This window comes from Pseudomonas sp. RC4D1 (assembly GCF_018390395.1).
In the GTDB taxonomy this organism is placed as follows: Bacteria; Pseudomonadota; Gammaproteobacteria; order Pseudomonadales; family Pseudomonadaceae; genus Aquipseudomonas; species Aquipseudomonas danubii.
The window spans coordinates 113,234-337,520 of sequence record NZ_JAHBAW010000001.1 but is presented as its reverse complement, the minus strand read 5'-3'; the positions used below and the strand labels follow the sequence as shown (position 1 = coordinate 337,520).

General features: G+C 62.2%; 213 protein-coding genes and 5 pseudogenes (2 of these 218 cut by a window edge). 100 read left to right on the top strand and 118 right to left on the bottom strand.

Going from position 1 to position 224,287, the window contains the following annotated elements; translation table 11 throughout:
• The 6 genes from KHO49_RS01610 to KHO49_RS01585 form a co-directional block, all read left to right on the top strand.
• Window positions 1-1,292, top strand: partial view of a M16 family metallopeptidase gene (locus KHO49_RS01610; RefSeq protein WP_213664514.1) — the 3' portion only. The gene continues 94 nt to the left of window position 1, outside the view; 1,292 of the gene's 1,386 nt are visible here — the last part of the coding sequence; the start codon falls outside the window, past its left edge; its stop codon occupies window positions 1,290-1,292.
• Between the two features lie 94 nt (window positions 1,293-1,386).
• The gene (locus KHO49_RS01605; RefSeq protein ID WP_102881458.1) at window positions 1,387-2,430 is read left to right on the top strand and encodes a DUF5924 family protein; all 1,044 of its coding nucleotides are present in this window, start codon (window positions 1,387-1,389) and stop codon (window positions 2,428-2,430) included.
• A gap of 54 nt (window positions 2,431-2,484) precedes the next feature.
• On the top strand, window positions 2,485-3,633 hold the full coding sequence (locus KHO49_RS01600; RefSeq protein WP_102881457.1) for an ABC transporter permease: 1,149 nt from the start codon (window positions 2,485-2,487) through the stop codon (window positions 3,631-3,633).
• The gene (locus KHO49_RS01595) at window positions 3,630-4,433 is read left to right on the top strand and encodes an ABC transporter ATP-binding protein (RefSeq protein ID WP_213664513.1); all 804 of its coding nucleotides are present in this window, start codon (window positions 3,630-3,632) and stop codon (window positions 4,431-4,433) included. Before KHO49_RS01600 ends, KHO49_RS01595 begins: the two co-directional genes overlap by 4 nt.
• 1 nt (window position 4,434) lies before the next feature.
• Window positions 4,435-5,373, top strand: coding sequence for an MlaD family protein (locus KHO49_RS01590; protein WP_102862508.1), 939 nt, complete (start codon window positions 4,435-4,437; stop codon window positions 5,371-5,373).
• Window positions 5,370-5,999, top strand: a complete 630-nt coding sequence (locus tag KHO49_RS01585; protein WP_110652538.1) for an ABC-type transport auxiliary lipoprotein family protein — start codon at window positions 5,370-5,372, stop codon at window positions 5,997-5,999. The genes KHO49_RS01590 and KHO49_RS01585 overlap by 4 nt, the downstream gene beginning before the upstream one ends.
• A gap of 64 nt (window positions 6,000-6,063) precedes the next feature.
• Here KHO49_RS01585 and KHO49_RS01580 read toward each other — a convergent pair whose 3' ends face one another.
• The 5 genes from KHO49_RS01580 to KHO49_RS01560 form a co-directional block, all read right to left on the bottom strand.
• Window positions 6,064-7,293 (bottom strand): spore maturation protein, encoded by a 1,230-nt coding sequence (locus KHO49_RS01580; RefSeq protein WP_110594113.1) that lies wholly within the window; start codon window positions 7,291-7,293, stop codon window positions 6,064-6,066.
• Window positions 7,294-7,469: 176 nt separating this feature from the next.
• A complete protein-coding gene (gene gltP, locus KHO49_RS01575; protein WP_102862505.1) occupies window positions 7,470-8,801 on the bottom strand; it encodes a glutamate/aspartate:proton symporter GltP in 1,332 nt (443 codons plus the stop codon).
• 744 nt (window positions 8,802-9,545) lie between these two features.
• The gene (locus KHO49_RS01570) at window positions 9,546-10,013 is read right to left on the bottom strand and encodes an inhibitor of vertebrate lysozyme family protein (protein ID WP_102862504.1); all 468 of its coding nucleotides are present in this window, start codon (window positions 10,011-10,013) and stop codon (window positions 9,546-9,548) included.
• 2 nt (window positions 10,014-10,015) lie between these two features.
• A complete protein-coding gene (locus KHO49_RS01565) occupies window positions 10,016-10,180 on the bottom strand; it encodes a DUF1328 domain-containing protein (protein ID WP_003170804.1) in 165 nt (54 codons plus the stop codon).
• 92 nt (window positions 10,181-10,272) lie between these two features.
• On the bottom strand, window positions 10,273-10,557 hold the full coding sequence (locus KHO49_RS01560; RefSeq protein WP_213664512.1) for a hypothetical protein: 285 nt from the start codon (window positions 10,555-10,557) through the stop codon (window positions 10,273-10,275).
• Between the two features lie 440 nt (window positions 10,558-10,997).
• Between KHO49_RS01560 and algB the strand changes: the two genes are divergently transcribed.
• Both algB and KHO49_RS01550 read left to right on the top strand, forming a co-directional pair.
• Window positions 10,998-12,344 (top strand): sigma-54-dependent response regulator transcription factor AlgB, encoded by a 1,347-nt coding sequence (algB, locus tag KHO49_RS01555; protein WP_102881452.1) that lies wholly within the window; start codon window positions 10,998-11,000, stop codon window positions 12,342-12,344.
• A 10-nt stretch (window positions 12,345-12,354) separates the two neighbouring features.
• Window positions 12,355-14,139, top strand: coding sequence for a KinB sensor domain-containing domain (locus KHO49_RS01550; RefSeq protein ID WP_213664511.1), 1,785 nt, complete (start codon window positions 12,355-12,357; stop codon window positions 14,137-14,139).
• 4 nt (window positions 14,140-14,143) lie between these two features.
• On the opposite strand, the gene KHO49_RS01545 is transcribed toward KHO49_RS01550, so the two are convergent.
• From KHO49_RS01545 to KHO49_RS01515, 7 genes are all read right to left on the bottom strand, one after another.
• A complete protein-coding gene (locus KHO49_RS01545; RefSeq protein WP_110652544.1) occupies window positions 14,144-15,763 on the bottom strand; it encodes an EAL domain-containing protein in 1,620 nt (539 codons plus the stop codon).
• A gap of 76 nt (window positions 15,764-15,839) precedes the next feature.
• Window positions 15,840-16,619 carry an N-acetylmuramoyl-L-alanine amidase gene (locus KHO49_RS01540; RefSeq protein ID WP_213664510.1) on the bottom strand — a complete coding sequence of 260 codons (780 nt, stop codon included), beginning with the start codon at window positions 16,617-16,619 and terminating at the stop codon, window positions 15,840-15,842.
• Window positions 16,620-16,720: 101 nt separating this feature from the next.
• Window positions 16,721-18,928: a diguanylate cyclase gene (locus KHO49_RS01535; RefSeq protein WP_213664509.1), complete on the bottom strand. Its 2,208-nt coding sequence runs from the start codon at window positions 18,926-18,928 to the stop codon at window positions 16,721-16,723.
• On the bottom strand, window positions 18,925-19,803 hold the full coding sequence (locus KHO49_RS01530) for an endonuclease/exonuclease/phosphatase family protein (protein WP_102862498.1): 879 nt from the start codon (window positions 19,801-19,803) through the stop codon (window positions 18,925-18,927). The genes KHO49_RS01535 and KHO49_RS01530 overlap by 4 nt, the downstream gene beginning before the upstream one ends.
• Before the next feature lie 11 nt (window positions 19,804-19,814).
• Window positions 19,815-20,444 carry a thiol:disulfide interchange protein DsbA/DsbL gene (locus tag KHO49_RS01525; protein WP_102862497.1) on the bottom strand — a complete coding sequence of 210 codons (630 nt, stop codon included), beginning with the start codon at window positions 20,442-20,444 and terminating at the stop codon, window positions 19,815-19,817.
• A gap of 196 nt (window positions 20,445-20,640) precedes the next feature.
• Entirely contained in the window at window positions 20,641-21,246 is a 606-nt protein-coding gene (locus KHO49_RS01520) for a c-type cytochrome (protein WP_102862496.1), read from the bottom strand.
• 45 nt (window positions 21,247-21,291) lie between these two features.
• The gene (locus KHO49_RS01515) at window positions 21,292-21,582 is read right to left on the bottom strand and encodes a c-type cytochrome (protein WP_016963939.1); all 291 of its coding nucleotides are present in this window, start codon (window positions 21,580-21,582) and stop codon (window positions 21,292-21,294) included.
• Window positions 21,583-21,773: 191 nt separating this feature from the next.
• Here KHO49_RS01515 and yihA point away from each other — a divergent pair, with 191 nt between their 5' ends.
• Window positions 21,774-22,415, top strand: coding sequence for a ribosome biogenesis GTP-binding protein YihA/YsxC (gene yihA / locus KHO49_RS01510; protein ID WP_060836883.1), 642 nt, complete (start codon window positions 21,774-21,776; stop codon window positions 22,413-22,415).
• A gap of 415 nt (window positions 22,416-22,830) precedes the next feature.
• Here yihA and polA read toward each other — a convergent pair whose 3' ends face one another.
• Window positions 22,831-25,623 (bottom strand): DNA polymerase I, encoded by a 2,793-nt coding sequence (gene polA / locus KHO49_RS01505; RefSeq protein WP_213664508.1) that lies wholly within the window; start codon window positions 25,621-25,623, stop codon window positions 22,831-22,833.
• Between the two features lie 74 nt (window positions 25,624-25,697).
• On the opposite strand from polA, the gene KHO49_RS01500 reads away from it, so the two are divergent.
• Both KHO49_RS01500 and KHO49_RS01495 read left to right on the top strand, forming a co-directional pair.
• Window positions 25,698-25,985 carry a DUF2782 domain-containing protein gene (locus KHO49_RS01500; RefSeq protein ID WP_102862493.1) on the top strand — a complete coding sequence of 96 codons (288 nt, stop codon included), beginning with the start codon at window positions 25,698-25,700 and terminating at the stop codon, window positions 25,983-25,985.
• A gap of 65 nt (window positions 25,986-26,050) precedes the next feature.
• On the top strand, window positions 26,051-27,001 hold the full coding sequence (locus tag KHO49_RS01495; RefSeq protein ID WP_123390229.1) for a homoserine kinase: 951 nt from the start codon (window positions 26,051-26,053) through the stop codon (window positions 26,999-27,001).
• Window positions 27,002-27,086: 85 nt separating this feature from the next.
• On the opposite strand, the gene KHO49_RS01490 is transcribed toward KHO49_RS01495, so the two are convergent.
• Complete coding sequence (locus tag KHO49_RS01490) at window positions 27,087-28,016, bottom strand: zinc ABC transporter substrate-binding protein (protein ID WP_170001352.1); 930 nt, start codon at window positions 28,014-28,016, stop codon at window positions 27,087-27,089.
• 57 nt (window positions 28,017-28,073) lie between these two features.
• Here KHO49_RS01490 and zur point away from each other — a divergent pair, with 57 nt between their 5' ends.
• From zur to KHO49_RS01470, 4 genes are read left to right on the top strand one after another with little or no spacing between them, the layout of a single operon-like run.
• Window positions 28,074-28,556, top strand: coding sequence for a zinc uptake transcriptional repressor Zur (gene zur / locus KHO49_RS01485; protein WP_060836879.1), 483 nt, complete (start codon window positions 28,074-28,076; stop codon window positions 28,554-28,556).
• Complete coding sequence (znuC, locus tag KHO49_RS01480; RefSeq protein WP_213664507.1) at window positions 28,556-29,341, top strand: zinc ABC transporter ATP-binding protein ZnuC; 786 nt, start codon at window positions 28,556-28,558, stop codon at window positions 29,339-29,341. Before zur ends, znuC begins: the two co-directional genes overlap by 1 nt.
• The gene (znuB, locus tag KHO49_RS01475; protein ID WP_102862489.1) at window positions 29,334-30,122 is read left to right on the top strand and encodes a zinc ABC transporter permease subunit ZnuB; all 789 of its coding nucleotides are present in this window, start codon (window positions 29,334-29,336) and stop codon (window positions 30,120-30,122) included. Before znuC ends, znuB begins: the two co-directional genes overlap by 8 nt.
• Before the next feature lie 37 nt (window positions 30,123-30,159).
• The gene (locus tag KHO49_RS01470; RefSeq protein WP_102881442.1) at window positions 30,160-30,879 is read left to right on the top strand and encodes a PA5502 family lipoprotein; all 720 of its coding nucleotides are present in this window, start codon (window positions 30,160-30,162) and stop codon (window positions 30,877-30,879) included.
• Between the two features lie 56 nt (window positions 30,880-30,935).
• On the opposite strand, the gene katE is transcribed toward KHO49_RS01470, so the two are convergent.
• On the bottom strand, window positions 30,936-33,074 hold the full coding sequence (gene katE, locus KHO49_RS01465; RefSeq protein ID WP_110594121.1) for a catalase HPII: 2,139 nt from the start codon (window positions 33,072-33,074) through the stop codon (window positions 30,936-30,938).
• Window positions 33,075-33,344: 270 nt separating this feature from the next.
• Between katE and KHO49_RS01460 the strand changes: the two genes are divergently transcribed.
• The 3 genes from KHO49_RS01460 (at window position 33,345) to KHO49_RS01450 (ending at window position 35,863) form a co-directional block, all read left to right on the top strand.
• Window positions 33,345-34,352, top strand: a complete 1,008-nt coding sequence (locus KHO49_RS01460) for a methionine ABC transporter ATP-binding protein (RefSeq protein WP_102862486.1) — start codon at window positions 33,345-33,347, stop codon at window positions 34,350-34,352.
• Window positions 34,352-35,026, top strand: a complete 675-nt coding sequence (locus tag KHO49_RS01455; protein WP_170001354.1) for a methionine ABC transporter permease — start codon at window positions 34,352-34,354, stop codon at window positions 35,024-35,026. Before KHO49_RS01460 ends, KHO49_RS01455 begins: the two co-directional genes overlap by 1 nt.
• Before the next feature lie 63 nt (window positions 35,027-35,089).
• The gene (locus KHO49_RS01450) at window positions 35,090-35,863 is read left to right on the top strand and encodes a MetQ/NlpA family ABC transporter substrate-binding protein (RefSeq protein ID WP_102862484.1); all 774 of its coding nucleotides are present in this window, start codon (window positions 35,090-35,092) and stop codon (window positions 35,861-35,863) included.
• Between the two features lie 224 nt (window positions 35,864-36,087).
• Here the strand turns inward: KHO49_RS01450 and KHO49_RS01445 are convergent, their stop codons facing one another.
• The 5 genes from KHO49_RS01445 to KHO49_RS01425 are packed head-to-tail and all read right to left on the bottom strand — an operon-like array spanning window position 36,088 to window position 39,996.
• Window positions 36,088-36,723: an SCO family protein gene (locus KHO49_RS01445; protein ID WP_102862483.1), complete on the bottom strand. Its 636-nt coding sequence runs from the start codon at window positions 36,721-36,723 to the stop codon at window positions 36,088-36,090.
• Window positions 36,720-37,622: a heme o synthase gene (gene cyoE, locus KHO49_RS01440; RefSeq protein WP_102862482.1), complete on the bottom strand. Its 903-nt coding sequence runs from the start codon at window positions 37,620-37,622 to the stop codon at window positions 36,720-36,722. Before cyoE ends, KHO49_RS01445 begins: the two co-directional genes overlap by 4 nt.
• A complete protein-coding gene (locus KHO49_RS01435; RefSeq protein WP_213664506.1) occupies window positions 37,610-38,689 on the bottom strand; it encodes a COX15/CtaA family protein in 1,080 nt (359 codons plus the stop codon). Before KHO49_RS01435 ends, cyoE begins: the two co-directional genes overlap by 13 nt.
• Before the next feature lie 10 nt (window positions 38,690-38,699).
• Entirely contained in the window at window positions 38,700-39,290 is a 591-nt protein-coding gene (locus KHO49_RS01430; RefSeq protein ID WP_110594123.1) for a PA_0111/PP_0108 family redox-active disulfide protein, read from the bottom strand.
• Window positions 39,256-39,996, bottom strand: a complete 741-nt coding sequence (locus tag KHO49_RS01425; protein WP_213664505.1) for an SURF1 family protein — start codon at window positions 39,994-39,996, stop codon at window positions 39,256-39,258. The genes KHO49_RS01430 and KHO49_RS01425 overlap by 35 nt, the downstream gene beginning before the upstream one ends.
• Before the next feature lie 70 nt (window positions 39,997-40,066).
• On the opposite strand from KHO49_RS01425, the gene KHO49_RS01420 reads away from it, so the two are divergent.
• Complete coding sequence (locus KHO49_RS01420) at window positions 40,067-40,270, top strand: twin transmembrane helix small protein (RefSeq protein WP_016967712.1); 204 nt, start codon at window positions 40,067-40,069, stop codon at window positions 40,268-40,270.
• 14 nt (window positions 40,271-40,284) lie between these two features.
• Here the strand turns inward: KHO49_RS01420 and KHO49_RS01415 are convergent, their stop codons facing one another.
• From KHO49_RS01415 to coxB, 4 genes are all read right to left on the bottom strand, one after another.
• Window positions 40,285-41,172, bottom strand: coding sequence for a cytochrome c oxidase subunit 3 (locus tag KHO49_RS01415; RefSeq protein ID WP_213664504.1), 888 nt, complete (start codon window positions 41,170-41,172; stop codon window positions 40,285-40,287).
• 33 nt (window positions 41,173-41,205) lie between these two features.
• Window positions 41,206-41,763: a cytochrome c oxidase assembly protein gene (locus tag KHO49_RS01410; protein ID WP_102862478.1), complete on the bottom strand. Its 558-nt coding sequence runs from the start codon at window positions 41,761-41,763 to the stop codon at window positions 41,206-41,208.
• Between the two features lie 99 nt (window positions 41,764-41,862).
• Window positions 41,863-43,458 carry a cytochrome c oxidase subunit I gene (gene ctaD / locus KHO49_RS01405; protein WP_102881437.1) on the bottom strand — a complete coding sequence of 532 codons (1,596 nt, stop codon included), beginning with the start codon at window positions 43,456-43,458 and terminating at the stop codon, window positions 41,863-41,865.
• 82 nt (window positions 43,459-43,540) lie between these two features.
• Complete coding sequence (gene coxB, locus KHO49_RS01400) at window positions 43,541-44,668, bottom strand: cytochrome c oxidase subunit II (RefSeq protein ID WP_102862476.1); 1,128 nt, start codon at window positions 44,666-44,668, stop codon at window positions 43,541-43,543.
• A gap of 372 nt (window positions 44,669-45,040) precedes the next feature.
• On the opposite strand from coxB, the gene KHO49_RS01395 reads away from it, so the two are divergent.
• Entirely contained in the window at window positions 45,041-45,691 is a 651-nt protein-coding gene (locus KHO49_RS01395; protein WP_102881436.1) for a hypothetical protein, read from the top strand.
• Between the two features lie 69 nt (window positions 45,692-45,760).
• Here KHO49_RS01395 and KHO49_RS01390 read toward each other — a convergent pair whose 3' ends face one another.
• From KHO49_RS01390 to KHO49_RS01380, 3 genes are all read right to left on the bottom strand, one after another.
• Window positions 45,761-47,296, bottom strand: a complete 1,536-nt coding sequence (locus KHO49_RS01390; protein ID WP_213664503.1) for a SulP family inorganic anion transporter — start codon at window positions 47,294-47,296, stop codon at window positions 45,761-45,763.
• A 91-nt stretch (window positions 47,297-47,387) separates the two neighbouring features.
• Complete coding sequence (locus KHO49_RS01385; RefSeq protein ID WP_102862473.1) at window positions 47,388-48,122, bottom strand: carbonic anhydrase; 735 nt, start codon at window positions 48,120-48,122, stop codon at window positions 47,388-47,390.
• A 242-nt stretch (window positions 48,123-48,364) separates the two neighbouring features.
• The gene (locus KHO49_RS01380) at window positions 48,365-49,423 is read right to left on the bottom strand and encodes a PA0069 family radical SAM protein (RefSeq protein WP_110594127.1); all 1,059 of its coding nucleotides are present in this window, start codon (window positions 49,421-49,423) and stop codon (window positions 48,365-48,367) included.
• Between the two features lie 194 nt (window positions 49,424-49,617).
• On the opposite strand from KHO49_RS01380, the gene KHO49_RS01375 reads away from it, so the two are divergent.
• Complete coding sequence (locus KHO49_RS01375) at window positions 49,618-49,974, top strand: hypothetical protein (RefSeq protein WP_110652527.1); 357 nt, start codon at window positions 49,618-49,620, stop codon at window positions 49,972-49,974.
• Between the two features lie 46 nt (window positions 49,975-50,020).
• On the opposite strand, the gene KHO49_RS01370 is transcribed toward KHO49_RS01375, so the two are convergent.
• The 5 genes from KHO49_RS01370 to prlC form a co-directional block, all read right to left on the bottom strand.
• Window positions 50,021-51,325: a c-type cytochrome gene (locus KHO49_RS01370; protein WP_213664502.1), complete on the bottom strand. Its 1,305-nt coding sequence runs from the start codon at window positions 51,323-51,325 to the stop codon at window positions 50,021-50,023.
• Window positions 51,326-51,337: 12 nt separating this feature from the next.
• A complete protein-coding gene (locus KHO49_RS01365; protein WP_102881431.1) occupies window positions 51,338-53,122 on the bottom strand; it encodes a GMC family oxidoreductase in 1,785 nt (594 codons plus the stop codon).
• Window positions 53,123-53,124: 2 nt separating this feature from the next.
• Window positions 53,125-53,877: a gluconate 2-dehydrogenase subunit 3 family protein gene (locus KHO49_RS01360; protein WP_213664501.1), complete on the bottom strand. Its 753-nt coding sequence runs from the start codon at window positions 53,875-53,877 to the stop codon at window positions 53,125-53,127.
• A gap of 430 nt (window positions 53,878-54,307) precedes the next feature.
• Complete coding sequence (locus tag KHO49_RS01355; RefSeq protein WP_047290196.1) at window positions 54,308-54,586, bottom strand: YheV family putative zinc ribbon protein; 279 nt, start codon at window positions 54,584-54,586, stop codon at window positions 54,308-54,310.
• Window positions 54,583-56,661, bottom strand: a complete 2,079-nt coding sequence (prlC, locus tag KHO49_RS01350) for an oligopeptidase A (protein ID WP_170001361.1) — start codon at window positions 56,659-56,661, stop codon at window positions 54,583-54,585. Before prlC ends, KHO49_RS01355 begins: the two co-directional genes overlap by 4 nt.
• Before the next feature lie 87 nt (window positions 56,662-56,748).
• Here prlC and KHO49_RS01345 point away from each other — a divergent pair, with 87 nt between their 5' ends.
• Entirely contained in the window at window positions 56,749-57,294 is a 546-nt protein-coding gene (locus KHO49_RS01345) for a gamma carbonic anhydrase family protein (protein WP_123390219.1), read from the top strand.
• Window positions 57,295-57,321: 27 nt separating this feature from the next.
• The gene (locus KHO49_RS01340) at window positions 57,322-57,972 is read left to right on the top strand and encodes an HAD family hydrolase (protein ID WP_102862466.1); all 651 of its coding nucleotides are present in this window, start codon (window positions 57,322-57,324) and stop codon (window positions 57,970-57,972) included.
• Between the two features lie 27 nt (window positions 57,973-57,999).
• On the opposite strand, the gene KHO49_RS01335 is transcribed toward KHO49_RS01340, so the two are convergent.
• Complete coding sequence (locus KHO49_RS01335; RefSeq protein WP_102881429.1) at window positions 58,000-59,109, bottom strand: aminopeptidase; 1,110 nt, start codon at window positions 59,107-59,109, stop codon at window positions 58,000-58,002.
• Window positions 59,110-59,379: 270 nt separating this feature from the next.
• Between KHO49_RS01335 and KHO49_RS01330 the strand changes: the two genes are divergently transcribed.
• Entirely contained in the window at window positions 59,380-59,799 is a 420-nt protein-coding gene (locus KHO49_RS01330) for a PA0061/PA0062 family lipoprotein (protein ID WP_102862464.1), read from the top strand.
• 6 nt (window positions 59,800-59,805) lie between these two features.
• Here the strand turns inward: KHO49_RS01330 and KHO49_RS01325 are convergent, their stop codons facing one another.
• Both KHO49_RS01325 and KHO49_RS01320 read right to left on the bottom strand, forming a co-directional pair.
• Window positions 59,806-60,039, bottom strand: coding sequence for a DUF1161 domain-containing protein (locus KHO49_RS01325; protein WP_102862463.1), 234 nt, complete (start codon window positions 60,037-60,039; stop codon window positions 59,806-59,808).
• A 151-nt stretch (window positions 60,040-60,190) separates the two neighbouring features.
• Entirely contained in the window at window positions 60,191-60,622 is a 432-nt protein-coding gene (locus KHO49_RS01320; RefSeq protein WP_102862462.1) for an OsmC family protein, read from the bottom strand.
• A 240-nt stretch (window positions 60,623-60,862) separates the two neighbouring features.
• On the opposite strand from KHO49_RS01320, the gene KHO49_RS01315 reads away from it, so the two are divergent.
• Entirely contained in the window at window positions 60,863-61,864 is a 1,002-nt protein-coding gene (locus KHO49_RS01315) for an LLM class flavin-dependent oxidoreductase (protein WP_102862461.1), read from the top strand.
• A gap of 66 nt (window positions 61,865-61,930) precedes the next feature.
• Here the strand turns inward: KHO49_RS01315 and KHO49_RS01310 are convergent, their stop codons facing one another.
• Both KHO49_RS01310 and KHO49_RS01305 read right to left on the bottom strand, forming a co-directional pair.
• A complete protein-coding gene (locus KHO49_RS01310; protein ID WP_102862460.1) occupies window positions 61,931-62,155 on the bottom strand; it encodes a DUF1161 domain-containing protein in 225 nt (74 codons plus the stop codon).
• A gap of 134 nt (window positions 62,156-62,289) precedes the next feature.
• A complete protein-coding gene (locus KHO49_RS01305; protein ID WP_016965134.1) occupies window positions 62,290-62,505 on the bottom strand; it encodes a dodecin in 216 nt (71 codons plus the stop codon).
• A 157-nt stretch (window positions 62,506-62,662) separates the two neighbouring features.
• On the opposite strand from KHO49_RS01305, the gene KHO49_RS01300 reads away from it, so the two are divergent.
• Window positions 62,663-62,989 (top strand): ElaB/YgaM/YqjD family protein, encoded by a 327-nt coding sequence (locus KHO49_RS01300; protein WP_102881426.1) that lies wholly within the window; start codon window positions 62,663-62,665, stop codon window positions 62,987-62,989.
• Here the strand turns inward: KHO49_RS01300 and KHO49_RS01295 are convergent.
• Window positions 62,986-63,879, bottom strand: coding sequence for a LysR family transcriptional regulator (locus KHO49_RS01295; protein ID WP_170001365.1), 894 nt, complete (start codon window positions 63,877-63,879; stop codon window positions 62,986-62,988). The two genes, KHO49_RS01300 and KHO49_RS01295, sit on opposite strands and share 4 nt — an antisense overlap.
• A 130-nt stretch (window positions 63,880-64,009) precedes the next feature.
• On the opposite strand from KHO49_RS01295, the gene trpB reads away from it, so the two are divergent.
• Window positions 64,010-65,230, top strand: coding sequence for a tryptophan synthase subunit beta (trpB, locus tag KHO49_RS01290; protein ID WP_102862457.1), 1,221 nt, complete (start codon window positions 64,010-64,012; stop codon window positions 65,228-65,230).
• Window positions 65,230-66,042 carry a tryptophan synthase subunit alpha gene (gene trpA / locus KHO49_RS01285; protein ID WP_102881424.1) on the top strand — a complete coding sequence of 271 codons (813 nt, stop codon included), beginning with the start codon at window positions 65,230-65,232 and terminating at the stop codon, window positions 66,040-66,042. The genes trpB and trpA overlap by 1 nt, the downstream gene beginning before the upstream one ends.
• Before the next feature lie 88 nt (window positions 66,043-66,130).
• Here trpA and KHO49_RS01280 read toward each other — a convergent pair whose 3' ends face one another.
• Window positions 66,131-66,457, bottom strand: coding sequence for a DOPA 4,5-dioxygenase family protein (locus KHO49_RS01280; RefSeq protein ID WP_102881423.1), 327 nt, complete (start codon window positions 66,455-66,457; stop codon window positions 66,131-66,133).
• Between the two features lie 106 nt (window positions 66,458-66,563).
• The gene (locus KHO49_RS01275) at window positions 66,564-67,562 is read right to left on the bottom strand and encodes a LysR family transcriptional regulator (protein ID WP_213664500.1); all 999 of its coding nucleotides are present in this window, start codon (window positions 67,560-67,562) and stop codon (window positions 66,564-66,566) included.
• A gap of 232 nt (window positions 67,563-67,794) precedes the next feature.
• On the opposite strand from KHO49_RS01275, the gene ubiA reads away from it, so the two are divergent.
• Both ubiA and KHO49_RS01265 read left to right on the top strand, forming a co-directional pair.
• Complete coding sequence (ubiA, locus tag KHO49_RS01270) at window positions 67,795-68,703, top strand: 4-hydroxybenzoate octaprenyltransferase (protein ID WP_213664499.1); 909 nt, start codon at window positions 67,795-67,797, stop codon at window positions 68,701-68,703.
• A gap of 53 nt (window positions 68,704-68,756) precedes the next feature.
• Window positions 68,757-69,218 (top strand): DoxX family protein, encoded by a 462-nt coding sequence (locus KHO49_RS01265; protein ID WP_019095597.1) that lies wholly within the window; start codon window positions 68,757-68,759, stop codon window positions 69,216-69,218.
• On the opposite strand, the gene KHO49_RS01260 is transcribed toward KHO49_RS01265, so the two are convergent.
• On the bottom strand, window positions 69,184-70,134 hold the full coding sequence (locus KHO49_RS01260) for a choline sulfate utilization transcriptional regulator (RefSeq protein WP_123390210.1): 951 nt from the start codon (window positions 70,132-70,134) through the stop codon (window positions 69,184-69,186). The genes KHO49_RS01265 and KHO49_RS01260 overlap by 35 nt on opposite strands.
• A 114-nt stretch (window positions 70,135-70,248) precedes the next feature.
• Here KHO49_RS01260 and betC point away from each other — a divergent pair, with 114 nt between their 5' ends.
• The 3 genes from betC to KHO49_RS01245 all read left to right on the top strand — a co-directional run bounded on the left by betC (window position 70,249) and on the right by KHO49_RS01245 (window position 74,392).
• Window positions 70,249-71,763 carry a choline-sulfatase gene (betC, locus tag KHO49_RS01255; protein ID WP_213664498.1) on the top strand — a complete coding sequence of 505 codons (1,515 nt, stop codon included), beginning with the start codon at window positions 70,249-70,251 and terminating at the stop codon, window positions 71,761-71,763.
• A 15-nt stretch (window positions 71,764-71,778) separates the two neighbouring features.
• Window positions 71,779-72,696 carry a choline ABC transporter substrate-binding protein gene (choX, locus tag KHO49_RS01250; RefSeq protein ID WP_102881418.1) on the top strand — a complete coding sequence of 306 codons (918 nt, stop codon included), beginning with the start codon at window positions 71,779-71,781 and terminating at the stop codon, window positions 72,694-72,696.
• A gap of 127 nt (window positions 72,697-72,823) precedes the next feature.
• A complete protein-coding gene (locus KHO49_RS01245; RefSeq protein ID WP_213664497.1) occupies window positions 72,824-74,392 on the top strand; it encodes a SulP family inorganic anion transporter in 1,569 nt (522 codons plus the stop codon).
• Window positions 74,393-74,496: 104 nt separating this feature from the next.
• Here KHO49_RS01245 and aroE read toward each other — a convergent pair whose 3' ends face one another.
• Together aroE and hemF are read right to left on the bottom strand one after the other, a co-directional pair.
• Window positions 74,497-75,318, bottom strand: coding sequence for a shikimate dehydrogenase (gene aroE / locus KHO49_RS01240; RefSeq protein ID WP_102881416.1), 822 nt, complete (start codon window positions 75,316-75,318; stop codon window positions 74,497-74,499).
• A 93-nt stretch (window positions 75,319-75,411) separates the two neighbouring features.
• Window positions 75,412-76,329 carry an oxygen-dependent coproporphyrinogen oxidase gene (gene hemF / locus KHO49_RS01235; protein WP_102881415.1) on the bottom strand — a complete coding sequence of 306 codons (918 nt, stop codon included), beginning with the start codon at window positions 76,327-76,329 and terminating at the stop codon, window positions 75,412-75,414.
• Between the two features lie 168 nt (window positions 76,330-76,497).
• Here hemF and KHO49_RS01230 point away from each other — a divergent pair, with 168 nt between their 5' ends.
• Complete coding sequence (locus KHO49_RS01230) at window positions 76,498-77,475, top strand: NADPH:quinone reductase (protein WP_213664496.1); 978 nt, start codon at window positions 76,498-76,500, stop codon at window positions 77,473-77,475.
• Between the two features lie 64 nt (window positions 77,476-77,539).
• Here the strand turns inward: KHO49_RS01230 and tsaC are convergent, their stop codons facing one another.
• Together tsaC and dprA are read right to left on the bottom strand one after the other, a co-directional pair.
• Window positions 77,540-78,097: an L-threonylcarbamoyladenylate synthase type 1 TsaC gene (gene tsaC / locus KHO49_RS01225; protein WP_110652515.1), complete on the bottom strand. Its 558-nt coding sequence runs from the start codon at window positions 78,095-78,097 to the stop codon at window positions 77,540-77,542.
• A 54-nt stretch (window positions 78,098-78,151) separates the two neighbouring features.
• Window positions 78,152-79,258 carry a DNA-processing protein DprA gene (gene dprA / locus KHO49_RS01220; RefSeq protein WP_213664495.1) on the bottom strand — a complete coding sequence of 369 codons (1,107 nt, stop codon included), beginning with the start codon at window positions 79,256-79,258 and terminating at the stop codon, window positions 78,152-78,154.
• Window positions 79,259-79,657: 399 nt separating this feature from the next.
• Between dprA and def the strand changes: the two genes are divergently transcribed.
• The 5 genes from def (at window position 79,658) to KHO49_RS01195 (ending at window position 84,335) form a co-directional block, all read left to right on the top strand.
• On the top strand, window positions 79,658-80,164 hold the full coding sequence (def, locus tag KHO49_RS01215; RefSeq protein ID WP_102862442.1) for a peptide deformylase: 507 nt from the start codon (window positions 79,658-79,660) through the stop codon (window positions 80,162-80,164).
• A gap of 69 nt (window positions 80,165-80,233) precedes the next feature.
• A complete protein-coding gene (gene fmt / locus KHO49_RS01210; RefSeq protein ID WP_213664494.1) occupies window positions 80,234-81,193 on the top strand; it encodes a methionyl-tRNA formyltransferase in 960 nt (319 codons plus the stop codon).
• Window positions 81,190-82,515, top strand: a complete 1,326-nt coding sequence (rsmB, locus tag KHO49_RS01205) for a 16S rRNA (cytosine(967)-C(5))-methyltransferase RsmB (protein WP_213664493.1) — start codon at window positions 81,190-81,192, stop codon at window positions 82,513-82,515. Before fmt ends, rsmB begins: the two co-directional genes overlap by 4 nt.
• A 22-nt stretch (window positions 82,516-82,537) precedes the next feature.
• On the top strand, window positions 82,538-83,911 hold the full coding sequence (gene trkA, locus KHO49_RS01200) for a Trk system potassium transporter TrkA (RefSeq protein ID WP_102862439.1): 1,374 nt from the start codon (window positions 82,538-82,540) through the stop codon (window positions 83,909-83,911).
• Window positions 83,912-84,017: 106 nt separating this feature from the next.
• Window positions 84,018-84,335, top strand: coding sequence for a tetratricopeptide repeat protein (locus tag KHO49_RS01195; protein ID WP_170001370.1), 318 nt, complete (start codon window positions 84,018-84,020; stop codon window positions 84,333-84,335).
• 152 nt (window positions 84,336-84,487) lie between these two features.
• On the opposite strand, the gene KHO49_RS01190 is transcribed toward KHO49_RS01195, so the two are convergent.
• The 3 genes from KHO49_RS01190 to tag form a co-directional block, all read right to left on the bottom strand.
• On the bottom strand, window positions 84,488-84,727 hold the full coding sequence (locus KHO49_RS01190; RefSeq protein ID WP_092318073.1) for a PilZ domain-containing protein: 240 nt from the start codon (window positions 84,725-84,727) through the stop codon (window positions 84,488-84,490).
• Between the two features lie 72 nt (window positions 84,728-84,799).
• Window positions 84,800-85,687 (bottom strand): lysophospholipid acyltransferase, encoded by an 888-nt coding sequence (locus KHO49_RS01185; RefSeq protein ID WP_102881409.1) that lies wholly within the window; start codon window positions 85,685-85,687, stop codon window positions 84,800-84,802.
• 43 nt (window positions 85,688-85,730) lie between these two features.
• The gene (gene tag / locus KHO49_RS01180; protein ID WP_102881408.1) at window positions 85,731-86,294 is read right to left on the bottom strand and encodes a DNA-3-methyladenine glycosylase I; all 564 of its coding nucleotides are present in this window, start codon (window positions 86,292-86,294) and stop codon (window positions 85,731-85,733) included.
• An 81-nt stretch (window positions 86,295-86,375) separates the two neighbouring features.
• Between tag and glyQ the strand changes: the two genes are divergently transcribed.
• The 4 genes from glyQ to KHO49_RS01160 all read left to right on the top strand — a co-directional run bounded on the left by glyQ (window position 86,376) and on the right by KHO49_RS01160 (window position 90,784).
• Window positions 86,376-87,329: a glycine--tRNA ligase subunit alpha gene (gene glyQ, locus KHO49_RS01175; RefSeq protein WP_003177094.1), complete on the top strand. Its 954-nt coding sequence runs from the start codon at window positions 86,376-86,378 to the stop codon at window positions 87,327-87,329.
• Window positions 87,326-89,380 (top strand): glycine--tRNA ligase subunit beta, encoded by a 2,055-nt coding sequence (gene glyS, locus KHO49_RS01170; protein WP_102881407.1) that lies wholly within the window; start codon window positions 87,326-87,328, stop codon window positions 89,378-89,380. The genes glyQ and glyS overlap by 4 nt, the downstream gene beginning before the upstream one ends.
• A gap of 17 nt (window positions 89,381-89,397) precedes the next feature.
• Window positions 89,398-89,931 carry a D-glycero-beta-D-manno-heptose 1,7-bisphosphate 7-phosphatase gene (gene gmhB, locus KHO49_RS01165; RefSeq protein ID WP_213664492.1) on the top strand — a complete coding sequence of 178 codons (534 nt, stop codon included), beginning with the start codon at window positions 89,398-89,400 and terminating at the stop codon, window positions 89,929-89,931.
• An 82-nt stretch (window positions 89,932-90,013) separates the two neighbouring features.
• Complete coding sequence (locus KHO49_RS01160) at window positions 90,014-90,784, top strand: lysophospholipid acyltransferase family protein (protein WP_102881406.1); 771 nt, start codon at window positions 90,014-90,016, stop codon at window positions 90,782-90,784.
• Window positions 90,785-90,965: 181 nt separating this feature from the next.
• Here the strand turns inward: KHO49_RS01160 and KHO49_RS01155 are convergent, their stop codons facing one another.
• From KHO49_RS01155 to KHO49_RS01145, 3 genes are all read right to left on the bottom strand, one after another.
• A complete protein-coding gene (locus tag KHO49_RS01155) occupies window positions 90,966-93,284 on the bottom strand; it encodes a CHASE2 domain-containing protein (protein ID WP_213664491.1) in 2,319 nt (772 codons plus the stop codon).
• An 18-nt stretch (window positions 93,285-93,302) separates the two neighbouring features.
• Complete coding sequence (locus tag KHO49_RS01150; protein WP_102881404.1) at window positions 93,303-94,301, bottom strand: FecR family protein; 999 nt, start codon at window positions 94,299-94,301, stop codon at window positions 93,303-93,305.
• Window positions 94,302-94,701: 400 nt separating this feature from the next.
• Entirely contained in the window at window positions 94,702-94,989 is a 288-nt protein-coding gene (locus KHO49_RS01145) for a hypothetical protein (RefSeq protein ID WP_110594148.1), read from the bottom strand.
• Between the two features lie 232 nt (window positions 94,990-95,221).
• On the opposite strand from KHO49_RS01145, the gene KHO49_RS01140 reads away from it, so the two are divergent.
• Window positions 95,222-95,950 (top strand): response regulator transcription factor, encoded by a 729-nt coding sequence (locus tag KHO49_RS01140; RefSeq protein WP_102881402.1) that lies wholly within the window; start codon window positions 95,222-95,224, stop codon window positions 95,948-95,950.
• 27 nt (window positions 95,951-95,977) lie between these two features.
• On the opposite strand, the gene KHO49_RS01135 is transcribed toward KHO49_RS01140, so the two are convergent.
• The 9 genes from KHO49_RS01135 to dnaA all read right to left on the bottom strand — a co-directional run bounded on the left by KHO49_RS01135 (window position 95,978) and on the right by dnaA (window position 104,777).
• Window positions 95,978-96,298 carry an immunity protein Imm33 domain-containing protein gene (locus tag KHO49_RS01135; protein WP_180988543.1) on the bottom strand — a complete coding sequence of 107 codons (321 nt, stop codon included), beginning with the start codon at window positions 96,296-96,298 and terminating at the stop codon, window positions 95,978-95,980.
• Window positions 96,295-96,780 (bottom strand): DUF4265 domain-containing protein, encoded by a 486-nt coding sequence (locus tag KHO49_RS01130; protein WP_213664490.1) that lies wholly within the window; start codon window positions 96,778-96,780, stop codon window positions 96,295-96,297. The genes KHO49_RS01135 and KHO49_RS01130 overlap by 4 nt, the downstream gene beginning before the upstream one ends.
• 56 nt (window positions 96,781-96,836) lie before the next feature.
• The gene (locus KHO49_RS01125; protein WP_213664489.1) at window positions 96,837-97,220 is read right to left on the bottom strand and encodes an Imm10 family immunity protein; all 384 of its coding nucleotides are present in this window, start codon (window positions 97,218-97,220) and stop codon (window positions 96,837-96,839) included.
• On the bottom strand, window positions 97,217-97,729 hold the full coding sequence (locus tag KHO49_RS01120; RefSeq protein WP_213664488.1) for a DUF4265 domain-containing protein: 513 nt from the start codon (window positions 97,727-97,729) through the stop codon (window positions 97,217-97,219). Before KHO49_RS01120 ends, KHO49_RS01125 begins: the two co-directional genes overlap by 4 nt.
• Window positions 97,730-97,917: 188 nt before the next feature.
• The gene (locus KHO49_RS01115; RefSeq protein ID WP_102881397.1) at window positions 97,918-98,433 is read right to left on the bottom strand and encodes an Imm21 family immunity protein; all 516 of its coding nucleotides are present in this window, start codon (window positions 98,431-98,433) and stop codon (window positions 97,918-97,920) included.
• 114 nt (window positions 98,434-98,547) lie between these two features.
• Window positions 98,548-100,965, bottom strand: a complete 2,418-nt coding sequence (gyrB, locus tag KHO49_RS01110) for a DNA topoisomerase (ATP-hydrolyzing) subunit B (RefSeq protein WP_110594153.1) — start codon at window positions 100,963-100,965, stop codon at window positions 98,548-98,550.
• Between the two features lie 4 nt (window positions 100,966-100,969).
• Window positions 100,970-102,073 (bottom strand): DNA replication/repair protein RecF, encoded by a 1,104-nt coding sequence (recF, locus tag KHO49_RS01105; protein ID WP_102862424.1) that lies wholly within the window; start codon window positions 102,071-102,073, stop codon window positions 100,970-100,972.
• A gap of 20 nt (window positions 102,074-102,093) precedes the next feature.
• Window positions 102,094-103,197: a DNA polymerase III subunit beta gene (gene dnaN, locus KHO49_RS01100; protein WP_011058392.1), complete on the bottom strand. Its 1,104-nt coding sequence runs from the start codon at window positions 103,195-103,197 to the stop codon at window positions 102,094-102,096.
• Between the two features lie 38 nt (window positions 103,198-103,235).
• Window positions 103,236-104,777 (bottom strand): chromosomal replication initiator protein DnaA, encoded by a 1,542-nt coding sequence (gene dnaA, locus KHO49_RS01095; RefSeq protein ID WP_213664487.1) that lies wholly within the window; start codon window positions 104,775-104,777, stop codon window positions 103,236-103,238.
• Between the two features lie 566 nt (window positions 104,778-105,343).
• On the opposite strand from dnaA, the gene rpmH reads away from it, so the two are divergent.
• The 5 genes from rpmH to mnmE all read left to right on the top strand — a co-directional run bounded on the left by rpmH (window position 105,344) and on the right by mnmE (window position 109,287).
• Window positions 105,344-105,478, top strand: a complete 135-nt coding sequence (gene rpmH / locus KHO49_RS01090) for a 50S ribosomal protein L34 (protein ID WP_003213577.1) — start codon at window positions 105,344-105,346, stop codon at window positions 105,476-105,478.
• Between the two features lie 16 nt (window positions 105,479-105,494).
• Window positions 105,495-105,896: a ribonuclease P protein component gene (gene rnpA, locus KHO49_RS01085; protein ID WP_197662869.1), complete on the top strand. Its 402-nt coding sequence runs from the start codon at window positions 105,495-105,497 to the stop codon at window positions 105,894-105,896.
• Window positions 105,889-106,134, top strand: coding sequence for a membrane protein insertion efficiency factor YidD (yidD, locus tag KHO49_RS01080; protein WP_003213574.1), 246 nt, complete (start codon window positions 105,889-105,891; stop codon window positions 106,132-106,134). The genes rnpA and yidD overlap by 8 nt, the downstream gene beginning before the upstream one ends.
• A 2-nt stretch (window positions 106,135-106,136) precedes the next feature.
• Window positions 106,137-107,837, top strand: coding sequence for a membrane protein insertase YidC (gene yidC / locus KHO49_RS01075; protein WP_123390180.1), 1,701 nt, complete (start codon window positions 106,137-106,139; stop codon window positions 107,835-107,837).
• Window positions 107,838-107,916: 79 nt separating this feature from the next.
• Window positions 107,917-109,287, top strand: coding sequence for a tRNA uridine-5-carboxymethylaminomethyl(34) synthesis GTPase MnmE (gene mnmE / locus KHO49_RS01070; protein WP_110652497.1), 1,371 nt, complete (start codon window positions 107,917-107,919; stop codon window positions 109,285-109,287).
• Window positions 109,288-109,347: 60 nt separating this feature from the next.
• Here mnmE and KHO49_RS01065 read toward each other — a convergent pair whose 3' ends face one another.
• A complete protein-coding gene (locus KHO49_RS01065; RefSeq protein WP_110594154.1) occupies window positions 109,348-110,181 on the bottom strand; it encodes an AraC family transcriptional regulator in 834 nt (277 codons plus the stop codon).
• Window positions 110,182-110,526: 345 nt separating this feature from the next.
• Between KHO49_RS01065 and KHO49_RS01060 the strand changes: the two genes are divergently transcribed.
• From KHO49_RS01060 to KHO49_RS00965, 20 genes and pseudogenes are all read left to right on the top strand, one after another.
• Window positions 110,527-111,915 carry an amino acid permease gene (locus KHO49_RS01060; RefSeq protein WP_213664486.1) on the top strand — a complete coding sequence of 463 codons (1,389 nt, stop codon included), beginning with the start codon at window positions 110,527-110,529 and terminating at the stop codon, window positions 111,913-111,915.
• A 48-nt stretch (window positions 111,916-111,963) separates the two neighbouring features.
• Window positions 111,964-112,785 (top strand): phytanoyl-CoA dioxygenase family protein, encoded by an 822-nt coding sequence (locus KHO49_RS01055; RefSeq protein ID WP_213664485.1) that lies wholly within the window; start codon window positions 111,964-111,966, stop codon window positions 112,783-112,785.
• Window positions 112,786-112,913: 128 nt separating this feature from the next.
• Window positions 112,914-113,246 (top strand): hypothetical protein, encoded by a 333-nt coding sequence (locus KHO49_RS01050; protein WP_110594157.1) that lies wholly within the window; start codon window positions 112,914-112,916, stop codon window positions 113,244-113,246.
• A 560-nt stretch (window positions 113,247-113,806) separates the two neighbouring features.
• Window positions 113,807-115,699 carry a tRNA uridine-5-carboxymethylaminomethyl(34) synthesis enzyme MnmG gene (mnmG, locus tag KHO49_RS01045; protein WP_170001381.1) on the top strand — a complete coding sequence of 631 codons (1,893 nt, stop codon included), beginning with the start codon at window positions 113,807-113,809 and terminating at the stop codon, window positions 115,697-115,699.
• A gap of 5 nt (window positions 115,700-115,704) precedes the next feature.
• A complete protein-coding gene (gene rsmG, locus KHO49_RS01040) occupies window positions 115,705-116,340 on the top strand; it encodes a 16S rRNA (guanine(527)-N(7))-methyltransferase RsmG (RefSeq protein ID WP_213665242.1) in 636 nt (211 codons plus the stop codon).
• An 18-nt stretch (window positions 116,341-116,358) separates the two neighbouring features.
• Window positions 116,359-117,156, top strand: a complete 798-nt coding sequence (locus KHO49_RS01035) for a ParA family protein (protein WP_011064388.1) — start codon at window positions 116,359-116,361, stop codon at window positions 117,154-117,156.
• Window positions 117,157-117,165: 9 nt separating this feature from the next.
• Window positions 117,166-118,038, top strand: a complete 873-nt coding sequence (locus tag KHO49_RS01030; RefSeq protein ID WP_011064387.1) for a ParB/RepB/Spo0J family partition protein — start codon at window positions 117,166-117,168, stop codon at window positions 118,036-118,038.
• A gap of 148 nt (window positions 118,039-118,186) precedes the next feature.
• Window positions 118,187-118,594, top strand: a complete 408-nt coding sequence (locus tag KHO49_RS01025; RefSeq protein ID WP_016964883.1) for a F0F1 ATP synthase subunit I — start codon at window positions 118,187-118,189, stop codon at window positions 118,592-118,594.
• A 16-nt stretch (window positions 118,595-118,610) separates the two neighbouring features.
• Complete coding sequence (gene atpB / locus KHO49_RS01020) at window positions 118,611-119,483, top strand: F0F1 ATP synthase subunit A (RefSeq protein WP_102862414.1); 873 nt, start codon at window positions 118,611-118,613, stop codon at window positions 119,481-119,483.
• Window positions 119,484-119,616: 133 nt separating this feature from the next.
• Window positions 119,617-119,874, top strand: coding sequence for a F0F1 ATP synthase subunit C (atpE, locus tag KHO49_RS01015; RefSeq protein WP_002555987.1), 258 nt, complete (start codon window positions 119,617-119,619; stop codon window positions 119,872-119,874).
• Between the two features lie 57 nt (window positions 119,875-119,931).
• A complete protein-coding gene (locus tag KHO49_RS01010) occupies window positions 119,932-120,402 on the top strand; it encodes a F0F1 ATP synthase subunit B (RefSeq protein WP_011064385.1) in 471 nt (156 codons plus the stop codon).
• Between the two features lie 12 nt (window positions 120,403-120,414).
• A complete protein-coding gene (locus KHO49_RS01005) occupies window positions 120,415-120,951 on the top strand; it encodes a F0F1 ATP synthase subunit delta (RefSeq protein WP_102862413.1) in 537 nt (178 codons plus the stop codon).
• A gap of 21 nt (window positions 120,952-120,972) precedes the next feature.
• Complete coding sequence (gene atpA, locus KHO49_RS01000) at window positions 120,973-122,517, top strand: F0F1 ATP synthase subunit alpha (RefSeq protein ID WP_102862412.1); 1,545 nt, start codon at window positions 120,973-120,975, stop codon at window positions 122,515-122,517.
• A 50-nt stretch (window positions 122,518-122,567) separates the two neighbouring features.
• Window positions 122,568-123,428, top strand: a complete 861-nt coding sequence (gene atpG, locus KHO49_RS00995) for a F0F1 ATP synthase subunit gamma (protein WP_011064382.1) — start codon at window positions 122,568-122,570, stop codon at window positions 123,426-123,428.
• Between the two features lie 27 nt (window positions 123,429-123,455).
• Window positions 123,456-124,832 carry a F0F1 ATP synthase subunit beta gene (gene atpD / locus KHO49_RS00990; protein ID WP_007924510.1) on the top strand — a complete coding sequence of 459 codons (1,377 nt, stop codon included), beginning with the start codon at window positions 123,456-123,458 and terminating at the stop codon, window positions 124,830-124,832.
• Window positions 124,833-124,877: 45 nt separating this feature from the next.
• Complete coding sequence (locus KHO49_RS00985; RefSeq protein WP_011064380.1) at window positions 124,878-125,303, top strand: F0F1 ATP synthase subunit epsilon; 426 nt, start codon at window positions 124,878-124,880, stop codon at window positions 125,301-125,303.
• A gap of 115 nt (window positions 125,304-125,418) precedes the next feature.
• Window positions 125,419-126,786 (top strand): bifunctional UDP-N-acetylglucosamine diphosphorylase/glucosamine-1-phosphate N-acetyltransferase GlmU, encoded by a 1,368-nt coding sequence (glmU, locus tag KHO49_RS00980; RefSeq protein ID WP_102881386.1) that lies wholly within the window; start codon window positions 125,419-125,421, stop codon window positions 126,784-126,786.
• Between the two features lie 187 nt (window positions 126,787-126,973).
• A complete protein-coding gene (locus tag KHO49_RS00975; protein ID WP_102862410.1) occupies window positions 126,974-127,741 on the top strand; it encodes a DeoR/GlpR family DNA-binding transcription regulator in 768 nt (255 codons plus the stop codon).
• Between the two features lie 10 nt (window positions 127,742-127,751).
• Window positions 127,752-129,584 (top strand): glutamine--fructose-6-phosphate transaminase (isomerizing), encoded by a 1,833-nt coding sequence (gene glmS / locus KHO49_RS00970; protein WP_110594160.1) that lies wholly within the window; start codon window positions 127,752-127,754, stop codon window positions 129,582-129,584.
• Between the two features lie 343 nt (window positions 129,585-129,927).
• Window positions 129,928-131,278: pseudogene (locus KHO49_RS00965) on the top strand (IS30 family transposase).
• Here KHO49_RS00965 and KHO49_RS00960 read toward each other — a convergent pair.
• The 13 genes and pseudogenes from KHO49_RS00960 to KHO49_RS00900 form a co-directional block, all read right to left on the bottom strand.
• Window positions 131,262-131,896: pseudogene (locus tag KHO49_RS00960) on the bottom strand (DDE-type integrase/transposase/recombinase); the annotation flags it as partial. The pseudogenes KHO49_RS00965 and KHO49_RS00960 overlap by 17 nt on opposite strands.
• A gap of 11 nt (window positions 131,897-131,907) precedes the next feature.
• Window positions 131,908-132,954, bottom strand: coding sequence for a WavE lipopolysaccharide synthesis family protein (locus tag KHO49_RS00955; protein ID WP_123390165.1), 1,047 nt, complete (start codon window positions 132,952-132,954; stop codon window positions 131,908-131,910).
• 4 nt (window positions 132,955-132,958) lie between these two features.
• Window positions 132,959-133,558 (bottom strand): adenylyl-sulfate kinase, encoded by a 600-nt coding sequence (cysC, locus tag KHO49_RS00950; RefSeq protein ID WP_123390164.1) that lies wholly within the window; start codon window positions 133,556-133,558, stop codon window positions 132,959-132,961.
• A 24-nt stretch (window positions 133,559-133,582) separates the two neighbouring features.
• A complete protein-coding gene (locus KHO49_RS00945) occupies window positions 133,583-134,785 on the bottom strand; it encodes a hypothetical protein (protein WP_213664484.1) in 1,203 nt (400 codons plus the stop codon).
• Between the two features lie 20 nt (window positions 134,786-134,805).
• Window positions 134,806-135,411, bottom strand: coding sequence for a hypothetical protein (locus KHO49_RS00940; RefSeq protein ID WP_123390162.1), 606 nt, complete (start codon window positions 135,409-135,411; stop codon window positions 134,806-134,808).
• Complete coding sequence (locus KHO49_RS00935; protein ID WP_123390160.1) at window positions 135,411-137,183, bottom strand: hypothetical protein; 1,773 nt, start codon at window positions 137,181-137,183, stop codon at window positions 135,411-135,413. The genes KHO49_RS00940 and KHO49_RS00935 overlap by 1 nt, the downstream gene beginning before the upstream one ends.
• A gap of 3 nt (window positions 137,184-137,186) precedes the next feature.
• Window positions 137,187-137,513 carry a cupin domain-containing protein gene (locus tag KHO49_RS00930; RefSeq protein ID WP_123390158.1) on the bottom strand — a complete coding sequence of 109 codons (327 nt, stop codon included), beginning with the start codon at window positions 137,511-137,513 and terminating at the stop codon, window positions 137,187-137,189.
• A complete protein-coding gene (locus KHO49_RS00925) occupies window positions 137,510-138,247 on the bottom strand; it encodes a glycosyltransferase family 2 protein (RefSeq protein ID WP_123390156.1) in 738 nt (245 codons plus the stop codon). The genes KHO49_RS00930 and KHO49_RS00925 overlap by 4 nt, the downstream gene beginning before the upstream one ends.
• Entirely contained in the window at window positions 138,244-138,891 is a 648-nt protein-coding gene (locus KHO49_RS00920; protein ID WP_123390154.1) for an HAD family hydrolase, read from the bottom strand. Before KHO49_RS00920 ends, KHO49_RS00925 begins: the two co-directional genes overlap by 4 nt.
• A gap of 24 nt (window positions 138,892-138,915) precedes the next feature.
• The gene (locus KHO49_RS00915; RefSeq protein ID WP_123390152.1) at window positions 138,916-139,539 is read right to left on the bottom strand and encodes a PI-PLC domain-containing protein; all 624 of its coding nucleotides are present in this window, start codon (window positions 139,537-139,539) and stop codon (window positions 138,916-138,918) included.
• Between the two features lies 1 nt (window position 139,540).
• Window positions 139,541-140,302: a glycosyltransferase family 2 protein gene (locus KHO49_RS00910; RefSeq protein ID WP_123390150.1), complete on the bottom strand. Its 762-nt coding sequence runs from the start codon at window positions 140,300-140,302 to the stop codon at window positions 139,541-139,543.
• Between the two features lie 71 nt (window positions 140,303-140,373).
• Window positions 140,374-141,078, bottom strand: coding sequence for an ABC transporter ATP-binding protein (locus KHO49_RS00905; RefSeq protein WP_123390148.1), 705 nt, complete (start codon window positions 141,076-141,078; stop codon window positions 140,374-140,376).
• Complete coding sequence (locus tag KHO49_RS00900) at window positions 141,075-141,851, bottom strand: ABC transporter permease (RefSeq protein ID WP_123390259.1); 777 nt, start codon at window positions 141,849-141,851, stop codon at window positions 141,075-141,077. Before KHO49_RS00900 ends, KHO49_RS00905 begins: the two co-directional genes overlap by 4 nt.
• 442 nt (window positions 141,852-142,293) lie before the next feature.
• On the opposite strand from KHO49_RS00900, the pseudogene KHO49_RS00895 reads away from it, so the two are divergent.
• The 7 genes and pseudogenes from KHO49_RS00895 to KHO49_RS00865 all read left to right on the top strand — a co-directional run.
• Window positions 142,294-142,730, top strand: a pseudogene (locus tag KHO49_RS00895) (transposase); the annotation flags it as partial.
• Between the two features lie 77 nt (window positions 142,731-142,807).
• A complete protein-coding gene (locus KHO49_RS00890) occupies window positions 142,808-143,128 on the top strand; it encodes a hypothetical protein (protein WP_102862408.1) in 321 nt (106 codons plus the stop codon).
• Window positions 143,129-143,198: 70 nt separating this feature from the next.
• Window positions 143,199-144,101, top strand: a complete 903-nt coding sequence (locus KHO49_RS00885; protein ID WP_102881384.1) for a LysR family transcriptional regulator — start codon at window positions 143,199-143,201, stop codon at window positions 144,099-144,101.
• 125 nt (window positions 144,102-144,226) lie between these two features.
• Entirely contained in the window at window positions 144,227-144,856 is a 630-nt protein-coding gene (locus KHO49_RS00880) for a glutathione S-transferase family protein (RefSeq protein WP_110594511.1), read from the top strand.
• 25 nt (window positions 144,857-144,881) lie between these two features.
• Window positions 144,882-145,757 (top strand): annotated as a pseudogene (locus KHO49_RS00875) (FAD-binding oxidoreductase); the annotation flags it as partial.
• A gap of 156 nt (window positions 145,758-145,913) precedes the next feature.
• Window positions 145,914-147,116: a DUF3142 domain-containing protein gene (locus KHO49_RS00870; protein WP_213664483.1), complete on the top strand. Its 1,203-nt coding sequence runs from the start codon at window positions 145,914-145,916 to the stop codon at window positions 147,114-147,116.
• Window positions 147,103-149,238 carry a hypothetical protein gene (locus KHO49_RS00865; protein ID WP_213664482.1) on the top strand — a complete coding sequence of 712 codons (2,136 nt, stop codon included), beginning with the start codon at window positions 147,103-147,105 and terminating at the stop codon, window positions 149,236-149,238. The genes KHO49_RS00870 and KHO49_RS00865 overlap by 14 nt, the downstream gene beginning before the upstream one ends.
• 206 nt (window positions 149,239-149,444) lie before the next feature.
• On the opposite strand, the gene KHO49_RS00860 is transcribed toward KHO49_RS00865, so the two are convergent.
• Window positions 149,445-150,059 carry a LysE family translocator gene (locus tag KHO49_RS00860; RefSeq protein ID WP_222933553.1) on the bottom strand — a complete coding sequence of 205 codons (615 nt, stop codon included), beginning with the start codon at window positions 150,057-150,059 and terminating at the stop codon, window positions 149,445-149,447.
• Window positions 150,060-150,219: 160 nt separating this feature from the next.
• On the opposite strand from KHO49_RS00860, the gene KHO49_RS00855 reads away from it, so the two are divergent.
• A complete protein-coding gene (locus KHO49_RS00855; RefSeq protein ID WP_011064366.1) occupies window positions 150,220-150,693 on the top strand; it encodes an Lrp/AsnC family transcriptional regulator in 474 nt (157 codons plus the stop codon).
• 75 nt (window positions 150,694-150,768) lie between these two features.
• Here KHO49_RS00855 and KHO49_RS00850 read toward each other — a convergent pair whose 3' ends face one another.
• Genes KHO49_RS00850 through KHO49_RS00825 form a run of 6 tightly spaced genes read right to left on the bottom strand, consistent with a single transcriptional unit; the run spans window position 150,769 to window position 156,518 of the window.
• Window positions 150,769-151,701: a phosphatidate cytidylyltransferase gene (locus KHO49_RS00850; RefSeq protein WP_102881378.1), complete on the bottom strand. Its 933-nt coding sequence runs from the start codon at window positions 151,699-151,701 to the stop codon at window positions 150,769-150,771.
• A 1-nt stretch (window position 151,702) separates the two neighbouring features.
• Window positions 151,703-152,326 carry a lysophospholipid acyltransferase family protein gene (locus tag KHO49_RS00845; RefSeq protein ID WP_102881377.1) on the bottom strand — a complete coding sequence of 208 codons (624 nt, stop codon included), beginning with the start codon at window positions 152,324-152,326 and terminating at the stop codon, window positions 151,703-151,705.
• A gap of 9 nt (window positions 152,327-152,335) precedes the next feature.
• Complete coding sequence (locus tag KHO49_RS00840; protein WP_102881376.1) at window positions 152,336-152,791, bottom strand: hypothetical protein; 456 nt, start codon at window positions 152,789-152,791, stop codon at window positions 152,336-152,338.
• Entirely contained in the window at window positions 152,781-154,127 is a 1,347-nt protein-coding gene (locus tag KHO49_RS00835; RefSeq protein WP_123390257.1) for a phosphatase PAP2/dual specificity phosphatase family protein, read from the bottom strand. The genes KHO49_RS00840 and KHO49_RS00835 overlap by 11 nt, the downstream gene beginning before the upstream one ends.
• Window positions 154,127-155,884 (bottom strand): bifunctional alpha/beta hydrolase/class I SAM-dependent methyltransferase, encoded by a 1,758-nt coding sequence (locus KHO49_RS00830; RefSeq protein WP_213664481.1) that lies wholly within the window; start codon window positions 155,882-155,884, stop codon window positions 154,127-154,129. The genes KHO49_RS00835 and KHO49_RS00830 overlap by 1 nt, the downstream gene beginning before the upstream one ends.
• Window positions 155,885-155,894: 10 nt before the next feature.
• Window positions 155,895-156,518 (bottom strand): CDP-alcohol phosphatidyltransferase family protein, encoded by a 624-nt coding sequence (locus KHO49_RS00825; protein ID WP_213664480.1) that lies wholly within the window; start codon window positions 156,516-156,518, stop codon window positions 155,895-155,897.
• Window positions 156,519-156,990: 472 nt separating this feature from the next.
• Between KHO49_RS00825 and KHO49_RS00820 the strand changes: the two genes are divergently transcribed.
• From KHO49_RS00820 to cfaB, 5 genes are all read left to right on the top strand, one after another.
• Complete coding sequence (locus tag KHO49_RS00820) at window positions 156,991-157,149, top strand: hypothetical protein (protein WP_185021130.1); 159 nt, start codon at window positions 156,991-156,993, stop codon at window positions 157,147-157,149.
• 147 nt (window positions 157,150-157,296) lie between these two features.
• Window positions 157,297-157,548 carry a BufA2 family periplasmic bufferin-type metallophore gene (bufA2, locus tag KHO49_RS00815; protein WP_102862397.1) on the top strand — a complete coding sequence of 84 codons (252 nt, stop codon included), beginning with the start codon at window positions 157,297-157,299 and terminating at the stop codon, window positions 157,546-157,548.
• Window positions 157,549-157,613: 65 nt separating this feature from the next.
• Window positions 157,614-158,459, top strand: a complete 846-nt coding sequence (gene bufB / locus KHO49_RS00810) for an MNIO family bufferin maturase (protein WP_102862396.1) — start codon at window positions 157,614-157,616, stop codon at window positions 158,457-158,459.
• Window positions 158,450-159,268 carry an HvfC/BufC N-terminal domain-containing protein gene (locus KHO49_RS00805; RefSeq protein ID WP_170001389.1) on the top strand — a complete coding sequence of 273 codons (819 nt, stop codon included), beginning with the start codon at window positions 158,450-158,452 and terminating at the stop codon, window positions 159,266-159,268. Before bufB ends, KHO49_RS00805 begins: the two co-directional genes overlap by 10 nt.
• Before the next feature lie 54 nt (window positions 159,269-159,322).
• Window positions 159,323-160,510 (top strand): C17 cyclopropane fatty acid synthase CfaB, encoded by a 1,188-nt coding sequence (gene cfaB, locus KHO49_RS00800; RefSeq protein ID WP_102881372.1) that lies wholly within the window; start codon window positions 159,323-159,325, stop codon window positions 160,508-160,510.
• A gap of 36 nt (window positions 160,511-160,546) precedes the next feature.
• On the opposite strand, the gene cls is transcribed toward cfaB, so the two are convergent.
• Entirely contained in the window at window positions 160,547-161,986 is a 1,440-nt protein-coding gene (gene cls / locus KHO49_RS00795; protein ID WP_110652486.1) for a cardiolipin synthase, read from the bottom strand.
• Between the two features lie 132 nt (window positions 161,987-162,118).
• Between cls and KHO49_RS00790 the strand changes: the two genes are divergently transcribed.
• Window positions 162,119-162,643, top strand: coding sequence for a DUF3617 domain-containing protein (locus KHO49_RS00790; protein WP_102862392.1), 525 nt, complete (start codon window positions 162,119-162,121; stop codon window positions 162,641-162,643).
• 94 nt (window positions 162,644-162,737) lie between these two features.
• On the opposite strand, the gene thrS is transcribed toward KHO49_RS00790, so the two are convergent.
• Genes thrS through folE2 form a run of 8 tightly spaced genes read right to left on the bottom strand, consistent with a single transcriptional unit; the run spans window position 162,738 to window position 170,308 of the window.
• Window positions 162,738-164,627, bottom strand: a complete 1,890-nt coding sequence (gene thrS, locus KHO49_RS00785; RefSeq protein WP_213664479.1) for a threonine--tRNA ligase — start codon at window positions 164,625-164,627, stop codon at window positions 162,738-162,740.
• A gap of 30 nt (window positions 164,628-164,657) precedes the next feature.
• Entirely contained in the window at window positions 164,658-165,992 is a 1,335-nt protein-coding gene (locus KHO49_RS00780; protein WP_170001393.1) for a dihydroorotase, read from the bottom strand.
• 2 nt (window positions 165,993-165,994) lie between these two features.
• Window positions 165,995-166,555: a gamma carbonic anhydrase family protein gene (locus tag KHO49_RS00775; RefSeq protein ID WP_102862389.1), complete on the bottom strand. Its 561-nt coding sequence runs from the start codon at window positions 166,553-166,555 to the stop codon at window positions 165,995-165,997.
• Window positions 166,545-166,988, bottom strand: coding sequence for a phosphoribosyl-AMP cyclohydrolase (hisI, locus tag KHO49_RS00770; protein ID WP_102862388.1), 444 nt, complete (start codon window positions 166,986-166,988; stop codon window positions 166,545-166,547). The genes KHO49_RS00775 and hisI overlap by 11 nt, the downstream gene beginning before the upstream one ends.
• Window positions 166,985-167,869 carry a metal ABC transporter substrate-binding protein gene (locus tag KHO49_RS00765; RefSeq protein WP_213664478.1) on the bottom strand — a complete coding sequence of 295 codons (885 nt, stop codon included), beginning with the start codon at window positions 167,867-167,869 and terminating at the stop codon, window positions 166,985-166,987. Before KHO49_RS00765 ends, hisI begins: the two co-directional genes overlap by 4 nt.
• An 11-nt stretch (window positions 167,870-167,880) precedes the next feature.
• Window positions 167,881-168,747, bottom strand: a complete 867-nt coding sequence (locus KHO49_RS00760; protein ID WP_213664477.1) for a metal ABC transporter permease — start codon at window positions 168,745-168,747, stop codon at window positions 167,881-167,883.
• A complete protein-coding gene (locus KHO49_RS00755; protein ID WP_213664476.1) occupies window positions 168,747-169,415 on the bottom strand; it encodes a metal ABC transporter ATP-binding protein in 669 nt (222 codons plus the stop codon). The genes KHO49_RS00760 and KHO49_RS00755 overlap by 1 nt, the downstream gene beginning before the upstream one ends.
• Entirely contained in the window at window positions 169,415-170,308 is an 894-nt protein-coding gene (gene folE2 / locus KHO49_RS00750; RefSeq protein ID WP_102862384.1) for a GTP cyclohydrolase FolE2, read from the bottom strand. The genes KHO49_RS00755 and folE2 overlap by 1 nt, the downstream gene beginning before the upstream one ends.
• Window positions 170,309-170,438: 130 nt before the next feature.
• On the opposite strand from folE2, the gene KHO49_RS00745 reads away from it, so the two are divergent.
• A complete protein-coding gene (locus KHO49_RS00745; protein ID WP_213664475.1) occupies window positions 170,439-171,662 on the top strand; it encodes an N-acetylmuramoyl-L-alanine amidase in 1,224 nt (407 codons plus the stop codon).
• A 36-nt stretch (window positions 171,663-171,698) separates the two neighbouring features.
• Here the strand turns inward: KHO49_RS00745 and KHO49_RS00740 are convergent, their stop codons facing one another.
• Complete coding sequence (locus KHO49_RS00740; protein WP_102881365.1) at window positions 171,699-172,076, bottom strand: glutamine synthetase; 378 nt, start codon at window positions 172,074-172,076, stop codon at window positions 171,699-171,701.
• Between the two features lie 122 nt (window positions 172,077-172,198).
• On the opposite strand from KHO49_RS00740, the gene dksA reads away from it, so the two are divergent.
• The 4 genes from dksA to KHO49_RS00720 all read left to right on the top strand — a co-directional run bounded on the left by dksA (window position 172,199) and on the right by KHO49_RS00720 (window position 175,679).
• Window positions 172,199-172,603, top strand: a complete 405-nt coding sequence (gene dksA, locus KHO49_RS00735) for an RNA polymerase-binding protein DksA (RefSeq protein ID WP_102862381.1) — start codon at window positions 172,199-172,201, stop codon at window positions 172,601-172,603.
• A 30-nt stretch (window positions 172,604-172,633) separates the two neighbouring features.
• On the top strand, window positions 172,634-173,842 hold the full coding sequence (gene zigA / locus KHO49_RS00730) for a zinc metallochaperone GTPase ZigA (RefSeq protein ID WP_213664474.1): 1,209 nt from the start codon (window positions 172,634-172,636) through the stop codon (window positions 173,840-173,842).
• Entirely contained in the window at window positions 173,842-174,549 is a 708-nt protein-coding gene (locus KHO49_RS00725) for a DUF1826 domain-containing protein (RefSeq protein WP_102881364.1), read from the top strand. The genes zigA and KHO49_RS00725 overlap by 1 nt, the downstream gene beginning before the upstream one ends.
• Window positions 174,550-174,716: 167 nt before the next feature.
• The gene (locus KHO49_RS00720; protein ID WP_102881363.1) at window positions 174,717-175,679 is read left to right on the top strand and encodes a CobW family GTP-binding protein; all 963 of its coding nucleotides are present in this window, start codon (window positions 174,717-174,719) and stop codon (window positions 175,677-175,679) included.
• Between the two features lie 21 nt (window positions 175,680-175,700).
• Here KHO49_RS00720 and KHO49_RS00715 read toward each other — a convergent pair whose 3' ends face one another.
• Window positions 175,701-176,093, bottom strand: a complete 393-nt coding sequence (locus tag KHO49_RS00715) for a DUF3301 domain-containing protein (protein WP_102862377.1) — start codon at window positions 176,091-176,093, stop codon at window positions 175,701-175,703.
• A 117-nt stretch (window positions 176,094-176,210) separates the two neighbouring features.
• Here KHO49_RS00715 and pdxY point away from each other — a divergent pair, with 117 nt between their 5' ends.
• Entirely contained in the window at window positions 176,211-177,083 is an 873-nt protein-coding gene (pdxY, locus tag KHO49_RS00710) for a pyridoxal kinase PdxY (RefSeq protein ID WP_213664473.1), read from the top strand.
• A gap of 21 nt (window positions 177,084-177,104) precedes the next feature.
• On the opposite strand, the gene KHO49_RS00705 is transcribed toward pdxY, so the two are convergent.
• On the bottom strand, window positions 177,105-178,499 hold the full coding sequence (locus KHO49_RS00705; protein WP_110594175.1) for an APC family permease: 1,395 nt from the start codon (window positions 178,497-178,499) through the stop codon (window positions 177,105-177,107).
• 261 nt (window positions 178,500-178,760) lie between these two features.
• Window positions 178,761-179,246 carry an acyl-CoA thioesterase gene (locus tag KHO49_RS00700; RefSeq protein WP_102862374.1) on the bottom strand — a complete coding sequence of 162 codons (486 nt, stop codon included), beginning with the start codon at window positions 179,244-179,246 and terminating at the stop codon, window positions 178,761-178,763.
• Window positions 179,247-179,533: 287 nt separating this feature from the next.
• Between KHO49_RS00700 and KHO49_RS00695 the strand changes: the two genes are divergently transcribed.
• On the top strand, window positions 179,534-181,297 hold the full coding sequence (locus KHO49_RS00695) for a cation:proton antiporter (protein ID WP_102862373.1): 1,764 nt from the start codon (window positions 179,534-179,536) through the stop codon (window positions 181,295-181,297).
• 51 nt (window positions 181,298-181,348) lie between these two features.
• On the opposite strand, the gene KHO49_RS00690 is transcribed toward KHO49_RS00695, so the two are convergent.
• The 3 genes from KHO49_RS00690 to uvrD form a co-directional block, all read right to left on the bottom strand.
• The gene (locus KHO49_RS00690; protein ID WP_102862372.1) at window positions 181,349-181,756 is read right to left on the bottom strand and encodes an SMI1/KNR4 family protein; all 408 of its coding nucleotides are present in this window, start codon (window positions 181,754-181,756) and stop codon (window positions 181,349-181,351) included.
• 136 nt (window positions 181,757-181,892) lie between these two features.
• Window positions 181,893-182,768 (bottom strand): Tim44 domain-containing protein, encoded by an 876-nt coding sequence (locus KHO49_RS00685; protein WP_213664472.1) that lies wholly within the window; start codon window positions 182,766-182,768, stop codon window positions 181,893-181,895.
• A gap of 322 nt (window positions 182,769-183,090) precedes the next feature.
• Window positions 183,091-185,274: a DNA helicase II gene (gene uvrD / locus KHO49_RS00680; protein ID WP_053160506.1), complete on the bottom strand. Its 2,184-nt coding sequence runs from the start codon at window positions 185,272-185,274 to the stop codon at window positions 183,091-183,093.
• Between the two features lie 246 nt (window positions 185,275-185,520).
• Here uvrD and KHO49_RS00675 point away from each other — a divergent pair, with 246 nt between their 5' ends.
• The 3 genes from KHO49_RS00675 (at window position 185,521) to KHO49_RS30975 (ending at window position 189,737) form a co-directional block, all read left to right on the top strand.
• Window positions 185,521-188,385, top strand: a complete 2,865-nt coding sequence (locus KHO49_RS00675) for an EAL domain-containing protein (protein WP_213664471.1) — start codon at window positions 185,521-185,523, stop codon at window positions 188,383-188,385.
• A gap of 167 nt (window positions 188,386-188,552) precedes the next feature.
• Window positions 188,553-189,419, top strand: a complete 867-nt coding sequence (hexR, locus tag KHO49_RS00670; protein WP_011064325.1) for a transcriptional regulator HexR — start codon at window positions 188,553-188,555, stop codon at window positions 189,417-189,419.
• A gap of 105 nt (window positions 189,420-189,524) precedes the next feature.
• Window positions 189,525-189,737, top strand: a complete 213-nt coding sequence (locus KHO49_RS30975) for a PA3496 family putative envelope integrity protein (RefSeq protein WP_081002137.1) — start codon at window positions 189,525-189,527, stop codon at window positions 189,735-189,737.
• Here KHO49_RS30975 and KHO49_RS00665 read toward each other — a convergent pair.
• A complete protein-coding gene (locus KHO49_RS00665) occupies window positions 189,679-190,641 on the bottom strand; it encodes a LysR family transcriptional regulator (RefSeq protein ID WP_213664470.1) in 963 nt (320 codons plus the stop codon). The genes KHO49_RS30975 and KHO49_RS00665 overlap by 59 nt on opposite strands.
• Before the next feature lie 189 nt (window positions 190,642-190,830).
• Here KHO49_RS00665 and KHO49_RS00660 point away from each other — a divergent pair, with 189 nt between their 5' ends.
• The 4 genes and pseudogenes from KHO49_RS00660 to KHO49_RS00645 all read left to right on the top strand — a co-directional run.
• The gene (locus tag KHO49_RS00660; protein WP_025131542.1) at window positions 190,831-192,246 is read left to right on the top strand and encodes an acetyl-CoA carboxylase biotin carboxylase subunit; all 1,416 of its coding nucleotides are present in this window, start codon (window positions 190,831-190,833) and stop codon (window positions 192,244-192,246) included.
• An 11-nt stretch (window positions 192,247-192,257) separates the two neighbouring features.
• Window positions 192,258-194,066: a sodium-extruding oxaloacetate decarboxylase subunit alpha gene (gene oadA, locus KHO49_RS00655; RefSeq protein WP_102862366.1), complete on the top strand. Its 1,809-nt coding sequence runs from the start codon at window positions 192,258-192,260 to the stop codon at window positions 194,064-194,066.
• A 270-nt stretch (window positions 194,067-194,336) separates the two neighbouring features.
• Entirely contained in the window at window positions 194,337-195,611 is a 1,275-nt protein-coding gene (locus tag KHO49_RS00650; RefSeq protein ID WP_213665241.1) for a HipA domain-containing protein, read from the top strand.
• Window positions 195,608-195,874 (top strand): annotated as a pseudogene (locus tag KHO49_RS00645) (helix-turn-helix domain-containing protein); the annotation flags it as partial. The gene KHO49_RS00650 and the pseudogene KHO49_RS00645, both read left to right, overlap by 4 nt.
• Window positions 195,875-195,961: 87 nt before the next feature.
• Here the strand turns inward: KHO49_RS00645 and KHO49_RS00640 are convergent.
• Window positions 195,962-196,798 (bottom strand): amino acid ABC transporter permease, encoded by an 837-nt coding sequence (locus tag KHO49_RS00640; protein ID WP_102862364.1) that lies wholly within the window; start codon window positions 196,796-196,798, stop codon window positions 195,962-195,964.
• Entirely contained in the window at window positions 196,795-197,616 is an 822-nt protein-coding gene (locus tag KHO49_RS00635) for an ABC transporter substrate-binding protein (protein WP_102881355.1), read from the bottom strand. Before KHO49_RS00635 ends, KHO49_RS00640 begins: the two co-directional genes overlap by 4 nt.
• Before the next feature lie 110 nt (window positions 197,617-197,726).
• Here KHO49_RS00635 and KHO49_RS00630 point away from each other — a divergent pair, with 110 nt between their 5' ends.
• Entirely contained in the window at window positions 197,727-198,626 is a 900-nt protein-coding gene (locus KHO49_RS00630; protein ID WP_213664469.1) for a homocysteine S-methyltransferase family protein, read from the top strand.
• 169 nt (window positions 198,627-198,795) lie between these two features.
• On the opposite strand, the gene KHO49_RS00625 is transcribed toward KHO49_RS00630, so the two are convergent.
• The 4 genes from KHO49_RS00625 to KHO49_RS00610 form a co-directional block, all read right to left on the bottom strand.
• Entirely contained in the window at window positions 198,796-201,882 is a 3,087-nt protein-coding gene (locus KHO49_RS00625; RefSeq protein ID WP_213664468.1) for an autotransporter family protein, read from the bottom strand.
• A gap of 172 nt (window positions 201,883-202,054) precedes the next feature.
• Window positions 202,055-202,726 carry a GNAT family N-acetyltransferase gene (locus KHO49_RS00620; protein WP_213664467.1) on the bottom strand — a complete coding sequence of 224 codons (672 nt, stop codon included), beginning with the start codon at window positions 202,724-202,726 and terminating at the stop codon, window positions 202,055-202,057.
• A gap of 19 nt (window positions 202,727-202,745) precedes the next feature.
• A complete protein-coding gene (locus tag KHO49_RS00615) occupies window positions 202,746-203,192 on the bottom strand; it encodes a GNAT family N-acetyltransferase (protein WP_102881351.1) in 447 nt (148 codons plus the stop codon).
• Window positions 203,193-203,222: 30 nt separating this feature from the next.
• Window positions 203,223-203,846 carry an FMN-binding negative transcriptional regulator gene (locus tag KHO49_RS00610; RefSeq protein ID WP_213664466.1) on the bottom strand — a complete coding sequence of 208 codons (624 nt, stop codon included), beginning with the start codon at window positions 203,844-203,846 and terminating at the stop codon, window positions 203,223-203,225.
• A 102-nt stretch (window positions 203,847-203,948) separates the two neighbouring features.
• On the opposite strand from KHO49_RS00610, the gene pdxR reads away from it, so the two are divergent.
• Window positions 203,949-205,499 carry a MocR-like pyridoxine biosynthesis transcription factor PdxR gene (pdxR, locus tag KHO49_RS00605; RefSeq protein WP_213664465.1) on the top strand — a complete coding sequence of 517 codons (1,551 nt, stop codon included), beginning with the start codon at window positions 203,949-203,951 and terminating at the stop codon, window positions 205,497-205,499.
• 40 nt (window positions 205,500-205,539) lie between these two features.
• Window positions 205,540-206,751 carry a YeeE/YedE family protein gene (locus tag KHO49_RS00600; protein ID WP_213664464.1) on the top strand — a complete coding sequence of 404 codons (1,212 nt, stop codon included), beginning with the start codon at window positions 205,540-205,542 and terminating at the stop codon, window positions 206,749-206,751.
• A gap of 80 nt (window positions 206,752-206,831) precedes the next feature.
• On the opposite strand, the gene KHO49_RS00595 is transcribed toward KHO49_RS00600, so the two are convergent.
• The 14 genes from KHO49_RS00595 to KHO49_RS00530 form a co-directional block, all read right to left on the bottom strand.
• The gene (locus tag KHO49_RS00595; protein ID WP_213664463.1) at window positions 206,832-207,932 is read right to left on the bottom strand and encodes a polyamine ABC transporter substrate-binding protein; all 1,101 of its coding nucleotides are present in this window, start codon (window positions 207,930-207,932) and stop codon (window positions 206,832-206,834) included.
• Window positions 207,933-207,944: 12 nt separating this feature from the next.
• The gene (locus KHO49_RS00590) at window positions 207,945-208,976 is read right to left on the bottom strand and encodes a histone deacetylase family protein (RefSeq protein WP_102881346.1); all 1,032 of its coding nucleotides are present in this window, start codon (window positions 208,974-208,976) and stop codon (window positions 207,945-207,947) included.
• Between the two features lie 163 nt (window positions 208,977-209,139).
• On the bottom strand, window positions 209,140-211,065 hold the full coding sequence (locus tag KHO49_RS00585) for an ankyrin repeat domain-containing protein (RefSeq protein WP_213664462.1): 1,926 nt from the start codon (window positions 211,063-211,065) through the stop codon (window positions 209,140-209,142).
• Between the two features lie 100 nt (window positions 211,066-211,165).
• Window positions 211,166-213,088: an ankyrin repeat domain-containing protein gene (locus tag KHO49_RS00580; RefSeq protein WP_249735450.1), complete on the bottom strand. Its 1,923-nt coding sequence runs from the start codon at window positions 213,086-213,088 to the stop codon at window positions 211,166-211,168.
• Between the two features lie 71 nt (window positions 213,089-213,159).
• A complete protein-coding gene (locus tag KHO49_RS00575; protein ID WP_213664461.1) occupies window positions 213,160-214,152 on the bottom strand; it encodes an AraC family transcriptional regulator in 993 nt (330 codons plus the stop codon).
• Between the two features lie 151 nt (window positions 214,153-214,303).
• Complete coding sequence (locus KHO49_RS00570) at window positions 214,304-215,305, bottom strand: asparaginase (protein WP_110652876.1); 1,002 nt, start codon at window positions 215,303-215,305, stop codon at window positions 214,304-214,306.
• A 104-nt stretch (window positions 215,306-215,409) separates the two neighbouring features.
• On the bottom strand, window positions 215,410-216,849 hold the full coding sequence (locus tag KHO49_RS00565) for an alanine/glycine:cation symporter family protein (protein ID WP_110594185.1): 1,440 nt from the start codon (window positions 216,847-216,849) through the stop codon (window positions 215,410-215,412).
• A gap of 439 nt (window positions 216,850-217,288) precedes the next feature.
• A complete protein-coding gene (locus KHO49_RS31350; RefSeq protein ID WP_213664460.1) occupies window positions 217,289-218,305 on the bottom strand; it encodes a Rieske 2Fe-2S domain-containing protein in 1,017 nt (338 codons plus the stop codon).
• Window positions 218,302-219,441, bottom strand: a complete 1,140-nt coding sequence (locus tag KHO49_RS00555) for a hypothetical protein (RefSeq protein ID WP_213664459.1) — start codon at window positions 219,439-219,441, stop codon at window positions 218,302-218,304. Before KHO49_RS00555 ends, KHO49_RS31350 begins: the two co-directional genes overlap by 4 nt.
• Window positions 219,438-220,592, bottom strand: a complete 1,155-nt coding sequence (locus KHO49_RS00550) for an ATP-grasp domain-containing protein (protein WP_213664458.1) — start codon at window positions 220,590-220,592, stop codon at window positions 219,438-219,440. Before KHO49_RS00550 ends, KHO49_RS00555 begins: the two co-directional genes overlap by 4 nt.
• A complete protein-coding gene (locus KHO49_RS00545) occupies window positions 220,580-221,938 on the bottom strand; it encodes a F390 synthetase-related protein (RefSeq protein ID WP_213664457.1) in 1,359 nt (452 codons plus the stop codon). Before KHO49_RS00545 ends, KHO49_RS00550 begins: the two co-directional genes overlap by 13 nt.
• Window positions 221,928-222,782 (bottom strand): MBL fold metallo-hydrolase, encoded by an 855-nt coding sequence (locus KHO49_RS00540; protein ID WP_213664456.1) that lies wholly within the window; start codon window positions 222,780-222,782, stop codon window positions 221,928-221,930. Before KHO49_RS00540 ends, KHO49_RS00545 begins: the two co-directional genes overlap by 11 nt.
• Entirely contained in the window at window positions 222,779-223,786 is a 1,008-nt protein-coding gene (locus tag KHO49_RS00535) for an NAD-dependent epimerase/dehydratase family protein (RefSeq protein WP_213664455.1), read from the bottom strand. Before KHO49_RS00535 ends, KHO49_RS00540 begins: the two co-directional genes overlap by 4 nt.
• Window positions 223,786-224,287 carry the final stretch of a beta-ketoacyl-ACP synthase 3 gene (locus tag KHO49_RS00530; protein WP_213664454.1) on the bottom strand. 518 nt of this gene lie beyond the right edge of the window, so the window shows 502 of its 1,020 coding nt (coding positions 519-1,020); its start codon lies beyond the right edge, outside the window; its stop codon occupies window positions 223,786-223,788. Before KHO49_RS00530 ends, KHO49_RS00535 begins: the two co-directional genes overlap by 1 nt.

Sequence of the window (224,287 nt, the reverse complement as noted above, 5' to 3'; positions counted from 1 at the left end):
GCCTGCAACTGCTGCTCAAGCCCGGTAGCGAACGCGGCCATGTGGCGATCCGCCTGGTGGTGGGCGTCGGCCTGGACGATTTCCCCTGTGCCGACAAGGAACTGCCGCACTTGCTTGAACACTTGCTGTTCAGCGGCATCGACGCCAGCGGCGAGGGCGGCCTGGAAGAGCGCATGCAAGCCCTGGGCGGCGAATGGAACGCCTATACCAGCAATGCCGACACCACCTTCGTCATCGAAGCCCCAGCGAAAAACCAGCGCAAGGTCCTCGATCTGCTGCTGGCATTGCTCACCCGCACCCACCTTGGCGACAACGCCGTGGCCGCCGCCAAACAGGTGGTGGAGCGCGAAGACGGCGGCCATTACTCGCACCTGCAACGCTGGCTCGACCGCCAGGACCTGGGCCACAAGGCCGGCAACCAGCTGGCGGTGGAACTGGGGCTCAAATGCGCCGAGCGCGCCGAAGTCGGGCACCTGACCCTGGCCCAGCTGGAGCAAGTGCGCAAAGACTGGTACGCCCCCAACAACATGACCCTGATCGTCGTCGGCGAACTGGATCGCCTGCTGCCGGCTTATCTGGAACGCACCTACGGCGCCCTCGAGCCGGTAGAGCCCAGCGAGCACCGCGAGCTGCCACAGATCCAGGGCACGGCCGCCGCCGAGCGCAACTTGATCCATGGCTGGGTAGGGCAGAGCGCACAATTGCACTGGCTGTTTCCCGAACCCCTGCTGGAGCAGCAGCACGACGAGACCTTCGACCTGCTCAAGGACTATCTGGACTGGGCGTTATACCGTCAGTTGCGCCTGGAGCATGAGCTGTCCTACGGCCCCTGGAGCGACCGTGAAGTGTTTGGCAGCGTCGGTTTTCTCAGCCTCAATGCCGACCTCGAACGCGATGACCTGCCCCAGGCCCGACAGGTGGTCGAGCAGCTCAAGGCGAAACTGCTCAAGGACGGTCTGGACCCCGCGACTTTCGAGCGCCTGAAGCAGGCCGCCATCGATCGCCAGGCTTGGGCAGTACAGGGCAACAGCGCCTTGGCGGATTACTACTGGAGTGCCCTCGGCGACTTCGACAACGGCCGCTTCAGCGACCCGGCCAAGCGCCTGCGGGCGGTGAGCCTGAAGCAGGCCAACCTGGCGCTGAAGCAATTGCTGCAACAGCCGGGCTATGTGCGAATCGAAAAACCCCTGTTGGGGGACGAGCAACTGCTCTGGCTGACCGGCGGCCTGCTGGCCCTGATCGTCTTCGGCAGCCTGGGCGGCTACCTGCTGTACCGCCGGCGCACCCTCTAGCCGGTGTGGCGAGGGAGCCTGCTCCCTCGCCACAGGCCGCGGCCAACAGGTATCCTGTCACGGTTTTTTCCTGCCAAGACTGTGACCCCGCCCGATGCCTAACCTGACCCACTATATTCAGCGCATTCTGGAACTGATGAAGCGCTACCCGGGGGTCATTGCGCTCGGCGGTTTCATCTCCGGAGTCGGCAGCTTCATCCTGGTGGACCGGCAACAGAGCCTGGCCTCGTGGATCGCCGTGATCCTGTTGGTGAGCTGGGTCTGGCTGATGCTGGAAAACAGCCTGACCCAACTGTTCACCAAGGTCTTCAAGCGCGAGATCCCACAACCGTTGCTGCGCTACGCGACACAAATGATCCACCAGGAAAGCCTGTTCTTCGTCCTGCCGTTCTTCTTCATCACCACCAGCTGGAACAGCGGCCAACTGGTATTCACCGGGCTGCTGGGGGCAGCGGCGCTGATTTCCATCACCGACCCGCTGTACTACAAGTGGCTGGCGCCGCGGCGCTGGCTGTTCCTCGCCTTGCACACCCTGACCCTGTTCGCCGCCTTGCTCACGGCCCTGCCGCTGATCCTGCACCTGACCACGGCCCAGAGCTTCAAGCTGGCCCTGGGCATCGCCATGCTCCTGTCCTTCCCGAGCCTGGCGTCGATCCTGCCGATCCGCAGCGTGCGCAGCGCACTGGCGGTGCTGTGTATCACCCTGGCCATTGGCAGCACCGGCTGGCTGCTGCGCTCCTGGGTGCCGCCGGCCACCCTGTGGCTGACCGAGGACGCCATCAGCACCCAACTCCAGGACCGCACGCCCGGGGACAGCCTCGAACAGGTGAGTGCCAGCCAGGTACGCAGCAGCGGTTTGTACGCCTACACCGCGATCAACGCCCCCCGGGGCCTGGACGAGCGCATCTATCACGTCTGGAAGTTCAACGGCAGCGAAGTTGATCGCATCGCCCTGGATATTCACGGCGGACGCAAGGAGGGCTACCGCGCCTGGTCCCACAAGCAGAATTTCCCCGGCAACCCAGCGGGAAAATGGCAAGTGCGGGTGATCACCGAGGACGGACAGGTGATTGGTGTGCTGCGCTTCGAGATCACCGACCCAGATCAAGATCCAGCCAAGAGCGGCGAGGCAAAGTAACGGGGATCGTGCTATTACGTAGCACTGCGCAATCGCCACACAAGCTCGGAGCTTATGAATACCCGCATGACGCCCGGCACCGCTCAACTGGATAACGCCCACACTCCGGCGCAACTGCGCATCGGCGGAGACTGGACGCTGGCCCACTACAGCGACCTCAAGCGCCTCTGCCAGAGCCTCAACGGCCACTACGACAGCAGCACCCACGTCGACCTCAACGGCCTGGGAGCCCTGGACACCGCGGGTGCCTCGCTGCTGGTAGAACTCCTGGGGACCGAACGCCTGGGGCAATCCGCCGAACACCCCGATTGCACCCTGTCCACCGCCGACCGCGCATTGCTGCATACGGTCTACAGCTCGCTCAACGATTTTTGTGTACCGGTCAAGGAACCGGAGATTGCCGTCAGCGTGCAACTGCTCTCACGCATTGGCAGTGCGGTCTACACCGTCTGGCAGGACACCCTGAAGGTCCTGGGCTTTATCGGCCTGATCCTCGAAACCCTGGCCCGGGGCCTGCTGCACCCCAAGCGCTGGCGCATCACCCCGGTGGTGGCGCATATCGAGCAGACCGGCCTCGATGCCGCGCCCATCGTCGCCCTGCTGACCTTCCTGGTGGGGGCGGTGGTGGCCTTTCTCGGGGCCACGGTGCTGGCCAACTTCGGCGCCAGCATCTTTACCGTCGACCTGGTGGCGTTTTCCTTCCTGCGGGAATTTGGCGTGCTGCTCACCGCGATCCTCATGGCCGGGCGCACCGCCAGCGCCTTCACCGCGCAGATCGGCTCGATGAAGGCCAACGAAGAGATCGACGCCATCCGCACCCTGGGCCTGGACCCGATGGAGTTGCTGGTGCTGCCTCGGGTGCTGGCCCTGCTGGTGGCGCTGCCGATGCTGACCTTTCTGGCGATGCTCTCGGGGATCATCGGCGGCGCCGTGGTCTGTGCCCTGTCCCTGGATATTTCCCCGGCGATGTTCCTTTCGCTGCTGCACTCGGACATCGGCGTTAAGCACTTTCTGCTGGGCCTGGTCAAAGCGCCGATCTTCGCTTTCCTGATCGCCGCCATCGGCTGCCTGGAGGGCTTCAAGGTCAGCGGCAGCGCCGAATCGGTGGGCGCCCACACCACGTCTAGCGTGGTGCAGTCGATCTTCGTGGTGATCGTCATCGACGCCGTGGCCGCGCTGTTCTTCATGGAGATGGGCTGGTGAGCCGCCCGACGCGCCCGCCCGCCGAGGCGGTGATCGAGGTCCGTGGCCTGTGCAACCGCTTCGGCAAGCAGAGCGTGCACGAAAATCTCGACCTGGACGTGTACAAGGGCGAGATCCTCGGTGTGGTCGGCGGCTCCGGTAGCGGCAAGTCGGTGCTGCTGCGCAGCATCGTCGGCCTGCGCCAACCCAGCGAAGGCTCGGTGCGGGTCTTCGGCCAGGACCTGCCCAGCCTGCCGGAGCAGCAACGTTCCCTGATCGAGCGGCGCTTTGGCGTGCTGTTCCAGAAGGGCGCGCTGTTCACCTCGCTGACAGTGACCGAGAACGTCGCCCTGCCACTGATCGAGCATGCAGGCCTGTCCCGCAGCGACGCCGAACACCTGGCGGCGGTGAAACTGGCCCTGGCCGGGTTGCCCCTGTCGGCCGCCGACAAATACCCATCCTCGCTCTCCGGCGGCATGATCAAGCGCGCAGCCCTGGCCCGTGCCCTGGCCCTGGACCCGGACATCCTGTTTCTCGACGAACCCACCGCCGGCCTCGACCCGGTGGGGGCGGCAGCCTTTGACCAACTGATCCTGACCCTGCGCGATGCCCTGGGCCTGAGCGTGTTCCTGGTCACCCACGACCTGGACACCCTCTACACCATCACCGACCGGGTGGCGGTACTGGCGCAGAAAAAGGTACTGGTGGCGGACGCCATCGAGATCGTCGCCGAAACTCCGGACGAATGGATTCACCAATACTTCCATGGCCCACGCGGCCGCGCGGCCTACCAGGCCGCTACACAGACCAACGAGGGATGACATGGAAACCCGAGCCCATCATGTACTGATCGGCCTGTTCACCGTGATCGTGGTGGCCGGCGCCCTGCTGTTCGGCCTGTGGCTGGCCAAGTCCAGCGTCGACAGCGCCTTCCAGGACTATCAGATTGTCTTCAATGAGGCGGTCAGCGGCCTGTCCAAGGGTAGCGCCGTGCAATACAGCGGCATCAAGGTCGGCGATGTGGTCAACCTGCGCCTGGACCCCAAGGACCCGCGCCGGGTACTGGCGCAGATCCGCCTGGGCAGTGAAACCCCGATCAAGGAGGACACCCAGGCCAAGCTGGCCCTGACCGGCATCACCGGCACCTCGATCATCCAGCTCAGCGGCGGTACACCGCAAAGCCCGCCCCTCAAGGGCAAGGACGGCCACCTGCCGACCATCATTGCCTCGCCATCGCCCATTGCCCGCCTGCTGAACAACAGCAATGACCTGATGACCGGGGTCAACCTGCTGCTGCACAACGCCAACAGCATGTTTTCTCCGGACAACGTGGAGCGGGTCAGCAACACCCTGGACAACCTGCAGAAAACCTCGGCCAGCATCGCCGGACAACGTGACGACCTGCGCCAGCTGATGCAGCAACTGGGCTCTATCAGCAAGCAGACCAGCGCCATGCTGGAACAGACCACCGCGCTGATGCGCAATGCCAACGGCCTGCTCAACGACCAGGGCAAGCAGATGTTCGGCAGCGCCGAGCACGCCATGCGCAACCTGGAGCAGAGCAGCGCCACCCTGAACAAACTGCTGAGCGACAACCAGGACTCGCTGAACAATGGCATGCAAGGGCTCAACGGCCTGGCGCCGGCGGTGCGCGAGCTGCGCGAGACCCTGAGCTCGCTGCGAGCCATCACCCGCCGCCTCGAAGCCAACCCCGGCGGTTACTTGCTGGGTAACGAGAAGAACAAGGAGTTCACGCCATGAAGCCTGCCTGTCACCTGCTGGCCCGACTGGCCCTGGGGTGCACCCTGGCCCTGAGCGCTGCCTGCTCGATCCTGCCCAAGGGCGAACCACTGGATATCTACCGGCTGCCGGTAGGGCAAAACGCGACCCCTGCCACGGGCAAGGCACTGTCGTGGTCGCTGCAGTTGCTCAAGCCGCAGGCTGGCGATGCGCTGAACAGCGCACGCATCGCGGTGATTCCCCAGGGCAACCTGATCAGCAGCTACAAGGCTTCGCGCTGGAGCGACCCGGCACCGATCCTGCTGCGCAACCGCCTGCTGGACGGCTTCCAGCGCGATGGCCGGGTGCAGTTGTTGAGCACCGACGACAGCAACCTGCAGACCGACCTGGCCCTGGGCGGCGACCTGCAAGCCTTTCAGACCGAGTATCAGGGCAACGCCGTCCAGGTGGTGATCCGCCTGGATGCGCGGCTGATTCGTGGCTATGACCAAAAAATCCTCGCCAGCCGGCGCTTTGAAGTGCGCCAACCCCTGAGCGAACCCCAAGTGCCGGCGGTGGTGACAGGGTTTGGCCAAGCCAGCGACGCGCTTACCCGGCAGGTAGTGGATTGGGCGGTGGGGCAGGGCAACCTGGCGCTGAAACAATGAACGGCCCTTTCGCCGGCAAGCCGGCTCCTACAACCTCCGTAGGAGCCGGCTTGCCGGCGAAGGCTTATCCAAAGAACCAGTAGCAAACCGCAATCGCCGCCACCACCCCGGCGAACTCGGCCAGCAAGGCACAGCCCACCGCGTGCCGCACCCGCTGGATACCCACCGCACCGAAGTAGACCGCCAGCACATAGAAGGTGGTCTCGGTGCTGCCCTGGATGGTCGCCGCCGCCAGGGCCGGGAAACTGTCCACGCCCTGGGTCTTCATGGTCTCGATGAGCATCGCCCGGGCGGCACTGCCGGAGAACGGCTTGACCATGGCGGTGGGCAGAGCGTCGACAAAGCGTGTATCCCAGCCGGCCCAGGCCACCAGATGGCGAATCCCGTCGAGGCCGAAATCCAGCGCCCCGGACGCCCGCAATACGCCGATCGCGCACAGCATGGCTACCAGGTACGGCAAGAGGTTCTTGGCGACGTCAAAACCCTCCTTGGCCCCTTCGACAAAGGCCTCGTAGACCTTGACCTTGCGCAGCGCACCGATCACCAGGAACAGCATGATCAGGCCGAACAGGGTGAGGTTGCCGAGGATCGACGACAGGGATGCCAGGGCCGTGGCCGACAGAGTCGCCAGCAGCGCCATGAAGGCCCCCAGGGCCAGGGCCCCGGGAATCAGGTAGGCCAGCACCACCGGGTCCCAGAGACGCAGGCGCTGCATTACCGCCACCGACAGCAGGCCGACCAGGGTCGAAGCGCTGGTGGCCAGGAGGATCGGCAGGAACACCAGGGTCGGGTCCGCCGCACCTTGCTGGGCGCGGTACATGAAGATGGTCACCGGCAGCAGGGTCAGGGACGAAGCGTTGAGCACCAGGAACAGGATCTGCGCGTTGCTGGCGGTGGTGGCGCTGGGGTTGAGTTCCTGCAGGGCGCGCATGGCCTTGAGGCCGATCGGCGTGGCAGCGTTATCCAGGCCCAGGCCGTTGGCGGCGAAGTTCAGGGTGATCAGCCCCAGGGCCGGGTGCCCTGGCGGCACTTCCGGCATCAGGCGCTTGAACAGCGGGCCCAGGATCTTGGCCAGCCAATCGACGATGCCGGCCTTCTCGGCGATCCGCAGAAAACCCAGCCACAGGGTCAGGGTGCCGAACAGCAGCACCATCACCTCCACCGACAGCTTGGCCATCGCGAAAATGCTTTCCACCATGGCGGCAAAGATCCCGGCGTTGCCGCCCACCAGCCACTGCGCCAGGGCGGACACGGTCGCTACGATAAAGAAGCCAAGCCACAGGCCATTGAGCATCGGTCATATCCCTCGGAAGATGCGGCGAATGATAGCGGGGCCCGCAGAAACGACAAACCCCGGATTACCCGGGGTTCGTTCATTGCAGGAGCCGGCTTGTCGGCGAAGGCGCATCTGAGCCGTATAGAGGACTTGAGGGCCTCTGCGTCGGCAAGCCAGTTCCTACACCGAGGCGCTTAGCCTTTGGACGCTTCGCCTGCCGGCAGCTTCTCTTTGCTGCGCCAGTGCGGCAGGGAATTCCAGTAGCGCTGGCCCTTGGCATCGTCGTACATGCCTTCCCAACGGGCGATGACCAGGACTGCCAGGGCGTTGCCGATGACGTTCAAGGCGGTGCGCGCCATGTCCATCACCCGGTCGACACCGGCGATGAAGGCCAGGCCTTCCAGCGGAATGCCCACGCTGCCCAGGGTGGCCAGCAGCACCACGAAGGACACGCCCGGAACTCCGGCAATGCCTTTGGAAGTGACCATCAGGGTCAGCACCAACAGCAATTGCTGGCTGATGGACAGGTCGATGCCGTACAGCTGGGCAATGAAGATCGCCGCGATGGACTGGTACAGGGTCGAGCCGTCCAGGTTGAAGGAGTAACCGGTGGGCACCACGAAGCTGCAGATGGCTTTCGGCGCGCCGTAGGCTTCCATCTTCTCGATCACCCGCGGCAGCACGGTTTCCGAGCTGGCGGTGGAGTAGGCCAGCACCAGTTCATCCTTGAAGATGCGCATCAGCTTGAGCACCGAGAAGCCGAACAGGCGGGCGATCAGGCCGAGGATCACGAAGGCGAAGAAGGCGATGGCCACGTACACCAGGATCACCAGCTTGGCCAACGGCAGCAGGGAGGCGAAACCGAAGTTGGCGACGGTCACCGAGATCAGGGCAAACACACCAATCGGCGCGTAGTTCATGATCATGTGGGTGACTTTGAACATGCTTTCCGAGACGCCCTGGAACATCTTCACCAGCGGCTCGCGCAGATCGGACTGCAGGCTCGACAAGCCCAGACCGAACAGCACCGAGAAGAAGATGATCGGCAGCATCTCGCCACGGGCCATGGCCGCGAAGATGTTCGATGGAATCAGGTTGAGAATGGTCTCGATGAACGCATGTTCATGCTGCACTTCGGCGGCGGTGGCCTGGTACTTGGAAATGTCCACGGTACCCAGGGTGCTCATGTCGATGCCCGCGCCCGGATGGAACAGGTTGGCCAGCAGCAGACCCACGACGATGGCGATGGTGGTGACGATTTCGAAGTAGATGATGGTCTTCAGACCGATGCGGCCAAGTTTCTTGGCGTCGCCGACACCGGCAATGCCGACGATCAGCGAGGAGATGACGATCGGAATCACGATCATCTTGATCAAGCGGATAAAGATATCGCCTGCAGGTTGCAGAACGTTGCTGACCCACCAGGCCTTTTCAGCACTGAAATGATTGAGCAGCGCGCCAATTGCAATCCCCAGGACCAGACCGATGAGGATCTGCCAGGCGAGGCTTAATTTTGCCTTCTTCATATCATTACCCTTACTTCAGTTGGACTCGGGCTGATGCGCGAACTGGAACGCTCAATGGCGGAAAAGTTTGTGCATCGGCCCCCGTATAAGGTCATCCCGAACGAGCATTTACGGCTCTCTGCGGGCGAAAAAAGGCGCAACTATTCCGATGCTAGGGGGGCGCGTCTAATGCCGTAAACGCCTACCCTATGCCGAATCGGCATGAGTTTTTACAAACTAAACGGGCGTCCCAACCGGTTCGAATACGACATTTCGGCAGGCAGAAATACCGTGAAACGGCCATTTCAGGCGGCGTGCAGGCTTGTCGGAAGGGTCAGGAAAAGGTCTGAAAAAGTTTAGGATTACTCTGATTCGGGCGTTCGGAAAGGTTGCGCAATTGACGCAAAGTTTCTCGATATACGGTCGCAGAGAAACACCAGGAAACGTTTGACTGGAGTCAAAGGAAGATTTTTTCCTTGGGGAATCACGAAAAAGACGGACCGATGGCTCTAGGACAAGACTTTGCTCTTCAAGCACGCCGCAAGCTCGTCAAGTCGATGCTCGACCTGGGAGCTTACGCCGCTGCTCTTTCCTGACCCGGCCCTTGCGGAGGCACTCCCTGTACCCCTAGGTCACTCCGATCATCAGTGGATCAGAACGTCCCGACCCCTTGGTCATGCACTCACCCTCCTCGGGTGGTGCAACAGTCGAAAGAGCCAGGGCGGCCCTTTCTTCTAGCTGTTATGCAAAATCGGCAATGCGCGCTCAGTACCAGTTCGGGTCTTTGCGCAACTGCTCCTGAAGCAATGCCCGCATTCCTTCATCGGGTTTGCCGAGAAAGCGGTAGCTCGCGTGACGGGTCGGTGACTTGTCCGCAGGCAAGCCCGCAGGCACCTCCACCAACATCGCGTAGGCGTGCTTCTTGTCGAAGCTGAAGGCCACGATCAGGCGCTGGTTCTGACAACTCTGCGCAGTCTCACAGAGCGGTCCAACCAGGTACTGATCGCCGTCTTCAGTCACTGCGTTCATCTGTTGCTGAGCATCGCCCGACAGGTTCATCACCCATTCAGGCAAGCGCTCTTCCTTGTGCACAACCCCCTGCCAGGTGTCACGAAACTGCGGGTCTGAACCCAGCAGCTGGTTGGTACGTGCCTGGCCATCATTGGCCGCCGACGCCAGGGCGCTGACGCCCAGCAGCAGCGTGGCAGCCAATGTTTTCAACGAAAGACTCATGGTCAGCCTCGACCACGACGGCCAAAGAAGAACGAAGCGATGAACATCACCAGGAACACGACAAAGAGAATCTTGGCGATACCCGTGGCGGTGCCCGCGATACCACCGAAGCCCAGGACCGCAGCGACAATGGCAATGATCAGGAATGTGATTGCCCAGCTCAGCATGATGATTCTCCTTACTCTTCTATTAATAGTGCTCAGGGGTGCTGCCTATGAAGCCGGTCGTGCGCCGCCGAATGCGGCCCAGACCTTGGTGCCTAGAACACCCAGCGTTCCTGACGCGGAGCCTCAAGCACCGGTTGTGCCTGGTCGACGGCCATCAGTTGCACTGGCGTTGCATCGTTGATCTGACTGCTCACCGAACTGAAATGGGTCTGGGTGAAGTGATGAGCCGGCACGCGCGGGGCGGGTGCCTGGCTATCCTGCCAACGCTGGAACTGCTGTCCGGCGATCAAGGTGACCAGTAACGCCAGGCTGGCAAACAGGCCTTGCTGGAGATGCAGTGGCGCGATACGCAATTGGGCAAGACCTTGGCGATTCATCCTGAAACTCCTCCCACACTGGTGGTGATGTTGTTATGGAAGCCCTGACTTGCGCTTCACGATGAGAGGGATATTGCAGTCTGCATGCCAGCTTTCAATCAGAAAAATAATTCAATAAAATCAATCACTTATAACAATTCAAAGACGCCCACTCACACGCATCCTGCACGATCCCCACCGGCCAACCGTGCGAAATGCACGATCGGACCGTTCCGGGTCCATGGCTTTTTGATCAGAGGGGGAACTTTGCCGAGCCGCGGACAGCCTGATACAGACCCACCCAGGGTCTAGCCTTGGCAAAACATTAGGGATTTCAGTCTGTTAGCCATTTTCGGCGGAGATATCTAACCTTCAGGCCGTGGAATGGATCAGAATCAACCTTGCAACTTGCCCGATTTTTCTGGGACTAAATAAGATCATTCATTAAAGGAGCCTGGGAAATGGAGTCAGCGCCGGAGAATCAAGGCCGCATCCTGCTGGTGGATGACGAATCCGCCATCCTCCGCACCTTCCGCTACTGCCTGGAAGACGAGGGCTATACCGTGGCCACCGCCAACAGCGCGGCCCAGGCGGATACGCTGTTGCAACGCCAGGTGTTCGACCTGTGTTTCCTTGACCTGCGCCTGGGGGAAGACAACGGCCTTGATGTGCTGGCCCAGATGCGTACTCAAGCGCCCTGGATGCGGGTGGTGATCGTCACTGCCCACTCCGCCGTGGACACGGCGGTGGACGCAATCCAGGCCGGTGCCGCCGACTACCTGGTCAAACCCTGCAGCCCCGACCAACTGCGCCTGGCTACCGCCAAGCAACTGGAAGTGCGCCAGCTCTCGGCGCGCCTGGAAGCCCTGGAAGGCGAAGTGCGCAAACCCAAGGACGGCCTGGACTCCCACAGTCCAGCGATGAAAGTGGTACTGGAAACCGCCCGCCAGGTGGCCAGCACCGATGCCAATATCCTGATCCTCGGCGAGTCGGGTACCGGCAAGGGCGAACTGGCCCGGGCCATCCACGGCTGGAGCAAACGGGCGAAGAAGTCCTGCGTGACCATCAACTGCCCATCGCTGACCGCCGAGCTGATGGAAAGCGAACTTTTCGGCCACAGCCGCGGCGCTTTTACCGGGGCCAGCGAAAGTACCCTGGGCCGGGTCAACCAGGCCGATGGCGGCACCCTGTTCCTCGACGAAATCGGCGACTTCCCCCTGACCCTGCAGCCCAAGCTGCTGCGTTTTATCCAGGACAAGGAATACGAGCGCGTCGGCGACCCGGTGACTCGCCGGGCCGACGTGCGCATCCTCGCCGCCACCAACCTCAATCTCGAGGACATGGTGCGCGACGGGCGCTTCCGCGAAGACCTGCTGTACCGCCTGAACGTGATCACCCTGCACTTGCCGCCCTTGCGCGAACGCAGCGAAGACATCCTGACCCTGGCCGACCGCTTTCTTGCACGCTTCGTCAAAGAGTATTCGCGACCGGCCCGAGGCTTCAGCGACGACGCCCGGGAAGCCCTGCTCAATTACCGCTGGCCGGGCAACATCCGCGAACTACGCAACGTGGTGGAGCGGGCAAGCATCATCTGTCCCCAGGAACGGGTTGAAATCAGCCATCTGGGCATGGCCGAACAGCCCACCAACAACGCCCCGCGAATCGGTGCCGCGCTGAGCCTGGACGAACTGGAAAAAGCCCATATCGGCGCCGTCCTGGCCACCAGCGACACCCTGGACCAAGCGGCCAAGACCCTGGGCATCGACGCTTCGACCCTGTACCGCAAGCGCAAACAGTACAACCTGTGAGCATCACCCTATGAAGTTAGCGATGAAACTGCGGACCCGGCTGTTTCTGAGCATCTCGGCCCTGATCACCGTGGCCCTGCTGGGGCTGGTGCTCGGGCTGGTCAGCGTGATGCAGATGGCCAGTACCCAGGAATCGTTGATCCGCAACAACTTCATCACCCTGGATCTGGGGCTCAAGCTGCGCCAGACCCTGGGTGATCAGTTGATCATCATGCTCAGCAACAAGCCCGACTCCGCAGCCCTGGAAGCCTCGCGGCAGCACTACCTGGACCTCCTCGACCAGGGCATCGCCCACGAACAGCAGAACCCGTCCGTGGGTGGTTTCAAGCAGGCCCGCAGCGACTACCTGAGCTTCTACCAGGCCTTCGAACACAGCAACACTGCCGCGAGCCTGAACAACAACGAAGCGCTGACCGAGCGTTTCAATACCTTGCGCAACGGCCTGATCAACGAACACAAGCGGGCCCTGGACAACATCAGCCAGGTGGAACGCCAGGCCCGGGACCGTGCCTTGCTGGTAGCCGGCTTGCTGGGCCTGGTCGGCCTGGCGGTGCTGATCATCGGCTTCATCACCGCCCATGCCATTGCCCGGCGCTTTGGCGGACCGATCGAAGCCCTGGCCAAGGCCGCGGACAAGATCGGCCAAGGCAATTTCGACGTCACCCTGCCGATCTCGGCCGCCGCGGAAATGAACCTGCTGACCCGCCGCTTCGGCATCATGGCCGAAGCCCTGCGCCAGCATCAGGCCACCAATGTCGATGAACTGCTGGCCGGCCAGCAGCGCTTGCAGGCGGTGCTCGACAGCATCGACGACGGCTTGTTGATGATCGACCGCCAAGGCCGCCTGGAGCACCTCAACCCTGTGGCCCAACGGCAGTTGGGCTGGGACCAGGAGCGCCTCGGCCAGGGCCTGGGCAGCGCCCTGCAACGCCCGGAGCTGGATGAACAGCTGCAGCTGGTTCTGCGTGGCGGCAACCTGGAGCGGGCCCCGGAAGACCTGGATATCGAGGTCGATGGCGAATCGCGCCTGCTGACCTACAGCCTGACCCCGGTGAGCCACACCCAGGGCCATATTCTCGGCGCGGTGATGGTGCTTCATGACGTCACCGAACAGCGGGCATTCGAGCGGGTGCGCAGCGAGTTCGTATTGCGCGCCTCCCACGAACTGCGAACCCCGGTCACCGGCATGCACATGGCCTTCGGCCTGCTTCAGGAACGCCTGCACTTTGCCGAAGAGTCCCGGGAAACCGACCTGCTCAATACAGTCAACGAAGAAATGCAGCGGCTGATGCAACTGATCAACGACCTGCTGAATTTTTCCCGCTATCAGAATGGCCTGCAGAAACTCACTCTCGCGCCCTGTCCACTGGAAGAGTTGCTGGAGCAGGCCCAGGGCCGCTTCAACGAACAGGCGCAGCAGCAGGACATCAGCCTGCTGCTGGAGATCCAGGCGCCACTGCCGCGCCTGCACGCCGACCGTCCGCAACTGGAACGGGTCCTGGACAATCTGATCGACAACGCCCTGCGCCATACCGCCAGTGGTGGCCAGATCCGCCTGCAGGCCAGGCGCCATGGCGAACGGGTGATTGTCAGCGTCGAGGACAATGGCGAGGGCATCGCTTACGGTCAGCAGGGTCGGATCTTCGAACCCTTCGTTCAGGTCGGACGCAAGAAAGGCGGCGCCGGGCTCGGACTGGCCCTGTGCAAGGAAATCGTCCAGCTCCACGGTGGACGCATGGGCGTCTACTCAAGGCCGGGGCAGGGCACCCAGTTCTATCTGGCCCTGCCGCTCTAGGGCTTCAGGCTTCATCATCCAGGCGCCGGGGCACCAGACGCCGGCCTCGAGTAATCAGCTCGGTAAACTGCAAGGCACTCAGGGCATGGGCGAACAGCCAACCCTGACCGAAGCTCACCCCCTCGCTGCTGAGCAGCGAAGCCTGGTCCTCGAATTCGATGCCCTCAGCGATCACCGTGAGATTCAAGGCGTGGGCCATGCGAATGATGTGGGGCGCCACGCCACTGCTGGCAGCATCGTGACCCAGGGCGTCGATAAAGGCCTTGTCGATCTTCAGGCAATCCACTGGCAGGCTTTGCAGATAGGCCAGGCTGCAGTAGCCGGTGCCGAAGTCATCGATCAGCACCTGATGCCCGACATCCCGCAAGGCCTGCAGGTTGTTGCGCGCCACCACCACGTCGATCAGGCCACGCTCGGTGACCTCGAAGGCGATCTGTCGCGCCGCCACCTTGTGCAAGGCCAGAAGCCGCGCCATGACCTGACCGATGCGCGGCACCATGACATCACAGGCCGCCAGGTTGACCGAGATATACAGCTGGGGATTGGCTCGCAGTACGTGCCCCAGTTGCTCCAGCAGACGCTGCAGGACGAAGTCGGTGATCTGGCGGATCTGCCCAGTGTTTTCCGCCAACGGAATGAACAGATCGGGACTGGTCAGGGTGCCGTCCGGACGCCGCCAGCGCAGTAACGCTTCGGCCCCTACACAGAGCCTGCTGTTGAGGTCGAAGATCGGCTGGTACAGCACCTGCAGCTCACCGCGTCGCAGCGCCCCTTGCAGCTCTGCTCCCAACGACTGGCGCTGCCGCGCCAACTGATACACCAGCCCGCCGATAAACAGCGCCAGCAACAGACTGAACGGTAACAACCACCACCAGCCATCGAGTACTTCCGCCTGCAGGCTGGCCCGGGGCGTGATCAGCACCAACTGGTACTCGGGATTCTGGGTCGGCATGCGATAGATCAGCAGGTCTGGGGTGACCTGCAGCGGCCCCTCGCGGCTGGCGCGCCAGGGCTCCACCGGCGGCCAGGAACGGGCCTGACCCAGTACCGGAATCGCCCGGGAGCCATGCTCGACCACCACCATCAGGCTGCCACCGGCCGGCAGGTCCACCACATCGGTCAAGTGCCCACGGGAGGTGGCCACGCGAAAATTGCCCCGCCCCAGCATCAGAGCAGCGAGGTTTTCATTGGGTTGGGTCGAGGTGTTGAGCCAGTAGCTGTAGGTCGGCCCGCGGATATCCGGAGCCCTGGGCGAGGGCAGGAGATTCTGCCGCGGCCAGTTTGAGCACGTCTGGGTGGCATCCATGTAGGCCGCTTCATAAATGAAGCGATAGCTGTAGCTGACCTGCTGCAGGGCTGCGATCAGCTCGGCGTTGCACTCGCGCAGCGGCTGGGCCTCCAGCACATCCAGGCCTTCACGCAGTTGCCCGAACAGTTGCTCCAGACGCTCCAGAAAACGCTGGCCCTGGGCGTTCATCTGTTGGCTTTCTCGCTGCTGGACCTGATGCATGGCCACTCCGGCACTGCCCAGCAACAACACCGCCGCGCTCAGCACAGCCGCCAGCGTCGCCAGCAACCAGGGGCGATGGAACCAGGTACGCAGGGTCTGGCGAGCAACCGGCATCATGAAAGATCCGAAGGATTACCAATGAGTTATAGCAACTGATTGAGCAATCGGCCCGAACCGTCCGGCGGCGTCATTATTTTGTCTGGTTGAGCACCTGCAGGATGGCTGCGCTTTCGGCGTCCGGGGTGCCGTCGAATCGGCCCGGGCGATAGTGCATCTGGAAAGCCGCCAGCACGTGGCGGGTGGCAACATCCAGTTCGCCAGTCTGCGGCGTGGCATAGCCCAGGACCGCCAACTGTTGCTGGAACCAGCTGATGCTCGGCAGGTTGGCGGCAAAAAACGCCTGCTGGCGGGCCACTGCCTGAGCGTTTGGCCACAGGCCGAGTCCGGCGTCAGCCAGGCGCTTCCAGGGGAACAGCGGACCCGGATCGAGCTTGCGCGATGGCGCGATGTCGCTGTGGCCAATGATGTGACGCGGGGAGATGTTGTTGCGCTTGCTGATGTCCTTGAGCAGCACGATCAGGTTCTGGATCTGCGCTTCGCTGTAGGGATACCAGAGCCGTCCGTTGGGACCATCACGAAAGCCCGGGTTGACGATTTCAATGCCGATGGAACTGGAGTTGAGCCAGGTCCGGCCCTGCCACTGGCTCTCGCCGGCGTGCCAGGCGCGGTATTGCTCGTCCACCAGTTTGTAGATCGTGGCGGACTTGTCGTCGCCGATCAGGTAATGACTGCTGACCTGACCGTGGGTCAGCAGGGCCAGGGAGCGTTCCAGGGATGCCGAGGTGTAATGAACGATGATGAACTGGGCGCGCTGGTCGTAATTGACCGAAGGGTGGCTGGTGTCAATACGCGGACCGCTGGCACAACCGGCGAGGACCAGGAGCGAAAAAGCAAGAACAAGAAGTTTCATGGCAAAGGGCAGTACGCTGAAGAAAAGAATGCAACAGTGTAACGTACTGCTCCCAACGCCATGGGCAAAACCGAGGTTTCAGACAGGAATCGGCAAGCGTCTCAGCCTGCCTCTACCCGGTTGCGACCCGCATCCTTGGCCCGGTATAACGCCTGATCGGCTCTTTTTATCACCAGATCGCTGCGATCACCGGCCTTGAAGGCACTCAGTCCGACGGACACGGTAATGGTCACTGGCTCGCCCTTGAAGTGGAACGGACACGCCTCGACCGCCGCTCGCAGCGCTTCCACTATCCGCGCGCCCGCTGGCAACGAGGTATTGGGCATCAGCAGGACAAACTCCTCGCCGCCGAAACGCGCGATAAAGTCGCTGCCACGCAGGCGCTTGCGCAACACATTGGCGATGATCTTCAACACCTTGTCACCGGCCAGATGACCGTAGTTGTCGTTGATCCGCTTGAAGTGATCGAGGTCGAGCATGGCCAGCAGCAAGCTGTTGCCATGTTGCCGCCATTGACCGACCTCGTGCTCCAGACGCTCGGTCCAGGCGGCGCGGTTGGGCAACCCGGTCAGCGGATCGATCAGAGCCTTTTGCCGCTGTTCCTCCAGGTGCTCACGGTAGCCCTGGGCCTCCTGCTCCATGCTCGAAACCCGCTCTGCCAGGCTTTGCAGACGGGCCGCCACTTCCTTCTCACGCTCATCGCGCTGCTTCTGGTGGTGATCCATGGTGCCCAGCAGGCCTTCCAGATGGCTTTCCAGTACCTGCTTGAGGTCATCCAGGTCTGCCGCCTCCTGCACGCTGCTCTGCAGGCCATCGACCTGCTCACGGATCTGGGTGTCCATGGCCCGTGCCGCCGAGCTACTGTCGGCGTGGCCATCACTGGCCGCCTGCAGATTGCTCTGGAAGGCCTCGAGGCGCTCGTTGAGCTGTTTGAGGTACGTCTCGAACTCATGCTGGCCCGAATCGGTGATTGCCAGCATCAGTACCGCCAGATCATCGAGGATTGGCAGCAATTCATACCAGTTCAGGCCATGTTGCAGACGATCACGCATGGCTTCGGCCTGAGGCCGATGGCGTTCCGGCAGACTCAGGTCATCGAGCAGTCCTAGCAGGGTGTGTTCGATATGCTTGGCCACCGAGCTGTAGGAGGGCTCAGGAGAGTCCGGCAGGGCGTAGAGCACATCGTGCTCGGATTGCTCTGGATCGATGGCCGCCAAGGCCTCGGCCATGACCGGCGGCAAGGGCAGGCTGTCGAGCAGCACTGCCGGGGAAACCGCGGGAAGCGGCAACAGCTCATCGGGGTTGAGCGGACCGGGCTCGCTCTGAGGTGCGGCGGGTACTTCTGCCGGCGGCTGCAGAGGCGCTACCGGTAAAGCATCGACGGCGACAGAGGCCAGAGGCGCGACCTCGGCTGCAGCCGGAGCCGGAGCTTCGATCGCGACCTGGGGCGCTGGCTCAAGGGGTGCTTCCTGTGCCAGGACTGGTGGCACGAATGCCACCACCGACGACGGGGGCGGTACGCTGGCCGTTTCGGGCTCAATCTTGGCAGGGGCCTCGGAAACGGGCTGCGCAGCGGGTGTTGCCTCGGGCTTGGCCGGTGTCACGGCGACAGGTGCCGGAGGGACCTCCGCGACTTCCGGCAAATCCGTGGCCGGGGTCTGATAATGCTCGCGAACCACTTCGTCCGCTTCGCCAGCCTCTTCAACCTGGGGACGGGCGTCCACCGCAGGGACTGGAGCAGGCGCCGCTGGCGTAACCGCCTCAGCCTGGGGAGCATCGGCGGTGTCACGGCCCCCGAACAGGCGCTGCAGCAGACTCGGGCGATCTGGTTCGGCGGGAGTTTCCAGCTGGCTCAGGGCCTTGCCCTGAAGATTGCTCAGCTCCCCCAGCAGCAAGGGGATCTCTCGCGCCTGACTGACCCGGCCATCCAGTTGCTTGGCGAAGGCCTTCAACGGGCGGCTGACTTCCCGGGGCAGGGGCAGGGACTGCAATTGGGTAACCAGGGCCGTCAAGGCACTGCTCATCTGGTTGACCCGGGTTTCACGCCGCTGCTCGGAGTCCAGCACGGCTTTTTCCAGACGGGGCAGCAGCGCTGCAAGCCCGGCATCCATGTCGTCGGTGCGCACAACCTCGCGCATCTCCTTCATGCACTGGTCGACCGCACGATCGGTACCCTCCGCCGCCAGGGTGCTACGCACCAGGCCACGACGTAGCAAGTCCAGTCGAGCGGCCCATCGGCGCTCAAGCTTTTCCTGCTGCTCGATACTTTTGAGGTATTTCTCTTTCCAGCGTTGGGCGTCGTCGCTCATTCATCGGTTCCGCGAGGTGCAGGACTCAACGCGGGCAATGCATCGGCCGTGAGCGAACCCGGCAGACGAATCTCTACCGCGACCGGCAGGTGATCGGATATGGGTTGGGCCAGGACTTCGACTCGCTCCAGGGTCAGGCTGGGGCTGAGCAGGATATGGTCCAGGCAGCGTTGCGGACGCCAGCTGGGGAAGGTCGCCTGCAGTTGCGGCGCCAACAGGCTGAGGTCACGTAAAGGGGAGTGCTCCAGCAGATCGCTGGCGTGGGTGTTCATGTCTCCCATCAGCACTTGATGCTTGTAGCCACCGATCAACTCGCGGATGTACGCCAGTTGCCGGGTTCGAGCCCGGGCGCCGAGCGCCAGGTGCATCATCACCACCACCAGCGCCTCGGGGCCTTCGCCAAATCGCACAAGGATCGCGCCGCGCCCCTTGGGGCCGGGCAGTGGATGGTCTTCGATGGCCCAGGGGCGCAAGCGACTGAGCACACCGTTGCTGTGCTGAGCCAGGCGTCCCAGGTTGCGATTGAGCTGTTGGTACCAGTAAGGGAAGGCACCCAGTTGGGCCAGGTGCTCCACCTGATTGACGTAGCCTGAACGCAGGCTGCCACCATCGACTTCCTGCAGAGCTACCAGATCGAAGTCCCCCAGCAGATTGCCGATCTTCTGCAGGTTGTCCGCGCGTCCGTTATGGGGCAGCAGGTGCTGCCAGCCACGGGTCAGGTAATGGCGATAACGCTCGGTGCTGATACCGACCTGAATATTGAAACTGAGCAAACGCAGGCGGCTATCCGCCGGCAGGCCGGTCGACGCCAAATGGTGCTCGTTGACCTGCGGATCATGCAGGCCAACGATGCGTTCAGAGCCCCAGCGCGGCATGGCGGCGGCGCTTACTTGGCTGCGCGCTCTTTGGCAATCAACTGGTCGGCGACGCTCAGCGCACCTTCAGGACCACCGGCGGAGCCCAGGTCGAAACGGTACTTGCCGTTGACCACCATGGTCGGTACGCCAGTGATCTGGTAGGCCTGAGCCTTCTTCTTGGCGTCTTCGACCTTGCCTTTGACGGCGAAGGAGTTGTAGGTGCTCAGGAATTTGTCCTTGTCGACGCCTTCGGCCACCAGGAACTCAGCCATCTCCTCTGGAGTGGCGAGTTTCTTGCCGCTATGGATGGCTTCGAACACGGCCTTGTGAACCTTGTGCTCGACGCCCATGGCTTCCAGGGTGATGAACAGTTGGCCATGAACGTTCCAGATACCGCCGAACATCGCCGGGATACGCACAAAGTTGACATCGCTAGGGAGTTTTTCAACCCAGGGATTGATGGTCGGCTCAAAGGCGTAGCAGTGCGGGCAGCCATACCAGAACAGCTCTACCACCTCGATCTTGCCAGGCACGGCAACCGGAACGGCGCTGCTCAACTCGACATATGTTTTACCGGCTTCAAGCGGCTCGGCGGCTTGAGCGGTCACGCCAAACAGGCTGGCGGTGACGAGAGCGGCGCTGAGAATCAGATTACGCATGCTTTACTCCTGGACAATTTTGGCGCCTCGCGCGACCTGAATTCAGACAGATCATGGCGGGCTTGAGTTCGCTAGTGTAGCGGCAGACGCCATAAAAAAGGGCGGCCTGAGCCACCCTTTATGCTTGCACCGTCAGATTAATCGATCATTAACGTTGCCGCGGCTCAACACCCTCGGCAACTTGATCGAGCAGGCCTTAGTGCAGGCCCTGAATATAGCTGGACACCGCCTCGATGTCTTTGTTGCTCAACTTGGCCGCGATGCTGCGCATGACCATGGTATCGCCGTCATTGGTGCGGTTGCCTTCGCGGAAGTCGGTCAGCTGCTTGGCCACATATTGTGCGTGCTGCCCACCCAGGTGAGGGAAGCCGGCCGCTGCGTTACCCGCGCCATTTGGCGCATGGCAGCCGGTGCAGGCAGGCATGCCTTGATCCAGCTTGCCGCCCCGGAAGAGTTCTTCACCACGGGCCACGACTTTAGGATCAGCGGCGCCGACGCTGCCTTTCTGGCTGGCGAAGTAGGCGGCGATGTCAGCCAGGTCCTGATCGTTCAGATTGGTCAGCATACCGGTCATTTCCAGCACTTGCCGCTTGCCGGACTTGATGTCGTGCAGCTGCTTCTCCAGGTACTTTTCCCCCTGACCCGCCAGCTTGGGAAAGTTTGGCGCCATGCTGTTCCCATCAGGGCCGTGGCAAGCGCCACATACTGCGGTTTTCGCCTGACCGGCAGCAGCGTCGCCTGCGGCATGGGCGACACCTGTGATGCCCAAGGTCAACAGCAGACTCACGAGTAATTTGTTCATCAGCTAATCCAACTACGGCTAAGGGTTAAGAGTTATGGACCGGAATCACTCGCTCATCCAATGGATGATGGCTCGGTAATCCTCGGCACTGCAGTCCATGCACAAACCACGCGGCGGCATCGCCTTGAAACCCTGGGTCACGTGTTGCACCAGCGTCTCCATACCTTGCGCCAACCTCGGCGCCCAAGCTTCCTGGTCGCCCTTGCGGGGCGCCGTGGGTAGTTGGCCGGAATGACAAGCCCCACAAACACGGTTGTACACAGCTTCCGGATCCTGTGTAGCCTGAGCGCTGTAAAGCGGCATCAAGACACCGGCAGCTAGCAGCCATTTCGTCATAAAACGACCTTTTCAGGGTTGAGAGCGTGCTGCGTTCTAATGCGCATTCAAGGTTTATCGCTCTCGTGAACTTCATCCTACGCTGGGACAAAGCGCACACAAAATCTGCGGCATTATATACTGGCGTTACTGAAACGGAAACGACACCGCTCGCCGCGTCCACTCTCGGCATCGCCCCTATCGGAAATCCCATGCAACTCAAGAACCCCATCCTCGGTCTGTGCCAACAGGCTACGTTCATGCTCAGCGCCGCCAAAGTCGATCAATGTCCTGACGATGACGGCTTTGAAGTGGCCTTTGCCGGGCGCTCCAACGCCGGTAAATCCAGCGCCCTGAACACCCTGACCCACGCCAGCCTGGCACGCACCTCGAAAACCCCGGGTCGCACGCAGTTGTTGAACTTCTTCAAGCTAGACGACGATCGCCGTCTGGTCGACCTGCCGGGCTATGGTTACGCCAAAGTACCGATCCCGCTGAAGCAGCACTGGCAGCGCCACTTGGAAGCTTACCTGGGCAGCCGCGAGAGCCTTAAGGGCTTGATCCTGATGATGGATATCCGTCATCCCATGACCGACTTCGACCTGTTGATGCTGGACTGGGCGGTCGCCAGCGGCATGCCGATGCACATCCTGCTGACCAAGGCCGACAAACTGACCTATGGCGCAGCCAAGAACACCCTGCTCAAGGTGCAGTCGCAGATCCGCAAGGGCTGGGGCGAAGCGGTCACCATCCAACTATTCTCGGCCCCCAAGCGCATGGGCCTGGAAGAGGCCTACACCGTGCTGGCAGGCTGGATGGAACTGGCCGACAAAGGCGCCGAAACCGAGGCCTGAGAGCCGTCGGGAAAACTGTCTGGGGGATGATCAGGCAAGGCAAAAGCGCGGTGCGAAAGCGGAGTTTACTGGCTGTAAATGAGCATTTCGCGCCGCGCTTTTAACGCAGCATGATCATTTCCCAGGCAGTTTTCAGGCAAAAAAAACCCCGGACTTCGTATGGGGAGGGGGAAGTTCGGGGTTCAAGTTCTAGACCGCTAGGGCGGGGTCCAGATATCTGCCAACACTTAACACAACATAGGAGCATCGAAGGGCTTCACCAGCCATTCAGTAACTCTGAGTGAGCTTTCACCGATTTAGTTCCGGCGGATTGCAAAAACTATTGGCAATAAACGATGAAATTTTCCGTGCTAATAGCCCCTGGCCAGCTTTTGCCGCGACACTATGCCGCGGCAAAAACCGCTTAAAAGAGCCCTTAGTGGGCCTCATCCCAGTTATTTCCCACGCCGACTTCAACCAATAACGGCACATCCAGGGTTGCGGCACCGCTCATGTAGCCGCGAATCTCATCACGTACTTGATCCACCAGGTCCTCACGCACCTCCAGCACCAGTTCGTCGTGTACTTGCAGAATGACCCGGGCATCCAGCCCCGAGTACTCCAGCCAGTTGTCCACCGCCACCATGGCCTTCTTGATGATATCTGCCGCCGTGCCCTGCATCGGCGCGTTGATCGCGGTGCGCTCGGCCCCGGCACGCTCCTGCGGCTTGTTGGAGTTGATCTCCGGCAGGTACAGCCGGCGACCGAAGATGGTCTCCACATACCCTTGGTCAGCCGCCTGGGCACGGGTACGGTCCATATACTCGCGAACCCCCGGATAGCGGGCGAAATAGGTATCGATGTAGGCCTTGGCCTGCTTGGTATCGACGCCGATATCCTTGCCCAGCTTCTGCGCGCCCATGCCATAGATCAGACCAAAGTTGATGGCCTTGGCACTGCGACGCTGATCGGACGTAACGTCCTTGAGCTCCACCTTGAACACTTCGGCAGCCGTAGCGGTGTGCACATCCAGGTTGTTGCGGAAGGCATTGAGCAGGCCTTCGTCCCGGGACAAGTGCGCCATGATCCGCAACTCGATCTGCGAATAGTCCGCCGCCAGCAGCTTATAGCCGGCCGGGGCGATAAAGGCCTGGCGAATACGCCGACCTTCCGCGGTGCGCACCGGAATGTTCTGCAGGTTCGGATCACTGGAGGACAGACGCCCGGTAGACGCCACAGCCTGATGATAGGAGGTGTGGATACGCCCCGTGCGCGGGTTGATCTGCTCAGGCAGGCGATCGGTGTAGGTGCTTTTCAGCTTGCTCATGGAGCGGTACTGCATCAACACCCGGGGCAGCGGATAGTCGTCTTCGGCGAGCTTGGCCAACACCTCTTCAGCCGTAGAAGGCTGGCCCTTGGCGGTCTTCTTCAGCACCGGCAGGCCGAGTTTGTCGTAGAGAATCGTCCCCAGCTGTTTGGGCGAGCCCAGGTTGAACTCCTCACCCGCGATCTCGAAAGCCTCGCGCTCAAGGGCAACCATCTTGTCCCCCAGCTCGATGCTCTGAATCCCCAGCAGCTTGTCGTCCACCAGAGCGCCCTGACGCTCGATACGCGCCAGGACCGGCACCAGCGGCATCTCGATATCGGTCAATACGCTGGCCAGGCTCGGAATGGCTGTCAGCTTCTCGAACAGCACCTGGTGCAGACGCAAGGTCACATCGGCATCTTCAGCAGCATACGGCCCCGCCTGCTCAAGGGGGATCTGATCGAAAGTCAGCTGTTTGGCGCCCTTGCCGGCGATGTCCTGGAAGCTCACGGTGCTGTGGTCCAGGTACTTCTGCGCCAGGCTGTCCATGTCATGGCGAGTGGCGGTGGAGTTGAGCACGTAGGATTCGAGCATGGTGTCGAAGGCAATGCCGCGCACGGTGATGCCGTTGGCCTGATCGCCACCTATGGCGCAATTGGCCAGGATGTTCATGTCGAACTTGGCGTGCTGACCGACCTTGAGCAGCTTGGGATCTTCCAGCAACGGCTTCAAAGCCAGCAGCACAGTGTCGCGATCCAGTTGCTCCGGAACGCCCATATAGGAGTGGGTCAACGGAACGTAGGCCGCTTCCCCGGCCTTGACCGAGAAGGACAGCCCCACCAGTTGCGCCTGTTGTGCATCGATACCGGTGGTCTCGGTATCGAACGCAATCAGCTTGGCGTTTTTCAGCTTCTCCAGCCAGACCGCAAAACGCTCCTGGTCGAGGATGGTTTCGTACTGCAACTCAAGTGGCGCCTGCTCCGCCGCTGCCGGTTGCTCTGCCACCGCCTCAGGCGCATCGGCAGAGCTGAGCTCGACGCGCTTGGCGTCACGCTGCAAATCATCGAGCCAGCTCTTGAATTCCAGCAGGCTGTAGAGCTCCGCCAGTTTCTCGCGGTCGGGCTCGCGCAAGTGCAGGTCATCCAGCCCCACATCCAGGGCCACATCCACCTTGATGGTCGCCAACTGATAGGAGAGAAAGGCCATCTCCTTGTGCTCTTCCAGCTTGGCCGGCAAGGTCTTGGCGCCGCGAATCGGCAGGGTCGGCACGATATCAAGCTGCTCGTAGAGCTCCTTCAGGCCGCCATTGACCCCGACCAGCAAACCGGAAGCCGTCTTCGGACCAATACCCGGTACGCCCGGAATGTTGTCGGAAGAATCGCCCATCAGTGCCAGGTAATCGATGATCTGCTCGGGAGCGACGCCGAATTTCTCCTTCACGCCTTCCACATCCATGCTGCTACCGGACATGGTGTTGACCAAGGTAATGTGCCCGTCGACCAACTGGGCCATGTCCTTGTCACCGGTGGAAATCACCACCGGGCGATCCGCCGCCGCGCTGCTGCGGGCCAGGGTGCCGATCACGTCATCGGCCTCGACCCCTTCTACGCACAGCAGCGGGAAGCCCAGGGCGATCACGCTGGCGTGCAGCGGCTCGATCTGCACCCGCATGTCATCGGGCATGCTCGGGCGGTTGGCCTTGTATTCGGCGTACATGTCATCGCGGAAGGTCCCGCCCTTGGCATCGAAGACCACCGCGAACGGGCTGTCCGGGTACTGCTTGCGCAGGCTCTTGAGCATGTTCAGCACGCCCTTGACCGCGCCGGTAGGCAGGCCTTTGGAGGTGGTCAGAGGTGGCAACGCGTGAAACGCGCGGTACAAATATGAAGAACCGTCCACCAGGACGAGGGGGGCTTGGCTCATGAGCAGGATCAACCTTTTCGGCGGGTCCGGCGCTAGAATAGCGGGACCGTTGACGACAAAGGGACAAGGTTATCATGCGCACACTAAATCGCTTGCTGCTGGCCGGCTTGATTGCAATCGCTCCAATGGCCGTGATCGCCGCAGAAGATGCGCCGTCAGCGGACCCGGAAGTAACCATTCGCACGGAAGGCGACAAGACCATCCAGGAATACCGGCAAAATGGCTTTCTGTACGCCATCAAAGTCACGCCCAAGGGCGGTAAACCCTACTTCCTGGTGCGCGCCGATGGCTCCGACGGCAACTTCATCCGTTCGGATCAGCCGGATATGCTGATCCCTTCGTGGAAAATCTTTGAGTGGTAAACCACTCCGACTTCAACTCATTGGCGCTGGCTCGATAGCGGCGCCCGTACTGGCAGTTTTTAACCATGTCTGTGTTCACCCCCCTGGCTCGGCCCGAGCTGGAAACCTTTCTCGCCCCTTATGGGCTCGGCCGCCTGCTTGACTTCCAGGGGATCGCCGCTGGTAGCGAAAACACCAACTTCTTCATCAGCCTGGAGCAGGGCGAGTTCGTCCTGACCCTGGTGGAGCGCGGCCCGGTCCAGGAAATGCCGTTCTTCATCGAACTGCTGGACGTGCTGCACCAGGCCGACCTGCCGGTGCCTTACGCACTGCGCACCACAGACGGCGTGGCCCTGCGCGAATTGGCTGGCAAACCGGCGCTGCTGCAACCGCGCCTGGCGGGCAAGCACATCAAGCAAGCCAACGCCCAGCACTGTGCCCAGGTGGGTGAGTTGCTCGGGCATCTGCACGTGGCGACCAAGGACAACATGATCAAACGCAAGACTGATCGTGGCCTGGACTGGATGCAGGAAGAGGGCACCCAGCTGTTGTCGCACCTCGATGCTCCCGCTCAAGACCTGCTGCAACGAGCGCTGGATGAAATCACCGAACAGAAGACCGGGATCCTTGCCTTGCCTCGGGCCAACATCCACGCCGATCTGTTTCGCGACAACGCGATGTTCGAAGGCACCCACCTGACCGGCCTGATCGACTTCTACAACGCTTGCTCGGGGCCGATGCTCTACGACGTGGCCATTGCCTTGAACGACTGGTGCTCCGACGCCGAAGGCGTGATCGACGGACCACGGGCCCGGGCGCTGTTGGGCGCCTATGCGGCGCTGCGGCCATTCACTGCCGCCGAGGCCGAACTCTGGCCGACCATGCTGCGGGTGGCCTGCGTACGCTTCTGGCTGTCACGACTGATTGCCGCCGAGAGTTTCGCCGGGCAGGACGTACTGATTCACGATCCAATGGAGTTCCAGCAGCGCCTGGCACAGCGGCAACAGGTCAGCCTCACGCTGCCGTTCGCCCTGTAAAACTTTTCGCGGGCCAGCCCGCTCCTACAGGTGCACTCTGTAGGAGCGGGCTGGCCCGCGAAAGTCATCCCGCAACAATCCCTGCTTAAAGCTGCTCCAGACAGCCCGCCAGATCGTTCCCCAATTTCTCCAGCACCTGCTCATAGCCCTGAGCGGTCGCGGGCGTATAACCACCCAGCGCATCCAGCTCTGCCAGTTTCACCGGCAAGCCGGCCACCAACGTCTCGGCCAGCCGTGGACGCAGAGGCGGCTCGCTGAACACACAGGTCTTGCCCACCTGCTGCAAGCGCGCGCGCATGGCCGCCACGTGCTGCGCACCCGGCTGCACTTCCGCAGCAACGCTGAACACCCCGGCGTGCTTGAGGCCATAAGCGTCCTCGAAGTAATCGAATGCCTCATGGAACACGAAGTAGGGCTTGCCGGCGATCCCCGCCAGACGAGCCTTCAAACGGGTATCCAGGGCATCCAGACGCTCATTGAATGCTTTCAGGTTGCTCTGGTAACGGGCAGCGTTGGCCGGGTCGGCAGCGCTCAAGTCCGCAGCGATGCGCGTCGCGATCACCCGGGCATTTATCGGCGACAGCCACAGGTGGGCATCCAGGCTTCCCGGGCGATGATCGTGATCGTGTTCGTCGGCTTCTTCGGCATGCGAGTGGCTATCTTCGGCGAAATGGCGAAGCTTCATGCCCGGCAGATCCTGCACCGCCACCGAGGGCAGGCTGCGCCCCTTAAGGACCCGCGGCAGAAAACCCTCCATGTCCGGGCCGATCCAGTACAGCAGGTCCACACTCTGCACCTTGCGTACGTCCGACGGACGCAGCGCATAGTTGTGCGGCGACGCACCCGGCGGCAGCAGCACCTCAGGAACCGCAACGCCGTCCTGCACCGCCGCCGCGATCAGTTGCAGCGGCTTGATGCTGGTGAGTACCCGGACTTCGGCCTGGGCCGAGCCGATCGCGAACAAGCTGAAGGTAAAAGCGACAAAAAGGCGAAAAAGTGTGGGCACGATGGACACTCGAAGAGGCGAGAACGGGTAACATAATAACGTCTCTCACAAACCTCGTCGCCGCTCATGCCTAAAACACCCCTTGCCAGCCGTCCACACGACCACTCTCACTGCGTACACAGCGCACTGTCTGAGGCCGACGCCCTGTGCGCACGGCAAGGCCTGCGCCTGACCGCCCTGCGTCGGCGGGTACTGGAGTTGGTGTGGCAAAGCCACAAGCCCCTGGGGGCTTACGACATTCTCGCCGTACTCAGCGAGCAGGACGGTCGTCGCGCCGCCCCGCCAACGGTTTACCGGGCCCTGGATTTCCTCCTGGAAAACGGCCTGGTACACCGCATCGCCTCGCTTAACGCCTTCGTCGGCTGCAACCACCCGGAACACGCGCACCAGGGTCAGTTCCTGATCTGTCGCGAATGCCACGCCGCCATCGAGCTCGAACAGAAATCCATCAGCGACGCCATCATCACCAGCGCCCGCGACGTCGGCTTCGTGGTCGAGGGCCAGACCGTCGAAGTGGTCGGACTCTGCTCGGGCTGCCAGGGGGCTTGATGAGCACTGCGTTGATCCGCCTCGAGCAGGTCGGGGTGACCTTTGCCGGGCAGAACGTCCTGGACAAAATCCAGCTCAGCGTCGAGCCCGGGCAGATCGTGACCCTGATCGGCCCCAACGGCGCCGGCAAGACCACCTTGGTACGCGCCGTACTGGGCCTGCTCAAGCCCGACAGCGGTAGCGTCTGGCGCAAGCCCAAGCTGCGGGTCGGCTACATGCCGCAAAAGCTCCATGTCGATCCGACCCTGCCCCTGTCGGTGCTGCGCTTTCTGCGCCTGGTGCCGGGCGTGGATCGCAGCCGAGCCTTGGCAGCCCTCAAGGAAGTCGGCGCCGAGCAGGTGATCGACAGCCCGGTGCAAAGCATTTCCGGTGGCGAAATGCAGCGCGTGCTGCTGGCCCGGGCATTGCTGCGCGAGCCTGAACTGCTGGTACTCGACGAGCCGGTACAAGGCGTTGACGTCGCCGGCCAGGCCGAGCTCTACAGCCTGATCACCCGCCTGCGGGACCGGCATGGCTGCGGCGTACTGATGGTCTCCCATGACTTGCATCTGGTAATGAGCACCACCGACCAGGTGGTCTGCCTGAACCGCCACGTCTGCTGCTCGGGCCACCCCGAACAGGTCAGCGGCGATCCCGCCTTCGTCGAGCTGTTTGGCAAGAACGCGCCAAGCCTGGCGATCTACCACCACCATCACGATCACGCCCATGACCTGCATGGCTCGGTGGTCACCCAGCCCGCCTCGGGCCACCCCCATGTCCACGGAGAAAACTGCAAGCATGGCTGATTTTCTGCTTTACGCCCTGCTCGCAGGTTTGGCCCTGGCGGTGGTTGCCGGCCCCTTGGGGTCCTTCGTGGTCTGGCGGCGCATGGCCTACTTTGGCGACACCCTGTCCCATGCTGCGCTCCTGGGAGTCGCCCTGGGTTTCCTGCTGGATGTCAGCCCCGCCGTGGCCGTCACCGTAGGTTGCCTGTTGCTGGCGGTGCTGCTGGTGACCCTGCAACAACGCCAGCCTCTGGCATCCGACACGCTGCTGGGGATTCTTGCTCCCAGCACCCTGTCCCTGGGCCTGGTGGTACTAAGCTTCATGCATGAAGTGCGAATCGACCTGATGGCCTACCTGTTCGGTGACCTGCTGGCGATCAGCCCGGGCGATCTGGCGTGGATTCTCGGCGGCAGCGCAGCGGTGCTGTTGCTGCTGGTGGCACTGTGGCGGCCCCTGCTGGCAATCACCGTGCACGAGGAGTTGGCCAAGGTCGAAGGCCTGCCCGTGGCTTCGCTGCGCCTGGCGCTGATGCTGTTGATTGCCGTGGTGATTGCGGTGGCGATGAAGATTGTCGGGGTATTGCTGATTACCTCGTTGCTGATCATCCCGGCCGCTGCGGCACAGCGTCACGCCCGTTCGCCGGAGCAGATGGCCCTGGGCGCAAGCCTGCTGGGCATGCTCGCGGTGTGCGGCGGGCTGGCGCTGTCCTGGTTCAAGGACACCCCGGCCGGGCCGTCGATCGTGGTCACGGCCGCCGCACTGTTTCTGCTGAGTTTTGTTCTGCCCCGTCGAGGGGTGTAGACTTGCTCGCTTTTTGCGCAATTAGAGAGTCGCAGGAATGAAGCCGTTCGCCTCCCGTTATCTGCTCCTTGTCGCATTCTCCCTGCTGCTGGGGGCCTGCCAAAGCACGCCACCGGCGACCACCCAGGTCCCCGATGCGCGGGCCTCGGCCATCGCGCAGCTGGAACAAAACATTGCCAGCAGTGAGCTGGCTACCGCTGAAGACCAACTCAGTGCACTGCAGGCACAAACGCCTGACGACCCACAGTTGGTGCAATACCAGCGGCAGATTGCCGAAGCCTATCTGCAGCGCAGCCAGATCGTCTTGCAAAAGGGCGATGTGAACGCCGCGGCCACAGCCCTGAGTCGGGCTCGGGCGCTGATGCCCAAGGCCCCGGCGCTGACCGGTGGGGTCAACAACGCCATCGCCCATGCACGCAAGGCCGAGCTGGACCAGGCCGAAGCCGCCTTGAAGGCTGCCGAAGCGCGCCCAGCGGCCAAGCTGATCGATCCTGCGGCCCAGAGCACCACCATCGCCTTGAACGTCACCGATATCCGCAAGCTGCGTCATCAGCTCGATGCGCTGGCCACCGATGTGGTGAATTATCAGTGCGACGTGAGCATCCAGGTGCCGCGCACTGAGGATTATCCCTGGCTGTCGACCTTGCTCGGCAAGCGGGTGAAGAAACTCGACCCCGACTTTGAACAGAAGATCAGCCGGCAGATCGTGCGCCATGTACCGGCGCAGATGGTCTTGAGCCCGCGCAAGGCGCAGTAAAACCTTCGCCGGCAAGCCGGCTCCTACCGGGAGCGGGCTAGTCGGCGAAAGTTTGTTCAGGCCGGGATTGCCTTGGCCTTTTCCTCTCGATCCCAGACCCGATGCTGCCCAATGGCGGCAAAGAACGCTTTGAATGCCTTGGCATCTCCTCCAACGATCAAGCCCTTGTCCGCTTCCAGCTTGAGCACCGCCAGCAGCTCCCGGGCTTCGCCGTGCAAGGCGATGGCCTTGAGATGTTTGTAGGCCTCCAACAGATAATGCAGCGCCACACCATTGCCGCTCAGGGTCTTGATCGACTGCGCGCCGCCCGGCACGAACACCGCGTCGAACGCCACTGACGGCAGGCCTTCCATGGAAGCATCCACCGACAGGCGCTTGCCATCCGCGCTGGTAACCGGTGCCGAGGTTGGCCCTAACAGCTTGGCGTGCGCCCCTTCGGCCTTGAGAGCCTTCTTCAACGCGTCAATCGCTGCACCATCAACGCCGTTGGCCGCTAGAATTGCCACTTTCCGCGTTTTGATATGACCCGGCAGCAGGTTCGCCTGGCTCAGGGCCGGCGAGCGTGTCAGCGACGTCTTGCGCTCAGCCACAGTGGCCTTCTTCGGCGCCGCCAAGCCCAGGTTCTCGGCCACACGAGCGGCCAGGTGCAGATCGATGTTGGCGAGGATCTCGTTCACTTGCCGCTCACGGATCCACTGCCGCTCGACCTTGCCCAGCTCGAAGCTGTAGGCCGCGATGATGTGTTCCTGCTCGTGCTTGCTCATGCTGTTGAAGAACAGCCGTGCCTGGGAGAAATGATCGCCGAACGACTCGCTGCGCTGGCGGATCTTGTGGGCATCGATGCGCTCGTTATAACTCTCGAAGCCACCATCCTGGGCCGCCGGCGGGGTTTCTTTCGGCCAGCCCCCATCAATGGAGTTCGGCTCGTAGGCAGCCCGCCCCCTGTCGATGGTGCTGCGGTGCATGGCGTCGCGCTGACCATTGTGCAAAGGGGTCAGCGGTCGGTTGATGGGCAGCTCATGAAAGTTCGGCCCACCCAGGCGACTGATCTGTGTATCGGTGTAGGAAAACAGCCGCCCTTGCAACAACGGGTCGTTGGAGAAATCGATCCCCGGCACGATGTGCCCCGGGCAGAAGGCGACCTGCTCGGTTTCGGCAAAATAATTGTCGGGGTTGCGGTTGAGCACCATCTTGCCCAGGGGCGTGATCGGCACCAGTTCCTCGGGGATCAGCTTGGTGGGGTCGAGAATGTCGAAGTCGAAATTGTGTTCGTCTTCTTCGGCGATGATCTGCACGCCGAACTCCCACTCCGGGTAATCCCCGGCTTCGATGGAGTCCCACAGGTCACGGCGATGGAAGTCGGTGTCCTTGCCGGCGAGCTTCTGCGCCTCGTCCCAGACCAGGGAACAGGTGCCCACCGTCGGCCGCCAGTGAAACTTGACGAAGCTTGCGCGCCCCTCGGCGTTGATCAGACGGAAGGTGTGCACACCAAAGCCCTGCATGCTGCGCAGGCTTTTCGGAATGGCCCGGTCGGACATGGCCCAGATCACCATGTGTGCCGACTCCGGCTGCAGGGATACGAAGTCCCAGAAGGTGTCGTGGGCCGAGCCGCCGGTGGGGATTTCGTTATGCGGCTCGGGTTTCACCGCATGCACGAAGTCGGGGAACTTGATCGCGTCCTGAATGAAGAACACCGGCATGTTGTTGCCCACCAGGTCGAAGTTGCCCTCGTCGGTGAAGAACTTCACTGCAAATCCCCGTACATCACGCACGGTATCGCCGGAGCCTCTTGGTCCCTGGACCGTGGAAAAGCGCACGAACACCGGGGTCTTCTTCTGCGGATCGCGCAGGAAACCGGCCTTGGTCAGCGCCGAATGATTGTCGTAGCTCTGGAAGTAGCCATGGGCGCCAACACCCCGGGCGTGGACGATGCGCTCGGGAATCCGCTCATGGTCGAAGTGGGTGATCTTCTCCCGCATGATGAAGTCTTCCAGCAGCGAAGGACCACGAGCGCCCGCCTTGAGGCTGTTCTGGTTGTCAGCGACCTTCACCCCCTGATTGGTCCGCAGGGCCTGGCCCGTGGCGTCGGAGCGGAACGGCTCCAGGCTCTGTAACTTGGTGTTGCTGTTGCCCCGGTCCAGGGTATCGGTCCCGGCCATCTGGCTTTTCGGGGCATTGGGCTTTTTCGTACTCATCAGACAAAAACTCCTCGTTGGCGAAGTCCCTGGCGCGCCGGGGCTTCGTGAACACAGGCCCGCAGGCACGGCACCTGGGGCTTTTCGAGTGGCTTAAGTAGTGACTGACGAGAAACCGCGAGCGTTCCTTTTTTATGACCTTTGATCGCGTTATTGCCAAATGGCAGGATGATTGCGAAATAAATGCTAAGAACCTCTATACGGACAGGCTAAAATGCGCGCCCGGCTAACCGCTGATCCTTTTCTAACGCGCCCCACAAGGTTCGCTACGTGATCGAGTTTCAAAACGTCCATAAAACCTACCGGGTCGCCGGTAAGGATATTCCCGCCCTGCACCCGACCAGTCTTCGGGTCGAGAATGGCCAGGTGTTCGGCCTGATCGGTCATTCCGGCGCGGGCAAAAGCACGCTGCTGCGCCTGATCAACCGCCTGGAAAACCCCAGCGGCGGCACGATCATCGTCGACGGTGAAGAAGTCACCGCGCTGGACGCCAACGGCCTGCGCCGCTTCCGCCAACAGGTCGGGATGATCTTCCAGCACTTCAATCTGCTGTCCTCCAAGACTGTGGCTGACAATGTCGCCTTGCCCCTGACCCTGGCCGGCGAGCTGTCGCGCAGCGACATCGAACGCCGTGTGGCTGAGTTGCTGGAGCGGGTCGGCCTGTCCGACCACGCCAAGAAATATCCGGCACAACTGTCCGGCGGCCAGAAGCAGCGCGTCGGCATCGCCCGCGCCCTGGCCACCAAGCCAAAGATCCTGCTGTGCGACGAAGCCACCAGCGCCCTCGATCCGCAGACCACGGCCTCGGTCCTGCAACTGCTGGCCGAGATCAATCGCGAGCTGAACCTGACCATCGTTCTGATCACCCACGAGATGGACGTGATCCGTCGCGTCTGTGACCAAGTGGCGGTCATGGACGCCGGCCAGATCGTCGAACAGGGCTCGGTGGCCGAGGTGTTCCTGCACCCCAAGCACCCGACCACCAAACGCTTCGTCCAGGAAGACGAGCAGATCGACGAGAACGAGCAACGCGACGACTTCGCCCACGTACCGGGGCGTATCGTGCGCCTGACTTTCCAGGGCGATTCCACCTACGCACCGCTGCTGGGCACTGTGGCCCGGGAGACCGGGGTCGACTACAGCATCCTCGCCGGACGCATCGACCGCATCAAAGACACCCCTTACGGGCAACTGACCCTGGCCATCACCGGCGGTGACATGGAAGCGGCCTTCGCCCGCTTCACCGCGGCGGATGTCCACATGGAGGTGCTGCGCTAATGAGCGGCTTACTGCATTACTTCGACAACGTTGACTGGGCCGATATCGGAGTGGCGGCCAGCGACACCATGGTCATGCTCAGCACGTCCCTGGTATTCACCGTACTGGTCGGCCTGCCGCTGGGGGTCTTGCTGTTCCTGTGCAGCCCAAGGCAGTTGCTGGAACAGAAAAATGTCTATTCGATCCTGGGCTTTGTGGTCAACGCCATCCGCTCGCTGCCGTTCATCATCCTGCTGATCGTGATGATTCCGACCACTATCCTCATCACGGGCACCTCCCTGGGTGTGGCGGGCGCCATCCCTCCGCTGGTGGTGGGCGCTTCCACCTTCTTCGCGCGCCTGGTGGAAACCGCTCTGCGTGAAGTGGATCGCGGCATTATCGAGGCCACCCAGGCCATGGGCGCCACGACCCGGCAGATCATCATGAACGCCCTGCTGCCAGAAGCCTGCCCCGGTATCATCGCGGCGATCACGGTCACCGCCATCGCCCTGGTCGGCTACACCGCCATGGCCGGTGTCGTGGGTGCAGGCGGCCTCGGTGACCTGGCCATTCGTTATGGTTACCAGCGTTTCCAGGACGATGTGATGGTGGTGACCGTGGTGATGCTGATTGTGTTGGTTCAGGTTCTGCAAACCGTTGGCGATAAGCTGGTGGTGCACTTTTCCCGCAAATAATTGCAATCGCCGGCCCCGGCCGGCAGGCGCCCGGGGTCGGGCGACTTACAAGGAGCTTGTTCGATGAAAAAACTACTCGTCGCTTTCGCAGCCGTTGCCGCGTTCTCCGCGCACGCCGCCGAAACCCTGACCGTGGCCGCCACACCGGTGCCCCACGCCGAGATCCTGGAATTCGTCAAACCGGCCCTGGCCAAAGAAGGCGTGGACCTGAAGGTCAAGGTCTTCACCGACTACGTGCAGCCCAACGTGCAAGTGGCCGAGAAACGCCTGGACGCCAACTTCTTCCAGCACCAGCCATACCTGGATGAGTTCAACAAGGCCAAGGGCACCAAGCTGGTGAGCGTGGCCGGCGTGCACCTGGAACCCCTGGGCGCCTACTCCAGCAAATACAAGCAACTCTCCGAATTGCCAGGCGGCGCCACCGTGGTGATCCCCAACGACGCCACCAACGGCGGTCGCGCCCTGTTGCTGCTGGACAAGGCCGGCCTGATCAAGCTCAAGGATTCCAACAACATCCTGGCCACCATCAAGGACATCACCGAGAACTCCAAGGACCTGAAGTTCCGCGAACTGGAAGCCGCTACCATCCCCCGCGTGCTGACTCAGGTCGACCTGGCCCTGATCAACACCAACTACGCCCTGCAGGCCAAGCTGGACCCTTCCAAGGATGCCCTGGTGATCGAAGGCAAGGATTCGCCTTACGTGAACATCCTGGTCGCCCGTCCTGACGACAAGGACTCGGACGCCATGAAGAAACTGGTCGCCGCCCTGCACAGCCCAGAAGTGAAGCAATTCATTCTCGAGAAGTACAAAGGCGCCGTGCTGCCAGCGTTCTGATCGGTTGCAGAAATACAAACGGGGCGCCTTGGGGCGCCCCGTTTTGTTTGTAGCCGCTGCCGAAGGCTGCGATAAGGCGCGAAGCGCCTTCCGAGGGCCTCAAGCATGCGTCCTCTTCGAGGCCGATCGCAGCCTGCGGCAGCGGCTACAGGGTTCAACGGTTCAACGGTTCAACGGTTCAACGGTTCAACGGTTCAACGGTTCAACGGTTCAAGCATGCCGCGTTATTGGCGCTGCAACATCACCGGCAATTGGGCCACCAGCTTCTGGTTGTTCAACGGTGCGCGGATAAAGCCACGCTGGTGGCCGTCCGGACCGATCACCGCGAGGTTGCCGCTGTGGTCCACGGTGTAGTTGGGCTTGCTGGTGTCCGCCGGAATGAAGGGAATGCTCACCGCGTTGGCGAGCTTCTGCAGGTCTTCCACCGAGGCGGCGGTCAGGCCCTTGAAGTCCTTGTCGAAGTAGCCCAGGTACTGCTTGAGCTGCTGCGGCGTATCGCGGTTGGGGTCGACGCTGACCAGGATCACCTGCAGCTTGTCCACCGCCTCCTTGGGCAGCTCACTCTTGATCTGCCGCAGTTGGGCCAGGGTGGTTGGGCAGATGTCCGGGCAGAAGGTGTAGCCGAAGAACAGCAGCGACCACTTGCCCTTCAACTCATCGATCACCACGGGCTGGCCGTCCTGGTCGAGCATCTTCACCGCAGGCAGGGTACGGCTCTGGGGCAGGAGGATGATGCCGGCGTCGATCAATGCGGTGGGATCGCCCTGACCCTTGCCGGACAGTACTTTGTTGACGGTCAGCCCCAGGATCAGGGCCACCAGCGCAACGAGAATAAAGACGGTTTTCTGAGTTCGAGTCATAGGTTCAACAATAGGTAGTGGTCTACGAGCAGGGCGATGAACAGCAGGAACAAGTAGTAAATAGAGTACTTGAAGGTGTTGATCGCCGCGTGCGGCCGAGTGCCACGGTACAGCACCCAGGCCCATTGCAGGAAGCGCCCGCCCAGAAGCAAAGCGCACACCAGGTACAGCACGCCGCTCATGTGGATGGCATAGGGCAGCAGGCTCACCGCCAGCAGGGCAAAGGTATAGAGCAGGATGTGCACCTTGGTGTAGTGCTCACCGTGGGTCACCGGCAGCATCGGGATATCGGCCTTGGCGTATTCCTCCTTGCGATGGATGGCCAGGGCCCAGAAGTGCGGCGGGGTCCAGGCGAAAATGATCAGCACCAGCAGCAGCGGCTCGGCGCTCAAGTGCCCGGTAGCAGCAACCCAGCCCAGCAGCGGCGGCGCCGCACCGGCCAGCCCGCCGATCACGATGTTCTGCGGCGTCGCGCGTTTCAGAAAGCCGGTGTAGACCACCGCGTAGCCCAGCAAGGACGCCAGGGTCAGCCAGGCCGTGAGCGGATTGGTAAACGCCAGCAGCAGCGCTTGCCCGGCCAACGCGAGGCACAGGGCGAACGCCAAGGCCGCCCGGGGTGAAACCCGACCTTGGGCCAGGGGCCGTTTGTGGGTCCGGGCCATCAGCGCGTCGATGCGTCGGTCCACCACATGGTTCACCGCCGCCGCGCCACCCGCGCACAGGGCAATGCCCAGGTTGCCGAACACCAGCACTGTCCACGGCACCCCCGCGCGGGTGGCGAGGAACATGCCCACCAGGGAGGTGATCAGCATCAGCACCACCACCTTGGGTTTGGTCAGTTCCAGGTAATCGCGCCAGATGGCCTGGGGATGCTGACGTTCGCTGATCAGAGTCGCCATGGCATCTCTCCTTTGATGGTGATGGGACCCGCCATCTGTTTGCGCGGGCTGAGACGCCAGCCCAGGGGCAGGCGATCCCGGGCCTGCACCAGGCTGGTACGGGCGTGATAGTTGACCAGCACCAGGGTCAGCAGCAGCGCCGCGCCCCCTGCGTTGTGCGCCACCGCCACCGGCAGTGGCAAATGGAACAGCACGTTGCTGATGCCCAGGCTGACCTGCGCCGCCAGCGCCACCAGCACCAGCCCGGCCAGGCGGGTCATGCCGGTTTGCCGGAGTTGCCAGGCCAGCCCCAGCAACACCAGGGTCACCAGCACCGCGCCGACCCGGTGGGTCATGTGGATGGCGGTGCGGGCGTCACTGTCCAATTGTCCGCCCAGGTAGTTGGGGCCGATGTGCTGGGTCAGGTGAAAGCCGTTGGCGAAATCCATGTTCGGCCACCACTGGCCATGGCAGGTGGGCAGGTCGATGCAGGCCACGGCGGCGTAGTTGGAGCTGACCCAGCCGCCCAGGGCGATCTGCCCGATCACCAGCACCAGCCCGGCCGTTGCCCAGTACTGCAGGCGTCGCGGCACAATCAGCGCCGGCAGCACGCCGGACAGGCGCAAGGTCAGCAGGAACAGCAGGCTCAAGGTGGCAAAGCCCCCCAACAGGTGCGCGGTGACCACTTGCGGCCAGAGCTTGAGGGTGACCGTCCACATGCCGAAGGCCGCCTGGGCAAACACCACCACCATCAGGAACAGCGGCAGCTTCAGGGGCTGCCCGGGATGCCGGCGATGGGTCCAGGCGCGGGCCGCCAGCAGCACGATCAACAGCCCCAGGGTGCCGGCGAAATAGCGGTGGATCATCTCGTTCCAGCCCTTGTGGGCTTCCACCGGGGTGTCGGGAAAATGCAGTTCGGCATGGGCCAGTTGGGCTTCGCTTTTGGGCACGCTGATAAAACCGTAGCAGCCGGGCCAGTCCGGGCAGCCCAGGCCCGCGTGGGTCAGCCGGGTGTAGGCGCCCAGCAGCACCACGATCAGAGCCAGCAAAGTGGCAAACAACGCGAGGCGAAATCCAGGTTTGGCCATGACGATGCCCTTATCCGATATTCGACAGTTTCAGCAGGTGCCGCAGGTCATTGAGCAGGTCCTTGCCCTTGACCCGAGCGTCGTAGCGCAACACCAGATTGCTGTGGGGATCGACGATCCACAGCTGCGGCGCGTCCTTGTCGTTGACGCCTTTGGCATAGGTCACCAGGTCCAGGGGGTAGCGTTGCAACTGCGGGTACTCGCGCTGCAGCCTGGCTTGGTATTCGGCGCTCAGCGGCTGGGCGCTGGCCAGGGCATGGCTGGCCCGCGACGCATCGCGGCCCAGGGCCACCTGAATCTGCCGCGCCAGGTACACCAATTGCTGGCAATCGGCATCACACGCCTTGGGGGCCGTGACCAGGATCTGCCAGCGAGCCTCCTCGGACTGCACGCCGATCTGCGCCCGGGTCTGGCCATTGCCAATCAGCTCACCGTGATAGCTGCGGCTTTCCGGCACCCAGAACTGCAGCTTGTACATGCCGGTGGCGAGGATCATCGGACCGATCACCATCAGCAGGATCAGGATCAGTTGCCAACGGCCGCGGCGCCGGTTGGGCACCTGGGCGTCAGAGATGTTGGGTGGATTCATGGCCGTTCCCATGGCGGTTCTCCCGTGCGTTGTGCCAGCCGAAATAGAGATAGAGGAGCAGCAGGGCCAGGGCCATGGCGAACCACTGCACGGCATAGCCCAGGTGTTTTTCCGGCCCCATGGCCACCACCGGCCACGCGGTCAGGTAGGCGCCAGCACCGGACTCCTGACGCACTTCATGGTTGAAGCCGCTGCGGCCAAGCTCGGCCCATAGAGCCTCCGGGTTCACGGCGGTGATCAACCGTGGCCAGCGCGCAGCCGCCGGGTCGGCCTGCAGTTGGAACGCCGCGCCCGGAGAAACGTAGACCCAGGCATCCAGACTCAGGCTCTGCTCCGGGGTGCTGAATGCCGCAGGCGTGCGCCGATCGGGCCAGGGCAGCCAGCCACGATTGACCAGCAACCAGCGCCCGCTGGCCTGATCGAGGAAGGGTTGCAGCAGCTCGACCCCGACCTTGCCGTCGTGCAGGCGGTTGTCCAGCAGCAGGCTGTGATCGGCATCGAAATGACCGTGCAGGCGCACCCGACGAAAGGCCGGGTCCTCGACCGCCAGCAACTCGAACAACGACACCGGCTCGGTCGCGCGGCGCTCGGCGTAGCTGGTCAGCAATTGGCGCTTCTGCTCGCCACGGCTCAGTTGCCAGAAGCCCAGGGAAACCAGCGCAGGCAGCAGCAACAGCACCACCAGGGTTGGCACGACTCCCGGCCGGAAGCCTTTCATGACCGGCCCGCAAGGCTGAGAAATCCACTCGCTATACTGCTGTACATCGCGTTTCCCCCGGAGTCCCACCATGCTCAAAGCAGCCATCGTCCTGATGCTGATTGCCACGGTTATCAGCCTGTTCAGCGGCCTGTTCTTTCTGGTCAAGGACGACAGCCAATCCAAACGCCTGGTGACCGCCTTGAGTATTCGGGTGTGCCTGGCCGCAATCACCGTGGGCTTGATCGCCTGGGGTTTCTTCAGCGGCCAGCTGGTGTCCCACGCGCCCTGGTAGGGCGCTGCAGGCCCTCAGAGCACGTAGACAAAAACGAACAGGCCGATCCACACCACATCGACGAAGTGCCAGTACCAGCTGGCCGCTTCAAAGCCGAACTGATGTTCGGCGTCGAAATGCCCACGCATGACACGCATCAGCATCACGAACAGGATCAAGGTGCCGATGGTCACGTGGGCGCCGTGGAAACCGGTGAGCATGAAGAAGGTGGCGCCGTAGATCCCCGAGCCCAGCGTCAGGCCCAGCTCGCGATAGGCGTGGATGTATTCTTCGGCCTGGAAGCCGAGGAAGGCGCACCCCAGCAGCACGGTCAGCGCCAACCAGATCTTCAGCGCTCCACGATGGCCTTTCTTCAGGGCATGGTGGGCGATGGTCACGGTGACACTGGAACTGACCAGCAGCACGGTGTTGAGCAGCGGCAAGCCCCAGGGGCTGATGGTGCCCGTGGGCGATGGAAAGAGTTTCGGATTGGGGTTGTTGAGCAGGGGCCAGACGAACTCGAAGTTCGGCCAAAGCATATGGGCGATGCCCTTGTTCCCCTCACCGCCGAGCCAGGGCCCGGACAGGTGTCGCACATAGAACAGCGCGCCGAAGAAGGCCAGGAAGAACATCACTTCGGAAAAGATGAACCAACTCATGCCCCAGCGAAACGAGCGGTCGAGCTGGGCGCTGTACAAGCCGGCGCGGCTTTCCTTGATCACCGCGCCAAACCAGCCGAACAGCATGTAGGCCAGCAGCAGGCTACCGACGAAAAAGATCAGCGGGCCATGGGATTCCGGGCGCGCCGCCTTGAGGTCGTTGAACCAGGTCGCCAGGCCGAACACGGTGACGAACATGCCCACCGTCGCAATGATCGGCCACTTGCTCTGGGCAGGAACGTAATAGTGCTCATGAGTCGCCATGGGTTGTTCTCCTTATCGGGCACGCCAGATCGTCTATCCACCGGTCTTGGCGGCAACCGCCACCGGTGGATGACGCGCGGTGATATCGAACAGCGTGTAAGCCAGCGTCAGGTGCTTCACATCCTTGGGCATGTCGCGGTCAACGATGAAACGCACCGGCATCTCGATCTTCTCCCCGGGCTGCAGCACCTGCTGGGTAAAGCAGAAGCACTCGGTCTTGTGGAAATACATGGCCGCGCTGCTGGGGGAGATGCTCGGGATGGCCTGGGCGCTCATCGGGTGATCGCTGGGGTTGCGGGCGATGAAGACCATCTCGTTCACCGCCCCCGGATGGACCACGATGTCATCGGACTTGGGATAGAACTCCCAGACCATGTCGATGGCATTGGTGGACAGGAACTGCACCCGCACCTGGCGCGAAGCGTCGATCTGCTGCCCCTGGTCCGCGTACTGCCCGCCGGTCTTGCCATTGATGCCCAAGGCCTTGCACATCACGTCGTAGATCGGCACCAGGGCAAAACCGAAAACGAACATCGCCGCCACCACCAGCAACAGGCGGGTCACCAGCTTCTTCAGCGAGATCTCGGCCATCTCAACGTCCTCCCGAACCTGTAGGAGCCGGCTTGCCGACGAACCGGGCACCAGGTTCTGGCGCCTTCGCGAGCAAGCTCGCTCCTACAACACAGCTGTTCATTTCACTTCCGGTGGCGTGACGAAGGTGTGGTACGGCGCCGGCGATGGAATGCTCCACTCCAGCCCTTCGGCCCCTTCCCACGGCTTGGCCGGGGCCGGTTTGCCACCGCGAATGCACTTGATGACGATGAACAGGAAGAAGATCTGCGTCGCGCCGAAGGTGAAGGCGCCGATGGAGGACACCATGTTGAAGTCGGCGAACTGCAGGTTGTAGTCCGGAATCCGCCGCGGCATGCCCGCCAGACCCACGAAGTGCATAGGGAAGAAGGCCATGTTCATGCCGACGAAGGACAGCCAGAAGTGCAGCTTGCCCAGGGTTTCGTCGTACATGTACCCGGTCCACTTGGGCAACCAGTAATAGGCCGAGGCGAAGATCCCGAAGATCGCCCCCGGCACCAGCACGTAGTGGAAATGCGCCACCACGAAGTAGGTGTCCTGGTACTGGAAGTCCGCCGGGGCGATGGCCAGCATCAACCCGGAAAAGCCGCCAATGGTGAACAGAATGACAAAGGCCACGGCGAACAGCATCGGCGTCTCGAACGTCAGCGCGCCCTGCCACATGGTGCTCACCCAGTTGAACACCTTGACCCCGGTGGGCACGGCAATCAGCAGGGTGGCGTACATGAAGAACAGTTCGCCCACCAGCGGGATGCCCACCACGAACATGTGGTGCGCCCAGACGATGAACGACAGGAAGGCGATGGCCCCGGTGGCATAGACCATCGAGGTGTAGCCGAACAGCGGCTTGCGGCTGAAGGTGGGGATGATCGAGCTGACGGCGCCGAAGGCCGGCAGGATCATGATGTACACCTCGGGGTGACCGAAGAACCAGAACACGTGCTGGAACAACACCGGGTCACCACCGCCGGCAGCGCTGAAGAAGCTGGTGCCGAAGTGAATATCCATCAGCATCATGGTCACGCAACCAGCCAGCACCGGCATCACTGCGATCAGCAGGAAGGCGGTGATCAGCCAGGTCCAGACGAACAGCGGCATCTTCATCAGGGTCATGCCCGGGGCACGCAGGTTGAGGATGGTGGCGATCACGTTGATTGCCCCCATGATCGAACTGATGCCCATCAGGTGGATGGCGAAAATGAAGAAGGTCACGCTTTCCGGGGCGTAGGTGGTGGACAGCGGGGCGTAGAAGGTCCAGCCGAAGTTCGGCCCGCCGCCGGGCATGAATAACGTCGAAACCAGCATCAGGAAGGCCGCCGGCAACAGCCAGAAGCTGAAGTTGTTCATCCGCGGCAGGGCCATGTCCGGGGCGCCGATCATCAGCGGAATCATCCAGTTGGCCAGGCCGACGAAAGCCGGCATCACCGCGCCGAAGACCATCACCAGGCCATGCATGGTGGTCATCTGGTTGAAGAACGCCGGCTCGACGATCTGCAGCCCGGGCTGGAACAGCTCGGCGCGGATCACCATGGCGAAGGAGCCGCCCAGCAGGAACATCGCGAAGCTGAACCACAGGTACAGGGTGCCGATGTCCTTGTGGTTGGTGGTCAGTACCCAGCGCATCAGGCCCTTGGCGGGACCATGGGCGTGGTCATCATGGCCGGCGTGGCCGTGGTCATCGATCACTGCACTCATGCCCTGTCTCCTGCAAACGGGTGGGCTGGACGCTCAGGGACACTGCACCCCGAGCGGTTGCGGAAATACCCAATAAGCCGGCTCATTTGCTTTCCGCCTGTTTCAGCGCCAGCACTTCTTTTGGCGTGACCATGTCGCCCTTATTGTTGCCCCAGGCGTTGCGCTCGTAAGTGACGACGGCGGCGATGTCGACTTCCGACAACTGCTTGCCGAAGGCCGCCATGGCAGTCCCCGGTTTGCCGTGAAGGACGATATTCAAGTGATCGCCCTTGGGCCCGGTGGCGATCTTCGAGCCCTTGAGGGCCGGGAACATCGGCGGCAGGCCCTGGCCTTCCGCCTGGTGACAGGCGACGCAAGCGGTGTGGTAGACCTTATCGCCACGGGCCACCAGCTCATCGAGGGTCCATTCCTTGCTGGTCAGCTCCTTGAGCTTGGCGGCCTCGGCCTTGCGCTCGCCCATCCAGGTGTCGTAGTCGGCCTGGCTCTTGACCTCCACCACGATCGGCATGAAGCCGTGGTCCTTGCCGCACAGCTCGGCGCACTGGCCACGGTAGATGCCGGGCTTGTCGACCCGGGTCCAGGCTTCGTTGACGAAGCCCGGGATGGCGTCACGCTTGACCGCAAAGGCCGGCACCCACCAGGAGTGGATCACGTCGGCGGCGGTCACCAGGAAGCGCACCTTGGCCCCCACCGGCAGCACCAGGGGCTGGTCGACTTCCAGCAGGTAGTGCTCGCCCTTGACGCTCTTGTTGTGGATCTGTTCGGCGGGGGTGGCCAGGTTGCTGAAAAACTCCACATCCTGGCCGAGGTATTTGTAGTGCCACTTCCACTGGTAGCCGGTGATCTGGATGTCCACGTCCGGCTCGCTGGTGTCGTACATCTTGATCAGGGTCGCCGTCGCCGGGACAGCCATGGCCACCAGGATCAGGAAGGGGATGATGGTCCAGAGGATTTCCACGGTGGTGCTTTCGTGGAACCGGGCCGGGACCTGGCCCGTGGAGCGGCGGTGAACGATCATTGACCAGAACATCGCGCCGAAGACGATGACGCCGATCACCACACAGATCCAGAAGATGGTCATGTGCAGGTCGAATACCGCGTGGCTTATCTCGGTAGCCCCAGGCGTCATATTCACCGTCCAGGCGGCTTGCGCCTGGCTGAATATCGACAACAACAGGAGGCCCATCCAGACATGTGGATGTCGCATCATTGCGGGTTCCCCTTATCGTTCTTGTTATCCCGCCGGCTTAACACCTGCGGCAAGGGAGCGGCTGCCTAGACTACGAACTTAAACCGGCCGGGCCTCGCTGCATTTGCAGTCGGGCGTCATCAGCTAACTTCATACAAAGGCGAGTATAGACAGCGACTCTGACCTCGCAACGCGAGGGCGTAAATCAGCTGAAACACTGGAAAGGAGGTTTGCAGGCCACGGCACAAAAGGGATCGAGTGCCCGGGATGGCAGAACGATATAACCCCGCTGTCTAAGCATGAAATAATTATGACAAATGCGTCTTAAGCATTTTCGTAAGCAGGCTAACTTATGTTCTCCCTATTCAATTGCCCTTGTTCCCTGGAGTTTTCATGAACACCGCCGCATTGCGCGAGCAGATCCAACTGGCCCGGCAACACGAAGCCAGCACAGGCCTTCTGACCCGTCAGTTGGAAACGCAACTGCCTCACCTGCACCCTGCCATCCAGCTGCCCGAAGTCGACGCCAAGGACGTCATGACCCGTTTCGTCAGCGCCTACATCGATCAGGTTCCGGACCTGCTGGACGCCGCCAATGCGGTGGCCCGTGAAGCCGGCATCGAATCGCAGATCAAGCCTGTACTGAAGATCGCCGAGCAATTCTTCCTCCAGCCGCCGGCCATCATGGACGGCCACGTCGGCCTCGACAGCCTGCTGGACGAAGCCTACCTGGCACTGCGCCTGGTGGAAGAGGTCAACGATCTGTACATCAAGCACTTCGGCCGTCCACTGATCCCCCTGGACATGACGGTCGCCAACCTCATCGCCCACCAACTGATCGGTGAAACCTTCGCCAACCAGCTGGACGAAGCGGTACACCACGCGGTCGACGCCATGCTCGACGAAGAAAGCTTCGCCCTGGAATCAGTGGAAGCCTACCGCGACAAACTCAACAGCCCGGACACCGAGGCCGCCTGGAAACGCTGGCCCTGCCTGTCACGCCAGCTGGGCGTGGAGCTAGAGCTCGACCAGCCCGCCGCCTGAACCCACTCCTCGCCAGCAAGGCTCGCAACGAGCCTTGTGGCGAAGGGGGCAGCCCATTCCCTGCTGCCATCAACTTCTTGCTGACGCCACTCCAATCCCACCACCACTGCTCAAGCGTCCTTCCAGGCGTCGCTTCAAGCCCCGCGCCTCGATCATCAACCGCGACCCCTTGGCCTGATTGGCCCGAGTCCATTCCTCCAGCAGCTCCAGGCAGGCGTGATCGATGTAACTGAGGTGGTTGAGAGGCACATGCACCGTCGTCGCCGGTGGAATGCTCGCCAGAACCCGAGTCAGGGCCGGCACTTTGAGAAAGGTCGCGGCCCCCATCAGACGCAGCTCCATCTCGCCGGCGGCGGGAAGGTCGATCAGGCTGATCTTCAAGCGCGAGGCCTTGAACGCCAGCTTGGCCAGCGTCAGGGCAAAACCTATCAGCACCCCGGTCAGCAGATCACTGAAGACAATCGCCAGGGCCGTCACCGCGTAGGTCAACATCGGCATCCGCCCGTAGCGCCCAAGGCCGCGAAACACCTTGAGGTCCACCAGCTTGAAGCCGGTGTAGACCAGCACCCCGGCCAGGCTCGCCACCGGAATGCTCTGCAGCACGCTGGACAGCAGCAACACGAAACCCAGCAGCCACAGACCATGGAAGATCGTCGAGAAACGGGTCTGGGCCCCGGCCTGGAGGTTGGCCGAACTGCGCACGATGACCCCGGTCATCGGCAAGGCCCCAAGCAGGCCGCAGAGCATATTGCCCACGCCCTGGGCCGACAGTTCACGGTCGAAGTCCGAACGCACGCCGCTGTGCATGCGATCCACCGCAGCGGCAGACAGCAAGGTCTCGGCGCTGGCAATGAAGGCCACGGCGAAGGCCGCGATCAACAGGTTGGGGTCCGCCAGATTGAGCAGGTCGGCGGGGCGCAGCCAGTCGATGGCCTCACTCAGGTTGGCCGGCACCTCGACCCGCTTCACCTCCAGGGCCAGGACCAGGCTGGCCAGGGTCGCCAGGCCCACACCCAGCAACGCCCCCGGAATGAAGCGCAGCGATTGTGGCCGCCACTTGTCCCACCCCCACATCAGCGCGATGGTCGACAACCCCAGCAAGCCCGCCTGCCAACCCAGGCTCGGCAAGGCCTGGGCCAGCGCCTGAGGGAAACCGACAAGGTTAGCCAGCCCCGAGGCCTGGGGCGCGGCATCGAGCATCACATGCACCTGGGACAGCACGATCAACACACCAATCCCCGCCAGCATGCCGTAGACCACCGCCGGCGCCGTGACCCGGAACCAGCACCCCAGGCGCAGACGCCCGGCCAACAATTGCAGCAGCCCGGCCAACAGCAGGATCGGCCCGAGCATGGCCACACCGTGCTGGCGCACCAGTTCGAACACCAGCACCGCCAGCCCGGCAGCCGGACCGCTGACCTGCAAGGGCGAGCCCGCCAACCAGCCCACCACCAGCCCGCCGATGATCCCGGTGATCAGGCCCTTGGCTGGCGGCAGGCCCGAGGCAATGGCGATTCCCATGCACAGGGGCAGGGCCACCAGAAACACCACCACCGAAGCCAGCAGCTCCCGTGGCAGGACACTTTTCAACTGTGCTGCACGCATGACAGTTCTCCTGACTTTTGTTCAGGCGTGGCAAAGCCGGACCGCCAAACGGCGGCCCTGGCTACAACCACTCAGGTGTATTTAGGCGGGATTAGAAGCGCGCTTTGGGCGTCGCCACGGGGATCGGATGAGTGCCATCGAGCGGCAGGAAACAGCCCTTGTCCGCGTCGTAGGCCTTGATCGAACTGGTCTCGATGTCGTAGACCCAGCCATGGATGAACAATTGGCCGTTGGCCATGCGCGAAGCCACCGAAGGGTGGGTGCGCAGATGCTGCAACTGGGCGATGACGTTCTCCTCGGTCAGCACATGCATGCTGGAGGATTCATCGGCGCAATCGCAGTTCTCGTGGACCATGGTCCGCGCCACTTCGGCGTGCCGCAGCCAGGCCTTGACCGTAGGCATTTTCTCCAGGCTTTGCGGATTGAGCACCGCGCGCATGGCGCCGCAGTCCGAGTGCCCGCAGACGATGATGTGGTGCACCCCAAGGGCCAGCACCGCGTATTCGATCGCCGTGGAAACACCCCCGTTCATCTGCCCATAGGGCGGCACCACGTTGCCCACGTTGCGGGTCACGAACAGGTCGCCGGGAGAGCTCTGGGTAATGAGTTCGGGAACGATGCGCGAATCCGCGCAAGCAATGAACATCGCCCGTGGCCGCTGGGCGGTGGCGAGTTTCTTGAACAGTTCTTCCTGCTGCGGGAAGACTTCATGATGAAAATGCAAAAAGCCGTCAACGATATGCTGCAGCGCTGCATCGGCGGTTTCGGCAACCTCGGTGGGTGCGGGAGCCGACGCAGCCAACGGCTGTTTATCCTTGTCACTCATGATTCAGCCTCTCTGTCGGATTTGGTGAATTTTCCAGAATTATCCGGCACGACGCCAGTAATCGATTAAAAAATAACCGGGGCGCCGACCGCGACCCGTCGGTCACTTGATGGACAAGGTAGCGCTAAAAACTTAACTCAAACTGAATGGAACGCTCTAGAACGCCACTATGGGCGATGTCAAAAGGTGACCAGCGGACCTCCGTCAGCAACATCCGCTAGGCAACCATAGGCCAATGCTTCTCACAGCAACGACATCTGCCCCCCCGGCGGACAGAAGGCCGAGCAATCAAGATCGAAGCCCGCGCGCCGATCGAGCCCCAGGCGCTTGAGCGCCTTGGCGAAACGCTGGGCCAACAGGTCGGCGAAGGGCCCCTCACCGCGCATGCGGCTGCCGAAACGGCTGTCGTAGAGCTCACCACCCCGGCTCTGGCGGATCAGGCTGAGCACATGGGCGGCCCGCTGCGGGTAATGCGCCGCCAGCCACTCCTCGAACAGCGGCGCCACCTCCAGGGGCAGGCGCAGCATCATGTAGGCCGCGCTCTGCGCCCCGGCGGCATGGGCCTCGCTGAGCAGGCTTTCCAGTTCGCTGTCGTTGATCATCGGGATCATCGGCGAACACAGCACCCCCACCGGAACGCCCGCTTCACGCATCACCCGGATCGCCCGCAAACGCGCCTTGGGCGCCGCCGCCCGGGGTTCGAGAATGCGCTTCAACTCATCGTCCAGGGTGGTCAGGCTGATCATCACCGCCACCAGCCGCTGCCGGGCCAGCTCGACCAGCAGGTCCAGGTCCCTCAGGATCAGCGAGCCCTTGGTGACGATGGTCACCGGATGCCGATAGCGCAGCAGCACTTCCAGGGTGCGTCGGGTCAGTTGCTGCTCACGCTCGATGGGCTGGTAGGGGTCGGTATTGGACCCCAGGTTGATCGGGGCACAGCGATAGCCGGGCTTGGACAGTTGCTGCTCCAGCAGCGCGGCGGTGTTGCTCTTGGCGATCAGCTTGGTTTCAAAATCCAGCCCCGGGGACATATCCCAATAGGCATGGCTGGGCCGCGCGTAGCAATAGATGCAGCCGTGCTCACAGCCGCGATAGGGGTTGATCGAGCGATCGAAGGGCAGGTCCGGCGAGGTGTTGCGGGTAATGATGGATTTCGCCGTTTCAAAACGCACCTCGGTGCCCTGGGTCAGCGGCACTTCCTGGTACCAGCCGTCGTCCTCGGCCACCGAACGATTGGGCGCGAAACGATTGTGCGGATTGCTCGCGGTACCGCGACCACGGGGAGGCAGGGGGGTGAACATGGGAGCGCTCCATTACTGTATGCATACACAGTAATGGAGCCGGATTTATCTGACCAGCACCGCCGGACCGAAACCCACCCCCCGCAAGTGAACGCTCCCCGGCGCGACACAGGCCGCACCTTCGCCGGCAAGCCGGCTCCTACAGGTTTGTGGCGTTGGGGTATAAGGCAGGCTCAAAGAACAGGAGCGCAAACATGCCCAGGACACCTGGCAGGCTGGAAAAGATCTTCTACGCAGCGGATGCCTACCTCCCCAGCTACGAACAAGGCGCCGACCTGATCATCGTCAGGGCGCCCGATGGCCAGCTCTGGGGCCTGGCCTGCGAATTCGAGCTGTGCACCCAGGACATCGAAAAGGCCACAGTGAACGACCAGCAACCTTTCGATGAAGCGGACCCGAAGTTCGCCGCGGTGCGCTGGAGCGCCCACCACGATGGCATCGGCCTGCTCCCCGCCAGCTGGGAAGACCTGATGAACGCCGGACTGGCGGACTGCATCGCCGGCTATCAACTGGAAAGCCGCTTGGGCATCCAGCGCTTCACCCAGGACTGAACAGCCACCACCGGACCGACGCCCGCAGCGGGCGCCGGCCTCGACGCTAGCGACCAGTGAACGGCCCCAAATCATCGTTGGACGTGCTCTGCAGGTCGCCATTGCGCAACGCCGCCACGTCCCCGGCCTTCACCGCCGACGCCTGGTTGCCCCAGCTGCCGCGGATGAAGTTGACCACATCGGCCACCTCCTGGTCCGACAGGCGCCAGGCGAAAGGCGGCATGGTGAAGGTCGACGGCGCGCTGTGGGTGGCCGGCAAGGTGCCGCCCTTGAGCACGATGTGAATCAGCGAGGTGGCATCCGCCGATTGCAGCACCGGATTGCCCGCCAGCGCCGGGAACACCCGGGTGTAGCCCTGGCCATCGGTGCGATGGCAGGCTGCGCAGTTGTCGATGTACACCGCCGCGCCGGGCTGGCTGTCGTCACCTTTCCACAGGGCCTCGGCCACCTGCTGGTCATACGAGTGCGGCTGATCCTTGGGATCATTGGCCGGCAGCGACTTGAGGTAGCGGGCAATCGCCGTCAGGTCGGCCTCGCTCATGTACTGCATGCTGTGCACCACCACATCGCTCATGCCGCCGAACACCGCACTGCGATCGCTGCGGCCGGTCTTGAGGAAATGCACCAGCTGCTCTTCGCTCCAGCTGCCCAGGCCATCCTTGTGGTCACCGCGCAGGCTCTTGGCGATCCAGCCCTCCAACGGCGCGCTGCCAGAGAGGAAGTCGCTGCCCTCACTGGCGCTCAGGGCCTTCTCTTGCATGGTCAGAGCCCGTGGCGTGTGGCAGGCGCCACAGTGGCCCAGGCCCTCCACCAGATAGGCACCGCGGCTGATCACCGGATCGCTGCCGGTCGCGAGCGCCGGGGTCTCCACGCTCGGGGCGAACATCCAGCGCCAGATCGACAGCGGCCAGCGCATGCTCAGGGGCCAGGGAATGTCGCTGTCCTGGTTGTCCCTGACCACCGGGGCCACGCCTTTCATGAAGTAGGCGTACAGCGCCTGCATGTCGGCGTCGCTGACCCGGGCATAGGACGGGAAGGGCATGGCCGGATACAGGGTGCTGCCGTCCTTGGCCACGCCATGGCGCACGGCCTGGTCGAAGTCCTCGAAGCTGTAGTCGCCGATGCCGGTCTTGTCCGGGGTGATGTTGGTGGAATAGATCACCCCGATGGGGGTTTCCATCGGTAGCCCGCCAGCGAACGGCTGGCCGTCCTTGGCGGTGTGGCAGGCCACGCAGTCACCGGCACGGGCCAGGTACTCGCCCTGCTTCACCAGGGCCTGCTGATCCACTTCGGCGGCGCTGACAGAGGCGCTGCCCAGCAGCGCCAGGGTGGCGATAACGAGTGCTTTCATGGTCATCGCTCCTTATGCCTGCACCAGCGGGCCGGGGTTTTTCAGGTACTGCTCGCGGATCGCCCGAGCCGACCAGTAGGTCAGCGCCGCCACCAGGCCGGTGGGGTTGTAGCCCAGGCCCTGGGGGAAGGCCGAAGCCCCGGGAACGAAGACGTTGTGCACGTCCCAGCTCTGCAAGTAGCGGTTCAGGGCACTGGTCTTGGGGTCGGTGCCCATGATCGCGCCACCGTTCAGGTGCGTGGTCTGGTAGGACGCGGTGTTGAAGTGCTCCCCTACCTGCTTGCCCAGTCGGGCAATGGCCTTGGGATTCATCGCCTCGGCGATCTTGCCCATCTTCTCGACCATGAAACGGTTCATCTTGATGTCGTTTTCCTGCCAGTCGAAGGTCATCCGCAGCAGAGGCAAGCCGTAGGCATCGCGGTACACCGGGTCCAGATCCAGGTAGTTGCTGCGGTAGGACTGATGCGCGCCGTGGGCGTCCATGGATACCTGGTGGGTGTAGTAATCGGCAGTGGCCTTCTTCCAGGCGCTGCCCCAAGTCGGGGTGCCCGGCGGGTTCGAGGTGCCGGCGATCGGCCGGCTGCCGGCCTGGTTGACCCACATCGGCGAGCCGCCGACGAAGCCGTGCGGGCCGTGGTCGAAGTTGTCGGCGTTGAAGTCGTCCACCGCCACGCCGTTGCCGCCGGCGCCGATGAAGTTGTTGGTGTGCACGTCCTTGTCGAAGTAGGCCTTGATGGTGGCCATGTTCTGGTAGGCGAAGTTCCTGCCCACCACGCCTTCGCCGCTGATCGGGTCGTAGGGCTTGCCGATACCCGACAGCAGCATCAGGCGCACGTTGTGCAACTGGAAGGCGCCGAGGATCACCAGGTCCGCCGGCTGCTCGATCTCCCGGCCCTGGCCGTCGACATAGGTGACGCCCGTGGCGCGGGTCTTGCTGCTGTCGAGGTTGACCTTGAGCACGTGGGCGTTGGGGCGCAACTCGAAATTCGGCAGCGGCTTGAGGGCCGGCAGGATGTTCACGTTGGGCGAGGCCTTGGAATACATGTAGCAGACGTAGCCGCTGCAGAAGCCGCAGAAATTGCACGGGCCCATTTGCGCGCCATAAGGGTTGGTGTAAGGCCCCGAGGTATTGGCCGACGGCAGGTTGTAGGGCTTGTAGCCCACTTCATGGGCGGCTTTCTGGAACAGCTGTGCGGAATAGGTGTTTTTCTGCGACTCCAGGGGGAAGTGGTCCGAGCGATCCGGTGCATAAGGGTTGCCGCCCTTGCCGTCGCCCACCAACTGGCCCTTCACGGTCCAGGCCTGGCCCGAGGTGCCGAAGACCTTTTCCGCGAAGTCGAAGAACGGCTCCAGCTCTTCGTAGCTGACGCCGAAGTCCTGGATGGTCATGTCCTTGGGGATGAAATGCTTGCCGTAGCGCTCTTCGTAATGACTGCGCATGCGCAGCTCGATGGGGTCGACGCGAAAGTGCACGCCAGACCAGTGCAGGCCGGCGCCGCCCACGCCGTTGCCCGGCAGGAAGGCGCCGAGTTGCCGGTTGGGCAAGGCCACGTCGTTGACGCTGTGGCGAATGGTCACCGTTTCTTTGGAAATGTCCTGGAAGAGTTTCTTGCGCACGCTGTAGGTGAGCTCGTCGATCACCTGGGGATAACTGCCGTCAGGGTAGGTGTCCTGCATTGGCCCGCGCTCCAGCGCCAGCACGTTGAGCCCGGCTTCGGTCAGCTCCTTGGCCATGATCGCGCCGGTCCAGCCGAAACCGACGATCACCGCGTCGACCTTCTTCATCACTGTTGCCATGCTCAAGCCCTCTGGCCGCGAATCGATACTGCCGGGAAGGGGTATTGCTCGTTGCGTTCCACCCAATCCATGAAATCGGCGCGCGCGCCGGGAAAGCCGATCAGGGTCCAGCCCACCAGGCCTTTATTGCCGCCGTGGATCGGATCGCTGAAGAAGCCTTCCTTGGTGTTCTGCAACAGCAGATTGAAGAAAAGCTTGGCCGGGAGCGCCTCGAACTGCGGGGTTCCGGCTTCCAGCTGCTTGAGCAAAGCGTCTCGGGTAGCGCTGTCTTGCGCAGCAAAAACTTGACCCTTGAGGTCTTTGCACCATGCATCCACAGCGGCAATGCCCAGGCGATAGATGTCTTTGGGCACCAGCTTGCTCTGCCAACCCATCTCCGGTGCGGCGTCGGCCTTGAACGGGCCTTGCATGTACCACAGGGCGCCGGCGGCGTAGGGGGTGTTCATTTGGCGGTCGATGTACTCCGGCACCCCGGCTTCCAGGGCACCTGGCCCCATTTCGTCCGCCGGGATCAGGCGCTCCACCGCCGCCTTGATGAAGGCCCACTCTTCGGCGCTGAAGTAACTGGGCTCATAGTTCTGGCTGCCGCTGGGCAGCTTGCTCGGCGCCGCCGGCCTGGCAGCGACGGCCGTATCGGGCGCGGCCGCCAGCATGGAACTGCCCAGGCCGGTACTGGCGACAGTGACCACAGGGATCAAGGTCAAGGATTTACGCAAAAACTCACGCCGCGGGTTGTCTCGATCTTGATCAGACATGGGTGCACCTCATCAGGCATTGATGGAAAGGTCAGCCGCGTCATGGCGCGACTTTGTGTTTTGGCAACGCAGAAGGCCGGGCAAGACCCGGTTTTTATGAGCACATCAGCAAAATTTGGTTACAAATGGTAGCAGGCTAAGCATTTGGATGAACCGTTTCAGGCGAAAAAAAGATCAGAAGCGGCGGAAAATTACGTATCAGCTTCAGGTTTCTATGACTGTTGGCTCACGGGGCATTGCTGGCCAATGGCGGCTGCAGCACCCGTGTGTTCGCCACCTGTTCGGGGAAAAGCTGGTTCGAAACGGTGGGGGGTCAGGGGGCCGCGTAGGAGCGAGCTGGCTCGCCAAAGCCCACGGGGCGAAGGAAGGGGGGCGAATCGCTTTGCCGGCAAGCCGGCTCCTACCAGGGAGCCGGCTTTGTCTGGCGTGGTCAGTCGGTTTTTTTCTTCAACTTGGGGTTGGGGAAGAACTGCACCGATTGCACCTTGGTGTCGGCCACCTTGGGCGTCGCGCTGTTGACCCGGGTCCCGAGTTCCTTGGGCACCGACAGGCCCTGCTCGTTGAGGGTGTCGGAGTAGCCACAGGCCACGCACTCGCGATGGGGTACGTCGTCCTCACTCCACATCATCAGCTTGTCCTGCTCACTGCACGCCGGGCATACCGCCCCGGCGATAAAGCGTTTCTTGGTCTTCACGGGTGCGTCACTCATGCTGCCGCGTCCTCGCTGAGGCCGCTGTGACGCAAGAGTGCGTCAATCGACGGCGCCCGTCCGCGGAAATCGACAAACAGCACCATCGGCTCCTGGGAGCCGCCACGGGCCAGGATCGCCTCGCGGAACGCGCGCCCGGTGGCCGGGTTGAGCACGCCGTCTTCCTCGAACTTGGAGAAGGCATCGGCCGACAGCACTTCCGCCCACTTGTAGCTGTAGTAACCCGCGGCATAACCGCCGGCAAAGATGTGGGCGAAGCTGTTGGGGAAGCGGTTGTAGGCCGGCGGACGCATCACCGAGACCTCGTCACGCACGGTTTCCAGCACTTGCAGCACGCTGCGGCCATCGCCGTGGGTGGCATGCAGTTCGAAGTCGAACAGCGAGAATTCCAGCTGGCGCACCATCATCAGCCCGGACTGGAAGTTCTTTGCCGCGAGCATCTTCTGCAGCAGGTCCTGGGGCAGCGGCTCGCCGGTTTCATAGTGACCGGAGATCAGCGCCAGGCCTTCGGGCTCCCAGCACCAGTTCTCCATGAACTGGCTCGGCAGCTCCACCGCGTCCCAGGCCACGCCATTGATCCCGGAGACTCCGGCATGCTCGACCCGGGTCAGCAGGTGGTGCAGGCCATGGCCGAACTCGTGGAACAGGGTGGTGACTTCGTCGTGGGTCAGGAGTGCAGGCTTGCCGCTGTCGGCCGGGGTGAAGTTGCACACCAGGTTGGCCACCGGGCTCTGCAACACACCGTCAACGGTGCGGCGACGGTCGCGGGCACCGTCCATCCAGGCACCGCCACGCTTGTTGGAGCGGGCGTAGAGGTCGAAGAAGAAACGGCCGACGTGCTGACCGTTTTCCTTGATTTCGAACAGGCGCACGTCCGGGTGCCAGCTGTCGAAGCCCTGCTGCTCGGCAATCTCGATGCCATACAGGCGCTGGACAATGGCGAACAGGCCGCCAAGTACCTTGTCGATGGGGAAGTAGGCGCGCAAGGCTTCCTGGGACACGCTGTAACGCTGCTCGCGCAGCTTCTCGCCATAGAAACCGCTGTCCCAGCTTTGCAGGTCAGGGCAACCCTGTTCGGCGGCATAGGCCCGCAGCTGTTCCAGGTCCTGAGCGGCAAAGGGTTTGCTGCGCTTGGCCAGGTCCCGCAGGAAGCTCAGTACCTGATCGCTGGACTCGGCCATCTTGGTGGCCAGGCTCAGCTCGGAGAAACTGGCAAAGCCCAGGAGCTTGGCCAGTTCCTGACGCAGGTCGAGGATCTCTTCCATCACCGGGCCGTTGTCGTTCTGACCGGCGTTAGGGCCTTGGTCCGACGCCCGGGTGCAGTAGGCGGCATAGACCTCTTCACGCAGGGCACGGTCCTGGGCGTAGGTCATCACCGCGTAGTAGCTGGGGAATTCCAGGGTGATCAGCCAGCCGTCCAGGCCTTTGGCCTGGGCCGCGGCGGCCATTTGCGCCTTGGCCGAGTCGGTCAGGCCGGCCAGGGCCGCTTCGTCGGTGATGTGTTTGGTCCAGGCCTGGGTGGCGTCCAGCAACTGGTTGGAGAAACGGCTGGCCAGCTCCGAGAGCCGGCTTTGTACCTCTGCGTAGCGCTGTTGCTGCTCGGGCGGCAAGTCGATACCCGACAGGCGGAAGTCCCGCAGGGAGTGTTCGAGGATGGTTTTCTGCGCCACGTCGAAACCGGCGGCTTCGGGGCTCTTGGCCAGGGCGTCGAAGGCCTGGAACAGCTCGCGGTTCTGGCCCATTTCCGTGGAGTAGGCGCTCAAGGCCGGCAGACAGGCCTCGTAGGCTTCACGCAGTTCGGCGCTGTTGCACACCGCGTTGAGGTGGCTGACCGGGCTCCAGGCCGCGCTCAGGCGGTCATTGAGCTCGTCCATGGCCAATACCAGACCGGCCCAGGTGGGCTGGGTGGCTTGGGTCTTGAGGATTTCAGCGATAGCGGCGCGGTTGTCAGCCAGGATCTGTTCGATGGCCGGTTGCACATGCTCGGCGCGGATCGCCGAGAACGGCGGCAGGTCGTAGGGCTGCAGAAGAGGGTTGTTCACACTCACGGTGGGCACCTTGGCTGGAAGAAACATGCAGGGAAACGTAGCACCATCTTAATTACAATGAGCGGCCACCGCAGCTATAGCCCCCATTAATAAATCTCAGAGAGGCATTCGCACTTGGCCATTCGCAGCTATCAGAACCACACCCCGAGCCTGGGCGAACGGGCCTTTGTCGACCACTCGGCAGTGGTCATCGGCGACGTCGAGATCGGCGCCGACAGCTCGGTCTGGCCCCTGACGGTGATCCGCGGCGACATGCACCGCATCCGCATCGGCGCGCGCACCAGCGTGCAGGATGCCAGCGTGCTGCACATCACCCACGCCGGCCCCTTCAACCCCGACGGCTTCCCGCTGCTGATCGGCGACGACGTGACCATCGCCCACAAAGTCATGCTCCACGGTTGCCGCATCGGCAGCCGGGTGCTGATCGGCATGGGCAGCATCGTCATGGACGGCGCGGTGGTGGAAGACGACGTGATCGTCGGCGCCGGCAGCCTGGTGCCACCGGGCAAGCACCTGGAAAGCGGCTTTCTCTACGTCGGCAGCCCGGTGAAGCAGGCGCGCCCGCTGACCGACAAGGAGCGCGCCTTCTTCACCTACAGCGCCGCCAACTACGTGAAGCTCAAGGACCTGCACCTGGCCGAAGGCTACGACCGTCCCTGATCTGCTACTGACTGCCGAGGAACTGCCATGCATTACCAAACCGTCCTGTTCGACCTCGACGGCACCCTGACCGATCCCCGCGAAGGCATTACCCGCTCGATCCAGTTCGCCCTGGGCAAGCTGGGGATCGACGAGCCGGACCTGACCCGGCTGGAGCACTTCATCGGCCCACCGCTGTTGCAGGCTTTCATGCAGTTCTACGGTTTCGACGAAGCCCGGGCCTGGGAGGCGGTGAACTTCTATCGCGAACGCTTCAAGGTCACCGGCCTGTATGAGAACCGGGTCTTCGACGGGGTCGCGCCGCTGCTGGAAACCCTCGGCGGGCAAGGGCGCCAGCTGTACATCGCCACCTCCAAGCCCTGGGTGTTCGCCCGGGAAATCGCCCGCCATTTCGACTTCGCCCGGCACTTCAAGGTGATTTACGGCAGCGAACTGGACGGCACCCGCACCGACAAAGTGGAGCTGATCGCCCATTTGCTGGAGCAGGAACAGCTGGACCCGGCCAGCACCCTGATGATCGGCGATCGCAAGCACGACCTGATCGGCGCCAAGCGCAATGGCTTGGATGCGGCGGCGGTGGGGTATGGATTCGGCAGCCGTGAGGAGCTGAGTGCCGAAGCTCCGGCCTATCACTTTGAGACGCTGGCCGAGTTGCATCAGGCGTTTTTGCGGCGTTAGAACCGCTGTTCGCCGGCAAGCCGGCGCCTACAGGTCAGGGGTGGGAGCCGGCTTGGCGGATAAGGCGCTCTGCAGCCTGAGCAAATCAGCCTTGCGCTGCTCGGCCGGCAGGCGCCCCAGTTTCTCCACTGCAAGGAAGAACGCCGGCCAGTCGCCATTGACCTCCTTGAACAGCGCGGCAAACGCCGGCACCCATTGGTCGTACAGACCGAAGGGCAGCAGCCGGGCGTTGTTCAACGGTGCGTTGATCCAGGCGTCATAGCGCTTGGAACCGGCCCACTCGCGGTCCCGCAGCTGCCGATAATCACGGCGCAGCACCTCGAACTCCTGGGCCTTGCGCTGGCGCATCTGCTCGGCGGACAAGGGTTGGGCATACAACTGCTCCAGGCGTTTGCGAGCATCCAGCAACAGCTGGATGAACTGATCCCGTTGACGGACATCGGCGTTGTCCTGGGGCGGCAACCCACGATAGGCCCGCCACTGGCGGGTGCCTTCCTGCTCGACGAAAGTGGCGAAGGACTCATTGAACTCGGTGTCGTCCTTCACATAGAAGCGCTGGTGCGCCAGCTCATGGAAGATCAGGGTCGCCAGACGCTCATCGCCCCAATGCATCATCGAACTGATGATCGGGTCATCGAACCAGCCCAGGGTCGAATAGGCCTCCACCCCGCCGATCGCCACGTCCATGCCTTTTTGCCGCTGCAGCGCCGCCTCGCCCCGGGCGGCGCCCTGGCTGTAGTAGCCGCGGTAGGCCACGCAACCGGCAATGGGGAAGCAATGGGTCTGCGGGCTCAGGGAAAACTCCGGGGTAGCGAACACGTTCCACACCACATAGGGCCGGCCGATGTCGACGTACAGCCGGTAGCTGTTGTTATCCGGCAGGTGCAGATGCTGGCTGGCAAAGGTACGGGCCCGTTGCGACTGGGCCAGATGGGCCCGCAGGGTCGGGTCGCGGGTGGGGTCGGCGACCACCTGGGCCACCGGCGTGCGAGCCCGCAACAGGTGCATCTGGCCGCTGGCCAACTGGCTGTAATACGCAACGCTGCTGCAACCGTTGAGCAGCAAAAGCGTCAGGGCCGCAAACAAAAAGCGCAAAAGAGGATCAAGTAACCCATGGCTTGAACGCGGCCTATTCAATTGGAATCATCCACAGAGAGTCTGCCCGCAAGACTATCTCGCCAACCTGGAGTTTCGCCACGTGCGTGTTGCTGCCGACGGCCGCACTCTTGTCTTTCGCCGGCGGCGCCAGACTGCCCGAACCGGCCCCGGCGCAAGCCTGGATCGACCTCACGCCGCCCCCAGGACCGCCACCTGCTGGCTGATGAGCAGCACACCCTGCTGGCGGCGGGCTGCCAGCGCAATTGATCGGCGCTATGCTGAGGGCCTTTCGCTTACTCGGCCTCCGTCATGCGCCCACTTCTGTTGATCCTCGCCCTTGCCACCCTCAGTGCCTGCAGCACGCCCCTGCCCAGTGTCGATCCGCAACAGGCCTGGATCGACCTGGCCACGCCGACGCCGGGGGGCAAGCTGGTCATGGCCGAGCGCCTGGACAACCAGCGCCTGCGGGACGGGCGTTTCTTCCAGGTCAGCCCCGGCAGCCACGAGCTGATGGTGCGTTTCGACTTCGAGGTGTTCGGCGGCGGCATGGGCATGACCACCGATCCCCAGGAGCGACTGTGCTACCTGAGCCTGCGCTACGACCATTTTGAAGCCGGCCAGCGCTATCGCCTGGAGGCGCGCAACCTGGCCTTCACTCCCAGCGCCCGGCTGTACAACGCCAAGCGCGAGATCGTCGCCGAGGAGCGCCTGATCAACTGCGTGCCGTGAGCCGGCTCAGCGATCGTTCTTCTGATAGATGATCTTCTTCGTGCCGTTCTCACAGCTGCCGACCACCATGTTGTTGTCGTGGACCTCGTCGTTGGTGACGATTTCCAGCGTGTAGGAGGCAACGCCCTGGGCCTGGATCTTGGCTTCGATCTCGGCCTTGAGTTCCTCGCAGGGCTTGGGGGCGGCGAAGGCCGATGTGGCCAGCGCACAGCAAACAACCGCCAAGGCAAAACGTTTCATGATCTCAAGCTCCCTTGCTACGGCGCGCACGAGCATGCGCTGAAGCCGCAGTCGCGTATTCGACCACAGGTTCTTGTCCGCCGCACAGACGCATTCACCGGCATGCCGGCTCCTGCCAACCGAAGCAGGAGCTGGCTTGCCGACGCAACGATCAACCCAGCAGCGTCGCTTCCAGGCTGATCTTGGCATTGAGCACCTTGGACACCGGACACCCTTCCTTGGCCTTGTTGCTCAGCTCCGTGAACTGCTGCTGGCTGGCGCCGGGGATCTTCGCCTTGAGGATCAGGTGCACCGCCGTGATGGCGAAGCCGCCGTCCACCTGATCCAGGGTCACTTCCGCCTGGGTATCGATGCTGTCGGCCTTGAGCCCGGCATCACCGAGAATCATCGAAAACGCCATGGAGAAGCAGCCCGCATGGGCCGCACCGATCAACTCTTCCGGATTGGTGCCCTTGCCACCTTCAAAACGTGCCTTGAAGCCATAGGGCGCCTCACGCAACACCCCGGTTTCGGTCGAGATCGAGCCGATGCCGGTTTTCAGATCACCTTCCCAATGAGCCGAAGCCTTCTTTTTGATACTCATCTCTTTCTCCTCAAGAACCGGGTGCGAAGGGTCGCACCGCGCTTGTTTCTGTTGCCTAAGGGTTCTGAGGATAGATCCGGCGGCAAAGTTCAGCCGGTGTGCGCGACGTCTATTTACCCGACAAATTCACTCTGACTATTGAAACTCGGGTATATGCCCACATTGCATGAGTCTGACTTACAAATTTCGGCAGGTTTTGGCTCATGACAAAGGCCTGCACCCCTATGGAGAAGCAGGCCTATGAAACCGCTGTCCGCTGTTAAATTCTCGACCCTCGACCTGGTGCCCGTGCGTGAAGACGGCAGCCCGGCGCAATCCCTGCGCAATTCCCTGGACCTGGCCCAGCACGTGGAAAAGTTCGGCTACACCCGCTTCTGGGTCGCCGAACACCACAACATGGATGGCATCGCCAGTTCCGCCACTTCGGTGTTGCTGGGTTATCTGGCCGGTGGGACATCGAGCATTCGCGTCGGCTCCGGCGGGGTCATGCTGCCCAACCACGCACCGCTGGTGATCGCCGAACAGTTCGGCACCCTGGAAAGCCTGTACCCAGGACGCATTGACCTGGGCCTGGGCCGCGCCCCGGGTTCCGACCAGATGACCGCCCGCGCCCTGCGCCGGGAACGCTCCGGCAGCGCCGACGATTTCCCCGAGGACGTGGCGGAACTGATGGCCTACCTCGGCCCACGTACTCCGGAGCAACGGGTGATCGCAGTACCGGGCACCGGCACCAACGTGCCGGTGTGGCTGCTGGGCTCCAGCCTGTTCAGTGCGCAATTGGCAGGGGAACGGGGTTTGCCTTACGCCTTCGCCTCGCATTTCGCACCGCGCTATATGCATGAGGCGATTCGCGTCTATCGCAATCACTTCAAGCCTTCCGCGGTGCTCGACAAACCTTACGTGATGCTGGGCGTGCCTCTGGTAGCCGCGGATACCGATGAACACGCGGATTACCTGGCCACCTCGGTGTACCAACGGATCCTCGCCCTGATGCGCGGCCAGAGCCTGGTCCAGCGCAAGCCGGTCAACAGCATGGACGGCCTGTGGCTGCCCCATGAGAAGGAGGCGGTGTCGAGTTTCCTGGGGTTGGCGATGATCGGCAGCCCGGCGAAGATCCGCGCCAAGCTGGAGGTGCTGATCGAGCAGACCGGCGCCGACGAGCTGATCTTTACCTGCGACCTGTACGAACACGCCGATCGCCTGCACTCCTATGAGTTGCTGGCCCAGGTGATGAAGGGCTAAGGCTGCTTTCGGGCACAAAAAAGCCGACGCTGATGCGTCGGCTTTTCAATGGGCTTCTACAAAGGCTCAACCGCGCTTGTAGACAATCTCCTTGGTGCCGGCTTCGCAGGAGCCAACCACTTTGCCGTCAGCCGCCGCGCCTTTGTCGACCACTTCCAGCGAATAGTGGGTGGCGCCTTTGGCATCGATCTTCGCGGCGATCTCGCTTTTCAGCTCTTCGCACGGCTTGCCGGCGGCAAGGGCAGTTCCCGCAAGACTCAACAAAGCAGCAGCTAATACTAGTTTTTTCATCGGTCACATTCCCTGGTCGGATCAAAAGAGGCGGCGTTGCAGCCAGCCTGACAGAGGCTCAAGACAGTTGTAGCGCTTTGCCACTTCCTATGGCACTCGGCCAGCGCACAAGTTCCAGAGCCTAGCCCAAGCTTTCAACTATTGGCAATCCGGAAGCCTACCTTGAGGGTGACCTGGAAATGCGCCGCTTTACCGTCCTTGATATGACCCCGGGTTTCGGTCACTTCGAACCACTCCAGGTGCTTGATGCTCTTGTGCGCCTCGGCCAGCGCGTTGTTGATTGCCTCTTCGATGCTGTTCGGCGACGAACCCACCAGTTCGACTTTCTTGTAGGTGTGATGATCGGTCATGGCGCTCTCCTTTTTTGCTGTGAAATACAGCCTAGCAGTGATTTTTCTTATTACTTGGGGCGCCATTGCTCACGGCTAGTTCAGATTTTCTGCACTTTCTGAACAGGCCGCAGTCGGAACCTACAGAGTCCGTTCACTACCCTGCAGGAGAGCCGACATGGCCAACACCTCGTTACGCAAAGCCTCACTGGAAAGTATGGAAGCCGAGATCGAAAGCCTGCTCAAATCCCTGGAAAGCCTCAAGGACGATGCGACTGACGAATCGCGCAAAACCCTCAAGGCCCTCAAGAGCAACGCCGAGAATGCGCTCAAGCATTCCCGCAGCCTGATCAGCGATGCCTACGAAGAAGTCAAAGTGAAAACCCGCGAAACCGGGATCGCCACCCGCGAATACGCCCAGGAACACCCGTGGGCGACCGCTGGCGTGGCGGTCGGCGCCATTGGTCTGCTGGCCGCCTACCTGCTGTGCAAGCGCGGTAACTAAAGCGTCTGGCGCAGTTCGTTTTTCAACCACTGCGCCAATTGCCGGGCGCGCCCATCGGCGGCGCGCTTGGGTAACCACAGCGCCAGTTGCCCCGGGGTGTCGGAAAACCCCCACGGGGCAACCAGCCTGCCCGCCAGCAAGTCCTCGGCCACCAGCGGCTCTGGAGCGATTGCCACGCCCAGCCCGGCCACGGCCGCTTCCAGCAAGTAATACAAATGCTCGAAACCCTGCCCGTACTTCAGCGCCTCGGCGCTGATGCCGTTGTGCCGTGCCCAACTGGGCCAGGCCTGGGGACGCGAGGTGGTGTGCAGCAGCGACTCCGCCGCCAGGGCCGCCGCTGGCGCTTCGCGCAAGTGCGAGTAACCGGCATAGCGCGGGCTGAGCACCGGCCCGATTCGCTCGCTGGCCAGCTCATAGACCTGCATGTCCGCCGGCCAGGGGGGCTCGGCAAACACCAGCAAGGCATCCAGCCCCGGGCGCCGGGGGTCCAGATCGCCTTCACCAGCGGAAAGGTGCAGGCGCAGGTCCGGCAAGTCGGCATTCAGGCGCCCCAGGCGCGGAATCAGCCAACGCGCCAGCAGGCTGCCGGAGCAGCCGAGCACGAAGGGCGCATCGGCACTGCCCCGGGTCAGTTCGCCACAGACGTCCCGCAGACGCTCGAAGGCCTCGCTGCTGGCATCGCGCAGGCGAACCCCGGCATCTGTGAGTTTAATGCCACGGCCATCCTTGACGAAAAGACTCAGGCCCAGGTGTTCTTCCAGCACCTTCAACTGCCGGCTGACCGCACCGTGAGTCACGTGCAGTTGTTCGGCAGCCTGGCTGACGCTGTTAAGCCGGGCAGTGGCTTCGAAGGCCCGCAGGGCGTTCAGGGGGGGCAGGTCGCGGCTCATGGGATAGGTGAGTTTTCCTGACAGGTTGCGGCGATCTTATCGGTTTTCAGGCTCCAGTGTCAGGGGTAGAGTGGGCTCCATTGTCCTTCCACGAATCTGTCATTCCACACACTTCCCCGGGAGCGCTCCAATGACCCAGTCCCAATTGCGTAATGGTCCTGACGACAACGGCCTGTTTGGCGCGTTCGGAGGCCGTTATGTGGCAGAAACCCTGATGCCGCTGATCCTCGACCTGGCCCGTGAATACGAAAAGGCCAAGGAAGATCCCGAGTTTCTCAAGGAGCTGGCCTACTTCCAGCGCGACTACGTCGGCCGTCCAAGCCCGCTGTACTTCGCCGAACGCCTGACCGAACACTGCGGCGGCGCCAAGATCTACCTCAAGCGCGAAGAGCTGAACCACACCGGCGCGCACAAGATCAACAACTGCATCGGCCAGATCCTCCTGGCCCGGCGCATGGGCAAGAAACGCATCATCGCCGAGACCGGCGCCGGCATGCACGGCGTGGCCACCGCCACCGTGGCCGCGCGTTTTGGCCTGGATTGCGTGATCTACATGGGCACCACCGACATCGAACGCCAACAGGCCAACGTGTTCCGCATGAAGCTGCTGGGCGCCGAAGTGATCCCGGTCGTCGCCGGCACCGGCACCCTGAAAGATGCGATGAACGAAGCCCTGCGTGACTGGGTAACCAACGTCGACAGCACCTTCTACCTGATCGGCACCGTGGCCGGCCCGCACCCGTACCCGGCCATGGTCCGCGACTTCCAGGCCGTGATCGGCAAGGAAACCCGCGAGCAGATGCAAGCCCAGGAAGGCCGCCTGCCGGACAGCCTGGTGGCGTGCATCGGCGGCGGCTCCAACGCCATGGGCCTGTTCCACCCGTTCCTCGACGACAAAAGCGTGCAGATCATTGGCGTTGAAGCCGCCGGCTACGGCATCGAGACCGGCAAGCACGCCGCCAGCCTGAACGGCGGCGTACCGGGCGTGCTGCACGGCAACCGCACCTTCCTGCTGCAGGACGACGACGGCCAGATCATCGACGCCCACTCGATTTCCGCCGGCCTCGACTACCCCGGCATCGGCCCGGAACACGCCTGGTTGCACGACATCGGCCGCGTCGAATACACCTCGGTGACCGACGACGAAGCCCTGGCCGCGTTCCACCAGTGCTGCCGCCTGGAAGGCATCATCCCGGCCCTGGAAAGCGCCCACGCCCTGGCCGAAGTCTTCAAGCGCGCGCCGACCCTGCCCAAGGATCACCTGATGGTGGTCAACCTCTCGGGCCGCGGCGACAAAGACATGCAAACCGTCATGCACCACATGCAACAGTCCCAGCAGGAGAAACACTGATGAGCCGCCTGCACACCCGCTTTGCCAAGCTCAAGGAACAGAACCGCGCCGCCCTGGTGACCTTCGTCACTGCCGGCGACCCGAACTACGACACTTCCCTGGCGATCCTCAAGGGCCTGCCCGCAGCGGGTGCCGACGTGATCGAACTGGGCATGCCCTTCACCGATCCGATGGCCGACGGCCCGGCGATCCAGCTGGCCAACATCCGGGCCCTGGGGGCCAAGCAAAACCTGGCGAAAACCCTACAGATGGTCCGCGAGTTCCGCGAAGGCAACAATGAAACCCCGCTGGTGCTGATGGGCTACTACAACCCGATCCACCATTACGGCGTGGCGCGCTTCATCGCTGATGCCAAGGCCTCCGGGGTGGACGGGCTGATCGTGGTGGACATGCCGCCGGAACATAACAGCGAGCTGTGCGACCCGGCCCAGGCCGCCGGCATCGACTTCATCCGCCTGACCACCCCAACCACCGACGACGCGCGCCTGCCCAAGGTGCTCGACGGCAGTTCCGGCTTTGTCTACTACGTTTCGGTAGCCGGGGTGACCGGTGCCGGCGCCGCCACCCTGGAACATGTGGAAGAGGCCGTGACCCGCCTGCGTCGCCACACCGACCTGCCCATCAGCATCGGTTTCGGCATCCGCACACCGGAGCAGGCCGCCGCCATCGCCCGTCTGGCAGACGGCGTGGTCGTGGGCTCGGCACTGATCGACCACATCGCCAACGCCGAGTCTTCCGAGCAAGCGGTGGATGGCGTTCTGAGCCTGTGCGCAGCCCTTTCCGAAGGGGTACGCAAGGCTCGGGTCAGCTGAAGGTAAAGACCAGACCGCAAGATCAGGGGGGCGCAACCAAAGGTTGCGCCCCCTTTTTGCATGGTGTGCACAAGCAATCACCAGCCCCTTAGAACCCCGTCAGATCCAGCGGCCGCATGGCCCCCATCCAGATCGCATGATCGGTGTGATCGAGCAAATCGTCCCCGGTATCCGGGTGCAGGAACACCACCAGCCCCCGGCGATTGAGGGCCAGCCACGGCACTACCTGGGCAAACACCTCAGGGGCGAACGCCAACTGGCAACTCCAGTCCGGATGGGGCCCCACCGGCCGCTCGTGGACCCGACCCATTTTCAGGTCAAACAGCTGCGCGGCCTGCTCGCACAAGGCCCGGGCCTGGCCGATGGTACTGGCGTCGAAGTAGACGTGGGCGTGATAGCCCTTGATCCGTTGCATGCAAACCCTCGCGATAAAAGACCAAGCCTCAAGGCTCGTCACAGAGGCTGAGCACCCTCTGTGGAAAAAAACACCGGCCCCATGAAAACACCGAAAGCCGAGCAGCTCAAAGCGGTTGCGCCAGCGCGCCTGCCACCTCCAGCAACTGCTGGCGCAACCAGAGATGGGCCGGGTCTGCCGTGTTGCGTCCATGCCAGATCGCCAACAGCGACGACGCTTCAACCGCCAGTGGCAGCGCCCGCTGACACAGGCCAAAGCGCTGTTCGAAAGCCCGGGCCAGTGGCCCCGGCACAATCGCCACCAGCCGCGACTGTTCCAGCAACTGCGGCAGCACCAGGGCATGGGGCAGGGTGACCTTGTATTGGGGACTGCGGCCAATCGCCGCCAGCGCCTGCTCCAGGCGCTGGCGATCGAACATCTCCGACTGCCGGGCAATACCGCGCTCAAGAATGTAGCCGTTGACCGCGCCTTCCTCCTGCCCGCCTACCGACAGTGTGATCAATGGCTGGTCCGCCAGGGCCTCAAGGGTCAACTCGGGCAGGTCGAGCAAGGGATGCTCGGGACACATCAGCAACACATCCTGCTGCTGCCAGAGACGGGCGCTGTGCACTCGCTGCGGCAGCTCGGCAAACACCCCCACGGCCAGGTCGATGCGCCCGACGTCGATCTGCTCGGCCAGATCCAGGCGGGTCGCCGGGCGCACCACCAGGTCCACCCCCGGAGCCTCCTGGGCCAGGCGCCGCAACAGCGGTGCCAGCAGCACCGAACTCAGATAGTCATTGGCGGCAAGGGTGAAGGTCCGCGTTGCGCTGGCGGGGTCGAACGCCTCCACGCCCACCGTGCGCTGAATGGTCAGCAGTGCTTCGCGCAGCGGGCCGGCAATTGCTTCGGCACGGGCCGACGGCTGCATGCCCTTGGCGGTGCGAATAAACAACTCGTCCTGCAGGGACTCACGCAACCGGGTCAAGGCATGGCTGACCGCCGACTGGCTCAGATGCAGGCGCTTGCTGGCCAGCAGGATGCTGCGGTCCTCATAGACGGCATCGAAAACCCGCAGCAGGTTGAGGTCGATACGCGGGACGCTGGGCACTTCATCACGGAGCATATTGCATATCCTGCAGGAGGCTATTGCGGATTGTTCCCTTGCCCCAAGGGGCGGGCGCGGGCAACTTTAGCGCATCCGACAAGCGAGCAGATGGCACTGAAAATCAAACCGTGCGATCACGGCCACGGCTTGCCCGAAGTTCAGTGAAAGCAACTGACCTGAGTGTTTTTCGACCCCTTGAAACCTCGTCCTCAGTTGCGATCAAGACCGTGCTCAAGTTCAGGGAACGAAGATGCCCGCAAGCCCCGACCTCAATGACATTCGCGCCCACGATTGGGTCGCCACCCGGCTGCCCCGCTCCTGGCAGGCCTACGCCCGCCTGATGCGCCTGGACCGGCCCATCGGCACCTGGCTGACCCTGCTGCCGGCCCTGGCCGCGTTGATACTCTGCGCCGGACGTATTCCGCAGCTCGGCACGGTGCTGGTGTTCGCCCTCGGCGCCCTGCTGATGCGCAGTGCCGGCTGCTGCATCAATGACATCCTCGACCGACGCTTTGACGCCCAGGTCAACCGCACCCGCCGGCGGCCCCTGGCCAACGGTTCACTGAGCCTGAGTCAGGCCCTGGCTTGCCTGGTCGTACTCTTGTTGCTGGCGGCCGCATTGCTGCCATTGCTACGCCCACTGACGGTGCTGCTGGCCCTGGGCTGCGCGCCGCTGACCCTGATCTACCCGCTGTTCAAACGCTTCACCCACTGGCCCCAGGCGTTTCTCGGCGCGGTGTTCAACTGGGGCGTGCTCATGGCCAGTGTGGAAACCACCGGCAGCCTGCAAGCCAGTGCGCTGGCACTGTGGCTGGGCTGCCTGTTCTGGCAGTTGGGCTACGACACGCTCTATGCCTACAGCGACCGTGAGGACGACCTGAAAATGGGCCTGCGCTCCACCGCGACGCTGTTCGCCGAACGGGGCAAGACCTGGATCGCCGGGTTCTACGCCATGACCGTGCTGTGCTGGTGCGGCGCGGGCCTGCTGGCCGGTGCCAACCCGGGCTTTTTCATCGTGCTGCTGCCGATCGCCTTGTCCCTGGCCTACCAGCTCAGCCTGTTCAGTCCGGACCACCCGGAGCCCTGCAACGACCTGTTTCGCAGCAACTTCCACGTCGGCGTGCTGCTCCTGGCCGGCGCCTCGGTGGCCATCGTTTAACCGCTGAACACTCAGCAATCGGCAACATTCCCAACCACACAAGGACTTGTCATATGCCTGCCCGCTCAATCGCATCACCACTCTCGGCACCGGAACAATGGGCCGCCCTGTTCCTGCGCCTGGCCCTGGGCGCCATGTACATCGCCCATGCGCTGTTCAAAGTCCTGGTCCTGGGTTGGCCGGGCACCCTCAAGCTGTTCGGCGCCACCGGCATGCCCGAGTGGATGACCTACCCGGCGGTGTGCGCCGAGCTGGTGGGGGGCTTGTTGCTGATACTCGGGGTCGGCGTGCGCTGGATCGCCCTGGGGCTGCTGCCGATGCTGCTGGGGGCGATTGTCTTCGTCCACGGCGCCCACGGCTGGATCTACACCAGCCCGGGCGGCGGCTGGGAATACCTGGCCTTCCTGGCGGTGGTGTCGGTGTCGCTGGTGTGCCTGGGCAACGGCGCACTGTCCCTGTTGAGCCTGTTCAAGGCGCCGCCTACAAGGCAATGGACGGCAACGACAGCCCCTTGAGGGATTGAGCGCTGCCGGCTTGCTCGGCCATCAGCCAGTCGACGAAGCGCTGGATCAATGGGCCACGGCGCTTGCGTGGCGGCAGCACCACGTAATAGCCGTAGCCGGACAGCGCACTCTGGGCGATCGGCCGGCACAACAGCCCCTGCGCCAGCAAATCGTCCACCAGATGACGCCAGCCGATGGCCACGCCCTGGCCGCCGATGGCCGCCTGGATCAGCAAGGTGTAGTTGTCGAAACGCAATTGCCCGGGAGGCGGGGCGCCAGCCAGGCCCAGTTCGCGGAACACCCCGCTCCAGTCGAACCAGTGGCTGGCGTTTTCACCCCGCAGGTGCAGCAGCGGCATCTCCAGCAGGGCATGGGCGGGCAGGGGAGCCAGACGCTCCTTGAGCAGCAGCGGGCTGCACACCGGAAACACTTCCTCGCTGAACAGCCAGCGACTTTCGCCGTGCTTGAAACGCCCGTCGCCGAACAGCACCGCCACGTCGATATCGCTGCGCAGCATGCTGTGGCTGCGTTCACTGGTCACCAGGCTGACGTCCACCTGGGGATTGGCCTCATGAAAACGATGCAGGCGCGGCATCAGCCAGTAGGCGGCGAAGGCGAAGTCCGTGGCCACCTGCAGCACCTCGTGCTGATGCTGCTGGCTCAGAGCACTGAGGCCGGCATCGATGCTCTGCAAGCCGACCTGCACCTGTTCCAGTAGCAAGGCGCCGGATTCGGTCAGTTCGATACCGCGGTAGATCCGGTCGAACAGGCGCACGTTCAACCGCTCCTCCAGCCGTTTGATCTGCTGGCTGATGGCCGGCTGGGTGGTCCCCAGTTCCACCGCCGCGGCGGTGAAGCTGCGCAAACGGGCCGCTGCTTCAAACACCCGGAGCAGGTCCAGGGACAGGTCGCCAAGGGCTTCATACATAAGCTGTGCTTATCCTAGTCATTGCCGTGCATGGGCTTTACCGCCAAAGACATGGAATCCATGCTCGATCGCAGCACTTTCGCATAACCATCGACTATGGAATGCCGCGAATCCATGAAGCGCAAGAACATTCTTTTCATCATGGCCGACCAGATGGCCGCGCCCTTGCTGCCGTTCTACGGTTCATCACCGATCAAGCTGCCGCACCTGAGCCGTCTGGCTGCCCAGGGCGTGGTATTCGATGCCGCCTACTGCAACAGCCCACTGTGCGCGCCGTCGCGCTTTACCCTGGTCAGCGGGCAGTTGCCGAGCAGGATCGGCGCCTACGACAACGCTGCGGACTTTCCCGCCGACGTGCCCACCTACGCCCACTACCTGCGGCGCCTGGGCTACCGCACTGCGCTGTCGGGCAAGATGCACTTCTGCGGCCCGGATCAGTTGCACGGCTATGAAGAGCGCCTGACCACCGACATCTACCCCGCCGACTACGGCTGGGCGGTGAACTGGGATGAGCCCGAGGTGCGTCCCAGCTGGTACCACAACATGTCCTCGGTGCTGCAGGCCGGGCCCTGCGTGCGCACCAACCAGCTGGATTTCGATGAAGAGGTGGTGTTCAAGGCCCAGCAGTACCTGTTCGACCATGTGCGCGAAGCCGGCGACCAGCCGTTCTGCCTCACCGTGTCCATGACTCATCCCCACGATCCCTACACCATTCCCAAGGCCTTCTGGGACCTGTACCGCGACGACGAGATCCCACTGCCCCAGACCCCACCGCAAAGCGAACTGGACCCGCATTCCCAGCGCCTGCTCAAGGTCTACGACCTGTGGGACAAGCCGCTGCCTGTGGATAAGATCCGCGACGCGCGGCGGGCCTACTTCGGCGCCTGCAGCTACATCGACAGCAACGTCGGCAAACTGCTGCAGACCCTTGAAGACACCGGGTTGGCGGACGACACCCTGATCGTGTTTTCCGGCGACCACGGCGACATGCTCGGCGAGCGCGGCCTCTGGTACAAAATGCACTGGTTCGAAATGGCCGCCCGGGTGCCGCTGTTGATCTGCGCACCGGGGCAGTTCGCCGCCGGGCGAGTCAGCGCGGCAGTCTCCACCGCCGACCTGCTGCCGACCCTGGTGGAACTGGCCGGCGGCCGGGTGGAGGCGGACCTGCCCCTGGACGGCCGCTCCCTGGTTCCCCATCTGCTGGGGCAGGGCGGCCACGATGAGGTCTTCGGCGAATACATGGCCGAAGGCACCATCAGCCCGCTGATGATGATTCGTCGGGGCGCCTACAAATTCATCTACAGCGAAGACGACCCCTGCCTACTCTTCGACGTAGCCAACGACCCCCAGGAACACCGCGACCTCAGCCAGTCGGCCGAGCATCGAGCGCTGTTCGACGCCTTCCTCGCCGAAGCCCGGGCCAAGTGGGACATCCCCACCCTTCACCAACAGGTCCTGGCCAGCCAGCGCCGTCGCCGCCTGGTGGCCGACGCCCTGGGCCGGGGCACACGCAAGAGCTGGGATCACCAGCCACTGGTAGACGCCAGTGCGCAATACATGCGCAACCACATCGACCTCGACGATCTGGAGCGCAAGGCGCGTTATCCACAACCCTGCCAACACCAATAATCCAAGGGGAAGAGCATGCAAAAGTTATCCACAGCGCTGGCCGTCGGGTTCCTGGCTCTGGGCAGCACAACCGCCTGGGCCGACTCGTGCGCAACCGTGAAAATGGCCGATCCGGGCTGGAGCGACATCGCCGCCACCAACGCCATCGCCAGCTTTCTACTGGACGGCATGGGCTACAAGGCCAAGATCGACACACTGGCGGTGCCGATCACCTACGGCGGCCTCAAGGACGGCCAGGTGGATGTGTTCCTGGGCAACTGGATGCCGGCGCAACAGGGCTTCTACGACAAGTTCGTGGCCAATGGCGAGGTGATCCAGCTGGCGAAGAACCTGGAAGGCACCGAGTTCACCCTGGCGGTTCCGGACTACGTGTGGGACGCCGGGGTGCACGACTTTGCCGACCTGAGCAAGTTCGCCGACAAGTTTGACAAGAAGATCTACGGCATCGGCTCCGGTGCCCCGGCCAACCTGTCGCTGCAGGAGATCATCAAGAACAACGAGTTCAGCCTCGGCCAGTGGAAGCTGATCGAGTCCAGCGAGCAGGCGATGCTCGCCGAAGTGTCCCGGGCCACGAAAAAACAGCGCTTCGTGACCTTCCTCGGCTGGACCCCGCACCCGATGAACGTGCAGCTGAAAATGCATTACCTGACCGGGGGCGAGAAGTACTTCGGCGCCAGCGGCAGCGTCTACACCCTGACGCGCAAGGGTTATGCACAGGCCTGCCCGAACGTCGGCAAGCTCCTTACCAATCTGCGGTTCACCCAGGACATGGAGAACGCCATCATGGCCGAGGTGGTGAACAAGAAGGTCAGCAACGCCGACGCCGCCAAGGCCTGGATCAAGGCCAACCCGGCGGTGCTGGAGCAATGGCTGGAAGGGGTCCGGACCATTGATGACAAAGAGGCTCTGGCGGCGGTGAAGGCCAAGTTGTAGCCCGAGGTGCGCCGGCCATTCGCCGGCAAGCCGGCTCCTACGGGATGAGGGGCCGGCCTCGGCACATGCCCAAGGCCGGACAATGCTTTACCCTGGCCCCCCTGAATCTACCCACCCGTGAGGAACCATGGCCTGGCCCAACCGCCATTCACTCCTGCCTTTCCTCGGCTGGCTGCCACGGCAGACCCGGGCCAGCGTTGGCCGGGATCTGCTGGTGGGCCTGAGCGGCGCGATCCTCGCCCTGCCGCAATCCATCGCCTATGCGCTGATCGCCGGCCTGCCGCCGGAGTACGGCCTGTACGCAGCCATAGTCCCGGTGCTGATCGCCTGCCTCTGGGGTTCGTCCTGGCACCTGATCTGCGGGCCCACGGCAGCGATCTCCATTGTTCTGTATGCCAGTGTCAGCCCCCTGGCGGTGCCGGCATCCGAGGACTACATCACCCTGATCCTGCTGCTGACCTTGCTGGCGGGCATCTTCCAGTGGCTGCTGGGGCTGCTGCGCTTCGGCGCCCTGGTGAACTTCGTCTCGCATTCGGTGGTGCTGGGCTTCACCCTCGGTGCCGCGGTGGTGATCGCCCTGGGGCAATTGCCCAACCTCCTGGGCCTGGAGCTGCCGAACCAGGCCACCGCCCTCAATAGCCTGACCTCCCTGCTGGAACACCTGGACGCTGTGGACCAGCCTTCGCTGTTGCTGGGGCTTGGCACCCTGATCGTCGGCCTCGGCCTGAAGCTGCTGGCGCCGCGCTGGCCCAGCCTGTTGCTCAGCCTGGTCCTCAGTGCGCTGGTGGTCTGGCTGCTGCCGGGGGTGTTCGGGCACGTCAAATTGGTCAGCGCCTTCGTGGGCCGGCTACCGCCCTTGAGCCCGTTGCCACTGGACCTGGATCTGGTCCTGCGGCTGCTGCCCAGTGCCGTGGCGGTGGGGATGCTGGGGCTGGTGACCAGCCTGTCGATTGCCCGCTCACTGTCGGCACGTTCGGAACAACTGCTCGACGCCAACCAGGAAGTCCGCGCCCAGGGCTTGTCGAACATGGTGGGGGCGTTTTTCTCCGGCTACCTGTCCTCCGGCTCCTTCACCCGCTCGGGCTTGAGTTATGAAGCCGGTGCCCGCTCGCCCCTGGCCGGGGTGTTCTCGGCGCTGTGGGTGGCGCTGTTCGCGGTGGCCGGCGCCGGGCTGATCGCCCATATCCCGATTCCGGCCATGGCCGGGAGCATCCTGCTGATCTGCTGGGGCCTGGTGGATCATCGGGGCATTCGCGCGCTGTTCAGAGTCAGCCGCGCCGAATTTTTAGTGATGAGCCTGACCTGCATCGCCACCTTGCTCCTGGAGTTGCAGACGGCGATCTATGCCGGGGTCCTGGCGTCGCTGTTCTTCTACCTCAAGCGCACCTCCCAGCCACGGGTGCAGCATTCCAGCGAGGGCGATGCAGACATCCTGCGGGTGGGTGGCTCGATCTTCTTTGGCGCCAGTCATTACCTGCAGGTGCGCATGCAACGCTGCCATGCACCGAAACTGGTGATCGACGCCCGGCAGATCAACTTCATCGACTATTCAGGGGTGGAGATGCTGCATCAGGAGGCGCGCCGACTGAAACGCCAGGACCGCAGCCTGACCCTGCGCCGGGCACGGCAGACGGTGAAGGAGGAATTGATCAAGCTCGAAGGACCAGAGCACTGCCCGATCCGCTTCGAAGACTGAACCCCATCCGTAGGAGCCGGCTTGCCGGCGAAGAGGCCCTTGGACCTGGCGCCAGTCTTGAGGCCGCCTTCACTGGCAAGCCAGCTCCTACGAGGGGGGAGGGGTTACTGCGCCAACTGGCGGCGCAGTTCGGCCAGCACCGGGGCACTGTCCGGGCGCACGCCGCGCCACAGGTAGAAGGCTTCCGCCGCCTGTTCGGCCAGCATGCCCAAACCATCCAGCACCAGCGCCGCGCCATGTTCACTGGCCCAACGGCAGAACGGCGTCGGCTCCTTGGCGTACATCATGTCGTAGCACACCGTTTTGCCCGGTTCGATCAGGCTGCTGGCAATCGGCGGCAAGTCCCCCGACAGGCTGGCGGAAGTGGCATTGATGATCAGGTCCACCGACTCCTGCAACCAGTCGAAGCCGCTGGCCGACACCGGTCCCAGGTCGGCGAACAGTTCGGCCAGCAACTCGGCTTTTTCCACGGTGCGATTGGCAATCACCACCGACGCCGGCCGCTGCGCCAACAGGGGTTCCAAGGCTCCACGCACGGCGCCACCGGCCCCCAGCAAAAGGATGCGCTTGCCCTTGAGACTGACCCCGGCGTTCACCGTCAGGTCGCGTACCAGTCCGGCGCCGTCGGTGTTGTCTCCCAGCAGAGTGCCGTCCGCTTGCTTGCTCAGGGTGTTCACCGCACCGGCCCGCTGGGCGCGCTCGGTCAGGCTGTCGCACAGGCGATAGGCGTCTTCCTTGAACGGCACGGTGACGTTGGCACCGCGGCCCTGGGCGAAGAAATCGCGGGCGGCACCGGCGAAATCGTCCAGAGGCGCCAGCAGGGTGTTGTATTCCAGTTGCTGGCCGGTCTGCTGGGCGAACAGCCGATGGATCAAGGGTGATTTGCTGTGGCCAATCGGATTACCAAAGACAACGTACTGATCCATCTCTCATCCCATTTGCTCAACACACTGGCAGGAACCGCGTCCGCCTTGAAGGCCTCTTCGCCGGCAAGCCGGCTCCTGCGCAGTGGGTGCGGTTTAGTTGCTGGCGGCCAGCCAGTCGCGGTCTTGCAGGAAGTATTCGGTCAGGCGCGCTTCTTCGCTGCCCGGCTCGGCCTTCCAGTCGTAGCCCCAGCGCACTTGCGGCGGCAGCGACATGAGGATCGACTCGGTGCGACCGCCCGATTGCAGGCCGAACAGGGTGCCACGGTCGTAGACCAGGTTGAACTCGACGTAGCGACCGCGGCGGAACTCCTGGAACTCGCGCTGCTGCTCGGTATAGGCGGCAGCCTTGCGGCGCTGGACGATGGGCAGGTAGGCCTCGATGTAGGCATCGCCGATGGCGCGCATGAAGGCGAAGCTGGTGTCGAAGTCCCATTCGTTGAGGTCGTCGAAGAACAGGCCACCGATGCCCCGCGGTTCGTTGCGGTGCTTGATATGGAAGTAGCTGTCGCACCAGGCCTTGTAGCGCGGGTAGACGTCGGCACCGAAGGGCGCACAGGCGCGCTCGGCAACCCGGTGCCAATGCACGCAGTCTTCTTCATTGCCGTAGTAGGGGGTCAGGTCGAAACCTCCACCGAACCACCAGACCGGCTCTTCACCTTCCTTCTCGGCGATGAAGAACCGCACGTTGGCGTGGGACGTCGGCACATGAGGGTTGTGTGGGTGAATCACCAGGGACACGCCCAGGGCCTCGAAACCCCGGCCGGCCAGTTCCGGACGGTGGGCACTGGCCGAAGGTGGCAGGCCGCTGCCGAACACATGGGAAAAGTTGACCCCACCCTTTTCGATCACTGCACCGTCGCCGATCACCCGGGTGCGTCCGCCACCGCCGGCAGGGCGGGTCCAGGCGTCCTCGATAAAGCGTGCGCCACCGTCTTCGGTTTCCAGTGCAGCGCAAATGCGGTCTTGCAGGTCGAGCAGGTAGGCTTTTACGGCCTCGGTGCGGGTAGTCATGGCATCACCTTGAATCGGGCAAAGCTACGCGGCGCTAGGGATGGAGCAGGGGACGCGCGCAAATGGGCGCGTAGCATAACACCGCGTCGGGGCGCTCCGCAGTTGACGAAGGTCAAGCACAGGAGTCCGATAGAGCACTTTCACGACACGACCAAGGAGAGAGTGCAGATGGCCAAACGTATCCAGTTCCGTGCCCATGGCGGCCCCGAAGTACTCGAGTATGTGGATTACCAGCCCGCCGAACCGGGACCACAGCAGGTTCGCGTCAGCAACAAGGCCATCGGCCTGAACTTCATCGACACCTACTTCCGCAGTGGCCTGTATGCCCCACCAGCACTGCCGTCCGGCCTCGGCGCCGCCGGCGCCGGGGTGGTGGAAGCGGTGGGCAGCGCTGTGACGCGCTTCAAGGTAGGTGATCGCGTGGCCTATGGCAGCGGCCCACTGGGCGCCTACAGCGATGTGCATGTACTGCCGGAAGCCAATCTGGTGCATCTGCCAGAGGCCATCAGCTTCGAGCAGGCCGCCGGGGTGATGCTCAAGGGCCTGACCGTGCAGTACCTGCTGCGTCAGACCTATGAACTCAAGGGTGGCGAAACCGTACTGTTTCACGCCGCAGCGGGGGGCGTCGGTTCCCTGGCCTGCCAGTGGGCCAAGGCCCTTGGGGTAAAACTGATCGGTACCGTCAGCTCGCCGGAGAAGGCCGCCATTGCCAAAGCCCTCGGCGCCTGGGAAACCATCGACTACAGCCATGAAGACGTCGCCAAGCGCGTGCTGGAACTGACGGATGGCAAGAAGTGCCCGGTGGTGTATGACGGTGTCGGCAAAGACACCTGGCTGACCTCCCTGGATTGCCTGGCACCGCGCGGGCTGATGGTCAGCTTCGGCAATGCCTCGGGAGCGGTGGACGGGGTGAACCTGGGGATTCTTTCGGCCAAGGGCTCGCTGTACGTGACCCGGCCGACCCTGGCCAGCTACGCCAACAATGCCGAGAACCTGCAGCTCATGGCCGACGACCTGTTCGGCATGATTGCCAGCGGCAAGCTGAAGATCGAGATTGGCCAGCGCTTCGCTCTGGCGGACGCGGCCAAGGCCCATATCGAGTTGTCGGCCCGGCGTACTACCGGCTCGACCGTGTTGTTGCCTTAAGCGCTTTCGCCAGCAAGCCGGCTCCTACGGATGTTCATAGGAGACGGCTTGCCGGCGAAGCGGTTCAGGAAGGCCGCACCACCTTGCCGGTGGCCAGATCGCGGATCAGGCTTGGGTTCTTGCGCCCGCCCAGGCTACCGGTGAGCACCAGGTCCAGTTGTCCACGGAAATACTGCTCGATGCGCAGCCGCGTACGCGCCGCCGGCCGCCCCTGGGGATTGGCCGAAGTGGAAATCAACGGCCCCACCAAGGCACAGAGTTCACGGACCAGCGGATGGTCGCTGACCCGTAACGCCACCGTGTCATGCACCCCGGTCACCCACTGCGGCAGCAGGTTCTGATGGGGCACCAGCCAGGTGTTGGGACCCGGCCAGGTGCTGGACATGCGCTCGATCCAGGTATCCGGGAAATCCTCGAAGAGGAAGTCGAACTGGTGGATGTTGTCGGCGATCAGGATCAGGCCCTTGTCCACCGACCGTGACTTGATTGCCAGCAGGCGATCCACCGCCTCTTCATTCCACGGATCGCACCCCAGGCCCCAGACCGCTTCGGTTGGATAGGCAATCACCGCCCCTGCGCGAATCTCTCGTGCGGCTTGCTGCACACGCCAACTGCTGACCATTGCCGAATCTCCAGATAAAAGCTGTGCGCAGTTTACCGATCCTGCCTATAAAACCTAGCTCAGACGCGCAAACCAGCGGCCGTTTTCGTTGACGGCCCGCGCCTCGATTTCCAGCTCGGTCAGTGCCGCCAGCACCCGGGGCAGGGACCAGCCGCTAGCAAGCGCCAGGGCCTCGCTGCTGTGGGGGGCCGCCTGAAGCAGCGCCAACAGCGGATGCTCGCTGGCCTCCAGCGGCGCGGCGGCAGGCGGTGGCAGGTGTTGCCAACCTCTCAGGGTTTCCAGGATGTGCTGCACGCTTTCCACCAGCACCGCGCCATCACGGATCAGTTGATGACACCCCCGGGCACCGGGGTGATGAATCGAACCGGGGATCGCGTACACCTCGCGGCCTTGCTCGGCCGCCAGGCGGGCGGTGATCAGCGAGCCGCTGGCGACACTGGCTTCCACCACCAGCACCCCCAGGGACAAGCCACTGATGATCCGGTTGCGCCGGGGGAAGTGCTCCGGACGTGGGCCAGTGTCCAGGGGGAACTCGGAAATCACTGCGCTGCCCTGCTCGATCATCGCCCTGGCCAAGGCCCGATGCCGCTGTGGATAACATTTTTCCAGGCCCGTGCCCAACACCCCCACGGTACGCCCACCCACGTCCAGGGCCGCCTGGTGCGCAGCGCCATCGATCCCCAGGGCCAGGCCGCTGGTGATCACGAATCCGGCGGCGGCCAGACTCCGGGAAAACGCCGCGGCCGTGTCCAGTCCCGGACGCGAAGCCCGACGGCTGCCCACCAGCGCCAACTGCGGCCGTTGAAGAATCGACGGATCGCCGGCCACGAACAACAGCGGTGGCGCATCCTCCAATTGCGCCAGCAGCGGGGGATAGTTGGGCTGGTCCCACATCAGCAAATGCTGGGCCTGGTTGTCTATCCAGGCCAGTGCGCGGCGGGCGCCTTCCCGGACTTCGACACTGCGCCGGGCATCGGTACAGGCCGTCGGCAGACCCAGGGAGTGCCAGGCGCTGGCCGGAGCACTGAGGGCCTTGGAGGCTGAACCGAAGGCCTGGAGCAAACGCCCAAAGCGCATGGCGCCCAGGGCGGGCAGGCCATGCAAACGTAAACGGGCTTCCAGTTCCGCGGGGGAAATGGCGGCACTGATCGAGTGCGACATGGATCATCCTTGATCGTCATCGGTCCGGCGAAAACCGGAACAAGCTGTGGATAAGTCTGTTGGTAACTTGTTGAGGAAAGGTTTCCTGCTGTGCCAGGGAGATGCCCTGCCGAGGTCGGTCTTGCTCTGCCCAACCACCCGTGCAGCCAACCGCAAGCACGCCAATCAGGCCTGACGCAGCCGCTTGCAGGTCCGACCGATGGCGGTCCAGCCCAATAGCAGCAGGGCGAACAGACATTTCCTCAGGGGCTGAATCCCTTTATTATGTGCGTTCGCGTAAAACGCCAGAGCCTGCGCGGCTCGCTCCTTTGCAGAGCACGTTTTGCATCGGCGGCCCAGGTCCAGGACCTGCCAGGACGCCGACTCCGCCCTTACTTCACACGTGTAGCAATTACGCTTATGGCCATTTTAAACATCCTCGAATTCCCCGATTCGCGCCTGCGCACTATCGCCAAACCCGTGGCCGTAGTGGACGACGAAGTGCGTCAGTTGGTCGATGACATGTTTGAAACAATGTATGAGGCCCCAGGCATTGGTCTGGCGGCGACCCAGGTCAACGTGCACAAACGCGTCGTGGTCATGGACCTGTCCGAAGATCGCAGCGAGCCCCGGGTATTCATCAACCCCGAGTTCGAAGCCCTGACCGACGAGATGGACCAGTATCAGGAAGGCTGCCTTTCGGTACCGGGTTTCTACGAGAACGTCGACCGTCCGCAGCGCGTCAAGATCAAGGCCCTGGACCGCGACGGCCAGCCCTATGAGCTGATCGCCGAAGGTTTGCTGGCGGTGTGCATCCAGCACGAATGCGACCACCTCAACGGCAAGCTGTTCGTCGACTACCTGTCCACGCTCAAGCGTGACCGGATCAAGAAGAAGCTGGAAAAGCAGCATCGCCAGCAGGCTTGATGACCGTCTTGCAAAGGCTTGCCACGGCAAGCCTTTTTCTTTTCCGCATGTTTAACATCGAGAATTCCCATGACTGAGCCACTGCGCATCGTCTTTGCCGGCACCCCCGAATTCGCCGCCGAACACCTCAAGGCCCTGCTCGACAGCCCTCACCAGATTGTCGCGGTCTACACCCAGCCGGACCGTCCGGCGGGGCGCGGGCAGAAGCTGATGCCAAGCCCGGTCAAACAGCTGGCCCTGGAGCACCAGATCCCGGTGCTGCAACCGCCCACGCTACGCAATGCCGAGGCCCAGGCCGAACTGGCGGCGCTCAAGCCGGACCTGATGGTGGTGGTGGCCTACGGCCTGATCCTGCCTCAAGTGGTGCTGGATATTCCGCGCCTGGGCTGCATCAACAGCCACGCCTCCCTGCTGCCGCGCTGGCGCGGTGCCGCGCCGATCCAGCGCGCCGTAGAAGCCGGTGACGACGCCAGCGGCGTGACCGTGATGCGCATGGAAGCCGGCCTGGACACCGGGCCGATGCTGCTCAAGGTCAGCACACCGATCAGCGCCCAGGACACCGGCGGCAGCCTGCACGACCGTCTGGCAGAACTGGGCCCGACCGCGGTGCTGCAAGCCATCGAAGGCCTCGCCGCCGGCACCCTGGAAGGCGAAATCCAGGACGACAGCCTGGCGACCTACGCCCACAAGCTGAACAAGGATGAAGCGCGCATCGACTGGAATCGCCCGGCCGTGGAGCTGGAGCTCCTGGTCCGGGCCTTCAATCCCTGGCCGATCTGCCACAGCACCCTCAATGGCGAAGCCCTGAAAGTCCTGGCAGCCACCCTGGCCGAAGGCCGTGGCGCCCCGGGCGAGATCCTCGGCGCCAGCAAGGACGGCCTGATCGTCGCCTGCGGTGAACAGGCGCTGTGCCTGACCCGCCTGCAACTGCCCGGGGGCAAGGCGCTGAACTTCAGCGACCTGTTCAACAGCCGCCGCGAGAAATTCGCCATCGGCACCGTCCTCGGCCAGACGGCGGACGCCCAATGAACCCGCGCCTGGCCGCCGCCAAGGCCCTGACCGCGGTCCTCAACGGCAAGGCCTCGCTCAACAGCTCGCTGCCGGTCCAGCTGGACAAGGTCGAGGTCCGGGACCGCGGCTTCACCCAGGACCTGGCGTTCGGCACCGCACGCTGGCAGCCGCGGTTGTCGGCGCTGGCGGCCAAGCTGCTGCAGAAGCCGTTCAAGGCCGCCGATGCCGATGTCGAGGCGCTGCTGCTGGTGGGTCTCTATCAGTTGCTCTACACCCGGGTGCCGGCCCACGCCGCCATCGGCGAAACCGTGGGCTGCGCCGACAAGTTGAAAAAGCCCTGGGCCAAGGCTCTGCTCAACGCCGTGCTGCGCCGCGCCCAGCGTGAAAGCGAGGCCCTGTTGGCCGAGCTGGAACATGATCCGGTGGTGCGCACCGCCCACCCACGCTGGCTGCAGAAGTCCCTCAAGGCCTTCTGGCCCGAGCAATGGGAAGCCATCTGCGCCGCCAACAACGCTCACCCGCCGATGATCCTGCGGGTCAATCGCCGTCATCACTCCCGGGATGCCTACCTGAAGCTGTTGAGCCAAGCGGGGGTTGCGGCCAAGGCCTGCGTCTACAGCCAGGACGGCATCGTCCTCGACGAAGCCGGTGATGTGCGCAGCCTGCCGGGCTTTGCCGAAGGCTGGGTCAGCGTCCAGGACGAAGCCGCTCAACTGGCTGCCGATCTGCTGGAACTGGCCCCGGGGCATCGGGTGCTGGATGCCTGCTGCGCCCCGGGCGGCAAGACCTGCCACATCCTCGAAGTGCAGCCGCAATTGGCTGGCGTGGTGGCGGTGGACCTGGAAGCCAAGCGCCTGGTGCGAGTGCGAGAAAACCTCGACCGCCTGGGGCTCGATGCCCAGCTGATTGCCGCCGACGGCCGGGATACCCAGGCCTGGTGGGACGGCCAGCCGTTCCAGCGCATCCTGCTGGACGCTCCCTGCTCGGCCACCGGGGTGATTCGTCGCCACCCGGATATCAAACTCACTCGCCAAGCCGAAGACATCGCCGCCCTGGCGCAATTGCAAGGCGAACTGCTGGACGCCCTGTGGCAGACCCTGGAAGTGGGCGGCATCCTGCTCTACGCCACCTGCTCGACCCTGCCCACCGAGAACACCGAAGTGATCGAGGCCTTCCTGTCCCGCACCCCGGGAGCTCGTGAGTTGGACATCGGCGGCCAACTGGGGCAGCCTGCGGCCGGCCTCAAGCAGCCCCACGGACGCCAGTTGCTGGCGCAAGAGGGCGGCCACGACGGCTTCTATTACGCCAAACTGATCAAGATCGCCGCAGCTCGCGGCTAAACGGTTTTAAGGGAGTGACTGGATGAAAATCATCATCCTCGGCGCCGGGCAAGTGGGTGGCACGCTGGCGGAACACCTGGCCAGCGAAGCCAACGACATCACCGTGGTCGACACCGACGGCGAACGCCTGCGCGACCTCGGCGACCGCCTGGACATCCGCACCGTGCAGGGCCGCGCCTCGTTCCCGACGGTATTGCGCCAGGCCGGCGCCGACGACGCCGACATGCTGGTGGCGGTGACCAACAGCGACGAAACCAACATGGTTGCCTGCCAGGTCGCCCACACCCTGTTCCACACCCCGACCAAGATCGCCCGGGTGCGCGAAGCCGCCTACCTGACCCGCGCCGGGCTGTTCGACAACGACGCGATCCCGGTGGACGTGCTGATCAGCCCCGAGCAGGTGGTGACCAACTACATCAAGCGTTTGATCGAACACCCCGGCGCCCTGCAGGTGATCGACTTCGCCGAAGGCAAGGCACAACTGGTGGCGGTCAAGGCCTATTACGGCGGTCCGCTGGTGGGCCAGCAACTGCGCCAGTTGCGCGAGCACATGCCCAATGTCGATACCCGGGTGGCGGCGATCTTCCGTCGCGACCGGCCGATCATGCCCAAGGGCGATACGGTGATCGAGGCCGACGACGAAGTGTTCTTCATCGCTGCCAAGGCCCACATCCGCGCGGTGATGAGCGAGATGCGCCGCCTGGAAGAGTCCTACAAGCGCATCGTCATCGCCGGTGGCGGGCAGATCGGCGAGCGCCTGGCCGAGGCCATCGAAAGCCGCTATCAGGTGAAGATCATCGAGATGAACCCGGCCCGCTGCCGCTACCTGTCCGACACCCTGGACAGCACCGTGGTGCTGCAGGGCAGCGCCTCGGACCGCGATCTGCTGCTGGAAGAGAACATCGCCGACGCCGATATCTTCCTGGCCCTGACCAACGACGACGAGGCCAACATCATGTCCTCGCTGCTGGCCAAGCGCCTGGGGGCGAAGAAGGTCATGACCATCATCAACAACCCGGCCTATGTCGACCTGATCCAGGGCGGCGATATCGACATTGCCATCAGCCCGCAACTGGCCACCATCGGCACCCTGCTGGCCCACGTGCGCCGCGGCGATATCGTCAGCGTGCACTCCCTGCGCCGTGGCGCGGCGGAAGCCATCGAGGCCATCGCCCACGGCGACGCCAAGTCGAGCAAGGTGATCGGCCGCGCCATCGAGAGCATCGGCTTGCCGCCGGGCACCACCATCGGCGCGATCATTCGCGATGAAGAAGTGCTGATCGCCCACGACGACACGGTGATCGAAGCCGGCGACCATGTGATCCTGTTCCTTGTGGATAAAAAGCACATTCGCGACGTGGAGAAACTGTTCCACGTCGGCCTGAGCTTCTTCTGATCAACCACTGTGTAGCCGCTGCCGCAGGCTGCGATCAACTGCGCCGCAGGCGCTGCCCTTGCGCAGCCTGCGGCAGCGGCTACATGAGCCCACAGGAGTGACAACGATGCTTGAATCGCTGGAAAAAATGCTCGCCAAGGGTGTGGATAACGCCTTGCTGCGCTTTGGCCTGGGCAAGGGCTATCTGGACCAGGGCGATTTCGCCAAGGCCGCCGAGCACCTGCAGCACTGTGTGAGTTTCGATCCCAAGTATTCGGCGGCCTGGAAGCTGCTGGGCAAGGCCTGCCAGGGACAGGGCGACCTGGCGGCGGCGCGTCAGGCCTGGGAACAGGGCCTGGAAGCGGCCCGGGGGCATGGCGACAAACAGGCAGAAAAGGAAATGACCGTGTTCCTGAAAAAACTCGATCGCCAGTCTCAAGGCTGACCCCTATCCCCTGTAGCCGCTGCCGAAGGCTGCGAACGGCCCGCAGGGACGCAAATATCTTGAGACGACACAGGTTCGGCTGGAGATCGCCAAGCAAGGCCCTTCGGTCCTTTTCCCAGCCTCGCGGGCTCGGCAGCGGCTACAGGACGATGTCACAGGTAGCGCAGGGCGATCCCTTCCGCGTCCGCCTGGACCACTTCCATGCGCACCCTGGGCGCCGCCGCCGGCAAGCCCTGCACCTGGCCATAGACCACCGCGCCCTTGGGCAACTGCGCCAGGACCGGGCTTTGCACATAGACGCCACTGGCAGACAGGTTGCGAGTCTGCCCCAGGCATTCGCCAATGCTCTCGTGGGAAATCTTGATGCGAAACGACTTGCGGTGCTCGGACATCTTCTGCGCCCTTGTTGTGTGTGCTGTGGATAACGCCCTACGCGAAGTTATCCACAGATCGTGCCAGCTCGGTCAGTACCAGCGTGCCTCACCCGGCGGGCGCTTCTTGAAGCGTTTCATGCTCCACATGTACTGGCTCGGGTAAGCCCCGACATAGCGTTCGACCACCTTGCTCATGGCCGCACAGGAGGTTTCGGTGTCGGTGCTGTACATGTCGTCCGGGGCCGCTTCGAGGATCACCTTGTAGCCCGAACCATCCGGCAGGCGCAGGGCGTGAAGGAACACCCCCACGGCCTTGCCGCCGGCCAGCATGTTCGGCACGAACTTGCTGGTCAGCGCCTGGGTGGCGAAGAAGGGCACGAAGATCCCGGCGGATTCGGCCGGTTCCGGGTCGGCGGGAATGCCCACCGCACCGCCTTTGCGCACTTCCTTGATGACGCTGAGGATGCCTTCCTTGGTGGAGGCGGCCACGCGGTTGCCCAGTTGCACCCGCTGCTTGCGCAGCAGCTCGTCCACGGCCTTGAGCTTGGGCGGACGATAGAAAATGATCGGTTTGCACTGGCTGCAATAGAAGTGGTTGAGCACTTCCCAGTTGCCCAGGTGGCTGGTGATGCCGACCACGCCCTTGCCCGAGGCCAGGGCGTCCTTGAGTACGTCCAGGCCCTCGACCTCCCGCACCAGAGCAATGGAGCGCTCCGCCGGCCAGATCCAGGCGCAAGCGCTTTCGGTCAGGGACTTGCCGATGTCTTTCAGGCTCTGTCCCACCAGACGCTCGCGCTCGGCGGGGTCCATCTGTGGAAAACATTTGGCCAGGTTGATGCGCACCACGTCGCGGGAGCGATTGGGGGTCTTCCACATGATCCAGCCGATGGCCGCGCCGACCGCCTGCACCGCGCGCCAGGGCAGCAGGGCAAACAACCGCAGAGCGCCCACCAGCAGGGCGCCTTTGAACTTATCCACAAATGACTCCTGATCTGTCGGTCTGAAGCGTGTCGCGAGCCGGCTATTCTAACCGCGCGTTGGATAGGATGGCGTAACGATCACAGTCGCGGGTGTGATCCATGACCATGCCCGAAGCCTGCATCAGCGCGTAGCAGATGGTCGGGCCGACGAAGGTGAAACCGGCTTTCTGCAGGCCGCGGCTCATGGCTTCGGCCTCCGGGGTCACCGCCGGCACTTCGCTGCGGTCCCGGAAATGATTGATCTTGGGCACACCACCGACGAAGGACCAGAGAAAGGCCACCGGGTCTTCCAGCTCCAGCCAGGCCTGGGCATTGCGCCGGGCGGCGTTGAGCTTGAGGCGGTTGCGGATGATGCCAGGGTCCTGCATCAGGTCCTCGATCTCGGCGTCGCTCATCTGCGCCACGCGCTGCACATCGAAGCCGAACAGCACCTGGCGATAGCGCTCGCGCTTCTTCAGCACGGTGATCCAGGACAGCCCGGCCTGGAACCCTTCGAGCAATAACAACTCGAACAGACGCTGCCCATCGCGCAGCGGCACGCCCCACTCCTGATCGTGATAAGCCATGTACAGCGGATCGTCGGAACACCAAAAGCAGCGTGGCATAAGGCTCCAGGGGGCGTGCGCAGGACTGAATCGGGTATACTCCCGCTCCTTAAATCGCAGCCCAAGTAACAGGTGAATTTCGTGAGCCAGCCTACGCCAGCCGTGCGTACCTTCCAAGACTTGATCCTCGCCCTCCAGCAATACTGGGCCGAGCAAGGTTGTGTGGTACTTCAGCCCTACGATATGGAAGTAGGCGCCGGCACTTTCCACACCGCCACATTCCTGCGGGCCATTGGCCCGGAAACCTGGAACGCCGCTTATGTGCAGCCCAGTCGTCGCCCGACTGACGGCCGCTACGGCGAAAACCCCAACCGCCTGCAGCACTACTATCAGTTCCAGGTGGTCTTGAAGCCCAACCCGGAGAACTTCCAGGAGCTGTACCTGGGTTCCCTGAAGCACGTGGGCCTGGACCCGCTGGTGCACGACATCCGTTTCGTCGAGGACAACTGGGAATCGCCGACCCTGGGCGCCTGGGGCCTGGGCTGGGAAGTCTGGCTCAACGGCATGGAAGTGACTCAGTTCACCTACTTCCAGCAGGCCGGTGGCATCGAGTGCTACCCGGTGACCGGCGAGATCACCTACGGCCTGGAACGCCTGGCCATGTACCTGCAGGGCGTGGACTCGGTGTACGACCTGGTCTGGGCCGACGGCCCGTTCGGCAAGGTCACCTATGGCGATGTGTTCCACCAGAACGAAGTGGAGCAGTCGACCTACAACTTTGAACACGCCAACGTCGAGAAGCTGTTCGAACTGTTCGATTTCTACGAAAGCGAGGCCAAGCGCCTGATCGAGCTGGATCAGCCGCTGCCGCTGCCGAGCTATGAAATGGTCCTCAAGGCCTCGCACACCTTCAACCTGCTGGATGCACGCCGGGCGATCTCGGTGACTGCGCGTCAGCAGTACATCCTGCGTGTGCGCACCCTGGCGCGTTCCGTGGCGCAAGCCTACCTGCTGGCTCGCGCCAAGCTGGGCTTCCCCATGGCGACCCCGGACCTGCGTGATGAAGTGTTGGCTAAGTTGGAGGCGGCACAATGAGTGCGCAAGATTTTCTGGTTGAACTGGGCACTGAAGAACTGCCACCCAAAGCCCTGAACACCCTGGCCGAAGCCTTCCTGGCCGGCATCGAGAAAGGCCTGCAGAGCGCCGGCCTGAGCTTTCAGGCCAAGCACGTATACGCCGCGCCACGGCGCCTGGCGGTACTGATCACCCAGCTGGACACCCAGCAGCCGGATCGCAGCATCAACCTCGACGGCCCACCACGCCAGGCCGCGTTCGATGCTGAAGGCAACCCGACCCAGGCGGCCCTGGGTTTTGCCAAGAAGTGCGGCGTCGAACTCAGCGAGATCGACCAGAGCGGCCCGAAACTGCGCTACAGCCAGAGCATCAAGGGCAAGCCGACCGCCAGCCTGCTGCCGACCATCGTCGAAGATTCCCTGAACGACCTGCCGATTCCCAAGCGCATGCGCTGGGCCGCGCGCAAGGAAGAGTTCGTGCGTCCGACCCAATGGCTGGTAATGCTGCTGGGTGACGACGTCATCGACTGCACCATCCTGGCCCAGAAGGCCGGTCGCGACTCCCGTGGTCACCGCTTCCACCACCCGCAAAGCGTGCGCATCACCTCGCCGGCCAACTACCTGGCCGACCTGCGTGCCGCCTACGTGCTGGCCGACGCCAACGAGCGCCGCGAGCTGATCAGCAAGCGCACCGCGGAACTGGCCACCCTGCAGGAAGGCACGGCGATCGTCCCGGCAGACCTGCTGGACGAAGTGACCGCCCTGGTGGAATGGCCTGTGCCGCTGGTGTGCTCGTTCGAGGAACGTTTCCTTGAAGTGCCCCAGGAAGCCCTGATCACCACCATGCAGGACAACCAGAAGTACTTCTGCCTGCTGGACGTGGACGGCAAGCTGCTGCCGCGCTTCATCACCGTGGCCAACATCGAGAGCAAGGACCCGCGCCAGATCATCGAGGGCAACGAGAAAGTCGTGCGCCCACGCCTGACCGACGCCGAGTTCTTCTTCAAGCAGGACAAGAAGCAGAAGCTCGAAGACTTCAACCTGCGCCTGCAGAACGTGGTCTTCCAGGAAAAACTCGGCAGCGTCTACGACAAGGCCGAGCGGATTTCCAAGCTGGCCGCCTTCATTGCCCCGCGCATTGGCGGCGACGCCCAGCGCGCCGCCCGTGCCGGCCTGCTGTCCAAGTGCGACCTGGCCACCGAAATGGTCGGCGAGTTCCCGGAGATGCAAGGCATCGCCGGCTACTACTACGCCCTCAATGACGGCGAGCCGGAAGACGTGGCCCTGGCCCTCAACGAGCAGTACATGCCGCGTGGCGCCGGCGCCGAGCTTCCAAGCACCGTGACCGGTGCCGCCGTGGCCATCGCCGACAAGCTGGACACCCTGGTGGGGATCTTCGGCATCGGCATGCTGCCCACTGGCAGCAAGGACCCCTACGCCCTGCGTCGCGCGGCCCTGGGCGTGCTGCGTATCCTCATCGAGAAGAAGTTCGACCTCGACCTGAACGACGCCGTGGCCTTCGCCGTCAGCGCCTTCGGCAGCAAGGTCAAGGCCGCCGGCCTGGCCGACCAGGTGCTGGAGTTCATCTTCGACCGCCTGCGTGCCCGTTATGAAGACGAAGGCGTGGATGTGGCCACCTACCTGTCGGTACGTGCCCTGAAGCCGGGCTCGGCCCTGGACTTCGACCAGCGCGTGCAAGCCGTGCAGGCCTTCCGCAAGTTGCCGGAAGCCGCCGCCCTGGCCGCGGTGAACAAGCGCGTGTCGAACCTGCTGAGCAAGATCGAAGGCAATGTGCCGACCACCGTCGAAGCCAAGTACTTCGACAACGCCAACGAGTTCTCCCTGTACTCGGCGATCCAGCAGGCGGACCAGGCTGTACAGCCGATGGCCGCAGCGCGTCAGTACAGCGAGACCCTGGCCCGCCTGGCCGCCCTGCGCGAGCCGGTGGACGCCTTCTTCGAGGCGGTGATGGTCAATGCCGAGGACGCCAAGGTGCGGGCCAACCGCTATGCGCTGCTGGCGCGTCTGCGGGGCCTGTTCCTGGGTGTGGCAGACATTTCGGTACTGAGCTGATCAGGTAAGGAACTGCTGTGAAACTGCTGATACTCGACCGTGACGGCGTGATCAATCACGACTCCGATGCCTACATCAAATCGGTGCAGGAGTGGATTCCAATCCCCGGCTCGATCGAAGCCATTACGCAGTTGAGCAAGGCCGGCTGGACGGTGGCGGTCGCCACCAACCAGTCCGGCATCGCTCGCGGCTACTACGACCTGGCCACCCTCGACGCCATGCATGCGCGCCTGCGCGAGCTGGTGGCGGAGCAGGGCGGCGAGGTCGGGCTGATCGTCTATTGTCCCCACGGCCCCGACGAAGGGTGCGCCTGTCGCAAACCGAAACCGGGCATGCTGCGGACCATTGCCGAGCATTACCAGGCAGAACTGACAGGTCTATGGTTTGTCGGTGACAGTCTCGGTGACCTGGAGGCCGCAAAAGCCGTCGACTCTCAGCCAGTATTGGTAAAGACCGGGAAAGGCGAAAAGACCCTGGGGAAAACCCTGCCGGTAGGCACCTTGATTTTTGACGACCTGGCGGCCGTTGCCGCTGAACTTATCCACAATTAGGCCCCTTCTGGCATCCTGACCAAGGACTGTTCGGGAGAGCGCTTTTTAACAGGCGGGCATGCCCGCAATGGTAAATGCCGCTATGTCGATCCTGCAGGCCATCAGAACCTTCTTCTTTTACCTGCTGTTGGGCACCAGTTCCTTGCTGTGGTGCTCCCTGAGCTTTTTTATCGCGCCGTTCCTGCCCTTCAAGGCGCGCTACCGCTTTATCAACGTCTACTGGTGTCGCTGCGCGCTGTGGCTGACCAAGGTATTTCTGAACATTCGCGTGGAAGTGAAGGGCGCGGAAAACGTCCCCGAGCGGCCCTGCGTGATCGTCTCCAATCACCAGAGCACCTGGGAGACCTTCTTCCTCTCGGCCTACTTCGAGCCTCTGAGCCAGGTCCTCAAGCGTGAGTTGCTGTATGTGCCGTTCTTCGGCTGGGCCATGGCCATGCTGCGCCCCATCGCCATCGACCGCGACAACCCCAAGGCGGCCCTCAAGCAAGTGGCGAGCAAGGGCGACGAACTGCTCAAGGACAATGTCTGGGTGCTGATCTTTCCGGAAGGCACTCGCGTGCCCTATGGCACCGTCGGCAAGTTCTCCCGCAGTGGCAGTGCCCTGGCGGTAAACGCCGACCTGCCGGTGCTGCCAGTGGCCCACAACGCCGGCAAGTTCTGGCCGAAGACCGGTTGGGCCAAGCGGCCCGGTACCATCACCGTGACCATTGGCGCGCCGATGTACGCCGAAGGCAGCGGCCCACGCGCCATCGCCGAGCTCAACGACCGGGTTGCCGCCTGGAATGAACAGGCCCAGCGAGATATGGGCTCATTGCCACCATTGGCGACTTCCACGGATAAGGTTGCTGTATGAGCTTCTGTGGATAACCTGTGTACGACTATTCGTACAACGGCTGAAATCGACCTATAAATCACTGATTTATATGTATATTTCCCAAGCTCATAAAATGTGGAAAAACGTGCATAAGTTTTACCGCAGCCAAAAAAACCGGCCTTGATGCCGGTTTTTTTTTGCCTGGAATATCCCCGCGCCCTTATTCCTCCAACAAGGGCAGCTCAAGGATGAAACAGGAACCCTGGCCCACCTCGCTGCGGCAGCTGATCCGCCCTTGATGCCGGTCCACCACCGCCTTGACCATGGACAGTCCCAGGCCCAGGCCGTCGATGCCCTTGGCCGAGGCAAACCGCTGGTACTGACCAAACAACAGGGGCAGTTCCTGGGCCGCAATGCCCCGGCCCTGGTCGATGATTTCGCAACGCAGCCAGCCCTCGGCACAGCTCACCCGAACATTGACGGTGGAATTCGCCGGGCTGTACTTGATGGCGTTTTCCAGCAGATTGAACAGGGCCCGGGTCAGCAGCGGCTGATCCGCCAGGATCATGCTCTCGCCATCCTCATCCAGGTCGTGCACCAGGTGGATATGCTTCAACTGGGCCAGGGTCGTGGCCTGGTCGAAGGCGTCCAGGACCAGCATGGCAAACATGCTCGGCGCAAACTGATAGGCCTCCGACTCGGCCTTGGCCAATTGCACGAATGCCTCGGTCAGCCCCAGGGCTCGACGCACCTGCTGCTCGATCTGGCTGTAGACCTGCCTGGGCGGCGATGGCTGGCGGCTCTGCACGTCCAGCAGCGCAAGGATCGCCGAATGGGGCGCGCGCAGGTCATGGGAAAGAAAACGCAGCAATACGCCCCGTTGCTGTTCGGCGTCCCGCTCGACGCTGAGGTCGGTGAGGCTCAACAACCAACCGATGGCGTTGTCACTGTCCACCGGCAGCAGCGGCGCCAGTTCCATGCGCAGGCTGCGTTGCTGAATGTCGCGAAACTCCAGCGCCGTCAGTTGCTCAAGCCTGGGATAGTGCGCAGGTTCCGTCAGGCCCGGATAGCCCAGGGCGGCCAATTGCGCGATCAAGGGCTGCCCGACCAGTGAGTGGGCGAATACTTCCCGGGCATTGCGATTGGCCAGCAGAATCTTGCCGTCCGGGTCGCTGATCAGGGTCGCCACCGGCAAGTACTCCAAGCCGTCGGCGATAAAGCGCCGGGTATCCCGGGTCCGGCTCAGGGCCTGTTCCAGGGCGACGATCTGCCCTTGCAGCACATCACCGGCGGGGGTCTGGCCACGACGGCGCTCCGGCAACACCTTGGGCTCGTTGTCCAGGCGCTCCAGCTCCCAACCGAAATAGGCCAGGATCACGCTGAGCCGACGCCAGTTCCAGATCAGGTACGCCAGCAGCATGCCCAGCAGGCTGGCCACCGGCGACCACCAGTAGCCCAAGCGCAGCATCAGCACCGATCCCAACAGGGCCAGGCCCATGCAGCCCAGGGTTATCCACAAGGCGTGGCGCGGACGCCACAGCAACAATCCGAGCAAGGCTGCGGTCAGGGCCATGGACCACAGCATCCCCGGCCACTGGCCCAGGGCGACGATGCTGCGATGCTGCAACAGGCCATTGAGCAGGTTGGCCTGGATCTCCACGCCCGGGGTGGTGCCCTGGCTGCCGGATTGCGGGGTGACATAACGGTCGCCCAGCCCCGGTGCGGTGGACCCCACCAGGATCAGCCGGTCACGCAGCAACTCTGCAGGCACCTCGCCACGCAGCACGCTGACATAGGGCACGCTGGGAAAGCCCGCCGCCTTATCGATAAAGGCAATACGTACCGGGTTGGCTCGCAGCCAGCCCCTGCTGATCTGCGCAGTCGCGGGGCCCGGCATCAGCGACGACAGCGGATCGGCTTCGGTGAGCTGATAGAGCAACCAGGTCAGTTGCGCCCGCGGCGCCTGCTGCGGACCTTCGCGCAGGTAGACACTGCGCACGGTGCCGTCGGCATCCGCTTCTGCGTTGATATGCCCGAGCCCCCGAGCACAGTGGCGCAGCACCGGCACCGGAGGGATCTCCTCCAGGTCCTGGCCATAGCGAGCAACCCCCTCGCGCAGCACCGGCAGGAACACCGTGCCGGAGCGACACAGGGCGGCGGCCAACTGCGTGTCGTTTTCTACAGTGCTGCCGGGTTCGCTGAGGATCACATCGAACAGCACGCCTTTGACCTTGGCGTCCGTCAGCCGGTCCAGCAACTGTCCATGGAGCGCCCGTGGCCAGGGCCAGCGTCCCAGTTGCTGCAGGCTGTAGTCGTCGATGGTCACCAACAGAATGCGCGGGTCTACCGGCAGCGGGGTAAAACGTCGCAGGTTGTCATAGAACAGGTTGTTCAAAGCCAGGCCGTGGCTCAGGGACAGTAAGGCAGTCAGGGGCAGAAGAATCAGGCCAACCCACAACCATTCACGTACCAGGCGGCGAAACAGGCGCTGGGCCTGGGTCGGTTCACGGCCGTTGGCCCTTTGCTTCCAGAGACTCATCGGCGGCCCGCCGACGGGTTATTGAACACGAGTGGTCCTGGGGTAGTAGAAGATGTCATAGACCCCGGTTTCTCCTTCCAGGCCATGCTCGTCGAACGCCGAGAGCCGTACATGATAGAAAAACGCCTTCAGGCCAGTGAAGTTCACTTCCGGGGTGCTGGAGAACTGTTCTTGCTTGATGTTGAGGAAACCCTTGTCGGTGGCCACCTGTGCCCGATAGCGACGGGCACCCGGCAAAGGTTGCAGGATCAGCTGCCAGACGGGCAGGGCGCCGGTTTGTCCGGCCTGCCCCAGCAGCCGGGGCGCGGCCAGCAGTTCCACCGGTTTGAGCTCGCCCTGCTTCTGAATGCGCAAACCCTGGCGCGCCATGACCTGGACTTCCCCTGGCCGCGGACCTGCAGGTTTATCCACAACGCGCTTGCCGGAACGTCGAGCAGCCTTGCTCGGCGGCTCGTCTTCGCGGCTCACCGCCACCTGGCCGTTGAGCACCTCCACCAGGGATTGCTGATCGTCATTACGCACCCGGAAATGAGTCCCTCGTACCCCCAACACGCCCACGGGGGTCACGATCTGGAAGCGGTCGTGGTCGCTGTTGCGCTTGATCACATAGGACTCGATCTGGCCCTGTTCCAGGACCACCTGAGGAATGCTGTATTGCGTATTGAGTTGCAGGGTGATCTGGGAACTGGAGGGCAACACCACTCGCGAACCATCTCCAAGGGACAGGCTGACGAAAGCCGATGGCGAAGTTTTCACCCCTTCTTTCTCATCGATGCTCATGCCTTCTTCCAGGGCCACCTCGCGGCCCTTGGCATCCAGTTTCCAGGCATCACCCGTCAGATGCTCGACGGTAGCCGGCAAGGGCTGGCCACGGCATTGCTGGTTGTCATCTATATAGGGAAGGCGTTGCGGGGCAGCCTGCACGGCGCACGATGGCAGGATCAGACCCGCTAGCAGCAATGCGGCGCACGCCACCTGCAACCGGCCAATGGACGGAGAAGGGCAGAGGTCATTCATGAATATGCTTTGAGCCTTTGGGAAAACCACGGCGAAATCCTACGCACCATACCTGAGGCAGCGCGTGGGCAGAAAGCCGGACGCTGCGCGGCGTCGCCCAAAGGAGAGAGGACGAGTCGGAACCGGGAGGGAAGCGCACAGGGAGCGAAGAAAGTGACACGTCCCTGTGTCGGAACCGAGGCGACAGGTCGCCCGGCCCAAAGTCCTGAGGAGGCACTCCCTGTATTCCCCTTCAACGACGCACGCAAGCGCGCGTTGTGCCGCCAGCCTGGCGGTTGACACTCCCTGTGTCGGAGCACTTCCAGGTGCCCCCGTGTGCCACTCAGCGAGGAGCAATGTAACGCTGGCCGAGAGGCTGCGACGGATTTGCAATATTTGTTCAGAATCATCGCCCCGCCTGCTAAAAGACCCAGCGTGGTGCAGGTGCCTGCCAATCCGCAGGCAGGGCTGTTCTGCCCAGTACCGGTTCGGCATCCAGGGTCAGGCGGGTTTCATGGCTGTCGGGCGAGGCCAGTGTCGAGTAAACCTCGGCCTTGGCCGCCTCACAGCAGGAAGCGGATGGCGACGGCAAGACGTTGGCACTGATCCCCAGATAAGCCGCCAGCATCAAACTGACCAGGCGCAGCGGATCATCGCCGCTGAACATTCTGACCAACGCGACCTGGCCTTTGCTGAACATGTTCCCCATGGTTCTTTTCCTTGCTTGAGCGAGCCGGTATCGTGCTGCTGCGATAGCCCCCCAGGCACCCGTGCTCCAGGTGCCTTACCGGCTATTTGATATCAGCGTACCGAGGGAGCAGGGGCTCAAGAGCAATTCGCCATAATTGTTCAGAATCAGCCAAGGCACCTAAACTTCCCCCAGCCTGAAGCCGCTGGATCTGCGTCTCAGGTGCTCTTCGAACCATAAGGAACTGCCTGGCATGCGTGTCGCGATACTGGATGACGAACCCGCAGAACTGGCACGGGTGGAACAGACACTGCGAGAAATTCCCGGCCCCGGTGAAGCCGCCTGGTCCCTGCATCGCTTCGAACGGGGCGAAGACCTGCTACGCCAACTGCGGCGGGAAACCTTCGACCTGCTGATTCTCGACTGGCAAGTGCCGGACCTCAGCGGCCTGTCGTTGCTGCGCTGGACCCGCGAGCACATGGACTCGCCTCCGGCGGCCATCATGCTCACCAGCCGTGATGCCGAGAGCGATATCGTCCAGGCCCTGAACACCGGCGCCGATGACTACCTGAGCAAGCCTTTTCGTCCCAACGAACTCAAGGCCCGGGTCAATGCGGTGCTGCGCCGCCACGGCCTGCAGCGCAGCAACAGCGAGGAGGTCCTGACCTTCAATGACTTGAGTTTCGATGACGCCGAACTGACCGTCACCCGCGCCGGTGCCCCCATCAGCCTGACCGAGCGCGAGTACCGCCTGGCCCGCTGCCTGTTCGCCAACCTGGGCCGGCCGCTGTCCCGGGAGTACCTGTACGAACGGTTCTGGACCCACGAGGAAATCATTTCCTCGCGGCCCCTGGATACCCACATCTACCGTCTGCGCAACAAGCTCGGACTGACCGCGGACCGTGGCTGGCAGTTGCTGACGATCTACGGTTACGGCTACCGGCTGGAAAGTGTCGCGTCGCCTGACGAGCAGGGCAACTGACTGCTTGCCGTCAAAAGCGGCTTGAAATCACTGCGGGTCCTGCCAGACATCTTCATAGCCGGCGCGGTCGATGATGAAACGCGTCCCGCTCGGCAGATACAGGTAATCGATCACCTCCGGCAACAGCTCGGGCAGGTGCTCGGCGCACAGCGGCTGGTAGAAATCCACGGCTGTGGAATGTTCGCCGCAGTGGATAAACCAACTGATCGTGCCGTTCTCCGGCAACTCGACCCGGGTGCCATAGATGGGCGACTGCGCCAGGGAACCGGTGGCCAGTGCAATCATCGGCTCCGGTGCCTGGGGGGCTAGATCGTAGCGCTCACAGATAAGCTGCTGTCTTTCGTTCATTGCTCCAGCCACCAATTGAGCAAGGTCTCGTCATCGGAGTCATCGAGGTTTTTATAGATGTTGGCGTAGTACCACTCGATGCCCGTGGTCTCGCGGAAACGGTTGAAGAGCCGGGCGATGTTGTCCATGCCGTTTCGCGCCGGCACCGACAATGTCAGATTGCCCTTATAGCGCCCGTCGAGCATGCCGCCCAATTCGCTCGCCACATCCGCCGCCAGGGCAACGATGTGTTCTTCAGGAATGTGATCCGCATAAATGTGGATGCAGAAGTTGCCGCCTCGCTTGAGCACCACGGCGGGGGCCTGGGGGTCCTTGATCGAAATGATGTCGCCCTTGGCCAGGTTCAGTGTCAGCCCCGGTGAGTAGAGAATCTCGTAACTGTCCTCATCGAGCCGCCGTACATGCAGCGGCTCATAGACCGGGCCGTGGCTGTTCTGCCCCGCAACAACCCGGATCGATATTTCCTGGTTTTCATCATCCATAACAAATTTCCGAGCGATTGCTGTTTTTAAGAAGAGTGAAAAGAACCGAGCCAGGCTCAGCCGCGTAGCGGGGTCGACTGCTCGATGAACACCGCTCCAAGCGCCTGTTCGATGGCCGGATCGTCTTGCAGCTCAGGTGCCAGCCGCAGCACCAGCCGATCCAGGCCCGCACACCAGGTGACGGAGCTGTCCATGCTGAAAATGATGCGCTCCTGTTCGATACGCACTTGCGCAACCCCGCCATAGCCGGAGAGGGCAGGGCTGGAGATTTCCAGGTGGTAGGTGTCCTGGCCCAGGACGGCGTCTTGTTCGTCGCATTCGGTACTGCGTTGCAACAACAGGTAGTGCTCGGGCTCGTCGGCTGTATCGGCAAAAGCCACAAGCCAGACATCGTCCTCCAGGGTTGCGCTGAAATAACTGGCAGGCCATTCAACGGTCATGCTTGAACCTCAAGTGAAGCCAGCGACAAGCACTCGCTCATGCGCGCAGGATCAATGTCCCCGTGCTGCAAACAGGCATCTTCATAAGCGATATGTTGGTCGTCGGTGATGGCAGACAGGTAGTGGTCGATGGCGCAAAAACTGACCTCGGACGCGATATCCACGGTGAACAGCGACAGGCCCGGGGTAAGCATGCACCGGGCGCCAAGGCTGCGCAGGTGCTGCACAATGCTCGAGCGCTCCGACTCGCGCTCGGCAAAAACCCGCAGCGTCGAGTGCCCGGATTGCCGTACCACACCAGTCGCGATCAACTCGTGGGCATCGGCGCGAGTCAGCACCCAGTCCCCCTTGCTCACGCCGTAGAGATAGCAGGGCGTGTTATCCAACTCATAGGCACCTGCGCCGCGTTGAATGCCCCACATCGATTCATACCCCACCGGTGGGTAACCGTCGGCGTCGACGGTGAGCTTGAAAATGATCTTGTGAAACTGTGCTGTCGAGGTGTCCATTCCATCTCACCGAGGCGCCGCCATGGGCCTCACAAACTGCCCGTAAAAGAAGTTTTCCTCGAAGGAAAATATGACCTCTGCGCTATTCGGCATGGCCAGGGCCGTATTCTCATCGGACGGATAGAAAAAGTCGTCCCAGCATTTTATAAAAATATCCCTGGACACCCGCGCTGCGCAGCACCTGAACCTCAGTAAGGATGGGCCCGCTGACGAGGCACTATCTGATGGATCAACAGGGCGGTATCGGGCGTGGGTTGGTAGCGAAATGTCGATACCTCGCTGTGCGGCGACAGCAGTTGAAGGCGCAGACAAGCCTGTGGATCAAACCAGTCGACCCCATCAAACAGCACCAGCACGTCGCTTGACCAATCAATACTCAACCGCTCGATCGGGGTCAGTGAACCAAGCTCAAGCCGCTCAAGCTGCGCCAGCACCTCGGCCTCAGAAGGGGCGCAAATCCATCGGATAATCAGCAACGCGTCGTCTGCCGTGGCAATCGCCGTGTCCAAAGGCTCGTCACCCAGGACAAGAATATCGCCATCGACACCCTCCAGCCGGCCGGCATAGTCATCAATCTGACACGCCCTGTGGTAATCCGAGGGATGGCCGTCGAGGCCACGCCACATACCTGCCAAGCCGTCACCTATCACCACCAAGGGGCCACCGGAACTGGACAGCCATGGAGAAATCTTGAATCGACTCATAGGCTCCTTGCCTTCCTGTTGAGCAGAACAGCTACATGATCCACAGACAACACCGTGATGTCCGCGCAAAAAAAAGCCAACGCTAGGCGTTGGCTTTTTAGGTGCCGCCGCGGATCAGAAGTCCAGGTTGGACACCGCCAGGGCGTTGCTTTCGATGAAGTCGCGACGTGGCTCGACCGCATCACCCATCAGGGTGTTGAAGATCTGGTCGGCGCCGATGGCGTCTTCGATGGTCACCTTGAGCATGCGGCGCATGCTTGGGTCCATGGTGGTTTCCCACAGTTGGTCAGGGTTCATCTCGCCCAGACCTTTGTATCGCTGGATGGTGTGGCGCTTGGTGCTTTCCGCCATCAGCCAGTCCAGGGCTTCCTTGAACTCGGTGACCGCTTTCTTGCGCTCGCCACGCTGCACATACGCGCCTTCGTCCAGCAGGGTGCTCAGTTGAGCGCCGAGGGAGACGACAGTCTTGTAGTCGTTGCTGCCGAAGAAGTCGCGGTTGAAGGTGACGTAGTTGGACAGGCCGTGGGAGATCAGCTCGACCTCAGGCAGCCAGACATTACGCTCACGGTCTTCCCGTAGACTGGCCTTGTAGACCAGGCCCGACTTCTCGGAGGTGCGCAGGCGGGCGTCGTACTTGGCCAGCCAATCCTGCATGGCGGCGTGATCGGACAGTTGCTCCATGGTCACGGCCGGCAGGTAGATGAAGTGCTCGGTCAGTTCCTGCGGGTACAGGCGCGACAGGCGCTTGAGGGTCTTCATCACCATGCGGAAATCGTTGACCAGGCGCTCCAGCGCCTCGCCGGAGATCCCCGGAGCTTCGTCGTTCAGGTGCAGGCTGGCATCTTCCAGGGCCGACTGGGTCATGTAGTCTTCCATGGCCTCGTCGTCTTTGATGTATTGCTCTTGCTTGCCTTTCTTGACCTTGTACAGCGGCGGCTGGGCGATGTAGATGTAGCCGCGCTCGATCAGCTCCGGCAACTGACGGAAGAAGAAGGTCAGCAGCAGGGTACGGATGTGCGAACCGTCAACGTCAGCATCGGTCATGATGATGATGTTGTGATAACGCAGCTTGTCGATGTTGTACTCTTCGCGGCCGATGCCGCAGCCCAGCGCGGTGATCAAGGTGCCGACCTCTTGCGAGGAGATCATCTTGTCAAAGCGCGCCTTCTCGACGTTGAGGATCTTGCCCTTGAGCGGCAGGATCGCCTGGGTCTTGCGGTTGCGTCCCTGCTTGGCGGAACCGCCAGCAGAGTCACCCTCCACCAGGTAGAGTTCGGACAGGGCAGGGTCCTTTTCCTGGCAGTCAGCCAGTTTGCCCGGCAGGCCGGCGATATCCAGCGCGCCTTTACGACGGGTCATTTCACGGGCTTTACGCGCCGCTTCACGAGCACGAGCAGCGTCGATCATCTTGCCCACCACCAACTTGGCTTCGTTGGGGTTTTCCAGCAGGAAGTCGGAGAAGTACTTGCCCATTTCCTGTTCGACAGCGGTCTTCACTTCGGAAGACACCAGCTTGTCCTTGGTCTGGGAGCTGAACTTAGGGTCCGGCACCTTCACCGAGATGATCGCGGTCAGGCCTTCACGAGCATCGTCACCGGTGGTGGCAACCTTGTGCTTCTTGGCCAGGCCTTCAGCTTCGATGTAGGTATTCAGGTTACGCGTCAGGGCCGAACGGAAGCCCACCAGGTGGGTGCCGCCGTCGCGCTGAGGAATGTTGTTGGTGAAGCACAACAGGTTCTCGTTGAAGCTGTCGTTCCACTGCAGGGCGATTTCCACGCCGATGCCGTCTTCACGCTGGACGTTGAAGTGGAACACCTGGTTGACCGCTGTCTTGTTGGTGTTCAGGTATTCAACGAACGCCCGCAGGCCACCTTCGTACTTGAACAGCTCTTCCTTGCCGCTGCGCTCATCCTTGAGGATGATGCCGACACCGGAGTTGAGGAAGGACAGTTCACGAATCCGCTTGGCCAGGACGTCCCAGCTGAAGTGGATGTTCTTGAAGGTTTCAGCCGAAGGCTTGAAGTGGATCTGGGTACCGGTGGTTTCGCTGTCGCCAACGATCTTCATCCGCTCTTGCGGAACACCGTGGACATAGGTCTGTTCCCAGATCTTGCCGCTGCGGCGCACAGTGAGGATCAGCTCTTCGGACAGGGCGTTCACTACCGATACACCTACGCCGTGCAGACCGCCGGATACCTTGTAGGAGTTATCGTCGAACTTACCGCCGGCGTGGAGCACGGTCATGATGACCTCTGCCGCCGAGACGCCTTCTTCTTTATGCACATCTACCGGGATACCGCGACCGTTGTCGCGAACGGTGATGGATTCATCCGGGTGGATGATGATGCTGATGTCGTCGCAATGACCGGCCAGCGCTTCGTCGATGGAGTTGTCGACCACCTCGAACACCATGTGGTGCAGACCGCTGCCGTCATCGGTGTCGCCAATGTACATACCGGGACGTTTGCGTACGGCATCCAAACCTTTCAGCACCTTGATGCTGGTCGAGTCGTACGTATTTTCTTCGCTCATGCCTTCACTCCCGATGGTCGTGGGTCTGGGTGATACGGCCTTGTTCCACGTGGAACAAAGCGACTGGCGTTTCCGTCTGCCAGCCTTCCCTCAATAATTCGTGGTCTACACAGGTGATAAACACCTGGCAGCGTAAGTCTTCCAACAAGCGACAAAGTGCGCGGCGATGCTGCTCGTCCAACTCGGACGGCAAGTCATCCACCAGATAAATACACTGACCGCGACGGGCCTGGCTCACCAGGTGCCCCTGGGCAATGCGCAAGGCACAGACCACCAACTTCTGCTGGCCACGGGACAAGATGTCCGCGGCGTTGTGTCCGCCTAAGCGCAGACGCAAATCAGCACGTTGTGGACCGGCCTGGGTATGACCCATTTGCTGATCACGGTGCAGGGCGGCCGCGAGCACTTCACTGAGCTCTCGGTCCTTGTCCCAACCACGGTAATAGCTAAGCGTCAGGCCCTCGAGCTGCAACAACTCGCCCAAGGTCCGCTCAAAGACTGGTTTCAAGGCTTTGATGTATGCGCGGCGGTATTCATCGATTTCAGCGCTGGCCTGACACAGTTCCCGGTCCCAGGCCGCTTGCGAAGCGGCGTCAAGTGTACCATGCCGCAGCCATGAGTTCCGCTGCCGCAGGGCCTTCTGCAAGCGCTGCCAGGTGGACATGAAGCGAGGTTCCACATGGAACACTCCCCAGTCCAGGAACTGTCGGCGGATCTTTGGAGCGCCTTCCAGCAGACGAAAGCTGTCCGGATTGATCAGTTGCAGCGGCAGGATTTCCGCCAGCTGCGCCGCGCTGCGGGCATTCTGACCGTCGATGCGGATCTGGAACTCCCCCTGACGATCCCGGGATATCCCCAGGCTGCTGTGCCCACCCTGGGCCAACTCCACCTGGCCAAAGACCGTACAAGCCAGCTGTTCATACTGGATCACCGGCAGCAAGCGGGCACTGCGAAACGAGCGGGCAAGCCCCAGCAGGTGGATGGCTTCCAGTACGCTGGTCTTGCCACTGCCGTTGGCGCCGTAGAGAAGGTTGATGCGGGGAGAGGGGGAGAAGGTCACCGGGTGCAGATTGCGCACCGCGGTGACCGAGACGCGACTGAGGGACATCTAGCTTCTGCTGAGCATGATTACAGGCGCATCGGCATGACAACGTAAGCCGAGTCGTCGTTGTCGGATTCCTGCACCAGCGCACTGCTGTTGGAATCGGACAGGATCAGGCGCACCTGTTCGGTGGTCATCACGCCCAGCACGTCCAGCAGGTAGCTGACGTTGAAGCCGATTTCCAGCGAGCCGCCGTTGTATTCCACACCCACTTCTTCTTCCGCTTCTTCCTGCTCCGGGTTGTTGGCCTGGATCTTCAACTGACCATTGGCCAGCTGCAGACGGATACCGCGGTACTTCTCGTTGGACAGGATCGCGGTACGGCTGAAAGCTTCACGCAGGGCCTGACGGTCACCCAGTACCAGCTTGTCACCGCCTTTTGGCAGCACGCGCTCGTAGTCAGGGAACTTGCCGTCCACCAGCTTGGAGGTGAAGGTGAACTCGCCGGTAGTGGCGCGAATGTGGTGCTGACCCAGGACGATGCTGACGTTGCCATCCGGCTCGGTGAGCAGACGGGCCAGCTCCAGGATGCCTTTACGCGGCACGATCACCTGGTGGCGATCGGGCTGGCCGATATCCGCCTGCATCGAGCACATGGCCAGACGGTGACCGTCGGTGGCCACGGCGCGGATGATCCCGGCGGACACTTCCAGCAGCATGCCGTTGAGGTAGTAGCGCACGTCCTGCTGGGCCATGGCGAAGCTGGTGCGCTCGATCAGGCGACGCAGGCGGCTCTGCTCCAGCTGACAGGTCAGCGAACCCGGGCCTTCTTCCACGGTCGGGAAGTCGTTGGCCGGCAGGGTCGACAGAGTGAAGCGGCTACGACCAGCCTTCACCACCAGTTTCTGCTCGTCGACCTTGATGTCGATCAGCGCGTCGTTGGGCAGGCTCTTGCAGATGTCCATCAGCTTGCGCGCGGGAACGGTGATTTCCCCCGGCTCTGCGGGCTCTTCAAGTTGCACACGACCGACCAGCTCGACTTCCAGGTCGGTACCGGTCAGCGACAGTTGCTGGCCTTCGACAACCAGCAGCACGTTGGAAAGTACCGGCAAGGTCTGACGGCGTTCGACGACGCCGGCGACCAGTTGCAGGGGTTTCAACAGGGCTTCGCGTTGAATGGTGAAATGCATGGTCTAGTCCCTTGCCTTAATAAGCTGCGTTGGAATCATCAAGTGGTCAGAGTACGCAGCAGGTTCTTGTAGTCCTCGCGGATGTCCGCGTCGGATTCCTTAAGTTCATTGATCTTGCGGCAGGCGTGCAGCACCGTAGTGTGGTCGCGGCCACCGAACACATCACCGATTTCCGGCAGGCTGTGGTTGGTCAGTTCCTTGGACAGGGCCATGGCCACCTGACGGGGGCGGGCTACCGAACGCGAACGTCGCTTGGACAGCAGATCAGAAATCTTGATCTTGTAGTACTCGGCGACGGTGCGCTGGATGTTATCCACAGACACCAGCTTGTCCTGCAGCGCCAGCAGGTCCTTCAACGATTCGCGAATCAGCTCGATGGTGATGTCGCGCCCCATGAAGTGCGAGTGGGCGATGACTCGCTTGAGTGCGCCTTCCAGTTCACGGACGTTGGAACGAATTCGCTGAGCAATGAAGAACGCCGCATCGTGGGGCAGTTCGACTTTGGCCTGGTCGGCCTTCTTCATCAGGATCGCCACCCGGGTTTCCAGTTCCGGCGGTTCGACCGCTACCGTCAGGCCCCAGCCGAAGCGGGACTTGAGGCGTTCTTCCAGGCCTTCGATTTCCTTCGGATAACGGTCGCTGGTGAGAATCACCTGCTGGCCGCCTTCGAGGAGGGCATTGAAGGTGTGGAAGAACTCTTCCTGGGAACGCTCCTTGCGAGCGAAGAACTGGATATCGTCGATCAGCAATGCGTCGACCGAACGATAGAAGCGCTTGAATTCGTTAATGGCGTTGAGCTGCAACGCCTTGACCATGTCCGCAACGAAACGCTCGGAATGCAGGTACACGACCTTGGCATTCGGGTTCTTCTTTAATAGGTGGTTACCCACGGCATGCATCAAGTGGGTCTTACCCAGACCGACGCCGCCATAAAGGAAGAGCGGGTTATAGCCATGCTTGGGGTTGTCCGCCACCTGCCAGGCCGCTGCCCGAGCCAGTTGGTTGGACTTACCCTCGACGAAGTTTTCAAAGGTGAAGGTGCGGTTCAGGTAGCTGGTGTGCTTGAGCGCACCTTCTACCTGGACAGTACGCTGCTCAGCGCGTACCGGTGCCTGCTGCGAGCTGGCGCCCGCCATCGGGTCGAAGCTGTCACGAGAGGGTTCTTCGCTGACCTCGGCACTCTTCTGCGCCGCGGCTTTCTTGGCCGGAGCTGAAGTGGGTGTCGGAGTTGGCGCAGGAGCCGCCGCCGGGGTGGCATTGGCTGCTGCCGCTTGCAGCGCTTGCGAGGCAGCGGCGGCCAGTGGCGCATTAGGTGCAGCGCGAGGCGCCGAACTGCGTTTGCTGCCTATTAATAAGGAAAGAACCGGCGCACTGCCGTTGCCGTGTTCATCCAGCAGCTCGAGCACGCGGCCCAGGTACTTTTCGTTGACCCAATCGAGAACAAAACGATTCGGTGCGTAGACACGCAACTCGTCGCCTTCGGCTTCGACCTGTAGCGGACGGATCCAAGTGTTGAATTGCTGGGCAGGCAGCTCATCACGCAGAAGCTCCACGCACTGCTGCCAAAGTTCCACTGACACGGATATCCCCTAAGTTGAAAGCCGGTGAGGCAAAAACAAGCGGCCATTGTAGCGATCAGCCGTCCACTTATCCACATGTAGCGTGCCCTCAGGACACTAAGAATCAACGCCTTACCCCGAATAAACACGACCAATGGTATGTGCATAAGCTCTGTGGATAACCTCGCCTGAGGTCATTGCACAACTCGGGTCAAAACTCTGTGGGTAACTCGCCTGTGGATAACCTCTCGTTCCACACACAGGTTTTCCGATAGCGCAGCACAGGCAGGACACCGTTTCTCAACCGTGTTGTCATCCTCTGTACAGTACGGACTATAAGGGCTTAAGCCAGTTATCCACAGAAGGTGCCGTCCCTAGTCTTTATAAGCTTTACAGAAAAGCTTTAAATACTTTCCTTCTTTATTTTTATATCTAGCCAAGACTGACTCACAACCCAGGACCCGGACATACATAGATAAAGGAAAAGCTGGTTGGAAATTGACCTAGAGGCTTGCTTTCTCTAGAATCGCCGATCTCTTAAAACGGGGGCCATTCCGGCCCGTTGTGGACGAACCAGGTAACACGACATGAAACGTACTTTCCAACCAAGCACTATCAAACGCGCTCGTACCCACGGTTTCCGTGCTCGCATGGCTACCAAGAACGGTCGTGCCGTCCTGTCGCGTCGTCGCGCCAAAGGTCGTGCGCGTCTGGCAGTTTGATAATCCGGCACTGGAGGTGAGTCAGGACTTCAGTCGGGAAAAGCGTCTGCTTACCCCCCGGCACTTCAAGGCGGTCTTTGACTCCCCTACCGGCAAGGTTCCGGGGAAAAATCTCCTGCTCCTTGCGCGCAACAACGACCTGGATCATCCCCGTCTGGGGCTCGTGATCGGGAAAAAGAGCGTAAAGCTCTCCGTTGAGCGCAATCGCCTCAAGCGTCTGATGCGCGAATCGTTTCGTCTCCACCAGGACTCACTGGTCGGATGGGATATCGTTATCGTCGCGCGCAAAGGTTTGGGCGATGTAGAAAACCCCGAATTGATTCAGCATTTCGGCAAACTCTGGAAACGTCTGGCGCGCAACAAGCCGGAACCAGCAGTCAAATCCGAAACTGTAGGGGTAGACAGTCCCGATGCGTAAACTGGCGCTCGTTCCGATCCAGTTTTACCGCTATGCCATTAGTCCTCTGATGGCCAATCACTGTCGTTTCTACCCCAGTTGTTCCTGCTACGCGTTAGAAGCCATCGAAAATCATGGCCTTCTGCGCGGTGGCTGGCTGACCTTTCGTCGTTTAGGTCGCTGTCATCCGTGGAATCCCGGTGGTTATGACCCGGTTCCACCTATCCCTACCTCCCGTTCTTCTTCGATGGCCGAGTAATCATGGATATCAAACGCACGATCCTGATCGTCGCCCTGGCAATCGTGTCCTATGTCATGGTTCTTAAATGGAACCAGGATTATGGCCAGGCTGCCCTGCCGACTCAGAATGTTGCTTCCAGCACGACCGCTCCGGGCTTGCCGGATACGCCAACTGGCACTTCCGCTGCCAACGACGACATTCCACGCGCCGCAAGCGATACCACTGCACCCGCAGAAGCGCCGGTTGCTGCAAGCAAAGATCTCATTCAGATCAAAACGGATGTGCTCGACCTGGCTGTCGATCCACAAGGTGGGGATATCGCGCAACTGCGTTTGCCACTGTATCCACGTCGCCAGGACCACCCGGAAATTCCTTTCCAGCTGTTCGATAACGGCAACGAACGGACTTACCTGGCACAAAGTGGCCTGATTGGCAGCAGCGGCCCGGACGCCAACCCGGCCGGTCGCCCGATCTACTCGGCAGAGAAGAAAAGTTATCAACTGGCTGACGGTCAGGACCAATTGGTGGTCGACCTGAAGTTCAGCAAGGACGGCGTCAACTACATCAAACGCTTCACCCTGAAGCGTGGCCTGTACGACATCACCGTTTCCTACCTGATCGATAACGAAAGCGCGCAACCTTGGACCGGTGCGATGTTCGCCCAGCTCAAGCGCGACGCCAGTTCCGATCCATCCTCCAGCACCGCCACCGGCACTGCGACTTACCTGGGCGCCGCCCTGTGGACAAGTTCCGAGCCGTACAAGAAAGTGTCCATGAAAGACATGGACAAGGTGAACGAGGACAAAACCAAGGCGCCCATCACTGAAAATGTTCAGGGTGGCTGGGTAGCCTGGCTGCAGCACTACTTCGTGACCGCCTGGATTCCGCCAAAAGGCGAAAATAACCAGGTTCTGGCGCGCAAAGACAGCAAAGGCAACTACATCATTGGCTACACCGGCCCTTCGATGACCGTTGCTCCAGGCGCCAAGGCTGAAACCAGCGCCACTCTGTACGCCGGCCCGAAAAGCCAGGCGGTGCTGAAAGAGTTGTCCCCAGGTCTGGAACTGACTGTCGACTACGGCTTCCTGTGGTTCATTGCCCAGCCGATCTTCTGGCTGCTGCAACATATCCACAGCCTGGTGGGTAACTGGGGCTGGTCGATCATTTTCCTGACCATGCTGATCAAGGGGATCTTCTTCCCACTGTCGGCTGCCAGCTACAAGTCGATGGCGCGCATGCGTGCTGTGGCTCCTAAACTGGCCGCGCTGAAGGAAAAATTCGGCGACGATCGTCAGAAAATGTCCCAGGCGATGATGGAGCTGTACAAGAAAGAGAAGATCAATCCGCTGGGCGGCTGCTTGCCGATCCTGGTGCAGATGCCGGTCTTCCTGTCCTTGTACTGGGTACTCCTGGAAAGCGTGGAAATGCGCCAGGCACCATTCATGCTGTGGATTACCGACCTGTCGATCAAGGATCCGTTCTTCATCCTGCCGATCATCATGGGCGCCACCATGTTCATCCAGCAGCAGTTGAACCCGACGCCTCCGGATCCGATGCAGGCCAAGGTGATGAAAATGATGCCAATCATCTTCACCTTCTTCTTCCTGTGGTTCCCTGCAGGTCTGGTTCTGTACTGGGTAGTGAACAACTGCCTGTCGATCGCACAACAGTGGTACATCACTCGTAAGATCGAAGCGGCTACCAAGAAAGCTGAAGCCTGACCTACGCTGTGGATAACCACACAAGACGCCCCCTAGTGGGGCGTTTTGCTATCTGTCACTTTTGTCTGGATGTCGGGTTATGAATGTCCCTCGTGAAACCATCGCCGCTGTCGCCACTGCCCAAGGTCGCGGTGGCGTGGGCATCGTACGGATTTCCGGGCCCCTGGCGAGCCTGGCCGCCAAGGCCATCAGCGGCCGCGAATTGAAACCGCGGTTTGCGCATTACGGCCCCTTTCTCAGTGAACAGGGAGAGGTGCTGGATGAAGGCATTGCCCTGTATTTCCCGGGGCCGAACTCCTTTACCGGCGAAGATGTGCTGGAGCTGCAGGGCCATGGCGGCCCCATCGTTCTCGACATGTTGCTGCAGCGCTGCCTCGAGCTGGGTTGCCGGCTGGCCCGACCTGGAGAGTTCAGCGAGCGCGCCTTTCTCAATGACAAGCTCGATCTGGCACAAGCCGAAGCCATTGCCGACCTGATCGAGGCCAGTTCTGCACAGGCAGCGCGCAACGCCTTGCGCTCGCTGCAGGGGGCATTCTCCCAGCGTGTGCATAACTTGACCGAACAGCTGATTGCCCTGCGGATCTATGTCGAAGCGGCGATTGATTTTCCCGAGGAGGAAATCGACTTCCTCGCCGATGGCCACGTGTTGAGCATGCTCGATGCGGTCCGCGACGAGTTATCCACAGTACTGAGGGAAGCCGGGCAGGGCGCCTTGCTCCGTGACGGCATGACGGTGGTGATCGCTGGCCGTCCGAACGCCGGCAAGTCTAGCCTGCTCAATGCCCTGGCCGGGCGCGAGGCGGCCATCGTCACTGATATCGCCGGCACTACTCGGGACATTCTCAAGGAACATATCCACATCGACGGCATGCCGTTGCACGTGGTGGATACCGCCGGCCTCAGGGACACCGAGGATCAAGTGGAAAAAATCGGCGTCGAACGTGCGCTCAAGGCCATCGGTGAAGCCGACCGGGTATTGCTGGTGGTGGACGCCACTGCAGCAGAAGCGGCTGATCCCTTCGCCCTGTGGCCTGAATTTCTTGAGCAGCGTCCGGACCCGGCCAAGGTGACCTTGATCCGCAACAAGGCCGATCTGACTGGCGAGCCCATCGCTCTTGAAACCTGTGAGGATGGCCATGTGACCATCAGCCTCAGTGCCATGTCTGCCGGTGTCGGGCTGGATTTGCTACGTGAGCATCTCAAGGCTTGCATGGGTTATGAACAGACGTCGGAAAGCAGCTTCAGTGCCCGCCGCCGGCACCTCGAAGCGTTGCGCTACGCCAGTGCCGCGCTGGAGCATGGCCGTGCCCAGCTGACCTTGGCCGGCGCCGGTGAGCTACTGGCCGAGGATCTGCGGCAGGCCCAGCAGTCGCTGGGAGAAATCACCGGGGCCTTCAGTTCCGATGACCTGTTGGGACGGATCTTTTCCAGCTTCTGCATCGGCAAGTAGAGCCGCCCCCGGTGCGCTCCGGCAGAGGTTATCCACACCCCTGCCGGTAGCGGACGGCGTTTATTCCACCGACAGGTAGATGCGTGTCTGCAACTGTGCGGGTGGGGTGACGCGTGGATCGTTCACATAGTGTTCGAACATCGGAAAATCCCCTGGTGTCAGCCCACTGTCAGGCAGCCACTCGGAGAACATCCAGGCATAGGCTTTATCCATCTCGTTGTAGGGACCCACGTAATTCAGGATTGCGTAGCGCCCTGGAGGAATGTCGAACCTTTCCAGCTGTTCGCCCAGGTCTGCATCGGGCGCGACCGCGACTCCGGCTAGCGAGCGCAATTGCTCAGTCGGGACCTGCTCGGGGTCGTTGAAGTAGACACCGAATCCGCTGGTGTCCGAATGCATGAGCCCCCGGCTGGCGGCCAGCATGAAAGCGCGGGTGAACACCGGACCGATTTCCTGGTAGGAGCCCTGATGAGGCAGGGCTGCCAGAACAACGCCGGGGAAGGTTTCGATTGTGATGGAGTACATATTTGACACCTCAGGGTCGAAAGGACGGGAACGGGTTGCGCGATAACGCCCAGGCGGCAACCCGAAAACGCCAGAGAATGCCCGGTTGAACGCCGCCCCCGACTCGTAGCCAGCACGCAGAGCCACCTCGGCCAGATCCGCGTCAGTGCCTGCCAGCGCTGCGGCTGCCAGGTGCATGCGAATGCGTTGCACCGTGGCGTTCAGCGTTTCTCCCATCATTGCGCGGTAGATGCGATGAAAGTGGTAAGCCGACATACAGGCCAGGTCCGCCAGGTGGTACAGGTCCGGATCGCTGTGTGGATGGCTTGCCAGCCAACGCAGCACCGGCTCCATGCGCTGGCCGTAATGGATTCGGGTTGCAGGTTTCATAAGGCCTCCTTGGTACTCCACTGTAGCGACGGCAGATTTGCAGATTTTGCGATTTTTACCGGCCCCGGGGGACAACGACGTTACCTTTACCCCCTTTCCCGATTCCAGCCGATGAACCTGCGGTCTTGAGTAACAGGCCCATTTCGTAAATGGGCTCAAGTTTCCGCCATTTATCCGCACTAGCCGACGCGTTCGGCACTTTTATCCTTCATTCCCCAAGTGGTACCTGATTTGCATCCTGGCAGATGTACAGGTTTGTACACCTGAGGAAATAGTCCAGCTATTGCCCCTGGGTCGGCCGATGGACGCCGACGGGGTCGACAGTCCGGCATTCAAGGAACAGAAATGGCTAGCACGACTGCGTTAAACCGTGGCTTGAGCACCCGGCACATCCGTTTCATTGCGCTGGGTTCAGCCATCGGCACAGGGTTGTTCTACGGTTCGGCGGCCGCCATCAAGCAGGCCGGTCCTTCGGTACTGCTGGCGTACCTGATCGGCGGAGCGGCGATCTACCTGACCATGCGCGCCTTGGGGGAAATGGCTGTCAGAAACCCGGTATCGGGTTCCTTCGGGCATTACGCCAGTTGTTATCTTGGACGCTTTCCGGGGTTTCTCACCGGCTGGAGTTATGCTTTTTCGATGCTCATGGTGTGCCTGGCGGACGTCACCGCCTTTGGTGTCTACATGAGCCTGTGGTTCCCCGATACGCCCCGCTGGATCTGGGTGCTGAGCATCGTGCTGGGGATCGGCGCCTTGAACCTGTGCAGTGTGCGGATCTTTGGCGAAATGGAGTTCTGGCTATCGCTGCTCAAGGTCGCGGCGATCATCGCAATGATCGGCGGAGGCTTTGCGGTGCTGCTGTTCGGTATCCAGCTGGGTGACGGACAGCATTCTGTGGGCCTGAGCAACCTGTGGGCCTATGGTGGTTTTTTCCCCAATGGCCTGGAGGGCATGATCGCCTCGTTCACCATTGTCATGTTCGCCTTTGGCGGGATCGAGGTCATTGGCATCACGGCGGGCGAAGCCAAGGACCCGCAACGCATGATTCCCAAAGCGATCAACTCCGTGCCACTGCGGATTCTGATCTTCTACATCCTGACCCTGCTGGTGTTGCTGATGCTGTTTCCCTGGTCCGGTATCGGCAGTCAGGGCAGTCCCTTCGTGCAGATCTTCAGCGGCCTGGGGATAAATTCGGCGGCAACGGTACTGAACCTGGTGGTGATCTCCGCGGTGTTCTCGGCGATCAACAGCGACATTTTCAGTGCCGGCCGCATGATGTACGGCATGGCGGCGATCGGTCAGGCCCCTGCGGCGTTTGCCAGCACCTCGCGCTTCGGAGTCCCCTGGATGACGGTGCTGGTGATGTCGGTGGCTCTGCTGTTCGGTGTTTTGCTCAACTACCTGGTACCCGAGGAATTGTTCCTGGTGTTTGCTTCGCTGGTGACCTTCTCGGTGGTCTGGGTCTGGCTGATGATCCTGCTCTCGCAGATGGCCATGCGCCGTAGCATGAGCCCGGAGGAAATCGCTGCCCTGGGCTCTCCCGTGCCTTTTGGCGCCGCTGGCCAGGCCTGCGCGGTGCTCTTCATGCTGTTCATCTTTGTGGTGCTCGGCGCCTTTGCGCAAACCCGCCTGGCACTTTATGTCGGTGTCGGCTGGCTGGCATTGCTGTCACTGGCCTACTGGATATGGATCAGGCCGAACACCGCCCTCACTGATGTGCCCCTCCCGGACTGAGGATCTCGGCCGTTGTGCTGCCCTCCATTGGATGAAAAGGAAAACACCATGCAAGCGTTCCACCTGCCCCCCTCAACCATCGAGGCGTTTCAGCGTGATGGTGCCGTGTGTATTCGCCAGCTGTTCAGTGCCGACGAAGTGGCGCTGCTGGAGCGGGGGATCGAACACAACCTGGCCAGCCCCAGCGAGCGGGCCAAGGTCGCTAGCCAGGCGGATGATCCTGGCTGGTTCTTCGAGGACTTCTGCAACTGGCAGGACAACCCCGACTACAGGCGCTTCATCTTCAACAGCCGGGTAGGCCATGTCGCCAGCCAGCTGATGCAAAGCAACAACGTGCGGCTCTATCACGATCACCTGCTGGTCAAGGAGCCCAACACTCGGCAGGCCACGCCCTGGCATCAGGATCAGCCGTACTACAACGTCGAGGGCCAACAAAACTGCAGCATGTGGATGCCCGTGGACCCGGTGGCGCGGGCATCCACACTGGAGTTTGTCGCCGGTTCCCACCGTGGTCCCTGGCTGATGCCGCGAACCTTCCTGGACAATCAGGCCAAATGGTTTCCCGAAGGCAGTCTGGCGGACCTGCCGGACATCGAAGCCGATCGCTCGGCCTTCAATATCCTCGGCTGGGCCCTGGAACCCGGGGACGCGGTGTTCTTCCACATGCTCACCCTGCATGCCTCTGGCGGTGTGGGGGGAGATCGCCGGCGTCGGGCATTTTCGCTGCGTTTTCTGGGAGATGACATGCGTCATGCCCCCAGACCCTGGCGCACCTCGCCCGAGTTTCCAGGGCTGGCCACGGCTCTGCCTGCCGGGGCGCCGATGAAACATGAGCTTTTCCCTTACTTGTGGACATGCCAGGGCAAATGAAGCCGGTTCAGAAACCAGCGGATCAGCGGCTGGAGGCCGTCGGAAGAATCGGAATCAGCTGATATTCATTCGTTCAAGCCCCGGCCAGCATCCGCGGTCGCTGCTATCAAATGGATGGAAGGGTGTTTATGCGCTTTTGTAGCTATCTCGCGGTACTGGGTCTGGCCCTTGTCTGCCAAGGCAGTTGGGCTCAACTTCCCTCGGATCAGGCGCCTGTGGCGGAGGGTGTCGCCGCCTTCGAGCCGTCCGCCGTTTCGGCCCAGAACTCCCCAGAGGTTGAAGCTGAAAGCTTGAACGACGGGATCTCGACGAACCCATCTCTGGCGGGCAATGACATGGCCAGCGCCTCGATACTCGATAGCGCCAAGGCTGGCTTGAAGAAGTACTGGCTGGTCCTGGTCATTGTCACGCTGGCGTTGAGTTGGTGGATACAAGGTCGCCTGGTCAAGCGCCCCGAGTAACCGCTGCAATCATCACCTGGTGTTATCCACAGACAGGCTCGCGCAGCCTGTCTGTTTCTCCCTCTTCCTGATCGATCCGTTGTAGCCGTTGAGGCCACAACAAGGTCGACCTGTGCCTGAGTTTCCCTCGACGCGGATGTTTTCTGTGGATTAAGCCCTGTGAATAACTGCCCTTCAGCTCGGTTGATAACCAGGCTTCAAAACTGAGGAAAACCACGCCTGTGGATAACCACCCCATTCATCCACAGGTTTAAACCGCTTATCCAAGGGCCTCCTGGCCACCTAATCACAGAGTTTAAAACCTCTGTACATATTGAATATAAAGGCCTGTAGCAATCTATCCACAGAAAGCCATGTGCATAAGAATAAACATAAAAACAAGGATTTAATAAATTTCTCTCTTTTAATTTCTATTGACCGTGATCCATCCACAGCTGGTTAAATTTTGTGCAAAGGGTTCTTTAGGAAGGGCTAAGTCCCTATACTTGCCGCCTTGGTCCAAAAACCAACCCGACAACTACTCCTAATTACTCCTACTTGAAGCAGGCACGAGGTGCGTGGTGGATTTCCCTTCCCGTTTTGAAGTGATCGTCATCGGCGGCGGTCATGCCGGTACCGAGGCAGCACTTGCATCAGCACGCATGGGGGCCAAAACCCTGTTGCTGACGCATAACGTGGAAACCCTCGGAGCAATGAGCTGCAACCCCGCAATTGGTGGGATCGGCAAGAGCCATCTGGTCAAGGAAATCGATGCCCTAGGGGGTGCGATGGCCATGGCGACCGATAAAGGCGGTATTCAGTTTCGTGTGTTGAACAGCCGCAAAGGCCCAGCCGTGCGCGCTACCCGCGCCCAGGCCGACCGTGTTTTGTACAAGGCGGCGGTGCGCGAGATCCTCGAGAACCAGCCGAACCTGTGGATATTTCAACAAGCCGCAGATGACCTGATCGTTGAACAGGATCAGGTACGCGGTGTCGTGACCCAGATGGGTCTGCGTTTCTTCGCGGAATCCGTGGTGCTTACCACCGGAACCTTCCTCGGTGGACTTATCCACATCGGAATGCAGAACTATTCCGGTGGTCGTGCCGGTGACCCGCCCTCGATTGCCCTGGCGCAACGACTGCGAGAACTGCCACTGCGGGTTGGCCGCCTGAAAACCGGTACTCCGCCACGCATCGATGGCCGTTCTGTGGATTTCTCGGTCATGACCGAACAGCCTGGGGATACACCGATTCCGGTGATGTCGTTCCTGGGCTCGAAAGAACAGCATCCACAACAGGTCAGTTGCTGGATTACTCACACCAACGCCCGCACCCACGAGATCATCGCCTCGAACCTCGATCGTTCGCCGATGTATTCCGGGGTGATCGAAGGCATTGGCCCGCGTTACTGCCCGTCGATCGAAGACAAGATCCATCGCTTTGCCGACAAGGAAAGCCATCAGGTGTTTATCGAACCTGAAGGCCTGACCACTCACGAGCTGTACCCGAACGGTATATCCACATCCTTGCCGTTCGACGTGCAGTTGCAGATCGTGCAATCGATCCGCGGCATGGAAAACGCACACATCGTGCGCCCGGGTTATGCCATCGAGTACGATTACTTCGATCCGCGGGATTTGAAATACAGCCTGGAAACCAAGGTCATCGGCGGCCTGTTCTTCGCTGGTCAGATCAACGGCACCACCGGGTACGAAGAAGCCGGCGCCCAGGGTTTGCTGGCCGGGGCCAACGCCGCACTGCGTGCCCAGGGCAAAGACAGCTGGTGCCCGCGCCGCGATGAAGCCTATATCGGTGTGCTGGTGGATGACCTGATTACCCTGGGTACCCAGGAACCGTACCGGATGTTCACTTCCCGAGCGGAATACCGCCTGATTCTGCGCGAAGACAATGCCGACCTGCGTCTGACCGAAAAAGGTCGCGAGCTGGGTCTGGTGGATGACGTGCGCTGGGCCGCTTTCTGCAAGAAACGCGAAGGCATTGCCCAGGAAGAGCAACGCTTGAAGTCCACTTGGGTCCGTCCGGGCACCGAGCAGGGCGATGCGATCGCTCAGAAATTCGGCACCCCGCTGACTCACGAGTACAACCTGCTGAACCTGCTGAGCCGTCCGGAAATCGACTACGCTGGTCTGGTCGAAGTGACCGGGCATGGTGCTGAAGATCCACAAGTTGCGGAGCAGGTCGAGATCAAGACCAAATACGCAGGCTATATCGATCGCCAGCAGGACGAAATTGCTCGTCTGCGGGCCAGCGAAGACACCAAGCTGCCTGTGGATATCGATTACACCGGCATTTCCGGGTTGTCGAAGGAAATCCAGAGCAAGCTTGGCGCCACCCGTCCGGAGACCCTGGGCCAGGCATCGCGGATTCCCGGCGTGACCCCCGCGGCGATTTCCCTGTTGATGATTCACTTGAAAAAACGCGGCGCGGGCCGTCAGTTGGAGCAAAGCGCTTGAGTTCTATGGTCACCCCACAACACGCGGATGAGTTATCCACAGGCGCTCGCCAGCTCGGTGTCAATCTGAGCGCAGCCCAGCACGAATTGCTGCTGGGTTACCTGGCCCTGTTGATCAAGTGGAACAAGGCTTACAACCTGACGGCGGTGCGCGACCCGGATGAAATGGTCTCCCGCCATCTGCTCGATAGCTTGAGCGTAATGTCGTTCATCGAAAACGGCCGCTGGCTGGATGTTGGCAGCGGCGGCGGGATGCCCGGTATCCCTCTGGCAATCCTGTTTCCCGAGTCGCAAGTCACCTGCCTGGACAGCAACGGCAAGAAAACCCGCTTCCTGACACAGGTCAAACTCGAACTCAAGCTGGATAACCTGCAAGTTATCCACAGCCGGGTCGAAGCCTTCACGCCTGAACAGCCTTTCAACGGGATCATTTCCCGGGCGTTCAGCAGCATGGAGAACTTCACCAACTGGACCCGCCAACTGGGCGACCGCGATACACGCTGGCTGGCAATGAAGGGCGTCCATCCCTCGGATGAGCTGTTAGCATTGCCGGCAGACTTCCACCTCGATAGCGAACACGCCTTGGCCGTACCCGGTTGCCAAGGCCAACGCCATCTGCTGATACTGCGCCGCACGGCATGATTGGGAACACAAGCAAGAATGGCTAAGGTATTCGCGATAGCGAACCAGAAAGGTGGTGTGGGCAAGACCACCACCTGCATCAACCTCGCAGCATCCCTGGTAGCGACCAAGCGCCGGGTGCTGTTGATCGATCTCGATCCACAGGGCAACGCCACCATGGGTAGCGGTGTGGATAAACACGGTTTGGAAAACTCGGTCTATGACCTGCTGATTGGTGAATGCGACCTGGCCCAGGCCATGCACTTCTCCGAACACGGTGGTTATCAATTGCTGCCGGCCAACCGCGACCTGACGGCCGCGGAAGTGGTGCTGCTGGAAATGCAGATGAAGGAAAGCCGTCTGCGCAGCGCCCTGGCGCCGATTCGTGAAAACTACGACTACATCCTGATCGACTGCCCGCCGTCGCTGTCGATGCTCACCCTCAACGCCCTGGTGGCCGCCGATGGGGTGATTATCCCCATGCAGTGCGAGTACTACGCGCTGGAAGGCTTGAGCGACCTTGTGGATAACATCAAGCGTATCGCTGAACTGCTCAACCCCGAGCTGAAGATCGAAGGCTTGCTGCGTACCATGTTCGACCCGCGCCTGAGCCTGATGAACGATGTTTCCGCGCAGCTCAAGGAACACTTCGGCGATCAGCTGTACGACACCGTGATTCCGCGCAATATCCGTTTGGCCGAGGCGCCGAGCTACGGCATGCCGGCATTGGCGTACGACAAACAATCCCGTGGCGCGCTGGCCTACCTGGCCCTGGCGGGCGAGATGGTTCGCCGGCAACGTAAACAATCGCGCGTCGCAGCCGCCCAGCCAACTTAAGGAATCCCCATGGCCGTCAAGAAACGAGGTCTCGGACGTGGACTGGATGCACTGTTGAGTGGTCCGACTGTCAGCGCACTGGAAGAACAAGCGGTGCAGGCCGACCAGCGTGAGTTGCAACACCTGCCTCTGGACCTGATCCAGCGTGGCAAGTACCAGCCACGCCGGGACATGGACCCGCAGGCACTGGAAGAACTGGCCAACTCGATCAAGAGCCAGGGTGTGATGCAGCCGATCGTGGTCCGTCCCATTGGTGGTGGTCGTTTCGAGATCATCGCCGGTGAACGCCGCTGGCGCGCCAGCCAGCAGGCCGGCCAGGAAACCATCCCGGCGATGGTCCGCGATGTACCGGATGAAACCGCTATCGCCATGGCGCTGATCGAGAATATCCAGCGCGAAGACCTCAATCCCATCGAGGAAGCGGTGGCCCTGCAGCGCCTGCAGCAGGAATTTCAGCTGACTCAGCAACAGGTCGCCGAAGCGGTGGGCAAGTCCCGCGTCAGTGTGGCCAACCTGCTGCGCCTGATTGCCTTGCCTGAGGTAATCAAGACCATGCTGTCCCACGGCGACCTGGAAATGGGTCATGCCCGTGCCTTGCTCGGATTGCCGGAAAATCAACAGGTTGAAGGGGCGCGACACGTTGTCGCACGAGGTCTCACTGTACGTCAGACCGAGGCGCTGGTTCGCCAGTGGCTGAGCGGCAAACAGGAGCCTGCTGAACCGGTCAAGCCAGACCCGGATATCGCCCGTCTCGAGCAGCGCCTGGCCGAGCGCCTAGGCTCTGCGGTGCAGATTCGTCATGGGAAGAAGGGCAAGGGACAGCTGGTGATCGGCTATAACTCCCTGGATGAGCTGCAAGGCGTCCTCGCTCACATTCGCTGAAACATTTCCTCATGTAGCGCGCAGTCGGAAATCACTACCCGGCAGTTGAATAGGGGCTGAACCGCCCCTATACTCTGCGCGCATTTTGTCGGCACAAATTATGCCAAGTTATTGAATTCTGGCGGCCGACCCTTGAGGAGCAAGAGCGATGGAAACCCGCACGCCAAACCGCTTGCCGTTTCATCGCTTGGCGGTTTTTCCGGTTTTATTGGCTCAGTTGGTCATTCTGCTGATAGCCGCTCTGGCGCTTTGGCAATGGCGTGGAGTCGTTGCCGGGTACTCAGGCCTTTGCGGAGGACTGATAGCCTTGCTACCCAATGTGTATTTCGCTCACAGGGCATTTCGGTTTTCCGGCGCTCGAGCGGCCCAAGCCATAGTCCGGTCTTTTTATGCCGGTGAGGCGGGCAAACTGATTTTGACGGCGGTGCTGTTTGCACTGACGTTCGCAGGTGTGAAGCCACTGGCGCCGCTGGCTGTATTCGGCGTCTTCGTGCTGACCCAACTGGTCAGCTGGTTCGCTCCCCTGCTAATGAGAACAAGACTTTCGAGACCTTAGGGCGTTTGAGGCAACCATGTCAGCAGAAACAACCGCTTCGGGCTATATCCAGCACCACTTGCAGAACCTGACCTTCGGTCAGCTACCCAATGGGAGCTGGGGCTTTGCCCACTCCGCAGCAGAAGCCAAGGAAATGGGCTTCTGGGCATTCCACGTCGATACCCTCGGCTGGTCTGTCGCACTGGGTGTGATCTTCATTCTTCTGTTCCGCATGGCGGCCAAGAAGGCGACTTCCGGCGTGCCGGGCGCTTTGCAGAACTTCGTTGAAGTCATGGTTGGCTTCGTCGATGGCAGCGTGAAGGACAGCTTCCACGGCCGCAGCCCGGTGATCGCACCGCTGGCGCTGACCATTTTCGTCTGGGTGTTCCTGATGAACGCCATCGACCTGGTACCGGTGGACTGGATTCCACAACTGGCCATGTTGATCTCGGGCGATCCGCACATTCCATTCCGTGCCGTATCCACCACTGACCCGAACGCCACCCTGGGCATGGCCCTGTCGGTATTCGCGCTGATCATTTTCTACAGCATCAAGATCAAGGGCATCGGCGGCTTCATCGGCGAGTTGACCCTGCATCCGTTCGGCAGCAAGAACATCTTCGTTCAAGCGCTGCTGATTCCGGTGAACTTCCTGCTGGAATTCGTGACCCTGATTGCCAAGCCGATCTCTCTGGCACTGCGTCTGTTCGGCAACATGTATGCCGGCGAACTGGTGTTCATCCTGATCGCTGTGATGTTCGGCAGCGGTCTGCTGTGGCTCAGCGGCATGGGTGTGGTTCTGCAATGGGCGTGGGCTGTGTTCCACATCCTGATCATTACCCTGCAGGCCTTTATCTTCATGATGCTGACCATCGTCTACCTGTCGATGGCGCACGAAGAGAACCATTAAGACCAGTCTCGACTAGTCTGATGTCCCTCTCGTTGCGGCGAGAGGGGGCCCGTCTCGGGCTCGATGAAACGATTTGTTTTACCGCTTTAATCTAAAAAACCTAAACCATACGACGTAAAAGTCGGGAGGAAAGATGGAAACTGTAGTTGGTCTAACCGCTATCGCTGTTGCACTGTTGATCGGCCTGGGCGCACTGGGTACCGCAATTGGTTTCGGCCTGCTGGGCGGCAAGTTCCTGGAAGGCGCTGCGCGTCAACCAGAAATGGTTCCAATGCTGCAAGTTAAAATGTTCATCGTTGCCGGTCTGCTCGACGCCGTAACCATGATCGGTGTTGGTATCGCTCTGTTCTTCACCTTCGCAAACCCCTTCGTTGGTCAACTCGCTGGCTAATCACTCGAGTATTCGAGTTGATTGGTGTGACGGACAACGAACGAGCGAGGTGTTGGCGTGAACATTAATGCAACCCTGATTGGCCAGTCCGTTGCGTTCTTAATTTTTGTATTGTTCTGCATGAAGTTCATTTGGCCTCCGGTCATTGCTGCTTTGCACGAACGTCAAAAGAAGATCGCGGATGGACTGGACGCTGCCAGCCGAGCAGCTCGTGACCTGGAACTGGCCCAAGATAAAGCGGGTCAGCAACTGCGCGAAGCTAAAGCTCAGGCAGCTGAAATCATTGAGCAAGCCAAGAAGCGCGGTTCTCAGATCGTCGACGAAGCCCGTGAACAGGCTCGTGTCGAAGCTGAACGTGTGAAGGCTCAGGCTCAGGCCGAGATCGAACAGGAACTGAACGGTGTCAAAGACGCGCTGCGTGCCCAACTGGGTAGCCTGGCAGTCAATGGCGCAGAGAAGATCCTGGGTGCCACAATCGATCAAAACGCGCACGCAGAGCTGGTTAACAAACTGGCTGCTGAAATTTAAGCGAGGGCGATCATGGCAGAACTGACCACGTTGGCCCGACCTTACGCTAAGGCGGCCTTCGAGCACGCTCAGGCCCACCAGCAGCTGGCCTCTTGGTCAGCCATGCTCGGCCTGGCTGCAGCGGTGTCACAAGATGACACCATGCAGCGCGTGCTTAAGGCCCCGCGACTGACGAGCGCAGAAAAGGCCAACACTTTTATCGAAGTGTGTGGCGACAAGTTTGATGCACAGGCACAGAATTTCATTCACGTTGCCGCCGAGAACGACCGTCTCCTGCTGTTGCCGGAGATCGCCGCTCTGTTCGACCTGTACAAGGCCGAGCAAGAGAAATCGGTGGATGTGGATGTAACCAGTGCGTTCGCATTGAACCAAGAACAGCAAGACAAACTCGCCAAGGTTCTCAGTGCACGGCTCGGCCGGGAAGTGCGACTGCACGCTGCGGAGGATGCCAGCCTTATTGGTGGCGTCGTAATCCGCGCCGGCGACCTGGTTATCGATGGCTCGATTCGCGGCAAACTCGCGAACCTTGCCGAAGCATTGAAATCTTGAGTTTGAAGGGGCAGCAGAGCAATGCAGCAACTCAATCCTTCCGAAATAAGTGAAATTATCAAGGGCCGCATCGACAAGCTCGATGTGACCTCCCAAGCCCGTAACGAAGGCACTGTCGTCAGCGTATCTGACGGCATCGTGCGGATTCACGGTCTGGCCGACGTCATGTACGGCGAGATGATCGAGTTTCCGGGCGGCGTCTACGGTATGGCCCTCAACCTGGAGCAAGACTCCGTAGGTGCCGTTGTATTGGGCGCGTACACCAGTCTGGCTGAAGGCATGAGCGCCAAGTGCACCGGCCGCATCCTCGAAGTTCCGGTTGGTAAGGAACTGCTGGGTCGCGTAGTCGACGCACTGGGTAACCCAGTTGACGGCAAAGGTCCGCTGAACAACACCGAGACCGATGCGGTCGAGAAAGTTGCTCCAGGCGTGATCTGGCGTAAGTCGGTAGACCAGCCTGTACAGACTGGCTACAAGGCTGTCGATGCCATGATCCCTGTCGGCCGTGGCCAGCGTGAGCTGATCATCGGTGACCGTCAGATCGGTAAAACCGCTCTGGCGATCGACGCGATCATCAACCAGAAAGACAGCGGCATTTTCTGCGTCTACGTAGCGATCGGTCAGAAGCAATCGACCATCGCCAACGTGGTTCGCAAGCTGGAAGAAAACGGTGCCCTGGCTAACACCATCATCGTTGCAGCGAGCGCTTCGGAATCTGCAGCACTGCAATTCCTGGCTCCGTACTCCGGTTGCACCATGGGCGAATACTTCCGCGACCGCGGTGAAGACGCGCTGATCGTTTATGACGATCTGTCCAAGCAAGCAGTGGCTTACCGCCAGATTTCCCTGCTGCTGCGCCGTCCACCAGGCCGTGAAGCCTACCCAGGTGACGTGTTCTATCTCCACTCCCGTCTGCTGGAGCGCGCTTCCCGCGTTTCCGAAGAGTACGTAGAGAAGTTCACCAACGGCGCAGTGACTGGCAAGACCGGTTCCCTGACCGCTCTGCCGATCATCGAAACCCAGGCTGGCGACGTTTCCGCGTTCGTTCCGACCAACGTGATTTCCATCACCGACGGTCAGATCTTCCTGGAATCGGCCATGTTCAACTCCGGCATCCGTCCGGCTGTGAACGCCGGTGTTTCGGTATCCCGTGTGGGTGGTGCCGCTCAGACCAAGATCATCAAGAAGCTGTCCGGTGGTATCCGTACCGCTCTGGCTCAGTACCGTGAACTGGCGGCATTCGCCCAGTTCGCTTCTGACCTGGACGAAGCGACCCGTAAGCAACTTGAGCATGGTCAGCGCGTTACCGAGCTGATGAAGCAGAAGCAATATGCGCCGATGTCCATCGCCGACATGTCCTTGTCCCTGTACGCCGCTGAACGTGGCTTCCTGACGGACGTCGAGATTGCCAAAGTTGGTAGCTTCGAACAGGCCATGATTGCTTACTTCAACCGCGATCACGCCGACCTGATGGCGAAGATCAACGTGAAGGGTGACTTCAATGACGAAATCGACGCTGGCCTGAAAGCCGGTATCGAGAAGTTCAAAGCCACCCAAACCTGGTAAGCCGCAGCGGGAGCCGCAAGGCTCCCGCTTGCTAACCTGATAGGTGTTACATGGCAGGCGCAAAAGAGATTCGCAGTAAGATTGCGAGCATCAAAAGCACGCAAAAAATTACCAGCGCCATGGAAAAAGTGGCGGTCAGCAAAATGCGCAAGGCACAAATGCGCATGGCTGCTAGCCGTCCTTATGCGGAGCGCATCCGCCAGGTTATTGGTCATCTGGCCAACGCCAACCCGGAATATCGTCACCCATTCATGATCGACCGTGCTATCAAGCGCGTCGGTTACGTTGTGGTGAGCAGTGACCGTGGTCTGTGTGGTGGCTTGAACACCAACCTGTTCAAGGCCCTGGTCAAGGACATGGCGGTAAACCGCGAACAAGGCGTCGAGATCGATCTGTGTGTGGTCGGTAGCAAGGGTGCGGCCTTCTTCCGCAACTTCGGCGGTAACGTCGTTGCAGCTATCAGCCATCTGGGTGAAGAGCCGTCGATCAATGATCTGATCGGCAGCGTCAAGGTGATGCTGGATGCGTACCTGGAAGGCCGGATTGACCGCCTGTCCGTGGTATCCAACAAGTTCATCAACACCATGACCCAGCAGCCGACCGTGGAGCAGTTGATTCCACTGGAGGCAACCCCGGATCAAGAACTCAAGCACCACTGGGACTATCTCTACGAACCGGATGCCAAGGAGCTGCTGGACGGCTTGATGGTCCGTTACGTGGAGTCGCAGGTCTACCAGGCGGTGGTCGAGAACAACGCAGCTGAACAAGCGGCGCGGATGATCGCAATGAAGAACGCTACCGACAACGCCGGTGATTTGATCAGCGATTTGCAGCTGATCTACAACAAGGCGCGTCAGGCTGCGATCACCCAAGAGATCTCGGAAATCGTCGGCGGCGCTGCCGCGGTTTAACGGTTCAAATATTCAGAGGATCCAGCTATGAGTAGCGGACGTATCGTTCAAATCATCGGCGCCGTTATCGACGTGGAATTTCCACGCGACAGCGTACCGAGCATCTACGACGCCTTGAAGGTTCAAGGCGCCGAAACCACTCTGGAAGTTCAGCAGCAGCTGGGCGACGGCGTGGTGCGTACCATTGCGATGGGCTCCACCGAAGGCTTGAAGCGCGGTCTGGACGTCAACAACACTGGCGCAGCCATCTCCGTACCGGTCGGTAAAGCGACCCTGGGCCGGATCATGGACGTACTGGGCAACCCAATCGACGAAGCCGGTCCTATCGGTGAAGAAGAGCGTTGGGGCATCCACCGTCCAGCTCCTTCCTTCGCAGAACAGGCAGGCGGCAACGACCTGCTGGAAACCGGGATCAAGGTAATTGACCTGGTTTGCCCGTTCGCCAAGGGCGGTAAAGTCGGTCTGTTCGGTGGTGCCGGTGTAGGCAAGACCGTAAACATGATGGAACTGATCCGTAACATCGCCATCGAGCACAGCGGTTATTCCGTGTTCGCCGGTGTGGGTGAGCGTACTCGTGAGGGTAACGACTTCTACCACGAGATGAAGGATTCCAACGTTCTGGACAAGGTTGCTCTGGTCTACGGCCAGATGAACGAGCCACCAGGAAACCGTCTGCGCGTAGCGCTGACCGGCCTGACCATGGCCGAGAAGTTCCGTGACGAAGGTAACGACGTTCTGCTGTTCGTCGACAACATCTATCGTTACACCCTGGCCGGTACCGAAGTATCCGCACTGCTGGGCCGTATGCCTTCCGCAGTAGGCTACCAGCCGACCCTGGCTGAAGAGATGGGCGTTCTGCAAGAACGTATCACTTCGACCAAGCAAGGCTCGATCACCTCGATCCAAGCGGTATACGTACCTGCGGACGACTTGACCGACCCGTCGCCAGCGACCACCTTCGCCCACTTGGACGCCACCGTCGTTCTGTCCCGTGACATCGCTTCCCTGGGTATCTACCCAGCGGTAGACCCACTGGACTCGACTTCCCGTCAGCTGGACCCGAACGTGATCGGCAACGAACACTACGAGACCGCTCGCGGCGTTCAGTACGTACTGCAGCGTTACAAAGAGCTGAAGGACATCATCGCGATCCTGGGTATGGACGAACTGTCGGAAGCCGACAAGCAGTTGGTATCCCGCGCTCGTAAGATCCAGCGCTTCTTGTCGCAGCCGTTCTTCGTGGCTGAAGTCTTCACTGGTTCTCCAGGCAAATACGTTTCCCTGAAAGACACCATCGCTGGCTTCAAAGGCATCCTCAACGGTGACTACGACCACCTGCCAGAACAAGCGTTCTACATGGTCGGCGGCATCGAAGAAGCGATCGAGAAAGCCAAGAAACTGTAATCCCGGCGCCCGGCAACGGGCGCTAATTTAGGTTGAGGCAAGCAGATGGCTATGACAGTCCATTGCGATATCGTCAGCGCGGAAGGGGAAATCTTCTCCGGTCTGGTGGAGATGGTGGTTGCGCACGGTGAACTGGGTGATCTTGGTATCGCTCTGGGTCACGCACCGCTGATCACCAACCTGAAGCCAGGTCCGATCCGCTTGATCAAGCAGGGCGGGGAAGCCGAGGTGTTCTACATCTCCGGTGGTTTCCTCGAGGTTCAGCCGAACATGGTCAAGGTTCTTGCCGATACCGTGCAACGCGCTGCCGACCTGGACGAAGCCTCCGCTCAGGAAGCCGTCAAGGCTGCTGAGAAGGCCCTGAATGAAAAAGGCGCAGATTTCGACTACGGTTCTGCTGCTGCACGTCTGGCCGAGGCCGCAGCTCAGCTGCGTACCGTCCAGCAGATCCGCAAGAAGTTCGGCGGCTAAGTCGCAGGCTTTCTGTGTGATTGATTAAAAAGGGTAGCCTCGGCTACCCTTTTTATTTTCCGCCATTCACCCCCCTTGGTCGCAGTCGCCGGCCCCCCAGGATTGGTAGCCAGTCATGTCTCTCGAAATCGTTATCCTCGCCGCGGGTCAAGGCACTCGTATGCGCTCGGCGCTGCCGAAGGTGCTTCACCCGGTCGCCGGCAACTCCATGCTCGGGCATGTTATCCACAGCGCCCGGCAACTCGACCCACAGCGCATCCACGTGGTGATCGGCCACGGCGCGGACGCGGTGCGTGAGCGCCTGGCGGCCGATGACCTGAATTTCGTGTTGCAGGACAAGCAACTGGGCACCGGCCACGCGGTGGCCCAGGCTGTACCTTTCATTACCGCCGACACGGTGCTGATCCTCTATGGTGATGTGCCATTGATCGAAGTCGAGACCCTGCAGCGCCTGCTCAAGCAAGCGGGTCCGGAACAACTGGGCCTGCTCACCGTCGAGCTGGATGACCCGACCGGCTACGGGCGCATCGTCCGTGACGCCAGTGGCAAGGTCACCGCCATCGTCGAGCAGAAGGATGCCAATGAAGCCCAGCGCGCGATCACCGAAGGCAACACCGGGATTCTCGCGGTGCCCGGGAAGCGCCTCGGCGACTGGACCGGCCGCCTGTCCAACAACAACGCCCAGGGCGAGTACTACCTCACCGACGTGATTGCCATGGCAGTCAGCGACGGCCTGATTGTCGCCACCGAGCAGCCCCACGACGCCATGGAAGTGCAGGGCGCCAACGACCGCAAGCAACTGGCCGAGCTGGAGCGCCACTACCAACTGCGCGCCGCGCGCCGGCTGATGGCCCAGGGCGTGACCCTCCGTGACCCCGCGCGTTTCGACGTGCGCGGCGAAGTCACGGTCGGCCGCGACGTGCTGATCGACATCAACGTGATTCTCGAAGGCCGAGTGGTGATCGAGGACGACGTGGTGATCGGTCCCAACTGTGTGATCAAGGACAGCACCCTGCGCAAGGGCGTGGTGATCAAGGCCAACAGCCACCTCGACGGCGCGGTCATGGGCGAGGGCAGCGATGCCGGCCCGTTCGCCCGCCTGCGTCCCGGCACCGTGCTGGAGGCCCGTGCCCATGTGGGTAACTTCGTCGAACTGAAGAATGCCCACCTGGGCCAGGGCGCCAAGGCCGGTCACCTGACTTACCTGGGTGACGCGGTGATCGGTGCCCGCACCAACATCGGCGCTGGCACCATCACCTGCAACTATGACGGGGTGAACAAGCACAAGACTGTCATGGGCGAAGACGTGTTCATCGGGTCCAACAACTCCCTGGTGGCACCTGTGGATATCTTGTCCGGTGCTACCACGGCCGCCGGCTCCACCATCACCCAGAACGTGGCGCCAGCCCAACTGGCAGTGGGTCGGGCCCGGCAGAAGAACATCGACGGCTGGAAGCGGCCGGAGAAGATCAAGAAAGACTGAGGTTATCCACAACCGTGGCGAACCTGTTCGCCGGTCAGCAGGCCCCTATGCTCAGCGGTAGGGGCTGGCTGAATGTGGATAACTTCCAACCCAACAACAGCGATTTTTTCACCTCCCCCGCTTGACGAAGTTTCGATCATAGGTTTTTATTGCGCCTGTTATCTTTCGAATCGAAACTTAAGCCGCCATGTCGAAGCGCAATACCCCCCAACGCCGCCACAATATCCTTGCCTTGCTCAATGAACAGGGCGAAGTGAGCGTTGATGCTTTGGCCAAGCGTTTCGAAACCTCTGAAGTTACGATTCGAAAGGATCTGGCCGCTCTGGAAAGCAATGGCTTGCTGCTGCGTCGTTACGGCGGCGCCATCACCATGCCTCAGGAACTGGTCAGCGACCTTGGCCAGCCGGTGTCCCTCTACAAGCAGGCGATTGCCCGGGCCGCGGTACAGCGCATCCGGGAACACGCACGAATCATCATCGACAGTGGCAGCACCACCGCCGCCATGATTCCCGAACTGGGCCAGCAACCCGGCCTGGTGGTGATGACCAACTCGCTGAATGTGGCCAACGCCCTGAGCGAGCTGGAGCACGAACCCGTGCTGTTGATGACTGGCGGCACCTGGGACCCCCATTCCGAGTCCTTTCAGGGCCAGGTGGCTGAACAGGTTCTACGCTCATACGACTTCGACCAGCTGTTTATCGGTGCCGACGGCATCGATCTGGCCCGCGGCACCACCACTTTCAACGAATTGCTGGGGTTGAGTCGGGTCATGGCCGAAGTGGCTCGTGAAGTGGTGGTGATGGTCGAATCCGACAAGATCGGCCGCAAGATTCCCAACCTGGAGCTGCCATGGAGCAGCGTCCATACCCTTATTACCGATGATCGCCTGCCCTTTGAGGTCCGCGACCAAATCCAGGCCCGCGGCATAACTCTGATTTGCGCGGCTGTCAGCTAGGAGAAAAACCATGTGTGGAATTGTTGGCGCCGTTGCTGAACGCAATATCACCGCCATTTTGCTGGAAGGCCTCAAGCGTCTCGAATACCGCGGCTATGACAGCGCCGGTGTGGCGGTCTACACCAACGCCGGCAAGCTTGAGCGCATGCGTCGCCCGGGCAAGGTCAGTGAACTGGAACAGGCCCTGGCCAGCGAGCCGCTGGTCGGCCGTCTGGGCATCGCCCACACCCGCTGGGCCACCCACGGCGCGCCGTGCGAGCGTAACGCCCACCCGCATTTCTCCGGTGACCTGGCGATCGTGCACAACGGCATCATCGAGAACCACGAAGCCCTGCGCGCGCAGCTCAGCGCCCTGGGCTACGCGTTCACCTCGGACACCGACACCGAAGTCATCGCCCACCTGCTGAACCACAAGCTCAAGGACCTGGGTGACCTCACCGTGGCCCTCAAGGCCACCGTCAAGGAACTGCACGGCGCCTACGGCCTGGCGGTGATCAGCGCCAGCCAGCCGGACCGCCTGGTGGCAGCCCGCAGCGGCAGCCCGCTGGTGATCGGTCTGGGCCTGGGGGAAAACTTCCTCGCCTCCGACCAACTGGCCCTGCGCCAGGTCACCGACCGTTTCATGTACCTGGAAGAAGGCGACATCGCCGAGATTCGCCGCGACAGCGTGCAGATCTGGGACATCGACGGCAAAGCGGTTGAGCGCGAAGCAGTGCAGTACCGCGACGGCGCCGAAGCGGCGGAGAAGGGCGAGTTTCGTCACTTCATGCTCAAGGAAATCCACGAGCAGCCATCCGTGGTGCAGCGCACCCTGGAAGGTCGCCTGAGCGCCAATCAGGTGCTGGTGCAGGCCTTCGGTCCACAAGCCGCCGAGCTGTTCGCCAAGGTGCGCAATGTGCAGATCGTTGCCTGCGGCACCAGCTATCACGCCGGCATGGTGGCCCGTTACTGGCTGGAAGAACTGGCCGGCATCCCCTGCCAGGTGGAAGTGGCCAGCGAGTTCCGCTACCGCAAGGTGGTGGTGCAGCCCGACACCCTGTTCGTGACCATCTCCCAGTCCGGCGAAACCGCCGATACCCTGGCGGCTTTGCGCAACGCCAAAGAGCTGGGCTTCCTGGCCAGCCTGGCCATCTGCAACGTCGGCATCAGCTCCCTGGTGCGTGAATCCGACCTGACCCTGCTGACCCAGGCCGGTCGCGAAATCGGCGTGGCCTCGACCAAGGCCTTCACCACCCAACTGGTGGGCCTGCTGCTGCTGACCCTGTCCCTGGGCCAGGTACGTGGCACCCTGGCCGCCGGCGTCGAAGCCGAGCTGGTAGAAGAACTGCGCCGCCTGCCGATCCGCCTGGGCGAAGCCCTGGCCATGGACGGCGTAGTGGAGAAGACCGCCGAGCTGTTCGCCGACAAGCACCACACCCTGTTCCTCGGCCGTGGCGCCCAGTACCCAGTAGCGATGGAAGGTTCGCTCAAGCTCAAGGAGATTTCCTACATCCACGCCGAAGCCTACCCGGCCGGTGAGCTCAAGCACGGTCCCCTGGCCCTTGTGGATAACGATATGCCTGTGGTCACTGTGGCGCCGAACAACGAGCTGTTGGAAAAACTCAAATCCAACCTGCAGGAAGTGCGTGCCCGTGGCGGCGAGCTGATCGTGTTTGCCGACGAACAAGCCGGCATGACCAATGGCGAAGGCACCCACGTGATCCAGATGCCGCACATCCACGACATCCTCTCGCCGATCCTCTACACCATCCCGCTGCAACTGCTGTCCTACTACGTCGCCGTGCTCAAGGGCACCGACGTCGACCAGCCGCGCAACCTGGCCAAGTCGGTGACCGTGGAGTGAGTTATCTACAGTGTAGTTGTCTTTGGTTTTAGAGAACTAAAACTGTCGCAGGAGCCGAAGGGGCCGCCTCATTCCTCCTGCGATGCTCCTAGCCTCTCGCCTGATTCTCACCCTTCCTTTTCCCTAGGGATTGGTCATACATGTTGTTGGGAGTCCAACCTGATGAATTGTATTGGTCAACTAATCCCGGACACGACGTTAAGTTTTTTCTCGGCCTGAGCTGGCGCCAGCCCAGTGTTGAATTGATGTGGCCGAATCCAGTTGTAGCGACGCATCAGATAATGGCTGATGGGCGGATTCAACCAGTCGTCGCAACACTTTTATGGGACGGCCTGCAGGCTGGATGCAAAAGTTAACGGGACGTGGAGCGATGCGTTCGCCAGGTGCACCGTCACTTCGTAATGAAATCGAACGGCTGTTTTGGAGACAAATGGCAACCGGGATCACAAGCGAAAAAGCAGCGGAGGCTACTGGCGTATCATCAGCGGTAGGCACACGCTGGTTCTGTCATCGGGGCGGGATGCCATTGTTCATGTCTAACCAAATATCTGGAAGGTACTTATCGTTCGCAGAGCGAGAAGAGATTGGGCTGCTTCGGGCGAAAGGTGTTGGCGTACGTGAGATTGCGCGTCTCCTCGGACGAAGTCCGTCGACAGTTTCACGGGAGCTGACACGTAATGCTGCAACTCGTTGCGGTCGGCTTGAGTATCGAGCTTCAGTCGCACAATGGAAGGCAGAACTGGTTGCCAAAAGACCGAAGCCAGCGAAACTTTTGGCTAACCTACGCCTGTGTCACTACGCGCAAGACCGTCTGGAGGGTAAAGTTCACGGCGCTAATGGTCGCGAGATTATTGGGCCTCGACAAGCTCCCTTCAAAGGCCGAAATAAACCACATCGCAGTGATCGTAAATGGGTCAATGGCTGGTCGCTCGAACAGATTACCAACCGGCTAAAGATCGATTTTCCGGACGATGAATCCATGCGCATCTCTCACGAGGCAATATATCAGGCTCTCTATATTCAGTGGCGAGGAGCTCTTAAGCGCGAGCTAGTGAGCTGTCTGCGCACAGGACGAGCGTTGCGTGTGCCGAGAGCTGGGGCGCAGGCCAAAACGTGGGCGCACGTCAGCGAGAATGTCATGATTTACAGTCAGCCCTGCTGAGGTGGAGGACTGGGCTGTACCAGGGCATTGGGAGGGAGACCTGATCATTGGTCTGAATCGAACTGCGATTGGAACGCTGGTCGAGCGCTCAACTCGATTCAGCATGCTCGTTCACCTGCCTCGCGAGGAAGGATATGGGTTAACTCCTCGAACGAAGAATGGCCCGGCGCTATCACTATGGCCAACGCACTGAAGAAAACGGTGACTGACCTACCCATCGAGTTGTGGCGATCTTTGACTTGGTATCGTGGAAAGGAACTATCGGATCACGCTCGATCTACCACCGAATCCGGAGTGAAGGTCTTCTTTGCTGACCCGCATAGTCCTTGGCAGCGCGGCACGAACGAGAATACGAATGGTCTTCTGCGCCAATACTTCCCGAAAGGTACTGACCTGTCTCGCTGGAATGCCCAAGAGATCCAAGCCGTTGAACACAAGGCCTCGAAAAACACTAGGCTGGAAAACGCCTGCCGAAGCACTAAACAAGTATCTAAAATCAATTCAACAATCCAGTGTTGCGACGACCGGTTGAATCCGCCTTGCGACCCCTGATCCGAGTGGAACAGCAGCCCCCTAAGATTTCTCGCGCTGTTCGTAGGACATCTCCAACGCCTTGACGGCCATACCAGCTCGACAGCTACCAGCTCACAATTCGGCGCGGGTAGAGATCTAGGACGGCAGCTAGGTAATGCCATTTCCCTAGCGCCCAGATGTAGGTGATATCTCCACATCAGACCTGATTGGGCGCTGGCACACCAAACTCCCGATTCAATATGTTCGGAATATCCGGCCGCTCGACCGTCGCTTGTTTGTAGGAATGTGAGCCAGGTTTTTTGCTGACTAACGCCAGCTCCCGCATCAGGCCACGCACCTTGAATCGACCGATCTGCTCGCTGTCTTCCTGTATCATCGAGACAATGCTACGGCTACCGGCAGCACTTCGACTTTGCGTGAATAGTTCGTTGACCCGACTGCGTAACCGAAGCCTCCCGATGTCCGGAGTTTGGCGTCTAAGGCGGTGGGCGTAGTAGCACGAGCGAGTGACATCAAAGACTCCACAAAGCCAATCGACCGGCTCTTGGGCGCTCAGTTGATCAATCAGCGTGTGCGCTCGTGCTCTTCCGACATCAAGAGCGCGGTAGCCTTCTTTATGACTACCTCTCACACCCTGTCATTGTTGGGGTGGTCAAGCCCCCTCAGTTTGCGCATGGTGGCTCTTGCTGATTTGGCGATGTCGGGCGAGATAGCAGTCAACAAGATCGAGGCCAGCGCAATCCACCAGGCCACACGGCCAAAGTTGAAGACGTACTTGTTGAGCCAGACTTTTCTGTATCTGGCCTGTCTCGCTGCGGGGCTTAAACTTCCGACAGCGGCCAAGTCCGATGCCTTGTAGATCGTCTTCAGCGAATAGCCGGTCCTGCGGAATCGCTCCGGGAAATCAACCTGACTGGTTTCCCAGTCGAGCACGGTGAAGTTTTCGAACAGCAGGCGTTCAGACAGTTCCACTAGCTCAGGGGATATATCCCCCGGTTTCTGTAGAGAGATGTCATAACCCTTCTTGCGCATAAACCCGAGCATCAAGCACTGCTCAGGTGTCATTCGCATCGCGCTGTACCCTACGAAATTCCCGATGGGATTTTTGTAGGGAGAAGGAACGAAAACTTCTTCCTGGAGCCTGACCTCCTGATCCCAGAACCCAAGCATGTCTTCGCGGGTGCCGAACTGAACAAGGTCGGAAACGTGAAATAGGAGCGGAATCTTCGCCGGGTTTCGGATGAAAAGCGTGGTAACAGTAACCGGCTGGCTAAGCAGGCGCTCGGTCAGTGGAATGCTTAGGTCGTATGCTCCAATTACAGCAATGTTTGAGCCCGTCAAGATGTGATCGGAACGCAGCTTGAGGATATGCGACCGTGAGGCTGCGCGAATGCCAGTTAGCGTCGAGACGAGTTGGCGGTTTGTGTTATGGCGATTGCCGTTGAAATCCAGGAGAACGCCGGGGTCGGCTGACGTTACAACAACATCAGCATCAATCCCCGTAAAATCCTCGTCGGCCCAGCTGGATACAACAATTTCTGCACCGGGCAAGTGAGTGCGGACAGCCGAGATACAAGCGTCAATACCCCTGGCTGGGGAAAGTGACCGATAAAGTGGGCCTTGGATAACGACCGATATTCGATCAGGCGCTACCTTTTCATATCTCGACTTCATGCGGTTATGGCCGTTTTTTCATGTAGTTGATTAGCTTTTTCACAATCATTTCGACACTTTGACAATTTGTATCGAATTTAAACTCAGAAAAATGTGGAGGTTCATAGGCAGAATCAATTCCTGTAAAGTTTCTAATTAAGCCTTTTCGAGCTTTGCTATACAACCCTTTCGGGTCTCGTTGCTCACAGACCTGAATATCTGTGGACAAATAAACCTCAATGAACTGCGAGCAATCAAACAAGCCGCGAACTAGCTTCCTATCCTTCTCGTATGGGGAAATAAATGCGCAGATAACGATAAGGCCTGCATCGGACATCAATTTAGCGACCTCACCTGCTCGTCTGATGTTCTCGCAGCGGTCTGATTCCGTCATGCCTAGATCGCTACAAAGCCCATGCCGAAGATTATCACCATCTAAGAGAAAGGTTTTCTTACCGCTGCTTGAAAGCGCTACATCAAGGGCGTTGGCCAGTGTCGATTTACCGGACCCTGACAGCCCAGTAAACCAGACACAGGCCCCCTTTTGCCTCATGTTTTCTGCTCGCATTTCTAAGGTTACAGAGCTATCGTGCCATGTCACGTTGGATAAGGGGTTAGGTTTCATAGATTGATTCCGCAGGCAGAGAAATTACTTTGATGACTGCGAGACGGAAATGCCTCGAACCATCAAACCAAGATTTCGACTATCGGAAGAAATCCCGAATTGAGATGGATTGCGCGGATTGTCGATAACGATACGGAGCGTAACCGAAGGACTTACTTGCTCAAAGTCATGGACGCTGAACACAAAAATATTAGCGTTGCCGTTTGATTTTCCAACTAACAGCGAAGAGCTGCCCACAAGGGTATCGTCGAGGTACACATGAAAGCTCGTCGGCTCGTCATTAAACTCAATTAACCAAGAAGCGTTGATCGTCACATTCAAGGAACCTGAAAATGCTTCTTCAGGGGTGAAGCAAAGAACCGATTCAGCTCCACTGGTCCAGGAGCCTTGCTCCTCAGCAGGGTAAAACCCGCGCTGGACATACTTCCAACCATCACTCTGAGACTCAAGAGATATCGAGGCCGCTGTTGCTATTGGGTAGCCAACCATTCGACCTTTCGACATGATGTCCGTGTAGCACTTAGTCCAGTTTTCCAAATCAAATAAATTATTCATCGCTACTACAACGCGAGCCCCAGAGGGATGCGTCATAAATTTTGGAGCAGGTGTCTTTTCTGACGCGATTAGCCCGCCTAAGTCAAAATCTGGCTCAATGCTTAAGAAAGATGCAATTTTTTTTGCTTGCTCGTAATTTGATTTTCCGTCAAAAGATTCGTATAGCAAACACAGAAAATCCGGCGATTGGTAGTTTTCGATGGCATAGTTTAGCGATGTGAGCCAATCACAAAAGCTACGCTCTGGGTCGTCTACGCATACTTCATCTTTTTTCGAGACATAAGAATTGACAACAGCAACAGGGTGCCTTGTTATGTGGATCTGTTTCTTTTGCAGCCCCGAAGGATACTGTCCGGTATCGTATTTATGGAGGTTCGGGCATTTTGTGCCGATAACCTGGCTTGTCTTTTTAAACAATGTACTAAATATCGATCTAGTAATCGGCAGATAATCACGATTTGCGCAGAATATTGACTGGAATAATTCCTCCTCTGCTCCTAGTGAAGCGTGTATCTTTTCATTGTTGAAAAGCGAATCCAGTGACCCAAAAAAATCACGCGGCAAATGTTCATGAAGAAGGGAAATGGCAGCGCTCTTGTTAAGCTCAGCTCCCAGCGCAGTTGTACCACTACGTGGGCAGCCTGAGATGTTTAACCATGTTGTGTTTTGCATTTTTGCAAACCTTAAAGATATCAAGCTGCCTTCAAAAACCTTCTGTAGATAAACATCACCAGCCGACGCAGGCGCATCAAAGGAACCGAAATAAGCGGGAGGCTGATGAAAGCTCGCTCGATCTTAGTGGAGAACAGCAGCATCCTAACTTGGCCAGACTGAGCAACGGAAAGATGACTAATAGGCAGGTTGTTGAATGATTCATTGAGCGCTCTTGCAAGTTCCGTCAGGCTCAAGCCAGGCACCGCGAAGACGACATTTTTCTCTCGCAACGTTGGCGTCATGAAGTTGTATCGAGCGAGCTTGCGCACAAAGTCGAAGCAGGTTTCGTGCTCGTTCTGTCCAAACTCGAAAACCAGCCATTCCGAGCTTAACCCTGAGAGTTTGGTTGCAAGCTTATTTGCATCGACGGCTAACACACTTTTTTTATCGTAGAGGAAATCGTCGAGGATGAATGAGCTGCTGGAGATAAAATCATCAGCGAGAGCGTCTTGCGTGAGGGAGTCTCGATCATCGACAACGATGACCGGCGTCGTCTTGCTCTCCCGCAGGGTTATCCTGGCTAACTGCTTGACGAGCAAATATGCTGTTTCCTCGATAGCATTGGAGACAACGAAAATGTTCACTACCTCTTCTCCGTGTAAGAGCTGAATGGCGTCGAGTTGTAGATCGCCTTTACAGCGGCTCCTAGGCTCTCGAAATGGAATAGCTTTTCTTTGGCGGTGTAGGCCAGCACGGCTGAAAAGACAATGCCTGGAAGTGAGAGCCAATAAAGGTGGAAGTATTCTCCCAGATCCTGATAGAACCAGCTTTGATGCGGCCGCTGGTACAGCATGTTTCGGATCTCACTGCTGCTTGTGATGAGTGTTTGCTTGGCGGCGATGGGGTCGTTCAGGAACTGACGGACAATAATGTCCTGCCGTGTATTTGGGAGCTGGTCCAGAAGTACCAATTTCTCAAAGTCGGCTATGAATGCACGAACCGAATCAATATCGTTGCCAAAGCTAGATTGCTGGATCACCAGATTCACCAGTTCCACCCAATCACGCGCCGGCATTTCTTTCACGCCAGTCGGAACACTGAATCCTTCATGGTTCGCCACATACTTGTTGGTGAATGCGCGCAACTTGTTGAGAGCTGTCGAAGTGGAAATCTTGAAGAGCGGTTTTTTGGGTAACAGGGAAAAGAAATTCGGACTGGTATAGCCGAGCTTACCGTTAGTCAGCTCCACGGGTGAGCGCGTCCCCAGCAGCGCCCTGGAGGTGATCGACTGGGTGATACCGAAGGGATTGACCCGGTTCGGTACACCTGCCTTTCCTGCGCGAAGGCCTTGCTCAATGTCCTCGAACTCTACCCAGAAAAGAGCTTCATCAAGTGGGTAGGCGTTCCAAACCTCCTTGCGGCAGATGTACATCGAGCCTGTGGGGTAGCTGGCGTCTTTGTTGAAACGCATCGGACTGGCAAAGCAGAAGCCTGTGCGTTCAATTTCGGTAAAGATCGACGGCGCGATGCTCGCAGCTGCACCTGACGTGCGATGTAGGCCTTGCAGTCCATGAGCAACCTCGCTCATTGTCATTGCGTAGTCAGAATACCGGCGTGGGTAAAGGGAGACACGGTTATCGAAGAACATGCTCTGCAGCGTCATCAGCGGATAGCGCGGGCCAAAGCGGCGGACCATTTCACCGAAGTGCTTGGGCAGAAAAACCCGGTCATGCAGGATCACCAGATTGTTGTACTTGGCCTCAATCGCGAGGCGATTTTTCTTCTTGCAAATTTGCACGGGCGGCGCGGTGATGTCTTCGCCGACGATTCGCACCTGGTCGAGGTAGGCGAAGTTCTGTCCCGGCGTCCCGCACAAGATTATCTCTTTGTTCGGGATGTCGATTTCTAGGATGCGTTTGACAACGGCGTTCAACACCGTGGCATCTTCCGGGCCGACCGGGATGCCGAAGGTCCAGCTATCCAGATCGTCATCACCTTCAGCGGGGAGCTTGGCTACCTTCTCGTAGGTGACCTTTGTAGCAGAGCGCTCCACCGGCCTGAGGCCGGCGCGGAAGTATTCACGGTCGAGATAGCATGCAACTGGTGCGTCTTCAATCACGGTCAGCTTTTGGCCGACACGCAGGAAATGAGCGGCGTCCCAGAGCAACAGCGGCGCGAGAGGTGAATCGCTCTGAATGCCGAAGAAACAGTATGACCCTTCCCCGAACATGCTGATCGGGCGCACGGCGGCGTGCAGGTTCTTGATAACTTCACCGGGCTTGGCTTTGCTGCAGCCTCGGAAGGTAATCAGGTTCGAGCACTGGTGCGGCAGCTGAAGATCGACCGGCCGCTCAGAGAGTTCGCTGGTTGAGAGATAGCCTAGGGATTTGTGATGCTTGAGGAGGGTCACTTTCATCGTTTATTCGCCAACAACGTACTTGTCATCAAGTGCGCCAGGTACCTTTACTACTACAGTCGTTGCATCGGTTATGGCCTCGAAAGCCGTAATGTCACCCGGTTTGAGAACGATAATGTCGCCCTCGCTCCAGGTCTGGTCACGCATGGACACGGTGCCTGACAGGACCAGCGTTACCTCTGTTGCGATCTTGTGGTAATGGGCAGCTTCGTTGTCGCCGGCTTTATAGGTTTTGACGCCAACCTCACAGGCTTCAGTGCTAAACGCTGTTGGTTTGAAGCCTCCAACGAACCAGCCCTTGACCATATCGCCCAGCTTGGTGGTATTCATACGCGACTCCCCTGCACTTCATAGGCTTGGATTTGAGACTGGCTTTTGAGCGGCCGGTATTGGTTCGGTTCTACACGGTAGGAGCCTATTTTCTTGTGCAGCAGGATCAGCTCATTAAGCGCAGGAGCGATGTAGAAGAAGTCGTTGACCTTGGCATCCTTGCGGATCATGTTCTTCACCGCTTCGACGAACATTGCTCCGCTCGTGAACCAATACATGCCGGCGACAGCGTGCGGGCTAATCGGATTCTTCTCCGCTGCCTCCACCACGTCTCCTGCATCAGTGAGGCGTACGAAGGCGTATCGCGGGTGCAACGACTTGAAAATAACAACGCCAGCGTCTCGCCCTTGAGTGCGGAATTGATTCACTATCGTCTCGAAGGAGACATCCAGGATCTCGTTGGCACTGAGGATTACCAGCTCGCAATCTGAGTCGATAATTTCGCTGGCGAGCAGTGCCGTACAGGCAGCACCTTTGGTGGTGTCATGAACGGGATGTGCAACAGCTGCAGGGTGCATCTGCGTAACCATGTTGCGCAGGTGGTACTTGCTCATATCTGCATTTGGCAGCATGCAGATGATTTTCGTGGGATTGAGGTTGGCGCACTTATCGACCAGGGACTGGAGGAGCGGGACGCCATCAGCCTCACTCAAGTAATGTGGGAACTCCCCATTCGGGCGAACTTCATCGGCCTTCGTCCCAGCCAAGATGACGATGTTACGGGTCGCGTTCACTGGGCATTCTCCTTAGCAGCCTGTTGGGTGTTGATTTCGGCGATCTTGTTGAGGATGTTGTCCAGATTGACATCCGAGGTCTCCGCGACTTCCAAGACATGGGCACCCGATGCTCGAGCCGCACGAATGCCGTTCTCGTTATCTTCAACAATGAGGCATTGGTGGGGCTGCATGCCGAGATCCTGAATTGCCTTAATGTAGATATCCGGAAAGGGCTTGCCTTTGGCAACGTCTTGGTTGGACAGCTTCAGATCCAGGTACTGATCCAGGCACGATTTCTCCATCATGACCTCAACCGTATTTCGGATCGAGTTGGAGGCCACTGCCAGCTTGTAGCCCAGATTTTTCAGAGATGAGAGAGCGTACTGGTGGACGAATGTGGGTTTGCACTGGGCGTATACGATTTCCATCGTGTAGGCCTGCTTCATCTCGTTGATGAAGTGATGTAGAGCTTTCGGGAGCCCATGCTCAACGCTCAGCATTTCCAGCTTATGTGCAGTCGGTAAGCCGTCATAACTGGTTAGGTGGTCATGGCGGCTGATGTTGTAGCCAAACAGATTCAGTGCCTTGTTCAGGGCGTCATAGTGCCAATCTTTGGCTTCGATGAGGACGCCATCCATATCGAAAATAACAGCTTTAATCATCGTTTATCCCTTACGAATGGCCGCTCAACGGGCCTTGCTGAAAAACGCATTAGCCTGCTCCGGCCTGTCGGTGCAAAGCGTGAGCCCAAGTAAATCATTGAGCAGATGTAGCGAATCCCAAGCGTGGGTAACATCACGGCCATGTAGTTCAGGTGAAACCACGCAAACCTTTTTTCCTTGGTTTAGGTGCTTGACGATTTCACAATTCGGGTGGTAACCCGAATCAAAATGATCAAGCCAAACACCCGCGCACTGCTCCAGCCAGGCTGGAGAAGGCTCGACATCACTGTGTCGCGTATAGGTGCTGACGCCCTCAACGAGATAGCTGCGCATGTCAGGCACTGACATGTCGAAGACAAACCAGTTAGTATGGCCTCGTTCGCGGAATTTGGCTGCAATAGTCTTGGCTAGGCCGTCTGCCTTGATGTTGATCGCAAGCGGCAAATTCCGATTCCCCATGATGTCCAGTAGATCATCCAGGCTCATTTCATCGCCCGCAGGCATGTCATGGGAGATCAGAAGGCGTCCAGCGCAGTCGCGAACATCGGTTTCAGTACCAAACCCCAAGTCGAAAGAACGATGGAAAGCGACGGGCTGATTACGTTCATGCAGTTCCAGCCAGTAGCCCCTATGGCTAATGATTTCCATATCAGCGAGCCTTCCCAGCAGTTGCCTGCAGGCTGATAGGCTGGGCAAGGAAGTAGTCAAGGTCGGCCGGGATGCCAAGGCCATACATACCGTGACCTTCGGAACCAACGGTGTAATGAATCACGCGGGCACCTTGATTGATAATTTCGTTGTAGGCCGGGGCGACATAGAACTCGCCATTGACGCGCAACTTTTTCTCGAACATTCGCTCGATGGCAGAAATAAGCTGGTGGCCGGTGCGGAAGTTGTAAACTCCAACTGTCGCTTCATCAGAGATAACTTCTTTCTCGACGACGCGATTGATGGTGCCTATTTCATTGAAGCCAACAAAGGACCACTTAGGGTCATCCGCCTTCATTGTCATGATGATGCCATCCGCTGCTGCAGCGTCCATGGCGGCCAAGTAGTCGTCGATATTAAGGTCAACGAACTGGTCGCTATTGGCGATCATTACCGGATGTTCGTTGTCGATCAGGGCCTTAGCTGCATGAACAGTGCAGGCTGCACCCTCGGTTACACCGTTGAGCTCAACGAGCTCGCAGCCGGGAGCCCAGGCGCCGAGCTTCTCGCGCAGACCATATGCCTCAACGTGCGCTGCCTGACAGATAAAAATGAATTTGTGAGCACGCTTGGGGGTCAGATTGTCGATAACAACCTTGATCATCGGCACGCCATGCACCGGGATAAGCGGCTTGGGGTCTTTATAGCCTGCTACAGCGAAACGGCTGCCGGCTCCAGCCATAGGAACGATAATTTGGAGCATAGAGTAACCTCTAGTTGGTCTATGTGTTTGCCAGGTGGCGTGTCTTTGTAGCTTCGGTCGACTGCCGGGCGCTAGAAGCGGCCTTCGTCGATAACGCGCCCCTTTTGAAGCTGCAGATACCGCTGGCAGAACCGCTGACCCTGCTCTTTCGAATGAGTCACCAGAATCAAAGCCATGCCGTCATCTTGCATGTCGCGAATTCGCTTGTAGCACTTGTCTTGAAAGTCTTGGTCCCCTACAGCCAGCACCTCGTCGGCAAGTAGAATCTGCGGATCGACATGCACTGCCACAGAGAAGCCTAGGCGCATGTACATGCCTGATGAGTAGTTTTTGACGGGCGTATCGATGAAGTCTCCGAGGCCGGAGAAATCAGCGATGTCATTGAAGCGAGAGCGGGTTTGTTTGTTGGTCAGGCCATAGAGGCTGGCATTCAGGTAGATGTTCTCCTCTCCGGTCAGCTCGGGATGAAAGCCAACGCCCAGCTCGATGAGAGGTGCAATCCGCCCATAAGACTGAACCGACCCGCTTGTGGGCAGCAGAATCCCACTAACCAGTTGTAGTAGGGTGCTCTTGCCTGAGCCGTTGTGCCCGATCAGGGAAAGTGATTCGCCCCTGCATAGGGTGAAGGATACGTCGTTTACGGCGCGGAGCGTTTCGATGCGCTCTTGGAAGCGCGGATTAAATAGCCCGGCAAGCTTGTGCTTCATGCCGCCGTGATTGTGACGGATGGTGAAATCCTTGACCAGGCTTTCAACGTTGAGGATGATCTTGTTCATAGAAGTTCGACCACTTTGTCTGCACGCTTAAACACCAGTAGCCCGGCGATGATCGAACTCAGCCCGATCCCCCAGCAGAGGGCGAGATCGCGCAATGAGGGCTGCACGCCATCGTGCAAAATCGCCGCGAAGCTATTGAAGAAAGGTGCCAGCGGATTAAATGAAACGATCTGAGCTATATCGTGCGGCAGTGCCGCGGTAACCCAAACGATAGGTGTGAGCCAGAACAGAAGAGGGACAAATACCTCGGTGACATGCTTGATGTCGCGCCAAGTGATTTGCAGAACACTGATGGCCAAGGCAAGACCCATAGTCATAAGGACATAGGGGATTAACACCAAGGGGTACCACAGCAACGCAATACCCGGGTAACCGCCTAGGAGCCTGTAGAGAGCTGCATAGACAGCAATAGCCACCAGCCAGAACGTGCTGACAGTTAGGGCGCCTGACAGTGGTAGCAATATCCGGGGGAAGCTAAGCTTGCGAATCAAACCATTGTTGCCAATAAGCCAATCGCTACTTTGCAGGATGATTTGACTGAAGAGCATCCAGTGGACAATCCCAGTCACAAGATGCAAGGCGAATCTGTCCTGATTGCTCGGCAGGATATAGGTAAACACCATGTAGTAGGTGAGGGTGACGACGAGGGGGTTACCTAGTGACCATGCAAAGCCTAATGCTGCCCCCATGTAGCGAATCTTGATTTCCTTCGCGACAAGATTGAACACTAGGTCTCGCCACTTGAATAAATCAATAAATCTATGAATCAGCATAGTGCTAAAAGCCTTAAGGATGATCTGCAAAAGCTAGCTCTTGAGAAATAAGCCCCTGCAACCCTGTGGGCTACATGGTGGCGGCTCCGCGAAATGGGGACTTTCTCAGAGATTTACTAATCTAGTCATGCACGAACAGTAGGAGTTTGACAACACGAGGTTGTTTGCTGAAATGACTGACGCTGTAAGTGAGGCGGATCATTACGAGACGGGTCGTCCTTAACTCCGGTTGAGAGGTGCGTTGCAAATTTCGGTGCTACTATAACTGATTTTGAAGATGCTCGCTGCGGATGGAGATCTGGAGCAAGGGATTACAGTGCTACTGTCTGACCGTATGTGTGCTCGGGTTAGGGTGAATCGCGTAGACACCTCTTTGCCTGAAATGGACTGCCCGCTGCATCGTAGACATCTCCAGCCTATGCTTTGAGCATAGAAAGGAGTCATGAACACCCAACGATTTACGCCGGAATTCAAGGCAGAAGCCGTCAGGCAAGTCATTGAGCGCGCATGTTCCATTGCGGAAACAGCCGATCGCCTTGGCGTTTCGACTCACAGCCTTTACAAGTGGGTCAAAGCCGCGAAGCCTGACAAAACCGAGAAACAGACCAGCGAACTGCTCGAAACAAAAAGCGAGATTTTGCGGCGGCGAGCCCAAGTGCGGCGCTTGGAAGTTGAGCGCGACATGTTAAAAAGCAGCGCGGTACTTCCACCAAGGAACCCGAGTGAAATATCGTTTTATGAACGAGCACCGATATCACTACGCTATGTCGGGGTTTGCAAATTACTCGTGCCGGGCTCTATCAATGGCTACACAAACCTGTTTCTGATCGAGTGAAAGAAAATGGTCGGCTGTCAGGGCTGATCCCGGAACCTCGTGCATGTGACGGGAAATCCCGCCAGTTGATGTAAGGCTAAGCTGCCAGGACTTTACTGGTGTCGATACGGCCGGAGAGCTTATGAAACTGCGTTTGATTTATGGATGGACGCTGGTCCTGATGCTGGTTGTCCTGCTGCTGGGCGGGCTGACCCCGGTGCTGTCCAACAGCCTGTTGCTGCTGAAGGATCGGGCCAACTTCATTCCCGCCGAATCCTCCATCTGGACCTTCGAGCCGACCCTGATTAATCAGGGTTCTTCTTCCTATTGGCTGTACGGGGAGGATCGGCACTATTACTTCTATTTTTCCTACGCCGAAGATCAGCCCTACCGGCTGATTGCCAAGAACAACCCGTGCCCGGGATTCGATCGGCACGATGTCGGCACCTGGTGTATCCCCTGAAGCCGGAGCCCTGGATTATGCTGCTGGCTCGCGGCGCTCACCGGGCAGGCGCCGGCAGCTGAGGTAGGGCATGGACAGGTTCCAGGAAATGCAGGTGTTCGTTTGCGTCGCTCAGGAGCAAGGCTTCGCTGCTGCCGCTCGGCGCCTGAGTCTGTCGGCCGCCAGTGTGACCCGCGCCGTCGCCGCGCTGGAGCAGCGCATCGGTACTCAGTTGTTGATCCGCACCACTCGCAGCGTGCACCTGAGTGAAGCCGGGCAAGGCTATCTGGAGGATTGCCGGCGCATTCTGGCCGAGGTCCAGGACGCCGAGGCTTCGGCCGCCGGCATCCACGCCCAGCCCCGGGGCCAATTGACCCTGACTGCGCCGGTGCTGTTCGGTGACCTCTTCGTCACTCCGCTGCTGGTGCGCTACCTGCAACGTTATCCACAGGTCAGCGTCAACGCCCTGCTGCTGGACCGGGTGGCGAGCATGGTGGAGGAGGGCATTGATGTGGCGATACGCATTGGTGAGTTGCCCGACAGTGGCCAGCACAGCGTCCGAGTCGGCGAAGTGCGCCGCGTTGTCTGCGCCGCGCCGGAGTTTCTTGCCGTCCACGGCCGTCCCCAGCATCCCGATGACCTGCGCCAGGCGCCGGTGATCGCGCCGTCGTCCGTGGGCCAGGCGCGCAACTGGCAGTTCAACGATGCCGGTCGGCCCCTGAGCATTCGGCCCGAGCCGCGGTTGCTGGTGAGTGCCAACCAGGCAGCCATCAGCGCTGCCTGCCTGGGGTTGGGCCTGACCCGGGTGCTGTCCTATCAGGTTGCCGACCAGGTCGCGGCGGGGCAGTTGGAAATTGTCCTCCAGGCCTTCGAGCTGGCGCCCTTGCCGATCCATGTGGTGTACCAGGGCGGGCGCAAGGCGCCGGCGCGGGTGCGCAGCTTTGTCGACTTCGCCGTACAGGCCCTGCGTGAGCATCCATCGCTCAATCCTTGATCAGCGTTGTTGCGCTGGATGAAAGGATGGATTGCGATTTCTGGTGATTCTGTTGTTTTTTCCCAGGGATCAAGATGGGGCTCCCAGCGCGGCACTTCGACCGCGCCTCGTTCGCGGAGTCGACCATGTCCCTGCTGCCGATCAAGTTCTACAACTTTCCCCGTTCCGGGCATGCCCATCGGGTCGAGCTGATGCTGTCCCTGCTGGACCTGCCCAGCGAAACCATCTTTGTCGACCTGGCCAAGGGGGCCCACAAGCAGGCGGACTTCCTCGCCCTCAACGTCTTTGGCCAAGTGCCGGTGATCGATGACCAGGGCGTGGTGCTGGCCGATTCCAATGCGATCCTGGTGTATCTGGCCCAGCGTTATGGTCAGGGCCGCTGGTTGCCCAGCGATCCGGTGGGCGCGGCCCAGGTGCAGCGCTGGCTGTCGGTGGCGGCGGGGCAGATCGCCTTTGGACCGGCGGCGGCGCGGTTGATCACGGTGTTTGGCGCCTCGTTCAATGCCGAGGAAGTCATCGCCCGTGCCCACGCGCTGCTCAAGATCATGGATCAGGAGCTGGCGAGCCGGCCCTTCCTGGTAGGGCAGCAGGCGACCATTGCCGATGTCGCGGGCTACAGCTACATCGCCCATGCCCCGGAAGGCAACGTGTCCCTGGACGCTTACCCCCATGTACGGGCCTGGCTGCAGCGTATTGAAGCCTTGCCCGGCTTTGTCCCCATGCCATCCACGGCGGCGGGTTTGAAAAGCGCCTGAAGAGCCACTCTGCGGAGGCCACCACATGAGCACGCATTCACCTTGGCATGCCGGCGAACGGCAATTGCAGATCCAGGCAGGGGTGGCCGAGCGCATGGAAGCCTTCGGCGCCAAAGTCATCCGTCCGGCCATGCCCGAGCAGCACCAGCAGTTCTTCGGACAACTGCCGTTCATTCTGGTGGGCGCGGTGGATGACCACGGCGATCCCTGGGCGAGCCTGCTTGAAGGTCCGCCCGGTTTTGCCCAGGCCCCGCAAGCCAACCTGCTGCGCCTTGCCAGCCTGCCGGCCGCCGATGATCCGCTGCAGTTGCAGGAAGGTGCGGCCCTGGGCCTGTTGGGGATCGAACTGCATACCCGGCGACGCAATCGTCTCAACGGTCATATCGGCGAGCTCGATAGCCGAGGCTTTTGCCTCAGGGTGCAGCAGTCGTTTGGCAACTGCCCGCGCTACATCCAGTTGCGCGATCTGCAGCGGGTGCCCTTGAGCGATCCGGCCAGCCGCCCGGCCCAGCACCGACAGGACCTGGACCCGGCGGCCCGGGCCCTGATCGGCGCCGCCGATACCTTCTTCGTCGCCAGCTATGTCGATGTGGAGGGCCAGCGTGCGGTAGATGTCTCCCATCGTGGCGGCCCGGCCGGGTTCGTTCGGGTCGAAGGCAACTGCCTGACCATCCCGGATTTCGCCGGCAACCTGCATTTCAATACCTTGGGCAACCTGCTGCTCAATCCCCGGGCGGGTTTGCTGTTCATCGACTTTCACAGTGGCGAGTTGCTGCAACTCAGTGGGCGCACCGAGATCATCTTAGACGGCCCGCTGGTCAGCACCTTTCAGGGGGCTGAGCGCGTGTGGCGCTTTACCGTGGAGCGGCTGGTGCGGCGGCCGGCAGCCCTGTCCCTGCGGGGCTTGTAACGGGCCCTGGGCGCCTGCAGAAAAAAGTCCTCGCCAGCGATTGCCGCCAGCCGCGGCCCTGCGTAGGCTGGCGCGATCTCAAGGTTGATCATCTGCAGAGCGCCCGGTACGCCGGGGCTTTGTTGCGTTAAAGGGAATCAACGATTCATGCTGCCCCGGGTCTTGCTCCGCCTCTTCGCCCTATTGCTTTGCCCGGTGCTGCTCAGCGCCTGCCGCCACGAAGACGCCCCCCCTCTGGATCAACAACTCTACATCTGGCAACGGCAGTGGACGCCCGCCCACGCCGACGCTCTGGCCGGTTCCCGGGCCGACTTTTCCACAGCCCGGGTCCTGGCCCTGCAGGCTTTTCCACAGGCCGGCTGGAGCCGCGCACGGATCGACGCCGCCTTGCTCAAGCAGGATGCTCGTCCACTGATCGCGGTGATCCGCCTCGACGGGCAACTGCCGTCCCTGGATCAGGACGAGATCATCCGTCAGGTCCAACAACTGCTGACGGACTGGCAGGAGCAGGGCCTGACCCTGACCGGGATCGAGATCGACCACGATGCCGGCAGCGCGCGATTGCCCGCCTACGCCAAGCTGCTTGAGCGCTTGCGGGCTGTACTGCCGAGCCACCTGGCCCTGAGCATCACCGCCTTGCCGGCCTGGCTCGACAGTCGCGAGTTGCCGGGCCTGCTGGCCAAGGTCGACAGCAGCGTGCTGCAGGTGCACGCCGTGAGTGATCCTCGGCAGGGCCTGTTCGACCCACGACAAGCCGAACAGTGGGCCGGGCGTTGGGCGCGCATCAGCGACAAACCCTTCTATCTGGCCTTGCCCGCCTACGGCGTCGCCTTGCTCCCCGCTGCCGAAGGCGCGCCCCTGGTGGAAAGCGAGGCGCCGCTGCGACGGCGCGGTCAGCGCCAGGAGCTGATGGCCGACCCCGAGCAACTGAGCCAGTTGGCCAGAACCCTGCGCAACGACCCGCCGCCGCACCTGGCCGGCCTGATCTGGTTTCGCCTGCCCCTCAAGGGCGATGTGCGGGCCTGGAGCCTGGAGACCCTGCGGGCGGTGGCCCGGGGCGATGCCCTGGCCGGCCAACTGGGCATCCGCCTGGAGGAACAGGACGGCCTGTTCGACATCCGCTTGAGCAACGCGGGCAACCTCGATCAGCCCTTGCCTGAACAACTGACCCTGGCCGTTGCCCAATGCGACGGATTCGACGGGCTGGGCGGCTATGCCGCGCAGCTGCGCGACGGCCAACTGCGGTTGACCCGGCAACAGAGCGGCCGCCTGGCCGCAGGTGCCAGCCGCGCCGTGGGCTGGGCCCGCTGTACAAAAATTGACCAAGGAGCTGCGCATGTTCGTCCCTAGATCCCGTCACCTGCTGTGCCTGAGCCTGTGCCTGCCCCTGGCTCCGGCCCTGGCCTGCGGACCGACTTTCCCCATGCGCCTGCTGGACGACCGCCCACAGACGCTGGCGCAGCTGCCCGAAGGTAGTTTCCAGTTCGAGATCAGCCGCCTGGGTCAGCCCATCGTCGGGCTCATGCCGGTCGCCAAGAATGGCTTCAGTGTCGATTACAGCCTGCCTGACAGCTATTCGGTGCAAGAGCGCAACTGGGCCGAACAGCAAGGGCTGGACCAGGCTCAGCAAACCCTGGTCGGCCAGCTGCGCAAGCTCAATGACGCACGCGTGGCGGAGCAACAAGGGGCCAGCCTGCCGCTGGAGATCAACCTCTACACCGCGGGCGCCGTGGCCTTCAGCGCCGGGGATCATGAGTTGGCGGCGGAGTATTTCCGCAAGGTACTGGCGCTGCCCGCCGAGCAACGCGCCCTGCGCAGTACCTGGGCGGCCTATTCCCTGGGGCGGGCCCTGTCCTTTATCAGCGAGCAAGCCAACGAGCTGGACGATCAGGGCCGGCGCGACATGCGCCAGTCGGCGCGCCAGGCGTTCGCCCAGACCCGTCAGCTGAGCATCGACGCCTTCAGCGACCCCTTGAGCCTGGGCGTCGCCAGCCTGGGGGAGGAGGCCCGCATCCTCAAGGATCAGAACGACTGGAGCCAGGCCATCGATCTGTATGCCATCCAGAACCAGCTGGGTTCGGAGGTCGGCTACAGCTCCCTGAAGCAGGTGGTGGGCGAACTGAGCGGCCTGCCGGACGCGCAATTGCTGGAGCAGCTCAAGCATCCTTCCGTAGCCCGCTTGCTCACCGCCTCCTTGATCTCGCACCAGGCCTGGTCCTTTGGCGAGCGGCCCGAGTCGGAGGTGAAACTGATCAAGCTGCTGAGCCAGGGCACTGCGGGCAGCTTCGACAACGCCGACCGGCTGGCGGCGCTGAATTATCAGAATGGCGATTTCGCCACCGCCCAGCGCTTGCTCGAGCATGCCGGCGATGGCGGCCTGGCCTGGTGGTTGCGGGCCAAGATGGCCCTGCGTGATGGCGACAAGGTGGCTGCTGCCGCCGCATACGCCAAGGCCGCCGCGGCCTTCCCCCGAGACGAGAGCTGGGGCTTTCGCGGTGATTACGACGGCAATTACGAAGACCTCAAGCCCGGTTGCCGGGTCGAAGGCGAAAGCGCCCTGCTGGCCCTGGATCGTGGCGACTACGTGCAAGCCTTCGAGCTGCTCTACCGCAGCGGCGACATCTACTGGCACGACGCAGCCACTGTGGCGGAGCGGGTGCTGACCCTGGATGAACTCAAGCAGTTCGTCGATACCCAGGTGCCCGCACCGCCGCCGACGCCCAAGCAGCCGGACGCCTACTACGAAACCCTGCCGATTGCCGCCCAGGTGCGCGAATTGCTCGGCCGGCGCCTGCTGCGCGAAGGCCGCTACGAAGAGGGTTGGGGCTACTTCGACAGCCCGGAGCGCCAGGCCATCGCCAAGGCTTACGGTGAGTACCGGCGCAGCGCCGAGTCGGCCTGGTTGCCCACGCGCCGGGCCGAGGCCTATTACCAGGCCGGCAAGCTGGCCCGTGCCTCGGGCATGGAGATCCTGGGTTACGAAATGGGCCCGGACTATCACAGCCTCTGGGGCAGCTACAGCCTGGAGATCCCGCCGGTGCAGGCCGGGCCCTTTGTCAGCGCCGATGAAGTGCAGCGTCAGCAAGCCACCACCGCCGCGCCCGACGTGCGTTACCACTACCGCTACCTGGCCGGGGAACTGGGCAACCAGGCCGCGGACTTCCTGCCTCACACCAGCCAGGCCTATGCCGCGGTGCTGTGCAAGGCGGCGCGCTGGACCCGGGGCAGCGATGCGGAGATCACCTACTACCGGCGCTACGTGGAAAACGGTCCCTTTGTGGAGTGGGCCGGCAACTTTGGCATGAACTGCCAGGAGCCGGACTTCGGCAGCGCCAACAAGCGCTACCTGACCCAGTGGCTGTCGGCCTCGCGCACGGCGATGAGCGAGCACAAGCTGGCGACGGGGGCGGGGGCCGGCGTGGTGCTCGGGGCTGCCTATTGGCTGTGGCGCCGCCGCGTCCAAAAGGCCTAAACAAGACCTGTAGCCGCTGCCGCAGGCTGCGAACGAGCTGGGCGGCACTCCGACGCAGCGGTCGCGGCGATTGTTGGGGCGTGCGCATGCTGTCGGGAGATTGCCAGGCAAGGCCCTTTGGGCCTTTTCGCAGCTTCGCTATGGCTCAGCAGCGGCTACAGAGATCGGTGTAGCAGAGATCGAAGTGGCGGCGATCCTTGGGCCCGTCAGGCCTGCTGGACGAAGGTCAGGCGCAAGGCAAAGCCGATCAGCAGGCTGCCGAACAGCCATTGCTGCAAACGTTGCGCCGAGGGGCTGCGCTGCATCCAGCGGCCCAGCCCGGCACCGGCCAGGGCGTAGCAGCAGTCGAACAGCCCGCCCACCGCTACCAGCAACACACCCAGGGTGACGAATTGGGGGGCTACCGCGCCGGCCTGGGGATCGATGAACTGCGGCAGCAGCACCGAGCAGAACAGCAATGCCTTGGGGTTCAGCAGGTTGGTCAGCAGGCCGCGCTGGATCGCCTGACGCCAGCGCAGGGGCGTGGCCGCCGTGCCGGCGCTGTCGAGGTTGGGCAGCAGGTTGGCCCGCAGGCACTGGATACCGATCCACAGCAGGTAGGCGGCGCCCGCCAGGCGTACCACGTCGAAGGTCCAGGGCGCGGCCTTGAACAGCGCCGCCAGGCCCAGGGCGGCCAGGGCCACATGACAGCCGCGGGAGACAGCCAGCCCCAGGGCCGTGGCCAGCGCCTGGGCCTTGCCCTGGCGGGCACCGGTCTGCAGCAGCAGGATCATGTCAGGCCCGGGCAGCAGGTAGACCACTGCCAGAGCCAGGAAATACATCCACAGTTGCGCCACCTTGCACCCCCATTCGTTGTCGAGTCGGTGCGCCCAGTTTAGGGCCACAGGGGCGGGCAGGTGCTTGCGTAATCAACCAGCAAGACGGCGGAAATTGGCATAATCTTCCAGCTTTCAATGGAATGACCATCCGGATATGCCAAACATGAAACTCGATGCCTACGACCGCAAGATCCTCGCCGCCCTGCAGCGCGACGGCCGCCTGAGCAATGTGCAACTGGCCGAGGAGATCGGCCTGTCGCCGTCACCCTGTTTGCGCCGGGTGCGCATGCTGGAAGAGGCGGGGGTGATCCGTGGCTACCAGGCGACCCTGGACCGGGATGAAGTGGGGCTGGGGCTGACGGTGTTCGTCGGGGTCAAGGTGGAACGGCACAACGACGCCGAGGCCGAAGCCTTCCGCCAGGCGGTGTTGCAGTTGCCGGAAGTGATCTCGGCGTTCCTGGTCTCCGGCGAATCGGACTTCCTGCTGCAGGTGGTGGTCCCGGATCTGCGCGGTTACGACCGTTTCCTCACTGGCCACTTGCTGAAGATCCCCGGGGTCAGCGACATCCGCAGTAACTTCGCCATTCATACGGTGAAAACCCCGGGGCCCCTGCCGTTGGGGCATCTACCGGGGTGATCAACAGCGCTGGCCGGGGCGTTTGTTCGCGCATGACCGCGTAGCGGGCGCAAACCCGCTACTGGTGGACCTGTCTCAGGTCCACCAGTAGCGCACCAGGTGGAAGAAGATCGGCGCGGCGAAGCACACCGAATCCAGGCGATCGAGCATGCCGCCGTGGCCCTCGATCATGTGTCCCCAGTCCTTGACCCCGCGATCGCGCTTGATCGCGGACATGACGATGCCGCCGGCAAAGCCCAGCAGGTTGATCAGCAGGGCGATCAGGAACGACTGCCAGATGTTGAACGGGGTGATCCAGAACAGCGCGCCACCGATCAAGGACGCCAGGAGGATGCCGCCGACAAAGCCCTCGACGGTCTTGGACGGTGACAGGTTGGGGGCGATCTTGCGTTTGCCGAAGAGTTTTCCACAGACGTACTGCAGCACATCCGAGAGCTGCACCACGATCACCAGATAGGCGATCAGCAGCAGGTTGCGGCCTTCGTAGCCGGCGATGTCCAGGGTCAGCAGGGCTGGCACGAAGGACACGCAGAACACCGCGATCATCAGCCCCCACTGAACCTTGGAGGCGCGTTCCAGAAAGTGCGTGCTGTCGCCCCCCAGGGACGCCAGGATCGGCAGCAGCAGGAAGACGTAGACCGGGATGAAGATCGAGAACAATCCGTACCAGTCGGAGTAGATCAGCAGGTACTGCAGGGGCAGAGCCAGGTAGAAGGCCGCCACCAGGGCCGGGTAGTCGCTGCGCCGGGTCGGGGTCAGGGTGAGGAATTCGCGCAGGGCGTAGAACGACACCGCGTAGAACAGCAGGATCACCGCCGCCGTGCCGAGCCAGAAGGCGATGCCGATCACCAGCACCATCACCCACCAGGCATTGATCCGCGCATTGAGGTTGTCGATCACCGGGTTGGGTGCGCCGCGGGTGCGCCACTTGAGGATGAAACCGATCAGCGAGGCCAGCACCAGAATGGCGCCGATGCCGCCGAACAACATCAGGGTCTGCTTATCCATTTCAGCTGTGCTCCGGAGCCATGGCCAGCAGCGCGGCGCGGCTGCGTTCGAGAAAGTGTTCCTTGCTTTCATCCTCTTCCAGGGTCAGTGGCGCACCGAAGCTGGTGGTGCACAGCAGGGGCAGGGGCAGGAAGCGACCCTTGGGCATGACCCGGTTGAGGTTGGCGATCCACACCGGAATCACCTCCACCTGTGGATAACGTTTGGCCAGGTGGTAGATCCCGCTCTTGAACGGCAGCAGGCCGTCTTCCAGGTTGCGCGTGCCCTCCGGAAAGATGATCAGCGAGTCGCCGTTGTCCAGGGCATCGAGCATCGGCTGCAGCGGGTTGTTATCCACAGCCTCCTTGCGCTCGCGGTCGATCAGCACGCCGTTGAACACCCGGTTGATGATGTAGCGGCGCAGGGCGCTTTTGTGCCAGTAGTCGGCACCGGCCACGGGCCGGGTCAGTTTGCGCAGGGCCGGCGGCAGCGAGGCCCAGAGCAGCACGAAGTCGCCGTGGCTACTGTGGTTGGCGAAGTAGATCCGCTGCACCGGTCGCGGCGCGGAGCCGAGCCACAGGCTGCGGGCGCCAGTGATGCTGCGGGCGGCGGAGGTGATGAGGTTGGCAACCAGGGGTTCGAACATGGGCATTCCTTATCCGGCGAAGGTCAGCCAGGGGCTGGCCAGGATCAAGCTCAACAGCACCAGCACTTGTGCCGCCAGCAGCAACGCCTGGCGGCGCAGCAGGCCCAGGGCACCGCGGCTGCGTTCGTTCCAGGGCCGGCCGCCGCGCTGCGCAGGTTGCAGGCCGAGGGCGCTCAGGGCCTGATCCAGGGCCTGGGTGCTGTGTTCGAGGGACGCGGGGCCATCGGCCACGCGCTGAAACAGGTCGGCGTCGAAGGCCACGCGCAGCGCCAGGTACTTTTCCACCAGCCCCAGCAGCACCAGGGCGAGGCTGACGATCAAGCCTCCCAGGCTGACACTGGCCAGCAGGTACTGGCCCAGGCCATACAGGGCGCCCAGCAGGGTCAGGCCTGTGGATAACTGATCCAGGGCCCGGCCCCGGCGCAGCAGGCTGGCGACGCTGTAGAGCTGCATCTCACTGGACATGGGCCGCTCTCTTGCTACTGATCAGGGTTTCCAGCGCCTGCCGATGGGCCGCTTGCAGGACGATCTGCGGGCGTGCCCGCTGGATCTGCACGATGGCCGCGTCCACGGTGGCGGCGCGGCCGCTGTGCAGCAGCCAGGCGGCAATGGCCGTGGCACTGCGGGAATAGCCCAGGGCGCAGCACACCAGCAGCGGGCCTTGCTGGCGCAGGCGTTCAACGGCTTGCGCCGCAGCTAGGCACTGCTCGGGGCTGAGGGCACACAGGTCCAGTACCGGCAGGCTCTGGTAGGCCTGCAAGCCACGGCGGTCCAGGGACAGCTCGGCGCACAGGTCGAGCACCGCGACAAAGGGGCTGTCCTTAAGCTCGGCTGGGGTGGGCAGGCGGCCGAGCCAGACGTTATCCACAACCTGATCCGGCTGTGGATGTTTTTTTGTCCACAGCCGCGAGTTGATCCAGGCCGCTGCCAGATAGGGGGCCAGCAACCAGCGGGCGGCGGGGCTCAGGCGTCCGTCCTCGCGTTTCTGGAACCCTGCGGCGCCGAGCAGCGCATAGTTCAGGGCCACCAGCAACAGCGCCACGGCGGGCCAGATCAACCACAGCCCGGTGCCGCCCCAGGTGAAGGCGGCCACCGCCAATAGCGCCGCGCCCAGGGCGTAGCGCCAGGCCAGTTGGCGGCGTCGCGGGTCTTGGGCCTGTTGTGCGCTGAACAGCGGGCTGGGGCGATCCAGCGGCCACAGCCAGACACACAGCCAGCCGGCCAGGGCGCCGGTAGGCACATCGACAAAGTGGTGTTGATAAGTGGTGAGCACCGACACCCCGATCAAGCCGAACCAGCCATGCACCAGCCAGCGCCAGAAGCCCTGGCTATGCCGAGCGTAGCAGACCCACAGCACCACCAGCAGCGCGATGTGCAGGGAAGGGGCCTGGTTGAAGGGTTTGTCGAAGCCGGCCAGCACCTCGAACAGCCAGCCGAACACCCCGTCCAGCTCTGGCCGGGCAAAGGTGAAGCGCAGCGGCCAGAGCAGGAAGCAACTGACCGCGATCACCTGGGCGGTGAGCAGGCGCAGGGCGTGGCGCTTGAGCTCGTCCCGGCTGCGCGGCAGCAGCAGGGAGAAGCCGTAGAGCAGGTCGATGGACCAGTAGGGCACGATGGTCCAGGCCCAGAACGGCATATGCCGCTCCCAGTCGAAGACCAGACTGCCGACGTCGTCCCGTTGCGCGGTGACCCAGGTGGCGAAGCCGTAGGTGCTGAAGAACAGCGGTGCCAAGAGCAGCAGCCAGAGCACCGCCGGTTTCAGCAGGCCTGGCTCCCGCGCCGGCAAGGCGCCTGCGCTCATCATTGCACCCGTTGCGCCAGGGACACGCTGAAGATCCCCCACTCATCCACGCGCATGGTGATCTTGCGAAAGCCCGCGGCTTCCACCAACTGATCCATTTCCGCCTGGGTGCGGCGGCGCATGACCCAGGCCTGGCCTTCGCGGTGGCTGGTCAGGGCGCGGGCGATCAGTTCCAGTTGCGGGTGCCACGGCTGGCCGGTGTACACCAGGTAGCCGCCGGGTTCCACGGCGCTGGCCAGCCCCGCCAGGGAACCGCCGACCATCTGGTTGTCGGCGAACAGTTCATAGAGCCCGGAGACCACCGCCAGGGTCGGCTTGGGATCAAGGGCGGCGAGGTCCTCACGGTCGAAGGCGTTGCCTTTGACGAAGCGCGCGATGTCACCCAGGCCCTTTTCCTGGATCAGGGCACTGCCGTCGCGCACGTTGATGTCGCTGTAGTCGCGCAGCAGGATCGATTCCGGCAGCGGGCTGACCCCTTGCAGGGCTTCGAGGATGTAGCGGCCGTGGCCGGCGGCGATGTCGACGATGCGCACTTCGCTGTCCTGCTCACGGAGCTTTTCCATGGCCTGGCGCAGCAACTCTTCCACGTGCAGCTTGCGCTGGCGAATGCCGCGCCAGCCGATGGAGTTCAGGTAGTTCTGGTCAATCAGCCGGCCCAGGGCGGAATGCCCGGTGGGTTGGTTGCGGTAGACGTAGTCCAGGGTGCTGCCGGAGTCGAAGCCGGTGTCGAAGCCCAGCTTGACCCCCGCCGACAGCTGGCTGCCCAGGCGCATGCTGGCGCGGGTGGCGCGCCAGTACAGGTCGCGCAGGGAGTTGTGGGGCAGCGGCGCGGCCAGGGCTTCGGACTCGGCGCAGGTCACGCCCAGGCGGTCGGCGTCCAGCAGGGCAGGGCGGTTCAGCGGGCGGGCGAAGTTCTGCAGGATGAAGCGGCGGATGCTGGCCATGGCCGGCGCGCGGTTCTTTTCTCCCAGGGTGTCGTGGAAGAAGCCCGGGAGGATGTGTTTTTCCTTGTGCAGGCTGCCCAGGCGTTCGAAGAACTGCTCTTGGGGCTTGCGGTGCACCACGAAGTCCGAGCCGGAGATCAGCAGTTGGGTCGGCACCTGAATGGCCTGGGCATCGGCTACTACCCGGTCGGCTGCTTCATACAGGCCCAGCAGCACGTTGACCGAGATCGCCTTGGTGATCAGCGGGTCGGCGTCGTAGCTGTGGACCCGTTCCGGGTCGTGGCTCAAGAAGCGCGCCTTGACGTAGCTGTTGACGAAGAAGTTGCCGCGAAAGCGCCGCATCAGGGCCAGGCCCGGGCGGGCGAAAGGCACGTACAACTTGACCTTGAACGCCGGCGAGGCCAGCACCAGGGAGCGAATCCGTGGGGCGTAGTCGTGGACCCAGGTGGAGGCGATCACCGCACCGACGCTCTGAGCCACCACGGCGATGTTTTCTTCGTCGATGCCGTGGGCGCTGCCCAGGTGGTCGCAGAAGGTCTGCACGTCGCGCACGCTGGTGGCGAAGCTCGGGCTGTCGCCCCGGGCGCCCGGCGATTGGCCGTGGCCACGGGCGTCCCAGGCGAAGAAGTCGACCTGCGGCAGGTTCAGCTCGTCCACCAGATGGGCAATGCGCCCGGAGTGTTCGTGACCGCGATGGAACAGCATCACCGCCTGCCGCGGTTCGCCTGGGGACACTTCAGTGGCCGGCCAGTGGCGGTAAAACAGTTCGACGCCGTCATGGGTCCGGAACGTCTGGTGTTGAGCGTCGCGCATTACCATTTCCTTATGCAGAGGGAGCGTTGTGCTGAACTTCTTTGAGGCCCTGGCGGACCCGATTGATCAGGGTGTAGACCAGCAGTGCGGCGACCAGTGCCAACACGCCGTTGATCCACAGGGCGCCGAGCCAGCCCAGGGCGATGCCGGTGGCCAGCACGCCGAGGATGAAGGCCCGGTCGCTTTTGCCCATGGGCCCGTCGTAGCGCCGTGAGGCGCCGACCATCGGCCCGAGCACCCCGGCGTATTCGCTGAACAGCGCCAATAGGGTCACCGCCAGCACCAGCAGCAGGCTGACGCCCGGGAGCAGGGCGAAGGGCAGGATCAGGGCGCTGTCGGCGACCACATCGCACAGTTCATTGAGGTAGGCGCCCAGGCGCGATTGCTGGCCGAATTCCCGGGCCAGCATGCCGTCGATGGCATTGAGCGCCATGCGCAGGATCATCCACAGCGGAATCAGGGCGAACAGCCAGGTGTGGCTGGCGAACAGAGCGATGACGGTGCCGACCAGGATTGAGATGACGGCGGCCAGGACGGTGATCTGGTTGGCCGTGGTGCCGTTGTCGTACAGGCGCTGCACCAACGGCCGCAGCAGGTTTTGAAAGCGCGGTTTGAGCTGGTAAATCGAGAGCATGATGGGACGGTTCCTTGTCGCACGCGGTGAGCAGGGCTGGATTATTGCCATAAATGCCAGGGGCTGACATCAGAAGTTTCTGCGTGAGCAACTGGCTGCCACAGTGGTGTCTGGGCTCTGTACGAAAAGCCTGGATACTCGGTGATGCTGCGTTGAAAACGGTCTCGTGCGCGAGTCCGATCGGAATGCTCATTTACACCCCGTAAAGTCGAACGCGACCCTGGCCGTTCCTCGACCGTTTTCGCCTTGCCTGACCTTCGTCTCAAAACTGTTCGTACAGAGACTACGACGCACGCCGTAGATGAAAAGGCATGGCGTGCGACAAAAAATTCACTCGATGGCTTATACAGCAACGCATTGTCCCAGCGTTATCCGCAGCGCCGGCGCGCCTGGCGGTATTGATCGGCGCGCAGTTCCGGGTACTGGTGGATGGTCCGCCGAGCCTGCCGAGCAAAGCATCCGGATCGCAGTCATGAGTAAGGTTCCACGTGGAACACATGAACTGGGTAGCCCGTGGATTCCCGCCGGTCGTCTGGCGTTTATCGCTCTGTTTGCTGTCGAGGTACTGGCTGCTGCGGTGTGTGTGCTGCTGACCCGCGGCACCTGCTGCGGTTTCAGGAACCGTTGCTGAAGCCTGTAGCTGCCGGGTTACCGGCGAAAGGCCGCCGCGCAGAATTTTTTTATCCCGGCTGTAACGCCGGGGAGCTTCCTCTCTCTAGTGCTATGACGGGATTGCACACGCCTCCCGTCGTCCCCTGCGATTATTGAGGAACAAAAAATGAACATGAAGAAAACCGCTGCTGGTGCTGCCCTGGCTTTCGCTGCCGCCACCCTGTTTGCCGGTGTTGCCACTCAGGCGTCGGCAGCTGATGCCCAGGTTCATTGTTATGGCGTCAACGGCTGCAAAGGCCAGAACGACTGCAAGACCAAAGACCACGCCTGCAAAGGCATGGGCGCTTGCAAAGGCCAGGGCTTCAAGGCGATGACCCAGTCGGAGTGCGAAAAAGCCGGCGGCAAAGTCGGCGAGTAAGCGGCGAATCCGTGCAGCCGCAGTGGGACTGACGACCACTGCGGCCACCTTGCGAGGAGTTCGCTATGTCTGACCTTTCTTCCTGCCTGGGCTATGGCCTGGGTTTGCGCAGCGCCTACTACCAGCAGATTCTCGATGAAGCACCGGACGTCGACTGGTTTGAAGTGGTGTCCGAGAACTTCATGGTCGAGGGCGGCAAGGCCCTTTACTACCTGGACGCCATTGCCGAGCGTTACCCCATCGTGATGCATGGGGTGTCGTTGTCCATTGGCGGTCCCCACGCCCTGGACCTGGACTACCTCAAGCAACTCAAGCAACTGGCCCGGCGGGTTGAGCCGGCCTGGATTTCCGATCACCTGTGCTGGAGCCGCGGCAACGCTCATCAACTGCACGATCTGCTGCCCTTGCCCTACACCGAGGAAAGCCTGGAATACGTGGCGGGCCGGGTGCGCCAGGTGCAGGAGGTGCTGGAGCGTCCCCTGGTGCTGGAGAACGTCTCCAGCTATGTGCGCGCCGCCGCCGATCAGTTCAGCGAGTGGGAGTTCCTGGCCGCCTTGAGCCAGCTCAGTGGCTGCGAGCTGTTGCTGGACGTGAACAACGTCTACGTCAGTTCACGCAATCACGGTTTCGATCCCTGGCAGTTCATCCAGGGGCTGCCGGCGCAACGGGTGCGGCAATTGCATCTGGCCGGGCATCAGGATCATGGCGACTACGTGATCGACACCCATGACCAGCCGGTGTGCGATCCGGTCTGGGCGCTGTATCAGCGCACCCTGCAACACCTTGGGCCGGTCGCGACCCTGCTGGAGCGTGACGATCATTTTCCGCCGTTGAGCGAACTGCTCGGCGAACTGCACAAGGCTCGCGCGCTGGGGCAACGGGCGCTGTCCGGGAGGCTTGAATGCGCCTGAACGAATGGCAACTGGCCTTTGAACGCTACCTGCTGGCCGAGCAGTCCCAGGCGGACAGCCTGCTGGGCAATAGCCTGATCGGCGGACCGACCCTGAATGTCGCCACCGGTCTGGCGATTTACCACAACGCCTACCAAGCGCGGCTGCTGGAAGTCATGGTGGCGGACTTTCCGACGATCCTGCAGTGGCTCGGCGACGAGGAGTTCGCGTCACTGGCCGGCGCTTATATACGCCAATCCCCCTCCCGGCATTTCAGCCTGCGCTGGTTGGGGCAGGGCTTCGCCGAGTTCATCCAGGGCCATCTGGTGCCGGAGCAGGGCCTGCCCCTGGCGGAACTGGCGCGCCTGGAGTGGGCGTTCACCCTGGCCTTCGACGCCGCCGAGGCCCAGGTGCTGACGGTGGCGGACATGGCGGCCCTGGACGCCGAAGAGTGGCCGCTGCTGCAACTGCAACTGGCGCCTTGTGTGCAGTGGCTGGACTGCCGTTACAACAGCCTCGCCCAGTGGCGCGCGGTCAAGGATCGGGCGGATTTCCCCGAGAGTGCTTTACTCGAACAAGAGCAGCCTTGCCTGGTATGGCGGGTGGATCGGGTCTGTCGCTATCGCAGCTTGTCGTCAGCAGAAGCCCAAGGGTTGCGAGGCATGATCGAGGCGCAGTGGAGTTTCGCGGAACTCTGTGCCGAGCTGGCCGTCACTTACCTTGAGGGGGCCCCGTTGCAGGCCGTTACCTGGCTCAAACAGTGGGTCGAAGACGGCCTGGTGGTACGCCGCGAGTCCTGGAAAACCGCTGGAAATTCGATAGCCAGCTAATTTTCCAAGATGGTCTACCCTCATTTCAGACGTCTGAAACAGGGGGGATTTTTCATGCTCGCGCAACTTCCACCGGCCTTACAGAATCTGCAATTACCCTTGCGCCTGCGGCTCTGGGATGGCCATGAATTCAATCTTGGGCCGGAGCCCAGCGTCACCATCGTGGTCAAGGACCCGCAGCTGGTTGCGCAATTTACCCATCCCAGCCTGGACGCACTGGGGGGCGCCTTTGTCGAGGGCAAGCTGGAACTCGAAGGCTCCATCAGTGAAGTCATCCGGGTGTGCGATGAGCTGAGCCAGGCCTTGCTGAATGAGGATGACGACGATCAGCCGGTGCGCACGCAGCACGACAAGGCCACGGACGCGGCGGCCATTTCCTACCATTACGACCTTTCCAACGCCTTCTATCAGCTCTGGCTCGACAGTGACATGGCCTATTCCTGCGCCTACTTCGAGACCGGCAGCGAGTCCCTGGAACAGGCCCAGCAAGCCAAGTTCCGCCACCTGTGCCGCAAGCTGCGCCTGCAACCGGGGGATTACCTGCTGGATGTCGGTTGCGGTTGGGGCGGGCTGGCCCGTTACGCTGCCCGCGAGTTCGGCGCCAAGGTCTTTGGCATCACCTTGAGCAAGGAACAACTGGCCCTGGCCCGTGAACGGGTCAGTGCCGAAGGCCTGGACGATCTGGTGGAGCTGCAGCTGCTGGACTATCGCGACCTGCCTCAGGACGGCCGCTTCGACAAGGTGGTCAGCGTCGGCATGTTCGAACATGTGGGCCATGCCAATCTGCCGGAATACTGCCGGACCCTGTTCAACGCGGTGCGCGAGGGCGGCCTGGTGATGAACCACGGCATCACCGCCAAGCACACCGACGGACGTCCCGTGGGCCGGGGCGCCGGGGATTTCATCGAGCGGTATGTATTCCCCAATGGCGAGCTGCCGCACCTGGCGATGATCTCGGCGCAAATCAGCGAGGCCGGGCTGGAAATCGTCGATGTCGAAAGCCTGCGCCTGCATTACGCCCGCACCCTGGATCACTGGAGCGAGCGCCTGGAGGACAACCTGGAGGCGGCCGGCCAGCAGGTGCCGCCGCAAGCGCTACGGATCTGGCGGCTGTACCTGGCGGGTTGCGCCTATGCGTTTGCCAAGGGCTGGATCAATCTGCACCAGATCCTCGCGGTCAAGACCCATGCCGATGGCAGTCATGAGTTGCCCTGGACCCGGGACGACCTCTATCACCCCTAGGCCCGGCAGCGTTTGCTGCAGACCCTGAGTGGCTCCCTACAGGATCGGTGAAATCAGCCGCGCGACCCGCATGCCCAGTTGTTGCAGGCGGTGGGTCTGGCGGCTTTCTTCCCGGGCGATTTCCCGGGCCTTGGCGAAGTCGGCGTCCAGCATCTGCTCCACCTCGGTGGCGAAGTCGTCATCCACGGTCAGCAGCATCACTTCGAAATTCAAGCGGAACGAACGGTTGTCCAGGTTGGCGCTGCCAATGGCGCTGATCTCGTTGTCGATCAACACCACCTTTTGATGCAGGAACCCCGGTTGATAACGGAAGACCCGGACCCCGGCGCGCACCGCCTCGAAGGCGTAGAGGCTGGAGGCGGCGTAGACGATGCGATGGTCCGGGCGCGAGGGCAGCAGGATGCGCACGTCCACATCCCGCAACACGGCCAGGCGCAGCGCGGCGAAGACCGCTTCATCGGGAATGAAATACGGGCTGGTGATCCACACCCGTTCGGTGGCGGCATGGATCGCTTCGACGAAGAACAGCGAGCATGTTTCGTAGGCATCGGCGGGGCCGCTGGCGAGCAATTGGCAGAGCACGCCGTCATCCGGGTAGGTGTCCGGAAGGATCAGCGGCGGCAGTTCCCGGGCCGCCCAGAACCAGTCTTCGGCAAAGGACTCCTGCAGGCAGGCCACCACCGGACCGCTGACCTGCACGTGGGTATCGCGCCAGGGCGCCAGGGGCGGTTTCTTGCCCAGGTATTCGTCACCGACGTTGTGCCCGCCGACAAAACCCAGCAAGCCGTCCACCACCACAATCTTGCGGTGATTGCGGAAGTTCACCTGGAAGCGGTTGAGCCAGCCACTGCGGGTGGCGAAGGCATGCACCTGGACCCCGGCGTCACGCAGGGTCTGCACATAAGCGGCGGGCAGGGAATGGCTGCCGATGCGGTCGTAGAGCAAGTGGATGGAGACGCCTTCGGCGGCCTTTTCCAGCAGCAGGCGTTGCAGGCGCCGGCCCAGCTCGTCGTCGTGAATGATGAAGAACTGGATCAGCACCGCCTTGTGGGAGCGGCGGATGGCATTGAAGATCGCTTCGAAGGTGGCGTCGCCGTTGACCAGCAGGCGCACCTGATTGTTGGCCAGGCACGGCATGCGCCCCAGCTTGGGCATGGCCCGCAGCGTGGCATAGGCCTGGGAGGCACGGGCGGTGAGCGCCTCTTCGACCCAGGGCCGCCAGTTCAGCTCATTGATGGCCTTGTGCATTTCCACGTTGGCCTGGCGCCGGGCCTGGATGTAGGCATCGAAGGTGCTGCGGCCGAACACCAGGTAGGGAATCAGGGTCAGGTAGGGCATGAACATCAGTGACAGGGCCCAGGCAATGGCGCCTTGGGCGGTCCTGACGGTGAGCACCGCGTGGATCGCGGCGATCAGCCCGAGAAAATGCAACAGCGCGATGAGATAGCCGAAGATGTGCGGGCCAAAATAATCCATGGGGCAACCTTTGCTCCTGAAGATTCAATGCCTAACAGACCATGTTCCACAGCGAATGTCGCTATTTTATTCTGCATGCAACGCCGTGCCTTGGCCGAAGTCTAACGGCCACTACTGTCTAGGAGTCATTCGATGAAACTTCGTTTACTGGGTTGGGCCTTGGCGGCGGGATTGGCGCTGCCACTGGCTGCGCAGGCGCAGATGCTGCAACCGGGCTTGTGGGAACTGACCAGCAGCAACATGAAGGTCGATGACCAGAACTTGCCGGACTTGTCGCTGATTCTTGGCCAGCTGCAGCAACAGATGACCCCGGAACAACGGGCGATGCTGGAGAAACAGGGCGTGACCATGGGCGGCAAGGGTATTCGGGTGTGCTTGACGCCGGACCAGGTGAAATCCGACACCATTCCGCTGCAGGACCCGCAATCGGGTTGCCAGCAGCAGGTCACCGAGCGTAACGGCAATCAATGGAAGTTTCGCTTCAGTTGTCCCAAGGCTCAGGGCAACGGGGTGGCCAAGTTCATCAGTGATCGCGAGTTCACCACCAACGTGATTGGCACCTTCAATGCCACCGGCCTGCAGCAAAAGGGCAGCATGGACACCCGCGCCGTATGGCTGGGCCAGGACTGCGGCACGGTCAAACCTCGCGCTTCCTGACCGATCCTGTAGCAGCGACGGCCGCTGCGCTTGCCGGCGAAGCGGCCCTCCAGTCACCTGGACCAGGGCCCTCGCCGACAAGCCCGGGCTCCGGCTAGCTAATCCGTTCCACTACCTGCTCCAGCGTCAGCTGTCCCAGATCCTCGCCATTTCTGCTGCGCAGGCTGACGTAGCCACCGGCTTTCTCCTTGTCCCCGATCACCAGCAGGTAGGGCACTTTCTGCAGGCTGTGCTCACGGATCTTGTAGCCGATCTTTTCGTTGCGCAGGTCGCTACTGGCCCGCAGTCCCTGGCGGCGCAGATGCGCGCAGACCTCCCAGGCGTAGTCCGCCTGAGCTTCGCTGATGTTGAGCACCACCACCTGCTGCGGCGTCAGCCACAGGGGCAGGGCGCCGCCGTAGTGCTCGATGAGGATGCCGATGAAGCGCTCCAGGGAGCCGAACAGCGCGCGGTGCAGCATCACCGGTTGCCGGCGTTCGCCGTTGTCGGCGATGTAGCTGATGGCGAAGCGCTCGGGGAGGTTGAGATCCACTTGCAGGGTGCCGCACTGCCAATCGCGGCCGATGGCGTCGCGCAGCACGAACTCCAGTTTCGGACCGTAGAAGGCGCCTTCTCCCGGGTTGAGCCGATAGTCGATCTGCATGCTTTGCAGGGCGCCGACCAGGGCGCTTTCCAGCTGATCCCAGGTCTCGTCGCTGCCGATGCGATTGGCCGGGCGCGTGGAGAGCTTCACCGCCACCTCGTCAAAACCGAACTCCTTATAGATGTCGAACACCAGGGCGATGGTGCGGGCGCATTCGTCTTGCATCTGTTCCGGGGTGCAGAAGATGTGGGCGTCGTCCTGGGTGAAGTGGCGGACTCGCAGCAAGCCGTGCAGTGCCCCTGAAGGTTCGTAGCGATGGACCTTGCCGAATTCGGCGATGCGCAGGGGCAGGTCGCGGTAGCTCTTCAAGCCGTGGCCGAAGATCGCCACCGCGCCGGGGCAGTTCATGGGCTTGAGGGCGAAGGTGCGCTGATCCTCGGTGCTGGTGGTGAACATGTGGTCGCGGTAGTTCTGCCAGTGCCCGGAGGTTTCCCAGAGGCTGCGGTCCATCACGTCCGGGGTGTTCACTTCCTGGTAGCCGGCCTGTTCCTGGCGCTGGCGCATGTAGCCGATCAACAGCTTGAACAGGGTCCAGCCCTTGGCGTGCCAGAACACCGAACCCGGCGCGCAATCGTCGAAGTGGAACAGGTCCAGTTGCTGCCCCAGCTTGCGGTGGTCGCGCTTGGCGGCCTGTTCCTGACGCAGCAGATAGGCGTCCAGATCCTGGCGGGTGGCCCAGCAGGTGCCGTAGATCCGTTGCAACGGCGCGTTGCTGGCATCGCCGCGCCAATAGGCGCCGGCCACCTTGGTCAGCTTGAAGGCCCGCAACTGGCCGGTGGTACGCACGTGGGGGCCGCGGCACAGGTCTTCGAAATCGCCCTGGCGGTACAGCGACAGCACGGCCTCCGGGGGCAGGTCGCGGATCAGCTCGACCTTGTAGTGCTCGCCCTGGTCGGCGAAGTGTTGCAGCGCCTGCTCCCGGGACAGCTCGCGGCGGCGCAAGGTGTGGTTGGTGGCGGCAAGGCTGTGCATGCGCGCCTCGATCAGTTCCAGATCCTCGGGGGTGAAAGGGCGCTCATAGGCGAAGTCGTAGAAGAAGCCGTCCTCGATCACCGGGCCGATGGTGACCTGGGCCGAGGGATACAGCTGCTTCACCGCCATGGCCAGCAGGTGGGCGCAGGAGTGACGCAGGACTTCCAGGCCATCGGCATCGGTCGCGGTGACGATGCTCAGGCGGCTGTCGGTGTCCAACAGGTAGTCACAGTCCACCAGCCGGCCATCGACCCGTCCGGCCACGGCGGCTTTGGCCAGGCCGCTGCCAATGCTGGCGGCCACTTCGAACACGGACAACGGCTGGTCGTACTCACGGCACGCGCCATCAGGCAGGGTGATGCGGATCATCTTCGGTGGTCCTTGGTCAGGCTTGGGGGATTAGCGGATGAAGCGCAGGGGCAGGCCCTGACAGTGGTCGTACAGACGCCCCTGGTGCCAGGCGAGCTGACCCGAGACCAGGGTGGTGGCGACGCTATGGCGAAAGCGTTGGCCGGCAAACGGCGTCCAGCCGCATTGGGCAAGAATCGGCTGGCGGTCCACAGCCAAGCCCTCGGGCTCGGCGCGGATCAGCACCAAGTCGGCCCAGTAGCCTTCGCGCAGGTAGCCACGGTCGGGGATGGCGAACAGGTCGGCCACCCGGTGGCTGGTCTTGGCCACCAGGGTGGTCAGGGGCAGGACCTGGTCCGCCACCAGTTCCAGCAAGGCCGGCAAGGCGTGCTGCACCAGAGGCAGTCCGGCGGGCGCACGGGTGTAGGGCTGCTGTTTCTGTTCCCAGGTGTGGGGCGCGTGGTCACTGCCGATGATGTCCAGGCGCTGGCTGTTGAGGGCCTGGCGCAAGGCGTCGCGATCGGCCTGGGTCTTGATCGCCGGGTTGCATTTGATCAGGTGGCCAAGACGCGAGTAGTCGCGGTCATCGAACAGCAGGTGGTGCAGGCAGACTTCGGCGGTGATGCGCTTTTCAGCCAGGGGCCGGTCCTCGAACAGGGCCAGTTCCCGGGCGCTGGTCAGGTGCAGGACGTGCAGGCGGGTGCCGTGTTTTTTCGCCAGCTCCACCGCCAGGGACGAGGAGCGGTAGCAGGCCTCGGCGTCGCGAATGCGCGGGTGAGCCGCGGCGGGAATCTGTTCGCCATAGAGTTGCTGCCAGCGTTGTTGTTTGAGCTGGATGCTCGGGGTGTGTTCGCAGTGCGCCAGGAGGAGGGTCGGTACCTGGCGAAACAGCCGGTCCAGCACGTGCGGATCGTCCACCAGCATGTTGCCGGTGGAGGCGCCCATGAACACCTTGACCCCGGCGACCTCGGTGGGATCGAGGGCGGCGACGGTGTCGAGGTTGTCGTTGCTGACGCCGAAGTGAAAGCCGTAGTTGGCCACCGAGGCGATCGCTGCGCGGCGTTTCTTGTCGGCCAGGGCGGCCAGGGTCAAGGTCGCCGGCGAGGTGTTGGGCATGTCCATGAAGCTGGTGATGCCACCGGCCACTGCGGCGCGCGACTCGCTATGGATGCTGCCTTTTTCCGGGGCGCCGGGATCGCGAAAGTGCACCTGGTCGTCGATCATCCCCGGCAGCAGCCATTGGCCCTGGGCGTCGATCTCCAGTTCGGCGCTGAGGTGGTCGAGGCTGCCGATGGTCTCGATGCGCCCGTGATTGACCAGCAGGTCGGCGTCGAACTCCCGTCCTTCGTTCACCAGGCGGGCATTGCGGATAAGGATTCGGCTCATGCTCAAAACTCGTTCTGCAGGGCCTTGTAGCCGCGGACCAGATCGACGTTGGTGCGGGCCACGTCCTCGGAAAACTCCGAGGCACTGATGCTCACCGGAGGGAACTGCGCCAGGTCGGTCTTGGGGCCGATGCGGGTGGTGGAGGGCACGTAGAAGCCTGGGGGCAGGTCGCGACCGTCCACCACCGAGTTGTGGCGGACCACGCTGCCGTCGCCCACCACGCAGTTGAACAGCACGCTGTTGAAACCGATGAACACCCGGTCGCCGACCACGCAGGGGCCGTGGACGATGGAGCGGTGGGCGATGGAGGTGTGCTGGCCGATGGTGACGGCGGCGCCGGATTTGGAGTGGATCACCACGCCGTCCTGGATGTTCGAATTGGCGCCGATGGTGATGGCTTCCATCTGGCCGCTGGCGTCGACCTCGTCGGCGCGGATCACCGCGTAGGGGCCGACGAACACGTTGTCGCCGATCACCACCTTGCCGCAGATGATGGCGGTCTTGTCCACGTAGGCGGATTCGGCGATCACCGGCAGATCGCCGGAAGGGTTTTTACGAATCATGGCGCGAGTCCTTCAAGGGGGAACTGATGACTTCCACCGCGCCATCGCGAATGGCGTTGTAGAAACAGTTGGGGCGGCCGGTGTGGCAGGCGGGGCCTTGTTGCTCCACTTGCAGCAACACGGCGTCGCCATCGCAGTCCAGGCGCGCTTCGATCAGGCGCTGGCGGTGGCCCGAGCTTTCGCCCTTGCGCCACAGGCACTGGCGCGAGCGCGACCAGTAGCAGACCTGGCCGCTGGCCAGGGTTTCGGCCAGGGCCCGGCGGTTCATCCAGGCCAGCATCAGCACCTCGCCGCTGTCGTGTTGCTGGGCGATGGCGGCGATCAGTCCGTCGCTGTTCCAGGGCAGGGCATCGAGCACTGCGGTCAGCGGCCAGCGACTGCCCTGGGCAGCGCTTTCCAGGTCCAGCAGCGTCAGTGGCGGGCGTTGGATCATGGTCGGCTCAGGGCGTCGTACAGGGTGTTGAGGTTGTATTCGAACAGCCCGATGAAGGTGCTGGCCGGACCCGTGGCGGAGAGCGCGTCGGAGTACAGGGTGCCGCCGATATGGGCGCCGCTTTCGTCGGCGATCTGCTTGAGCAGGCGGGCGTCCTTGATGTTCTCCATGAACACCGCCTTGACCTTGGCGTTGCGGATCTGGGTGATCAGCGCCGCGACTTCGGCGGCCGAGGGTTCGCGTTCGGTGGACAGACCCTGGGGCGCCATGAAGTCGATACCGTAGGCCTGGCCCAGGTAGCCGAAGGCGTCGTGGGAGGTGACGATCTTGCGGTTGCCCGGGGGCAGGGCGCCGAGTTTGGTCTTGGCCTCGGCCAGCAGGCGGTAGATCTGTTGCAGGTAGGCCTGGCTGTTGCGCTGGTAGTCGGCCTGGTGGGCCGGGTCGGCGGCGATCAGTGCCTGGGTGATGGTGTTCACATAGAGTTCGCTGTTGGCCAGGTTGTGCCAGGCGTGCGGGTCGGGCACCTGTTCGCCGTCCTCGTCCAGGGTCCGTGGAATCACCCCGCGACTGGCGGTGATGACTGGAGTTTTGGTGGCCGAGCTGGCCACCAGGCGATCCAGCCAGGGTTCGAAGCCCAGGCCGTTCTTGATGATCAGCCGGGCCTTGAGCAGGGCCTTGGCATCGTCCGGCGTGGGTTCGTAGGTGTGGGCGTCTTCATCGGCGCCTACCAGGTTGGTGATCTGTACATGCTCGCCGCCGACCTGGCGGGTGATGTCGGCGAGGATGCTGAAGCTGGTGACCACGGCCAGCTTGTCCGCGGCCTGGGCGGTGGACCACGACAGTGGCAGCAGCAGGCTGAACAGCACGAGTAGAGCGCGCATCGGGAAACACCTCATGGGGATGTGAGCAACGGCGGGCGGTGCAACAGGCCGTGTACCGGACCGAACACCACGGACAGCAGGTACAGGCTGCCCGCCACCAGCACGATGGCCGGTCCGCTGGGCAGCGAGTAATGGAATGACAGCAACAGGCCGAGCCACACCGAGAGACAACCCAGCAGCGCGGCGATGCCCATCAGCAGCGGCAGCCGCCGGCTCCAGAAGCGCGAGGCGGCGGCCGGCAGCATCATCAGCCCCACCACCATCAGGGCGCCGATGGCTTGGAAACCGATCACCAGATTGAGCACCACCAGGGTCAGGAACAGGCCGTGAGCCAGGGGACCCAGGCGACTGACGCTGTGCAGGAACAGTGGGTCGAGGGTGTCCAGCAGCAGGGGTTTGTAGATCAGGGCCATGGCCAGCAGGCTGAAGGCCGAGACCAGGAGCATGCCGTTGAGGGTCGGGCCGTCCACCGCCAGGGCCGAGCCGAACAGCAGGTGCAACAGGTCCAGGCGTTTGCCCGCCAGCCCGAGGATCAACACGCCGCTGGCCAGGGAGATGGGGTAGATAGCCGCGATGCTGGCGTCTTCCCGCAGGCCGGTGCGGCGGGTGATCCAGGCCGCGAGGCCGGCCATGCCCAAGCCGGCGCCCAGGCCGCCGAGGGTCAGGGCCGGCAAGCTGAGACCGGCGAACCAGAAACCCAGAGCGGCGCCGGGGAGGATGCCGTGGGCCACCGCATCGCCGATCAGGCTCATGCGCCGCAGGATCAGGAAGACGCCCAGGGGGGCGGTGCTGCAGGCCAGGACCAAACCGCCGAGCAAGGCCCGGCGCATGAACACGAATTCGCTGAAGGGCTGCCAGAGCTGTGCGGCGAACTGCATCACGCCACCTGCGTCTGGAAGGGCGGGGCGATCAGTTCTTGGCTCTGGCCCAAGACACAGCCGCTGCTTTTGACCCACAAGGTCTGAGGGATGTGCTGGCGCACGGCGGCCAGGTCATGACAAACCACTACAAGCGTTCGGCCCTGGGCGTGCCAGCTGTGCAGGTGTTGCCAGAGCAGGGTCTGGCCCGCTTCGTCGAGGGCGGCGTGGGGTTCGTCCAGGAACAGCAGAGGCGCTTCGGTCAGGCTCAGTCGGGCCAGCAGCGCGCGCTGTAATTCCCCACCGGAAAGGGCCATCAACGGGCGGCTTTCCAAGCCACTCAAATGCCAGTCTTCGAGCACCGCCTGAAGTTTTTCTGCCCGGGCCCTGGCGGGTTCACGCTTGCCCCAGAAGCCACCGGCCACCAGCGCTTCAAGGCTGATAGGGAACTGGCGATCGAGGTGTTGCTGTTGCGGCAGAAACGAAAAGCCGCCCCGTTTGGGCGCCGCCAGATCGACCTTGCCGGCCAAGGGTTTTTGCAGCCCGGCCAGGACTTTCAGCAGGCTGCTTTTGCCCGAACCGTTGGCGCCGATGATGGCGCTCAGGCTGCCGCTGGGCAGGTGCAGGTCCAGGGCTGGAGTCAGGGGTTGGCCCGGGGCGCCCCAGCGCAAACCTCGACAGCGGATCATCAGGCCTCCCAGTTCCAGCGGCTTTGCGCCACGGCGTCGTGGGCGTGCAGGCTTTCCGCATGCACGACCCGCAGTTGGAAGGCGTTGACCCCGGGGGAGCGACGCAGGGCCAGATTCAGCCGGCGGGCGGCGTCTTCGCAGAACATCAGGTTTTGTCCGTTGGCCAGGGCGAAGGCCTGTTCATCGGCGCGTTTGACCGCCGTCTGCACGGCAGTGCCCAGGGCGTTTTCCGCGTCGTTGATCAGTGCAATCAACGGCAGTTCGTCGAGGAAGTCGTCCAGGCGCAGGTGCAGTTCGGCGTTGCTGCGTTGGCTATGGGGCGTGGCAACTATGCCTTGGGTCGAGCCCAGCCAGGCCAGGATCTCGGCGTGCTGCAGTGGCCGGTTGGCGAAATCGTCGACGAATTGCTGTTGGATCAACTGACGGGACAGGGCGGCCGAGCAAGGGCAAGTGGAGGAATAAGGCACGACAATTTTTAGTTCCACGTGGAACATCGCGTTTTTCAGCCGTGCTTCGATGCTCAACGGATAGCTCTTCCAACCGGCCAAAGGACTGACCAATGCCGGGCGTTTGAGCAGCAGATCGAAGTGCAGGCGCAGGTAGGCGCTGTTGGCCAGGCCTTCGTGACTGTCGAGAAAGCGCTGTAGCACTTGGCGCAGCAGAGCAGGCGTGAGGTTGTCCTGTTCGAGCATTTCCAGGGCTAGGTACAGCCGCGACATATGAATGCCTCGCGCCTCGCCGTCGTCGAGGCTGACTCCGGCGTCCGCTTTGGCAGCGATCCGTTGGCTGTCCATCAGTACAGGTAAGGCAATGCCGCACATGCCCACCCATTCCAGGGGCAAGGCTTGGCGTGAGGCCTGCGCGGCGATATCCGGCAGAGTCAGCGCGTTCATGAACAGGTCCGTCGTTAGGAATATTTCTGCATGTTATATTATAACAATACATCCGATGAAACATTTTTCCTCGGCGGTTCTTTGGCCTGTTCTTGTGAGTACGGACACTCCCTCATCTGCGGTATTTGTCATGCACAGACGTCAATTGCTCAACCTGCTGTTGGCCGGTACGGCCCTGATGTTGCCCTGGGCTGTTTCTGCCGCGCAGATCCGTAATGCGCGGCTGTGGAAAGACGCCGACAAGCTGCGGCTGGTGCTCGATCTGAGTGGCCCGGTGCAGTACAAGACCTTCACTCTGAGCGCACCGGAGCGCTTGATCATCGATTTGAACGGCGCTCGCCTGAGTGGCGATTTCAGTCAGTTGCCCCTGGCCCGTACGGTGATCCGCGCGATCCGCTCCGGGCATTTTGGCCAGGGCGATACGCGGATCGTCCTCGACCTGAATGAGCCGGTGCAGCTCAACAGTTTTCTCCTGCCGCCCCAGGATGGGCAGGGCCATCGACTGGTGCTGGACCTGTCTGCGCCCGGCAAGGCGCCGTTGCAGATCGCCGCGGCCGCTGCGCCCCTGGCCAAACCCGAGGCGTCGCCGGGCAAGCCTCATCCCAAGCGCGACATCATCGTGGTGGTGGACCCCGGCCACGGTGGCAAGGACCCCGGCGCCGTGGGGGCCAAGGGTGAGCGAGAGAAGGATGTGGTGCTGTCCATTGCCCAGTTGCTGGCCAAGCGGCTCAAGCGCGAGAAGGGCTTTGCCGTGAAGCTAGTGCGCAACGACGACTTCTTCGTGCCGCTGCGCAAGCGGGTGGAGATCGCCCGCAAGCACAAGGCCGACATGTTCATCTCGGTGCACGCCGATGCGGCGCCGCGCCTTAGCGCTTCCGGTGCCTCGGTGTATGCCTTGTCCGAAGGCGGGGCGACTTCGGCCACTGCGCGCTTCATGGCCCAGCGGGAAAACGATGCCGACCTGCTGGGGGCCAGCACCCTGCTCAATCTCAAGGACAAGGACCCGATGCTGGCGGGGGTGATTCTCGACATGTCGATGAATGCCACTATTGCCGCCAGCCTGCAGCTAGGGGGCACTGTGCTGGACAGCCTGTCGGGGATCACCACCCTGCATCAGAAGCGCGTGGAACAGGCCGGGTTCGCGGTGCTCAAGTCGCCGGACGTGCCATCGATCCTGGTGGAAACCGGCTTCATCTCCAACCGCCGCGACAGCCAGCAACTGGTCACCACGCGGCATCAGCAGGCGATTGCCGACGGCCTGTTCCTGGGTTTGCAGCGCTACTTCGAAAAGAACCCGCCGGCCAACAGCTATCTGGCCTGGCTCCAGGAAACAAAGAACAACCGCACCGTGTAGCCACCAGCGCCTGCATCTGGCGCGATGTGGGGGCGGCTAGCAACCGCTAATGCGGCTGCAGGTGAACTTGGCGCTGCTGCCGCCAGAACTGGAGAAGCGATTGCGGGTGGTCCAACCCACGCGCTGGCTGTAGCCCACCCAGGCTTCACCATCGGAGGCCAGGCCGGTGAAGAAGGTCAGTTGCCCGTAGCGACTGTTGGTCTGCGCCCAGTAGCGTTTGCCGATCACCTCGAACCCGCGCAAGTAAGTGGTGCTGCCCGCCGTGGCGACGCTGTAGGCGTTGCCCAAGGGATCGACGCAGGCCAGCAGGGTGGCGCTGCGGGTGCAGGTGGCCAAGGTACTGGGCACGGCGGCTGTGGCGTGGCCGGCCAGCAGCATCAGGCTTGAAAGCAGGGTGGGCAGGACAAGGCGCATGGCAGTTCTCGTGGCGACAGGGGCGCAGCATTGCGCCCTTCGTCGTGGTCGGCAAGGGAGTATTGGCTAATCTGCATTGTTATAATATAACATAAAATAAAGCCTGACCCGTGACCCCCGCCATGACTGAACAAGAGCTCCTCGCCGAACCCTCGGCGCATTACATGAACGACGCCCAGCAGGGCTTCTTCCGCGATCTGCTGCTGGCCCAGCGCAGCGAATTACAGGAGCGCATTGCCGCTGAGTTCGACCAACTGCGCGAGCAGGAACCCCACAGCGACCCCGCCGACATCGGCAGCGCCGAAGAGCAGCGGCAATGGCAACTGCGCCTGCTGGAGCGGGAAAAGAAGCTCCTGGACAAGATCGACGAGGCCCTGGAGCGCCTGGCCCGCGGCGAGTACGGCTGGTGCCGCGACACCGGCGAGCCCATCGGCCTGCAGCGCCTGCTGCTGCGGCCCACCGCCACCTTGTGTATCGAAGCCAAAGAACGCCAAGAGCTGCGCGAACGCCACCAACGGGCGCTTTGACCCAGCCGCGAACCTGATGAGGACCCCCCCATGACCGAGCGTCTTCCCGTTACCGTGCTGTCCGGCTTTCTTGGCGCGGGCAAAAGCACCCTGCTCAATCACGTCCTGCGCAACCGCGACAACCTGCGGGTAGCGGTGATCGTCAACGACATGAGCGAAATCAACATCGACGGCAGCGAGGTGCAGCGCGATGTCAGCCTCAACCGCGCCGAAGAGAAGCTGGTGGAGATGAGCAACGGCTGCATCTGCTGCACCCTGCGCGAAGACCTGCTGGAGGAAGTGGGCAAGCTGGCCCGCGACGGGCGCTTCGACTACCTGCTGATCGAGTCCACCGGGATCTCCGAGCCGCTGCCCGTGGCGGAAACCTTCACCTTTCGCGATGAGGCCGGGCAGAGCCTGGCGGACATCGCCCGCCTCGACACCATGGTGACTGTGGTCGATGGCATGAACTTCCTGCTGGATTACCAGGCGGCGCAAAGCCTCGCCAGTCGCGGTGAAACCCTGGGCGAGGAAGACGAGCGTTCGATCACCGACCTGCTGATCGAGCAGGTGGAGTTTGCCGACGTGATCCTGGTCAGCAAGATCGACCTGATCAGCAGCGCCGAGCGCCAGGAGCTGATGGCGATCCTGGCGCGGCTCAACGCCCAGGCAGAGATCATCCCCATGGTCATGGGCCAGGTGCCCTTGGCCAAGATCCTCAATACCGGGCGCTTCGACTTTGAACGCGCGGCCCAGGCGCCGGGCTGGCTGCAGGAGTTGCGCGGCGAGCACGTGCCGGAAACCCAGGAGTACGGAATCGCCTCGACCGCTTATCGGGCGCGGCGTCCCTTTCATCCGCAGCGCTTCTTCAACTTCATCAACCGGCCCTGGGTCAACGGCAAGCTGCTGCGCTCCAAAGGCTTCTTCTGGCTGGCCAGCAAGTACCAGGAGGCGGGCAGCTGGTCCCAGGCCGGTGGCTTGATGCGCCACGGTTTTGCCGGGCGCTGGTGGCGCTTCGTGCCCAAGCAGCAATGGCCCCAGGACGAGGAAAGCATGGCGGCGATCCTGCACAACTGGACCCCGGCCACGGGCGACTGTCGCCAGGAGCTGGTGTTCATCGGCCAGAACATCGACTTCACCCGGCTCTGTGCCGAGCTCGACCTGTGCCTGCTGGATGACGATGAAATGGCCCTGGGTGTCGAGGGCTGGAGCCTGATGACCGACCCTTTCGGTGCCTGGCATGAAGAGGAGGCGGCCTGATGCTGACCCTGAGTTCTCCGGTGACTCCACTGAGCATTCCATTGGCGGCCAGGAGCTTGCTGCTGCCTTGTGCGGTGCCGCTGGTTTCCCGGCGCGCGGCCATTGGCCCGACCCCGGCGGTCCTGGCCGAGGTGCTGGACGATGAGGTCAACCTCGGCCTCTGGCAGCGCCAGTTGCCGGCGCACATCGAGGACTTCGGCCAGTTGCTGTTGTCCCTCAACGAGCCCTTGGCCGAGTCCCTGTCCCTGGAACTGCCGGATGAGGATTGCCCACCGAACCTGCGGGGCCTGGCCTCGCGCTTCAGCGACTTGCACGGTTATGACGGCTTTATCGCCGACGTTTCCTGGCTGGTCAGCGCCTTTGCCTGCCTGTTGGGCGCCAAGCGCGTGGGCCTGCGCTTGCGGGTGCTGGACAAGGCCATGTGCCCGCGCTTTCACGTCGACCATGTGCCCGTGCGCCTGATCACCACCTATGCCGGGATTGGCAGCCAGTGGTTGCGCGAAGGGGCGATGGACCGTCGGCAACTGGGACAGGCCAGCGCTGAACCCCGAGACCCGGCGCTGATCCAGCAGATCGGCAGCGGTGAGGTGGCGCTGTTCAAGGGCGAGAAGTGGCACGGCAACGAAGGTTTCGGCCTGATCCACCGCTCGCCGCAACCGGCGCCGGGGGAGCGCCGGCTGATCCTTACCCTTGATTGGCTGGGTTGAGCCAGGCGTGTAGCCGCTGCCGAGCCTGCGAGGCTGCGCCAAGGTCCGCAGGACCTTCAGTGCGCTCAAGAACGGCATCTGCTGCGACGTCGTTCTTGAGCGCGCGGATTTTCGCCCTGCACGGGAAGGGCGTAGCATCACCTCACAGGCTTTCCGGACCCCTTCCCATGCTGCAGAACATTCCTACCCATGTGATCGCCGGCCCCCTGGGGGCCGGCAAGACCAGCCTGATCCGTCATCTGCTGAGCCAGCGCCCGGCCCATGAGCGCTGGGCGGTGCTGATCAATGAGTTCGGCCAGATCGGCCTGGACGCGGCCTTGCTGACTCGGGATGACGATGGCATCGCCCTCGGCGAAGTGGCCGGCGGCTGTCTGTGCTGCGTCAACGGCGCGCCGTTTCAGGTGGGCTTGGGGCGCCTGCTGCGCAAGGCCAAGCCGGATCGTCTGTTCATCGAGCCTTCCGGCCTCGGTCACCCGGCGCAATTGCTCAAGCAACTGAGCGTCGCGCCCTGGCAAGGGGTGCTGGCGTTGCAGCCCTGTGTGCTGGTGCTCGACGCCCAGGCCCTGGCGGCCGGCAAGCCGCTGCCCCAGGCCCAGCAGGACGCCCTGTCCAGCGCCGGCCTGTTGGTGTTGAACAAGGACGAACTGCTCAGCGACAGCGATCGGCTGCGGGTGCTGGAGCAGTTGCCGGACCTGCCCTTGTTCTGGACGCGCCACGCCGCCTTGCCCCTGGCCGAGCTACCGGGCCTGGAGGTCAGCGCCGGGGCGGCGCTGGAGCACCTGGATGTTCCCCAGGGCCTGGCACAGTTACCGGCGGTGTGGAGCGATCCGGCGTTGCCGATCTGCCTCAGTCAGTCTCAGGAGGAGGGCTGGAGCATCGGCTGGCGCTGGCACCCGAGCCAGCAGTTCGACCTGACCCGGGTCGATCACTGGCTGCAGAACCTCGACTGGCGTCGGGCCAAACTGGTGATCCACAGCGATGAGGGCTGGCGCTCGGGCAATGGCTTGGATAATTCACCGCTGAACTGGCTGCCCAGCGAATGGCGACGGGATTCGCGCCTGGAGTTGATTTTCAGTGCCCCTCAGGACATGGCCGCCCTGCAAGCCAGCCTCAGCGCTTGCCGGCTGTAGGCGCAGGCTTGCCTGCGCATCTCACGGCTTGAACTTGCGATGCTCTTCGCGCCACTGGCTCAGCTCGATCACCTCGGCGCTGGGCAACGGCTCTTTCACTTCGAATGGATAGGGTGCCAGCTCGATGTGCGCGCTGTGGGCTCCGAACTGAGTGATGGTTCCGGCGTGGCGGGTTTCGCCAGTCACGGTGAATTCGAAGTTGTAGATTCGCGCCAGGCGCCGACGACCGTTGGCGTCCTTGACCAAACCGATGCGCTTGAGTGCGACGTTGCCGTCCAGCAGCTCGATGTCGAGCCGTGCACAGTGCTGCTTGACCCGCGCCAGCGCCCGCTCCCGCAGGCCGTGGTTGTGCCATAGCCAGGCGGCGCCGGTCGCCAGCAGCATCAGCACAAAAATGTTTCCAAGGGTCAGCATGAAGGTTTGCTCCAACGAAGTGGCGTCAGCTTAACTGCGTCTCCGGTCTGTCGTACAGGCTGCGTTTAGTCGCATACTGCGCGGCTTGAATTCCACCGGTTTTATGGAAAATCCTGCATGAAACGTACGCCCCACCTGCTTGCGATCCAGTCCCATGTGGTTTTCGGCCACGCCGGTAACAGTGCTGCGGTGTTTCCCATGCAGCGGGTCGGGGTGAATGTCTGGCCCCTGAATACCGTACAGTTCTCCAACCACACTCAGTATGGTCACTGGGCCGGAGAAGTGTTGGCGCCCCAGCAGATTCCCGAGCTGGTGGAAGGTATCGCCGCCATCGGCGAGTTGGGCAACTGCGATGCGATTCTCTCCGGTTACCTGGGCAGCGCGGCCCAGGGCCGGGCGATTCTCAGTGGCGTGGCGCGGATCAAGGCGACCAATCCCAAGGCCTTGTACCTGTGCGACCCGGTGATGGGCCATCCGGAGAAGGGCTGCAGCGTGCCGGCGGAAGTCAGCGACTTCCTGCTGGATGAAGCGGCGGCCATGGCGGATTTCCTGTGCCCCAACCAGCTGGAACTGGACAGCTTCTGCGGACGCAAGCCGCAATCGTTGTTCGATTGCCTGGGCATGGCCCGCTCGCTGCTGGAGAAGGGCCCCAAGGCGGTGCTGGTCAAGCACCTGGACTACCCCGGCAAGTTGGCGGAAGGCTTCGAGATGCTGCTGGTGACCGCCGAGGGCAGCTGGCACCTGCGGCGCCCGCTGCTGGCGTTTCCGCGCCAGCCGGTGGGAGTGGGCGACCTGACGTCGGGTCTGTTCCTGGCCCGGGTGCTGTTGGGTGACAGCCTGGTGGCGGCGTTCGAATTCACCGCCGCGGCGGTGCATGAAGTGCTGCTGGAAACCCAGGCCTGCGCCAGCTACGAGCTGGAGCTGGTGCGGGCCCAGGATCGCATTGCCCATCCGCGAGTACGGTTCGAGGCCACGCCGATCGGCTTCTGATGGCGACCGGCGGGCACTGAGTCAGGCCTGTTCGGAGAATTGCACCGTCGGCGCCGGCTGACGGAAGCCCCGGGTGTGTACGCCCAGGTACGCCAGGCCCAAGGCGAACCAGGCCAGGCCAATCCCCAGGGTCAGGGCCGAGAGGCTGGTCCACAGCCAGACGATCAGGCCGAAGCCGATCAACGGCAGCAGGCCGTACTGCAGCAGTCGCGCGCCCGTGCGCGGCTGTCCCTGCCCCAGGTGACTCTTGATCACCGCCAGGTTGACCACCGAGAACGCTACCAGTGCGCCGAAGCTGATCATCGACGCCAGGGTGGTGAGGTCGATGATCACTGCCAGCAAGGACACCAGCGACACCAGGACAATGGCGATCACCGGGGTCTTGTAGCGCTCGGAGAGGGTGCCGAACACTCGCCGTGGCAGGATGCCGTCGCGGCCCATGCTGAACAGGATGCGCGACACCGAGGCCTGTGACGCCAGGGCCGAACCGGCGGCGCCAGCGACATAGGTGGCAGTGAAGAACATCTCCAGGAAACGTCCGCCGGCGTGCAGCATCACCTCGCTGGCTGCCGAATCGGCGTCCTTGAAGCTGCTGCCGGGGAAGGCCAGCTGGCTGGTCATGGCCAGCAGGATGAACAGCAGCCCTGCGCCCAGGGTGGTGATGACAATGGCCCGGGGGATGTCCCGGCGCGGGTCGCGGGTTTCCTCGGCCAGGGTCGATACCGCGTCAAAGCCGAGGAACGACAGGCACAGCACCGCCGCTCCGGCCATCAAGGGCAACAGTCCGCTCTGGCTGCCGTCGCCGATCCAGGGCGCGCTCAGGTCCAGGCTCTCGGCCCCGGCCAACTGGCGAATCACCAGGGCCACGAACACCACCACGAACACCATCTGCGCGCAGACGATCAGGTTGCTCATGCTCGATACCGAACCGATGCCGCGAATGTTCAGCAGCGTCACCAGGCTGATGGTCGCCACCACGAAGACCCAGGCCGGCACGGCGGGAAAGGCCAGGTTGAGAAACAGGCCGATCACCAGGTAGTTGATCATCGGTAGAAACAGGTAATCCAGCAGCAGCGACCAGCCGGCAAGAAAGCCGATGCCCGGTCCGAAACTGAGGCTGGCGTAGGAATAGGCCGAGCCGGCAATCGGGTACTTCCTGACCATGACGCTGTAGGACAGGGCGGTGAAGATCATGGCCAGCAGGGTGATCACGTAGGCGGCGGCGGTACGCCCGCCGGTGATCTGGGTGACCACGCCGTAGGTGGTGAAGACGGTCAGCGGGACCATGTACACCAGGCCGAAGAACACCAGGGCCGGCAGCCCGAGGATGCGGCGCAGGGAGGTGCCCTGGGCACTGTGGGTGAAATCGCTGGGGGCGAGGGTGGGATTGTCGGAGAGAGTATTGGCGCTGGGCATTGTTATTGTTCTCACGCGTTCGTGGGTTCGAAGGCTCCCCAAACGGGGAGTGCGCTTGTGCCTTGCCCAACGATTCTGGCAGCGGTGCCCCTGGGGCATAACTCTCTAAGTGGTCAAAAAGGGATGGATGTGGCCATTCGGGATGACCGCAGAAGACTGCCTGGAGCAGCGGAAGGAGAGGGGGCGAGTGCGCAAGGCTTTGCAGGGGCGTGGCGAGGGGACCGTCCGTGGTCCTGCTGAATCAGCGTATCTGTCTGAGGATCAAGGGCCGTCGGCCTTGATTTCCTGGTAGCGCTTTTCCAGCTCCTGGCGGATCTGCCGACGCTGCTGGGCCTGGATATAGCGGCGTTTGCCGTCGGCGGTCTCGGGCTGCAGCGGTGGCACCTGGGCCGGTTTGCGTTGGTCGTCCACCGCCACCATGGTGAAGAAGCAGCTGTTGGTGTGGCGCACCGAGCGCTCGCGGATGTTCTCGGTCACCACCTTGATGCCCACCTCCATGGAGGTGTTGCCGGTGTAGTTGACCGAGGCCAGGAAGGTCACCAGTTCGCCGACATGCACCGGCTCGCGGAAGATCACCTGGTCCACCGACAAGGTCACTACGTAGCGGCCGGCATAACGGCTGGCGCAGGCATAGGCGACTTCGTCGAGGTACTTGAGCAGGGTGCCGCCGTGGACATTGCCAGAGAAATTGGCCATGTCAGGGGTCATCAATACCGTCATCGACAGCTGGGCGTTTCCGGGTTCCATAGCACACTCACGGTTCAAGGCAGGGGTTGCTGGAGCACCTCTGCGGGTGCTGGTTTCAAGGATTTTCAAACCATCGATAACGGGACGCCGGGCCGCGTCGTGCCGTCACGCTCCGGTGGATCTGTTTCCTAATATTGCATCGCCTTTCTGCCAGAAGTCCCGGTGTTAACCTGCGAAACACCCGTTTCAGGGCTTTTTCCTCTAATTTTTTGGATATTTCTTTGTACTGATCAGATTTTTCTTTTTAGGCGATCTGCGCCGCCCCGCATTCAAGGAGAACTCCGGCCATGCATGCCATCAGCTTCATTCAGGACCTGGCCGTGATCATGCTGGTCGCAGGTGTAGTGACCATTCTCTTTCATCGATTCAAGCAACCGGTGGTGCTGGGCTACATCGTCGCTGGCTTCATCATCGGTCCCCACACTCCGCCGTTCGGCCTGATCCACGACGAACAGACCATCAAGACCCTGGCCGAGCTTGGGGTGATTTTCCTGATGTTCTGCCTGGGGCTGGAATTCAGCCTGCGCAAGCTGTTCAAGGTGGGCGCCACGGCGTTTATCGCGGCGTTCCTGGAAATCGTCCTGATGATCTGGATCGGCTACGAGATCGGTCGCTGGTTCGATTGGAGCACCATGGATTCGCTGTTCCTCGGGGCGATCCTGGCCATTTCCTCCACCACCATCATCGTCAAGGCGCTCAACGACCTGAAGATGAAGAACGAGCGCTTCGCCCAGCTGATCTTCGGTGTGTTGATCGTCGAAGACATTCTCGGCATCGGCATCATCGCCTTGCTGTCGAGTATTGCGGTCAGTGGCACCGTGAGTTCCGGCGATGTGTTTTCCACCGTCGGCAAGCTTTCGCTGTTCATGATCGTGGCGCTGGTGATCGGCATTCTGCTGGTGCCGCGCCTCTTGGCCTACGTGGCCAGGTTCGACAGCAACGAGATGCTGCTGATCACGGTGCTAGGGCTGTGTTTCGGCTTCTGCCTGCTGGTGGTCAAGCTGGAGTACAGCATGGTCCTGGGCGCCTTCCTGATCGGCGCGATCATGGCCGAGTCCCGTCAGTTGCTGAAGATCGAACGGCTGATCGAGCCGGTTCGTGACCTGTTCAGTGCCATCTTCTTTGTCGCCATCGGTCTGATGATCGACCCGCAGATCCTTCTGCAATACGCCTGGCCCATCGCCGTGATCAGCGTGGCAGTGGTGCTGGGCAAGATGCTGTCCTGCGGCATGGGCGCCTTTATCGCTGGTAACGATGGACGGACCTCGTTGCGAGTCGGGATGGGCCTGTCACAGATTGGCGAATTTTCGTTCATCATCGCCGCCCTGGGCATGACCCTGCAGGTCACCAGCGATTTTCTCTATCCGGTCGCGGTTGCCGTGTCGGCGATCACCACCTTGCTCACGCCTTATCTGATTCGCGCGGCCGATCCTTTGTCGCACAAGCTGGCTGGAGTCCTGCCTCAACGCCTGAGCCGGGTGCTGGGCATGTATGGGGAGTGGTTGCGCAGTATCCAGCCTCAGGGGGAAGGCGCATTGCTGGCGTCGATGATCCGCAAGATCCTGCTGCAAGTGGGGGTGAATCTGGCGCTGGTGGTGGCGATCTTCTTTTCCGGCGGCTATTTCGCCAAGCGCATCGGCACTTATCTGGAGGAATGGGTCAGTGATCCTAGCTGGCAGAAGGCGCTGATCTGGGGCGCAGCGTTGCTGCTGTCCCTGCCATTCCTGATTGCCGCCTACCGCAAGCTCAAGGCGCTGTCGATGCTGCTGGCGGAGATGGGGGTCAAGGCGGAAATGGCCGGGCGTCATACCCAGCGAGTGCGCCGGGTGATCGCCGAGGTGATTCCGATCCTGTCGCTACTGGTGATCTTTCTGCTGTTGGCGGCGCTGTCGTCGAGCATCCTGCCGACCCTGGAGTTGCTGGTACTGATTGCCGTGGTGGCGGCGGTGGTGGCCGCGGTGTTGTGGCGCTGGTTCATCCGCGTGCACACGCGGATGCAGGTGGCACTGATCGAAACCCTCGATCACAGCAAGGACAACGGTGGGCATTGACCTTGCCGCTCGCCAGCAGGGCGCTGGCGAGCCGGTTGCAACGGCGGGGGCTCAGCTTTCCAGCCAGACGTCCCGCGCCCAGTGCCACACCGATTCCCAGGACTCTTCGGTGATCAGCTCTTCTTCGCCGGACCACAGCACCACGGTGCCGTCTTCTTCGACGCAGTAGTAGTCGTCGCCGTCCTGGCAGATCGGGATCAGCTCACGAGGCACGCCCAGGTCCCAGGCGGTCGCGGCCACTTCCGGCAGGTAGGTGTGGGATTGCGGGTCGGTGACGGTGACCGGTTCCAGGCTGCCGTAAACCACGTCGCTGACCGTCAACAGGAACTCTTTGAAGACGAACGGGATATTGATGAACAGCTGTTCTTCAATTTCCACCAGTTGGTCTTCGTCCGGCAGTTCCAGGGGGACGGGTACCGGTTCGTTGGCTTCTCGGAGTTGTTCGATGACTTCTTCCACGGCCTGGGTCCTCTTTGCTCTATGGCGCGGTTGTTTGACGGCGGTTTATACAGTAGCTCGCTATAAGTGCAATCGTGAAATGCAAAACCCCGACCTGAGTCGGGGTTTTGCCTTACAGCTGTGACAGCAGAATGAATCAGCCGTTCTGGCGGATACCTGCCACCAGCCATGGCTGGTTGTCGCCCTGGGCGCGTTCCATGTTCCAGCTTTCGCTGAACACTTCGCCCTGGTCGAAGCGCGAGGTCTTCGATACACCGCTGAAGGTCAGGGTGGCGATGGTCTTGTCGGCACGGTCATCCACACCTTCAAGTTGCACTTGCAGGTTGTCGATGTAGGTGGACTGGAAGCTGTCGCCCAGATCGGCACGTTCCTGTTTCAGGAACTGCAGCATCTGCGGGGTGACGAACTCGGCAATCTTGTCCATTTCGTTGGCGTCCCAGTGTTGCTGCAGGGACTGGAAGTGATTGCGCGCCGCTTCAATGAAGCGCTCTTCGTTGAACCAGGCCGGAGCGTTGATCACCGGACGCGCGGCAGGTGCTGCCGAGCCACCGAAGATCGAACCGCCAGCCGGTTGCTGAGGCTCGAAAGCTTCACGCTGCATCGGTGCGTGACCCGCTGGAGCGAACTGCTCCTGCTGCTTGCGACGGCGAGCGGCGATAAAGCGGAAGATCACAAAGGCGATGACCACCATGATCAGGATGTCGAAGATCTGCATGCCCTGGAAGCCGTCACCCATGAACATGGAGGCCAGCAGGCCACCGGCTGCGATGCCGGCCAGAGGGCCGAGCCAGCGCGAAGCACCACCGGCCTTGGCCGCGGCACCTGCAGCTCCGGCTGCGCCAGCGGTGGCTGCAGCGGCAGGAGCGCCCGGAGTGGTTGGCGCCGCCTGGCGAGTTTGGTGGGTCGGGGCAGCGCCGGCGCTTTTGCCGCCACCGAAGCGCTTGGCGTTGGCGTCGAGGCTCATCGTCAGGCCGATGCACAGCGCCATGGCGATGCTAAGAAAACGTTTCATAAAGGGGGTTCCCATTTGTGGATGGCACGCGCGCCATATTGCACAGGTCAAGTGTCAGTGGCGAGCGGCATAATGTTTCGGGCTTTTGCCTGAAAGGCTTGATTCAGCCCTGTCCGCAATCATGCTCGCCGCTAGGTTTTTTGTCTGTAAGGACGTGGTTTAGGTTCAATCCCCAAGCCGAACAGCGACGCATTGCCAGCAGTACCACGCCAGCCCTGATCAGGGCGATTTCTGCGCTGACCTGTAGCAGCCGGCTTGCTGGCGAAGAGGTTCTTCACCAGCAAGATTCGCTGGCAAGCCAGCGCCTGCGGATCGTCTGCGGTTAGATGGCTTCCAGCTTGGCGTAGCCGAGCATCAGCCATTTGCTGCCTTCACTGAAGTTGACCTGGACCCGGGCCTGGGCGCCGGCACCTTCGAAGTTGAGGATCACTCCGTCGCCGAAGACCGAGTGGCGCACGGCCTGACCCAGGCTCAGGCCGGTGTCCGGAATCTCGCTGCCGCCGAACAGGCTGCTGGTGCTTTGCGACTGGCCGCCACCGAAAGGCCGGCTGACGCTGTTGGACAGGCGCACTTCCTGGATCAGTCCCTTGGGCACTTCGCGTACGAAGCGCGACACCTTGTTGTAGGTTTCGCTGCCGTATAGACGACGGGTCTCTGCATAGGTCATCACCAGGTTCTGCATGGCCCGGGTGATGCCCACATAGGCCAGGCGGCGTTCTTCCTCAAGGCGGCCGGGTTCTTCCAGGCTCATCTTGTGGGGGAACAGGCCTTCTTCCATGCCCACCAGGAACACGTAGGGGAACTCCAGGCCCTTTGCGCTGTGCAGGGTCATCAGTTGCACGCTGTCTTCGTGCTCGTCGGCCTGGGTATCGCCGGCTTCCAGGGACGCGTGGCCGAGGAAGGCCGCCAGGGGCGTCAGGTCCTCGTCTTCTTCGCTGTTCTCGAAGTTGCGCGCGGCGCTCACCAGTTCCTCAAGGTTTTCCACCCGGGCCTGGCCTTTCTCGCCTTTTTCCGCTTCGTGGTAGGCGATCAGCCCCGACTGCTCGATCACCGTCTGGGTCATCAGGTGCAGGGGCATTTCCAGGGTCTTGGCCGCCAGGTTCTCGATCAGCTCGATGAAAGCGCCGAGGGCGCCGGCCGCACGACCGGTGAGGCCTTTATTGGCCACCAGTTGGCGCATGGCTTCCCACATCGACACATCGCTGTGGCGCGCGTGCTCGCGGATGGCTTCGACGGTCTTTTCGCCGATGCCCCGGGCTGGAACGTTGATCACCCGTTCCAGGGCTGCGTCGTTGCCCCGGCCTTCCAGCAAGCGCAGGTAAGCCATGGCGTTCTTGATCTCGGCCCGCTCGAAGAAGCGCTGGCCGCCATAGATGCGGTACGGAATGCGCTCGCGCAGCAGCGCTTCTTCCAGCACCCGGGACTGGGCGTTGGAGCGGTAGAGAATGGCGATGTCGCTGCGGGCCAGGCCGGTTTTCAGCGCGCTCTCGATGGTTTCCACGACATAGCGGGCTTCATCGTGCTCGTTGAAGGCGGCGTACAGGTTGATGGCTTCGCCGTCGCCGCCATCGGTCCACAGCTCCTTGCCCAGGCGCCCGGTGTTGTTGGCAATCAGGGCGTTGGCAGCCTTGAGGATGCCGGCGGTGGAGCGGTAGTTCTGCTCCAGGCGGATCACTTCGGTGTCCGGGAAGTCGGCGGAATACTGATGGATGTTCTCGATCTTCGCTCCACGCCAGCCGTAGATCGACTGGTCGTCGTCGCCCACCACCATCAGGCTGTCGCCACCCTGGGCCAGCAGCCGCAGCCAGGCGTATTGCACGGCGTTGGTGTCTTGGAACTCGTCCACCAGCACATGGCGGAAGCGCTTCTGGTAGTGCGCCAGCAGGCCCGGGTGGTCGCGCCACAAGTCCAGGGCGCGCAGCAGCAGTTCGGAGAAGTCGATGACTCCGGCGCGCTGGCAGGCGGCCTCGTAGGCCTCATAGATGCCGCGCATGGTGGCCAGGAAAAGATCGCCGCTGGCCTGGATGTGTTGCGGGCGCAGGCCTTCGTCTTTCTGTCCGTTGATGAACCACTGGGCCTGACGGGCCGGCCAGCGCTGCTCATCCAGGCCCAGCTCGCGGATCACCCGCTTGACCAGGCGTTGCTGGTCGTCGCTGTCGAGAATCTGGAAGGTCTGGCTCAGGCCGGCTTCCTGCCAGTGGGCTCGCAGCAGGCGGTGTGCCAGGCCGTGGAAGGTGCCGACCCACATGCCCGCCGGGTTGATACCCAGCAATTGTTCGATGCGGTGGCGCATCTCGGCGGCGGCCTTGTTGGTGAAGGTCACCGACAGGATCGAGTGGGGCGAGGCGTTCTCGACCTGGATCAACCAGGCGATACGGTGCACCAGCACTCGGGTTTTGCCGGAGCCAGCACCGGCCAGGACCAACTGACGACCCACGGAGGCAGCTACGGCCTGGCGTTGGGCATCGTTGAGGGAGTTCAACAGGAGGGAGAGATCATCGCGCATCGGGGCATTCTAGGGGGCCGCGTCACCCCGGGCAAACCCGGCATTGCATTAGCCGATAAAACAACGGCCGGGGACGACCGGTTGGTCACAGGCCGCAGCCATTGGTGTCTCTCGCGCGCACACTTGCACGGCGGATTACGGAGGGATTTGTTTTATCGATTTTATGATCCAGAGCAGTTTGGCTCGAGCTTGTGCTTGTGTATGCTCCGCCGACGTTTCGGGCTCTACATTATAAGAATACTGCCTATGACACTTAACCCCGACCCGTCCGGGCCCTTCATGGCGCCGGGGGGCATCCGCCAGCATTACGCCGTCGAGATGGCAGTGGAGCGTACGCGCCTGCTGTATCAGGGCTCGCTGCTGCCGACCCTTTTCATGCTGCTCAACGGTCTGGTGTGCACCTGGTTGCTCTGGAGTCCGGCGCGCTATCTGTTGCTCAGCGTGTGGATGGTCTGGCTGCTGGCCCTGGTGGCCTTGCGGGTGATCCAGGTGGCGGCGTTCGACTCGGCGATTCCCAGTCGCCAGGCGCAGCCCATCTGGCAGCGCATGTTTCTTCTGGGGTCGGCGGTCAGTGGCCTGACCCTGGCCTGCGCCGGCATCGCCCTGGTGCCCACCGACAGCTTTTTGCAGCAGGCCTGGGTTTTCGGCCTGATCGGCGCGGCGATTCTTTCCGCCAGCGTGGCCTACGCGGTCAGCCTGCAGGCTTTTCTCTCCTTCACATTGCCCTGCCTGTTACCGGCCATCGCCTATCTGTTCTGGGGCGGAGACGATCAGCAGCGCGGCTGGGGCTGGCTTGGGCTGATTCTCTTGGTATCCCTGAGCGTGGTGGCCTGGCAGGTCAACCGCCTGATTCAGCGAGGCCTGTTGCGGCGCTTTCAGAATCAGGCGCTGATCGAGCATCTGCAGGATGCCCAGAGCCGCGGCAGCCAGCTCAACCGCGAGCTGGCCCGTGAGATCGAACAGCGCCGACGGGCCGAAGAACAATTGCGTGAAGCCCAGGCGGGACTGGAGCAGCGGGTGGCCCAGCGCAGCCTGGAACTGGACCAGGCCAACCAGGCCCTGAGCAAGAGCGAGGCGCGCCTGGCCCTGGCCCTGAATGCCAGCGAGCTGGGACTTTGGGACTGGAACCTGCAGACCGACGAAATCCATCACACCCAGATCAAGGAACTGTTTGGCCTGGAGCCCGAAGACGTCACCGCGATGCTCAGCCATCTCAAGCCGCGCCTGCACCCCGAGGATTTGCCGCTGCTCAAACGTGCCCTGGTGGAGCATCTCAAGGGCCGCAGCGAGGATTACCAGGTCGAGTACCGGGTGCGCCATGGCGACGGCCATTGGGTGTGGATCGAGGACCGGGGCAGGGCGGTGGAGCGCAGTCCTGGTGGAAGGGTGTTGCGTATGGTGGGCACGCGGCGGGATATCAGCGCCGACAAGGAAGTGGAGGTGCAGCGCAATCTGGCGGCGACAGTGTTCGAGGCGGCCAGTGAAGGCATCGTCATCCTCGACCCCGAGTACGCCCTGATCGCCGCCAATCAGGCCTTCAGCCAGGTCACGGGCTATCAGATCGAGGACATGCTCGGGCGCAATGTGGTGGAACTGTCCTGTAGCCGCGATGCCCGCCGGCATTACCCGTTGATTCATCAGGCCCTGGAGCAGCACGGCAGTTGGCAGGGCGAGCTGGTGGAGACCCGCAAGAACGGCGAGCTCTATCCGCAATGGCTGCAATTGAACGTCGTGCGGGATAAGCGAGGGAAAATCCGCCACATCGTGGGCTTCTTCGCCGATCTCTCGGCTCGGCGCGAGTCCGAGGAGCGCATGCGCTACCTCACTCACTACGATGAACTCACCGGGCTGGCCAACCGCTCCCTGTTTCGCGAGCGCCTGGGCGAGGCCCACCAACGGGTACGCCAGGGCGGCCGCAGCCTGGCCTTGCTGCACATCAATCTGGATCGCTTCAAGTTGCTCAACGACAGCCTCGGCCATGAAGTGGCCGACCAGTTGCTGCAGAAGATGTCCAGGCGACTGGTCAATGCCCTGCCGGAGGCCGACACCATCGCCCGGCTGTCCGGGGATGAGTTCGCTGTGTTGTTCGACGCCTACGGCAGCCTGTCGAGCCTGACGCGGGTGGCGACTCGGCTGCTGAGCAAGCTGCGCCTGCCGATCACCGTCGATGGCCATGAATTGGTGGTCAGCGCCTCCATGGGCATCAGCATGCTGCCGGACAGCGCCCGGGAGATTGCTGCTTTGGTCAGTCAGGCGAACATGGCCATGGCCCACGCCAAGCACCTGGGCGGCAACAACTTCCAGTTCTATACCGAGAGCCTGCAGGCCAGCACCCTGGAGCGTCTGCAACTGGAGAACCAGCTGCGCAAGGCCATCGAAGAAGGCCAGTTGATGGTGTTCTACCAACCCAAGCTGTGCCTGGCCACGGGCCGGCTGAATGCTGCCGAAGCCCTGGTGCGCTGGGATCACCCGACCATGGGCCGGGTGCCGCCGGGGGACTTCATCGGCCTGGCGGAAGAGACCGGGCTGATCGGGCCCATCGGCGAATTTGTGTTGCGCCAGGCCTGCCGCCAAGCCTGCGACTGGCAGCGCCAGGGGCTGGAGCCGATTCGGGTGTCGGTCAACCTGTCGGTGTATCAACTGCGCCAAGGCAAGCTGGTGAGCCTGGTGCGCCAGGTATTGGAAGAAACCGGCCTTGCGCCGCATTTCCTGGAGCTGGAGCTGACTGAAAGCCAGCTCCTGGACAGCGTCGAGCACATCATCGCGACCTTCCAGCAACTGCGTGATCTGGGAGTGAAGCTGGCCATTGACGACTTCGGCACGGGCTACTCGTCCCTGAGCTACCTCAAGCGCATTCCGGTGGACTACGTGAAGATCGACCAGGCCTTTATCCGTGGTCTTGCCGAAGGTGGTGAGGATGCGGCGATTACCCGGGCAATCATTGCCATGGCGCACGGGCTGTCGCTGAAAGTGGTGGCCGAGGGGGTCGAGGATCCGGCGCAGTTGACCTTCCTGCGGGCCGAACACTGCGATGAAGTGCAGGGCTACCTGATCAGTCGTCCGGTGAATGCCGAAGCGCTCGCGCAGCTGTTGCAGGCCCAGTCTCGCTAGTGGGCGGCGACGCCAGCCACAACGGCTACATAAGTCGTACCCGGCTGAAAATGGGGGGCAGGCCGGCAAATTGATGATGCATTGAACAGGCAAAAAGACGATTCCTGTAGTATAACTACAAGCTTGCTACATCCCCGGCGTCAGCCAATAACAATGAGTCCAGCCCTTTGAACCTGTTGCAGCACATCGCCCAGTCACGTCATTTGTTACGCAAATCGGAACTCAAGGTCGCCGATCACGTGCTCCTTGATCCTGCGGCCGTGATGCACAGTTCCATGGCGGACCTGGCCCACAGCGTGGGCATCAGCGAACCGACCATCGTGCGTTTCTGTCGGGCCATCGGTTGCTCCGGTTTTCAGGACTTGAAGCTCAAGTTGGCCCAGAGCCTTGCCGCCGGTGCCAGCTTTGGCCAGTTCGCGATCCATGAAGACGATTCTGTCGCTGACTACAGCCTGAAGATCTTCGACACCACCCTGCACACCCTGATGGAAGTTCGCGAGAAGCTCGATCCGGTGGCCCTGCAGCAGGCGGTGACGGCCATGTCCCAGGCCCAGCGCGTGGAGTTCTATGGCTTTGGCGCTTCCGGCGCGGTGGCGGCGGATGCCCAGCACAAGTTCTTCCGCCTGCTGCTGACTGCGGCGGCCTATTCCGACCCACACATGCAGGCGATGTCGGCGGTGACCTTGAAGCCTACCGACGTGGCCATCTGTATTTCCCAGTCCGGGCGCTCCAAAGACCTGCTGATCACCGCCAATCTGGTGCGTGAAAGCGGCGCCTCGCTGATCACCCTGTGTCCGAGCCAGACGCCGTTGGCCGAGCTGTCCACGGTCAACCTGGCCATCGATGTGCACGAAGACACCGAGATCTATACCCCGCTGACCTCGCGTATCGCCCACCTGGTGGTGATCGACGTGCTGGCCATGGGCGTGGCCATGGCCCGCGGGCCGAGCCTGGTGAACCACCTCAAGAGCGTCAAGCGCAGCCTTCGCAGCCTGCGTCTGTCGCCCAAGTCGGTCAAAGCCCTGGACGATTGAGTCTGGAGAGGGGCGAATGTTCATCGTCCTGTAACCGACCCGCCGCCAAACCGTAACCGCCGACGTCCATCGTGAAGCTCCCGTACTCGCATTGGGAGACTCGAAATGGCCCGGCCTTACGAAGAGAGCAACAGCGCAGTCAAGACCCGTCGTCAGCAGGAAGACCAGCGCCGCATGGAATTTCGTCGTGCGATCGAACACCGCTTCGAGCTGCGTCAGTTGCAGCAGCAAATCAACGATTACCCCGAGCTTGAGGCCGTCAATTACTGGCAGGCGGCACCCGCGGCTTCCCGTCGAAGCGTTCAACCAGCCCGCTGATCTGCACGCGTTCGCTGCGGATGAATCCCAGGAACGCATGCGCTACCGGTGACAGGCGTTTGGCTTTGGCCTGTACCAGGCACCAGCTGCGAAGCAATGGCAGCTCTTCGACCGGCAACTCGATCAAACCGCCGGTCGCCAACTCAAGGTTCAGGGCGTGGCGCGTCAGCAAGGCCACGCCCAGACCCGCCCGCACACATTCACGCTGAGCTTCCGCCGACGACACTTCGAGGATCTGGGTGAAGTGCACGCGCTTCTCCTTGAAGTACTCCTCGCAGGCCAGGCGCGTGCCCGAGCCCGGCTCGCGCAGCACCAGGGTGTAGGGCTCCAGGTCCTGCAGGCGCAGCGGACCCATGTGGCTCAGGGGATGATCCGGCGGCGCCACGGCGACGATGGGGTTGTTGAGGAAGGGCAGGAACTCCAGCTCCATGTCCTGGGGCACCATGGACATGATCACCAGGTCATCACGGTTGTCCGAGAGGCGGCGGATTACCTGGGCGCGGTTGACCACCGTCAGTTGCAAGTGCACTTCCGGATGCTGGCGCTTGAAGGCGGCAAACAGGTGCGGGACGAAGTACTTGGCGCTGGATTCCACCGCCAGCTTGAGCTGGCCCTGCAGCGAGCCCTGCATGTCCGAGAGCTGCATATCGAGGTTTTCCAGGCGCCCGAAGATGTCCCGGCTGGCCCGTTGCACGGCCTCGGCGGCTTCGGTCATGTAGAGCTTCTTGCCCACGTAATCGAACAGCGGCTGGCCGATCAGCTCCTCCAGCTGACGGATCTGCAGGCTGACCGCGGGCTGGGTGAGATTCATTTCATCGGCGGCGCGGCTGTAGGAGCGTAGATCGCAGACTTCATTGAAAATCTGCAACTGACGTAATGTCAGTCTCATCAAGGACTTACGCATTTTTCAGTGCTCGCGCCAAGGGCTGGTAGCACAACTATAAGTCTTTACTTATGGCCAACCCAATAATTATTGATTTTTGTTAATCCCTCTGCAGAGCTAGTGTGACGCGGCGACTGACTTGAAACATCTGGTCACGCGCCGACTCGGTCTAGCGGGTCGTTTGTTCCAACGGCTCAAGGGAACCTCCAAGTGATAAAAAAGATCCTGATCGCCAACCGTGGTGAGATCGCCGTACGAATCGTGCGTGCCTGCGCCGAGATGGGCATCCGTTCGGTAGCGATCTTCTCCGACGCTGATCGCCATGCCCTGCATGTAAAGCGTGCGGATGAGGCCCACAGCATTGGCGCCGAGCCGCTGGCCGGCTACCTGAACCCCCGCAAACTGGTGAACCTGGCGGTGGAAACCGGCTGTGATGCCTTGCACCCCGGCTATGGTTTCCTTTCGGAAAACGCCGAACTGGCGGACATCTGCGCCGAACGTGGAATCAAATTCATTGGCCCGTCGGCGGAAGTCATCCGCCGCATGGGAGACAAGACTGAAGCCCGCCGCAGCATGATCAAGGCCGGCGTGCCGGTGACCCCAGGCACCGAAGGCAACGTCGCGGATATCCACGAAGCCCTGACTGAAGGCGACCGCATCGGCTACCCGGTGATGCTCAAGGCCACCTCCGGTGGTGGCGGCCGCGGCATCCGTCGTTGCAACAGCCGTGAAGAGCTGGAGCAGGCGTTCCCCCGAGTGATTTCCGAAGCCACCAAGGCTTTCGGTTCGGCGGAAGTGTTCCTGGAAAAGTGCATCGTCAATCCCAAGCACATCGAAGCGCAGATCCTCGGCGACAGCTTTGGCAACGTGGTGCACCTGTTCGAGCGCGACTGCTCGATCCAGCGCCGCAACCAGAAGCTCATCGAGATCGCCCCGAGCCCGCAACTGACCCCGGAACAGCGCGCCTACATCGGCGACCTGTCGGTGCGCGCGGCCAAGGCCGTGGGCTACGAGAACGCCGGCACCGTGGAGTTCCTGCTCGCCGAGGGCGAGGTGTACTTCATGGAGATGAACACCCGGGTGCAGGTGGAACACACCATCACCGAGGAAATCACCGGCATCGACATCGTCCGCGAGCAGATCCGCATCGCCTCGGGCCTGCCACTGTCGGTGAAGCAGGAAGACATCCACCACCGTGGTTTCGCCCTGCAGTTCCGGATCAACGCCGAGGACCCGAAGAACAACTTCCTCCCCAGCTTCGGCAAGATCACCCGTTACTACGCCCCCGGCGGCCCCGGCGTGCGCACCGACACGGCGATCTACACCGGCTACACCATTCCGCCGTTCTACGACTCCATGTGCCTGAAGCTGGTGGTCTGGGCCCTGACCTGGGAAGAAGCGATGGACCGTGGCCTGCGCGCCCTCGACGACATGCGTCTGCAAGGGGTCAAGACCACCGCCGCCTACTACCAGGAAATCCTGCGTAACCCGGAATTCCGTAGCGGCCAGTTCAATACCAGCTTCGTTGAAAGCCATCCGGAACTGACCAACTACTCGATCAAGCGCAAACCCGAAGAGCTGGCCCTGGCCATCGCCGCCGCCATCGCCGCCCACGCAGGCCTGTGAGGAATAAAACAATGTCCAAGAAGATTCATGTAACCGACACCATCCTGCGCGACGCCCACCAATCGCTGCTGGCGACCCGCATGCGCACCGAAGACATGCTGCCGATCTGCGACAAGCTCGACAAAGTCGGCTACTGGTCCCTGGAAGTCTGGGGCGGCGCGACCTTCGACGCCTGCGTGCGCTTCCTCAAGGAAGACCCCTGGGAGCGCCTGCGCCAACTGCGCGCGGCGCTGCCCAACACTCGCCTGCAAATGCTCCTGCGCGGGCAGAACCTGCTGGGCTATCGCCACTACAGCGATGACGTGGTCAAAGCCTTCGTGGCCAAGGCCGCGGTCAATGGCATCGACGTGTTCCGCATCTTCGACGCGATGAACGACGTACGTAACCTGCGGGTGGCGATCGAAGCGGTGAAAGCCGCCGGCAAGCACGCCCAGGGCACCATTGCCTACACCACCAGCCCGGTGCACACCATCGAGGCCTTCGTGGCCCAGGCCAAGCAGATGGAAGCCATGGGCTGCGACTCCATCGCCATCAAGGACATGGCCGGCCTGCTGACCCCTTATGCCACCGGCGAGCTGGTCAAGGCGCTGAAGGCCGAGCTGTCGCTGCCGGTGTTCATCCACTCCCACGACACCGCCGGCCTGGCTGCCATGTGCCAGCTCAAGGCCATCGAGAACGGCGCCGACCATATCGACACCGCCATCTCCAGCTTCGCCTGGGGCACCAGTCACCCGGGCACCGAGTCGATGGTTGCGGCCCTTAAAGGCAGCGAGTTCGACACCGGCCTGGACCTGGAGCTGCTGCAAGAGATCGGCCTGTACTTCTACGCCGTGCGCAAGAAGTACCACCAGTTCGAAAGCGAGTTCACCGCGGTCGACACCCGGGTACAAGTCAACCAAGTGCCGGGCGGGATGATTTCCAACCTGGCCAACCAGTTGAAAGAGCAGGGCGCGCTGAACCGCATGGGCGAAGTGCTGGCTGAGATCCCGAGGGTGCGTCACGACCTGGGCTACCCGCCGCTGGTGACCCCGACCTCGCAGATCGTCGGCACCCAGGCGTTCTTCAACGTCCTGGCCGGCGAGCGCTACAAGACCATCACCAACGAAGTGAAGCTCTACCTGCAAGGCGGCTACGGCAAGGCCCCGGGTCAGGTGGACGAAAACCTGCGGCGCCAGGCCATCGGCAGCGAGGATGTGATCGATGTGCGTCCGGCCGACCTGCTGAAACCGGAAATGACCAAGCTGCGCGGCGAAATCGGTGCCCTGGCCCATTCCGAAGAAGACGTACTGACCTACGCCATGTTCCCGGACATCGGACGCAAGTTCCTCGAAGAGCGTGAGGCCGGCACCCTGGTTCCGGAAGCGTTGCTGCCGATCCCCGAAGCCGGTGGCGTCAGCAAGCCGGGCGGTGAAGGCGTGCCTACCGAGTTCGTCATCGACGTCCACGGCGAAACCTACCGCGTCGACATCACTGGCGTCGGGGTCAAGGCCGAAGGCAAGCGCCACTTCTACCTGTCCATCGACGGCATGCCGGAAGAAGTGGTGTTCGAGCCACTCAACGAGTTCGTCGGCGGCGGCACCAGCAAGCGCAAACAGGCCAGCGCCCCGGGCCATGTCAGCACCACCATGCCGGGCAACATCGTCGATGTGCTGGTCAAGGAAGGCGACGTGGTCAAGGAAGGTCAGGCGGTGCTGATCACCGAAGCCATGAAGATGGAAACCGAAGTCCAGGCGGCCGTCGCCGGCAAGGTCGTGGCGATTCACGTGGCCAAGGGCGACCGGGTCAACCCGGGCGAAATCCTCATCGAAATCGAGGGCTGAATTCAGGCCCTCATCTGCAACGGTTTACCTCGGGGGAGCTACGGCTCCCCTTTTTTTTGCTTTTATGAAGTGTCTTTTAATGCACTTTATGGGAGGAATATTTTATTGAAATGCATTTTGATGCACTTATAGGCATATTGGCTTTGAAAAACTGCAATATAATGCACGGATGATTGAAGCGGAACGTCTCTTGAAGTGCAGCAAATGACAGGTACCCCAATGCTCCGGCTGACGTTGCAGCTCTACGGCGCAGGGGCGTGGGCCGATGCCATGACCCTGAGTTTCGACAACCCTGAAGAGGGCTTTGCCAGCCCTTGCAGCTTTGGTTATGTCCCGCAGTATCTGGTGGACAACCTGGACGCTGTTGCCAGCCCGCTGGGCCGCTCGGTCAGTGCACAGATACCTTTGGGGTGGGAGCCCTGGCGAGAGGACCGGGCTCCGGCCTTTCTTTATGACCTGATCGCAACGCCGGCGGCGCGCAGCTTTTTGCTCCGGCAGATCTGCCATGAGCGGCCCGATGGCATGGGCAGCGAGTTGTTCCTCCTGGCCCGAAGCACTGCGGCGCCCATTGGCCATCTGCGGATCAAGGAGTCCCTGGCGGGGTTGCACAGGCGTCCGGCCCTGGGCTTCACGCGGGAACAGGTGGTGACCCTGGATAACCGTTTTCTTGAATACGCCCATGAGCAGGCGGCGGCTTTTGGTGGCACGGCGAGCATCGGCGACGAAGCGCCCAAGCTGTTGCTGACAGAAAACCGCGAGGGCTTGTTGTACCCCGATGCGCTGCTCGATGACGCTTGTGCAGCGCGTCACTGGTGGGTGAAGTTCCCCCGTCACCCGGCTTCGCCGAATGCCTGCGACATCCTCAGAAGCGAGTTCCATTACTACCGGGCGCTGCAGCAGCTGGATATCGAGACCTTCCCGGCGTCTGGGCTGGCGCTGGAAGAGGGGCGGCGGCCAAGCCTGTGGATGCAGCGTTTTGACCGTCGGCTAACGCCCGCCGGAGTCGAGTGCCTGGCGGTGGAGTCGATCTACTCCCTGGCCGGGCTGGTGGGCCATGGCCAAGGCATGCGCCATACCGAAGTGCTGGGGATCCTCGCCGAACTGTGGCGCGCCACCGGCCAGGAGGCGTTGATCCCCGAACTGGTGGCGGACTACCTGCGGCGCGATCTGCTCAACAGGATCCTCGGCAACACGGACAATCATGGCCGCACGCTTGCGGTGGTTCGCACGGATACAGAGGTGCGCCTGGCCCCGATCCATGACCTGGCGCCCAAGGTCATGGATGACCAGGGGATTGCCCGCACCACCAAATGGCCCGGACGCATGGAAGTAGCCGGTGACGTCGACTGGCGCCTGGTGTGTGCCAGCCTCAAGCCGCTGCTCGATCCCGAGGCCGCCCTGACGCGCCTGCGCGCAGATGCCGAACACCTGCGGGCCCTGCCGGACCTGTTGAGTGCCGGCGGCCTGCCCGAAGCCACCTTCAATCATCCGCGCATTCACCTGCGCCACCTGGACCGACGCCTGCAGGAGTGGGGATTGCGATGAGCATGACGCTGGAAGAACGCGGGGCCTTGATCGACCACATCCAGCAGGAGCTGGCGGGCGGTCGCTTGTCGCTTGGCGACGCGGTCAAGCGCCTGCGCACTGAAGTCACGGGGCTGCATCAGAGCCAGTTTGCCCGTATGTGCCGGATTTCCCTGCGCACCCTGATCCACATCGAACACGGTGACGGCAACCCGACCCTCAAGTCATTGAACGCGGTGTTCAAGCCGTTCGGCTTGCAGATGGGGGTGGTGAAGGTGCAGAAGACCAGCCGCGCCCGTTCGCTGCTCGATGAACTTGAGCGCTCGGCAAGAAGCCCGGGTATTCCCGGGCCTTCGACGCTTGCCTGAGCCTTAGCCGCGCTTGGCGTAGCCTTTGCCGTAATGCTTTTCCATCCGTGCCTGGATCAGTTCCAGGCCGATGGACAGCAGCCAGTAGATCAGCGCCGCGGTGCTGAGCATTTCAATGTAGCGGTAGCTGGAGCGGCCGTAGGACTGGGCCAGGAACATCACTTCCCAGACGCCCATCACCGAGATCAGCGACGAGTCCTTGAGCATCGAGATGAACTGGTTGGTGGCCGGCGGAATGATGGTGCGCATGGCCTGTGGCAGGGTCACCTGCCAGAAGATCACGCTGTCGCTCATGCCCAGGGCCAGGGCCGCCTGGCGTTGGCCGTGGGGCACGCCAAGGATGCCGGCACGGAAAATCTCGCTGAGGTAGGCGCCGTAGTTCAGCGACAGGGCGATGATCCCGGCGGTAATGGCGCCCGGCACCACCCCCAGTTGCGGCAGGCCGAGGTAGATCAGCAGGATCTGGATCAGCAGCGGCGTGCCGCGAAAGAACGAGGCATAGAAGCTGGCGATGCCGAAGGCCACGGCGCTGGAAGACAGGCGGGCCAGGGCGGTGACAAAGCCCAGCAGCGACGAGGCGACGATGGAGCAGGCGCAGAGGAACAGGGTCAGCGCCGCGCCCTGGAGAAAGCCGCTGGGGGACAGGTGCAGGCCCAGCAGGTTCGGCAGCTTGTCGAGGATGATCGAGAACTTCAGGTCGAAGCTCAGGAAGAAGCTGGCGAACAGCACCAGCAGCGCCGCCCAGGTCAGGTACAGACGAGTGCGAAAGCCCAGCAGACGCTTGAGCAGCGGTTCAGCCACCGGTTGCGGTGGCTGAGGCGGTGGCGTGTAGGCAGTCATTGGCTGATATCGGCGCCGATCCATTTCTGCGACAGCTTGCTCAGGGTGCCGTCCTGCTTCAACTGGGCGAAGACTTCACGCACCTTGGCGTTCCACTGGGCATCGCCTTTCTCGATGGCCACCGAGTTGGGCTCGGCGTACAAGGCCTCGCCGGCCAGCTTGAAGCGCGCATCCTGGGTCAGCCGCGGTTGCGCGGTGACCAGGTTGGTGAGGATCGCATCCAGGCGCACGCCCGGGCCCAGGCCGAGGTCCTGGAAGGCCACGTTGTCGGTGTCGTAGGGGGCGATCTGTACGTTCTCGAAGGGATATTGCAGGTGGGTGTCCTCGGCGCCTTCGATCACCAGGTTCTTGTTCAGGTAGCTCTCGTAGCTGGAGGCGGCGGTCAGGCCGACCTTCTTGTCGCTCAGGTCCTTGGCGCTGTGGATACGATCATCCTTGGCGTTGACCACAATCACCGCCGGCGAGGCGTAGTACTGCACCGGGAAGTCGAAGACTTCGGCGCGGGCCTTGCTCGGGGTCATGGAGCAGATGCAGATGTCGTAGCGTCCGCTCCAACGTCCCGCGGCGATCACATCCCAAGACGGGGTTTCCAGGCGCAGCTTGACGCCGAGCTTGTCGGCCACGGCCTTGGCCACGTCGACGTCGAAGCCGTCCAGCTGGTTCTGGTCATTGAGGAACGAGAAGGGCGGGTAGCTTTCCATCAGCACTCCGACCAGCTCCTTTTTCTGCTCGATACGCTCCAGGGTGGCGCCGGCGAAGGCTTGGGAAGAGGCGGTAAGCAGGGTCAGGCCGAGGGCCAGCAGCGGTTTGAAATTCATCGGAATCCTGACTGAAAAAGAGTTGTTATTAACCGAATGGTGCGTATTTAATAGTTATAAGAACGACTCCGGTAGTGAGTTATTTTCATAAGCATATGAGTAAAAAGCATATGGGCGCAGGTAGCACGGTAATTCTGGATGGCGGTATGGGTCGTGAGTTGCAGCGCCGTGGTGCGCCGTTCCGGCAGCCCGAGTGGTCGGCCCTGGCGTTGAGCGAGGACCCCCAGGCGGTGGAGGCGGTGCATGCGGCCTATATCGCCAGCGGTTCCAACGTGATCACCAGCAACAGCTACGCCGTGGTGCCTTTCCACATCGGTGAAGAGCGTTTTGCCGCCGAAGGCCAGGCCCTGGCGGCCCTGGCCGGTGAGCTGGCGCGCCGCGCAGTAGAGGCCTCCGGCAAGCCGGTGCGGGTGGCGGGTTCGTTGCCGCCGCTGTTCGGTTCCTATCGCCCGGACCTGTTCGATGCGTCCCGGGTCGAGGAAGTGCTGAGCCCACTGGTTAAAGGGCTGGCGCCTTTCGTGGACCTGTGGCTCGCAGAAACCCAAAGCTCGATCGCCGAGGCGCGGGCCATCCACGCCGGACTGCCCAAGGACGGCAAGCCGTTCTGGCTGTCCTTCACCCTCAAGGACGAAGAGGTCGATGAAGTGCCGCGCCTGCGTTCCGGCGAGCCGGTGGCTGAAGCGGCGGCGGTGGCGGCGCAGTTGGGCGTGCAGACCCTGCTGTTCAACTGCAGCCAGCCGGAAGTGATTGGTGCGGCGGTGGATGCCGCTCGCGAGACCTTCGAGCGCCTGGGGGTGCAGATCCATATCGGCGTGTACGCCAACGCCTTCCCGCCGCAGCCCGAGGATGCCACCGCCAACGACGGCCTGTGCCCCCTGCGGGAAGACCTGGACCCGCCGGGTTATCTGCAATGGGTGGCGGACTGGCACCAGCGCGGTGCCAGCCATGTCGGCGGGTGCTGCGGCATTGGGCCTGAGCATATTGCGGTATTGGCGCAGAACCTGGATTGAGCTTTTTGCCGGCCTGCGGAACTCTGTGGTTCAGCGGCAACAGTTTACATCGAGGGGGGCAAGGCCCTCCTCTCTATGCCTCTTAATACGCCGCGATCATCGTGCAGTATTGAGTTTGGCCATCTGAGACTGAGCTAAGACTTGCCCAAGATCGACTCGTAAGAGCAGCTCAAAAACGCATTTGCCACTGGCCTGTCCAGCCATGGTTGCGACTGTTGCTGCCTAGTTCGCCGTTGTAGCCGAAACTCAAAGAGTTGCGTGCAGAAAGCCCGATATCTAACCCCGCTTCCAACCTTAGGCTATCACGGTCCAGGGCACTGCCCTCGACCTTGAATGCACTCCCACCTATGACGAATGCCTGAAGCGTATCGCTTTCCAGTTCGCCATAGGTATGACGCCATCCGAAGCTGGCGCGAGGCGTCAGACTAATACCGTTCTTCAGCTGGTTGAGTTGGGCCAGACGTACTCCGAAGGTGCTGTTGAAGTTGTCCTGGTTCTGTTCATGCACGGCCAGTGCCGCCGCGCCGCCTTTTTCGGTGTAGCGATTACGGTGATAGCGCTGGTAGCCCAGGCTGGCAAAAGGTTCGATATTGAGGTGACCTCTGCCCAGGGTGTAACTGAGTTCGGCGAATGCCTGTTGGCTGTTGGCGTCGTAGCTGCCTTTTGGTCGGTCACTGAAATTGTCGAACTCGACGCTGCGTTTGTTATCGCCATCGTGGTGGCTGTATGACGCTCCCAGGCGTATCGCCAGGGGGCCGTCTTGGCGCATGGCATAGGCACCTACATGCCAGCTGTGTAGTTTTCCGTCGATGTCGTGGTTGTTCAGATTGGTCTTCGAGTATCCGCCCACGACACCCAGACGCCAGAGCGACGACAGCGACCAATCCACTCCCAGCACGCTGCCGCTGGTGCGCTGCTCGAGGCCTGGGTTGCCGTGTTTGCCGTCGAGCCTGCCGTAACCGCCCAGTGCTTGCAGCCACACGCGACCGCGGGCGTTTGGATCGTTCAAGTTGCGCGCGCTTTCGGGGACATCAGTGGCGGCGAGAATTGGGGTCTGTTCAGGGGCGAGTCCCACCAGCAGGCTGGAGCCGCCGCCGGCCTGTTGCATGGCTGCGAGCATGCTGGCGCCTACCAGGGAACTGGCGCTTAGAGTGGCAATACCGAGGTTGGCATTACCGCTGCCAGCGAGCTTTTCGATGGCCAGTCCGGCGCTGCTTTCCGTAGTGTTGAGCAGCGCGTTATAGAGTCTGTCGTCAGTCGCCCGTGGCATATACCCGGGGCCGAAAATCGGATCCCTACTCCGGCGCCCTCCATAAGTGGACTCAATGGCTTGCGCGGCCCTGGCACCATTGGCCGTGCTGGCGTAGGCGGCGAAACTCACCTCGTTGCTGGTAAGGTTCAGGTCGACTGTATGCGGACCGTAGGCAAGGGTCGTTTTGTAGAAAGCATAATTTGATTCGCCAGCATAAAGGAAGGTACCAGTAATGCTGTCGGCTTCCAGAATCCTATAGGTGCTGTGCCATGGATACAGGTTTTCGGGGTTGCTGTTATAGATCTGTAACGACGATCCTGTGAGGTTGGCGTTTCCCGTGATCCGAGCTGTCCCGTCGCTGCCGTCGGCATTGACGTCGACAATCCAGGTAGAGCCTTTGCCCATGACCAGGTCACCATTGACCTGTGGTCCTCCCAGTCCTGCGCTAGTGTAAAGAGTGCCATTGATCGTCAGATTGTCGACGGTGCCACCACCGCGATATTGCGCATTTTTATCGACCTGTACATTTCCAGCGATGCCGCCCTGGTTGGTCAGCCTCGCGTAATCAAAGACATGGGCTCCTTCGCTGAAATCACCCTCGCCGGTCAATGTCCAGTCACCTCGGCGAACTTCCAGGACCTGGAAGTTGCGGCTTTCGCCGAAACTGCCGGAATCATATTGGTTGTTTTCAGTGTCGCCCATGATCAGGGTGTTGTGACCGCTTCCGCCGTCCACCAGGCCTTCGAAACGGCTACCGGTAAACAGTTGCAAGGTATCGTCGCCGCCGCCCATGTCCAGAGCCAGGCCGTTGCTACCACTGATCAGGCCGCCATTTTTTACTTCATCGGCAAAGTTGCCGACGAACTTCATCCCGAACCCGTCTAGACCTTGAATGATGCCGAAGTTATGTACTCGGATGGCGGAAAATGCCGAACCACCGTTGCCGTCATCAATCAGGATGCCGTTGTTGGCACCACTGATAAGGCTGGGTGGTTTTCCGATGGATCGCGGGTAGGCAGAGTTGAAAATGATGAAGCCGCCACCAGCGGAAATACCTTCGCTGGTGTTGGCTATACCGTATGAGTTCACTCCGCGGGCACTGGTGCCCTGAATCGTGCCCTCGTTCCAGATCCCTGCGCTGTTTTTGATTCTGATGCCGTCACCGTCCGCATTGGCTTGCAAGCCATTGGCGCCACCGCTTATCACACCGCCAAAGTTGTTGCGCACGTCGGCATTGGCTTCGCTGAATACGCCCGCGCCATTACGCCCGGTAATCAAGGTTCTGTTCTCGATCAGGGCATCTTGGCCAACGATCACGCCATACCGACCGCCGGATACAGTACCTCTGTTGTAGACAGTTGCTCTGGAGGCCGAACTCATATCGATGCCGTCGAATTCATCGCCGGAATGTCGAGCATCGCCGGTGGAGATTTCCCCGTAGTTTTCGATACTGCCATTGGAGCCAAGCTTGACCCCGTCATTGAATACCGAGCGGATCAGCCCGGTTTTTTCATTGATGACACTGGCGTAGTTATTTTTACCGCCTGCGGCGCTCAGATCGATGCCGCTGCCGTTAAGTGAACCAATGGTCCCTGAGTTGCTGATGTAGATGTCGCTGCTCACAGAGCCGTCGCTGCGCAGTCGAATGCCATCCTCGACGCCCTGGATCAGGCCGTCTGCATTATTCCGGATCTTGTAGGAGCCCATCCACGTGTTGTTTACGGGAGGACTCAGATTGATCGCTCGGCCCTGGGTGGAAATGATCTGGCCGGAGTTATTGAGGGACTGTTGATTCATGCTGTAGCCGCTATAGAGGTCCAGCGCTGTGTCACTGACAATCACGCTGCCTGTGGCGGAGACAGTAATGGTCTCGCTGTTGCGGACATCCGGTGTTTGGCTGGTGGGGCGGTCTATCAGGGTTTCTGCGCTCTGTGCCTGGGAGATTGGTCCGTTGGCGACGATCAAAGCGATGCTCACTGCAAGATGATGGCGTATGAAGGCCATAGAGAAACTCCTTTTCCAGAGGCTCGCCATCCTCCTATGTAGCGGTTTGGTATTACAAGTGCTCTCAGTCATTCCTTGGGTTATATCGTATCTGTTCGGCTGCGATCTTTTGCCGTGCCTGGATCCGATCCAGGCCGGCGAAAGACTCGGTCATATGCACCTGTAGGCCAGCTTACATGCGGCACTGCGCCAGGCTTTTGAGCTGCCCCGCGCCGCTCTGGTTCTCATCGCTGAGCCATTGTTCGAACCCTTTGGCAATCACCGGCCATTCCCCGTCCAGGATCGAGAACCACGCGGTATCGCGGTTCTGCCCCTTGGCCACCATGTGCTGGCGAAACACCCCCTCGAAGCTGAAACCCAAACGTTCCGCGGCGTAGCGCGAGCGGGCATTGGCGTTGTTGCACTTCCATTCCAGGCGCCGGTAGCCCAAGGCGAAAGCTTCCTTGGCCAGCAGGTACACCGCCTCGGTGCTCTTGGGCGAGCGCTGCATCGGTGCGCCGAAGGTGACGTGGCCGATCTCGATGCGGCCCTGGGCCGGGACGATGGACATCAGGCTGATCAGGCCCTGGGCCTGGCCACTGGCGCGGTCGATCACGGTGAAGAAATACGGGTCACTGGCAAGGGCGTGGTTACCGAGCCAGGCATCGAACGCCGCACGCTCGGGGAAGGGGCCATAAGGCAGGTAGTTCCACAGCACGGGGTCGGCGCCGGGGCCTTGCAGCACCTGGAACAGCTCATCGCCATGGCGCACCGGGTCGAGCCTTTCCAAACGGATGAAACGCCCTTCAAGCAGGGTGGCCGAAGGGGCGGGGACGCCTTTCCAATCGGCGAGAGAAATCGACATGCAGTGGCTCCTTGCGGGTTCAGAGGGGTTTGCGGAACTGGATAAAGCCCGGGCGCTCGGCGATGCGCTCGTAGAGCTGGATGGCCGTGGCATTGGTTTCGTGGGTCAGCCAATGCACCTTGGCGCAGCCGTCCTGTTTCGCCTGGGCGTAGACGAACTCGATCAGCTGCCGGCCGACGCCGGTGCCGCGCTGGTCCGGGGTCACCAGCAGGTCCTGCAGGTAGCAGGAATTCTCGATGCTCCAGTTGGAGCGGTGGTAGATGAAATGCACCAGGCCCACGGCGCGCTCGCCGTCCCAGGCCAGGGCCGCGTGGGTCGGCTCGCGGGCATCGAGGAAGCGCTGCCAGGTGCTCTGGGTCACGGCGTCCGCCAGTTCGGTTTCGTAGAAGCGCAGGTATGCCTGCCACAACGGCAGCCAGGCGGCGTGGTCGGCGGTGGTAACCGGGCGGATCTGGATCTGGCTCATGAAAGCTCCTTTATTGTTCTGGGCGGGCACTCAGCCCATCAGTTGCGACAGGTGTTGGTCACGCGGGTCGGCGCTGGCCGCCAGACCGTCGCGGACCCCGGCAATATCTTCGGCATTGCGGTTCTGGCTGAGCTTGCGCTTGCCCTCCAGGCGCTGGATCGGCAGGGCGAAACCGACAATCGCTTTGAGCATGCCGTCGATGTAGTCGGCCGGGGCATCGGCCACCTTCCACGGTTGCGGGCGACCGGCCTCGTGACGCTCGGTCAGGCCCTCGACCACCTGCAGCAGCCGCTGCGGGTCGGTGAAGACCTCCGGCTGGCCATAGGCGTGCACCGCCACGTAGTTCCAGGTGGGCACCACTTTGCCGTGTTCGGCCTTGCTCGGATAGAACGAAGGGCTGATATAGGCATCCTCGCCCATGAAGATCAGCAACGCTTCGGCGCCACTGGCGAGCTCGGCGCACTGTGGGTTGGCCTTGGCCAAGTGTCCGTAGAGGGTGCCATTGGCCCCCTGTTCGGGGTCCAGCAGCAGTGGCACGTGGCTAGCCTGCAGGCCCATGGCGCCCCAGGTCACCAGGGTCGCCAGGCGGCTGTGCTGGATCACGCCTTGCAGGCGGGGGAGGTCTTCATCGACGAAAGCGCGCGGTAGGTACATGGAAAAAATCCTTGGCGAGTGGCTGCATCCTAGGCAGGCTAATGGTTCGTTGTAAGAGCCATCTTTGGTCTATTTTGTGGGTCCAATCCCTGGGGCGCCTCGATGAACAGTGCTTTGCCTCCGCTGTCTTTCAACCCTGCCGGGATCGAGCTGGATCGCCGCCAGGGCCTCAGCCGCCAGCTGTACCAGGCCCTGCGCCTGCGGGTGCTGGACGGGCGCCTGGCCAGCGGCACGCGCCTGCCGGCCAGCCGTGATCTGGCGGCGGCACTGGGGATTTCCCGCAACAGCGTGGTGCGCGCCTATGACCAGCTGTATGCCGAGGGTTTTATCGAAGGCCGGGTCGGCGATGGCACCTACGTGGCCCAATTGCCAGAAACCCGCTTACCCATCAAAAAACTATCCACAAAAGTATCCACAGGGTTGTCAACAGGCTTACCCACAGGGTTATCCACAAAATCGACCGAAATAACTGGTGATGCATCCAGTAAAGTTATCCACAGCAGTGGTGTGCAGCGCCTGCAAAAGCATCATCTGAGCACGCCACCCAGTGGCCCGCCGCGGGCTTTTCGGGTCGGCGTGCCGGCTTTCGATCTGTTCCCGTTCGAGGTCTGGGCCAAGCTGAATGCGGCTTTCTGGCGCAGGCCGGACCTGCGTCAGCTGTGCTACGGCGATTCCGTTGGCGATTCGCGACTGCGCAGCCTGATCGCCGCCTACTTGCGCAGTGCCCGTGGGCTGCAATGCAGCGCTGAACAAATTGTGATCACCAGTGGCGCGCAACAGGGCATCAGCCTTTGTGCACAGCTGCTGGTGGAGCCCGGCGACAGCGTGGCTGTGGAAAACCCCGGCTATCGGGCGGCCGGTCACGCCTTCGCCGTAGCCGGGGCACAGTTGCAGGGCGTGGCGGTGGATCAGGAGGGCATCGACTGCCGTCAGCTGGAGCAGTTGCCCAACTGCCGCCTGGCCTATGTCACCCCGTCCCACCAGTACCCCACCGGGGTGATCATGAGCCTGGCCCGGCGCCTGGAGCTGCTGGCCTGGGCCGAGCGCAGCGGCGGCTGGATCGTCGAGGACGACTACGACGGCGAGTACCGCTACAGCGGCGCGCCCCTGGCCCCCCTGGCGGCGCTGGACCGGCAGGGGCGGGTGATCTACGTCGGCACCTTCGGCAAGGTGGCGTTCCCGGCCTTGCGCCTGGGTTACCTGGTGCTGCCGCCGAATCTGGTGCAGGCCTTCGCCCAGCGCCGGGCGGTGGACGTGCGCCACTCCGAGGTCAGCACCCAGGCGGTGATGGCCGAGTTCATGGCCGCCGGGCATTTCCAGCGGCATATCCGGCGCATGCGCCGGGCCGCCCTGAGCCGGCGCAATACCTTGCTCGCCGGCTGGCCCGAGGCGATCCCAGGCGTCGGACCGCTGCCCACGGTGGCCGCCGGGTTGCACCTGACAGTGCGCGTGGACAGCCTGGCCCGGGAGCAGCAACTGCTGGAGCAGGCGGCCAGTGTCGATGTCGAGGTTAACGGCTTGAGCACTTACTGGTTGCCGGAAACCCTGTTGCCCGAGGACCAACGGGCTGGGCTGGTGCTGGGCTTCGCCGCGGTGCCTGAGGCCGATATCCAGGCCGCCCTGGGCCGCCTGCGCCAGGCCTGGCGGGTCTGACGGGTTATACTCGCGGCCATTTCCCTGCCCGAGAAGCCTCATGAGCCAGACCCTCCCCGTGGCCCCGCAACGCATGTTCGGCGCCCCCCTGTTCGCCTTGCTGCTACTGGTGGCCGGCGCCCTGTTCCTGCAGACCCAGGTGGGTGCGCGACAGGTGCTGCTGTTGCTGCTGGGTGCCGCCCTGGGGCTGACCCTGTACCACGCCGCCTTCGGTTTCACCTCGGCCTGGCGGGTGTTTATCCGTGATCGGCGCGGTGCTGGCCTGCGCGCGCAGATGGTCATGCTGGCCCTGGCGGTGTTGCTGTTCTTCCCGGCGTTGGGGGCGGGCAGCCTGTTCGGCCAGCCGGTGGTGGGGCTGGTGGCGCCGGCCGGGGTGTCGGTGATCTTCGGTGCCTTCATTTTCGGCATCGGCATGCAACTGGGGGGCGGTTGCGCCTCGGGCACCCTGTTCACCGTCGGCGGCGGCAATGCGCGGATGCTGGTGACCCTGGCGTTCTTCATCTGCGGCTCGCTGATTGCCACCCATCATGTGGACTGGTGGTTTGCCTTGCCGTCGCTGCCACCGATCTCCATCGTCCAGAGCTTCGGCGTCGGCCCGGCCTTGGGCTTGAGCCTGTGCCTGTTCGCGCTGATCGCCTTGCTCACCCAGACCCTGGAAAAACGCCGCTACGGCAGCCTCGAAGCCCCGGTCGCCAGCCAGCACCAAGGCTGGCGCCGACTGTTGCGCGGTCCCTGGCCGCTGGTCTGGGGCGCGGTGGCCCTGGCGTTGCTCAACTTCGCCACCCTGGCCCTGGCCGGGCGCCCATGGGGCATCACCTCGGCCTTTGCCCTGTGGGGCGCGAAAGTCGCCAGCGGCTTGGGCGTAGACGTGAGCAGTTGGGTGTTCTGGCAAGGCGCGGCGAACGCCAAGGCCCTGGCCGCCCCGGTGTGGCAGGACATCACCAGCGTCATGGACATCGGCATCGTCCTGGGGGCCTTGCTGGCAGCAGGACTGGCGGGACGTTTTGCCCCCAACCTGAGAATCCCCACCCGTTCCCTGGTGGCGGCGGTGATTGGCGGGCTGCTGCTGGGCTACGGCTCGCGCCTGGCCTATGGCTGCAACATCGGCGCCTACTTCAGCGGCATCGCCTCCGGCAGCCTGCATGGCTGGCTGTGGCTGGTGGCGGCCTTTATCGGCAACGGCGTCGGCGTGCGCCTGCGCCCCTGGTTCTTCGCCGAAGAGCGCACGCCCCAAGGCCTCACGGGCTGCTAAACGCCGCGGTGCAGGAGCCGGCTTGCCGGCGCAGCAGACAGCGCGGTCTATCACTGACCGCGCGCCCATCGTCCGCCGGATCAGGTCCCGGACTTGATCTTGGTCCAGGCCCGGGTCCGCGCCCGCTCTGCATCACGGGGCAGCGGCTGCAGGGTATACAGGGTGCTCATCGCCGCTTCCGTCGGATACAGGTTGGGGTTGTTGCGGATCGAAGGGTCCACCAGTCCGGTAGCGTCCTTGTTCGGGTTCGGGTAACCGACAAAGTCGCTGACCGGGGCGATCACCTGAGGTTGCAGCAGGTAGTTGATGAAGGTGTAGGCATCTTCCGGGTTCTTGGCGCCTTTAGGGACCGCCAGCATGTCGAACCAGATCGGCGCGCCTTCCTTGGGCAGACGCATGTCCACGGTCACGCCGTTCTTGGCTTCCTTGGCGCGGTTGGCGGCCTGGGAGAAGCTCCCCGAGTAGCCCACCGCCACGCAGATATCGCCATTGGCGATGTCGGCCATGTACTTGGACGAGTGGAAGTAGGTGATGTACGGCCGGATCTTCATCAGCAGCGCCTCAGCCTTCTCGTAGTCCGCCGGCTTCTTGCTGTTGGGGGCCAGGCCCAGGTGCTGCAGGGCCAGGGGCAGGATTTCCGAAGGCGAATCCAGCAGGGCCACGCCGCACTGCTTGAGCTTGCTGATGTTCTCTTCCTTGAAGATCAGGTCCCAACTGTCCACCGGCGCCTTGTCGCCCAGGGCGGCCTTGACCTTGTCCGGGTTGAAGCCGATCAGGATGGTGCCGTACATGTAGGGCACGGCGAACTGGTTGCCCGGGTCGTTGGCCTCGATCAGCTTCATCAGCTTGGGGTCCAGGTGGTTCCAGTTGGGCAGCTTGCTGCGGTCCAGGGGCTGGAACACCCCGGCCTCGATCTGCTTGGCCAGGAACACGTTGGACGGCACCACCACGTCATACCCGGAGTTGCCGGTCAGCAGCTTGGCTTCCAGGGCTTCGTTGGTGTCGAAGATGTCGTAGACCAGCTTCACCTGGCTGTTCTGCGCCTTGAAATCTTCCAGGGCCTTGGGGGTGATGTAGTCGAACCAGTTGTACACCCGCAGCGTGCGCTCCTCGGCGTGGGCGGCGGTGCCCAGCAGGCTGGCGCACAGGGCGGGAACCATTAAGCGTTTGAGTCTTTGCATGATGCGAGTCCCTCACTGGGCGCTTTGAAAACCTTCGAGAACGTTCACGGCGTTGATGCCGATTTCCTCTACCGCGTAACCGCCTTCCATGACGAACAGCGTCGGCTTGCCGAGGGCGGCGATGCGCTTGCCCATGGCCAGGTAATCCGGGCTGTCGAGTTTGAATTGCGAGATCGGGTCGTCCTTGAAGGTGTCCACGCCCAGGGACACCACGATGATGTCGGCGTCATAGCTGTGGATCTCGTTGCAGGCCTGCTCCAGGGCTGCGCTCCACTCATCCCAGCCGCTACCGGCGGCCAGCGGGTAGTTGAAGTTGAAACCTTCCCCGGCGCCTTCGCCGCTTTCGTCGGCATAGCCCAGGAAGAACGGGAACTCGGCTTCCGGGTGGCCGTGGATCGAGGTGAAGAGCACGTCGCTGCGCGCGTAGAAGATCGACTGGGTGCCGTTGCCGTGGTGGTAGTCGACGTCGAGGATCGCGACTTTCTTGTGGCCCTGGTCGAGGAAGGCCTGGGCGGCGATGGCCGCGTTGTTCAGGTAGCAGTAGCCGCCCATCAGGTCGCTGGCGGCGTGGTGTCCTGGTGGCCGGCACAGGGCAAAGGCACTGCGGGCGCCGCGCTGGATCACCGCCTGGGCGGTGAGGGCCACTTGCGCTGCGCTGTAGGCCGCCTGCCAGGTGCCGGCGGTGATCGGCGCGCCGCCGTCGAAGCTGTAGTAGCCGAGCTGGCCATGGAGGCTGGTGGGAATCACGCTGCGCAGGGTGCGCGCCGGCCAGGTGTAGGGCAGCAGGTCGCCGTCGATGCCCTGTGCCGCCCAGCGCTCCCAGGCGCCTTTGAAGAAGTCCAGGTAGGCCCGGCTGTGGACGCGTTCGATGGGCCCCAGGCCGAAGTCCTTGGGCGCCTCTACCGGGCCAAGGTTGCGGTACTTCACCCGGTCCAGCACATGGTCGGCCCGGGAAGGCATTTCAAAGCAGGGCATCAATTGCCCGTCGATAAGTTCACAACGGCCGTGGTGCAGGTGGTGATCGTCCGAGTAGATCGTCAGCATTTTCTTGTTCTCCGCAGGCTGATTCGGTGGATCACAGTCTTGCGGGGCGCGGGGTTTCGGAGAACGGCAGGAGCGGCCAAAAGGGGATTGATCTGGCCAAAGTGTTTGACCGAAATTCGCCCCTTAAAGAGGCAGGGCGCCCCGTTGCGGGGCGCCGTCCGGTTCAACTGGCGGGCGGGGTGGGAACGAAACGCTGCAGCACCTTGAGCATGTCCTCGCGTTTTTTCCGGGCGATGGCTTCCAGCAACAGCGCGTAGCCCTTTTTCTCGCAGCGCTGGCCGACATTGGGATCGGCGCCTTTTTCCAGCAGCAGGGTGAACAGGTCCAGGGTGTCCCGTTGGCTGACGTAGGGCGCCTTGTCGTCGGCGGAGGTCTTGTCGGCCACCAGGGTCAGCAGGCTCTCGCCGACGGGCTGGTTGTAGCAGGTGCCACGGCCGTAGCTCAGGTTGAGGTTGGCACCAGCGGCTATCAGTTGTCGCACGGCCTCGTAGTTGTTGCCCGAGAACGCCCGATACAGCGCGGTTTCACCATCGTCGGTTCTGCGCCGGTCGAGGTTTTGCGGGTGTTGCAGCAGCCAAGTGAAGCCTTGCAGGCTGCGCTTGTTCTCGGCCATCTGCATCAGGGGCGTCTGGCCCTGGCTGTCCGGCTCGTCGATGGCGACACCGGCCTCGATGAGGAACTTCAGGCGCCCGCCCTGGCTCAGGTCGGGGCTGTCGCCCAGGTCGCGGCGCATGGCCAGGGTCGCCAGGGTGGTCCAGTTGTACAGGCCGCTGGTGTGGGCGCCGTGCTCCAGCAGCAGCCGGGCGATGTCCAGGCGCGGGGCGTCCAGGGCATGCAGCAAGGCGCTGCGACCATCGTCGGCCATGACCTCGCCGCTGATGCCACTGGCCAGCAGGCGCTGCACTTCGGCCAGGTCGCCGGCATCCACCGCGTCCACCAGCGGCCAGAAGGCCTGGCAGTCCCGGGGGTTGGCGGCGTTCAGGCCCAAGCGCTGCAGGACCCGGGGCGGGATGCTCATCTGGCGCTTCAGGCGCAGGCCGCAATACACCCGGTAACCCTCGATGGCCCGGCCCTGGTGGATGTTGTCCTGCGTGCGTTGTTGGTAGATCGCCCAGTCCAGGTCCGCCAGGTTGAGGTAGGTCGGCATGCGCCCGGGGTCACGGCGCAACACTTCCTTGAGCCAGGGGCGGGCGGTTCTCAGCTGTCCGGCTTCGCTGGTCCAGTAGGCGATGTCGTTGAGCAGGCCGGCGTATTCACGGCGCTCGGTGGCGATGCTGCGAAAGTCATGGGTGACGAAGAAGTCCTCCACCTGGTTGATGCCCGGTTGCTTGTCCTTGGCGGTGCGCAGTTGTTCGTGCAGCGCGCGGAACGCTTTCCAGATGCTGTCCGGGTTCGAGGCTGGCGCTGGCACAAAGGCGTTGACGATGATCGGCCCGCTACCTTGGGTGAAAGGGCGGAACCACGGCGGGAATGTCTCCAGGGCCTGCAGCCATTGCTGCCCGGTTTCCTCGCTGATGGGTTGCAGCGGGGTGAACTCCATCTGGGTCAGGTCCCGGCGGTGACTGATCGCCAGCAGCGGGCGCTGCGGATCGCGCTGGTCGATCAGCAGGTAGCGTCGGCTGAGTTGCCAATCGCTGGGCTCCTGGCACTTGAAGTCGAGCGAGGTCAGGGTGATGCCGGTGTCCAGGGTATTGCTCGTGGGCCAGTTGTCGGCGACTGGCACCGGATACTCCGGGGCCGCACAGGCCCGCAGTTCTTCGGGGCTGAACAGGGCCATGGGCGGCGATTTGTAGACCCGCTGCTGGTACTTCAGGTCCTGATAGGCGTTGAGGTAGAACAGCCCGCGGTACTGGCTCAGGACGATCCGCGCCGGCACTCGCTCCCGGCCCGGCACGGGGAATGGCTTGAGCTGCAGGGTGGCGGTTTCCGGGTAGTCGATGACGAAGTGGCGAGCCATTCCCGACCATTTGATCGCGCCCAGGTCCAGGTCGAAGGCCTGGGTGGCGGGTGCGCCAGCCAGCAGCGCCAGTGCCAGGCCAAGCCCGCGAATGCCGATGCGCCGGGCGATGGCGCCTGAGAATAGCTTCAACGTTGCAGTCCCTTGCCGGTAGAAAGCTCGGCAATGTAATGCAATCGGCGCCGTTGTGCCGGGCTTTGTTTCAGGGGCTCAGCGGGTTCGGCGCCACGCCTCAAAGGCGAAACGCCGTCGCCGGCGGTGGCGGCGCAAAGCCTTGCAGCACCTTGAGCATGTCGTCGCGCTTGCGCCGGGCCATGATCTCCAGCAGCCAGGTGTAGCCGTTGTTCTTGCAGTAGCGGCCGACGTTGGGGTCGGCGCCTTTTTCCAGCAGCAGGGTGAACATGTCCAGGCTCTGTTGCTGGCTGACCCAGGGATTGATGACCTCGGGCGAGCCCTGTTCGGCGACGATCATCAGCAGGCTTTGGCGAACCGGCTGCTGTGCGCAGAAACCGCGGCCGTAGCTCAGGTTGAGGTTGGCACCGGCCTCTATCAGTTCTCTGGCAGCGGCGTAGTTGCCGCCCTTGAGCGCCAGGAACAGTGCGGTTTCGCCGTCTGGCCCGCTGCGCTTGTCGAGGTCTTGCGGGTGTTGCAGCAGCCAGTTGAAGCGCTCGATGTCGTCGCGTTCCTTGGCCATGGCCTGCAGCGCGGTGCCGCCCTGGGCATCCTGCTCATCGATGGCGGCACCGGCTTGCAGCAGGAAGTTCAGGCGCTTGGCCTGGTTCAGGTCGGGGTTGTCCTTGAGGTCGCGGCGCATGGCCAGGACCACCTGGGTGCGGCCGTTGTACTGACCCTGTGGACGGGCGCCATGGGCCAGCAACAGCCGGGCGATGTCCAGGTCGGGTTTATCCAGGGCGTGCAACAGCGCCGGGCGCCCATCGGCGGCGATCACGTCGCCGCTCAGGCCGTTCTCCAGCAGGCGCCGGACTTCGCCCGCGTCACCCTGGTCCACCGCCGTCACCAGCGGCCAGGCGCTTTGGCAGGCCGGTTCGCTGGGTGCCTCAAGGCCCAGGCGCTGGGTGACCCTGGCGGGGACCCCAAGCTGGCGTTGCAGGCGCAGTCCGCAATACAGCCGATAGTTCTCCATGGCCCGGCCCCGGTGCCGGGTGTCTGCGGGCTGCTGTTGGTACAGGCGCCAATCCAGGTCCGCCAGATTGAGGTAGGTCGGCATGCGCCCTGGGTCGCGACGCAGCACGTACGCCAGCCACGGTCGGGCGCTCTGCAACTGGCCGGCCTCGGTGGCCCAATAGGCGATGTCGTTGAGCAGGCCCGGGTAGGTACTGCGCTCGGGGGCGATCGCGCGAAAGTCATGACGGCTGAAGAACTCTTCCACCCGGGCGATGCCCGGAGCCTTGTCTTTGGCATCGCGCAATTGCGTGTGCAGCTGGCGAAATTCTGTCCAGATCTGCTCCGCGCTGGGCGGCGGCGCATAGGGCTTGACGTGCAGCTGGCCGCTGCTGGCGTCAAAGGGTTCCAGCAGCTTCGGGTACTTCTGCAGGGCTTGCAGCCATTGCTGCTGCAGTTCGGGGCTGATCGGTTGCTGCGGGGTGAAGTCGATCTGTGCCTCGCCCTGACGCTGACCGATGGCCAGCAGCGGCCGCTGGGGATCGCGGCTGTCCACCAGCAGATAGCGATTGCTCAACTCCCAGCCTGGGCTCTGGCAGTCGAAACTCAGTTTGGTCAGGCTCAGGGCGGATGCCAGCTGCTTGCTCGACGGCCAGTTGTCCGTGGCTCCAACGGGTCGCTGCTCGGGCACGCAGGCCTGTAGTTCCTGGGCGTTGAACAGCGGCAGGGGCGGCGACTTGTAGACCCGCTGCCGGTACTGCCCATCCGCATAGCCATTGAGATAGAACAGGCCGTGGTATTGGCTGAGGATCACCCGTGCCGGCGCTTGGGCCAGCCCGGGCAGGGGAAAGGGTTCGAGTTGCAGCGTGGCGGTTTCCGGGTCGTCCAGAAGGATGCTGCTCTGCAACTCCCACCAGCGGATCTTCGACAGCTCGAAGGCCTGGGCGACGGGGCCGCCCGTCAGCAGCGTCAGTGCCAGACACAGCCCGCGAATACCGATGCGCCGGGCGATGGCGCCTGTGATTAGGTTCAAGCTTGCAGTCCCTTGCCGGTGTCAAAGGTCGGCAATGTAATGCAATCCGCAGCTTTATGCCGGGGTTTGTCTCAGGGCCGGAACTGGCTCGGCGCCACGCCGCTCCAGCGGATGAAGGCATGGCGAAAGCTCGCGGTTTCACTGAAGCCCAGGGCTTCGGCGATGCGGTAGATGGGCAGCTGGTCTTCGCAGAGCATCTGCTTGGCCCGCTCGAAGCGCAGCTCGTCCAGCAGTTCCTGATAGCTGCAACCCAGGTCGCGCAGGTGGCGGCGCAGGGTCCGGGCCGAGCAGTTCATCTGTTCCGCCAGCCCTTCCAGCCCCGGCGCGGCGTCCAGCTGTGCTGCCAGCAGTTGGCGGATGCGCCCCAGCCAAGCCTGGCGCCCGGTGAACTCGGTGTTCTGCTTGCGGCAGCGTTCGGCCATGGCCTGGTGGGTGATGGCATCCGCCAGGGGCAGGGGGTGTTCGAGCCATTGCTGGTCGAAGGCGAAGGCGTTGCTGCGGGCGTTGAACTGCAGCGGACAGTCGAAGGCTTCGCGGTAGCGCTGTTGATAGTCCGGCGCCGGATAGTCGAAGCGCGCGCCCAGCAGCGGCAGCGGGTGGCCCAGCAAGTCGTCGCAGATGACCTTCAGCGACACCAGGCAGAACTCGGTATTGAACGCCGCCAGGGCCGGGCTTTCGCGGTAGCCGGCGGCGGTGAACCAGATGCGCGGGCCGTCGGCTTCCAGGCTCAGTTCGAAAAGTGTTCCCATCAGCGCCGGATAGCGCATGGCCAGGCGCAAAGCGTCACCTAAGGTGGCACTGGTGAGCAGGGCATAGCCGAGCATGCCGTAGGAGGAAACGTGCATGCGCCGGCCCAGTTCCAGGCCGATATCCCGTTGCAGGGCCACGGCATTGGCGCACACCAGCATCTCCTGGTTGGTGGTGATGCGAGTGTCGGCGCGGCTCAGGTCGGCGGGGTTGATGCCGCTGCCAGCCAGCAGGGCTTCACTGTCCTGGCCCTGTTCCTTGAAGGTGTTGAGCACCAGGGAAACGGCGTTGAGGGTGGTGAGGTGCGAGTGCAGCATGCGCAGATTCCAGCCTGGGGAAGACCCTTAACCGGAGCAAGTTGCATGCCGCCCTGCATCTGCAGGTGCCGGAGCTGGTTGTAGGAGCTGGCTTGCCAGCGAAGAGGCCCTCAAAACCGCCTTCGCCGGCAAGCCGGCTCCTACGGATGGATCAGGCCAGTTCGCCGCACAGGTCCAGTTCCACCAGGCGCCGCACTTCGCTGTTTGCCAGCCCGGCGCCGAGCAGGGCGTTGAGCTTGCCGAACGCCGCTTCGCGAGTCATGCCGCCACCAGACAGCACGCCCACGCCGCGCAGGCGGCTGCCGGCTTCGTAGATGTCCAGCTCCACACCGCCTTCATGGCACTGGGTCACCGCCACCACGACGATGCCTTGCTCCTGTGCGCGCTTGAGACTGGCCAGGAACGCCGGGTTGTCGCTAGGACCGGTGCCGCTGCCGAAGCATTCCAGGACCAGGGCCTGGATGCCGCTGTCGAGCACGCCGTCCAGCAGCTCGGCGCTGATGCCGGGGAACAGCGGCAGCACGCCGACCTTGGCCAGTTGCTTGGCCTGGCGGTAGTCCAGCGCCGACGGAATCGCTTCGGCCTTTGCGCCGCCGCCATTGCGTTGCAGGGCGGCGAACGGATGACGGCCGAAACTGCGGATTTTCGCGCAGCGGGTCGGGGCCAGCAGTTCGCCGTGGAAGTACAGATGCACCCCCGGTGCCAGGCCCTGGCCCAGGGCTAACAGGGCGCCACTGAGGTTTTCCCAGGCGTCGCTGTCAGGCACACCGGCCGGCAGCATCGAGCCGGTGAACAGCACCCGCGCTGGCAGCCCCAGCAACTGGAAGCTCATGGCGGCGGCGCTGTAGGCCAGGGTGTCGGTGCCGTGGAGGATCAGCACGCTGTCGCAACCCTGATCCACGGCTTCGACCACCGCTGCACGCAGGCGCTGCCAGTAGTCGGGGGTCATGTTGGCGCTGTCGATCAGCGGCGCCATCTCGCGAAAGCGCCAGGCCGGCACCACCAGTTCGGGCTGGCTGTCGAGGTAGGCGCGCATGCGCACGTCGAAACCGGACGCCGGGGCCAGGCCGTCGGCGCTGGCCTGCATACCGATGGTGCCACCGGTGTAGAGCACCATGACGTGCTGGGCGGCAGGGTAGGTCGAAGGGTTCATGGGATTCTCCGAAACGGTGAGTTCCTGTGGGAGCGGGCAAGCCCGCTCGCACATTTATCGCACTGTAACCGACGGGTGCAGAGGATGCGCCCGTCGTTCACCCGTCAGCGTTGCGCTGCGGGCACGCCTTGCGGCTCGGCCTGGGTGGCGGCCGAAGGTTCGGCGGGCCAGGCCTTCAGGTCCAGGTCCAGATCGGCGAATTTGCGCGAGTCGAACACCGGCTGGTCGACACCGGCGCGGCGCTGCTCGTCGTAGTCGCGCATCACCCGCAGGCCGACCTTGAACAGCATGGCCAGGGCCACCAGGTTGACGAAGGCCAGGCAGGTCATGGTGATGTCGGCGAAGGCGAACACGGTCGAGAGGTTCTGCATCGAACCCCAGACCACCAGCGCCAGCACCAGGCCGCGGAACAGCATCAACACAGTGCGGTTGCGGGTGAGGAACTGCAGGCTGTTCTCGCCCAGGTAGTAGTTGTAGAGGATGCAGGTGAAGACGAACAACGACAGCGCGACACTGACGAACACGCGGCCCCAGTCACCGACCACGGCGGCCAGCGAGTTCTGGGTCAGGACGATGCCGTCGCCTTCGAAGCCCGGGGTGTAGAAGCCCGACAGCAGGATCAGCAGCGCGGTGCAGGTGCAGATCACGAAGGTGTCGAGGAACACGCTGAAGGCCTGGACCACGCCCTGGGCGCCCGGGTGCTTCACGGCGGCCACGGCGGCCACGTTCGGCGCACTGCCCAGGCCCGCTTCGTTGGCGAACACGCCACGCTTCACGCCCATGACGATGGCGCTGCCGAGCAGGCCGGCGAAGGCCGGGTCGAGGCCGAAGGCGCTCTTGATGATGGTTTCCAGCATGGCCGGCACGTGTTCGATCTGGGTGCCGATCACGTACAGGGTCACGGCGATGTAGGCCAGGGTCTTGATCGGGACCAGCAGGTCGGACACCGCGGCGATGCGCTTGATGCCGCCGATGAAGGTGATGGCCAGCAGCACCGCCAGGACGATGCCGGTGTGGCGTGGGTCGAAGGCAAAGGCGTCCTGCAGCGAGTGCGTCACGGTGTAGGACTGCAGGCCGATGAAGGCGAAGCCGTAGGTGACCAGCAGCAGGATCGAGAACACCACCGCCATGCCTTTGAGCTTCAGGCCGTGCTGGATGTAGTAGGCCGGGCCACCGCGGTACAGGCCGTCACCGTCGGCGCGCTTGTAGACCTGGGCCAGGGTGCATTCGAAGAAGCTGCTGGACATGCCGACCAGTGCGGTCACCCACATCCAGAACACCGCGCCCGGACCACCCAGGGTCACGGCGATGCCGACGCCGGCGATGTTGCCTGCACCCACTCGGCCGGCGAGGCTGAGCATCAGCGCCTGGAACGAGCTGAGCTGGCCGCCGCTGCTTTTCAGGCTGTCGCGGAACACCGCGAACATATGGAGGAAATGGCGCAATTGAACGAAACGCGAGCGGATCGTGAAGTAGCTGCCGAGCCCGACAATGAGCACGATCAGTACTTTCCCTGAGAGGAAGTCGTTGATGACTTCGAGCATGGATTATTCCTCGCTGTTTTTTGTGTAGGCAAAAGCAGAGCGGACGGAAACATTCAGTTACACCGCTGATTGCACGCACGGCAAGGCGGTGGGGCGAGCGTTCGTCCCGGTTCTATATTTCGCGGGTTGTTATTAGTTCGGGTTTCCCGTGGGTGTGAGCCTCGTTACCGACGGCTGTCCACGTGAAGAGGGGGCGCACTATACCGGTGCGCGGGCTCGCCGTCTGCATGTTGCGTGTCGAGCCGAGGAACGGCAGTGCTGGCGGGAGGCTGAATCGGTTCTTGTCCTGCCCGGCAAACTCCGCGAACAGGGGCTCCAAGGGGCCCGTATCATCCCCGCGAGCCCCCTGGTAATCGCAGGCGCTGGCTGGCCAGCGAAGGGGGCCGCTTGAGCAGTGTCCGTCTTGAAGCCCTGTTCGCCGGCCAGCCGGCTTGCGGGGCTACAGCCAGAATTCCTCTCGGCGTTCTTGGAAGTCCTTCAGTTCACCCTGCTCCAGCAACTGGCGAATCCACGGCCCCAGCAGATCCAGCGAGCTGTCCAGAGGCGTGGGTCGCTGCCAGCGCAGCGGCACCTGGGCAAAGCGCTGCTGGTTGGCGCTGACTTTTTCCAGGATCTGCCGGTCCTGCTTGAGGATCACCTTGAACAAGGGCTGCAGCACGCCGCGTTTGAGCCAGCCCGGCAGGCGGCCCTGGGCTGTGGCGATGCGGGCGAACAGCCGCAGTTGGCCCTCGGCGGCCGGGCTCAGCCAGGCGCTGACCAGCAGGTTGAGCCGGCCCTGGCGGTCGCGGTATTCGATTTCCGCCAGCCCCGGCAGGCGAAAGCGGCCCATGCTGAGGCCGCGTTCGCCTTCGAACAGCCGCGAAATCAGTCCGGATTGGGTGCCTTCTTCGCTGTACTGCGCTTCGACCCCGTCTTCCAACTGATGCACCCAGGCACGAATGCGCTGGCGCTGGCGGTCGTGGCGAATCCAGCCGGCATGCACGAAATGGGTGTGGAAGCCGTCGAGGAAGTTCTCCGCGGCGTCCTGCAAGCTGCACTGCACCCGGTCGCTGATCCAGAACACATCCAGCGCCTGGGCCTGTTCGGCGGCGGCCACTGGCGGCTCTTCCGGCCGCTCGCTGGCAAGGCTGGCCCACACCAGCCCCTGGGCTTCGCAGCTGTGCAGCGGTTGCAGCAAGGGTTGGCTGCACCGCTGCTGCTCCTGGCCGGGTAGCTGAGTGCAACGGCCCTGGGGATCGAAGCGCCAGCCATGGTAGGGGCACTGGATCTGCCCGTCGCGCACCCGGCCGGCGCTCAGGGGCGCAAAGCGGTGAGGGCAACGGTCCGGCAGCACCGCGGCGGCGCCGTCGGCGTCGCGAAACAGCACCAGCGGCACGCCGTGCAGGGTGCAGGCCAGAGGTTGCTTGTGCAGGTGCCGGCTCAGGGCGACGGGCCACCAGCCCGATTGGCTGTTCACAGTTTAAGCTTCCTCATCAGCGGTACGCCGATCCGTTGCAGCAGCAGGCCCATCAGGTGCCACACCAGGCGCCGCGACCAGGGCAGGTGGGCGACGTGGATCAGGCTGTATTCGATCTCTGGTTCACCGCCCCGCAGGCGTTTGAAGGCGGCGGCGCCGGAGCTGAAGTTGAGCACCTGACGACGGTTCACCGCCTCTTGCAGGCACAGCCTGGTCAGCTGCCGGTACAGGCCGGCGCGCTGGGGCAGGGCGGTGTCGTAGCCGACGATTGGGGTGCTGATCAGGGCGCTGTTGGCGAACCAGCCCAAGGCGCCGTCAATACGCCCTTCGGCGTTGCGCAGGGCGCGCACTTCCAGCCAGCCTTCGGCCTGCCCGCGTTGCAGCCATTGGGCGCTGTAGTGGGGGTTCAGGCGGCTGTATTTGTCCAGGTACAGCAGGTTGTACAGCTGCTCGATGCGCTGGAAGTCGGCCTCGTTCAGCTCGCTGCCGGGCACCACCGCATAAGGGCTGCGGCGCAGCAGGGTGGCGTCCAGGCGGGTGTTGTGGTGGCGCAGGAAGGCTGAATTCTCGCCCTCGCGGCCGTCGAACAGGTACACCTGGCGGCTGGGAATGGCCAGGTAGCCCAGGGCTTGCAGGCGCTTGCGCAGTGCGAGGTTGCTGAAGTCGTTGAGCGAGCGAAAGCCAAAGCCGTGGTCGGGAAACTCCCGGCGCAGCAGTTCGGTGATCGCCGGCAAATCCGCGCCGTCCCAATCGGCGGGGTAGAGGTTGGTCGACAGCAGCCAGTTATTGATCTGCACCAAACGGTCGACCTTGGCCGCGCTCAGGAGCCGGTCCACGCCCTGGGTCAGCAGCTTCAGTGGCCGGGCCAGCCAGGGCCGTTTCAGGCGCTGCAGTTCTTCCCGGGCGTAGCCGCTGTAGGCGGTTTGTGGCGAGACCACGTAACAGTTATCCACAGGGTCGTGGCCGTGGTTGATGCTCACCGGGAACTGATGATGGCCGGTGTCCAGCAGGGCCAGGGCGGTGCTGACGTTGCCGATCAGCGCGCCGCCGGCGCAGGTGCGCACGTACTGCCGGGCGTGGCTGTCGCCGGCGCTCGGGGGCTCAAGGGCCAGTTGCTCGGGCAGCAGTAGTCTCATTGGCGCTGTGCCCCCAGAGGCTGGCCGTTCCATTCGATATCGGCGGTGGAGGCGGCCAGCAGCCCGCAGCGGCGGGTCAGGGCGCGGCCGATGATCTCGCTCAGGCTCAGCAACTGGGCGGTCAGTGGACCGCGATCGCCGTCCTGGACGATCACGTCCCGGGCTTGTTGGTAGTCGTGCCAGAACTCGCGGCTCAAGGCCCGTTGCGGCGCCGCCAGAAGCAGCATGGCCAGGGCGATCATCCGGGGTTCCAGGGTCGCCTCCAGCGCAGCGTCGGTTTCGCTGCCCAGCGCTGCCACCAGTTGCACCCGCTGATCGTCGAACAGGTGCACGCCGCTGGTGGCCCTGGGGTTGCACTCCAGCACGTGGAAGCGGCCCTGCTGGTCCTCGATAAAGTCAAAACCCACTTGCCCGGTGTAGCCGGTGGCCCGGCCGAACTGCTCCAGAAACGCACGGATCGGCGCCGGGGCACAGCTGTGGAAGTAGATCCCCGAGCCGCGCCCGACCCGGTAGCGCGGCTGATAGCTGCTGTGGGCGCGCAACTGGCCGTCCACCAGCACGCTGAAGCTGCAATATTCCTGGCCGGGGACGAACTGCTGGGCCACCCAGGGCGCATCGCTACTGGGCCGGATCTTGGCCAGTTGCGCCGGGCTCGGGCGGATCAGGGTCTGGGAGGCGAAGCGTGAATAGGCCGGCTTGAACACCAGGGCGTCGTGCTCCGCCACCAGCGCTTGCAACGCGGCCGGGTCATGCAGCACCTGAGTCGGCGGCGCGGCCACGTCCCAGCCCTGGGTCATGGCAGCAAAATCGCCCTTGTGATGCAGGCGGTGCAGCAGGTCGAAATCACTGGTGAACACCCGGCACAAAGGCCGCAAGCGCTCCAGGCCGTGGGCCAGGTAGAACACCTCTTCACAGGTGGGCAGCAGCAGGTCGATGGCCTGCTGGCGGATGACCCCGGCCAGGGCATCGATCCAGGCATCCGGGTCGTGGCGCGGCTCCGGCAGGCGTACGAAGTGCTCGGCGGCGCGGCTGAAGCGGCTCAGGGGCTGGGCCAGGGAATCGGCCACGGTCACCGTCCAGCCGGCTTGGCTAAAGGCCCGGGCCCACTCCAGGCAGGCCGGGGCCCGGGCGCCGAGAATCAATACACGCATGGCAGTCCCTCGGGCAGTTGTAGCATCAGCAGACGGCGTCTTTTCGCGTGTGGCGGCGGTGCCTGCCAGTGGCCGAAGCTCAGCTGCGGCGCCTGCAGCCCTTGTTGCGCGCAGAGCTCGGCGAGGGCTTCGCTCAAGCGCTGGCACAGCCCGTGGTAGTCGCCGCGGGTGTGCAGGTTGATCTGCCAGAGCAGCCCGCGCTGGTGAATTTCGTATTCCTCAAGCGCCGCCCCGAGCATCAGCAGGGCCCGGCGCAATACGTCAGGGTAGAGCGGTGCCAGCTGCGGGCCGTCGAGCCGGGGCAGCCAGAGGATCTCGTCGGCGCGGCCTTCCACGGCGGCGATGGCCCGCTCCGCACGGCCGCAGGGGCAGGGCGCGCTGGCCACCCGCAGAATGTCGTTGAGGCGATAACGCACGATCAGCTGCGTGCGCCGGGAAAAGTCGGTGATGATCGGCTGGAAGCGCGTGCGCTCAGGGTCCAGCCATTGCGGCTCGATGTGCAGGTGGCTTTCATTCAGGTGCAGGGTGCCGGCCTCGCAGGTGTAGCCGAGAAAGCCTTCACTGGCCTGATAGATCTGCTGTGGCTTGCGCCCGAAGGCTTGCTGCACCAGCTCGGCGTCGGTGCTTTCCAGCACTTCGGCCACCGACAGGATGTGTTGTGGGCGGATTGTCAGCTGTCCGGCCAGGGCCGCCTGGGCCAGCCCCCGCAGCACCGTGGCCGGGGCCACCAGCACGTCCGGGTTCTGTTGGTTGAGGCGTTGCAGGGAGGCGGTCAGGCCCAGGGTCAGGTCATGAAAGGCGAAGTCGATGCGGCGGCTGGCGAGGGTGGTGTACAGGCGGCTATTGGCCCGCAAGAAGAAGGCGATCCGCAGCGGCGCCAGCCAGGGGCACAGCAGCCGGGGCAGCAGGGCCCGGGGCAGGGTGCGCGCCAGCAGGATGCCGGCCCAGCGTTGGCGTTCCACGCTGCTGACCAGGAACACCCCCTGGGCCCCCGAGGTGCCGCTGGACAGGCCCACGGTGATGTCCCCCAGGGTCGGGCTGAAGTCCCGGGAACGCTCGGCCTGCAGGGCCACCGGCAACACCTGTTCCAGGCTCAGGGCACGGGTGTTGAAGGCGGCAAAGCCGCTCATCAGCGCTGCCTTGTCCATGATCGGCAAGCTGTGCAGGCCGTCGTGGGTCAGCCCGTTGAAGCGCTGGCCACGGGGCAGGACTTTGGCCATGAAGTGCTTAAGGCGCCGGGCCTGCCAGGCTTCCAGCCGCTCACGGCGGCGAAAGCGCAGGGCGTAGCGGCTGAACACGAATGCACCGATGCTGCGCAGGGTGCCCAGCAGGCGTTCACTGTTCATTGGCGAACGCCTCCCAGGCCTGGGTGCAATGGGACGGCAGCACCGCCACCGCTGGTTCGCCGCGGATCAGCTGGCCCAGGCCGTGGTAAGTGCGCACGTACTGCTGACGGTCGGCGCTGGCAAACCACAGTGCCGGTGCAGCGGGCAGGCGCTCGGCGCGGCAGGCCGGCACCGACCAGCAGGCGTCGGCCACCAGGAACACCGGCCGGCCCTGGGCGTCGGGGATGAACAGGCCCAACTGGCCTTCGCTGTGCCCGGGCAGCGGCACGCCGATCAGGCTGCCATCGCCGAACAGGTCCAGGCCCTGCTCGAAGGGCGCCATCCAGCTTGGCAGCGCACAGCTGGGGCTGGCTTCGGCCAGGCGCAGGCGGGCGCTGAAGTCGTCCGGCAGCAAGCCCGGTAGATGGCCGCCCAAGGTGGCGCGCCAACGCTGACCGCGCAGGCTGTCGATATGCCGGTAATCGGCTTCCAGGGCGATAAAGCGCGCGTTGGCAAAATCCCGCAGCCCGGCGATATGGTCGGCGTGGAAGTGGGAAATGATCACATGGCGGATATCCCCCGGGCCGATGCCCAGCTCATGCAGCTGCGCCCCCAGCTGCTCGACCACCGGCAACTGCACCGGCACCGCACTGCGGTACAGGCGCTCGGGCAGGGCCCGGGTGGCCTGGAAGAAGTGCTCGGCGTAGCCGGTGTCGTACAAAATCCAGCCGTGCTCCGGGTGCTGGATCAGCCCGCACAAGGCCGGAAACTGCACCGGCGCCAGGCGCCCGCCACGGTCGGCCATGCATTCCAGATGCTGGCACCAGCCGGCCCGGAGGATCTTCAAACTCACGCTGCGGCTCATGCTCGTTGCCTCTGTTGGGCCAGCCACCATTGGGCGTGCTGGGCGATGCCCTGGTCCTGGCTGATCACCGGGCGATAGCCCAGCTCGCGCTGGATGGCGCTGATGTCCAGGGTCTGACTGAAGGCCAGGACGCCTGCGCCGTAGCGGGTGATCAAGGGCTCGGCGCCGTTGCCCAGGCGCGCCTTGAGCTCCAGCAGGCGCGCCACGCCATGCACCAGGGGCCAGGGCAGGCGGCGGGTGCGCAGCGGCAGGCGGAAGTGCTCGGCCATCTGTTGCAGCAGGTCCTTGAAGGCCAGCGGCGTGCCATTGCTCAGGTTGTACACGCACAGCGGGCGCGGCAGGGGCCGGGTCAGCGCCAGCCACACCGCGTGCACCAGATTGTCGACGCAGGTCAGGTCCAACTGTGCCTGGCCGCCGCGCATCAGTGGAATCGCCCCGCGTTGCATCACCCGCAGCAGGCGCGGCATCAGGGTTGCGTCCCAGGGGCCGAACACCGCCCGGGGGCGCAGGATCACGCATTCGGGCAGCTTGGCGTCTGCCAGCAGGGTTTCGGCCTGGGCCTTGCTGCGGGCGTAGTCATTCACCGGTGGTGGCAGCGGCTGGTCTTCGCGGATGCCCAGGCGGTCGCTGAAGTTGAAGTACAGGCTCGGGGTGGAGATATGCACCAGCCGCGGGATGCGGTTCTTGCCGCAGGCGTGGATCACCTCGGCGGTGGAGTCGAGGTTGGCCCGGGTAAACGCCTGGGGCGAGCCCCAGGGCGAAGACAAGGCGGCGCAATGCACGATGGCGTCATGCTCGCGGCTGGCATCGGCCAGCAGGCGTTTGGCCAACGGGCTGCCGTGCTCCAGGGGCAGCCAGCGCACCGGCGCTGGGCTGTGGGCAATCACCTCGGCCGCCGCCTCGGGATTGCGCCCGCTGAACTGCACCTCGCAGCCTTCGGCGGCCAGCTTCCAGACCAGATGCCGTCCGATAAAACCGGTGCCGCCGGTGACCAGGATCTTCATCAAAACTCCAGGATCATGCCGCCGAGGGACAGGCCCGCGCCGGTGCCGATCAGCATCAGGGTTTGTCCGCGTTGAATGCGCCCATCGCGCACCGCGATGTCCAGAGCGGTGGGCAGCGACGCCGCCACCTGATTGCCATGCCGGGCAAAGATATCGATGACTTTCTCTGGCCCCAGGCTCAGGCGTTTGGCCGCATGCTGCATGGCCTGTTGGCTGGCTTGATGGGGGATGATCCAGTCGATCTGCGCAAGGGACAGTGCGGCTTGCTGCAGCAAATCGTCCATCAGTTCGGGCAGATGCTTGGCCGCGAGGCGGAACACGCCCTTGCCCTGCATGGCGAAGCTGGTCAGGGGCTCGAACGGCACCTGGATGCGTCGCGGATGAAAGCGCGAACCGCCGGCGGGGATCTGGCACAGCGCGGCGCCTTCGGCGTAGGTCTTGAGGCGCGAGGCGAGGATCTTCGGGCCGCCGTCGCCCGCCTCCAGCACCACCGCCGCCGCA

What these genes read in the sequence shown, in the direction of transcription:
- KHO49_RS01605 (WP_102881458.1), top strand. Translation starts at nt 1,387, where the DNA reads ATGCCTAACCTGACCCACTATATTCAGCGCATTCTGGAACTGATGAAG.
- KHO49_RS01600 (WP_102881457.1), top strand. Translation starts at nt 2,485, where the DNA reads ATGAATACCCGCATGACGCCCGGCACCGCTCAACTGGATAACGCCCAC.
- KHO49_RS01590 (WP_102862508.1), top strand. Translation starts at nt 4,435, where the DNA reads ATGGAAACCCGAGCCCATCATGTACTGATCGGCCTGTTCACCGTGATC.
- KHO49_RS01585 (WP_110652538.1), top strand. Translation starts at nt 5,370, where the DNA reads ATGAAGCCTGCCTGTCACCTGCTGGCCCGACTGGCCCTGGGGTGCACC.
- KHO49_RS01580 (WP_110594113.1), bottom strand. Translation starts at nt 7,293, where the DNA reads ATGCTCAATGGCCTGTGGCTTGGCTTCTTTATCGTAGCGACCGTGTCC.
- gltP (WP_102862505.1), bottom strand. Translation starts at nt 8,801, where the DNA reads ATGAAGAAGGCAAAATTAAGCCTCGCCTGGCAGATCCTCATCGGTCTG.
- KHO49_RS01570 (WP_102862504.1), bottom strand. Translation starts at nt 10,013, where the DNA reads ATGAGTCTTTCGTTGAAAACATTGGCTGCCACGCTGCTGCTGGGCGTC.
- KHO49_RS01565 (WP_003170804.1), bottom strand. Translation starts at nt 10,180, where the DNA reads ATGCTGAGCTGGGCAATCACATTCCTGATCATTGCCATTGTCGCTGCG.
- KHO49_RS01560 (WP_213664512.1), bottom strand. Translation starts at nt 10,557, where the DNA reads ATGAATCGCCAAGGTCTTGCCCAATTGCGTATCGCGCCACTGCATCTC.
- algB (WP_102881452.1), top strand. Translation starts at nt 10,998, where the DNA reads ATGGAGTCAGCGCCGGAGAATCAAGGCCGCATCCTGCTGGTGGATGAC.
- KHO49_RS01550 (WP_213664511.1), top strand. Translation starts at nt 12,355, where the DNA reads ATGAAGTTAGCGATGAAACTGCGGACCCGGCTGTTTCTGAGCATCTCG.
- KHO49_RS01545 (WP_110652544.1), bottom strand. Translation starts at nt 15,763, where the DNA reads ATGCCGGTTGCTCGCCAGACCCTGCGTACCTGGTTCCATCGCCCCTGG.
- KHO49_RS01540 (WP_213664510.1), bottom strand. Translation starts at nt 16,619, where the DNA reads ATGAAACTTCTTGTTCTTGCTTTTTCGCTCCTGGTCCTCGCCGGTTGT.
- KHO49_RS01535 (WP_213664509.1), bottom strand. Translation starts at nt 18,928, where the DNA reads ATGAGCGACGACGCCCAACGCTGGAAAGAGAAATACCTCAAAAGTATC.
- KHO49_RS01530 (WP_102862498.1), bottom strand. Translation starts at nt 19,803, where the DNA reads ATGCCGCGCTGGGGCTCTGAACGCATCGTTGGCCTGCATGATCCGCAG.
- KHO49_RS01525 (WP_102862497.1), bottom strand. Translation starts at nt 20,444, where the DNA reads ATGCGTAATCTGATTCTCAGCGCCGCTCTCGTCACCGCCAGCCTGTTT.
- KHO49_RS01520 (WP_102862496.1), bottom strand. Translation starts at nt 21,246, where the DNA reads ATGAACAAATTACTCGTGAGTCTGCTGTTGACCTTGGGCATCACAGGT.
- KHO49_RS01515 (WP_016963939.1), bottom strand. Translation starts at nt 21,582, where the DNA reads ATGACGAAATGGCTGCTAGCTGCCGGTGTCTTGATGCCGCTTTACAGC.
- yihA (WP_060836883.1), top strand. Translation starts at nt 21,774, where the DNA reads ATGCAACTCAAGAACCCCATCCTCGGTCTGTGCCAACAGGCTACGTTC.
- polA (WP_213664508.1), bottom strand. Translation starts at nt 25,623, where the DNA reads ATGAGCCAAGCCCCCCTCGTCCTGGTGGACGGTTCTTCATATTTGTAC.
- KHO49_RS01500 (WP_102862493.1), top strand. Translation starts at nt 25,698, where the DNA reads ATGCGCACACTAAATCGCTTGCTGCTGGCCGGCTTGATTGCAATCGCT.
- KHO49_RS01495 (WP_123390229.1), top strand. Translation starts at nt 26,051, where the DNA reads ATGTCTGTGTTCACCCCCCTGGCTCGGCCCGAGCTGGAAACCTTTCTC.
- zur (WP_060836879.1), top strand. Translation starts at nt 28,074, where the DNA reads ATGCCTAAAACACCCCTTGCCAGCCGTCCACACGACCACTCTCACTGC.
- znuC (WP_213664507.1), top strand. Translation starts at nt 28,556, where the DNA reads ATGAGCACTGCGTTGATCCGCCTCGAGCAGGTCGGGGTGACCTTTGCC.
- znuB (WP_102862489.1), top strand. Translation starts at nt 29,334, where the DNA reads ATGGCTGATTTTCTGCTTTACGCCCTGCTCGCAGGTTTGGCCCTGGCG.
- KHO49_RS01470 (WP_102881442.1), top strand. Translation starts at nt 30,160, where the DNA reads ATGAAGCCGTTCGCCTCCCGTTATCTGCTCCTTGTCGCATTCTCCCTG.
- katE (WP_110594121.1), bottom strand. Translation starts at nt 33,074, where the DNA reads ATGAGTACGAAAAAGCCCAATGCCCCGAAAAGCCAGATGGCCGGGACC.
- KHO49_RS01455 (WP_170001354.1), top strand. Translation starts at nt 34,352, where the DNA reads ATGAGCGGCTTACTGCATTACTTCGACAACGTTGACTGGGCCGATATC.
- KHO49_RS01450 (WP_102862484.1), top strand. Translation starts at nt 35,090, where the DNA reads ATGAAAAAACTACTCGTCGCTTTCGCAGCCGTTGCCGCGTTCTCCGCG.
- KHO49_RS01445 (WP_102862483.1), bottom strand. Translation starts at nt 36,723, where the DNA reads ATGACTCGAACTCAGAAAACCGTCTTTATTCTCGTTGCGCTGGTGGCC.
- cyoE (WP_102862482.1), bottom strand. Translation starts at nt 37,622, where the DNA reads ATGGCGACTCTGATCAGCGAACGTCAGCATCCCCAGGCCATCTGGCGC.
- KHO49_RS01435 (WP_213664506.1), bottom strand. Translation starts at nt 38,689, where the DNA reads ATGGCCAAACCTGGATTTCGCCTCGCGTTGTTTGCCACTTTGCTGGCT.
- KHO49_RS01430 (WP_110594123.1), bottom strand. Translation starts at nt 39,290, where the DNA reads ATGGGAACGGCCATGAATCCACCCAACATCTCTGACGCCCAGGTGCCC.
- KHO49_RS01425 (WP_213664505.1), bottom strand. Translation starts at nt 39,996, where the DNA reads ATGAAAGGCTTCCGGCCGGGAGTCGTGCCAACCCTGGTGGTGCTGTTG.
- KHO49_RS01420 (WP_016967712.1), top strand. Translation starts at nt 40,067, where the DNA reads ATGCTCAAAGCAGCCATCGTCCTGATGCTGATTGCCACGGTTATCAGC.
- KHO49_RS01415 (WP_213664504.1), bottom strand. Translation starts at nt 41,172, where the DNA reads ATGGCGACTCATGAGCACTATTACGTTCCTGCCCAGAGCAAGTGGCCG.
- KHO49_RS01410 (WP_102862478.1), bottom strand. Translation starts at nt 41,763, where the DNA reads ATGGCCGAGATCTCGCTGAAGAAGCTGGTGACCCGCCTGTTGCTGGTG.
- ctaD (WP_102881437.1), bottom strand. Translation starts at nt 43,458, where the DNA reads ATGAGTGCAGTGATCGATGACCACGGCCACGCCGGCCATGATGACCAC.
- coxB (WP_102862476.1), bottom strand. Translation starts at nt 44,668, where the DNA reads ATGATGCGACATCCACATGTCTGGATGGGCCTCCTGTTGTTGTCGATA.
- KHO49_RS01395 (WP_102881436.1), top strand. Translation starts at nt 45,041, where the DNA reads ATGAACACCGCCGCATTGCGCGAGCAGATCCAACTGGCCCGGCAACAC.
- KHO49_RS01390 (WP_213664503.1), bottom strand. Translation starts at nt 47,296, where the DNA reads ATGCGTGCAGCACAGTTGAAAAGTGTCCTGCCACGGGAGCTGCTGGCT.
- KHO49_RS01385 (WP_102862473.1), bottom strand. Translation starts at nt 48,122, where the DNA reads ATGAGTGACAAGGATAAACAGCCGTTGGCTGCGTCGGCTCCCGCACCC.
- KHO49_RS01380 (WP_110594127.1), bottom strand. Translation starts at nt 49,423, where the DNA reads ATGTTCACCCCCCTGCCTCCCCGTGGTCGCGGTACCGCGAGCAATCCG.
- KHO49_RS01375 (WP_110652527.1), top strand. Translation starts at nt 49,618, where the DNA reads ATGCCCAGGACACCTGGCAGGCTGGAAAAGATCTTCTACGCAGCGGAT.
- KHO49_RS01370 (WP_213664502.1), bottom strand. Translation starts at nt 51,325, where the DNA reads ATGAAAGCACTCGTTATCGCCACCCTGGCGCTGCTGGGCAGCGCCTCT.
- KHO49_RS01365 (WP_102881431.1), bottom strand. Translation starts at nt 53,122, where the DNA reads ATGGCAACAGTGATGAAGAAGGTCGACGCGGTGATCGTCGGTTTCGGC.
- KHO49_RS01360 (WP_213664501.1), bottom strand. Translation starts at nt 53,877, where the DNA reads ATGTCTGATCAAGATCGAGACAACCCGCGGCGTGAGTTTTTGCGTAAA.
- KHO49_RS01355 (WP_047290196.1), bottom strand. Translation starts at nt 54,586, where the DNA reads ATGAGTGACGCACCCGTGAAGACCAAGAAACGCTTTATCGCCGGGGCG.
- prlC (WP_170001361.1), bottom strand. Translation starts at nt 56,661, where the DNA reads ATGTTTCTTCCAGCCAAGGTGCCCACCGTGAGTGTGAACAACCCTCTT.
- KHO49_RS01340 (WP_102862466.1), top strand. Translation starts at nt 57,322, where the DNA reads ATGCATTACCAAACCGTCCTGTTCGACCTCGACGGCACCCTGACCGAT.
- KHO49_RS01330 (WP_102862464.1), top strand. Translation starts at nt 59,380, where the DNA reads ATGCGCCCACTTCTGTTGATCCTCGCCCTTGCCACCCTCAGTGCCTGC.
- KHO49_RS01325 (WP_102862463.1), bottom strand. Translation starts at nt 60,039, where the DNA reads ATGAAACGTTTTGCCTTGGCGGTTGTTTGCTGTGCGCTGGCCACATCG.
- KHO49_RS01320 (WP_102862462.1), bottom strand. Translation starts at nt 60,622, where the DNA reads ATGAGTATCAAAAAGAAGGCTTCGGCTCATTGGGAAGGTGATCTGAAA.
- KHO49_RS01315 (WP_102862461.1), top strand. Translation starts at nt 60,863, where the DNA reads ATGAAACCGCTGTCCGCTGTTAAATTCTCGACCCTCGACCTGGTGCCC.
- KHO49_RS01310 (WP_102862460.1), bottom strand. Translation starts at nt 62,155, where the DNA reads ATGAAAAAACTAGTATTAGCTGCTGCTTTGTTGAGTCTTGCGGGAACT.
- KHO49_RS01305 (WP_016965134.1), bottom strand. Translation starts at nt 62,505, where the DNA reads ATGACCGATCATCACACCTACAAGAAAGTCGAACTGGTGGGTTCGTCG.
- KHO49_RS01300 (WP_102881426.1), top strand. Translation starts at nt 62,663, where the DNA reads ATGGCCAACACCTCGTTACGCAAAGCCTCACTGGAAAGTATGGAAGCC.
- KHO49_RS01295 (WP_170001365.1), bottom strand. Translation starts at nt 63,879, where the DNA reads ATGAGCCGCGACCTGCCCCCCCTGAACGCCCTGCGGGCCTTCGAAGCC.
- trpB (WP_102862457.1), top strand. Translation starts at nt 64,010, where the DNA reads ATGACCCAGTCCCAATTGCGTAATGGTCCTGACGACAACGGCCTGTTT.
- trpA (WP_102881424.1), top strand. Translation starts at nt 65,230, where the DNA reads ATGAGCCGCCTGCACACCCGCTTTGCCAAGCTCAAGGAACAGAACCGC.
- KHO49_RS01280 (WP_102881423.1), bottom strand. Translation starts at nt 66,457, where the DNA reads ATGCAACGGATCAAGGGCTATCACGCCCACGTCTACTTCGACGCCAGT.
- KHO49_RS01275 (WP_213664500.1), bottom strand. Translation starts at nt 67,562, where the DNA reads ATGCTCCGTGATGAAGTGCCCAGCGTCCCGCGTATCGACCTCAACCTG.
- ubiA (WP_213664499.1), top strand. Translation starts at nt 67,795, where the DNA reads ATGCCCGCAAGCCCCGACCTCAATGACATTCGCGCCCACGATTGGGTC.
- KHO49_RS01265 (WP_019095597.1), top strand. Translation starts at nt 68,757, where the DNA reads ATGCCTGCCCGCTCAATCGCATCACCACTCTCGGCACCGGAACAATGG.
- KHO49_RS01260 (WP_123390210.1), bottom strand. Translation starts at nt 70,134, where the DNA reads ATGTATGAAGCCCTTGGCGACCTGTCCCTGGACCTGCTCCGGGTGTTT.
- betC (WP_213664498.1), top strand. Translation starts at nt 70,249, where the DNA reads ATGAAGCGCAAGAACATTCTTTTCATCATGGCCGACCAGATGGCCGCG.
- choX (WP_102881418.1), top strand. Translation starts at nt 71,779, where the DNA reads ATGCAAAAGTTATCCACAGCGCTGGCCGTCGGGTTCCTGGCTCTGGGC.
- KHO49_RS01245 (WP_213664497.1), top strand. Translation starts at nt 72,824, where the DNA reads ATGGCCTGGCCCAACCGCCATTCACTCCTGCCTTTCCTCGGCTGGCTG.
- aroE (WP_102881416.1), bottom strand. Translation starts at nt 75,318, where the DNA reads ATGGATCAGTACGTTGTCTTTGGTAATCCGATTGGCCACAGCAAATCA.
- hemF (WP_102881415.1), bottom strand. Translation starts at nt 76,329, where the DNA reads ATGACTACCCGCACCGAGGCCGTAAAAGCCTACCTGCTCGACCTGCAA.
- KHO49_RS01230 (WP_213664496.1), top strand. Translation starts at nt 76,498, where the DNA reads ATGGCCAAACGTATCCAGTTCCGTGCCCATGGCGGCCCCGAAGTACTC.
- tsaC (WP_110652515.1), bottom strand. Translation starts at nt 78,097, where the DNA reads ATGGTCAGCAGTTGGCGTGTGCAGCAAGCCGCACGAGAGATTCGCGCA.
- dprA (WP_213664495.1), bottom strand. Translation starts at nt 79,258, where the DNA reads ATGTCGCACTCGATCAGTGCCGCCATTTCCCCCGCGGAACTGGAAGCC.
- def (WP_102862442.1), top strand. Translation starts at nt 79,658, where the DNA reads ATGGCCATTTTAAACATCCTCGAATTCCCCGATTCGCGCCTGCGCACT.
- fmt (WP_213664494.1), top strand. Translation starts at nt 80,234, where the DNA reads ATGACTGAGCCACTGCGCATCGTCTTTGCCGGCACCCCCGAATTCGCC.
- rsmB (WP_213664493.1), top strand. Translation starts at nt 81,190, where the DNA reads ATGAACCCGCGCCTGGCCGCCGCCAAGGCCCTGACCGCGGTCCTCAAC.
- trkA (WP_102862439.1), top strand. Translation starts at nt 82,538, where the DNA reads ATGAAAATCATCATCCTCGGCGCCGGGCAAGTGGGTGGCACGCTGGCG.
- KHO49_RS01195 (WP_170001370.1), top strand. Translation starts at nt 84,018, where the DNA reads ATGCTTGAATCGCTGGAAAAAATGCTCGCCAAGGGTGTGGATAACGCC.
- KHO49_RS01190 (WP_092318073.1), bottom strand. Translation starts at nt 84,727, where the DNA reads ATGTCCGAGCACCGCAAGTCGTTTCGCATCAAGATTTCCCACGAGAGC.
- tag (WP_102881408.1), bottom strand. Translation starts at nt 86,294, where the DNA reads ATGCCACGCTGCTTTTGGTGTTCCGACGATCCGCTGTACATGGCTTAT.
- glyS (WP_102881407.1), top strand. Translation starts at nt 87,326, where the DNA reads ATGAGTGCGCAAGATTTTCTGGTTGAACTGGGCACTGAAGAACTGCCA.
- KHO49_RS01160 (WP_102881406.1), top strand. Translation starts at nt 90,014, where the DNA reads ATGTCGATCCTGCAGGCCATCAGAACCTTCTTCTTTTACCTGCTGTTG.
- KHO49_RS01155 (WP_213664491.1), bottom strand. Translation starts at nt 93,284, where the DNA reads ATGAGTCTCTGGAAGCAAAGGGCCAACGGCCGTGAACCGACCCAGGCC.
- KHO49_RS01150 (WP_102881404.1), bottom strand. Translation starts at nt 94,301, where the DNA reads ATGAATGACCTCTGCCCTTCTCCGTCCATTGGCCGGTTGCAGGTGGCG.
- KHO49_RS01145 (WP_110594148.1), bottom strand. Translation starts at nt 94,989, where the DNA reads ATGGGGAACATGTTCAGCAAAGGCCAGGTCGCGTTGGTCAGAATGTTC.
- KHO49_RS01140 (WP_102881402.1), top strand. Translation starts at nt 95,222, where the DNA reads ATGCGTGTCGCGATACTGGATGACGAACCCGCAGAACTGGCACGGGTG.
- KHO49_RS01135 (WP_180988543.1), bottom strand. Translation starts at nt 96,298, where the DNA reads ATGAACGAAAGACAGCAGCTTATCTGTGAGCGCTACGATCTAGCCCCC.
- KHO49_RS01130 (WP_213664490.1), bottom strand. Translation starts at nt 96,780, where the DNA reads ATGGATGATGAAAACCAGGAAATATCGATCCGGGTTGTTGCGGGGCAG.
- KHO49_RS01125 (WP_213664489.1), bottom strand. Translation starts at nt 97,220, where the DNA reads ATGACCGTTGAATGGCCTGCCAGTTATTTCAGCGCAACCCTGGAGGAC.
- KHO49_RS01120 (WP_213664488.1), bottom strand. Translation starts at nt 97,729, where the DNA reads ATGGACACCTCGACAGCACAGTTTCACAAGATCATTTTCAAGCTCACC.
- KHO49_RS01115 (WP_102881397.1), bottom strand. Translation starts at nt 98,433, where the DNA reads ATGAGTCGATTCAAGATTTCTCCATGGCTGTCCAGTTCCGGTGGCCCC.
- gyrB (WP_110594153.1), bottom strand. Translation starts at nt 100,965, where the DNA reads ATGAGCGAAGAAAATACGTACGACTCGACCAGCATCAAGGTGCTGAAA.
- recF (WP_102862424.1), bottom strand. Translation starts at nt 102,073, where the DNA reads ATGTCCCTCAGTCGCGTCTCGGTCACCGCGGTGCGCAATCTGCACCCG.
- dnaN (WP_011058392.1), bottom strand. Translation starts at nt 103,197, where the DNA reads ATGCATTTCACCATTCAACGCGAAGCCCTGTTGAAACCCCTGCAACTG.
- rpmH (WP_003213577.1), top strand. Translation starts at nt 105,344, where the DNA reads ATGAAACGTACTTTCCAACCAAGCACTATCAAACGCGCTCGTACCCAC.
- yidD (WP_003213574.1), top strand. Translation starts at nt 105,889, where the DNA reads ATGCGTAAACTGGCGCTCGTTCCGATCCAGTTTTACCGCTATGCCATT.
- yidC (WP_123390180.1), top strand. Translation starts at nt 106,137, where the DNA reads ATGGATATCAAACGCACGATCCTGATCGTCGCCCTGGCAATCGTGTCC.
- mnmE (WP_110652497.1), top strand. Translation starts at nt 107,917, where the DNA reads ATGAATGTCCCTCGTGAAACCATCGCCGCTGTCGCCACTGCCCAAGGT.
- KHO49_RS01065 (WP_110594154.1), bottom strand. Translation starts at nt 110,181, where the DNA reads ATGAAACCTGCAACCCGAATCCATTACGGCCAGCGCATGGAGCCGGTG.
- KHO49_RS01060 (WP_213664486.1), top strand. Translation starts at nt 110,527, where the DNA reads ATGGCTAGCACGACTGCGTTAAACCGTGGCTTGAGCACCCGGCACATC.
- KHO49_RS01055 (WP_213664485.1), top strand. Translation starts at nt 111,964, where the DNA reads ATGCAAGCGTTCCACCTGCCCCCCTCAACCATCGAGGCGTTTCAGCGT.
- KHO49_RS01050 (WP_110594157.1), top strand. Translation starts at nt 112,914, where the DNA reads ATGCGCTTTTGTAGCTATCTCGCGGTACTGGGTCTGGCCCTTGTCTGC.
- rsmG (WP_213665242.1), top strand. Translation starts at nt 115,705, where the DNA reads ATGGTCACCCCACAACACGCGGATGAGTTATCCACAGGCGCTCGCCAG.
- KHO49_RS01035 (WP_011064388.1), top strand. Translation starts at nt 116,359, where the DNA reads ATGGCTAAGGTATTCGCGATAGCGAACCAGAAAGGTGGTGTGGGCAAG.
- KHO49_RS01030 (WP_011064387.1), top strand. Translation starts at nt 117,166, where the DNA reads ATGGCCGTCAAGAAACGAGGTCTCGGACGTGGACTGGATGCACTGTTG.
- KHO49_RS01025 (WP_016964883.1), top strand. Translation starts at nt 118,187, where the DNA reads ATGGAAACCCGCACGCCAAACCGCTTGCCGTTTCATCGCTTGGCGGTT.
- atpB (WP_102862414.1), top strand. Translation starts at nt 118,611, where the DNA reads ATGTCAGCAGAAACAACCGCTTCGGGCTATATCCAGCACCACTTGCAG.
- atpE (WP_002555987.1), top strand. Translation starts at nt 119,617, where the DNA reads ATGGAAACTGTAGTTGGTCTAACCGCTATCGCTGTTGCACTGTTGATC.
- KHO49_RS01005 (WP_102862413.1), top strand. Translation starts at nt 120,415, where the DNA reads ATGGCAGAACTGACCACGTTGGCCCGACCTTACGCTAAGGCGGCCTTC.
- atpA (WP_102862412.1), top strand. Translation starts at nt 120,973, where the DNA reads ATGCAGCAACTCAATCCTTCCGAAATAAGTGAAATTATCAAGGGCCGC.
- atpG (WP_011064382.1), top strand. Translation starts at nt 122,568, where the DNA reads ATGGCAGGCGCAAAAGAGATTCGCAGTAAGATTGCGAGCATCAAAAGC.
- atpD (WP_007924510.1), top strand. Translation starts at nt 123,456, where the DNA reads ATGAGTAGCGGACGTATCGTTCAAATCATCGGCGCCGTTATCGACGTG.
- KHO49_RS00985 (WP_011064380.1), top strand. Translation starts at nt 124,878, where the DNA reads ATGGCTATGACAGTCCATTGCGATATCGTCAGCGCGGAAGGGGAAATC.
- glmU (WP_102881386.1), top strand. Translation starts at nt 125,419, where the DNA reads ATGTCTCTCGAAATCGTTATCCTCGCCGCGGGTCAAGGCACTCGTATG.
- KHO49_RS00975 (WP_102862410.1), top strand. Translation starts at nt 126,974, where the DNA reads ATGTCGAAGCGCAATACCCCCCAACGCCGCCACAATATCCTTGCCTTG.
- glmS (WP_110594160.1), top strand. Translation starts at nt 127,752, where the DNA reads ATGTGTGGAATTGTTGGCGCCGTTGCTGAACGCAATATCACCGCCATT.
- KHO49_RS00955 (WP_123390165.1), bottom strand. Translation starts at nt 132,954, where the DNA reads ATGAAGTCGAGATATGAAAAGGTAGCGCCTGATCGAATATCGGTCGTT.
- cysC (WP_123390164.1), bottom strand. Translation starts at nt 133,558, where the DNA reads ATGAAACCTAACCCCTTATCCAACGTGACATGGCACGATAGCTCTGTA.
- KHO49_RS00945 (WP_213664484.1), bottom strand. Translation starts at nt 134,785, where the DNA reads ATGCAAAACACAACATGGTTAAACATCTCAGGCTGCCCACGTAGTGGT.
- KHO49_RS00935 (WP_123390160.1), bottom strand. Translation starts at nt 137,183, where the DNA reads ATGAAAGTGACCCTCCTCAAGCATCACAAATCCCTAGGCTATCTCTCA.
- KHO49_RS00930 (WP_123390158.1), bottom strand. Translation starts at nt 137,513, where the DNA reads ATGAATACCACCAAGCTGGGCGATATGGTCAAGGGCTGGTTCGTTGGA.
- KHO49_RS00920 (WP_123390154.1), bottom strand. Translation starts at nt 138,891, where the DNA reads ATGATTAAAGCTGTTATTTTCGATATGGATGGCGTCCTCATCGAAGCC.
- KHO49_RS00915 (WP_123390152.1), bottom strand. Translation starts at nt 139,539, where the DNA reads ATGGAAATCATTAGCCATAGGGGCTACTGGCTGGAACTGCATGAACGT.
- KHO49_RS00910 (WP_123390150.1), bottom strand. Translation starts at nt 140,302, where the DNA reads ATGCTCCAAATTATCGTTCCTATGGCTGGAGCCGGCAGCCGTTTCGCT.
- KHO49_RS00905 (WP_123390148.1), bottom strand. Translation starts at nt 141,078, where the DNA reads ATGAACAAGATCATCCTCAACGTTGAAAGCCTGGTCAAGGATTTCACC.
- KHO49_RS00900 (WP_123390259.1), bottom strand. Translation starts at nt 141,851, where the DNA reads ATGCTGATTCATAGATTTATTGATTTATTCAAGTGGCGAGACCTAGTG.
- KHO49_RS00890 (WP_102862408.1), top strand. Translation starts at nt 142,808, where the DNA reads ATGAAACTGCGTTTGATTTATGGATGGACGCTGGTCCTGATGCTGGTT.
- KHO49_RS00885 (WP_102881384.1), top strand. Translation starts at nt 143,199, where the DNA reads ATGGACAGGTTCCAGGAAATGCAGGTGTTCGTTTGCGTCGCTCAGGAG.
- KHO49_RS00880 (WP_110594511.1), top strand. Translation starts at nt 144,227, where the DNA reads ATGTCCCTGCTGCCGATCAAGTTCTACAACTTTCCCCGTTCCGGGCAT.
- KHO49_RS00870 (WP_213664483.1), top strand. Translation starts at nt 145,914, where the DNA reads ATGCTGCCCCGGGTCTTGCTCCGCCTCTTCGCCCTATTGCTTTGCCCG.
- KHO49_RS00865 (WP_213664482.1), top strand. Translation starts at nt 147,103, where the DNA reads ATGTTCGTCCCTAGATCCCGTCACCTGCTGTGCCTGAGCCTGTGCCTG.
- KHO49_RS00860 (WP_222933553.1), bottom strand. Translation starts at nt 150,059, where the DNA reads ATGTATTTCCTGGCTCTGGCAGTGGTCTACCTGCTGCCCGGGCCTGAC.
- KHO49_RS00855 (WP_011064366.1), top strand. Translation starts at nt 150,220, where the DNA reads ATGAAACTCGATGCCTACGACCGCAAGATCCTCGCCGCCCTGCAGCGC.
- KHO49_RS00850 (WP_102881378.1), bottom strand. Translation starts at nt 151,701, where the DNA reads ATGGATAAGCAGACCCTGATGTTGTTCGGCGGCATCGGCGCCATTCTG.
- KHO49_RS00845 (WP_102881377.1), bottom strand. Translation starts at nt 152,326, where the DNA reads ATGTTCGAACCCCTGGTTGCCAACCTCATCACCTCCGCCGCCCGCAGC.
- KHO49_RS00840 (WP_102881376.1), bottom strand. Translation starts at nt 152,791, where the DNA reads ATGTCCAGTGAGATGCAGCTCTACAGCGTCGCCAGCCTGCTGCGCCGG.
- KHO49_RS00835 (WP_123390257.1), bottom strand. Translation starts at nt 154,127, where the DNA reads ATGAGCGCAGGCGCCTTGCCGGCGCGGGAGCCAGGCCTGCTGAAACCG.
- KHO49_RS00830 (WP_213664481.1), bottom strand. Translation starts at nt 155,884, where the DNA reads ATGCGCGACGCTCAACACCAGACGTTCCGGACCCATGACGGCGTCGAA.
- KHO49_RS00825 (WP_213664480.1), bottom strand. Translation starts at nt 156,518, where the DNA reads ATGCTCTCGATTTACCAGCTCAAACCGCGCTTTCAAAACCTGCTGCGG.
- KHO49_RS00820 (WP_185021130.1), top strand. Translation starts at nt 156,991, where the DNA reads ATGAGTAAGGTTCCACGTGGAACACATGAACTGGGTAGCCCGTGGATT.
- bufA2 (WP_102862397.1), top strand. Translation starts at nt 157,297, where the DNA reads ATGAACATGAAGAAAACCGCTGCTGGTGCTGCCCTGGCTTTCGCTGCC.
- bufB (WP_102862396.1), top strand. Translation starts at nt 157,614, where the DNA reads ATGTCTGACCTTTCTTCCTGCCTGGGCTATGGCCTGGGTTTGCGCAGC.
- KHO49_RS00805 (WP_170001389.1), top strand. Translation starts at nt 158,450, where the DNA reads ATGCGCCTGAACGAATGGCAACTGGCCTTTGAACGCTACCTGCTGGCC.
- cfaB (WP_102881372.1), top strand. Translation starts at nt 159,323, where the DNA reads ATGCTCGCGCAACTTCCACCGGCCTTACAGAATCTGCAATTACCCTTG.
- cls (WP_110652486.1), bottom strand. Translation starts at nt 161,986, where the DNA reads ATGGATTATTTTGGCCCGCACATCTTCGGCTATCTCATCGCGCTGTTG.
- KHO49_RS00790 (WP_102862392.1), top strand. Translation starts at nt 162,119, where the DNA reads ATGAAACTTCGTTTACTGGGTTGGGCCTTGGCGGCGGGATTGGCGCTG.
- thrS (WP_213664479.1), bottom strand. Translation starts at nt 164,627, where the DNA reads ATGATCCGCATCACCCTGCCTGATGGCGCGTGCCGTGAGTACGACCAG.
- KHO49_RS00780 (WP_170001393.1), bottom strand. Translation starts at nt 165,992, where the DNA reads ATGAGCCGAATCCTTATCCGCAATGCCCGCCTGGTGAACGAAGGACGG.
- KHO49_RS00775 (WP_102862389.1), bottom strand. Translation starts at nt 166,555, where the DNA reads ATGATTCGTAAAAACCCTTCCGGCGATCTGCCGGTGATCGCCGAATCC.
- hisI (WP_102862388.1), bottom strand. Translation starts at nt 166,988, where the DNA reads ATGATCCAACGCCCGCCACTGACGCTGCTGGACCTGGAAAGCGCTGCC.
- KHO49_RS00765 (WP_213664478.1), bottom strand. Translation starts at nt 167,869, where the DNA reads ATGCGCGCTCTACTCGTGCTGTTCAGCCTGCTGCTGCCACTGTCGTGG.
- KHO49_RS00760 (WP_213664477.1), bottom strand. Translation starts at nt 168,747, where the DNA reads ATGCAGTTCGCCGCACAGCTCTGGCAGCCCTTCAGCGAATTCGTGTTC.
- KHO49_RS00755 (WP_213664476.1), bottom strand. Translation starts at nt 169,415, where the DNA reads ATGATCCGCTGTCGAGGTTTGCGCTGGGGCGCCCCGGGCCAACCCCTG.
- folE2 (WP_102862384.1), bottom strand. Translation starts at nt 170,308, where the DNA reads ATGAACGCGCTGACTCTGCCGGATATCGCCGCGCAGGCCTCACGCCAA.
- KHO49_RS00745 (WP_213664475.1), top strand. Translation starts at nt 170,439, where the DNA reads ATGCACAGACGTCAATTGCTCAACCTGCTGTTGGCCGGTACGGCCCTG.
- KHO49_RS00740 (WP_102881365.1), bottom strand. Translation starts at nt 172,076, where the DNA reads ATGCGCCTTGTCCTGCCCACCCTGCTTTCAAGCCTGATGCTGCTGGCC.
- dksA (WP_102862381.1), top strand. Translation starts at nt 172,199, where the DNA reads ATGACTGAACAAGAGCTCCTCGCCGAACCCTCGGCGCATTACATGAAC.
- zigA (WP_213664474.1), top strand. Translation starts at nt 172,634, where the DNA reads ATGACCGAGCGTCTTCCCGTTACCGTGCTGTCCGGCTTTCTTGGCGCG.
- KHO49_RS00725 (WP_102881364.1), top strand. Translation starts at nt 173,842, where the DNA reads ATGCTGACCCTGAGTTCTCCGGTGACTCCACTGAGCATTCCATTGGCG.
- KHO49_RS00720 (WP_102881363.1), top strand. Translation starts at nt 174,717, where the DNA reads ATGCTGCAGAACATTCCTACCCATGTGATCGCCGGCCCCCTGGGGGCC.
- KHO49_RS00715 (WP_102862377.1), bottom strand. Translation starts at nt 176,093, where the DNA reads ATGCTGACCCTTGGAAACATTTTTGTGCTGATGCTGCTGGCGACCGGC.
- pdxY (WP_213664473.1), top strand. Translation starts at nt 176,211, where the DNA reads ATGAAACGTACGCCCCACCTGCTTGCGATCCAGTCCCATGTGGTTTTC.
- KHO49_RS00705 (WP_110594175.1), bottom strand. Translation starts at nt 178,499, where the DNA reads ATGCCCAGCGCCAATACTCTCTCCGACAATCCCACCCTCGCCCCCAGC.
- KHO49_RS00700 (WP_102862374.1), bottom strand. Translation starts at nt 179,246, where the DNA reads ATGGAACCCGGAAACGCCCAGCTGTCGATGACGGTATTGATGACCCCT.
- KHO49_RS00695 (WP_102862373.1), top strand. Translation starts at nt 179,534, where the DNA reads ATGCATGCCATCAGCTTCATTCAGGACCTGGCCGTGATCATGCTGGTC.
- KHO49_RS00685 (WP_213664472.1), bottom strand. Translation starts at nt 182,768, where the DNA reads ATGAAACGTTTTCTTAGCATCGCCATGGCGCTGTGCATCGGCCTGACG.
- uvrD (WP_053160506.1), bottom strand. Translation starts at nt 185,274, where the DNA reads ATGCGCGATGATCTCTCCCTCCTGTTGAACTCCCTCAACGATGCCCAA.
- KHO49_RS00675 (WP_213664471.1), top strand. Translation starts at nt 185,521, where the DNA reads ATGACACTTAACCCCGACCCGTCCGGGCCCTTCATGGCGCCGGGGGGC.
- KHO49_RS30975 (WP_081002137.1), top strand. Translation starts at nt 189,525, where the DNA reads ATGGCCCGGCCTTACGAAGAGAGCAACAGCGCAGTCAAGACCCGTCGT.
- KHO49_RS00665 (WP_213664470.1), bottom strand. Translation starts at nt 190,641, where the DNA reads ATGCGTAAGTCCTTGATGAGACTGACATTACGTCAGTTGCAGATTTTC.
- oadA (WP_102862366.1), top strand. Translation starts at nt 192,258, where the DNA reads ATGTCCAAGAAGATTCATGTAACCGACACCATCCTGCGCGACGCCCAC.
- KHO49_RS00650 (WP_213665241.1), top strand. Translation starts at nt 194,337, where the DNA reads ATGACCCTGAGTTTCGACAACCCTGAAGAGGGCTTTGCCAGCCCTTGC.
- KHO49_RS00640 (WP_102862364.1), bottom strand. Translation starts at nt 196,798, where the DNA reads ATGACTGCCTACACGCCACCGCCTCAGCCACCGCAACCGGTGGCTGAA.
- KHO49_RS00635 (WP_102881355.1), bottom strand. Translation starts at nt 197,616, where the DNA reads ATGAATTTCAAACCGCTGCTGGCCCTCGGCCTGACCCTGCTTACCGCC.
- KHO49_RS00630 (WP_213664469.1), top strand. Translation starts at nt 197,727, where the DNA reads ATGGGCGCAGGTAGCACGGTAATTCTGGATGGCGGTATGGGTCGTGAG.
- KHO49_RS00625 (WP_213664468.1), bottom strand. Translation starts at nt 201,882, where the DNA reads ATGGCCTTCATACGCCATCATCTTGCAGTGAGCATCGCTTTGATCGTC.
- KHO49_RS00620 (WP_213664467.1), bottom strand. Translation starts at nt 202,726, where the DNA reads ATGTCGATTTCTCTCGCCGATTGGAAAGGCGTCCCCGCCCCTTCGGCC.
- KHO49_RS00615 (WP_102881351.1), bottom strand. Translation starts at nt 203,192, where the DNA reads ATGAGCCAGATCCAGATCCGCCCGGTTACCACCGCCGACCACGCCGCC.
- KHO49_RS00610 (WP_213664466.1), bottom strand. Translation starts at nt 203,846, where the DNA reads ATGTACCTACCGCGCGCTTTCGTCGATGAAGACCTCCCCCGCCTGCAA.
- pdxR (WP_213664465.1), top strand. Translation starts at nt 203,949, where the DNA reads ATGAACAGTGCTTTGCCTCCGCTGTCTTTCAACCCTGCCGGGATCGAG.
- KHO49_RS00600 (WP_213664464.1), top strand. Translation starts at nt 205,540, where the DNA reads ATGAGCCAGACCCTCCCCGTGGCCCCGCAACGCATGTTCGGCGCCCCC.
- KHO49_RS00595 (WP_213664463.1), bottom strand. Translation starts at nt 207,932, where the DNA reads ATGCAAAGACTCAAACGCTTAATGGTTCCCGCCCTGTGCGCCAGCCTG.
- KHO49_RS00590 (WP_102881346.1), bottom strand. Translation starts at nt 208,976, where the DNA reads ATGCTGACGATCTACTCGGACGATCACCACCTGCACCACGGCCGTTGT.
- KHO49_RS00575 (WP_213664461.1), bottom strand. Translation starts at nt 214,152, where the DNA reads ATGCTGCACTCGCACCTCACCACCCTCAACGCCGTTTCCCTGGTGCTC.
- KHO49_RS00570 (WP_110652876.1), bottom strand. Translation starts at nt 215,305, where the DNA reads ATGAACCCTTCGACCTACCCTGCCGCCCAGCACGTCATGGTGCTCTAC.
- KHO49_RS00565 (WP_110594185.1), bottom strand. Translation starts at nt 216,849, where the DNA reads ATGCTCGAAGTCATCAACGACTTCCTCTCAGGGAAAGTACTGATCGTG.
- KHO49_RS00555 (WP_213664459.1), bottom strand. Translation starts at nt 219,441, where the DNA reads ATGAGACTACTGCTGCCCGAGCAACTGGCCCTTGAGCCCCCGAGCGCC.
- KHO49_RS00550 (WP_213664458.1), bottom strand. Translation starts at nt 220,592, where the DNA reads ATGCGTGTATTGATTCTCGGCGCCCGGGCCCCGGCCTGCCTGGAGTGG.
- KHO49_RS00545 (WP_213664457.1), bottom strand. Translation starts at nt 221,938, where the DNA reads ATGAACAGTGAACGCCTGCTGGGCACCCTGCGCAGCATCGGTGCATTC.
- KHO49_RS00540 (WP_213664456.1), bottom strand. Translation starts at nt 222,782, where the DNA reads ATGAGCCGCAGCGTGAGTTTGAAGATCCTCCGGGCCGGCTGGTGCCAG.
- KHO49_RS00535 (WP_213664455.1), bottom strand. Translation starts at nt 223,786, where the DNA reads ATGAAGATCCTGGTCACCGGCGGCACCGGTTTTATCGGACGGCATCTG.